This is a genomic window from Kitasatospora sp. NBC_00315 (assembly GCF_041435095.1).
In the GTDB taxonomy this organism is placed as follows: domain Bacteria; phylum Actinomycetota; class Actinomycetes; order Streptomycetales; family Streptomycetaceae; genus Kitasatospora.
Map to the genome: position 1 here is coordinate 5335645 of NZ_CP108025.1, position 230686 is coordinate 5566330.

At 72.6% G+C, this 230686-nt stretch carries 174 protein-coding genes, 5 tRNA genes, 6 rRNA genes and 4 pseudogenes (2 of these 189 running past the window's edge); 114 read left to right on the plus strand and 75 right to left on the minus strand.

Features of this window, described 5'->3' with window-relative positions; genetic code table 11:
• Positions 1-224, plus strand: the final stretch of a protein-coding gene (locus OG823_RS22175; RefSeq protein ID WP_371481358.1) for an AAA family ATPase. It extends 697 nt beyond the left edge of the window; 224 of the gene's 921 nt are visible here — the last part of the coding sequence; its start codon lies off the left edge, out of view; its stop codon occupies positions 222-224.
• Positions 225-272: 48 nt separating this feature from the next.
• On the opposite strand, the gene OG823_RS22180 is transcribed toward OG823_RS22175, so the two are convergent.
• Together OG823_RS22180 and OG823_RS22185 are read right to left on the minus strand one after the other, a co-directional pair.
• Positions 273-986, minus strand: a complete 714-nt coding sequence (locus OG823_RS22180) for a YidC/Oxa1 family membrane protein insertase (protein ID WP_371481359.1) — start codon at positions 984-986, stop codon at positions 273-275.
• An 82-nt stretch (positions 987-1068) separates the two neighbouring features.
• Positions 1069-1362: a DUF6412 domain-containing protein gene (locus OG823_RS22185; RefSeq protein ID WP_371481360.1), complete on the minus strand. Its 294-nt coding sequence runs from the start codon at positions 1360-1362 to the stop codon at positions 1069-1071.
• Positions 1363-1505: 143 nt separating this feature from the next.
• Here OG823_RS22185 and OG823_RS22190 point away from each other — a divergent pair, with 143 nt between their 5' ends.
• Positions 1506-1787, plus strand: coding sequence for a type II toxin-antitoxin system Phd/YefM family antitoxin (locus tag OG823_RS22190; protein WP_371481361.1), 282 nt, complete (start codon positions 1506-1508; stop codon positions 1785-1787).
• Positions 1780-2202 (plus strand): type II toxin-antitoxin system VapC family toxin, encoded by a 423-nt coding sequence (locus OG823_RS22195; RefSeq protein ID WP_371481362.1) that lies wholly within the window; start codon positions 1780-1782, stop codon positions 2200-2202. The genes OG823_RS22190 and OG823_RS22195 overlap by 8 nt, the downstream gene beginning before the upstream one ends.
• Here OG823_RS22195 and OG823_RS22200 read toward each other — a convergent pair.
• The gene (locus OG823_RS22200) at positions 2189-3295 is read right to left on the minus strand and encodes a Gfo/Idh/MocA family oxidoreductase (RefSeq protein WP_371481363.1); all 1107 of its coding nucleotides are present in this window, start codon (positions 3293-3295) and stop codon (positions 2189-2191) included. The genes OG823_RS22195 and OG823_RS22200 overlap by 14 nt on opposite strands.
• A 76-nt stretch (positions 3296-3371) precedes the next feature.
• On the minus strand, positions 3372-4439 hold the full coding sequence (locus OG823_RS22205) for a lytic polysaccharide monooxygenase (protein ID WP_371481364.1): 1068 nt from the start codon (positions 4437-4439) through the stop codon (positions 3372-3374).
• Between the two features lie 322 nt (positions 4440-4761).
• On the opposite strand from OG823_RS22205, the gene OG823_RS22210 reads away from it, so the two are divergent.
• Both OG823_RS22210 and ung read left to right on the plus strand, forming a co-directional pair.
• Positions 4762-5541, plus strand: a complete 780-nt coding sequence (locus tag OG823_RS22210; protein WP_371481365.1) for an HAD-IIA family hydrolase — start codon at positions 4762-4764, stop codon at positions 5539-5541.
• Between the two features lie 438 nt (positions 5542-5979).
• A complete protein-coding gene (ung, locus tag OG823_RS22215) occupies positions 5980-6693 on the plus strand; it encodes a uracil-DNA glycosylase (protein ID WP_371481366.1) in 714 nt (237 codons plus the stop codon).
• Positions 6694-6759: 66 nt separating this feature from the next.
• Here ung and OG823_RS22220 read toward each other — a convergent pair whose 3' ends face one another.
• A complete protein-coding gene (locus OG823_RS22220) occupies positions 6760-8022 on the minus strand; it encodes a hypothetical protein (RefSeq protein WP_371481367.1) in 1263 nt (420 codons plus the stop codon).
• A gap of 377 nt (positions 8023-8399) precedes the next feature.
• Positions 8400-8996, minus strand: a complete 597-nt coding sequence (locus OG823_RS22225; RefSeq protein ID WP_371481368.1) for a DedA family protein — start codon at positions 8994-8996, stop codon at positions 8400-8402.
• A 526-nt stretch (positions 8997-9522) separates the two neighbouring features.
• Between OG823_RS22225 and OG823_RS22230 the strand changes: the two genes are divergently transcribed.
• A complete protein-coding gene (locus OG823_RS22230) occupies positions 9523-10641 on the plus strand; it encodes an LLM class flavin-dependent oxidoreductase (protein WP_371481369.1) in 1119 nt (372 codons plus the stop codon).
• Between the two features lie 45 nt (positions 10642-10686).
• Here OG823_RS22230 and OG823_RS22235 read toward each other — a convergent pair whose 3' ends face one another.
• Both OG823_RS22235 and OG823_RS22240 read right to left on the minus strand, forming a co-directional pair.
• Complete coding sequence (locus OG823_RS22235; RefSeq protein WP_371481370.1) at positions 10687-12753, minus strand: putative bifunctional diguanylate cyclase/phosphodiesterase; 2067 nt, start codon at positions 12751-12753, stop codon at positions 10687-10689.
• 340 nt (positions 12754-13093) lie between these two features.
• Positions 13094-13519, minus strand: coding sequence for an OsmC family protein (locus OG823_RS22240; RefSeq protein WP_371481371.1), 426 nt, complete (start codon positions 13517-13519; stop codon positions 13094-13096).
• Positions 13520-13978: 459 nt separating this feature from the next.
• Between OG823_RS22240 and OG823_RS22245 the strand changes: the two genes are divergently transcribed.
• Positions 13979-14314, plus strand: a complete 336-nt coding sequence (locus tag OG823_RS22245) for a chorismate mutase (protein ID WP_371481372.1) — start codon at positions 13979-13981, stop codon at positions 14312-14314.
• A 411-nt stretch (positions 14315-14725) separates the two neighbouring features.
• Positions 14726-15481 (plus strand): signal peptidase I, encoded by a 756-nt coding sequence (gene lepB / locus OG823_RS22250; protein ID WP_371481373.1) that lies wholly within the window; start codon positions 14726-14728, stop codon positions 15479-15481.
• Here lepB and OG823_RS22255 read toward each other — a convergent pair.
• From OG823_RS22255 to OG823_RS22265, 3 genes are all read right to left on the minus strand, one after another.
• Positions 15444-16559 (minus strand): EamA family transporter, encoded by a 1116-nt coding sequence (locus tag OG823_RS22255; protein ID WP_371481374.1) that lies wholly within the window; start codon positions 16557-16559, stop codon positions 15444-15446. The genes lepB and OG823_RS22255 overlap by 38 nt on opposite strands.
• Positions 16560-16726: 167 nt before the next feature.
• Positions 16727-19060 carry a transglycosylase domain-containing protein gene (locus tag OG823_RS22260; RefSeq protein ID WP_371481375.1) on the minus strand — a complete coding sequence of 778 codons (2334 nt, stop codon included), beginning with the start codon at positions 19058-19060 and terminating at the stop codon, positions 16727-16729.
• Positions 19061-19287: 227 nt separating this feature from the next.
• Positions 19288-19361, minus strand: a tRNA-Lys gene (locus OG823_RS22265).
• 137 nt (positions 19362-19498) lie between these two features.
• Here OG823_RS22265 and OG823_RS22270 point away from each other — a divergent pair.
• Positions 19499-20341 carry an alpha/beta fold hydrolase gene (locus OG823_RS22270; RefSeq protein WP_371481376.1) on the plus strand — a complete coding sequence of 281 codons (843 nt, stop codon included), beginning with the start codon at positions 19499-19501 and terminating at the stop codon, positions 20339-20341.
• 139 nt (positions 20342-20480) lie between these two features.
• Here the strand turns inward: OG823_RS22270 and OG823_RS22275 are convergent.
• The 9 genes and pseudogenes from OG823_RS22275 to OG823_RS22315 all read right to left on the minus strand — a co-directional run bounded on the left by OG823_RS22275 (position 20481) and on the right by OG823_RS22315 (position 29822).
• Positions 20481-20554, minus strand: a tRNA-Lys gene (locus tag OG823_RS22275).
• Between the two features lie 101 nt (positions 20555-20655).
• Complete coding sequence (locus tag OG823_RS22280) at positions 20656-21009, minus strand: DUF6755 family protein (RefSeq protein ID WP_371481377.1); 354 nt, start codon at positions 21007-21009, stop codon at positions 20656-20658.
• Complete coding sequence (locus OG823_RS22285; RefSeq protein ID WP_371481378.1) at positions 21006-21593, minus strand: ubiquinol-cytochrome c reductase iron-sulfur subunit; 588 nt, start codon at positions 21591-21593, stop codon at positions 21006-21008. The genes OG823_RS22280 and OG823_RS22285 overlap by 4 nt, the downstream gene beginning before the upstream one ends.
• Before the next feature lie 137 nt (positions 21594-21730).
• Positions 21731-22297 (minus strand): annotated as a pseudogene (locus OG823_RS22290) (4Fe-4S dicluster domain-containing protein); the annotation flags it as partial.
• Positions 22298-22302: 5 nt separating this feature from the next.
• A complete protein-coding gene (locus OG823_RS22295) occupies positions 22303-24603 on the minus strand; it encodes a molybdopterin oxidoreductase family protein (RefSeq protein ID WP_371481379.1) in 2301 nt (766 codons plus the stop codon).
• A complete protein-coding gene (locus OG823_RS22300; protein WP_371484606.1) occupies positions 24600-25688 on the minus strand; it encodes an MFS transporter in 1089 nt (362 codons plus the stop codon). Before OG823_RS22300 ends, OG823_RS22295 begins: the two co-directional genes overlap by 4 nt.
• Positions 25689-25795: 107 nt before the next feature.
• On the minus strand, positions 25796-27871 hold the full coding sequence (locus OG823_RS22305; protein ID WP_371481380.1) for a dipeptide ABC transporter ATP-binding protein: 2076 nt from the start codon (positions 27869-27871) through the stop codon (positions 25796-25798).
• Positions 27868-28839, minus strand: a complete 972-nt coding sequence (locus OG823_RS22310; RefSeq protein ID WP_371481381.1) for an ABC transporter permease — start codon at positions 28837-28839, stop codon at positions 27868-27870. The genes OG823_RS22305 and OG823_RS22310 overlap by 4 nt, the downstream gene beginning before the upstream one ends.
• Positions 28839-29822, minus strand: a complete 984-nt coding sequence (locus tag OG823_RS22315) for an ABC transporter permease (RefSeq protein WP_371481382.1) — start codon at positions 29820-29822, stop codon at positions 28839-28841. The genes OG823_RS22310 and OG823_RS22315 overlap by 1 nt, the downstream gene beginning before the upstream one ends.
• A gap of 26 nt (positions 29823-29848) precedes the next feature.
• On the opposite strand from OG823_RS22315, the gene OG823_RS22320 reads away from it, so the two are divergent.
• From OG823_RS22320 to OG823_RS22330, 3 genes are all read left to right on the plus strand, one after another.
• Positions 29849-30094, plus strand: a complete 246-nt coding sequence (locus tag OG823_RS22320) for a hypothetical protein (protein WP_371481383.1) — start codon at positions 29849-29851, stop codon at positions 30092-30094.
• A gap of 104 nt (positions 30095-30198) precedes the next feature.
• The gene (locus tag OG823_RS22325; protein ID WP_371481384.1) at positions 30199-31902 is read left to right on the plus strand and encodes an ABC transporter family substrate-binding protein; all 1704 of its coding nucleotides are present in this window, start codon (positions 30199-30201) and stop codon (positions 31900-31902) included.
• 504 nt (positions 31903-32406) lie between these two features.
• Positions 32407-32700 (plus strand): low temperature requirement protein A, encoded by a 294-nt coding sequence (locus tag OG823_RS22330; protein WP_371481385.1) that lies wholly within the window; start codon positions 32407-32409, stop codon positions 32698-32700.
• 17 nt (positions 32701-32717) lie between these two features.
• On the opposite strand, the gene OG823_RS22335 is transcribed toward OG823_RS22330, so the two are convergent.
• From OG823_RS22335 to OG823_RS22355, 5 genes are all read right to left on the minus strand, one after another.
• Entirely contained in the window at positions 32718-33263 is a 546-nt protein-coding gene (locus OG823_RS22335; RefSeq protein WP_371481386.1) for an NUDIX hydrolase, read from the minus strand.
• Between the two features lie 4 nt (positions 33264-33267).
• A complete protein-coding gene (locus OG823_RS22340; protein ID WP_371481387.1) occupies positions 33268-34389 on the minus strand; it encodes an adenosylhomocysteinase in 1122 nt (373 codons plus the stop codon).
• Between the two features lie 601 nt (positions 34390-34990).
• Positions 34991-35839, minus strand: a complete 849-nt coding sequence (locus OG823_RS22345) for a helix-turn-helix domain-containing protein (RefSeq protein ID WP_371481388.1) — start codon at positions 35837-35839, stop codon at positions 34991-34993.
• A 23-nt stretch (positions 35840-35862) separates the two neighbouring features.
• A complete protein-coding gene (locus OG823_RS22350; protein ID WP_371481389.1) occupies positions 35863-36378 on the minus strand; it encodes a DUF6879 family protein in 516 nt (171 codons plus the stop codon).
• Entirely contained in the window at positions 36350-36592 is a 243-nt protein-coding gene (locus tag OG823_RS22355; protein ID WP_371481390.1) for a hypothetical protein, read from the minus strand. The genes OG823_RS22350 and OG823_RS22355 overlap by 29 nt, the downstream gene beginning before the upstream one ends.
• A 642-nt stretch (positions 36593-37234) precedes the next feature.
• Between OG823_RS22355 and OG823_RS22360 the strand changes: the two genes are divergently transcribed.
• The 4 genes from OG823_RS22360 to OG823_RS22375 all read left to right on the plus strand — a co-directional run bounded on the left by OG823_RS22360 (position 37235) and on the right by OG823_RS22375 (position 42730).
• Positions 37235-37909 carry a pentapeptide repeat-containing protein gene (locus OG823_RS22360; RefSeq protein ID WP_371481391.1) on the plus strand — a complete coding sequence of 225 codons (675 nt, stop codon included), beginning with the start codon at positions 37235-37237 and terminating at the stop codon, positions 37907-37909.
• Between the two features lie 165 nt (positions 37910-38074).
• A complete protein-coding gene (locus tag OG823_RS22365; protein WP_371481392.1) occupies positions 38075-40132 on the plus strand; it encodes a phosphocholine-specific phospholipase C in 2058 nt (685 codons plus the stop codon).
• Between the two features lie 195 nt (positions 40133-40327).
• On the plus strand, positions 40328-42307 hold the full coding sequence (locus OG823_RS22370) for a hypothetical protein (protein ID WP_371481393.1): 1980 nt from the start codon (positions 40328-40330) through the stop codon (positions 42305-42307).
• A 144-nt stretch (positions 42308-42451) separates the two neighbouring features.
• On the plus strand, positions 42452-42730 hold the full coding sequence (locus OG823_RS22375; protein ID WP_371481394.1) for a hypothetical protein: 279 nt from the start codon (positions 42452-42454) through the stop codon (positions 42728-42730).
• 122 nt (positions 42731-42852) lie between these two features.
• On the opposite strand, the gene OG823_RS22380 is transcribed toward OG823_RS22375, so the two are convergent.
• Positions 42853-46089: a S41 family peptidase gene (locus OG823_RS22380; RefSeq protein WP_371481395.1), complete on the minus strand. Its 3237-nt coding sequence runs from the start codon at positions 46087-46089 to the stop codon at positions 42853-42855.
• 310 nt (positions 46090-46399) lie between these two features.
• Here OG823_RS22380 and OG823_RS22385 point away from each other — a divergent pair, with 310 nt between their 5' ends.
• Positions 46400-48109, plus strand: coding sequence for a chitinase (locus tag OG823_RS22385; protein WP_371481396.1), 1710 nt, complete (start codon positions 46400-46402; stop codon positions 48107-48109).
• Between the two features lie 222 nt (positions 48110-48331).
• On the opposite strand, the gene OG823_RS22390 is transcribed toward OG823_RS22385, so the two are convergent.
• Together OG823_RS22390 and OG823_RS22395 are read right to left on the minus strand one after the other, a co-directional pair.
• Positions 48332-48405 (minus strand) — tRNA-Lys (locus OG823_RS22390).
• A 71-nt stretch (positions 48406-48476) separates the two neighbouring features.
• Positions 48477-49385 carry an NADP-dependent oxidoreductase gene (locus tag OG823_RS22395; protein ID WP_371481397.1) on the minus strand — a complete coding sequence of 303 codons (909 nt, stop codon included), beginning with the start codon at positions 49383-49385 and terminating at the stop codon, positions 48477-48479.
• 179 nt (positions 49386-49564) lie between these two features.
• Here OG823_RS22395 and OG823_RS22400 point away from each other — a divergent pair, with 179 nt between their 5' ends.
• The 3 genes from OG823_RS22400 (at position 49565) to OG823_RS22410 (ending at position 53812) form a co-directional block, all read left to right on the plus strand.
• Entirely contained in the window at positions 49565-51145 is a 1581-nt protein-coding gene (locus OG823_RS22400) for a Na+/H+ antiporter (RefSeq protein WP_371481398.1), read from the plus strand.
• Between the two features lie 227 nt (positions 51146-51372).
• The gene (pgi, locus tag OG823_RS22405; protein ID WP_371481399.1) at positions 51373-53049 is read left to right on the plus strand and encodes a glucose-6-phosphate isomerase; all 1677 of its coding nucleotides are present in this window, start codon (positions 51373-51375) and stop codon (positions 53047-53049) included.
• A gap of 373 nt (positions 53050-53422) precedes the next feature.
• Positions 53423-53812, plus strand: a complete 390-nt coding sequence (locus OG823_RS22410; RefSeq protein ID WP_371481400.1) for a DUF3291 domain-containing protein — start codon at positions 53423-53425, stop codon at positions 53810-53812.
• A 71-nt stretch (positions 53813-53883) separates the two neighbouring features.
• On the opposite strand, the gene OG823_RS22415 is transcribed toward OG823_RS22410, so the two are convergent.
• From OG823_RS22415 to OG823_RS22440, 6 genes and pseudogenes are all read right to left on the minus strand, one after another.
• Positions 53884-53957, minus strand: a tRNA-Lys gene (locus OG823_RS22415).
• Between the two features lie 310 nt (positions 53958-54267).
• Positions 54268-54801, minus strand: a pseudogene (locus tag OG823_RS22420) (bifunctional DNA primase/polymerase); the annotation flags it as partial.
• A gap of 240 nt (positions 54802-55041) precedes the next feature.
• The gene (locus OG823_RS22425) at positions 55042-55452 is read right to left on the minus strand and encodes a hypothetical protein (protein WP_371481401.1); all 411 of its coding nucleotides are present in this window, start codon (positions 55450-55452) and stop codon (positions 55042-55044) included.
• Between the two features lie 191 nt (positions 55453-55643).
• Positions 55644-56969: an AAA family ATPase gene (locus OG823_RS22430; protein ID WP_371484608.1), complete on the minus strand. Its 1326-nt coding sequence runs from the start codon at positions 56967-56969 to the stop codon at positions 55644-55646.
• A 170-nt stretch (positions 56970-57139) separates the two neighbouring features.
• A complete protein-coding gene (locus tag OG823_RS22435) occupies positions 57140-58768 on the minus strand; it encodes a hypothetical protein (RefSeq protein ID WP_371481402.1) in 1629 nt (542 codons plus the stop codon).
• Positions 58765-59967: a hypothetical protein gene (locus OG823_RS22440; RefSeq protein ID WP_371481403.1), complete on the minus strand. Its 1203-nt coding sequence runs from the start codon at positions 59965-59967 to the stop codon at positions 58765-58767. The genes OG823_RS22435 and OG823_RS22440 overlap by 4 nt, the downstream gene beginning before the upstream one ends.
• A gap of 357 nt (positions 59968-60324) precedes the next feature.
• On the opposite strand from OG823_RS22440, the gene OG823_RS22445 reads away from it, so the two are divergent.
• Positions 60325-61245, plus strand: coding sequence for an RNA polymerase sigma-70 factor (locus OG823_RS22445; protein WP_371481404.1), 921 nt, complete (start codon positions 60325-60327; stop codon positions 61243-61245).
• Positions 61246-61359: 114 nt separating this feature from the next.
• The gene (locus OG823_RS22450) at positions 61360-62010 is read left to right on the plus strand and encodes a histidine phosphatase family protein (protein ID WP_371481405.1); all 651 of its coding nucleotides are present in this window, start codon (positions 61360-61362) and stop codon (positions 62008-62010) included.
• Between the two features lie 165 nt (positions 62011-62175).
• On the opposite strand, the gene OG823_RS22455 is transcribed toward OG823_RS22450, so the two are convergent.
• Positions 62176-63597 (minus strand): tetratricopeptide repeat protein, encoded by a 1422-nt coding sequence (locus tag OG823_RS22455; protein WP_371481406.1) that lies wholly within the window; start codon positions 63595-63597, stop codon positions 62176-62178.
• Here OG823_RS22455 and OG823_RS22460 point away from each other — a divergent pair.
• The 3 genes from OG823_RS22460 to OG823_RS22470 all read left to right on the plus strand — a co-directional run bounded on the left by OG823_RS22460 (position 63596) and on the right by OG823_RS22470 (position 65859).
• Positions 63596-63862, plus strand: a complete 267-nt coding sequence (locus tag OG823_RS22460; RefSeq protein ID WP_371481407.1) for a hypothetical protein — start codon at positions 63596-63598, stop codon at positions 63860-63862. The two genes, OG823_RS22455 and OG823_RS22460, sit on opposite strands and share 2 nt — an antisense overlap.
• A 324-nt stretch (positions 63863-64186) precedes the next feature.
• On the plus strand, positions 64187-64705 hold the full coding sequence (locus OG823_RS22465; protein WP_371481408.1) for a hypothetical protein: 519 nt from the start codon (positions 64187-64189) through the stop codon (positions 64703-64705).
• Positions 64706-64917: 212 nt separating this feature from the next.
• Positions 64918-65859, plus strand: a complete 942-nt coding sequence (locus OG823_RS22470) for a spermidine synthase (RefSeq protein ID WP_371481409.1) — start codon at positions 64918-64920, stop codon at positions 65857-65859.
• A gap of 148 nt (positions 65860-66007) precedes the next feature.
• Here OG823_RS22470 and OG823_RS22475 read toward each other — a convergent pair whose 3' ends face one another.
• Entirely contained in the window at positions 66008-66973 is a 966-nt protein-coding gene (locus OG823_RS22475) for a hypothetical protein (RefSeq protein ID WP_371481410.1), read from the minus strand.
• 128 nt (positions 66974-67101) lie between these two features.
• Positions 67102-68562 (minus strand): GH1 family beta-glucosidase, encoded by a 1461-nt coding sequence (locus OG823_RS22480; RefSeq protein WP_371481411.1) that lies wholly within the window; start codon positions 68560-68562, stop codon positions 67102-67104.
• A gap of 469 nt (positions 68563-69031) precedes the next feature.
• Here OG823_RS22480 and OG823_RS22485 point away from each other — a divergent pair, with 469 nt between their 5' ends.
• The gene (locus OG823_RS22485) at positions 69032-70099 is read left to right on the plus strand and encodes a LacI family DNA-binding transcriptional regulator (protein WP_371481412.1); all 1068 of its coding nucleotides are present in this window, start codon (positions 69032-69034) and stop codon (positions 70097-70099) included.
• 267 nt (positions 70100-70366) lie between these two features.
• Here OG823_RS22485 and OG823_RS22490 read toward each other — a convergent pair whose 3' ends face one another.
• From OG823_RS22490 to OG823_RS22505, 4 genes and pseudogenes are all read right to left on the minus strand, one after another.
• A complete protein-coding gene (locus OG823_RS22490; RefSeq protein WP_371481413.1) occupies positions 70367-70813 on the minus strand; it encodes a DUF4442 domain-containing protein in 447 nt (148 codons plus the stop codon).
• A gap of 450 nt (positions 70814-71263) precedes the next feature.
• Positions 71264-71339: transfer RNA gene (locus OG823_RS22495), tRNA-His, on the minus strand.
• A 151-nt stretch (positions 71340-71490) separates the two neighbouring features.
• Positions 71491-72093, minus strand: a complete 603-nt coding sequence (gene orn, locus OG823_RS22500; RefSeq protein ID WP_371481414.1) for an oligoribonuclease — start codon at positions 72091-72093, stop codon at positions 71491-71493.
• A gap of 836 nt (positions 72094-72929) precedes the next feature.
• A pseudogene (locus OG823_RS22505) lies at positions 72930-73982 on the minus strand (helix-turn-helix domain-containing protein); the annotation flags it as partial.
• A 928-nt stretch (positions 73983-74910) separates the two neighbouring features.
• On the opposite strand from OG823_RS22505, the gene OG823_RS22510 reads away from it, so the two are divergent.
• The gene (locus OG823_RS22510; protein WP_371484610.1) at positions 74911-75717 is read left to right on the plus strand and encodes a GNAT family N-acetyltransferase; all 807 of its coding nucleotides are present in this window, start codon (positions 74911-74913) and stop codon (positions 75715-75717) included.
• Here the strand turns inward: OG823_RS22510 and OG823_RS22515 are convergent.
• The gene (locus tag OG823_RS22515) at positions 75690-77054 is read right to left on the minus strand and encodes an HAD family hydrolase (protein WP_371481415.1); all 1365 of its coding nucleotides are present in this window, start codon (positions 77052-77054) and stop codon (positions 75690-75692) included. The genes OG823_RS22510 and OG823_RS22515 overlap by 28 nt on opposite strands.
• An 833-nt stretch (positions 77055-77887) precedes the next feature.
• Here OG823_RS22515 and OG823_RS22520 point away from each other — a divergent pair.
• Positions 77888-78415 (plus strand): universal stress protein, encoded by a 528-nt coding sequence (locus OG823_RS22520; protein ID WP_371481416.1) that lies wholly within the window; start codon positions 77888-77890, stop codon positions 78413-78415.
• A 227-nt stretch (positions 78416-78642) separates the two neighbouring features.
• Here the strand turns inward: OG823_RS22520 and OG823_RS22525 are convergent, their stop codons facing one another.
• From OG823_RS22525 to OG823_RS22540, 4 genes are all read right to left on the minus strand, one after another.
• Entirely contained in the window at positions 78643-79833 is a 1191-nt protein-coding gene (locus OG823_RS22525) for an acyl-CoA dehydrogenase family protein (RefSeq protein WP_371481417.1), read from the minus strand.
• Between the two features lie 177 nt (positions 79834-80010).
• Entirely contained in the window at positions 80011-80994 is a 984-nt protein-coding gene (locus tag OG823_RS22530; protein WP_371481418.1) for a hydroxymethylglutaryl-CoA lyase, read from the minus strand.
• Positions 80991-83360, minus strand: coding sequence for a biotin carboxylase N-terminal domain-containing protein (locus OG823_RS22535; RefSeq protein ID WP_371481419.1), 2370 nt, complete (start codon positions 83358-83360; stop codon positions 80991-80993). The genes OG823_RS22530 and OG823_RS22535 overlap by 4 nt, the downstream gene beginning before the upstream one ends.
• 455 nt (positions 83361-83815) lie before the next feature.
• Positions 83816-85627, minus strand: a complete 1812-nt coding sequence (locus OG823_RS22540) for a carboxyl transferase domain-containing protein (protein WP_371481420.1) — start codon at positions 85625-85627, stop codon at positions 83816-83818.
• A 122-nt stretch (positions 85628-85749) separates the two neighbouring features.
• On the opposite strand from OG823_RS22540, the gene OG823_RS22545 reads away from it, so the two are divergent.
• The gene (locus tag OG823_RS22545) at positions 85750-86478 is read left to right on the plus strand and encodes a TetR/AcrR family transcriptional regulator (RefSeq protein ID WP_371481421.1); all 729 of its coding nucleotides are present in this window, start codon (positions 85750-85752) and stop codon (positions 86476-86478) included.
• Between the two features lie 667 nt (positions 86479-87145).
• The gene (locus OG823_RS22550) at positions 87146-91474 is read left to right on the plus strand and encodes an ABC transporter ATP-binding protein (RefSeq protein ID WP_371481422.1); all 4329 of its coding nucleotides are present in this window, start codon (positions 87146-87148) and stop codon (positions 91472-91474) included.
• 147 nt (positions 91475-91621) lie between these two features.
• Here the strand turns inward: OG823_RS22550 and OG823_RS22555 are convergent, their stop codons facing one another.
• The gene (locus OG823_RS22555; RefSeq protein WP_371481423.1) at positions 91622-92524 is read right to left on the minus strand and encodes an ATP-grasp domain-containing protein; all 903 of its coding nucleotides are present in this window, start codon (positions 92522-92524) and stop codon (positions 91622-91624) included.
• A gap of 144 nt (positions 92525-92668) precedes the next feature.
• On the opposite strand from OG823_RS22555, the gene OG823_RS22560 reads away from it, so the two are divergent.
• The gene (locus tag OG823_RS22560; protein WP_371481424.1) at positions 92669-93214 is read left to right on the plus strand and encodes an NUDIX hydrolase; all 546 of its coding nucleotides are present in this window, start codon (positions 92669-92671) and stop codon (positions 93212-93214) included.
• 179 nt (positions 93215-93393) lie between these two features.
• Here the strand turns inward: OG823_RS22560 and OG823_RS22565 are convergent, their stop codons facing one another.
• Positions 93394-94179 carry a hypothetical protein gene (locus OG823_RS22565; protein WP_371481425.1) on the minus strand — a complete coding sequence of 262 codons (786 nt, stop codon included), beginning with the start codon at positions 94177-94179 and terminating at the stop codon, positions 93394-93396.
• 580 nt (positions 94180-94759) lie between these two features.
• A complete protein-coding gene (locus OG823_RS22570) occupies positions 94760-95782 on the minus strand; it encodes an ABC transporter substrate-binding protein (protein WP_371484611.1) in 1023 nt (340 codons plus the stop codon).
• 503 nt (positions 95783-96285) lie between these two features.
• On the opposite strand from OG823_RS22570, the gene trpS reads away from it, so the two are divergent.
• The 16 genes from trpS (at position 96286) to OG823_RS22650 (ending at position 116946) form a co-directional block, all read left to right on the plus strand.
• Complete coding sequence (trpS, locus tag OG823_RS22575) at positions 96286-97326, plus strand: tryptophan--tRNA ligase (RefSeq protein WP_371481426.1); 1041 nt, start codon at positions 96286-96288, stop codon at positions 97324-97326.
• Positions 97327-97383: 57 nt separating this feature from the next.
• A complete protein-coding gene (locus OG823_RS22580; protein WP_371481427.1) occupies positions 97384-98379 on the plus strand; it encodes an LD-carboxypeptidase in 996 nt (331 codons plus the stop codon).
• A 13-nt stretch (positions 98380-98392) separates the two neighbouring features.
• Positions 98393-99133 carry a nucleoside/nucleotide kinase family protein gene (locus tag OG823_RS22585; protein WP_371481428.1) on the plus strand — a complete coding sequence of 247 codons (741 nt, stop codon included), beginning with the start codon at positions 98393-98395 and terminating at the stop codon, positions 99131-99133.
• A gap of 597 nt (positions 99134-99730) precedes the next feature.
• Positions 99731-101254: ribosomal RNA gene (locus OG823_RS22590) — 16S ribosomal RNA — on the plus strand.
• Positions 101255-101540: 286 nt separating this feature from the next.
• Positions 101541-104662: ribosomal RNA gene (locus OG823_RS22595) — 23S ribosomal RNA — on the plus strand.
• Positions 104663-104752: 90 nt separating this feature from the next.
• Positions 104753-104869: ribosomal RNA gene (gene rrf / locus OG823_RS22600) — 5S ribosomal RNA — on the plus strand.
• The 16S, 23S and 5S rRNA genes sit together here, the layout of an rRNA operon.
• Positions 104870-105073: 204 nt before the next feature.
• A complete protein-coding gene (locus OG823_RS22605; protein WP_371481429.1) occupies positions 105074-106483 on the plus strand; it encodes a sensor histidine kinase in 1410 nt (469 codons plus the stop codon).
• A complete protein-coding gene (locus OG823_RS22610) occupies positions 106435-107097 on the plus strand; it encodes a LuxR C-terminal-related transcriptional regulator (RefSeq protein ID WP_371481430.1) in 663 nt (220 codons plus the stop codon). The genes OG823_RS22605 and OG823_RS22610 overlap by 49 nt, the downstream gene beginning before the upstream one ends.
• 159 nt (positions 107098-107256) lie before the next feature.
• A complete protein-coding gene (locus OG823_RS22615; protein ID WP_371481431.1) occupies positions 107257-108699 on the plus strand; it encodes a DUF2637 domain-containing protein in 1443 nt (480 codons plus the stop codon).
• A gap of 105 nt (positions 108700-108804) precedes the next feature.
• Complete coding sequence (locus OG823_RS22620) at positions 108805-110094, plus strand: aldolase/citrate lyase family protein (protein WP_371481432.1); 1290 nt, start codon at positions 108805-108807, stop codon at positions 110092-110094.
• A 199-nt stretch (positions 110095-110293) separates the two neighbouring features.
• The gene (locus OG823_RS22625) at positions 110294-110941 is read left to right on the plus strand and encodes a YigZ family protein (protein ID WP_371481433.1); all 648 of its coding nucleotides are present in this window, start codon (positions 110294-110296) and stop codon (positions 110939-110941) included.
• A 244-nt stretch (positions 110942-111185) separates the two neighbouring features.
• Positions 111186-111470 (plus strand): cupin domain-containing protein, encoded by a 285-nt coding sequence (locus OG823_RS22630; protein ID WP_371481434.1) that lies wholly within the window; start codon positions 111186-111188, stop codon positions 111468-111470.
• A gap of 262 nt (positions 111471-111732) precedes the next feature.
• Positions 111733-113568: a hypothetical protein gene (locus OG823_RS22635; RefSeq protein ID WP_371481435.1), complete on the plus strand. Its 1836-nt coding sequence runs from the start codon at positions 111733-111735 to the stop codon at positions 113566-113568.
• A 114-nt stretch (positions 113569-113682) separates the two neighbouring features.
• Positions 113683-115455 carry a restriction endonuclease gene (locus OG823_RS22640; RefSeq protein WP_371481436.1) on the plus strand — a complete coding sequence of 591 codons (1773 nt, stop codon included), beginning with the start codon at positions 113683-113685 and terminating at the stop codon, positions 115453-115455.
• A 56-nt stretch (positions 115456-115511) separates the two neighbouring features.
• Positions 115512-115943: a DUF6278 family protein gene (locus OG823_RS22645; protein ID WP_371481437.1), complete on the plus strand. Its 432-nt coding sequence runs from the start codon at positions 115512-115514 to the stop codon at positions 115941-115943.
• A 235-nt stretch (positions 115944-116178) separates the two neighbouring features.
• Entirely contained in the window at positions 116179-116946 is a 768-nt protein-coding gene (locus OG823_RS22650; RefSeq protein ID WP_371481438.1) for a ZIP family metal transporter, read from the plus strand.
• Between the two features lie 54 nt (positions 116947-117000).
• On the opposite strand, the gene OG823_RS22655 is transcribed toward OG823_RS22650, so the two are convergent.
• The gene (locus tag OG823_RS22655) at positions 117001-117906 is read right to left on the minus strand and encodes a LysR family transcriptional regulator (protein WP_371481439.1); all 906 of its coding nucleotides are present in this window, start codon (positions 117904-117906) and stop codon (positions 117001-117003) included.
• 94 nt (positions 117907-118000) lie between these two features.
• On the opposite strand from OG823_RS22655, the gene OG823_RS22660 reads away from it, so the two are divergent.
• Positions 118001-118939 carry an EamA family transporter gene (locus tag OG823_RS22660; protein WP_371484613.1) on the plus strand — a complete coding sequence of 313 codons (939 nt, stop codon included), beginning with the start codon at positions 118001-118003 and terminating at the stop codon, positions 118937-118939.
• Here OG823_RS22660 and OG823_RS22665 read toward each other — a convergent pair.
• Positions 118833-119327, minus strand: coding sequence for a MarR family winged helix-turn-helix transcriptional regulator (locus OG823_RS22665; protein WP_371481440.1), 495 nt, complete (start codon positions 119325-119327; stop codon positions 118833-118835). The two genes, OG823_RS22660 and OG823_RS22665, sit on opposite strands and share 107 nt — an antisense overlap.
• 239 nt (positions 119328-119566) lie before the next feature.
• On the opposite strand from OG823_RS22665, the gene OG823_RS22670 reads away from it, so the two are divergent.
• Positions 119567-119908, plus strand: a complete 342-nt coding sequence (locus OG823_RS22670; protein WP_371481441.1) for a DUF2218 domain-containing protein — start codon at positions 119567-119569, stop codon at positions 119906-119908.
• A gap of 7 nt (positions 119909-119915) precedes the next feature.
• On the opposite strand, the gene OG823_RS22675 is transcribed toward OG823_RS22670, so the two are convergent.
• Entirely contained in the window at positions 119916-120575 is a 660-nt protein-coding gene (locus OG823_RS22675) for a phosphatase PAP2 family protein (protein WP_371481442.1), read from the minus strand.
• A gap of 433 nt (positions 120576-121008) precedes the next feature.
• Positions 121009-122364, minus strand: coding sequence for a 4-aminobutyrate--2-oxoglutarate transaminase (gabT, locus tag OG823_RS22680; RefSeq protein ID WP_371481443.1), 1356 nt, complete (start codon positions 122362-122364; stop codon positions 121009-121011).
• 253 nt (positions 122365-122617) lie between these two features.
• Between gabT and OG823_RS22685 the strand changes: the two genes are divergently transcribed.
• From OG823_RS22685 to OG823_RS22695, 3 genes are all read left to right on the plus strand, one after another.
• A complete protein-coding gene (locus OG823_RS22685) occupies positions 122618-124687 on the plus strand; it encodes an ATP-binding protein (RefSeq protein ID WP_371481444.1) in 2070 nt (689 codons plus the stop codon).
• Positions 124688-124933: 246 nt separating this feature from the next.
• Positions 124934-126508, plus strand: a complete 1575-nt coding sequence (locus OG823_RS22690; RefSeq protein WP_371481445.1) for a PucR family transcriptional regulator — start codon at positions 124934-124936, stop codon at positions 126506-126508.
• Positions 126509-126669: 161 nt separating this feature from the next.
• Positions 126670-128112 carry an aldehyde dehydrogenase family protein gene (locus OG823_RS22695; RefSeq protein ID WP_371481446.1) on the plus strand — a complete coding sequence of 481 codons (1443 nt, stop codon included), beginning with the start codon at positions 126670-126672 and terminating at the stop codon, positions 128110-128112.
• Positions 128113-128185: 73 nt separating this feature from the next.
• Here the strand turns inward: OG823_RS22695 and OG823_RS22700 are convergent, their stop codons facing one another.
• Together OG823_RS22700 and OG823_RS22705 are read right to left on the minus strand one after the other, a co-directional pair.
• Positions 128186-128842, minus strand: coding sequence for an NAD(P)-binding oxidoreductase (locus OG823_RS22700; protein WP_371481447.1), 657 nt, complete (start codon positions 128840-128842; stop codon positions 128186-128188).
• An 83-nt stretch (positions 128843-128925) separates the two neighbouring features.
• Entirely contained in the window at positions 128926-129387 is a 462-nt protein-coding gene (locus tag OG823_RS22705; RefSeq protein ID WP_371481448.1) for a MarR family winged helix-turn-helix transcriptional regulator, read from the minus strand.
• Positions 129388-129504: 117 nt separating this feature from the next.
• On the opposite strand from OG823_RS22705, the gene OG823_RS22710 reads away from it, so the two are divergent.
• The 7 genes from OG823_RS22710 (at position 129505) to OG823_RS22740 (ending at position 137854) form a co-directional block, all read left to right on the plus strand.
• Positions 129505-130431 carry an NADP-dependent oxidoreductase gene (locus OG823_RS22710; RefSeq protein ID WP_371481449.1) on the plus strand — a complete coding sequence of 309 codons (927 nt, stop codon included), beginning with the start codon at positions 129505-129507 and terminating at the stop codon, positions 130429-130431.
• Between the two features lie 428 nt (positions 130432-130859).
• A complete protein-coding gene (locus OG823_RS22715; protein WP_371481450.1) occupies positions 130860-132221 on the plus strand; it encodes an aldehyde dehydrogenase family protein in 1362 nt (453 codons plus the stop codon).
• Positions 132222-132311: 90 nt separating this feature from the next.
• A complete protein-coding gene (gene dxr, locus OG823_RS22720; protein WP_371481451.1) occupies positions 132312-133541 on the plus strand; it encodes a 1-deoxy-D-xylulose-5-phosphate reductoisomerase in 1230 nt (409 codons plus the stop codon).
• A gap of 70 nt (positions 133542-133611) precedes the next feature.
• The gene (locus tag OG823_RS22725; RefSeq protein ID WP_371481452.1) at positions 133612-134916 is read left to right on the plus strand and encodes an RIP metalloprotease; all 1305 of its coding nucleotides are present in this window, start codon (positions 133612-133614) and stop codon (positions 134914-134916) included.
• 137 nt (positions 134917-135053) lie between these two features.
• Positions 135054-136214 carry a flavodoxin-dependent (E)-4-hydroxy-3-methylbut-2-enyl-diphosphate synthase gene (ispG, locus tag OG823_RS22730; RefSeq protein WP_371481453.1) on the plus strand — a complete coding sequence of 387 codons (1161 nt, stop codon included), beginning with the start codon at positions 135054-135056 and terminating at the stop codon, positions 136212-136214.
• Between the two features lie 133 nt (positions 136215-136347).
• Complete coding sequence (locus tag OG823_RS22735) at positions 136348-137223, plus strand: GNAT family N-acetyltransferase (protein WP_371484615.1); 876 nt, start codon at positions 136348-136350, stop codon at positions 137221-137223.
• A gap of 55 nt (positions 137224-137278) precedes the next feature.
• Positions 137279-137854: a GNAT family N-acetyltransferase gene (locus tag OG823_RS22740; RefSeq protein WP_371481454.1), complete on the plus strand. Its 576-nt coding sequence runs from the start codon at positions 137279-137281 to the stop codon at positions 137852-137854.
• Here OG823_RS22740 and OG823_RS22745 read toward each other — a convergent pair.
• Both OG823_RS22745 and OG823_RS22750 read right to left on the minus strand, forming a co-directional pair.
• A complete protein-coding gene (locus OG823_RS22745) occupies positions 137827-138753 on the minus strand; it encodes an aminoglycoside phosphotransferase family protein (RefSeq protein WP_371481455.1) in 927 nt (308 codons plus the stop codon). The genes OG823_RS22740 and OG823_RS22745 overlap by 28 nt on opposite strands.
• Before the next feature lie 95 nt (positions 138754-138848).
• Positions 138849-140033: a ferritin-like domain-containing protein gene (locus OG823_RS22750; protein ID WP_371481456.1), complete on the minus strand. Its 1185-nt coding sequence runs from the start codon at positions 140031-140033 to the stop codon at positions 138849-138851.
• Between the two features lie 308 nt (positions 140034-140341).
• Between OG823_RS22750 and rimP the strand changes: the two genes are divergently transcribed.
• The 10 genes from rimP to OG823_RS22800 all read left to right on the plus strand — a co-directional run bounded on the left by rimP (position 140342) and on the right by OG823_RS22800 (position 154340).
• Positions 140342-140956 carry a ribosome maturation factor RimP gene (gene rimP, locus OG823_RS22755; protein WP_371481457.1) on the plus strand — a complete coding sequence of 205 codons (615 nt, stop codon included), beginning with the start codon at positions 140342-140344 and terminating at the stop codon, positions 140954-140956.
• 60 nt (positions 140957-141016) lie between these two features.
• On the plus strand, positions 141017-142042 hold the full coding sequence (gene nusA, locus OG823_RS22760; protein WP_371481458.1) for a transcription termination factor NusA: 1026 nt from the start codon (positions 141017-141019) through the stop codon (positions 142040-142042).
• 129 nt (positions 142043-142171) lie between these two features.
• Positions 142172-142420, plus strand: a complete 249-nt coding sequence (locus OG823_RS22765; protein WP_371481459.1) for a YlxR family protein — start codon at positions 142172-142174, stop codon at positions 142418-142420.
• 252 nt (positions 142421-142672) lie between these two features.
• Positions 142673-145858, plus strand: a complete 3186-nt coding sequence (gene infB / locus OG823_RS22770; RefSeq protein ID WP_371481460.1) for a translation initiation factor IF-2 — start codon at positions 142673-142675, stop codon at positions 145856-145858.
• A gap of 138 nt (positions 145859-145996) precedes the next feature.
• Positions 145997-146293 (plus strand): DUF503 domain-containing protein, encoded by a 297-nt coding sequence (locus tag OG823_RS22775; protein ID WP_371481461.1) that lies wholly within the window; start codon positions 145997-145999, stop codon positions 146291-146293.
• A 153-nt stretch (positions 146294-146446) separates the two neighbouring features.
• Complete coding sequence (gene rbfA, locus OG823_RS22780) at positions 146447-146890, plus strand: 30S ribosome-binding factor RbfA (RefSeq protein ID WP_371481462.1); 444 nt, start codon at positions 146447-146449, stop codon at positions 146888-146890.
• Positions 146891-146892: 2 nt separating this feature from the next.
• Positions 146893-148035: a bifunctional oligoribonuclease/PAP phosphatase NrnA gene (locus tag OG823_RS22785; RefSeq protein ID WP_371481463.1), complete on the plus strand. Its 1143-nt coding sequence runs from the start codon at positions 146893-146895 to the stop codon at positions 148033-148035.
• A 72-nt stretch (positions 148036-148107) separates the two neighbouring features.
• On the plus strand, positions 148108-149037 hold the full coding sequence (gene truB / locus OG823_RS22790) for a tRNA pseudouridine(55) synthase TruB (RefSeq protein ID WP_371481464.1): 930 nt from the start codon (positions 148108-148110) through the stop codon (positions 149035-149037).
• Positions 149038-149316: 279 nt separating this feature from the next.
• A complete protein-coding gene (locus OG823_RS22795) occupies positions 149317-153285 on the plus strand; it encodes a serine protease (protein ID WP_371481465.1) in 3969 nt (1322 codons plus the stop codon).
• 65 nt (positions 153286-153350) lie between these two features.
• The gene (locus OG823_RS22800) at positions 153351-154340 is read left to right on the plus strand and encodes a bifunctional riboflavin kinase/FAD synthetase (RefSeq protein WP_371481466.1); all 990 of its coding nucleotides are present in this window, start codon (positions 153351-153353) and stop codon (positions 154338-154340) included.
• Positions 154341-154429: 89 nt separating this feature from the next.
• On the opposite strand, the gene OG823_RS22805 is transcribed toward OG823_RS22800, so the two are convergent.
• From OG823_RS22805 to eccE, 3 genes are all read right to left on the minus strand, one after another.
• Entirely contained in the window at positions 154430-156652 is a 2223-nt protein-coding gene (locus OG823_RS22805; protein ID WP_371481467.1) for a MinD/ParA family protein, read from the minus strand.
• Between the two features lie 186 nt (positions 156653-156838).
• On the minus strand, positions 156839-157609 hold the full coding sequence (locus tag OG823_RS22810) for a hypothetical protein (RefSeq protein ID WP_371481468.1): 771 nt from the start codon (positions 157607-157609) through the stop codon (positions 156839-156841).
• Positions 157609-158811 carry a type VII secretion protein EccE gene (gene eccE, locus OG823_RS22815; RefSeq protein ID WP_371481469.1) on the minus strand — a complete coding sequence of 401 codons (1203 nt, stop codon included), beginning with the start codon at positions 158809-158811 and terminating at the stop codon, positions 157609-157611. The genes OG823_RS22810 and eccE overlap by 1 nt, the downstream gene beginning before the upstream one ends.
• 394 nt (positions 158812-159205) lie before the next feature.
• On the opposite strand from eccE, the gene OG823_RS22820 reads away from it, so the two are divergent.
• The 6 genes from OG823_RS22820 to OG823_RS22845 all read left to right on the plus strand — a co-directional run bounded on the left by OG823_RS22820 (position 159206) and on the right by OG823_RS22845 (position 165119).
• Positions 159206-160852, plus strand: a complete 1647-nt coding sequence (locus OG823_RS22820) for a type VII secretion protein EccB (RefSeq protein WP_371481470.1) — start codon at positions 159206-159208, stop codon at positions 160850-160852.
• 179 nt (positions 160853-161031) lie between these two features.
• On the plus strand, positions 161032-161331 hold the full coding sequence (locus tag OG823_RS22825) for a WXG100 family type VII secretion target (RefSeq protein ID WP_371481471.1): 300 nt from the start codon (positions 161032-161034) through the stop codon (positions 161329-161331).
• Between the two features lie 78 nt (positions 161332-161409).
• The gene (locus OG823_RS22830; RefSeq protein WP_371481472.1) at positions 161410-161700 is read left to right on the plus strand and encodes a WXG100 family type VII secretion target; all 291 of its coding nucleotides are present in this window, start codon (positions 161410-161412) and stop codon (positions 161698-161700) included.
• Positions 161701-161866: 166 nt separating this feature from the next.
• Positions 161867-163126: a type VII secretion-associated serine protease mycosin gene (gene mycP, locus OG823_RS22835; RefSeq protein ID WP_371481473.1), complete on the plus strand. Its 1260-nt coding sequence runs from the start codon at positions 161867-161869 to the stop codon at positions 163124-163126.
• Positions 163127-163213: 87 nt separating this feature from the next.
• Positions 163214-163759: a SigE family RNA polymerase sigma factor gene (locus OG823_RS22840; protein ID WP_371481474.1), complete on the plus strand. Its 546-nt coding sequence runs from the start codon at positions 163214-163216 to the stop codon at positions 163757-163759.
• A 97-nt stretch (positions 163760-163856) separates the two neighbouring features.
• Positions 163857-165119, plus strand: coding sequence for a hypothetical protein (locus OG823_RS22845; protein ID WP_371481475.1), 1263 nt, complete (start codon positions 163857-163859; stop codon positions 165117-165119).
• A gap of 68 nt (positions 165120-165187) precedes the next feature.
• Here the strand turns inward: OG823_RS22845 and OG823_RS22850 are convergent, their stop codons facing one another.
• Together OG823_RS22850 and eccCa are read right to left on the minus strand one after the other, a co-directional pair.
• Positions 165188-166603 (minus strand): APC family permease, encoded by a 1416-nt coding sequence (locus tag OG823_RS22850; protein ID WP_371481476.1) that lies wholly within the window; start codon positions 166601-166603, stop codon positions 165188-165190.
• Positions 166604-167095: 492 nt separating this feature from the next.
• Positions 167096-171049, minus strand: coding sequence for a type VII secretion protein EccCa (eccCa, locus tag OG823_RS22855; RefSeq protein ID WP_371481477.1), 3954 nt, complete (start codon positions 171047-171049; stop codon positions 167096-167098).
• Between the two features lie 515 nt (positions 171050-171564).
• Between eccCa and eccD the strand changes: the two genes are divergently transcribed.
• The 19 genes and pseudogenes from eccD to OG823_RS22950 all read left to right on the plus strand — a co-directional run bounded on the left by eccD (position 171565) and on the right by OG823_RS22950 (position 195607).
• Positions 171565-173040: a type VII secretion integral membrane protein EccD gene (gene eccD / locus OG823_RS22860; RefSeq protein ID WP_371481478.1), complete on the plus strand. Its 1476-nt coding sequence runs from the start codon at positions 171565-171567 to the stop codon at positions 173038-173040.
• A gap of 221 nt (positions 173041-173261) precedes the next feature.
• The gene (gene rpsO, locus OG823_RS22865) at positions 173262-173552 is read left to right on the plus strand and encodes a 30S ribosomal protein S15 (RefSeq protein ID WP_371481479.1); all 291 of its coding nucleotides are present in this window, start codon (positions 173262-173264) and stop codon (positions 173550-173552) included.
• 469 nt (positions 173553-174021) lie between these two features.
• Positions 174022-176229, plus strand: a complete 2208-nt coding sequence (locus tag OG823_RS22870) for a polyribonucleotide nucleotidyltransferase (protein ID WP_371481480.1) — start codon at positions 174022-174024, stop codon at positions 176227-176229.
• A gap of 87 nt (positions 176230-176316) precedes the next feature.
• Positions 176317-177669 carry a M16 family metallopeptidase gene (locus OG823_RS22875; protein ID WP_371481481.1) on the plus strand — a complete coding sequence of 451 codons (1353 nt, stop codon included), beginning with the start codon at positions 176317-176319 and terminating at the stop codon, positions 177667-177669.
• A 74-nt stretch (positions 177670-177743) separates the two neighbouring features.
• Positions 177744-178490, plus strand: coding sequence for a 4-hydroxy-tetrahydrodipicolinate reductase (gene dapB, locus OG823_RS22880; RefSeq protein WP_371481482.1), 747 nt, complete (start codon positions 177744-177746; stop codon positions 178488-178490).
• 7 nt (positions 178491-178497) lie between these two features.
• Positions 178498-178959 (plus strand): hypothetical protein, encoded by a 462-nt coding sequence (locus OG823_RS22885; RefSeq protein WP_371481483.1) that lies wholly within the window; start codon positions 178498-178500, stop codon positions 178957-178959.
• 44 nt (positions 178960-179003) lie between these two features.
• Positions 179004-179288: pseudogene (locus OG823_RS22890) on the plus strand (FAD-dependent thymidylate synthase); the annotation flags it as partial.
• Between the two features lie 348 nt (positions 179289-179636).
• Positions 179637-180644, plus strand: a complete 1008-nt coding sequence (gene thyX, locus OG823_RS22895; RefSeq protein WP_371484616.1) for an FAD-dependent thymidylate synthase — start codon at positions 179637-179639, stop codon at positions 180642-180644.
• Positions 180645-180882: 238 nt separating this feature from the next.
• A complete protein-coding gene (dapA, locus tag OG823_RS22900; RefSeq protein ID WP_371481484.1) occupies positions 180883-181782 on the plus strand; it encodes a 4-hydroxy-tetrahydrodipicolinate synthase in 900 nt (299 codons plus the stop codon).
• 170 nt (positions 181783-181952) lie between these two features.
• The gene (locus OG823_RS22905) at positions 181953-183638 is read left to right on the plus strand and encodes a ribonuclease J (protein WP_371481485.1); all 1686 of its coding nucleotides are present in this window, start codon (positions 181953-181955) and stop codon (positions 183636-183638) included.
• Positions 183639-184100: 462 nt separating this feature from the next.
• Positions 184101-185624, plus strand: a 16S ribosomal RNA gene (locus tag OG823_RS22910).
• Between the two features lie 289 nt (positions 185625-185913).
• A 23S ribosomal RNA gene (locus tag OG823_RS22915) occupies positions 185914-189034 on the plus strand.
• Between the two features lie 90 nt (positions 189035-189124).
• Positions 189125-189241: ribosomal RNA gene (gene rrf / locus OG823_RS22920) — 5S ribosomal RNA — on the plus strand.
• Between the two features lie 138 nt (positions 189242-189379).
• Positions 189380-190159, plus strand: coding sequence for a SigE family RNA polymerase sigma factor (locus tag OG823_RS22925; RefSeq protein ID WP_371481486.1), 780 nt, complete (start codon positions 189380-189382; stop codon positions 190157-190159).
• Positions 190152-191234 (plus strand): hypothetical protein, encoded by a 1083-nt coding sequence (locus OG823_RS22930; protein WP_371481487.1) that lies wholly within the window; start codon positions 190152-190154, stop codon positions 191232-191234. The genes OG823_RS22925 and OG823_RS22930 overlap by 8 nt, the downstream gene beginning before the upstream one ends.
• Positions 191235-191646: 412 nt before the next feature.
• On the plus strand, positions 191647-192705 hold the full coding sequence (locus OG823_RS22935; RefSeq protein ID WP_371481488.1) for an ABC transporter substrate-binding protein: 1059 nt from the start codon (positions 191647-191649) through the stop codon (positions 192703-192705).
• A 7-nt stretch (positions 192706-192712) separates the two neighbouring features.
• Positions 192713-193537 carry an ABC transporter ATP-binding protein gene (locus OG823_RS22940; protein WP_371481489.1) on the plus strand — a complete coding sequence of 275 codons (825 nt, stop codon included), beginning with the start codon at positions 192713-192715 and terminating at the stop codon, positions 193535-193537.
• Positions 193534-194445 carry an ABC transporter permease gene (locus OG823_RS22945; protein WP_371481490.1) on the plus strand — a complete coding sequence of 304 codons (912 nt, stop codon included), beginning with the start codon at positions 193534-193536 and terminating at the stop codon, positions 194443-194445. Before OG823_RS22940 ends, OG823_RS22945 begins: the two co-directional genes overlap by 4 nt.
• Positions 194446-194716: 271 nt before the next feature.
• On the plus strand, positions 194717-195607 hold the full coding sequence (locus OG823_RS22950) for a TauD/TfdA dioxygenase family protein (RefSeq protein WP_371481491.1): 891 nt from the start codon (positions 194717-194719) through the stop codon (positions 195605-195607).
• A gap of 256 nt (positions 195608-195863) precedes the next feature.
• Here OG823_RS22950 and OG823_RS22955 read toward each other — a convergent pair whose 3' ends face one another.
• The gene (locus tag OG823_RS22955; protein WP_371481492.1) at positions 195864-197198 is read right to left on the minus strand and encodes an LLM class flavin-dependent oxidoreductase; all 1335 of its coding nucleotides are present in this window, start codon (positions 197196-197198) and stop codon (positions 195864-195866) included.
• A gap of 122 nt (positions 197199-197320) precedes the next feature.
• Positions 197321-198541, minus strand: coding sequence for an ROK family protein (locus OG823_RS22960; RefSeq protein WP_371481493.1), 1221 nt, complete (start codon positions 198539-198541; stop codon positions 197321-197323).
• 235 nt (positions 198542-198776) lie between these two features.
• Here OG823_RS22960 and OG823_RS22965 point away from each other — a divergent pair, with 235 nt between their 5' ends.
• The 4 genes from OG823_RS22965 (at position 198777) to OG823_RS22980 (ending at position 203444) form a co-directional block, all read left to right on the plus strand.
• Complete coding sequence (locus OG823_RS22965; protein ID WP_371481494.1) at positions 198777-201395, plus strand: ATP-binding protein; 2619 nt, start codon at positions 198777-198779, stop codon at positions 201393-201395.
• A gap of 130 nt (positions 201396-201525) precedes the next feature.
• Positions 201526-202206, plus strand: coding sequence for a response regulator (locus tag OG823_RS22970; protein WP_371481495.1), 681 nt, complete (start codon positions 201526-201528; stop codon positions 202204-202206).
• Between the two features lie 54 nt (positions 202207-202260).
• A complete protein-coding gene (locus OG823_RS22975) occupies positions 202261-202668 on the plus strand; it encodes an OB-fold nucleic acid binding domain-containing protein (protein ID WP_371481496.1) in 408 nt (135 codons plus the stop codon).
• Positions 202665-203444, plus strand: a complete 780-nt coding sequence (locus OG823_RS22980) for a DUF3159 domain-containing protein (RefSeq protein WP_371481497.1) — start codon at positions 202665-202667, stop codon at positions 203442-203444. Before OG823_RS22975 ends, OG823_RS22980 begins: the two co-directional genes overlap by 4 nt.
• 86 nt (positions 203445-203530) lie before the next feature.
• Here the strand turns inward: OG823_RS22980 and OG823_RS22985 are convergent, their stop codons facing one another.
• Both OG823_RS22985 and OG823_RS22990 read right to left on the minus strand, forming a co-directional pair.
• The gene (locus OG823_RS22985) at positions 203531-204205 is read right to left on the minus strand and encodes a TrkA family potassium uptake protein (RefSeq protein WP_371481498.1); all 675 of its coding nucleotides are present in this window, start codon (positions 204203-204205) and stop codon (positions 203531-203533) included.
• On the minus strand, positions 204205-204873 hold the full coding sequence (locus OG823_RS22990; protein WP_371481499.1) for a TrkA family potassium uptake protein: 669 nt from the start codon (positions 204871-204873) through the stop codon (positions 204205-204207). The genes OG823_RS22985 and OG823_RS22990 overlap by 1 nt, the downstream gene beginning before the upstream one ends.
• Positions 204874-205109: 236 nt before the next feature.
• On the opposite strand from OG823_RS22990, the gene OG823_RS22995 reads away from it, so the two are divergent.
• Positions 205110-207206: an APC family permease gene (locus OG823_RS22995; RefSeq protein ID WP_371484618.1), complete on the plus strand. Its 2097-nt coding sequence runs from the start codon at positions 205110-205112 to the stop codon at positions 207204-207206.
• A gap of 365 nt (positions 207207-207571) precedes the next feature.
• Positions 207572-208936, plus strand: coding sequence for a class I SAM-dependent RNA methyltransferase (locus tag OG823_RS23000; RefSeq protein ID WP_371484620.1), 1365 nt, complete (start codon positions 207572-207574; stop codon positions 208934-208936).
• Positions 208937-209016: 80 nt separating this feature from the next.
• Here OG823_RS23000 and OG823_RS23005 read toward each other — a convergent pair whose 3' ends face one another.
• From OG823_RS23005 to OG823_RS23025, 5 genes are all read right to left on the minus strand, one after another.
• On the minus strand, positions 209017-209274 hold the full coding sequence (locus OG823_RS23005; RefSeq protein ID WP_371484621.1) for a WD40 repeat domain-containing protein: 258 nt from the start codon (positions 209272-209274) through the stop codon (positions 209017-209019).
• A gap of 309 nt (positions 209275-209583) precedes the next feature.
• Positions 209584-210531 (minus strand): hypothetical protein, encoded by a 948-nt coding sequence (locus OG823_RS23010; protein ID WP_371481500.1) that lies wholly within the window; start codon positions 210529-210531, stop codon positions 209584-209586.
• A 407-nt stretch (positions 210532-210938) separates the two neighbouring features.
• On the minus strand, positions 210939-211067 hold the full coding sequence (locus OG823_RS23015; protein ID WP_371481501.1) for a DUF6126 family protein: 129 nt from the start codon (positions 211065-211067) through the stop codon (positions 210939-210941).
• Entirely contained in the window at positions 211064-211444 is a 381-nt protein-coding gene (locus tag OG823_RS23020) for an ArsR/SmtB family transcription factor (RefSeq protein ID WP_371481502.1), read from the minus strand. Before OG823_RS23020 ends, OG823_RS23015 begins: the two co-directional genes overlap by 4 nt.
• A gap of 2 nt (positions 211445-211446) precedes the next feature.
• Positions 211447-211641, minus strand: a complete 195-nt coding sequence (locus OG823_RS23025) for a hypothetical protein (protein ID WP_371481503.1) — start codon at positions 211639-211641, stop codon at positions 211447-211449.
• A gap of 540 nt (positions 211642-212181) precedes the next feature.
• Between OG823_RS23025 and OG823_RS23030 the strand changes: the two genes are divergently transcribed.
• Together OG823_RS23030 and OG823_RS23035 are read left to right on the plus strand one after the other, a co-directional pair.
• Entirely contained in the window at positions 212182-212424 is a 243-nt protein-coding gene (locus tag OG823_RS23030) for a toxin-antitoxin system HicB family antitoxin (protein WP_371481504.1), read from the plus strand.
• Positions 212421-212843 (plus strand): fic family toxin-antitoxin system, toxin component, encoded by a 423-nt coding sequence (locus tag OG823_RS23035; RefSeq protein WP_371481505.1) that lies wholly within the window; start codon positions 212421-212423, stop codon positions 212841-212843. The genes OG823_RS23030 and OG823_RS23035 overlap by 4 nt, the downstream gene beginning before the upstream one ends.
• Positions 212844-213017: 174 nt before the next feature.
• Here OG823_RS23035 and OG823_RS23040 read toward each other — a convergent pair whose 3' ends face one another.
• Complete coding sequence (locus tag OG823_RS23040; RefSeq protein ID WP_371481506.1) at positions 213018-213884, minus strand: GNAT family N-acetyltransferase; 867 nt, start codon at positions 213882-213884, stop codon at positions 213018-213020.
• Positions 213885-214129: 245 nt separating this feature from the next.
• On the opposite strand from OG823_RS23040, the gene OG823_RS23045 reads away from it, so the two are divergent.
• The 6 genes from OG823_RS23045 to OG823_RS23070 all read left to right on the plus strand — a co-directional run bounded on the left by OG823_RS23045 (position 214130) and on the right by OG823_RS23070 (position 220607).
• Positions 214130-215092: a RimK family alpha-L-glutamate ligase gene (locus OG823_RS23045; RefSeq protein WP_371481507.1), complete on the plus strand. Its 963-nt coding sequence runs from the start codon at positions 214130-214132 to the stop codon at positions 215090-215092.
• A complete protein-coding gene (locus OG823_RS23050) occupies positions 215089-215943 on the plus strand; it encodes a RimK family alpha-L-glutamate ligase (RefSeq protein WP_371481508.1) in 855 nt (284 codons plus the stop codon). The genes OG823_RS23045 and OG823_RS23050 overlap by 4 nt, the downstream gene beginning before the upstream one ends.
• Before the next feature lie 317 nt (positions 215944-216260).
• Positions 216261-217088: a putative RNA methyltransferase gene (locus tag OG823_RS23055; RefSeq protein WP_371481509.1), complete on the plus strand. Its 828-nt coding sequence runs from the start codon at positions 216261-216263 to the stop codon at positions 217086-217088.
• A 229-nt stretch (positions 217089-217317) separates the two neighbouring features.
• Positions 217318-218829 carry an AAA family ATPase gene (locus OG823_RS23060; protein ID WP_371481510.1) on the plus strand — a complete coding sequence of 504 codons (1512 nt, stop codon included), beginning with the start codon at positions 217318-217320 and terminating at the stop codon, positions 218827-218829.
• An 8-nt stretch (positions 218830-218837) separates the two neighbouring features.
• Positions 218838-219200 (plus strand): nucleotide pyrophosphohydrolase, encoded by a 363-nt coding sequence (locus tag OG823_RS23065; RefSeq protein WP_371481511.1) that lies wholly within the window; start codon positions 218838-218840, stop codon positions 219198-219200.
• A gap of 330 nt (positions 219201-219530) precedes the next feature.
• The gene (locus OG823_RS23070) at positions 219531-220607 is read left to right on the plus strand and encodes a DUF6099 family protein (protein WP_371481512.1); all 1077 of its coding nucleotides are present in this window, start codon (positions 219531-219533) and stop codon (positions 220605-220607) included.
• 273 nt (positions 220608-220880) lie between these two features.
• Here the strand turns inward: OG823_RS23070 and dapD are convergent, their stop codons facing one another.
• Positions 220881-221870 (minus strand): 2,3,4,5-tetrahydropyridine-2,6-dicarboxylate N-succinyltransferase, encoded by a 990-nt coding sequence (gene dapD, locus OG823_RS23075; protein WP_371481513.1) that lies wholly within the window; start codon positions 221868-221870, stop codon positions 220881-220883.
• 331 nt (positions 221871-222201) lie between these two features.
• Here dapD and OG823_RS23080 point away from each other — a divergent pair, with 331 nt between their 5' ends.
• From OG823_RS23080 to argF, 3 genes are all read left to right on the plus strand, one after another.
• Entirely contained in the window at positions 222202-223899 is a 1698-nt protein-coding gene (locus OG823_RS23080; RefSeq protein ID WP_371481514.1) for a 3' terminal RNA ribose 2'-O-methyltransferase Hen1, read from the plus strand.
• Positions 223896-226589 (plus strand): polynucleotide kinase-phosphatase, encoded by a 2694-nt coding sequence (locus OG823_RS23085; RefSeq protein ID WP_371481515.1) that lies wholly within the window; start codon positions 223896-223898, stop codon positions 226587-226589. The genes OG823_RS23080 and OG823_RS23085 overlap by 4 nt, the downstream gene beginning before the upstream one ends.
• Before the next feature lie 168 nt (positions 226590-226757).
• A complete protein-coding gene (gene argF, locus OG823_RS23090) occupies positions 226758-227759 on the plus strand; it encodes an ornithine carbamoyltransferase (protein ID WP_371481516.1) in 1002 nt (333 codons plus the stop codon).
• Positions 227760-227868: 109 nt separating this feature from the next.
• Here argF and OG823_RS23095 read toward each other — a convergent pair whose 3' ends face one another.
• Positions 227869-228354 (minus strand): type II toxin-antitoxin system VapC family toxin, encoded by a 486-nt coding sequence (locus OG823_RS23095; RefSeq protein ID WP_371481517.1) that lies wholly within the window; start codon positions 228352-228354, stop codon positions 227869-227871.
• 69 nt (positions 228355-228423) lie between these two features.
• Positions 228424-228780, minus strand: a complete 357-nt coding sequence (locus OG823_RS23100) for a hypothetical protein (RefSeq protein ID WP_371481518.1) — start codon at positions 228778-228780, stop codon at positions 228424-228426.
• Positions 228781-228822: 42 nt separating this feature from the next.
• Here OG823_RS23100 and OG823_RS23105 point away from each other — a divergent pair, with 42 nt between their 5' ends.
• The 3 genes from OG823_RS23105 to acnA form a co-directional block, all read left to right on the plus strand.
• Positions 228823-229806 carry a hypothetical protein gene (locus tag OG823_RS23105; protein WP_371481519.1) on the plus strand — a complete coding sequence of 328 codons (984 nt, stop codon included), beginning with the start codon at positions 228823-228825 and terminating at the stop codon, positions 229804-229806.
• Positions 229793-229927, plus strand: coding sequence for a hypothetical protein (locus OG823_RS23110; protein WP_371481520.1), 135 nt, complete (start codon positions 229793-229795; stop codon positions 229925-229927). Before OG823_RS23105 ends, OG823_RS23110 begins: the two co-directional genes overlap by 14 nt.
• Before the next feature lie 392 nt (positions 229928-230319).
• Positions 230320-230686: the start of an aconitate hydratase AcnA gene (acnA, locus tag OG823_RS23115; protein WP_371481521.1), read on the plus strand. The gene runs 2294 nt beyond the window's last position; the window shows 367 of its 2661 coding nt (coding positions 1-367); the start codon lies at positions 230320-230322; its stop codon lies beyond the right edge, outside the window.

Below are 230686 nucleotides of genomic sequence, written 5' to 3' on the forward strand. Positions count from 1 at the left end.
AGACCGAGAAGTGGCTGGCGGCGCACGGCGTGGCCTGGGACGAGCTGTGGATGCGTCCGGCCGGGGACACCCGCCGGGACGACGCGGTGAAGCTGGACCTCTTCGACGCGCACGTGCGCCACCGCTTCGCCGTCCGGGTCAGCCTGGACGACCGCGACCGGGTGGTCGCGCTCTGGCGCCGGCTCGGCCTGCCGACGTTCCAGGTCAACTACGGGGACTTCTAGCAGCCGGGTGGCCGGCGGGCCCGCCCGCCGGCCACCCGGACAGCGGTCTCAGGCGGCGGCCGCGAGTGCCGCGGCCGGGGCCGTCGCGTCCCGGTGCAGCCAGGCCCGCTCGGCGGCGCTCCACGCGGTGGTGGTGACCAGGTAGAGCCCGGCCGCCAGCGGCACCAGCGCGGCGAACAGCACCGTGCCGAACGACAGGTACGGCATCAGGGCCGCCCCGGGTTGCGGGGTGGCGCCGGGGGCGGGCGCGGGGGCGGCGGCGATCGCGCGCCGCGCCCGGCGGAAGTTGGCGAGGCCCACCGCCGCGAGCGCCGCGTACAGCGCGCCGAACACCAGCCACTGGGCGGCGCCGTGCGCGGCGCTCGCGTGCAGTCCGAGCGGCACCCCGAACGCGGTGTGGCCGAGCAGGTCGTTGGGTGTGGTGAACAGCCGGTACATCACCGAGAAGAACGGGATCTGCACCAGCATCGGCAGGCAGCCCGCGAACGGTGAGGCCTTCTCGCGCCGGTACAGCTCGGCGAGAGCCTCGCGCTGCTTCTCGGGCTCGCCCTTGAACCTCCGGTTGAGCTCGGCCACCTGCGGGGCGAGGCGGGTGCGGGACTTCTCGCCCCGGGCGGCGGCCCGGGCCAGCGGGTGCAGGGCGAGGCGGACGAGGACGGTGAACAGGACGATCGCGGCGGCGGTCGGGACCACCTGGGCGAGCGCGGAGACGAGGTCGTGCGCCAGGCGGACGGCCGGGTCGAGAACGGCGAAGACGGACATGGTGAGGCGAGCCCTCCGGGGTCTCGTTGCGTGAGAGGTCGGCGGAGGACGGCCGCGCGGTGGCAGCGCCGGGGTGGGGGCGTTACGCGGCCGTCGGGGCCGCGCCCGGGGCCCTGGGACGTCGGCGGCCCCGGGCGTCCGGATCACGCTGCGGGAGGAAGGCGGTCCGGAAGGCGCGCCGGCGCAGTGTCGCGGCCCGCACGGTGGCGGGGGCGCGGGCTCCGAGCAGTCGCCCGGTCGCCAGGGCGCCGGCCGCCACGCCGGAGAGCAGGACCAGGGCGGCGGCGGCCGCCACGGCGGTCAGGCCGGCCGATCCGGTGAGCAGTTCGCCGGTGAGCAGGCGCAGCAGGCCGAGCAGGGTGGCGAGCAGTGTCATCGTCGTCCCTCTCCGGTCGGTGCGCGGGGCGGTTGCCGCCGCCGGTGACGATGGTACGGGTGCGGCGCGTCCTGGCAACAGCCGTTCGTCCCGGCCCGTGCGCGGGCGTAGCCATCGGTGCTACGCGGGGCTACCGTGGAGGGATGAAGACGATTACCCAGCGGGAGTTCCGCAACAACTCCGCCGCGGTGATGGACGCGGTGGAGGCGGGTGAGACGTTCCACATCACCCGCAACGGCGTCGAGGTCGCCGAACTGCGTCCGGTCTCCGGCCGTCGGCGCCTGAGCGCGGAGGAGCTGGTGGCCCGGCACAGCAGGCTGCCGAAGGTCGATTACCAGCAGATGCGCAAGGAGAGCGAGGAGTACTTCGGCGCCGAGGACCTCCTCGGCGAGGACGACGACCCGTTCACCCGCCGCCGTGGCTGAACGCCGACGGAGCCCCCGGCGCCGACCGGCCGGGGTGCTGGACACCTGTGTCTACATCGACCTGGCGTTGCTCGACCCGGCCGAGCTGCCGGCCGTCCCGGAGCTGACCGCGATCACCTTCGCCGAACTCCAGCAGGGTGTCGCGATGGCCCGGGACCCGCTGAGCCGGGCCGCCCGGCTCGAAGTGCTCGGCGCGGCGATGGCCGACTTCGACCCGCTGCCCTTCGACGGCGCGGCGTCCGCCCGCTACGGGACGCTGGTGGCGCTGACGATCGCGGCGGGGCGCCAGCCGCGCCCGCGCCGGATCGACCTGATGATCGCGGCCGTCGCCTCCGCGAACGGCCTGCCGCTGTACACCCGCAACATCGCGGACTTCCGGGGCCTGGGCGCCGCCGTCGAGGTCATCGCGGTGTAGCGGCCGGGCCGCGCGGGGCCCGGGCATCCGGCCTGACCACCGTGCCGGTGGCGGCGGACGCGCGGGCCGCCTCCAGCACGGTCAGCGTCGTGACCGCGTCGCGGGGGTCGACCGGCGGCGGCGTGCCGGTGGCGAGCGCGGTGGCGACGCCCGCGTAGAAGGCGGGGTAGTCGCCCGGGTAGGTGGGGAGCGCCGCGGCCGACCCGTCGGTGCCGAAGGCGCCGTGGTGGGTCTCGGCGTCGGCGCCCCAGGGGTGGGTGCCGTCGGGCCGGCGGCCGGCCTTCAGGGCGTCCTCCTGCGGGTCCATGCCGAACTTCACGTACCCGGCCCGGTCGCCGAGGATCCGCAGGCGCGGTCCGGTCAGCGGGGTGATGGCGCTGGTCCACAGGTGGGAGCGGGTGCCGCCGGCGTGGGTGAGCGCGAGGAAGGAGTCGTCGTCGACCACCGCGCCGTCGCGGCGGGTGTCGATCTCGGCGTAGACCGTGTCGACCGGGCCGAACAGGGTGATCGCCTGGTCGACCAGGTGGCTGCCCAGGTCGTAGAGGGTGCCGCCGGCCTCGGCCGGGTCGGCCAGCTCGCGCCAGCCGGCCTTCGGCTTGGGCCGGAACCGTTCGAAGCGGGACTCGAAGCGGTGCACCCGGCCGAGGGCGCCGCTCTCGACCAGGTGGCGGGCGGTCAGGAAGTCGCCGTCCCAGCGGCGGTTCTGGAACACCGAGAGCAGTACCCCGCGGCTCTCGGCGTACTCGCAGAGCTCCAGGGCCGAGGCGGCGGTGGCGGCCAGCGGCTTGTCGACCACGGTGGCCAGTCCGGCCCGCACGGCGGCCCGCGCCAGCGGGACGTGGGTCCGGTTGGGGGAGGCGATGACGACCAGGTCCAGCGCCTCCGGGTCGGCCAGCAGCTGTTCGGGGGTGTCGACGGCGCGGGCGTCCGGATGATCGCGCCGCAGGTTCGCGCGGCGCTCGGGGTTGGCGGTGACCACCGCGTCCAGCCTCAGCCCCGGGGTGGTGGCGATGAGCGGAGCGTGGAAGGCGGAGCCGGCCAGGCCGTAACCGACCAGGCCGACACGGAACGGGGTACGGAAGGCGGTGCTCATGACGCCCACTCAATCACGGCCCGCCCGCGCGGCCCGCTGTTGCGGGCCGCCCGGCGTTGCGGGCGGCCCCGGCCGTTCAGCGGGCGTGCGCGCCGCGGGTGCGCCGGCCCCGGCGCAGGACGGCCATGGTGGCGCCGGCCAGCAGGAAGGACGCCCCGACCGAGGCGAGCAGGCCCAGCGAGCGGGCGGAGCCGGTCTGGGCGAGGTTCCCGGTGCGGGCGGCCGGGCCTGCGGTGGCGGAGGGGCCGGTGGAGGTGGCTGCGGCGGCGGTGGTGGAGGGGACGGCGACGGCGGGCGCCGCCGCGGCGGCCGGGCCGCCGCCCGCTGCCGCCGGCGCATCCGCGGCGGCGGCAGGGCCGGTACCGGTGGCCGGTGCCGCGGGGACGGTGGCGGTGGCCGGGAGGCCGGAGGCGATGGTGGCGGTGGTGGCGGGCGGGTGGGAGTGTCCGGCGCCGGTCGCCGCCGGGACGGCTGCGCTCCCGGGGGTGGCGCCGCTCCCGTCGAAGACCACGTCCGAGCAGGAGTAGAAGGCCTCCGGGCTGTCCGAGCGCTGCCAGATCGCGTAGACCAGCTGACGGCCGGTCCGCCCCGCCGGGATCCTGCCGGGCAGCAGGTAGGAGCCGTCGACGAGCTGGGGGTCGGTGACCGAGAGGAACGGCTGCGCGTCGAGGTCGGCCCAGGCCAGCGGCTTGGCCGGGTCGTGGCCGCGATTGGTGAGGAAGAGCTGGAAGGTGCCCTTGTGCGGGGCGGTCGCGCGGAACCGGAAGGTGAAGTCGGCGCCCGCGGTGAGGTTGGTCGCGGGCCAGTCGGCGCGCGGCAGGTCCAGGCCCCGGAACATGTCGGTGCCGGCGCTGCACAGCTTCCCGTCCGGGATGATCTCGCGGTGCCGGCCGGCCGCGTCGCCGATCCGCAGGCTCATCCAGTCGTACAGCGCGGCGGTGCCGCCGGTGGCCACGGCGGCCCGGCAGGCGGCCGAGACGGGATGCTCCGGGCCCTCCAGATAGCAGCCCTCGACCCGGCTGAGCGGGTTCTGCATCGAACCGTGGGCGGTCGCGGTGCCGGCTCCGAGGGTGACGGACAGGGCGCAGCCGGCCAGGGCGGCGGCGAGGACGAGCGGGGTGGCGGGGATGCGGCGGGTGGGCATGGCGGAGGAACTCCTCTACGGAGCGGGGGAGGGTTCTGTGCGCTTCACGTTAGCCCCGCGCGCACCTCCTACTGATGGGTGATCAGTTCGGTTAGGGGCCGCTTAAGGAGTCGTTGAGGCGGGTCCGCCGGGCAACCGGTACGTCCGGTGGGCGGTACGTACTCCCGTCGGCCAGGTGTGCGGATTAGGCTGTGCCCCGTTGGGGCAGCCAGCATCACCCCCGGTCGTCCGGTGTTCCCGGCGGGAGTCCGGCCGGCGGGGTGCGCACCGGACACGCTGCGCAGTTTCGTACGACCACCGCAAGACTTCGGGAGACACGCACGTGGCAGACCGCAAGCCCATCGAGTCCTGGCTGACCGACATGGACGGTGTCCTCATCCACGAGGGAACGCCGATTCCCGGCGCGGAGGAGTTCCTCCGCCGCCTGCAGGAGTCCGGCAAGCCGTTCCTGGTACTCACCAACAACTCCATCTACACGCCGCGCGACCTCAGCGCCCGCCTGGCCGGCATGGGCCTGAACGTGCCGGAGGAGCGGATCTGGACCTCGGCGCTCGCCACCGCCAAGTTCCTCAAGGGCCAGCGCCCGGGCGGCACCGCGTACGTCATCGGGGAGTCCGGCCTGACCACCGCGCTCTACCAGGCCGGCTACGTGCTGACCGACAACAACCCGGACTACGTGGTGCTCGGTGAGACCCGCACCTACAGTTTCGAGGCGCTCACCAAGGCGATCCGCCTGATCAACGCGGGTGCCCGCTTCATCTGCACCAACCCGGACGAGACCGGCCCCTCCACCGAGGGCGTGCTGCCGGCCACCGGTTCGGTCGCCGCGCTGATCACCAAGGCGACCGGCGTCGAGCCGTACTTCGTCGGCAAGCCCAACCCGCTGATGATGCGCGAGGCGCTGAACAGCGCGGGCGCCCACTCGGAGACCGCCGTGATGATCGGCGACCGGATGGACACCGACATCGTGGCGGGCATGGAGGCCGGCATGGAGACCATCCTGGTGCTCACCGGCCTCACCGCGGCGCAGGACGTGGAGCGCTTCCCGTACCGGCCGACCCGGGTGGTCAAGTCGATCGCCGACCTGATCGAGATGATCTGACGCTCGTCACAGGAGTGGGCCCCGCGCCGGCTGCCGGCCGGGACGGGGCCCACGGGCCGTCCGAGGGGGAGAGGACGCGATGAGGCCGTCTGCGAAAGACCAGCGGCGCGCAGAGGTCGCAGAGCGCCGCCACTGACCACAGGGCCACCCGGGCGCCGCCCTCGGCCAGCCCCCCGGCGAGCAGCAGCGGCCGGCTGAGCAGCGCGCCGACCCCGTACGGACCGCGCCGGACGCCGGGTGTCCGGCTCAGCAGCAGTGCCAGCACAGGACCGGGAGCCGGCCGGGCAGGCCGTCGCGGCCACCGAACCCGGCTGAGGCGGGAACTGTCGGTGGAGCTGTGTAGCGTTCGGGGTGGAAGAGGACGTGCCGGGCGGTCAACGGCACGCCGAGGTCGGGGTGGCGCGGCCGTGGGCCGCTGCCTGCTGGGAGGTTGAACTCGTGACGGACACTGTCGAGGCGGGCACGGGCGCCGGGCTGGAACTGCCGCAGGCCTGGCAGGAGGTGCTCGCCGCGGAGACGGGCAAGCCGTACTTCGCCGAGCTGGCGGCCTTCGTCGCCGCGCAGCGCGCCGAGCACCAGGTGTTCCCGCCGGCCGGGCAGGAGTTCTCCGCACTGGAGGCGACGCCGTACGACAAGGTCCGGGTGCTGGTCCTCGGACAGGACCCGTACCACGACGACAACCAGGCGCACGGGATGAGCTTCTCCGTGCTGCCGGGCGTCAGGATCCCGCCCTCGCTGCGCAACATGTTCAAGGAGCTGGACGCCGACCTCGGCGTGCCGGCCCCGGACAACGGCTACCTGATGCACTGGGCCGAGCAGGGCGTGCTGCTGCTCAACGCGGTGCTCACGGTGCGCGCCCACGAGGCCAACTCGCACAAGGGCAAGGGCTGGGAGAAGTTCACCGACGCCGTGATCAAGGCGGTCAGCGACCGCGAGGAGCCGGTGGTCTTCGTGCTCTGGGGCAACTACGCGAAGAAGAAGCTGCCGCTGATCGACACCACCCGCCACGTGGTGGTGCAGGGCGCGCACCCGTCGCCGCTGTCGGCCCGGCTGTTCTTCGGCAGCCGCCCCTTCTCGCAGATCAACGAGGCGCTGGGCGGCTTCGGCGTCGAGCCGATCGACTGGCGCGTACCGGACGTCAAGAACGGCTGAGTCCTCCCGCGCCGGGGTCGACGGCAGCGGTCGCCGGGGTGGATGGGCCCCCGGCGACCGCAGCCGTCAGCCCGCGGCGCCCAGGTAGCTCTGCCAGCCGTCGGTCGGGGCGTGGCCCACGTTCAGCGCCCGCAGCTTGCGCAGGGTGGACTCGTCCTGCACCTCCAGCCACTCGACCAGCTGCTTGAAGGAGACCATCCGGACCTCGGGCTTGTCCGCGATGGCCTTGATGGTCTCCTCGACGGCGTCCATGTAGATGCCGCCGTTCCACTGCTCGAAGTGGTTCCCGATGAACAGCGGCGCCCGGTTGCCGTTGTACGCGCGGTCGAAGCCGGCCAGGTAGGAGTCCCGCGCCTGGCCGCGCCACGCGTCGTACTTGGCCGGGTCGCCCTTGGTGCTGCCGGCCGACTGGTTGGCGAGGATGTTGTAGTCCATCGACAGCACCTGGAACGAGTGCCCGGGGAACGGGATGCCCTGCAGCGGGAAGTCCCAGATCCTGCCGTCCTGGACCTTCTGCGGCCACATCTGCAGGCCGCCGGGCGAGCTGGCGTCGTACTTCCAGCCGAGCGCGGCGGCCGTCGGCAGCAGCGTCTTCTGCCCCTCCAGACAGGGGGTCCGGCCGCCGACGAGCTCCTTCGTGTAGTCGAAGGGCAGCGGGTCGACGTCCGTGAACCCGGTGTTGGTCCGCCACTGCGTCACGAACGAGACGGCCTGGTCGATCTCGCTCTTCCAGTCCTCGGGCGTCCACTTGTTGACGCCGTTGCCGTCGGAGCGGGTCGAGCAGAAGTGGCCGTTGAAGTGGGTGCCGATCTCGTGGCCGGCCAGCCACGCCTGGCTGATCAGCTTGAGGGTGCTGCGGACCGCCCCGGCGGACAGGAACGGGATGTCGGAGGCGCCGACCGCGTGCTTCGGCGGGTGGTAGAGCTGCGACTTGTCCTTCGGCAGGGCGTAGATGCCGGACAGGAAGAACGTCATCTTCGCCCGGTACTGCTCGGCGATCTTCAGGAAGCGCGGGAACTGGCCGTCGTCGGTGCCGCCCGCGCCGTCCCAGGAGAACACCACGAACTGCGGGGGGCGCTCGCCCGGCTTGAGCTTCTCCGCCTTCGGCTGGTTCGGCTGGGCGCCGCTGTCCGCGGTCGAGCCGTCCCCGATGGGGGTGCCCTTCACGGCGCCCGTGGCGGAGCCGGTGGGCTTGCCGCCGCTGTTGTCCCCCGAACCGGCGCCCCGGCCGCCCGCCGTACCGGAGCCGCCCGAGCAGGCCGTGACCGCACCGAGCGCCGCCGTCGCGGCGGTGGCGCTCAGCACGGCCCTGCGCGAGATGCTGGACATGGTCTCCCCCTGCTGCCTGGAGTCCGGTCACCGGCCGGGGCCCGGGAGGACGTCCCGCGGGCACGTCCGGGGACCACCCGGGGCGCGCCGGCCGGGCGTTGAGCCGTACCGGTTATAACGGACATTTAATGAGTATTCAGCCTTCAGCATGCCATGCGGGGCGTAGCCTCCAGGGCTTCGGTCCGCCGCTACCCATCACGCCGAGCGGGCCCGGACGGCTGCGCCGGGCGGGGGGTTGTTGCCGTCCTGTGACGCTCGCGCCCAGGTACGCGGGGCTGGGCGGGGGTGCGCGGTCCGGGCGCGGTGGGGTGGCTCGGGGCGCGGGCCGCTCGCCGACACGCCGGGGGGCCGACACGCCGGGGCGGGGCGGGGTGGTCTCAGGCGACCGGGAGCCGGCGGTTGCGGCGCACCACGCGGGCGATGGCCGCGCTGATCGTGGTGGCGGCGGCGCAGGACACCACCAGGCTCAGCCAGGCGGTGTCGAACCAGTGGCTGTTCAGCCAGCCCAGGGTGACGATGTAGGTCGCCCAGACCAGCGCGGCCAGTGCCGACCAGCGCAGGAACTTGCGCGGGTGCTCGGGGGAGTGCCCCATCGCGAGGTCCAGCACGGTACGTCCGGCGGGCACGAAACGGGCCACCACGACGATCGCCGCGGCGGCTCCGGTGGTCCGCCCGTCCAGCGCCTGCTGCACCCGCGCGACGCTGGCCGCGAGCTGCGGCCGCTGCTCCAGGCGACGGCGCACCGAGGGCGCGCCCCGGCGGGCCAGGCCGAGCAGCAGGATGTCACCGAGGAAGGAGGCCATCGCGACGCCGAGCCCGAGCAGCAGCGGGGCGCCGTCGATGCGGGCGGTGTTCAGGACGGCCAGGATGACCAGGGTCCCGCTCGGGATGAAGGGGACGAACGCGTCGCCGAGAACGGCGAACAGCGCCACGGCGCAGATCCACGAGGATCCGAGCAGTGCGGTGATGTCCAACGTCGTACTCCCTCCAGACCGGCCCGGGGGAGCAGGTGGTTGCAAGTGACAACGCTAGCGCCTCGACCTTTCATGCCGTGAAGCACCCCCTCTGTGGCAGGCGTCACGACATGCGAGAGCCCCCGGGGCGGGGTGCTGCTCCGGGGGCTCGCGGGGATCGAACGGTGCTGGTCCAGCCCGTCGACCTTGTCGATGGGTGCGGATCCTGTGCGTGATCCGCCCTGTGGAACAGCCTGCCGGACGGCGGCCGGTGATGGCGAGCCCTGGGGCTGGCGACTTCCCGCGCTGGCGCGAACTCGCCACCCGTGTGCGTCCGCTGGCAGTGAGTCAGCTCGCCGGCCGGACGGCGCACCGGCCGAACGGACGGTCGGCGCGGCGGGGGTGGCGGCCCGGCCCGGGACGCGGACGGCGGCCGGGCCCGGGAACACCCCGCCGTCCCGGGTGGTTGTCCCCCGACGGCGGGAGGCCCCGCCGTGCGCGACCGCTCGTGCACGACCACTCGTACACGACCAGGAGGCCGGACGGCATGACCACCGAGGACCAGCACTCACCCCAGCCCGGGCAGCCCGCCGGCCGTGACGCCGCCCCCGGTGCGGCCGCCGTGCACGGGGTGGCCCGCGGCACCGCGCCCGCGCCGCTGTCGATCCTCGACCTCGCCACCGTCGGCGCCGGCCACACCCCGGGCGAGGCGCTCGCCGCGACCACCGAACTGGCCCGCAGCGCCGAGAGCTGGGGCTACCACCGCTTCTGGGTCGCGGAGCACCACGGCATGCCCGGCGTGGCCAGCTCCACCCCCGCCGTCCTGCTCGCCCACCTCGGCGCGCACACCAGCACCCTGCGGCTGGGCTCCGGCGGCGTCATGCTGCCCAACCACGCCCCGCTCGCCGTCGCCGAGCAGTTCGGCCTGCTGGAGGCGCTCCACCCGGGCCGGATCGACCTGGGCCTCGGCCGCGCCCCGGGGACGGACCAGGCCACCGCCCGGGCCCTGCGCCGGGGCCGGGCCGAGGGCGCCGACGACTTCCCGCAGGAGCTCGCCGAGCTGACGCACTTCCTGGACGGCGACTTTCCGGACGGGCACCCCTACGCCCGGCTGACCGCCGTCCCCAAGGGCGAGGGCAGGCCGCCGATCTGGCTGCTCGGTTCGTCCGGTTTCAGCGCCCGGCTGGCCGGCCGGCTCGGTCTGCCGTTCGCCTTCGCCCACCACTTCAGTGGCAACAACACGCTGCCCGCGCTCGACCTCTACCGCTCCAGCTTCCGTCCCTCCGAGGTGCTCGCCGAGCCGTACGCCCTGATCGGGGTCAGTGCGGTCGCCGCCGACGACGAGGAGCAGGCCCGTCGGCTGGCCCGCTCGGCGGGGCTCGGGATGCTCAGGCTGCGCCGGGGCGACCCGGGCCCGATCCCGACGCCGGAGGAGGCGCAGGCGTACCCGTACAGCCCGGCCGAGGCGGACTTCATGGACGACTGGCTCTCCAGGGTCGTCCTGGGCGCGCCCGGCGAGGTGGCCGACGGCCTGGAGGCGCTGCGCAAGCTGACCGGGGCGGACGAGCTGATGGTCACCTCGCACATCCACGGCCACCGGGCGCGGCACCGCTCCTACGGTCTGATCGCCGAGGCCTACGGCCTGACCGCGGGCGCCGGGGCCTGACGGCCGGCCCGGCCCGGTGCTGAGCCGGGTCGAGCCGGGGCCGGCTCAGCGGGCCTGGGCCTCGCGCAGCATGGCGGCGACCGCCTCGGGCTCGCCCGGCCGGGCGAAGTACCAGCCCTGCGCCGTGTCGCACCCGGTCTGCCGCAGCCGCTCGGCCTGGGCCGCGCTCTCGATGCCCTCGGCCGTGACGGTCAGCCCGAGCGCGTGCGCGAGCTGCACCATCGCGCGGACGATCTGCTCGTCCGCCTCGGTGCGCCGGGCACCCTGCACGGGCCGTCCGGGACCAGGGTCGCGGAAGCCCTCGATGAAGGTGCCGTCCAGTTTGAGCACGTGCACCGGCAGCCGGGAGAGGTAGGCCAGGTTGGAGTAGCCCGTCCCGAAGTCGTCGATCGCGATCCGGACGTCCATGTCGGCCAGCGCCTGGAGCGCCTGGAGCGGCCGCCCGCCGGGCCCGAGCAGGGCGCTCTCGGTGATCTCCAGCTGGAGCAGCCCGGCCGGCAGTCCCGAGCTCTCCAGTGCGTCGGCGACGTCCGCGACGATGTCGGAGTCCCAGATCTGGCGGGCCGCCAGGTTGACGCTGACGAAGGTCTTGGCGTCCGGGAACTCGGTCAGCCAGCGCCGCGCCTGGCGGCACGACTCCTCCAGCACCCACTTGCCGAGCGGGACGATCGCCCCGGAGGCCTCGGCGAGCGGGATGAAGCGGTCCGGTGAGAGCGTCCCGTACCGGGGGTGGCGCCAGCGGACCAGCGCCTCCGCGCCGTGCACCGACCCGTCCGCGAGCCCCACCAGCGGCTGGTACTCGACCGAGAACTCGCCGCGTTCCAGGGCGGGGCGAAGAGCGGTGGTCAGCAGCTGGCGGGTCAGCTGGTGGGCTCCGCGGTCCGGGTCGTAGAGCGTCCAGCGGGCCCGGCCGTCGGCCTTGGACCAGTACAGCGTCGCGTCGGCGTCCTTGACCAGGTCGGTCGGGGTGGTCCCGGCCACCGGGCGCTCCACCACGCCCACGCTCGCGGTCACCACCAGCTGGTGCCCGGCCACCTCGAAGGGGTGCTCCAGAGCCTTGACCAGTTGCGCGGCGAGCGCGGTGAGCTGATCGTCGCCCTCGCTGTCGGTCACCAGGACGGCGAACTCGTCCCCGCCCAGGCGGGCCACCAGCCGTCCCTCGCCCCGGGCGAAGCCGAGCTCCAGCCGGGCGGCGACCGCCACCAGCAGCTGATCGCCGATGTGGTGGCCGAGCGTCTCGTTGACGGCCGCGAAGCCGTCCAGATCCAGGTAGCAGAGCCCGACCCGGCGGCTGTCCGTCCGCCCTGCGCCGCCGGCCGGGCCGCGCGGCGGCCGCCCGTGCGCGGGGAGACAGGCGGCGTCGAGCCGCTCGAAGAACAGGGCGCGGTTCGGCAGCCGGGTCAGCGGGTCGTGCAGGGCCTGGTACTTCAGGCGGTCCCAGAGACGGCGCTGTTCGGTGATGTCCTCGACCATGGCGAGGGTGTACAGCGGTCGGTCCGCGCCGTCCCGGATGAGGGAGAGGGTCACCTTGCTCAGGACCGTCCGCCCGTCGCGGTGCTTGAGCCCCTTCTCCATCCGCAGCCGGTCGCACTCGCCCCGCACCAGCGCCCGGTAGAGCCGGCGCGGCGTGTCCTCGGCCTCGATGATGTCGTGGATGTGGGTGCGGACCAGCTCGGAGACCTCGCGGCCGATCATCGCCGCCAGGGCCGGGTTGGCCTCGATCACCCGGTCCTCGGAGTCGATCAGGGCCATCCCGATACCGGCGTCGGCGAAGGCCGCCCGGAACCGGGACTCGCTGGCCCGCAGGGCCTCCAGCAGCTGGTCGGTGTGGTCGGGCAGGGGTGTGGAACAGGCCGGGCAGACGGCCTTCGGGGCGTCGGTGGCCGCCGCGCCACGCGGGCCGCTCTCGTGCCGGGCCCGGTCGTACCGGTCGCCGCCGGGCGTGCCGGGGGCGACGGGCGCGACGGGCGCGACGGGCGCGACGGGCGCGAGAGCGTCCCCGTTCGGCACGCCGCTCGCGTGCGGCCAGGGACGCCGGTCGTCGATGTGTCGCAGTCCTTCGTGCCGCACGCCCTGGTGGTGTGCGTCGGCCCCCTCGTTCTGGCCCGGCACGGCACGCTCCCGTCCGCTGCTGACGCTGCTCCGGCCGGCTGTCCAGTGCCGCGGGGGCCGGAATCCCGCACAGCTGTCGAGGCCCCGCGGATTCTGTGCGCGGGGCCCACGTCGGGCCGCGCGCATCGAGCGCGGGTGCTGCGGCCGATCATAAAGCGCCGGTGCATCCGGCGGTGACCGCCGGCCGGGTGAGTCGCCGTGTTTCGGAGCACTTGTGGTGGTTCGTCAGGACGCGCCAACGCCCCCGGTGCGCAGCGATGGATGCGCGCCAGGGGCGTGTGCACTGGGCGTGCGCGCTCCCCGGAACCGGGGGCCCGGGAGCGCGCGCGTCGTCCGGCGGTCAGGCCAGCTTGGCGGTGAGCGTGATGGTCGTCCCGGTGAGGGCCTGGCTGACCGGGCAGTTCGCCTTGGCGTCCTCGGCGGCCTTGGTGAAGGCGGCCTCGTCCAGGCCGGGCACCTCGCCGGTCACGGTGAGGTGGATCCCGGTGATGCCGGTGCCGGGCTGGAACGTCACGTCGGCCTGGGTGTCGAGCTTGGTGGGCGGCGTGCCGGCGCCGGCCAGGCCGTGCGAGAGCGCCATCGAGAAGCAGGCGGAGTGCGCGGCCGCGATGAGCTCCTCGGGGCTGGTCTTGCCGTTCGGCTCCTCGGAGCGGGCCGGCCAGGAGACGGGGTAGGTGCCGATACCGGACGAGGCGAGGGTCACCTGGCCCTTGCCGTCGATCAGGTTGCCTTCCCAAGCGGTGCGTGCGGTGCGGGTCGTTGCCACGGGGTACCTCCGGTGCTGGCGGCTGCTGCTTGGTCACATCGGGTCATGCCGCGGCCCAGCCTACGTGCCGCCGTCCGGGCCACCGCGGACGGCGCTCTGAACTGCTTACACAGCGTCATACCGGCCACGTCCGTGGTTTTCGGACCCGGCCGGGCGCCGTGGACACGACTCTCGGCCCTGCGGATCCGGCGTCGGGCCCGGGCCGCGGGAGCCGCTCGGAGCGCGCGGGCGCCCCGGGCCACGCCACCGCCGGGCCGTCCGTCCCGTCGTCCGTGCCGCCGTCCGTTCGGCTGTCCGTTCCGTCGTCCGTTCGGCCGTCCGTTCGGCTGTCCGTATCGCGGACAGCCGGGACGGACGATGGGAGTCCGCCCCGGTCGCCCTGTTAGATTTGCCCGGGCCCGCGCCGGACCGCAGACCTGCCGGGTGCCACCTTTCCCGTACAGCCCCGGAGCCGCCCCGATGACGGACCACGCCACGACCCCCGACGCCGGCACGCCCGGGGAGATCGACGATGCCGTCCGGGCGGAGCTGACCGGCCTGCGGCAGAGCATCGACAACATCGACGCCGCCGTCGTCCACATGCTGGCCGAGCGTTTCAAGGCCACCCAGCGGGTCGGCCGACTCAAGGCCGAGCACAAGCTCCCGGCGGCGGATCCGGCCAGGGAGCGCGACCAGATCGAGCGGCTGCGCGAGCTGGCGGCGGGCGCCCACCTGGATCCGGTGTTCGCCGAGAAGTTCCTGAACTTCATCATCGCGGAGGTCATCCGCCACCACGAGGCCATCGCCCGGGCCTGAGCCGCACCGGCCCCACCGCCAGGGCACCCGCAGCCGCACCTGTGGCTGCCCCGCAGCCGCTGTCGGCGCCTCGGGCCCCCCGCCCGGCCGCGGCGCGGGCCGAGCGCCCGGGTCGTCCGTGTCTGCTGCTGCTAAAAGTCTGATTTCGTGACGCCGACCGTTGGCGTTAGCGTGCTGTCTTCCCGGGTCGGTCGATCCGGTGGATCGCGGGACCCCGGCCAGTCAGGGCGCGGGGCGCAGGGCCGTGGTCCGGAGAGGCGGTTCGGCGATGGCTTCGGCATTGGCTCAGAGGTGGCACGGGCACGATCGCCGGCCTCGGCCCCGCCCCGGGACGCCGTCCGTGCGGCCCACCGCGCCGGGCACCCCGTCCGCCTGCGTCACCCCGCCGGCCCGCGCCGCGGGGCACACCCGATGACCTCCGACCTGGCCGGCCCGCCCGGCACCGGCCACCGTCGCCGCGGCGCGCCCGTGGACCGCCCGCGCCGGGCCGGCGGTGGCACCGGATCCCGCCGGGCGGCGCGCCGCCGCCGGCCGTGGTGGGTGGAGCTCCCCGTGATGGTCGTGGTCGGCCTGGTCGTCGCGCTGACCATCAAGACCTGCCTGTTCCAGGTGTTCACCATCCCCTCCGGTTCGATGGAGAACACCCTGCGGATCGGCGACCGGGTGGCGGTCAACAAGCTCTCGCCGCTTCTCGGCTGGGAGCCGAGCAACGGCGAACCGGTGGTCTTCAAGGACCCGGGCGACTGGCTGCCGCCGCGGAGCACCGGTGCCGGGAACCCGGTCACCGACGCGGTGGGAAGCGCGCTGAGCTTCGTCGGCCTGGTGCCGCCGAAGGACGACAACTACCTGGTGAAGCGGGTCATCGCGACCGGCGGCCAGCGGGTCCAGTGCGCGGGGACGACACTGACGGTCGACGGAGCTGCGGTCAGCGAGCCGTACCTGTTCCCCGGCGACGACTCGTGCGCCGGGCTGGACTTCGGCCCGATCACCGTGCCGGCGGACCACGTCTGGGTCGAGGGCGACCACCGCAGCGACTCGGCCGACTCCCGCTACCACCAGCAGCAGCCCGGGGGCGGCGCCGTTCCGGTGGCCGACGTGGTCGGTCCGGTGTCAGCCGTGGCGTGGCCGGTCACCCACTTCGACTGGTTCGGCTGGACGGGCCGCTGACGAGCGGCACGACGGGCGTGCTCGCCTCTCCGCGGCCGCCACCGGGCGCCACCTGCGGTGAGGGCAGCATGTCGGGCGCGGGCAGCGGGTCGGGCCCGGGTGCCACCTGCGGTCCGGGCGGCACCTTCGGTCCGGCCTCCGGGGCCGACCCGCTCGGCGTGCCGATCTGGGCCGCGAAGGCGCCCGCCAGGACGAGCAGCCCGCCCGTGATCTGTGCCGGGCCGAGGTGCTCGCCCAGCAGGACCCAGGCGAGCACGGTGGCGACCACGGCCTCCAGGTTGGCCACCACCCCGGCCACGGCCGGTGAGAGGTGCCGGACGGCCACCACCCCGGTCAGGTAGGCGAGCACGGTGGCCACCAGGATCATCCAGAGCGCCGGGACGAGCGCGGGCAGCGTGTGCCCGTTCATCACCACGTCCCGCCCGAGCACACCCCAGTCGGCGTCCCACGGACGGGTGACCGCGGTGAGCACGGCGGCGCCGATCAGCAGGCCGTACGCGCTGACCGCGATCGGGTCGACCCGGCGCTCGCCCCGGCTGCCCGCGTCGGCCAGCACGAAGTAGCCGACCTGGCAGCAGGCGGCGCCGAGGGCGAACAGCACGCCGAGCGCGTCGAAGGTCAGGCCGTGCCAGACCTCGACCACGCAGGCCAGTCCGGTGACGGCGACGCCCGCACCCAGGGCCGCGCTGCGGTTCACCGGCCGGCGTTGCACGAAGCGCACGTAGCCCAGCAGCAGCGGCGGGCCGAGGTACTCGATCAGCAGCGCGACGCCGACCGGGATCCGCGAGATCGCGGCGAAGTAGCAGGCCTGCACACCGCCCACGGCCAGCAGCCCGAAGCCCAGCAGCAGCATCGGCCGTTGCCGGACCGCGCTCCGGTGCCGCCAGGCCAGCGGGAGGAGCACGAGGGCCGCGCCGGTCACCCGCAGCCAGACCGTGTGCAGCGGGGAGAGTCCGGCCTGGATGAGGGGCTTGGCGGCCGCGCCGGAGCCGCCGAAGGCGACGGCGGAGACCAGCGCGAGTGTCAGGCCGAGTGATCGGCCCGACGCGCCGCGAGGGTGGGGCTGTGAGCTGTGCATCGGGGCATTCTGCCAGCTGGGCGGGCATCTCGGTAAGGTGCCACTAGCTGTTTTGCTCCTCACATGCTGACGGGAGCCGTCCGGTCCGCCCTGTGCCGGACGCCTCCCGCCCGGTCCACCCGGTCCACCTGCTCCGCCCCGTGCCGGCCGCTTCCCGCCCGGTCCGCCTAGCCGCCGCCGACCGCGGCGCCGTTGGCGGCCTGCCCGGCCGCACCGGCTCCGGCGGGCGCCTTGGGGTTGCCGCTCGCCCCGGCGTCGGGCGCGACGCTCGCGCCCGGGGTCGGCGCCGAGGACGGCGTCCGGCTCGGCCGTGCGGTGGCGGTCGGGGAGGACTGCCCGGAGGAACCCTGCCCGGAGGAGCCCTGGGACCACCCCGGGTCGGAGCCGCCGGAGCCGCCCTGGCCCGGCGTGCCCTGGCCGGAGGTACCGGCGCCGGTCGTGGGAGCGGCGGAGGCCGGCTCGGAGGCCGTCGGAGAGGGTGAGGCGCCGGTGCTCGGAGTGCCGGACGCCCCGGCGGCGGCGCCGCTGTCGGTGCCGCTGCCCGCGCCGGTGAAGTCCGCCACCGGCTGCCCCTTCAGCGCGGCCTTCATGTAGGCCGTCCAGATCTGCGCCGGGTACTGCCCGCCGGCAGCGCCGGTGAGTCCACCGGTGCCCGCCAGGCTGACCTGCTTGCCGGTGACCGGGTCCTGGCCGAACAGCGCCACCGAGGTGACCAGGTCGGGGGTGTAGCCGACGAACCAGACCGACTTCTGGTCGTCGGTGGTGCCGGTCTTGCCGGCCACCGGCCGGTTCAGTGCCTGGGCCCGGTAGCCGGTGCCGCCCGGGTCGTCCACGACGCCCTGGAGCATCGCGGTGACCCGGTTCGCGGTCCGCTCGCTGATCACCTGCTCGACCTGCGGCGCGGGGAGCGCGGTCTGCTGCCCCTCGAAGTCCACCGACTGGACCAGCCAGGGGGTGATCTGCCGCCCGCCGTTGTCCAGCGTGGCGTACACGCCGGCCATGTCCAGCACGCTGGGCGTGGCCACGCCCAGCGGCAGTGAGGGCTGGGCCGCCAGCCCCGGGGTGTCGGCCGGCAGGCCGAGCGCGACGGCGGTGTCCCGGACCTTCGCCAGGCCGGTGTCCTGCGCGAGCTGGGCGAACACGGAGTTCACCGACCAGTCGGTGGCCTGCTGCAGGGTGACCTGCCCGTAGTCCTTGCCGCCCTCGTTCGGCGGCGCGTACGGCGTGCCGGTCGCGCCGCGCACCTTGCGGCCACTGGTGCCGTCGTAGACGGTACGGGGGCCGACACTCTGCCCGGACTGCGTCTTCGCGTTGCTGTCGAGGGCCGCGGCCAGGGCGATCGCCTTGAAGGTGGAGCCGGCCTGGTAGTCGCGCCGGGCGGAGTTGTCGACGAAGTGCTCGGTGTAGTCGGTGCCGCCGTACAGGGCGAGGACCGCGCCGGTCTTCGGGTCCACCGAGGCGGCGCCCGCCTGGGCGTTGGCGTCGGCCGCCCGGGTGCCCGGCTTGAGGTTGGCGGTCAGCTGGCTCCGGACGGCGTTCTGGAGGTCCTGCTCGCGCGCGGGGTCCACGGTCAGCTTGACCGTGTAGCCGCCCTTGGCGAGCGCGGCCTCACTGATGATCCGGTGCGAGGTGAGGTAGTCCCTGGCCGCGTTCACCAGGTAGCCGGCCTGGCCCTCCAGGCCCGGGGCCGCCTGCGGCGCCTTGACCTCGGGGAAGGTGACGGCGGCCCGCTCGTCCGCGGAGAGCCAGTTCTCCTTGACCATCCCGTCCAGCACGTAGTTCCAGCGGTTCAGCGCGTTCTGCTTGCCGGTCGGCGTCGCGGTGGAGACGTCGTAGGCGCTCGGGGCGTTCAGCACCGCCGCCAGGTAGGCGCCCTGCGCCGGGGTCAGCGCGGAGGCGTCCACCCCGAAGTAGGCCTGCGCGCCGGCCTGGATCCCGTACGCGCCGCGCCCGTAGTAGGAGGTGTTGAGGTAGCCCGAGAGGACGTCGTCCTTGGTCTCGGTGGCGTCCACCTTGAGCGCGATGAACAGTTCCTTCACCTTGCGGGTGACGCTCTGCTTCTGGGTCAGGTAGGTGTTCTTCACGTACTGCTGGGTGATCGTGGAGCCGCCCTGGGTGCCCTCGCCCTTGGCGGTGTTGAACGCGGCCCGGGCCAGGCCGGCCACGTTGACCGCGCCCTCGTGGTAGAAGTTCCGGTCCTCGGCGGCCAGCGCGGCTTGCTGCGCGGCGGGGGAGACCTTGTCCAGGCCGACGTTCTGCCGGTTGGTCTGGCCGGTCCGGGCGATCACCGAGCCGTCCCGGTAGAGCCAGGTGTTGCTCTGGGCGGTCGCGGCCGCGTGCGCGTCGGGGACCTGCACCAGCGTCACGCCGAGGACGAAGGCGCCGATCCCGAGCAGCACCGCGGCGACCAGGCCGCCCAGGGTCAGCCGCCAGCCGGGGAGCAGCCGCCGTACGCCGCTACGGCGGGGGCGCTGCTTCGAGAGGGTCTTCTGGGAGGGCACGCTGCGGCCGCTCCGATCGGTACGTGGCAAAGCGGCGGGCCTTTCCTACGGGTGGTCCGTGCCAGCCTGCACACGTGGTCACCTGAAGAGTTAGGGACCTTTGTCCTGTTTTTGCCCGATGTGGCGGCTCTCACGTCCGGCTCCGGCCCGGACCGCCGTGGGGAGGCCGGGGGGTGCGCGAACGCCGAGAGGCCCTTCGCTTTCGCGAAGGGCCTCTCGGTTGTCTGTGCGCCGCCAGGGACTCGAACCCCGGACCCGCTGATTAAGAGTCAGCTGCTCTAACCAACTGAGCTAGCGGCGCCTGTCCGACCCGGAGAACATTACACGCTCCACCGGGCCGCGACGAAACCCGTGCCGCCGCTCGCCCAGGTTCATCCCTGTTGTACCGGTTAGGGTGAGAACGTTCCCAGTCGCGAGCAGACCACGGGGAGGGCCGCCATGGCCGCGCAGTTCGTCCGGATCGACGGCCTGCCCCTGCACGTGTGCCGCGAGGGCGCCGGTCCGGTCTGCGTGCTCAGCGGCGGCCTCGGCAGCAGCTGGTTCGACTGGGATCTCGTGGTCCCGCTGCTCACCCCCTACCGCACCGTGGTCCGCTTCGACCGTCCCGGCTACGGCCTCAGCGCGCCCTCGGAGCGGATCCCGACCGCCGCCGGGGAGGCCGCCCGGATCCGTGCGGTGCTGGACGCGCTCGGCCTGACCGGCCGCTGCACGGTGGCGGGCCACTCGCTCGCCGCCTTCCACGTGGAGGCGTTCGCCCGGCTGCAGCCCGGGCGCACCGCCGGCCTCGTCCTGCTGGACGGCAGCTTCGAGCCGGACCCGGCCCCGCGGCCCGCCCCTGCCCTGCGCGACCTGACAGCGCGTACGGCCGCCGGCGCGGCCACCGCGCTCGCCGTGCCCTACCTGCTCGGACCCGCCGCCCGCCGGCTGGCCGCCCGGGAGAACACCGTCTGCGGCGAGGATCTGGCGCCGGCCGCGCTGGTCCGGCGCTGCTACCGGACGGGCCGGGCCCTGCGCGCGGCCCTGCGTGAGAACACCACCTACCTGGACGTCGCCGCGGAGCTGGCCGAGCTGCGCCGCTGGGCCCCGCTGCCGGACGCGCCGGTCACCGTGCTGGCGGCGGACGACGGGCGCGACGCCCCCCGGACGCACCGGGGCCTCGCCCGCCAGCGCGCCCTGGCCACGGTGCTCCGCGCCGAGTTCCGGACCACCGCGCCGGCCGGGCACCTGCTGATGTTCGACCGCCCGGACTCGGTGGCCCGCGCCGTACTGGACACCGCTTGAGCCCGCCGCCGGCCCGCCCGGTCGGCGGCGGGCGGCGTCCGAACCGCCCGTCGGTCGCCGGCGGAGGGGTTCGCGCGCACCCGGGGTGCGCGAACGCCGAGAGGCCCTTCGCTTTCGCGAAGGGCCTCTCGGTTGTCTGTGCGCCGCCAGGGACTCGAACCCCGGACCCGCTGATTAAGAGTCAGCTGCTCTAACCAACTGAGCTAGCGGCGCCTGTTGACCGGCACGACATTACACGCCGCCGAGCCGATCCACCCAATCGCGACGATCCGGACACGCTGGGTAGCAGGCGGGCCGGCGGGCGGCGCGGTGGATCAGCGGTCGCGCGGGCCGATCCGCCAGGCGAGGAGGACGACCAGGAACGAGGCCGCCGAGAAGGCGGTGGCCCACCAGGCGGTGCCGGTGCGGCCCTCCATCCAGGCGTCGGTGGCCACGGTCAGCGCCCAGAGCTGGCCGATCACGACGGTGATCGCGATCGCCACCCGGGCGTTGAGCATCGCGGACCGCTCGGGTTCGTGGTCGGCGCCCGCGCCCGGACCGGGCCCGGTGCGGCGGATCCGGGAGTCGGCGTAGCCGCTGGTGGAGCGGATCTGCGGGTAGCGCTCCGGCAGCGGACGGTTGAGCCGGGGCTGCCCGCTGCCCGGTTCGTACTCGGGCGGGTAGGTCACCGCGGACTCCCGCAGCCGGCGCGCCGGGCGAGCGCGGGGTTGCGTCCGACCGGACCCCGGCAGAGCCCGGCCTGCTCGCTCTCACCGGAACGGGCGGTGCCGATGGCCCAGACCGCGCCGAGTTCGTCCTCGATCATGATCACCTTGGGCAGCGGCCGGGGCGGCGGGCCGGAGGTGACCTCGCCCGTGCGGGCGTTGAACACGCCCTCGTGGCAGGGACAGAAGAGCCCGTCCTCCTCGGCGTGGTCCTCGCGCCAGAGCACGCCGCAGGCCAGGTGGGTGCAGACGGTGGAGTAGCCCACCAGCGTCCCGTCGGTGAGCCGGATCGCCATCGCGCGGTCGTCCTCGCCCGGGTAGTCGAAGGTCACGGCCCGTCCCTCGGGCAACCGGTCGGCGACCTTCAGCGGAGCGGCCGTGCCGTCGCCGTGGCGGTGCAGCACGCCGGCGGCGACCAGGGTCGAGCCGACCGCGAGGCCACCGGAGACGGTGGCGACGATCCGCAGGTAGTCGCGGCGGGTGGTGAGGGAGTCGGCGCTGATCCGGTCGACCAGGGCCGTCTGCTCCTCGGGTGTCGGCTCGCTCACGCGGGTGCTCCGTTCCCGGGCGTGGGCCGCCCGTTGACCTCGATCACTCTCAGCAGCCCGCCCGCCGCCCGTCCGTCCGAACGCGAGGCCTCGCCCACCGTGCCGGCCAGGACGTCCCCCACCAGCACGCCGCCGGCCGGCAGCCCGCCGGGCACCGCGGCGTCCCGCCGCTCGGCGGGAACCACCATGGCGACGCCGGTGGAGACCGTGACGTCCCCGAAGGCGAACAGCGTCGAGACGTCCGCACCCGGCCGCTCGCTCCGGAGCTCCTCCAGCGTGCCGTAGAAGAGCGCCCCGGTCGGGCAGACCGTCGCGCACATCGGGGCCAGGCCCAGCGAGGTGCGGTCGTAGCAGAGGTTGCACTTCATCTGCAGCTTGGCGTCCAGGTCGATCTTCGGCACCCCGAACGGGCAGGCGCTGACGCAGTTGCCGCAGCCGATGCAGCGGGTCGGGTCGGCCTCCTGGACGACGCCGTCGGGGGTGATCAGGATGGCGTCCGCCGGGCAGACCTCGGCGCACGGCGCGACCGGGTCCTCGCAGTGCATGCAGACGGTCGGCAGTGAGGCGACCGAGTGCCCCTCGTCCGGGTAGTCCAGGTGGATCATCGATCTGCCGCGGTGCGAGTCGCACTCCCGGCAGGCCGAGACGCAGGCCTGGCAGCCGATGCAGCGGCCGGGGTCGATGAAGACGGTGCGCCCGAGCATGCCGGTCAGCCCCTCTCGGCGGTGCCGCGGCCCTGCGGGGCGGTCGGTGGTAGCGGGTCGGCGCGGGAGAGCCGCGCCTCGGGGTAGGCCTCGCGGCCGGGCGGCACCGGCGGCGCGGGCACCGGGTCGAGCTGCGGTGCGCGTTCGATCCGGACCGCGCAGACCTTGTACTCGGGGATCTTGGAGCGCGGGTCCAGTGCGTCGATGGTCAGTACGTTGGCGGCCACCGGGTGGGGCCAGTGGTACGGAACGAAGACGTGGTCGGCGCGGATCGCCTCGGTCACCAGGGCCGGCAGCACCGACGAGCCGCGCCGGGTCACCACCCGCACCGGCTCGCCGTTGGCGAAGCCGTGCGAGGGGTGGATCTCAACCCACGGCCGGGGCGTCTGCTCGACCAGCGCGCCCAGGCGCCGGGTCTGGTTGCCGGACAGGAAGTGCGCGACGGTCCGGCCGGTGGTCAGCGTCATCGGGTACTCGTCGTCGTACGGATCGGCCGGCGGGTGCCACTCGACCACCTGGAGGTGCACCTTGCCGTCCGGGTGGTACGTCCGCCCGCCCTCGAACAGCCTGGGCGTGCCGGGGTGGTCGGTGCTCGGGCAGGGCCAGGCGATACCGCCGGTCTCCTCCAGCCGCTCGTAGGTGATGCCGTAGTAGTCGATCACCGTGCCGGCCGAGGCCCGGCGCAGCTCGTCGAAGACCTCCCGGGAGCCGGCGAAGTCGAACTTGTCGCCGGCGCCCAGCCGGCGGGCCAGCTCGCACATCACCCAGGTGTCGGTGCGCACCCCGCTCGGCGGCTCCTGGGCCTTGTTGTGCTTGACCACCCGGGCCTCGGCGTTGGCCATCACGCCCTCGTCCTCGGCCCAGGTGGTCACCGGGAACACCACATGGGCGTTCTGCGACGTCTCGGAGAGGAAGAAGTCGAACTGGGCGTGGAACTCCAGCTTGTCGTAGCCGTCCTTCACCACCGCGTAGTTGGGCAGTGAGACGAAGGGGTTGTTGCAGATGCCGATCAGCCCGCGGATCTCGGCGCGCTGCATCTGCCAGACCATCTCCATCATCGAGGTGCCGGCCTGCGGGAGGTCGGCCTCCTCGATGCCCCAGATCCCGGCGATCTGGCGCCGGTGCGCCGGATCGTTGATCGACCGCCCGCCGGGCAGCAGGTCGGCCTTCTGGCCGTGCTCCCGCCCGCCCTGCCCGTTGCCCTGGCCGGTGATGGTGCCGTAGCCGGCGCCCGGGCGCCCGAGGTTGCCGGTCGCGGCGCAGAGGTTGATGACGCTCAGGCAGTTCTCCACGCCCTGGGTGTGGTGCTCGATGCCGCGCGCGTGCCAGGCCATGGCCCGCTCGGCGCCGCCGAACATCCTCGCCACCCGGACGATCTGCTCCTCGGGCACCCCGCAGATCGCGGCGGCCCGGTGCGGCGGGTACTCCTCGACCTTGGCCCGCAGCTCCGGCCAGCCGGTGGTGTGCTCCGCGAGGAAGGCCTCGTCGGTCAGGCCCTCGCGGACGACGACGTGCAGCAGCGCGTTGAAGAACGCCGAGTCCGTACCGGACTTCAGGGCGACGTGGACGTCGGCGGTGCGCGCCACCGCCGTCTCCCGCGGGTCGACCACGATCAGCGCGGCCCCGCGGTCCCGGGCGCCCCAGACGTACTGGGTCATCACCGGAAAGCACTCGCCGACGTTGGAGCCGGCGATCAGCAGACAGTCGGTCTGCAGGATGTCGGAGAACGGGTTGGCGGCCCGGTCGATGCCGAAGGCCAGTTTGTTCGCCCCGGCGGCGCTCACCATGCACAGCCGCCCGTTGTAGTCCACGTGCCGGGTCTTCAGCGCGACCCGGGCGAACTTGCCCACCAGGTACGTCTTCTCCGAGAACAGGCTGGCGCCGCCGAGCAGCCCGAAGGCGTCCGCGCCGTGCTCGCCCTGGATCCGCCGGATCTCCCCGACCGTGTAGGCGAGCGCCTCCTCCCAGGTCGCCTGCCGCAACGGCTCGTCCCGGGAGCGGCGCAGCAGCGGAGCGGTCAGCCGGTCCGGATGGTTGACCTGCTGGTAGGCGTTGATGCCCTTGGGGCACAGGCGCATCCGGTTGATGTCGTGGTTGCGCGGCTCCACGCCGAAGACCTTGCCCGCCCTGTTCACCCGCAGGTACATCCCGCACTGCACGCCGCAGAAGCAGCAGTGTGTGGGGACGAGGGTCTCGCCGTTCTGGTCGGCCCGCCAGCGGGCGGCCGGCAGGCCGCCGGCGTCGCGGAAGTCGCCGGTGCCGCGCGGCGTGACGGCCGGATCGAGCGGGACGAAGCCGTCCGTCATCGAAACCCCCGCTTCACCTGGGAGAGGTAGGCGCCGCCGCGCAGCACCCGCTTGCAGCGCGGGCAGTACTCGGTCCACCGGTCGAAGCCCAGCCGGAGGTCCTGCATGGTGGCGCGCAGGTTGTCGACGTAGGGCGCGGTGTCGATCGGCTCACCGCACTTGCGGCAGGCGAGCAGCTGCTCCCCGGCCGCCCGCCGGGCGGTGTACTTGAACAGCTGCATGCCGACGGCGGCCGGGCGCTGGACGATGTGGAAGAACTTGCCGAACGGCAGGTAGACCAGGGTCAGCACCACCGAGGCCATGTGCAGGATCGACAGGAACTGGTAGCCCCCGCCGTCGAGGGCGATCTCGGAGAAGGTCAGCAGCAGCCCGGTGACCGAGACGGTGAGCAGGGCGATCAGCGGGACGAAGTCGTAGCCGAAGCGCTGCCCGGTGATCGCCTCGCGGTCCCGGAACCGCCGCCACAGGAAGTAGCCGGCGCCCGTGACGACCAGCACCGCGGCCAGGTCCAGCCCGTGGTACATCGCCCACCCGAGGAAGCTCGCCGAGTCGAAGCCCAGCACCTTGAAACCCCAGAGCCGCATCTCGTAGCCGGGGCCGGCCGCGCTGGAGGCGGTGAAGGTGAACCAGCCCCAGGTCAGCGGGAAGGTGATCGCGGCGGCCAGCAGGCAGCCCCAGAACATCAGCTGATGGGCGGCCCAGCGGGCGTGCGAGCGGGCGCCGAGGAACTTCTGCAGGCCCAGGTAGGTGGCGATCATCCGGGGCAGCGCGGTCGGGGCGGTGCGCAGGTTGTCCCGGGAGAGCGCCGCCCGCAGGCCCTGGCGCAGCAGTCGCCGGGCGGCCGGCGCGCAGACCCAGACCGTGTACCGGTAGGCGACGCCGAAGGCCAGGAACACCGTGGCCACCGCGTACGGGACGAGCGCGGAGTCGAAGTCCCGCAGCCCCCGGCTGCCCAGCACGATGGCCACGATGAGGAGCAGGCTCACCCCGGTGGCCACCAGCGAAGCGCGGACGCCCACCGACCGGCCGGGCGGCGGCGGATCGGGCGGCCGCTCCTGCGCGGGGGCGTCCGCGGGTTCGGTCACTGCCACCGGGGCACCTCCAGGCAGACGCGGGTACGGCTGCTCCGGACGCTACTGACGACCCGTCCGCCACGCCTGCCGGGCGGGTCCTTCGGGTGAACGGTGCCGGGTCAGCCCGGCTGGGGGTGGTGGCAGGCGGCCGCGTGGTCGGCGCCGGGGGCGGCCTCGGTGAGCGGCGGTGCCTGCCGCTCGCAGAGGGTGCGCCGCTCGTCGGTGAGCGCGGCGTAGACCGGGCAGCGGCCGCGGAAGGGGCAGCCGCTCCGGCGTTCGGTGGGCACCGGCGGGTCGCCGGCCAGCAGGACCCTGGTGCGGGCGCGTTCGGCGACCGGGTCGGGCAGGGGGACGGCCGAGAGCAGGGCCCGGGTGTAGGGGTGGCGGGGGCGCTCGAAGACGGCCGAGACCTCGCCCTGTTCGACCGTCCGGCCGAGGTACATCACGCTCACCCGGTCCGCCAGGTGTCGGATCACCGAGAGGTCGTGCGAGACGAAGAGGTAGGCCGGCCCGAGCTCGGCCTTCAGCCGCTGCAGCAGGTTGAGCACGCCGGCCTGGACCGAGACGTCCAGCGCGGAGACGGGCTCGTCCAGCACCAGCAGCCGGGGCCGCACGGCGAGCGCGCGGGCGATCGAGATCCGCTGGCGCTGCCCGCCGGAGAACTGGTGCGGGTAGCGGACGGCGTGGGCCGGGTCGAGGCCCACCTGCCGCAGCAGCTCGGGGATCCGGCGGGCGATCAGCTCGCGCGGGGCCCGCTGGGCGCGCAGCGGTTCGGCGATCGCGTCGCCGACCGGGAGCCGGGGGTCGAGGCCGGCGGTCGGGTCCTGGAAGACGATCTGCAGCTCGGCGCGGAGCCGGTGCGCGGCGGCCCGGGAGAGGCCGGCGGTGTCCTGGCCGAGCAGCTCGATCCGGCCGGACTGCGGCTTCGCCAGCCTCATCAGCTCGAACAGGGTGGTCGACTTGCCCGAGCCGGACTCGCCGACCAGTCCGAGCGTCTCACCCTGGCGGATGTCCAGCTCGACGCCGTCGACCGCGTACACCTCCCCGGCCCTGCGCCGGATCACGCTGCCCTTGAGCACCGGGAAGGTCCGGGTCAGCCCGGTGACCCGCAGGACGGATTCGCGCTGCGACCGGGGCGGGGCCGGCGGGGCGGGCGGTACCGCCGGGACGGGGTAGACGTCGGCGGGTGCGGCCCGGCGTTCGGCGAGTTCGTCCGCCCGGACGCAGGCCGCGCGATGGCCGCCGGCGCCGGTCAGCGCGGGCTCCGCCGCCACGCAGCGCTCGTCGGCGAGCGGGCAGCGCGGGGCGAACGGGCAGCCGGAGGGCAGGGCGTCCATCGGGGGCGGCGTGCCGGGGATCGGGACCAGCGGTCCGCCCCGGGTGTCGAGGCGGGGCACGGCGCCGATCAGGCCGAGGGTGTAGGGGTGGCGCGGCCGGGCGAAGAGTTCGTCGACGCCCGCCGTCTCCACCACCCGGCCCGCGTACATCACGGCGACCCGGTCGGCCATCTGGGCGATCACCCCGAGGTCGTGGCTGACCAGGACGAGCGCGGCGCCCGTCTCCCGCTTGGCGGTCCGCAGGACGTCCAGCACCTGGGCCTGGATGGTGACGTCCAGCGCGGTGGTGGGCTCGTCGGCGAGCAGGACGTCCGGTTTGTTCGCGACGGCCATCGCGATCATCGCGCGCTGGCGCATGCCGCCGGAGAACTCGTGCGGGAAGCTGTCCAGCGCACGGTCGGGGCCGGGGATGCCCACCAGGTCGAGCAGCTCGACGGCGCGCCGGCGGGCGGCGGCCCGGGTCAGCGGCTGGTGGATCCGCAGGGCCTCGGCGATCTGGTCGCCGATCCGGTGGACCGGGGTGAAGGCGGACAGCGGATCCTGGAAGACCATGGCGATCCGGCGGCCCCGGACGGCGGCGAGTTCACGGCCGGGCAGGCCGATCAGCTCCCGGCCGTCCAGCCGCACCGACCCCTCGACCTGCGCCGTCCCCGGCAGCAGGCCCAGCACGGCGAGGGCGCTGACCGACTTGCCGGAGCCGGACTCGCCGACGATGCCGAGCGTCTCCCCGCGCCGGACGGTCAGGTCGACCCCGCGTACGGCGGGCACCGGCGGGCGGCCGCGCGGGCCGGTGAAGGCGACCCGCAGGTCGCGGACGGTCAGGACGTCGGTGTCGACGGTGTCGACGGTGGTGGTCACGTGCTGCTCCGAACGCTACGGGGCCTGCGGCGGGCCGGGCGGGCGGCCTCGGACGTCGGGTCGAGGGCGTCCCGCAGCCCGTCCCCGACCAGGTTGACGGCGAGCACGAAGAGCACCAGCAGTCCGGCCGCGAAGTAGAACAGCCAGGGGAACACCGGGGCCTCGGAGGTCCCGGCGGCGAGCAGGGTGCCGAGCGAGACGTCCGGCGCCCTGACGCCGAAGCCGAAGTAGGAGAGCGCCGTCTCGCTCATCACCGCGCCGCCGACCGCGATGGTGGCGTCGATGATCAGGAAGGAGGCCACGTTGGGCAGGATGTGCCGCAGGATGACCCGGGCCGGCCGTACCCCCATGAACTGCGCGGCCAGCACGAACTCGCGGGCCTTGAGCGAGATGGTCATCGAGCGGACGACCCGGGCGGTGATCATCCAGTTGAACAGGGCGAGCAGCGCGACGAAGGCGATCCAGCCCGTGCCCTTCAGCCGGGGCGAGACGATGGTGATCACCAGGAAGCTGGGCAGCACCAGCATCAGATCGACCAGGAACATCAGCAGCCGGTCCGTCCAGCCGCCGAAGTACCCCGCACAGGCGCCCACCAGGGAGGCCAGCGCGGTGGAGAACAGGGCCACCAGCAGACCGATCACCAGGGACTTCTGCAGACCCCGGAGGGTCTGCGCGAAGACGTCCTGACCGATCCCGTTGGTGCCGAACCAGTGCTCGGCGGAGGGCGGCCTGCGCAGCGCGGTGTAGTCCGGGGTGGCGTAGTCCCAGGGGATCAGGTGCGGGGTGACGAAGGCCAGCAGGAACAGCAGCAGCACGGTCACCGCGCCGGCCACCGCCCAGCGGGCGGCCAGCAGCCGGCCGAGCACCAGCCGTCCGCGGCCCGCCACCGCCGGCTCCCCGTCGTCCGGTACGGCCATGGGCGCGGGCTGTGCGAGGGAGGCGGTCATGGCCTTGCCTGCTTCCGTCATCAGAGCCGGACCCTCGGGTCCAGGGCGGCGTGCAGAGTGTCGGCGAGGAAGCCGGAGGCGAGCACGACGACCGCCGCGAAGAGGTTGACCGCGACCACCGCGTTGACGTCCTGCTCGTTGATCGACTGGATGAACCACTCACCCATGCCGTGCCAGCCGAAGATGGTCTCGGTGAAGGCGGCACCGGTGAAGATGCCGAGGAAGCTGTACGCGAACATCGTCGACATCGGGATGACGGCGGTCCGCAGGCCGTGCCGGAGCAGGGCCTGGCCGCGGGTCAGGCCCTTCGCCTCGGCCGTGCGCAGGTAGTCGGAGCCGAGCACGTCCAGCATGGTGCCGCGCTGGTAGCGGCTGTAGGTGGCCAGGCCGCCGAGGGCCAGCGAGAGCGTGGGCAGCAGCAGGTGCAGGGCCCAGTCGCCGAGGTGTGCGCCCACTCCGCCGGTGAGCCCCGGGGTCTCGTAGCCGGTGAACGGGATCACCTCGTGGCCGGCGAGGTCCTTTGCGGCGATCGCGCCGTTCTTGAGGAACAGCGCCACCAGGAACACCGGCGTCGAGAGCAGGACGAAGGAGATCACCGTCAGCACCCGGTCGGAGATCCGGTACTGCCGCACCGCGCTCCAGGCGCCGCCCGCCACGCCCAGCAGCATGCCGAGCAGGCTGCCGATCAGCAGCAGCCGCAGGGAGACCCCGATCCGGCGGCCGAAGTCGTCGTTCACCGGGGTGTCGTGGATGGTGCGGCCCAGATCGCCGTGCAGCAGGACGCCGCCCGCCCAGTGGGCGAAGCGGGACACCACGGGGGTGCGGTCGTTGATGTTCAGCGCGGTGAGCTGGCGTTCGACCGAGGCCGCGGCGGGGCGCGGCACCTTGGCCTCGAAGTACGAACGGGGCTGCAGCGCGGTGGCGGAGAGGGCGTAGGAGAGGAAGACCGCGACGGTCAGCAGCACCGCGTAGTAGCCCAGGCGCTTCACCAGGTAGCGGAGCATCTCAGCCGCCGCCGGGGGTGGTCGGCTTGTTCGTGCACCTGGTGGACATGGTGATTGGCCTTCGCTCGGAGGGTGTTCGGAGCAGGTTCGCGCAGCAGTTCTACGGCACGGCCGGTGGGCCGCGCCAGGGGTGCCGCACGATCCGCTTCACCCTCGTGGGGGAAGCGGCAGGTCAGAGTGTTGCACCGGTCCACGGCCGGGGTGTTGCGGCGGTGTTGCGGCCTGTTTCGTTTCGATCAGATCTGAACATCACCCTCTGGCAGGAGAACTGATCGGCTGTTACCTTCGCCTGGCCGGCACCGACTTGGCTGCCCACGCTCAAGTGCCGCCACACCTGGTGGCGCCGAACTCGTCGAAACTCCCGGGGAGACCCCTCATGGACGCAACCGCCACTGCCCGCCGGATCACCAGGACGGCCACCCTCGCCGTCGCCGTGGCCCTGGCACTCGCCGCGTGCGGCTCGGGCGGTGGCGGGGCCGGTGACGGCGTGGCCAGGAGCGCCCCGCCGAGGCAGGACGCCAACGACATCAACGCCAAGCCGCTCGACCAGGTCAAGGACGGTGGCGAGGTCCGTTATCCGCTGTACCAGTGGATCACCCAGTGGAACCCGTTCCAGGTGGACGGCCGGTACGGGGACGCCGTCGAGATCATGCGCGCCCTGGAGCCGGACCTCTTCAAGGTGGACGCCTCCGGAACCTTCCAGCCGGTGGCCGACTACCTGGTCGACGCGAAGGTCACCTCCACCTCGCCGCAGGTGGTCACCTACCGGCTCAATCCCCGGGCGAAGTGGTCCGACGGAAAGCCGCTGAGCTACCTCGACTTCAAGGCCGACTGGCAGGCCACCAACGGGAAGGATCCGGCGTACAACATCGCCGACTCCTCCGGCTACGAGCTGATCTCCGGCATCGAGCAGGGCGCCGACCCGAGTGAGGTCAAGGTGACCTTCTCCGAGCCCTACGCGGACTGGCAGAGCCTGTTCCGGCCGCTGATCCCCGCGGCCGGGATCGCCACCCCCGACGACTTCAACAAGGGCTGGGTGGAGAAGATCCCGGTCACCGGCGGGCCGTTCCGCCTCGGCGGCGCCGACAAGACGGCGCAGACCCTGACCCTCGTCCCGGACCCGAACTGGTGGGGCACGAAGCCGAAGCTGGACAAGGTCACCTACCGGGTGATGTCCCAGGCGGCCACCACCCAGGCGTTCCTCAACAACGAGATCGACCTCGCCACGGCGGGCACCGCCACCGCGTACGGGCAACTCAAGGACGCCAAGGACGCCGTGATCAGGGCCGCCAGCCCGTGGGACGAGGTGCACCTGTCGTTCGGCAGCGGGGGTGCGGTCGCGGACCAGAAGGTGCGCCAGGCGCTCGGCCGCGCACTGGACCGGCAGTCACTGATCAAGATCGCGAACAACGGCGTGCCGGTCGAGTTCAAGCTGCTCGGCAACCACATCTTCATGCCCAACCAGGCCGGTTACCAGGACAACTCCGGGGACTGGGGGAAGTTCGACCTCGCCGCGGCCGGGAAGCTGCTGGACGAGGCCGGCTGGCAGGCGGCCGGCGCCGGGCAGCCCCGCACCAAGGACGGCCGGCCGCTGGAGCTGCACTGGATCTTCAACGACGGCGCGGCGCAGGCCCAGGTCGACCTGGCCACCGCCGCACAGAGCATGTGGCTGGCGGCCGGGATCAAGGTGGACGTCGACAAGGTGCCGAGCAACGACTTCTTCGCCAAGTACGTCAACCAGGGCAAGTTCGACATCGCCAGCTGGCGCAACACCGACTCCTTCCCGCTCTCCACCAGCCTCTCGAACTTCCGGCTGCCGCAGGGCGACAACGTGTTCGGCAACTACTCCAAGATCGGCAGCCCCGAGGTCGACGCGCTGCTGAAGCAGGCGGCCGGCTCCGTCGACCCGGCGCAGGCCGCGAAGCTGTACAACGAGGCCGACGCCAAGATCTGGGAGCTCGGCCACACGGTCGAGCTGTACCAGCGGCCGGCCGTGCTGGCCGTCCGCAAGGGACTGGCCAACGACGGGGCGTTCGGGCTGGCCAGCGGGGATCTCGCCAAGACCGGCTGGGAGAAGTAGCCGACCTCTCCCGCGGTGCCCCCTGCGGAGTGCGGGGGGCGGGTGGCCGGCCGTGGCGGCGGGCGCTGACGAGCAGCGCGGTGATCACGAGGCCGGCGGTGCGGGCGCGGTGGTGCGGCATCCGCCGCCCCCCGAGTCCCACCACCGGCCTTGACCTTCCGCGTTGCCCGCAGGGCGCCCCCGTGGTCGTTCCACCTGATTCCGGCCGGTGACGAATCTAGCCGCGCCGCCGGTACGGACCCGACGAGCGGCACGGGGCGCGCCGGAACCGGCCGAGCTGTCACCCGGATCGCGCACCGCTCCGTCAACTATGGCTGACGGTACGGCAAAACGGGTGAAACCGGCATTTTCGGCGTGCCGCAGGCAGGTGGGCGATCGGGCCGGGAGCTGTCAGGATCACCGGGACAGCACCCTCTCGGAAGCAGGAACATGACCGGCGGACCGGCCCCCCGACCAGCGGCACCCCGTACCCCCACCGACCCGGACTCCCGGCCGGTACGCCGGATGACCCCGCGCAGCAAGGACGAACCGCACCGGGCCTCGACGCCGCTGGAACTCTTCTTCGACCTCTGCTTCGTGGTCGCCGTCGCCCAGGCCGGACGGCAGCTCGGCCACTACCTGGCCGAGGGGCACTACGCGGTCGCCCTCACCGGCTATGTGTTCGCCTTCTTCGCAAGCTGGTGGGCGTGGACCAACAGAGCATCAGGTTACCCCGTACGTCCTGTGACCTGCCAGGTTCGGGCGAGACCGGGCCCGCAGCGGACCGCCCCGACCACCCTTGGGAACGTCACTGGATGACCGGGGCGGTACGCGGGTCAGGCGATCAGCGCCTCTACCCGGGCCCTCATGCGGTCATCGGCGATGCTGCCGACCGGCCGCCACGTGTAGCCGCTGACCTCATCCTCTTGGAGTGTCACCAACTTGCCGCCCGTCGTACGGAAGACGAACCGGAAGTCGATGTGCAGGTGATCCGGCTCGCCCTTGGCGGGGTTCTCCGGGATCGGGTGTACGTCGATGTGGACCGGGCCCTCTCCGGCCAGCGTGACGGCCTCCGGCGGGATGCCGGTCTCCTCGGTCAGCTCCCGCAACGCGGCGGCGCGCAGCGTGGCATCCTCGGCCTCCAAGTGCCCGCCGGGCGTCAGCCACTTGTCGAGCGCCACGTGATGGATGAACAGCGCCTGCCCGTGCTCGTTGACCAGCACGGCCCCGGCCGTGGCGTGGCCGTGGAATTCCTTGCGACTGGTCAGCTCGGCGCCGGAGTCGAGCAGCGCCAGCGGCAAGCCAAGGTCGGCCTTGTCCCGCGGGTACTCGTCGATGTACGCCGCCAGCGTGGCGCGGATGTGGTCGGCTGTGATGGGCATGGGATCACCTGTTGTAGTAGTTGAGCCAGGTTGCCGCGATGGCGGCCCGGTCCTCCGCCGGTACCTCGTGCATGCCCGGGTCGAGATCACCCCGGGCGAGCACTCGAACGCCGGCCAGAATCTCGGCTTGAACGAGGAAGATGAACGGCCCAACGCTAGCGCCGTGAAGGAAGTTGACGGCGTTTCCGTTGTTCATCAGATAGAAGTAGTGGCCCGTGGTGCTGTACCGGGTCACGCTGTCGCCGGAGTGCGCTCGGGCGTATCCGTCCGGCAGCCCGTCCAGCTCCAATTCGTCTTCGCTGCTGGTGACGGTGGCGACGTAGGCCCCGTTCCGAAGCTGCGGGAAGTCCTCACCCCGCAGGGCAAGCGCTCCCGTGGCGCACAGCACCAGCCCAGCCCGCCGGATGGCCCGGTCACGGTCCTGCGCGACGGCGAAGCCCTGCGAGAGGGCCTGTGCCCGCCTCACGGGGTCGATGTCGTACACGGTGACCTGAACGCCCTTGGCGTGCAGCAAGCGGGCGATGGAACTGCCCAGCTTCCCGAAGCCGATCACCAGCGCCGGACGGCCGGGCAGGATGTCCCCGCGCCCGCGCATCAGGGCCTCGGCGCTGAACACGACGGACTGGCCGACCAGGAAGTCTTCGGGGTCCTTGAGCGGGCTCCGCGCCACCGAAACGACGGGGCACGACAGCTTTGCGTACTCGGCGTACCGCTGGTGGCCGTTCTCGGTGTCCTCCACCACGCCGAGGATGCGGCCGGAGAACCGGTCACAAAGGGCGCTCAGTGACGGCGCGAAGTACCCGCCTACGTCCAACAGCACCACGTCTTCCCCGGCTGCCCGGGTCTCCAGGTAGGTCACGGCCGTGTCCTCGTCGTTGAACAGGTCCCGGGACAGTTCGTCACAAGGGATGGTCTGTTCGATCTCGCGCCGGGCGCTGGTGTCGATGGACTTGGGCTTGGGCAGGACCGCACGCAGTTCCGACAGCGTGGCCACGGCACGAACGAAAGACGGGCGTTCGGGCAGCAGATGAGTGACCAGCAGCGAAGCCGGGCGCTCCGCCGGGGTGAACTGTCGGGCGATCTTGCCGAAGTATGTGTCGAGCCGTGCACGCTCTGAGGTCTCCATGGGACACCCTCCCTTGTCTCGGGATGCCGGACCAGCCGGCCACGCCAGCAAGGCGCGAACACGCCTGCTGTGAAAGCGAGTTACATGGCTACGCCGCAATCGTCCTGCGGGGCCGCCGCTGCCGACCGACGACATGAACGGCTGACTCCTCGGGATGCTTGGCCGTGTAGGAGTCCGGCAGCCGGATGCCGAAGCGACCGCAACAGCAGCGCCACGACCGCATGCCCTCGGTCGGCGGGTCGGCCCACGCCGTTGGCTGCCCGCAGTCACGGCCAGGGCACTGCGGCGGCTGCGCAGGGCTCACGCCAACCTCTTGTCGGGGCAGACCTCGGCGCCGCAAGTGCAGAGGGGCCGGTCCTGCGGGATTCCACGGCTTTGGGCGGCCGTGGAGCCGGACGACTGCGGCACGTAGTCGGCGAGCGGGTCCCCGCTGGGTGGCACCCTGCGTCGCTCGGCCTTGTAGTCCTCAAAGGTCTTGGTCCTGCTGGTGTTGCTCCTCACCGCCACGTCGCTGCTCCCTCGCTCGTGATGCCCCGTCAGCAAGACGGTAGGGAAGCAGGGGGGACGCCCTCTAGGAACTTGCAGCAGCTTGCACGGCAGTTCACCCGAGGGAGTCAACCGCCGAGGTGATCAATGACCGCGCGGTAGCACCGTAGACGGCTTGCTTCGACAATTCGCCAAACGCTTTGAGGTAGTCGGAAATCTCGTCCGGCGCGGTCACGGTAACCGCCGCAGAAAGAAGCTCCACATTCACGCGACGCTCATCGAACATGGTGAACGTCTCAATGGCCCACATGTTGCGCCGCTTGCGGAACGGGATGATGCCCAGAGAAACGGAAGGAAGTGACATCACGGCAAGCAAATGCCCGAGCTGTCCCGCCATGACTTCCGTATCACCGATCTGATAATGCAGGACCGTTTCTTCGATCAGCAATGCAAAGCTATGATCCGGTTCGTAAATGATCTGCGACCTGGCGAGCCGCGAGGCAACCGCTTCGCTCACATCGTTAGGGGTGTTGCGGAACGATGCGATCGAGGACAGCAGCGCGGTTGCGTACCCGGATGTTTGCAGAAATCCAGGGACCACATTCGAGCAGTAGGCTCGGAACCTTTGGGTTGCCTGGTAGAGGGGGACCGACGATTCCTGTAGGCGTCGCAGTCCGGTTCGCTGCACCCGCCGCCACTGGACATACATCGAGTCGGCGTTGCGGTTGGCCGCAATGATGTCTCCGGCCTGCTCATCCGCCCCGCAGGCCGTACACCACGCTTTGATATCGGCGTCAGCCGGCGGCGTCTTACCATTTTCTATCCGGGAAGATTTCGACTCGCTCCAGCCGCACCGGACGGCCAGCTCACGCCCCGTGATACCAGCATCCAACCGTATGTCGCGCAGCCGCGATGCAACGGCTGCGCGTGCGGCTTGGACGCTGGTTGATGGTGATGCGGGCATGAGGCGACTGTCCGGTGTTCGGGCTAGACGTGGTACTGGGCGTGCGGGATAGCCCGCTCCCAGATGGATTCGAATGCATTGCTGTAGAGCTTCACCAACTCCGGTGACTCCGTGATCTCGTCTTCGACGATCGACCCGGAGCCCGAGAAATGGTGGACGCGCAGAAATCCGCCGTCGAACGCCCAGTAGTCATTCGTCGGAATGAGGATATCGGACCCTTGGCGGCGCGGGAGCCAGCGAACTTGTTCCCCTGCCTCTTCATTGGCGCGAGTCGTGTAATGTTCCCATCGGATGTACTCGCTTACCGGCTCCGATACAACGCGCACTCGCCGCACTGAAACGCCACGGGCCACGGCATCCTCAATCAGGGAGTGGAAGGGGAGCCACCAGGAAGAACGGTCTTCCCAGTTGTTCCGGTGGCCTGCCTTCCATGCCTCGAACCGCTCGTTGCTCCCGTAGTCGTCTCGCGCCTCGAAATGAACGGCGGAGCGCGAACAGCGGGCCAGCAGCTCAGCGAAGCTGGGCACGCTCGGCGGCATCGCACGCCTCCCTGATCATCGGCACCATGCGCGCCGGAATTCGGACTACCGCCTCGTAGTCCGGAATCGACCCGGTCTGCAAGCATTCGGCCTCGGTCTTGTCGTCAGCCTTCCAACCCTGCAAGACAAGGTCCGCATTCTCCTTGTCCACCCACACACTCGGACAGTGGTCCGTGTCCGTGTCCGGGTCCATCCCGAAGAACTCTAGTGCCATGTCAGCCTCCCCGACTCCGGTTTGCCTGTGCTTGCACGACCATCGCGCCTGATGCTCCGTAGCGTCAAGTGGCCCAGAAGATCATGCAAGTTGAGAAGTCGCATGACCACAACGCAGCAAGCCCCCGAGTGCCCAGGGAGGAGGCAGACGGGGGCGCAACAGTGCGGCGTGTTCCGGACCTGACAGTCACGCCCCAATCATTGTCAGAGCGATGGCCATTCGCGCACTCGACCTGCTCACCGTCTGGCTGCTGCACTCCCGGCACACCAAGTCCGGCGCCGCCCAGGCGGTGCTGCCGATCGCCTCGGCGGCCGTCCTGGCCTGCACCGCCCTGGGCCGCTCGGGCGTCCTCGCGCGGGTCTGGTGGCCGCCGCGACCGTCGTCGTCGGGATCACCCTGCACGCGCGGGAGGGGCGAGGGGCTACGGCCTGACAGCCGTCGGCGGCCCCCGCGTCCGCCGTGGGCGACCCGCCCACCGTGCCCGGGCGGGCGTCCGGCGGGCGGGCGTCCGGGATACCCGGGTGAACGAACGGAGCGGGGCGCGCCCGGCGCAGGGGAGTGCGCCGGGCGCGTGGGGCGCGCTCCGGCGGGGCTGTCGGCGGGGCGTGCGACGATGCCGGGGCCAGCACCGAGACCCCGATCGTGAGGCCCTCCGCCATGCCGCCGTCCGTCCCCGACAGGCTCGACGACCTGTCGTACGCCCACCTCCTCCAGCCGCACGTCGGACCGCTGCGGCGGGACGAGCGCTACGACACCGTGCACTTCGACGGCGGGGAGTACACCGACCAGGCGGCGAACGGCGCGACGTTCCTGGAGTGCGCCTTCACCGGGGTGGCGATGAGCGGGACGAAGCTGCGCCAGGCGCGGTTCAACGAGGTGTGGGTGCAGGGCAGCCGCTGGGTGGCGTGCGACCTGTCCGAGGGCGAGTGGCAGGACGCCTCCCTGCTGGGCGGGGTGCTGGCGGGGATCGCCCTGCACGGGTCGGCGCTGCGCCGGGTGGTGCTGCGCCAGTGCAAGCTGGAGGCGGTCAACCTGCGCGCCGCCGTCCTGCGGGACGTGGTCTTCGAGGACTGCGTGCTGCGGGACGTCGACTTCGGCGACGCCAAGCTGACCGGGGTGACGTTTCCCGGCTCCTCGCTGGAGGAGGTCCGGCTGCGCGGGGCCAAGCTCAGCAAGACCGACCTGCGCGGCGCCGTGCGGCTCGGGCTCAGCGACGGGCACGAGGGGCTGCGCGGCGCGCTGATCAGCAGTACCCAGCTCTTCGAGCTGGCGCCGCAGTTCGCCCAGGCGCTCGGCATCACGGTGAAGGATCGATGAGCCGGTTGTTCATCCGGCGGTCGCTCGAAGACAGTTGGGCGAACAGTCCGACAATCCTGCTGCACGACTCTGGCCCCCCGAGGCGCCCTGCGTGAGGATGCTCCGCGACCGATGTGTCCACAACCTGTGTGTACAACATCGCTAGCGAAGGGACGGCCGGGGCTGATGTCCGAGCTGAGTCGTAGGAAGTTCATGGCACTGTCGGCGAGTGCGGCGGCCGGTGCGGCGGTGGCGGGTTCGGCCGCCACCGGCGCCGCGCCCGCCTCGGCGGCGGCGCTGACGAGCACCGGCACACTCACCGACGCCCAGCACATCGTGGTGCTGATGCAGGAGAACCGCAGCTTCGACCACTACTTCGGGACGCTGCGCGGGGTGCGCGGGTTCGCCGACCGCAGCGCGATCCAGATCGCCGGCGGCTACAGCGTCTTCAACCAGCCCAACGGCCTGGGCCGGCAGTACCCCTGGGCGTTCAGCTCCACCAAGCCCGCGGGCGGTGCCGACCCGGAGCGCCTCGCGCAGTGCAACGGCGACCTCGCGCACTCCTGGAACGACCAGCACACCGCGTGGAACAGCGGCAAGCTCGACTCCTGGGTGCTCGCCAAGGGCAACGTCCGGACCCTGGGCCACCTGCAGCGCGCCGACATCCCCTTCCACTTCGCGCTCGCGGAGAACTGGACGATCTGCGACGCGTACTTCTGCTCCACGCTGAGCGCCACCGGGCCCAACCGCACCTTCCACTGGAGCGGCACCATCGACCCGGCCGGCACCGCGGGCGGCCCGGCCTACAACGGCGGCGACGAGTCCGGCCTGCGCTGGCAGACCTACGCCGAGGCGCTCCAGAACGCGGGCGTCAGCTGGAAGGTCTACCAGAACGCCGCCGACAACTACGGTGACAACGCCCTCGCCTACTTCAAGCAGTTCACCGACGCCGCCGCCGGCACCCCGCTGCACGACAGGGGCATGGGCTCCGTTCCCAAGGTCACCGGCAGGACCCCGGACGACATCGCCGCCGCGATCCGCGCCGACGTGCTCAACGGCACGCTGCCGCAGGTCTCCTGGATCGTCGCGGACCAGGCCTCCTCCGAGCACCCCTACGCCACGCCCGCCGACGGCGCGCACTTCGTGCACATGGTGATCGACGCCCTCAACGCGGACCCGAACGTCTTCAACTCCACCATCATGTTCCTCAACTACGACGAGAACGACGGGTTCTTCGACCACGTCCCGCCGCCGTCGCCGCCGGCCGGCACCGCCGGCGAGTTCTACGGCAACACCGCGATCGGCCTCGGTTTCCGCGTCCCGCTGATCGCCGTCTCCCCGTGGAGCCGGGGCGGCTGGGTCAACTCCGAGGTGTTCGACCACACCTCGGTGCTGCGCTTCCTGGAGCGCTGGACCTCCGCCATCGGCAAGCCCGCGAACTGCCCGAACATCAGCGCCTGGCGCCGCAAGGTGACCGGCGACCTCACCGGCGTCTTCGACTTCGCCAACCCGGTGTACGGGATGCCCGCGCTGCCCAACACCGACGCCACCATCGGCCTGGCCGCCTGCGGACCGCTCTCCAACCCGGCGCCGGTCAACAACGCGCTGCCCGTGCAGGAGTCCGGCACCCGCCCCGCCCGCGCGCTGCCCTACCAGCCGAACGCCAACCTGGACCACCTGGAGTTCGCCTCCGGCAGCGTCATGAAGGTCTGGCTGAAGATGTCCAACACCGGGACGGCCGCGGTCAACGCCGCGCACTTCGCCGCCTACGCCAACGCCTACCGCAGCGGCGGCCCCTGGCAGTACACGGTGGACGCCGGCGCCGAGCAGAGCGACTTCTTCAACTGCGGCTCCGGGTACGGCAACGGCCCCTACGACCTCAGCGTCACCGGTCCCAACCGCTTCCTGCGGCGCTTCAAGGGCGACGCCACCAAGGCCGGCAAGAACGTCGCGGTCACCGCCTCCTACGCGGTCGAGCCGGGCACCGGCAAGCTCGCGCTCTGGTTCAGGCTCGCCAACGCCGGCACCACCGCGGTGAAGTTCACCATCACCTCGAACGCGTACCGCGCCGACGGCCCCTGGACGTACCAGGTCCCGGCGGGCGGCAACGTCAGCGACTGGTTCAACGCCGTCGCCTACCAGAACGGCTGGTACGACTTCACCGTCACGGTGGACGCGGACAGCAGCTGGTCGCAGCGGTTCTCCGGCCACCTGGAGACCGGCGCCGCCAGCATCACCGGCTGAGGCCGCTCCCGGTCCCGGCCCTCCTGCCGGGGCCGGGACCGTCCGCGCGCGGCGACAGCCCGGCGGCCGCCCGGTCGCGGCACCGGCCGTGGGACATCGTGACGATCCCATGATCGCCTCGTTTGGCAGTGCGTCAGAGGGAGTCCGCCCGCTCCGGGCGGGCTCCGGCGAGGTGCGCTGCAGGGGAGTGTCCGCATGCCGGGTCGGGAAAGCGTCACCTCAGAGGCGCCGATAGCGCCCCCGGCCGTGCCCGCCGGGCGCTCCCGGCGGGGCCGTCGGACCGGGCTGAAGGAGCGCGAGGCCGCCCTGGTCGGGGGGTACCGCGAACTCGCCCGGCTCGCCTACCTCGTGCTGCCCGGCGGCACCGACCGGCACCGCCGGATCCTCGCCGCGCACGCCGTCGTCCAGCACGCCCTGCGGGCGACCGGATCGGACGCGCCCGACGGCCGGGCCGAGGGCGGGCCCGACCACGACGGCCGCGGCTACGAGGAGGTCCGCCTCCAGGTCCTGCGCGGGGCGCTCGCCCCGGCCGGCCGCCGCCGGCTGCTGCCGCTGCCCCGGGTCCAGGGACTGCGGCTGTTCACGGCGGCCGGCAGCCCCGAGGATCTCGCCCTCGACCAGGCGCTCGCCAAGGCGTCGCCGCACACCCGGGCCGGGTACGCGCTGCGGGTGCTGGAGGGCCTGCCCACCGCCCGGGCGGCCGCGCTGCTCTCCCGCGCGGGGGTGCCGGCCCCGGAGCGGGCGCTGGCCGAGGGCGAGCGGATCCACGCCGAGCACCGGGCGGCCGGCCGGGACCTCGACCGCTCGCCCGAGTTCGACCCGTGCGCCGTCCGGGCCCAGCCCACCGACCTGCTGCGCCGCCGGGCCAAGGGCCGGCTGCTGGTGGTCGGCGCGCTCACGCTCCTGCTGGCGGCCGGCACCGGGCTCGCGCCCCTGCTGGACCGGGCCGACCGGCCCGCGGCCGGTCCGGCCGCCGCGACCGGGACCTCCGCGGCGTCGGCGGCCCTGCTGCGCGCGGCCGCCGACGCCTGGCGGAACACCGCCCGCCTGGACTTCGACGCCTGGCCCGCCCGGGGTGAGCTCACCACCGACCGGGCCCTGCTCGACCGTGCCACGGCGGCCTGGAGCGGCCGGGGCCCCGCGGCGCGCACCCTCGAACCCGGCGCCCCCGCCGGGGCGCCCGGCACGATCAGGCTGCTGTACGCGGGGCGGCCCGACGGGACCGCGATCGTGGTGCTGTACGGCGAGGGCCGGCTCGCCCGCTACACCGAGGGGCCCGAGCCCGATCTGACCGTGGCCCGGGCCGACGACGCCGACATCACCACGGCCGCCGCCGTGGTCCTCACCCGCACCCCTGCGGGCAGCCGCTACCTGCTCGCACCCTGGGTCGACGGCGCCGACAGCCGGGACCTGCGCGCGCCCGACACGCCCGCGCGCCCGGTCGCGCACCCCGACGGACTGACCCCCGCGCTCGCCCTGACCGGGGACGCCGCCTGCACCCGGCGACCGGTGCTGCAACTGCGCTCCTCGTCCGTGGTGGCCGAGCAGCACGCGTTCCTGCTGGCCGACGTCGGCGGCCTGCTGCCGGCCCACCTGACCTTCACCCCGCCACCGGACGGCAGCACTCCCGCGCGCGCCCCCCGCGAGGCGACCGGTCCGGACGCGCTGACCGCCTGGGCCCGCACCTCCTGCGGTCCCGCCGGTACGGGGGCGGCGACCGGTCCCGCCGGGGCCGGGCCGGGCACCAGGGCCGTCAACACCTGGGCGTTCGCCACCCAGGCCCTGCCCGAGGGCGAGGGCCCCGCCTCCTGGGTCTGTGTGCGCCGCGACGGCTGGGACGGCGGAGGTTCCGCCGCCACCGCGCTGCTGCTGCCGGACCCGAAGCGGGGCACCCCCGCGCCTCCCCTGGGCACCGCCTCGGTCGAGCAGACCCGGGCCTGCAGCCGTTTCGACCAGAACGTGCTGGCCGCCACCTGGTGGCGCGGCAAGTCCGGCAAGGCGTACCTGCTGGTCGGGGGCAGCCGCCGGCTGGTGAGCGTCTCCGGCGCGGGTGCGCTGACCATTCCCGAGACCAGGACGGCGAGCCGCACTCTGGCGGTGCCCGGACCGGGCGCGGGTGACGTCCGACTGTCCGGCCTGCTGGACACCGGCGCGCGGATCGGAACCCTGAGCTGAGCAGGTCGGCGGGGCAGGGCGGCTGCGCAGGGCGGCTGCGCAGCTCGTCGGGTGGCACGGCACGGCACGGGAGCGCCAGCGGATGCGCGCGCGGCGGCGTGGTGTGAGAGTGAGGTGAGCCCGGCTACCGGCTGAGGAGGAGACATGGGCATCTTCGACAGGTTCCGCCACAAGGCGCACGACACCGGCGAGGAGGCCAGGTCCTCGATGGGTGGTGCCATGGGCGGCACGCCCGACCAGAGCTCCGACGCCATGACGGACCCCGCCCGGCGCGCGGCGCTCGCCCACGACGAGGCGGCCGACGCGTTCCCGGACACCGCGGCGAAGGCCGGCGAGCCCCGGCAGCCGCACCACCTCTCCGCGCGTGAGGAGGAGGAGATGGCCCGGGAGAACATGACCGCCGAGGGCGATCCCTGGGACTGAGGACCACCGTGATGGAGGGGCGCGCCTGCCGGGGCGCGCCCCTCTCGTGCGCCCGGGAGTGTGCGCGCGGGCGCACGCGGCGCGGGGTCGCTCCGGGGCCGCTCCGGTGCCGCACGAGCCGCTCAGCGGGGCGGCAGCGGCGGCCGGCGCAGGTCGGGGCGGGGGGTGTCGGCCGGCGGCGGCACCGAGGCGGGGGTGTCCTCCAGGAGTTCCAGGGCCAGTCCGACCGCGGTGGTCAGCTCGACGTGTCGGCCCCGCGCCCATTCGTGCGGGCCGCGCAGCACGTGGACGTCCGGCTCCGCGCCGTGGTTCTCCACCGACCAGCCGAGATCACCGGTGAACCAGGAGGCGTTCTTCGGGACCGAGATCTGGGTGCCGTCGCCGAGCTGGTGCCGGCCGGTCATGCCGACCACCCCGCCCCAGGTACGGGCGCCGACCACCGGGCCGAGGCCCAGCAGCTTGATGGCGGTGATGATCACGTCGCCGTCCGAACTGGTGGCCTCGTCCGCGAGCGCCACCACCGGCCCGCGCGGCGCGTCCCTCGGGTAGCGCACGGGCTGCCGGCCCCGGCTGAAGTCCCAGGCGAGGACGCGGCGGCTGAGCTTCTCCAGCACCAGCTCCGAGACGTTGCCGCCGGCGTTGCCGCGTACGTCCAGTACGAGGGCCGGTTTGTCGAGCTCGCGGCGCAGGTCCCGGTTGAACTGGGCCCAGCCGGAGCCGCCGAGGTCCGGGATGTGCAGATAGCCGCATCGGCCGTCGCTGAACTCCCTGACCAGCTCACGGCGCCGGGCCACCCAGGCCTGGTAGCGGATCGGCCGCTCGTCGGTGAGCGGGGTGACGGTGATCCGGCGGGCGGGGGCCTCGGGGCCGCTGCGCAGGGTGAGTTCGACGGTGGTGCCACCGGTGCCCGACAGCAGCGGGCCGGGGCCCCGGACCGGGTCGGGCGCGCGCCCGGCGACGGCCAGCAGTTCGTCGCCGGCCTTGACCCCGTGGGCCGCCAGCGGGGCCCGCGCCCGGGGGTCGGAGGACTCGCCGGGCAGGATGCGCTCCAGCAGCCAGCGCCCGTCGGGGGAGCGGTGGGCGTTGGCGCCGAGCAGGCCCAGCGGCTGCTGGACGGGCGCCGGACCCTCGCCGCGCCGGGACGGCGTGACGTAGGCGTGCGAGGTGCCGAGCTCGCCGAGGAGTTCGCGCAGCAGGTCGGCGAAGTCGTCGGGGCCGGCGATCCGCTCCAGCAGCGGTTCGTACTGCGCGGTCAGGGCGGGCCAGTCCAGGCCGCTCATCCCCTGGTCCCAGAACTGGTCGCCGACCACCCGGGCGGCCTCGTGGTACGCCTGGCGCCACTCGGCGGCCGGGTGGACGGTATGGGTGATCCGCCGCAGGTCGACGCCGACCGCCGCCGCGGGCGCGGCCACCGGGACGATCCGCAGGGCGCCGGCGGAGTAGACCGCGACCGAGCCGCCGTCGCCGGAGACCGCGTAGCCGTCCAGCTTGTCGACCAGCGTGCTGCGGGTGCCCCTGGCCAGGTCGAAGTGCTCCAGCGAGGGCCGGCCCGAGGTGTCGTCCGGACTGGCGAAGGTCTGGCCCAGCGTGCCGGAGATCGGCCAGCGCAGCCAGACCACCCCGCCGCGCACCGCGTCGGTGGCGGAGTACTTGGACGCGATCACCGGGAACTGCACCAGCCGGCCGGCGATGCCCTGCGGTTCGACGCTCACCGTGCCGTCCCCCGCGCTGCCCGCGCCGGCCGTCGGCACCGGCGCGCCCGGACGTGCCTCGGTGGGGGCGGCGAACGGTGAGGGGGTGTCGGCCGCCAGCGGGACGAGGTAGGGGCGGCAGCCGAGCGGGAAGGACATGTCGCCCGTGTGCACGTCGTGCACCGGGTCGAAGCCGCGCCAGGACAGGAAGACCAGGTAGAGGCCGTCCCGGGTGAAGACCGGCTGCTCGTCCTCGAAGCGGCCGTCGGTGACGTCGGTGACCGGGGCGGCGGCGTCGGTCCGGGTCAGCCGGATCCGGCGCAGCGAGCGCCCGGCGGTCGGCTGGGACCACGCGACCCAGCGCGAGTCGGGGGAGAAGACGGCGCTGGAGACCGGCCCGTGGGTGGAGGCGGCGATCTCGCGGACCTCGCCGTCGGCGGCGTCGACCAGCAGCAGCCGGCCGTCGGAGGCGGCGACCGCCAGCGTGCGGCCGTCCGGGGAGGCGGAGAACTCCAGCACCCGGCCGATCCGGCCGCCGGCGATCCGGCGCGGGACGGCCTGCTGGTGCTGCTGGTGCTCGCTGCCGGGCAGCGGGGCGATCTCGACGGCGTCGTCGCCCTCGGCGTCGGTGATCCAGCAGACCTCGCCGCTGTGGCCGAGCACCAGCGGCAGCCGGGTGCGGACCCCGGGGGTGTCGGCCAGCGCCCTGGCCGGACCGTCCCGGTGGGTGAGCCAGTACTGGCTGCCGCGCACGGTGATCACACCGCTGCGGCCGGTCGCGTCGCAGGCCAGGTCCTTGATGTGGGAGGCGGCGTTGACCTGGTACGGACGCCGGCCCGCCCGGGCGCCGCCGAGCGGCACGTCCAGTCGCCGGGGCTCGGCGGCCTCCAGGCCGTCGAGCAGCCAGACGTCCCCGGCGTGCTGGTAGACGATCCTGGTCCCGTCGGTGGCGGCCTCGCGGGCGTAGTAGGCGGCGTGGTCGGTGTGCCGGCGCAGGTCGGTGCCGTCGGGGCGGCAGGAGTAGAGGTTGCCGATGCCCTCGTGGTCGGAGAGGAAGGCGATCCGTGGCCCGTCCGCTCCGCCGACCGGCATCGGGGAGGCGAGGTGGCCGCGCAGGTCGGGCAGCAGACGTTCGCCGTCCACCCACAGCCGGCCGACCGCGCCGCCCCGGTAGCGCTTCCACGCGGCGGGTTCGTGCGGTGCGGAGCCGGTGAGCAGGACGGTGTGCTCGCGGCTCATCTGGGCGTCGCCGACCGGCCCCCAGGGCAGCTTGCCGGCGGGGGATCCGTCGACCGGCAGCGCGTGCGCCCAGGTGTAGTGGGCGAACGGCTCGTGGTACGAGGTGACCGCCAGCACCTCGCCGTCCGGCAGCCAGCCCCGGACCCGGGTGTCCTGGCTGCCCCAGTAGGAGAGCCGCAGGGCCTCGCCGCCCTCGGAGGGGGCGGTCCAGACCTCGGGGGTGAGGGCCTGCCAGCTGGTCCAGGCGAGGGTCCGCCCGTCGGGGGAGAGCCGAGGATGGCTGACCCGGGTGCGGTCGCAGCTGACCCGCCAGGCCCGCTCGACCGTACCGTCCGCGGCCAGCGGGGCGACCCAGACGTCGTCCTCGGCGGTGAAGGCCAGCAGGCCGTCACGCAGGTGGGGGTATCGGAGGTAGCCGGGCGCCGTCACCCCTTCATCGTTCGGTGGCGGCGTGGTGGCCGCAACCGGACCGCCCGGCTGCCGTCCCTCGGCCCGGGCACTCTCCGCTGAGCGGTCACCGCCCTTCCGCTGAGCGGTCCGAGCGCCGGGTGCGGCGCGGAGGCGGCCGCGGACGTCGGCAACTCTGCGTGTCCTTCTGGGCATTGACACAGAACCGGCGGATCCACTTCAGTGGTCTAGTCCAACTTGCACGAGGGAGCGGCCGACACCCCCACCGGCCCGAGCTCCGCCGTGCCCTCGGACACCCCCACGATCCGCGCCACGGCAGGAGTCCCCCCGCATGCGCAGAACAGCATCCCCCACGAACCACCGCCGCAGGCCCGCCCGACTGGCCGCCGCCGGTACCGCCTGGGCCGTCGCGGCCGCCGGCGCAGTCGGCCTGGCGCTGGGCACCGCGCCCACCGCCTCCGCCGGCGAGTTCCTCTCCAACGGAGGCTTCGAGAGCAACGCCCTCGCCCCGTGGAGCTGCACGGGCGGCACCGGGAGCGTCGTCACCGGTCAGGCGCACACGGGCACCTACGCCCTCGCCGGAGCGGCCTCGGCGAGCGACTCGGCCCAGTGCTCGCAGACCGTCACCGTCGCGCCCAACACCGCGTACACGCTCACCGCGTACGTCAAGGGCAGCTACGTCTACCTCGGCGTCGACGGCGGCACCAGCACCTGGACGCCCGGCACCGGCGGCGCCTACCAGAAGCTCACCGTCGGCTTCACCACCGGCGCGGCCCAGACCAGCGCCACCGTGTACACCCACGGCTGGTACGGCCAGGGCACCTACTACGCCGACGACGTCTCGCTGGACGGCCCCGGCGCGCCCGCCAGCCCGTCCCCGTCGGCCAGTGCCAGTGCCTCGCCGACGGCCAGTGTCTCGCCGACGGCCAGTGCCTCGCCCACCGCGACCAAGTCGCCCACGGCCACCTCCTCGCCGACCGCGACGGCCACCCCCACCAGCACCGGCACCCCGACCGCGCCGCCGCCCGGCACCCACTCGCTGGTCGGCTACCTGCACGCGAGCTTCGCCAACGGCGCCGGCTACACCCGGATGGCCGACGTCCCGGACTCCTGGGACATCATCAACCTCTCCTTCGGCGAGCCCACCTCGATCACCTCCGGTGACATCCGCTTCAACCGCTGCTCCGTGTCCGAGTGCCCGACCGTCGAGTCGGACGCCGACTTCAAGGCGGCGATCGCCGCCAAGCGCGCCCAGGGCAAGAAGGTCCAGCTCTCGATCGGCGGCCAGAACGGCGAGGTCCAGCTCACCACCACGGCGGCCCGCGACACCTTCGTCAGCTCGGTCTCCGCGATCATCGACAAGTGGGGCCTGGACGGCCTCGACGTCGACTTCGAGGGCCACTCGCTCTCGCTGAACACCGGCGACACCGACTTCAAGAACCCGACCTCGCCGGTCATCGTCAACCTGATCTCCGCGCTGAAGACCCTCAAGGCCAAGTACGGCGCCGGCTTCACGCTGACCATGGCCCCCGAGACCTTCTTCGTCCAGCTCGGCTACCAGTACTACGGCTCCGGCCCCTGGGGCGGTCAGGACCCGCGCGCCGGCGCCTTCCTGCCGGTCATCTACGCGATGCGGGGCGACCTCACCCTGCTGCACGTCCAGGACTACAACTCCGGCTCGATCATGGGCCTGGACAACCAGTACCACTCGATGGGCGGCGCCGACTTCCACGTCGCGATGACCGACATGCTGCTCAAGGGCTTCCCGGTGGCGGGCAACACCGCCAACATGTTCCCGGCCCTGCTGCCCAGCCAGGTCGCGATCGGCATGCCGGCCACCACCAACGCGGGCAACGGCTACGTCAGCCCGGCCGAGGTGGACAAGGCGCTCGACTGCCTGACCAAGCTCGCCAACTGCGGCACCTACGTGCCCAAGGCCGGAGCCCAGCCGAACCTCCGCGGTCTGATGACCTGGTCCATCAACTGGGACCAGTTCGGCGGCAAGGAGTTCTCCAAGAACTTCGACAGCTACTTCGGCTGACCGCCCCGGGCCGTGCGCCCGACAGCCGGTGCACCGGTACCGCCGCCGACGCGGCGCCGGTGCACCGGCTGCGCCGCGTCCCCGCCGTGCTCCCGGCGAGCTCCCGCCGTGCCGCTCCGGCGCCGGCCGGGCCGCCGAGGGGGGACGCCGAGCGGGGGCCGCCGAAAGAGCCGGAAAAGTCGGAGGGCCCCTCGCTCTCGCGAGGGGCCCTCCGACCGTCTGTGCGCCGCCAGGGACTCGAACCCCGGACCCGCTGATTAAGAGTCAGCTGCTCTAACCAACTGAGCTAGCGGCGCCTGTCTGACCCGGAGAACATTACCTGGTCAGCGGCGGAATCCGCCAATCCGTACCGGAGCGGACCGGCGGGTCAGGGAGTGAGTACCACCTTGCCGCGGACGTGGCCGCCGGCGACCAGGCGGTGGGCGTCCGCGGCACGCTCCAGCGGGAAGGTCCCGGCGACCTCCAGGCGCAGGCCGCCGGCCTCCCAGAGGGCGGTCAGCTCCGCCAGCCGGGCGGCCGTACGGGGGCCGCGCAGCATCTGGACGCCCAGCCGCCGGGCGGCCCGGAAGTCGGTGACGGTGCCGATCCGGTCGCGGTCGGCGACCAGCTCGACGGAGGCGTCCAGCGCGCCGCGCCCGGCCGCGTCCAGCGCCGCGTCCACGCCCCCCGGGGCCAGCGCGCGGACCCGGTCGGCCAGTCCAGGGCCGTACGTCACCGGGACGGCGCCCAGCCCGCGCAGGTAGTCGTGGTTGCGCTCGCTCGCGGTGCCGATCACGGTCGCTCCCCAGGCGCGGGCGAGCTGGACGGCGACGGTGCCTACCCCACCGGCCGCGCCGTGCACCAGGACGGTGTCACCCGGCCCGACCTTCAGTCCGCTCAGGGCCACGTGCGCGGTCTGGCCGGAGGCGGAGAGCGAGCCGGCCTGCTCCCAGGGCATGCCGGCGGGCTTGGCGACCAGCTGGGCGCAGTCCACCGTGACGTACTCGGCATGACCGCCGAACAGCCGGAAGCCGAGCACCTCGTCACCGGTCCTCCAGCCGGAGGCGCCCGCGCCGAGCCGGTCGACCACCCCGGCGAACTCGTTGCCGAGGACCACCGGAAGTTCGACGGTGGCGCCGGGCGGGGTCCAGCCGTCGCGGACGGCGAGGTCGGCCGGCTGCAGCCCGGCCGCGCGGACCCTGACCCGCACCTCACCGGGGGCCGGAGCAGGAGTGGCCACCTCGGTCACCGAAAGGACTTCGGGGTCGCCGAACTCGGGGACGGTCACTGCCTTCACGGCTGTTCTCCTGTCGTCGGGTTGTCCCCGCCATGGTGAAAGGTGAAGCGGACTTGAAGTCAAGGCCCATCGGCGTGTCATGCCAGGATGAGCACATTGTCCGACTTATTCTGGCGCGGGGTCGGGCCCCACCCAGCCGGGCCGGCCCCGGCGAAGACGAACGCCGAGAGGACCGCCTCGTGGGCCAGCTGCCCCTGCTCTTCCTGGTGCTGCTCGCCTCGGTGGTGACCATCCCGCTGGCGCGCCGGACCAAAGTGCCGCAACCCGTCCTGATGACCGTGCTCGGGATCGTGATGGCCCTGGTGCCGCAGATCCCCGACATCGCGATCGAGCCGGAGCTGATCCTGCCGCTGGTGCTGCCGCCGCTGATCTTCGCCGTCGCCCGGCGTTCCTCGGTGCGGTACTTCCGGGCCAACATCCGCTCCATCCTGCTGCTCGCGGTGGGCCTGGTCGTGCTCACCACGGTCGCCGTGGCCGGCGCCGTGCACTGGCTGGTGCCCGCACTTCCGGTGGCCGCCGCCGTCGCGGTCGGCGCGCTGGTCTCCCCGCCCGACCCGGTCGCCGCCGTCGCGGTGGCCGGCGCCGTCGGGCTGCCGCGCCGACTGGTCTCCGTCCTGGAGAGCGAGGGACTGTTCAACGACGTCACCGCCATCGTGATCTACTCGCTGGCCATCGACGCGGTGGTCTCGGGGGACTTCTCGGCGGAGCACGCGGTGCTGCGCTTCGTCCTGTCCGCCGTGCTCGCGGTGGTCGTCGGCATCGGCCTCGGCTGGCTCAACAGCAAGCTCGCCGGCATGCTGGACGACCCCACCCAGCAGGTCGCGCTCAACCTGCTGGTGCCGTTCGCCGCCTACGCCCTCGCCGAGGAGATCCACGGCTCCGGCGTGCTCGCCGTCGTGGTCTGCGCCCTCTACCTGGCGGACCGGGCGGCCGACGCCGACGAGGTGGCCTACCGCCTGGTCGGCAACGCGTTCTGGGAGATCGTCGAGATCCTGATCACCGGCGTGGCGTTCGGCCTGATCGGGCTGGAGCTGGCCACCGTCCTCAAGGAGGCCGGCCGCGGCTGGACCAGCATGCTCGGGGACGCCGCGGTGGTGATCGCGGTGGTCGTCGTGGTGCGGCTGCTGTGGCTGCTGCCGGCCGGCTGGCTCTCCAAACGGCTCAACTCCGGCGAGGAGGACACGCCGATCAGCTGGCAGGAGAGCGTGGTGCTCTGGTGGTCCGGGATGCGCGGGGTGGCGACCGTCGCGCTGTCCCTGGCCATCCCGCTCACGCTGCACTCCGGCGAGCCGTTCCCCGAGCGCGGCCGGCTGGTGTTCATCGCCTTCGGCGTGGTGCTCTTCACCCTCCTGGTCCAGGGCCTCTCGCTGCCGCTGCTGGTGAAGTACCTGCGGCTGGACGCCGACCACGACGCCCACGAGCAGGCCGTGCGGCAGCTGTGGTGGCGGGCGGCCAAGGCCGGGCTGGAGCGGCTCAGCGAACTGGAGGAGCAGGAGAAGCTGTCCGTCGAGATCGCCGAGAAGCTCCGTGACCGTCAGCACTCCCGGCTCGCCCGGCTCTGCCCGGAGAACTACGCGGAGGAGGTCGCGGCCGAGGCCCGGGTGCGCGCCTCGCAGTGGCGCGCCGCCCACGTGGTCGAACAGGAGATGATCGCCGCCTCCCGGCGGGAGATGCTCGCCGCCCGCAGCGAGCCCGGGGCCGACCCCGAACTGGTCGACCAGGTGATGCGCGGCCTCGACCTGCGCTCCGAGCGGACCTGACGCGGGCCCGTCCGCCCGGTGGCACCCGGGTGGCCGCAGGGCGGCGCGGCGGCGACTCCCGCACGCCGGGGGTCGGCAATGTACGCACCGCCCCGTGACGTTGCATAGGCTGTCGCCCGGGCAGCCCGTCAACGGAGTCGGCGCACCACTCGTACCGCCGGACCACGCGCGACCCTCCCGCTGGGCCCTGCCGGTATCTGCACCCAGATGAATCGAGGAGCATTCCGATGTCGGAACTGGACGCCGCCCCGGGGCCCGCCAAGGGCCGCACCCCGCTGGACCGCACCCCGCAGTGGGCGGCCCTCGGCAAGCACCGGGCGGAACTCGGCGAGACGCACCTGCGCGAACTCTTCGCCGCCGACCCCGAGCGCGGCCGCCGCTACACCCTGCAGGTCGGGGACCTGCACGTGGACTACGCGAAGCAGCTGGTGACGGACGAGACCCTCACCCTGCTGCGCTCGCTCGCCGAGGCCACCGGCGTCGCCGGGCTGCGGGACGCCATGTTCCGCGGCGAGAAGATCAACACCACCGAGGACCGCGCCGTCCTGCACACCGCGCTGCGCGCCCCGCGCGGCGCCGTCGTCGAGGTCGACGGCGAGAACGTGGTGCCGGCCGTGCACGCCGTGCTCGACACGATGGGCGTCTTCGCCGACAAGGTCCGCTCCGGCGAGTGGAAGGGCCACACCGGCAAGCGGATCCGCACTGTGGTCAACATCGGCATCGGCGGCTCCGACCTCGGCCCCGCGATGGCCTACGAGGTGCTGCGCGCCTACACCGCCCGTGACCTGGACGTCCGCTTCGTGTCCAACGTGGACGGCGCCGACCTGCACGAGGCCGTCCGCGACCTGGACGCCGCCGAGACGCTCTTCATCGTCGCCTCCAAGACCTTCACCACGATCGAGACCATCACCAACGCCACCTCGGCGCGCGACTGGCTGCTCACGGAGCTGCGGGCGGACACCGACGCGGTGGCCAAGCACTTCGTGGCGCTCTCCACCAACGCCGAGGGCGTGGCGGACTTCGGTATCGACGTCGCCAACATGTTCGAGTTCTGGGACTGGGTCGGCGGCCGGTACTCCTACGACTCCGCGATCGGCCTCTCGCTGATGATCGCGATCGGCCCGGAGCAGTTCCGCGAGATGCTGGACGGCTTCCACCTGGTCGACGAGCACTTCCGCACCGCCCCGCCGGAGGAGAATGTCCCGCTGCTGCTCGGCCTGCTCGGGGTCTGGTACGGCGCGTTCTTCGACGCGCAGGCGCATGCCGTACTGCCGTACTCGCACTACCTCTCGAAGTTCACCGCCTACCTCCAGCAGCTGGACATGGAGTCCAACGGCAAGTCGGTGGACCGGGACGGAAACCCCGTCAGCTGGCAGACCGGCCCGGTGGTCTGGGGCACCCCCGGCACCAACGGCCAGCACGCCTACTACCAGCTGCTGCACCAGGGCACCAAGGTCATCCCGGCGGACTTCATCGGCTTCGCCGAGCCGGTCGCCGACCTGCTGCCGGGTCTGGTCGCCCAGCACGACCTGCTGCTCGCCAACTTCTTCGCGCAGACCCAGGCGCTGGCCTTCGGCAAGACGCCCGAGGAGGTCGCGGCCGAGGGCGTGCCCGCCGAGCTGGTGCCGCACAAGTCCTTCAAGGGCAACCACCCGACCACCACCATCCTGGCCGGCTCGCTGACCCCGTCGGTGCTCGGCCAGCTGGTCGCGCTGTACGAGCACAAGGTGTTCGTCCAGGGCGCCATCTGGAACATCGACTCCTTCGACCAGTGGGGTGTGGAGCTGGGCAAGGTGCTCGCCAAGCGGATCGAGCCGGTGCTGCTGACCGGCGAGGGCACCGAGGCGCTGGACAGCTCCACCGCCGAACTGGTCGCCCGTTACCGCTCGCTGCGCGGCCGCTGAGCCGGACGGCACCCGGAAGGGCCCCCGCGGCGGCGGGGGCCTTTTCCGGCCCCTCATATGGATACCGGATAGCATCGGTGTCTATTATGGAGTCCTGGCTCCGCCGACCCTGGCTCCGCCGACCCCGGCTCCGCCGACCCCGGCTCCGCCGACCCCGGCTCCGCCGACCCCGGCTCCGCCGACCCCGGCTCCGCCGACCCCGGCTCCGCCGACCCCGGCTCCGCCGACCCCGGCTCCGCCGACCCCGGCTCCGCCGACCCCGGCTCCGCCGACCCCGGCTCCGCCGACCCCGGCTCCGCCGACCCCGGCTCCGCCGACCCCGGCTCCGCCGACCCCGGCTCCGCCGCCGAACCGCCGAGAGGCTGTGACCGCCGTGCCCACACTGCCCTGGACCACGCCCAACCCGCCCGGCCCCCACACCCGCGTGCTGGTGATGGCCTCCCGCCTGGAGGTCCGCACCCTGCGCGAGGTGCCCCGGTTCTTCGTGAAGTCGCTCGCCGCCTGGCGCCAGCTCCGCACCGCCCCCGGCGCCGTCGGCGCCTCCCTGATCGCCCAGCCGCTCCGGCGCACCTTCTGGACGCTCTCCGCCTGGGAGGACCGCGCGGCGCTCGACGCCTACGTACGGGCCGAGCCGCACCGCTCGATCATGACCTCGCTGCGCGGGGTCATGAAGGACTCCGTCTTCACGTTCTGGGAGGCCGGCGCCGAGGAACTGCCGATCGCCTGGCCGGAGGCCAGACGGCGTCTGGCGCAGCGGTCCTGATGTCGGACCGGCCCGCTCCGGGAACGACTCAGGGCCTCCCCAACGTGATGGGAAGGCCCTGAATCCGTCTGTGCGCCGCCAGGGACTCGAACCCCGGACCCGCTGATTAAGAGTCAGCTGCTCTAACCAACTGAGCTAGCGGCGCCTGCTGACAGAGAAAACTGTAGCAGCGGCCCGGGGCGCGGCCAAAATCGAATACCGCTCGCCCCGCGCGGGCGCCGCGCTCAGGCGGACGGGAGCGGTTGGAGGTGGCCCGACCTGGACGTCTGCGCGCTCTGCGCTCGGTGGAGCGCGCCTCGGCGCGAGCGTTCGGCGCAGGCGCCGGGGCCCGCCGGGAGCGCGGCCGTCGGCGCGGCCGGGCATCCGACGCCCGGTGCTGCGCCCGGCACGGTGTTCGGTGCGGCGTCCGGCACGGTGTTCGGTGCTGCGCCCGGCACGGTGTTCGGTGCGGCGTCCGGCACGGGGGAGGCATCGCCCTGCTCCCGGGCGGCCCGGACGCAGGCCCAGAGCAGGACGGCCGCACCCGGCAGCCACGGCTCCCGCGAGTCCGGAGCGACGATCCAGCGGCCGGAGCCCTGACCCGGCGACTGCGGGGCGCTGACCATCCGTTGCACCGGCGGGATCGTCACCGCGTCGCCCAGTCCGTGGCAGAGCAGCGGCGGCACGTCGCGTGCCCACTCCTCCCAGGCGAGCAGGGTCCGCAGCCGAGGGCCGGCGCCGGGCTGGGCGAAGAGCAGGGTCCGGCCCCGGAAGGTCGCGACCGGGCCGCACCCCGGGCCGGAGGTCCACAGCTCGTCCAGCACCTTGCGGCCGAACAGGGACGGCATGCTGATGACGTCGAAGGCTCGCCCGCAGGGCAGGACCGAGGGCGCCCAGGGCCGTGACTGCCACAGGGCGCGCATGCTGCGCGGGTACTCGCTGGCCGACGCCAGCCAGGCCTCCCCGGCCACCGTGACGTACTCGACGGATTGATAGGTCCAGATGTCCACGAGGAGCAGCCTGGAGTGTCGCGTGGATGACCGAGAGGGAAAGAGCGGTTTGCCGGACAGGGCGGGGCGGCGCGGCGTACCCTGCCCTGCGCATATGCCACGGGCGAGCGAACGGCGCCGGCCCGCGCCGGGACGGCCGGTCGGGAGGGTTGGTCGGCAGGGTTGGTCGGCAGGGTGTCGTACGGAGTCGGCCGGGCGGGGCCGGTGGTGCGGGTCGCCGGTGCGGGCGGCGTCCGGCGCTCAGCCCTCGCCGTGGCGCCGCGGGCGGAGCAGGCCGCGCCCGTATTCGACCATCTTCTCCGCGTAGTCCGGCGTCCAGTCCGCGCGGGCCGCGATCTCGACGGCCGAGAGCGCGTCGAAGCGGCGGGTGTCCGCGAGCTGGGCGGCGGCCACGGCCTGGAAGTCGGTCGCACGGTCGGCGGCGGCCCGGAAGGCGATCGCCAGCTCGGTGGAGCGGCGCAGCAGCTCGGCCGGGTCGTCGATGGACTCCAGGTCGAAGAAGCGCTCCGGCTCGGGCTCGGCGGCCTGCGGCTCGAATAGCAGCTGCGCCGGGCGCAGCCGGCGTGCGGGCGGCTCGGGGGTGCCCTGGCCCGGGCCGTCCGGCGCGGGGGAGCCGCTCGGGTCGGACGGCCGTGCGTGGGAGTCGGGCATGGGTGGACACCTCCGGGGTGGCGAGGGCGGGACGCGGGCGCCGTCCATTGTCCCCCGGCGCCGGTCGCTAGCGGAACGGTGTGACCACGGGCGCTATTCCCGCCGCGTGCGCCGGGGTGGTGCACTGACCGGCGCGCAAGGCCGTCGGTGCCCCGCCCGGCGGTCCGGTTCGACCGGGCCGTGGGCCGGCGTCAGCGCACCGCCACCCGGTGCTCGTGCAGCCGGGCCAGCACGGCGTGGTGGGCCTCCCAGCCGTCCGGGAACCGTACCGGCACGCCCAGCTGCACCGGCTCGGTCGCCGGGTGCTCGTCCAGCAGTTCGGCGATGCCCGCGCGGGCCACCACGATGCACGCGTGCCGGTGCCGGGAGGCCAGCACGCAGAGCCGGCCGGTCTCCAGGTGGAAGGCCGTCGCGTCCGGGCGCCCGGAGAGCGGGTGCAGGACCACCGTGACGTCGTACTCGCGGCCCTGCAGCCGGTTCGCGGTGTCGACCGTGACGGCCGGGCCGGCCGCCGGGTCCACCGGTACACCCGACCCGGCCAGCGCGGCGCGCACGGCCGCCGCCTGGTCCCGGTGGGCGGTTCCGACCGCGATCCGGTCGGCCGACAACGGTGTGGAGCCCTGCTCCGAGTGCGCGGTCAGCCCCCGGTCCAGCAGCCGGCGCACGGTGGCCGCGACCACGGCCACCGCCTGGGGGTCGGTCCGGACGGTGTGCCGGGCGGGCAGCTCCAGCAGCGACCAGCCGTGCTCCGCCGCCTCGTCGATCGCGGCGTCCACCGCGCCGTGCGGGCCGGTGCGCTCGGCCCTGCCGTCGAGGGTGAGCGTGCGATCGTCCGGGCCGGTGCCCGCGCGGAACGGTGTGTACGGGTAGAACGCCGCCGAGATCAGCGGTGCGGCACTGGCCGGCAGCCGCCAGGAGACCGGCAGGCGGTGGGGCTCGATCTGCGGATTGTGCGCGAGCAGCGTGACGACGGCACTGTTCGAGGGGTCGTAGCTCAGCCCGGCCCACTGCTCGGTGCCGACCACGGTGAACGGGTCCAGCTGGCCCGGGTCGCCGACGAACAGCGCCCGTTCGAACAACCGGGCCACGGCCAGCAGCGCGTCCGAGCGCATCTGGTAGGCCTCGTCGACGATGGCGTGCCGCCACGGCGTCTCGGTGTTCACCCACTGCCACTTGGCGGAGGTCGAGATCACCACATCGAGCTCGGCCAGGTCGGCGACCTTGTCGGCGGCCGTCACGTTGGCGTGCCGCAGCGCCTGCGCCGCCGGGCGGGAGTCGCCCGCGTGCAGGCGGCCGATGGTGAGATCCGGGGCCTTCTCGGCGAGCCGGTCCACCAGGTCGTCCACCTGGTTGTTGGTCTGGGCGACGATCATCAGCCGCTCGCCGGCGCCGACCAGCTCCCGGGCGGCCCGCACCACCAGGGTGGACTTGCCTGCCCCCGGCGGAGAGTCGACCACCACGCCGCGCGGGGCGCCCACGGCCGGCCGGACGGTGGCGTCCAGGATCCGCGTCAGCACGGCGTCGGCTGCCGCGCCGGGTGTCGGTCCGAGGTCCGGGGCACCGCCCCCGCCCCCGCCCCCGCCCCCGGCACGGGTCGGGCCGGCGGCCGGCGCGGCTGTCCGTCCGGTCGGCCGGGTGCGGCCCGGGCCGTCGTCGGCGGCGTCCTGCGGTGCGGTCACGGTGCCGGTCACTCCCAGTCCTCGGTGCTGAAGGCGGCGACGGTGCCGGCCGGGGCGGCCGGGGCGGCCGGCGCCCGGTCGGCACCGGGCGGCCCGCCGTGCGTCCACGGGGTGTCGTCCGGCTCGGGCAGCGGGGCGGACTGGCGGGCCGTCAGTTCGAAGAGGGTGAAGGTCACCTGCTCGCCCGGTTCGGGCAGGCTGCCCGGATCCGGCTCCTTCCTGCGCCCCATGCCGGACGTCACCCGCACCGTGACCGTCCCCGCCCGCGGGTCCACCTCGGTGACCACGGCCCGTTGCGACGTCGCGGCGTGTGCCCGGTGCACCTCGCGGCCGAGGTCGGCGTGCGGGCGGTCGGGGGTCAGCACGGTCACCAGCGGCCGGGGCTTGGGCGAGCGCCCGGAGGTGTCCCAGTCAGGTGTCACGTCGACCACCCGGCCGGTGAACGCCTCCCCGGCGAGTCGGCGCTCGGCCATCGCCAGCGGGTCGTCCAGCGCCTCCTGGACCTCGACCTTCACCTGCTCCCGCTCGCGCTGGGCCAGCTTGCGGGCGGCCGTGACGGCGTCGTCCTGCCGGGGCTGCGGCGGCTCGCCGGCCGCCAGCCGGTCGCGGTGGCCGGTGTACGACCAGCGGTCGCCCGTCCAGCGCTCCTCCAGGTGGGCGGCGGGCGGCAGCGAGCGCATCAGGTCGAGCCCGGCCCAGACGTCCCGCCAGGTGGGGAGCAGGACACCCGCCAGCGCGGTGTGCACCTGGTCGAGGGCCTCCTTGAGCCGCGACCGGGCCCGCTCCTCGCCACCGCCGGGCCCGTCCGACCCGGCGTGCCGCAGGGCGGCGACGGCGGCGTCGTACCGGGCGATCGCCGGGGCGAGCACCAGCTCGTCGAAGCGCGGGTCGGTGACCGGGCCGGCCGGCGGGTGCAGCAGCAGACCGTCCGCGTCCCGCGCCGTCTCGGCCAGCTCGGCGGCCTCGGCGCCGCCCAGGCCGGCCGGCGGCGAGTGCCAGGCGAGCCGGGCCGCCAGGTGCTGGTCCTCCAAGTGGCTCTGGCCGGTGGCCCAGTGCCGGGAGAGCAGCCCGGTCATCGGCAGCAGCAGGCTGGAGCCCGGCACCTGGGCGCGCTCGGTGAGATGCGTCAGCCAGCGGCCCAGCAGCGGCACCCGGGCCGGTGCGGGGTAGGGCCCGGGGTCGGCGTCCTCGATCGTGCGGCGGAACCTGGTGGAGCGGCCGAGCAGCGCCAGATGGTGCAGGCCGGCGCTGTTCGGCACGATCAGCTGCGGGGCGTCCGTGCAGAGCTCCCGGAAGATCTGGGTCTTCTCACCGGTCTCCGGATCCTTCTCGGAGCCCTCGATCTGCTCCACGTCGGCGCCGAACGACTCCAGGTACGGCAGCAGGTCGGCCGCGAACGCGGCCAGGAAGTCGAACCGCAGGGTACGGTTCAGCGGCTGCGGCACGACGTGCAGGCGCGGCGCCTCGCGGTCGGTGCCGAGCAGCACCGCCAGCGGCGCCCCCGACTCGCCGGCCGCCGTCAACGGCACGACCACCATCGGCCGGTCGCTGATCCGGCGGTGCCCCACGGTCGCCAGCGGCTCGGCCCGACCGCTGCGGACGGCCTCCAGCCGGGCGAGCGTCCCGAGCAGGCTCATCCGGTGCACCCGCCCAGCGCCTCGGCGCGCAGCGCCGCCGCGTACGAGAGCCGGGCGGCCGCCTCGTCGGCCTCGGCGTCGGAGCCGTCGCCCTGCGGCGCGGGGGCCTCGGCGGCCTTCAGCGCCTCGGCCACCGTACGGATGCTGCCCAGTTCGCCGCGGACGCCCCGGCCCAACTGCTCCACGCGATCCTCGCAGCGGGCCTGTGCGCGGCAGTGGAATCCCAGCTCGCAGGTGGAGAGACAGTCCGGGCTGTAGGCGGCGGGGACGCTCTCGACCGCCTCGGTCAACTCGCCCGCCGGGCGGGTGGGCAGGCCCGCCTGATCGGGCGCCAGGTCGAAGCTGGTACCCGGGGGGAGCGCGTCGAGCAGTTGCTCCACGCCGGTCATCCGGGCGAGCTGACGGCGCGTCGTCGCAAGCTCGCGCCGGACGTCCACGGGGACCGCGGTCGGCCGGTTGCCGAAGTCCTTCGGGCAGACCAGCAGCACGCTCAGCTCCGGACTGCCGGGAAGGTCCTGCTCCGTGTACGGCCCCGCGGCGGCCGTCGCGCCGGCCGCCGCCGCGGCGGCGTCCTGGAGCGCCAGCACGTAGACGGCGGCCTGCCGGGCCGCCGCACCCACCTTGGCCGGATCGGCGCCGCCGTCCAGCACCGGGAAGGACTTGATCTCCACCACCGTGCACCGCCCGCCGTGCACCACCACGGCGTCCGGCTCCAGGTAGGCCGGACCGCCGGCCACCGTGAGCCGCAGCATCGGGTGGTCCAGCAGCGTCCAGGCGTCCGGATCGGCGGCAGCCTCGGCCAGCGCCGCCGCCGTACGCTCGGCCCGGACCGCCGGACCCGAGCGGTGCAGCAGATCCGGCACCGTCGGGGGCGTGGCGCCCTCGGGGGGAAGGCCGAGATGGAGCCGCAGGGGCTCCAGCAGCGCGGCGTAGTCGTCGGCCTTCAGCCGGGCCTCGAAGATGGTGCCGCGCGCGATCGCGAACGGCGACTGGCCGAACGGCGCGGGGCGGCCCAGCCGGTGGGCCAGGGCGGACTTGTCCACCCCGGCGGCGTCGAGCACGGCGCGGCGGCGGCACCCCGGGTTGGCGGCGAGCGCGGCGAGGGCGCGGGCGTTCAGGCTGCGCTGCGGCGCCGGGCCGCGCAGCTCGGCGAGGCGCTGCGCGAGCGGCTCGGAGGGCCCGATGAGCGAGACGTTCATGGTGCGGCCCAGTGTTGCATCCCGGTCCGACAACCCGGGTCGACAACCCCGCCCACGACGGTGTGCGGCGCCCGTCGACGGCGTTACCGCCCGTTGTCCGGGTCCGTTGTCCGGGTCCGATGCCGGGTCCGTTGTCCGGGTCCGATGCCGGGTTCGTTGTCCGGGGTCGACGCGGCTTCGACCTGGTCCGATGTGCGGCGCGGCCACCAGGACCGGCGGGCGGAATTCTCCCGGACCGCCGCCCCGTGTCACAGAACGCCCGGCTGTCTCGTCCCACTTCCGGGGAGACGTCCTCGAATCCGGAAGGTGAAGCTCATGCGGGTGTTGGCGGCAGGCGGGAGTGGCGGAGGGGCCGGCATGCCCCGGGCCGAGGAGTTCGAGGAGCTGCGGCCGCTGCTGTTCTCGATCGCCTACCGGATCCTCGGCAGCGTGAGCGACGCCGAGGACGCGGTCCAGGAGACCTGGCTGCGTTTCGGCGCCACCCGGACCCGTCCGGTCTCGACCAAGGCGTTCCTCGCGGCCGTGGTCACCAGGATCGCGATCGACGTCCTGCGGTCGGCCCGCGTCCGACGGGAGGAGTACGTGGGGCCCTGGTTGCCCGAGCCGCTGCTCAGCGACCCCTACCAGGATCCGGCGCGTTCGGCGGAGCTGGCCGATTCGCTGTCGATGGCCGCTCTGCTGCTGCTGGAGCGGCTCAGCCCGCTGGAGCGGGCGGTCTTCGTGCTGCGGGAGGTGTTCGGGTTCGGCTTCCCCGAGGTGGCCTCGGCGGTGGGGCGTTCGGAGCCGGCGTGCCGCCAGCTCGCGGTGCGGGCACGGCGTCACATGGAGGCGGGACGTCCCCGGTTCGAGGCGGACCGCCGGGAGCGGGAGGAGCTGGCGGCGCGGTTCTTCGACGCCCTGCGGGAGGGCGACGTCGACGGCCTGCGGGATCTGCTCGCCGCCGACGTCCAGGTGGTCGGTGACGGCGGCGGCAAGGCCCCGCAGCTGGCCGCGCGCATCGTCGGCGCCGACCGGGTGGCCCGGGTGCTGACCATGTTCTTCGGCCTGAGCGCGCGGATCGACGTGTCCGTGGAGCCGCGGGAGGTGAACGGCCGGCCGGGCGCGATCTTCCGCGACCGGGACCACAGGGTGATCAACGCCTGGGCGCTGGACGTGCTCGACGGGCGGATCCGGACGGTCCGCTCGGTGATCAACCCCGACAAGCTCGGTCACCTGGGCCCGGTTGCGGACGCCTGGGCGCTCCGACGCGAGGCGACCGGGGAGAGACAGGAGCCGTGACCGGAGCGGCCGCAGGGGGACAGCCCGTGAAGGGAACCACCGGATGGGGGATCATGGAGACCGGTGCTCGATGGTGAGACCGGCCGCTGTCACCGTCCGTTGCAAGGAGTTCCCATGCCCGCCCGAATCGTGCTCGTCCGGCACGGTGAGACCGACTGGTCGGCCACCGGCCGCCACACCGGTCGCACCGACATCCCGCTCACCGAGGAGGGCCGGGCGATGGCCCGGGCACTCGGCGAACGGCTGGCCAGGGCGCCCTGGAACGGGCTGCCCGACGCGCGGGTCTTCACCAGTCCGCTGAGTCGCGCCAGGGAGACCTGCGAGCTGGCCGGCTTCGGCGACCGCGCCGTGGAGCGGCCCGAGCTGCTGGAGTGGGACTACGGACAGTACGAGGGCCGGACCGGACCGGACATCCGGGCCACCGATCACCCGGGCTGGCTGATCTGGCGCGACGGCGTACCGGGCGGGGAGAAGCTCGGAGAGGTGGCCGCCCGGGTGGACGGCTTCATCGCGGAGATCAACTCCGAGCATGGCACGCCGCACCCCGAGACCACCACCATGCACTGCGCCGACCGTGACGTGGTGCTCTTCGCCCACGGCCACCTGCTGCGCATTTTCACCGCGCGCTGGCTCGGCCTGCCGCCCGAGTTCGGCCAGCGGCTCAAGCTGGGCACGGCCGCGCTCTGCGTCCTCTCCTGGGAGTACGGACTGCCGGCCGTCGAGGTCTGGAACGACGTGAGTCACCTGGAGGCGCTCACGGGCTGAGCCGGCTCAACCGCCGGGCCGCTGCTCCGTCCCGCCCCGCTCGGGGGCGGTCGGCGCGGCGGCCCCGGGCGGCCCCGGCGGCCCGGGCGGGTGAAGGTGCACGGCCGGGTGGAGTGCGCGGCCGGGCGACGGTGCGGGAGTGGTGCGGGTGTCGTCGGTGCAGGTTCAGGCCACCGACGCGAGGTCGTACGCGGAGAGGAACCCGCCGACCTCGGGCACCGAACGGTGGCTGCGCAGCCGGGTGGCCGTGTCCGCCAGCATCGCGCGGATCCGGGCGGAGCGGACCTCGCCGAGCAGATCAACCGCCGCGTGGCCGTGGCTGCCCGCCCCGGCCAGGTCGCCCCGGCCGAGCCGGTCGTGGGCCAGTTCGGCGGTGTAGAGCGCACGGTTGCGCACGAAGTGCGGCTCCTGCAGCGCTATGGCCCGCCCGGCCTGCTCACTGGCGCGGTCCCAGTCACCGAGGGCGGACCAGCACTGGGATTCCAGACCGGCGATCTCCGCCTCCCCGTAGAAGGACATCCACTCCGGATCCGCCTCGGACTCGCCCCGCTCGAAGAGCGTGTACGCGCGGGCCAGCGCCCGCTCGCAGGCCGCACGGTCCCGCAGCAGCGCCCAGCCGCCCGCCTCGCGCATCGCCAGCAGGGACAGCAGTCGTTCGGAGTCCAGCCGGCGGGCGGCGCTCTGCCCGGCCTGCGCGGCGCGCAGTGCCTCACGGGGACGCCCGGCGTCACGCGCCAGGAAGGCGCTGTTGCAGAAGACGTGGGCCTCCAGCGCGCTGTCGTCGGCCATCCGCGCGGTGGCGAGTGCCTCGGAGTAGAAGGACCGGGCCTCGGCCAGCCGGTTGGAGTCGTGCGCCAGCCAGCCGACCGAGATGGCCAGCTCGCCGGCGCCCGCCTGCAGCCGGCGCTCGGTGGCCGAGCTGTACTCGCCGTCGTTGAGCAGGACGTAGGCGGTCCGCAGGGACTGCCCGGCCAGCTCGAACAGGGTGTCCGCGCCGTGTACGTCGTCCAGCAGCCGGATGTCGCGCACGGCCTGTTCGACGCCCTCGACCTCGGCGGCGCCGACCTTGCGGGGCTGTGGCGCGGATCCGGCGTACCGGGGCAGTCGGCTTGCGGGGGGTGCGGCGGTGGCCGGCCGGTCCAGGCCGATCACGGTCGCCAGGGCGGTCGGGCCGCCGCTCAGGAACGTACGGCGACGCACGTCGTCGTTCTCCTCGTCGGGATGATGCGAATCGTCGGGCCACCAGGGCACGGCCGCCGGCACCACGCGGCCGCCGCCGGCCTCCGCCGGGCGGCGCAGGGCCTCCCGGCGGCGCACGGCCTCGCGGGGGGCGAAGCCCAGCTCCTGCAGCGAGCGACCGGGCCACATGTGGCGGAAGACCCGCTCGTACGCGTAATTGGGGCAGCGGATCTCGCCCGCCTCGACCCGGCCGACGTAGCGCGCGTCGCAGGAGACGTGCTCGCCGATCTCACGGGCGGCACGGCGAACGGCGGTGGCGAACTCCCCGGGGGAGAGGTCGCCGCGCAGTTCGCGCATCGCGTGGTTGGGCGCGGGGCGGTCCGGCGCGGCCGGTCTGGTGGCTGCCATGCTGGCCTCCGTGTCGTGCGTGGCCGTACGGTTCGGCGGCGGTACTGTCTGCTGTCCGTGCCGGGTGCTGCGGGTGCTGCGGGTGCTGCGGGTGCTGCGGGTGCTGCGGGTCTTCGGTGGTGCGGTGGCGGTGGTGCTCGGTGGGTCGGGTGCTTGCCGATGGGGCGGGCACCCGTGGAACGTGGCACCGGGTGGGTCGTGGTGCGGGTCGGTCGGTGGCGCCGGGTGGTCGGTGGCACCGGTGGGTGCGATCGGTGGGGCGTGACGCCGGTGATGACGGTCACGGCCGGGTCCGGTGGGGCGGAGGTGGCCCGGCGGCGTTGCGACGACAGTACCGGGAGTCACCGGTCGAGTACCGCGAGTTCTCGGATGATGTACTGCCAATTCGGTTGATATCGGGCATCATTGCCGAGTTCTGCCATGAAATGCCATGGCTTGCTGTAAGCCGCCCCGTAGCCTGGAGCATCCTCCTCGCGTTGTCCTGATACGCGGAAGCCGGGCCGTCGCGGGCCGCCGCCGAACGGGACGGCGCCCCCACGCTGCCCGGCGGTGACGCTTCCGATCTGACGAGGTGACAGGAGGGCCCCAGATGGCCACCGGAGTGCCGCAGTACCACCACCCGGCCGCCGGACGAGTGCTTTCGGGCACAGTGCCCGCCCTGGTGCCCGAAACCACCGAGGACCGGTCCGTCCGTGCGGGCGGCGCTCCGGTGCGCCGGTCCAGGCCGTCCGAACAGTCCGACCTCCCCGGTTCGCCACCCGCCGCTCCGCCCGCGGCCGCCTGCTACGACACCGTCACCGTCTCCATGCGCCACGGCCTGGAGGCGGTGGACATCCTGCGTCTGCGCCGGGCCTGCGGCGCGGCCCTGCAGAGCGCCACCGGCACCACCGTCTCCTTCCTCGTCCCCGCCGGAACGGCCCTGGGCTGGCATCTGCCCGGCAGCTCCTGTACGGCCGGCGCCGTGGTTCTCCCCGCGGCCGACCCGCGCTGGGTGATGCCCCCGGCGGGAGCCGAGGCGCTCGCCCGCCCCACCGACCCGTGGGTCCTGCGCTCGGCCCTCTGCGAGGCAGCGTGCACGCTGACCGCGGGTGGTCTCGGCCCGTTCTGAACCCTGGCTCCGTTCTGAACTCCGGGCCCGTTCTGAACTCCGGGCCCCCCGGGGGCCGGGGCCTGCCGGGCCCGGGCCCCACCGCTTCCCGGGTCGTGTCGCAGCCGGGGTCCCTTGGAAGCGGTGATGCGTAGCGGTGATGCGTACCGGGCGGGACCGCCCGGTGCCGGCCGCCCGCCTGACCTGCGACTCGCCCGGCTGCGACGGCGATAATGGCCGGCATGGGACGCAGCAGCAGGGCCGCCAAGAACTCCGGCAGGAGCCAGGGGCAGGATGCGACGGAGGACGCCGCGGCCACCGGCGCCGACGGCCGGACGCACGCGCAGGGCCCGCTGGCCCGGCCCGTCGACTCGGGCCTGGCGGAGCTCGTACCGGACCGGGATCGTCCGCAGGCCTGGTCACTGCTGCTCGACGGCGCCCCGCAGTCCATGGTCGACCTCGCCGACCCCACCCACCTGGGCTTCGAGTACCAGCGCCGCCTCGGCCACCTGATCGATCTGGTGGCTCCGGCCGGCCGCCCGCTCACCGTCCTGCACCTCGGCGGCGGCGCCCTCACCCTCGCCCGGTACGTCGCGGCGACCCGTCCGAGATCCCGTCAGCAGGTCGCGGAGATCGACTCCGCGCTCACCGAACTCGTCCGCACCGAAATGCCCTTGGAGCGCGGCTGGCAGATCAAGGTGCGGGGTGCCGACGCACGTGCCGTTCTGGAACGTACACCCGAGGGCGTGGTGGACCTGGTGATCGCGGACGTCTTCTCGGGCGCCCGGGTGCCCGCGCACTGCGCGACCGTCGAGTTCGTCGCGCTGGCCGCCCGCGCGCTGGCCGCCGGTGGCTGGTACGCAGCCAACATCGCCGACGGCTCGGCGCTGCGCTTCGCCCGGGCCCAGGTGGCGACGCTGGCCGCCGTCTTCCCCGAGACCTGCCTGGTCGCCGACCCGGCCGTGCTGCGGGGCAAGCGCTTCGGCAACCTGATCCTGGCCGGCGCCCACCACCCGCTTCCGATCCCGGAACTGACCCGCAAGGTGGCAGGTGACTCCGCTCTCGGCCGGGTCGAGAGCGGTCGGACCCTGACCGACTTCACCGCCGGGGCGGCCCCCGCCACCGACGCCACCGGTGGCCCCTCGCCCGAACCGCCGCCGGGCGTCTTCCACTGAGTCCACCGACGGGGTCCGCTCAGGCTGCTGCGACGCGAAGCGGAGCGACGGGCTGCGGCCCTGCGGCCCTGCGGCCCTGCGGCGGGTCGGCGCCGGCCGGGTCGGGCGGGGCGGGCCGGTCAAGCCGGACGGGTTGTCGGCGGATGCTTCAGTGCCCTCGGGGCAGTCCGCGGTGCTTGTACATCGCCGCGCCGGTGAGCAGCAGACCCGCCGCGATCGGGACCAGCACGGCGGCGCCCGCCCCCGTGCCGGCCGCGGCGACCGGTGCGGCGGCCTCGGCCCGCACGCCCGCCGCCGGTGGGGGCCGCCGCTGTGCGGGGACGAGCGGCGTCCCGGCGTTCACGGCGGCGGGCGCGCGGTCGGCCGCCGACCGGGCTGTCGTCGGTGGCACCGGCAGGGCGTCGGGGGAGGCGGTGCCCGCCGGCACCGGCAGCGCCGGGAGGCCGGACACCTCCGACCTCCCCGACGTACCCGAGCCGCCGCTCCGGCCGGGCGGTTCGGCCTGGTCGGCGCCCTCGACGCCGACGTCCCGGGACGCGCGCGGTTCGCCGTCGTGCGGGGCCGCAGGTGCGGAGGGCTGCAGGACGGAGGCGATCGCGAACGCGTCGGGGACGGCCTTGCCCTGGCCCGGCAGCGGAAGACCACCGGCCCGGATACGGTCCTGCAGCAGGTGGTCGACCGGCGCGGTGGCGGTGGCCGGGTCCTCCAGCGCCGGTACGGCGGCCGTCAGCTCGCCGACCAGGCCGGACGAGGTCTCCGGGGCCGCGCCGCCGGGATCCTGCCGGGGGGTCCGACGGGAGGCGGGCTCCGGCGCGGTCGCCGTCGTGCCCCGGCCGGCGGTCGTCGGACCGGTCGCCGTAGCCGGGCCCGTTGCCGTACCGGTCGTCGGGCCGTTCGGCCGGGCGGTGGTGACGACGGAGTCGGGGCCGCCACCCGAGGCGAGGGCCGCGGCCTGTGCCTGCGTCGCGCTCAGGCCGAGGCTCCAGAGCTGGACGAGCAGTGCCCCGCCCGCCGCTACCGAGCGGGGGCGGGGCAGCCAACCGCGCTCCGGACGGCCACTGTCACGTCGGACGGTGGCCGCGGTCGCGGGACGGGTCGGGTGATTGGCTCGCACGTGAGGGCACAACGAGCGAACGGGAGGTCAGGTCACGCCCCGCCGTCACGGACAGTCATCTCCCGCGGCGAGGCCGGGCCCTGCAGGCCCCGCGCCGAGCCGGTGGCCGCCGGATGCCCGAAGGCCGGTCAGGCGAGTCCGCCGCGCCGGATCACCTCGGAGTACCACCTGGCGCTGGCCTTGGGCGTACGGGCGAGCGTCTCGTAGTCGACGTGGACGGCGCCGAAGCGCTTCTCGTACCCGTAGGCCCACTCGAAGTTGTCCATCAGGGACCACAGGTAGTAGCCGCGGACGTCCGCGCCGGCCTCGATCGCCCTGGCGACCGCGCCGATGTGGTCGTGCAGATAGGCGACCCGGTCGGCGTCGTCGACGGTGCCGTCGGGGCCCACCGCGTCGTCGAAGGCGGCGCCGTTCTCGGTGACGAGCATCGGCAGGCCGGGGTGGGCGCGGTGGACGTCGAGCAGGAGGTCGGTCAGGCCGGTCGCGTCGATCGGCCAGCCCATCGCGGTGACCTCACCGGGCGCGAGGTGGAAGACCACGTCGTCCGCGCCGGGCCAGGGGGAGTGCTCGCTGGCGCCGTGCACCTCGCTGCGGGGGGCGGGCTCGGCGTTCTCCGAGGAGGAGACGACGGTGGGCGTGTAGTAGTTGATCCCCAGGAGGTCGATGGGACGGGAGATCTCGGCGAGGTCCTCGGGGCGGATCAGCGCGTCCCAGTCCACCAGGTGGGCGGTGTCGGCGAGCAGGTCCGCCGGGTAGGAGCCGCGCAGGATCGGGTCGGTGAAGACGCGGTTGCCGACGGCGTCGATCCGACGGGCGGCCTCGGCGTCCGACGCGTCCCCGGTGAGCGGGCGGATCTGGTGGAGGTTGAGCGAGACGGCGATCTGCGCGCTCGCCGGAAGGGCGGAGCGCAGGACCCCGACGGCCAGGCCGTGGCCGAGGTTGAGGTGGTGGGCGGCCTTGAGCGCGTCGGCGGGGGAGGTGCGCCCGGGGGCGTGCACGCCGGAGGCATAGCCGAGGAAAGCGCTGCACCAGGGCTCGTTGAGGGTCGTCCAGGTGCCGATCCGGTCCCCGAGCGCCTCGGCGGCGAGTGCCGCGTAGTCGGCGAAGCGGTAGGAGGTGTCGCGGACCGTCCAGCCGCCGAGGTCCTCCAGGTGCTGCGGGAGGTCCCAGTGGTAGAGCGTGGCGACGGGGGTGATGCCGTGGGAGAGCAGCTCGTCGGTCAGGGCCCGGTAGAAGTCCAGACCGCGCTCGACCGCCGGCCCCCGGCCGGTGGGCTGGATCCGGGGCCAGGAGAGCGAGAAGCGGTAGGACGTCAGGCCGAGGTCGGCCATCATCCGGACGTCGTCGCGGAAGCGGTGGAAGTGGTCGACCGCGATGTCCCCGGTGTCCCCGTTGACGACCTTGCCGGGGGTGTGGCTGAAGACGTCCCAGATGGACGGGGTCCGACCGCCCTCGGCGACGCCCCCCTCGATCTGGTAGGCGGCGGTGGCGGCGCCCCAGGCGAAGCCGGCCGGGAAGGCGGTGCCCGGCGTGGCCGCCCGAGGAGCCGCGATGAGTCCGGAGGTGGTCTGTGCGGGTACGACAGTCATGCGGGAGCGCTCCCATATGAGGTTCGAAAGTAACGGATTGACGTACAGGGGCGGTGCGGGCGCTTGGGCGAAGGCGCCGGAACTGCCGCCCGGGGGCATGCCCGGACGGCAGGCTTCTGACCACACCGGCCGCGAACCCGCAGCTGATGCGCTTGGTGCTGTTCCTAGGTGGGATTGCCCACTAGAGTGTGGGAGCGCTCCCATCGTGCATGCCGAAAGGTTCCTTTGTCGTAGGGGCGAGTGTCAAGACACGAGGTCGGATCCGAGCGGGGCGGCCCTCGGGGCCGCGGTCCGGCACCGGCCGGTCCGGCTGCCCGCCCCGGGGCCGGGGCCAACCGAAACCGCAGGCTGCGGTACCGGAGACCGCCCGGGTGGATCCCCACGCACGGAAACCGGACACAATGAGCAGGACTGAACAGCAACCGGGCGACGAAGCCCGGCCGAGGATGATCTCTCCACGAGGTGAGCGATGAGCCAGACCGCACAGCGCCCCACCGGGCCGGGCGACTCCGGGGCGAGTGGGCGCGGCTCGGCACGCCCGACCCTGGAGGAGGTGGCCGCGCTCGCCGGGGTCGGTCGCGGCACCGTGTCCCGGGTGATCAACGGCTCGCCCCGGGTCAGCGACCGGGCGCGGGAGGCCGTCCAGACCGCGATCACCGAACTGGGCTACGTCCCGAACCGGGCCGCCCGCACCCTGGTCACCTCGCGGACGGACTCGATCGCACTGATCGTCCCCGAGGCCGAGACCCGGCTCTTCTCCGAGCCGTACTTCTCGGACATCATCAGCGGCGTCGCCGCCGAGCTCTCCGAGACCGACATGCAGCTGCTGCTGATCCTGGTCCGCAACCGGCGTGAGCGGGATCGACTTTCGGCCTATCTGACGGCCGGACGGGTCGACGGCGTCCTGCTCGTCGCCGTGCACCAGGACGACCCGTTGCCCGGTCTGCTGGAGAGCCTGGAGATCCCCTCGGTGCTGGCCGGCCGCCGGGGCGACCAGGAACCGCTCAGCTACGTCCACGCCGACAACGCGGGCGGCGCGCGGATGGCGGTGCGGCACCTGCTGCGGCGCGGTTGCGAGCAGGTCGCGACCATCACCGGTCCGCTCGACATGGAGGTCGCCCGGGCCCGGCTCGGCGGCTACCGGACCGCGCTGGAGGAGGCCGGCCGCCCGTACGACGAGGATCTGGTCATGCTCGCCGACTTCACCGAGGAGGGCGGACGGCTGGCGATGCGTGAGCTCCTGGAGCGCCGCCCCGGACTGGACGCGGTCTTCTGCGCCTCCGACGTGATGGCGGCCGGTGCCATGCAGGAGCTGCGTGCGGCCGGCCGGCGGGTGCCGGACCAGGTCGCGGTGATCGGGTTCGACGACTCGATCGTGGCCCGGCACACCGACCCGCCGATGACGAGTGTCCGCCAGCCCATCGAGGAGATGGGACGCACGCTGGCCAGGTTGCTGCTCGACGAGATCACGGAGCGGGGGCGGGCACGGCGGCAGGTGGTGTTGGCCACCGAGCTGGTGGTGCGGGACTCGGCCTGACGGGCTGCTCCCGCTCCCGCTCCCGCCACTGCCGGAGGCGGGAGCGGGGGTGAGGCCACCTCGGGAGGGCGTGTGCCGGTCCTGGTGGACCGGCACACGCCCTCCCGTGTGTCGGCGGCTGCTCGCGCCGTCCCGGTCGGGTGATTCCCGCCGGCGACCGCACCGGCCGCACTGCTCGCCGCCGGAGCGCTTCGCCGCGCCCCCGGTGCGGTCGCCGCGCTGTCGGGTTGCGTGGTTCCCGCCGCTCGGGGCGACAGCGACCGTGCGTCAGGAGTTGGGGCGCAGGGTCCACACCACCGTCATGACGCCGGTCACGGCGCCGTCGGCCCGGGTGATCTCGACCGTGACGGGGAACTCGGGGCGCTCGCCCTTGTCCAGCTCGGCGAGGATGTCGGCGGCCGGGCGGCCGAGGACGGCCGTCGCCGTGACCGCGCCCATCGCGAGCTTCTTGTAGGCGATCTCCGCGCTCACCGCGAGCGGCACGGCACGCGACAGCTGGTCGGAGAACGCGCCCAGCACGATGCAGCCGCTGGCCGACTCGGCGAGGGTGAACATCGCGCCGGCATGCGGGCCGCCGACGTGGTTGTGGTAGTCGGGCTGGTCCGGCAGCCGAAGTACGGCGCGCTCGGGGGTGGTCTCCAGGTATTCGAGCTTGAGGGTGCGCGCCATCGGCACGGTGGAGTCGAGGAGCTGGCCGATCGAAGGTGTGGTCATGCCGTCATGTTACTAATGGGTAGCTTCGTGGGGCAGTCCAGGGTCCGGCCCGGCTGTCGACCGCCGCGGGATGCCGGGCATGGCGTGCCGGACGTGGTGTGCCGGACGTGGTGTTCGGGCCGTGGTGCGGGACACGGTGTGATCCGGGAGTCGCGCGCCGGCGGTCGCGCGCCGGCGGATGTCGGATGTCGGGCGCCGTGGCCGGGTGGCGGTGGCGGCCCGTGATCGGCGACGGGACGCCGACTGCGGGCAGCCGGTCACGGGCGCTCGGCGGCTCGGGGCGGATCGGCTCGGGGCGGATCGGCTCGGGTTGGCCGGGGCCGGGTGGCCGGCTCGGGATGGCCGGGGCCGAGGCGGGCTCGCGCAGTGCGCGGCTTCCGCCGGTTCCGTGGCGGAACGACAGAAACGCATGAGGGCCCGACCTCAAGAAGAGATCGGGCCCTCATGTTCTGGGGTGAGTGACGGGACTTGAACCCGCGGCCACCTGGACCACAACCAGGTGCTCTACCAACTGAGCTACACCCACCATCTGTCCGGGGCGTTCCCGCTCCGACAGGAAGAACTCTACAGGATCCGGAAGGGTGCTCGCGCCAGGGTTTCGAGCGCACCCCGGGCCCGCCCGAGCGGTGCCGGTTGCGCGGGTGGACGCCGCCGGCGACTGTCCCTCGCGCAACCGGTCATTCGGTGGGCAGCTGGTACTTGGCCGCGATCGCCCGCGCGGTGTCGGTGTCGGGCCCGGGCTGCTCGACGAACACCGCCTCGCGGTAGTAGCGCAGTTCGGCGATGCTCTCGCGGATGTCGGCGAGAGCGCGGTGGCTGCCGCCCTTCTGCGGGCTGTTGTAGTAGGCCCGGGGGAACCAGCGCCGGGACAGCTCCTTGATCGAGGAGACGTCCACGATCCGGTAGTGGAGGTGCCCTTCGAGCGCGGGCATGTCCCGAGCCAGGAAGCCCCGGTCGGTGGCCACCGAGTTCCCGCAGAGCGGGGTCCTGCCGGCCTCCGGCACGTGCTCGCGGATGTACGCGAGCACCAGTGCCTCGGCCTCGGCCAGGGTCACCCCGTTCTCCAGCTCGTCCAGCAGACCGGAGGAGGTGTGCATGGTGCGCACCACCTCCGGCATGTTCGCCACGGCCTCGGCGGGCGGGCGGATGATGACGTCGACGCCATCGCCGAGGATGTTCAGCTCGGAGTCCGTCACCAGCGCCGCGACCTCCACCAGGGCGTCCCGGTCGAGGTCGAGCCCGGTCATTTCACAGTCGATCCATACCAAGCGGTCATTCACGTCACTCACCCTACGGCGCGATCACGCGCCGCGGGCATCGGAGAGCCGGTCCGGGACGTGGCGCCGCCGATCTCGTCGTCGGGCGGCGAGGCCGGCGAGGGCACGCGGTCGGTCGTCGGGCCGCGGTCCTCGGCGTTGTGATCGTTGATGCCGTGATCGTCGTCGGCACGGCTCGTTCGCCCGAGGCGCCCGTCGGCGGGGCGGCCGGGCGAGGGGTGACCGGGCGAGGGGTGACCCGCGCCGGAGTGGCTGCCGGTGCCCGGAGCCGGCGTCGCCGGGATTCCCGGCGCGCCGGAGCCGCCCTGGGCACGGGTCGTCCCGCGATCCGGTGCGGACCGGTCGGACGACGCGCGCTCCGCCGGCCCGCGACCCGCTCGGTGGCCCTGGCCCGCTCCCTGCCCGCGGGCGCCCGGCTGGGGCTGGCCGTCCTCGGTCGGGGCGTGCTCGACCGTCCGGGCAGTCCGCGGACCCGCGGGACCGGCCTGGGAGGGCACCAGCGGCCTGCCGCCGCCGCGGCCGGACGCGGGTTGCGCCGGATGGGGCTGGTACGGCTGGCGGGTGTGCTGCCCCTGGTGCGGGCCCGGGGGCGCGCTCTGCTGGGCGCCAGCATGGGCCTGATGGCCCGTGGCGCCCGGTCCGGAGGCATGGCTCTGCCCGGCCGTGCCGCCCGCGGCCGCCGAGTGCCCGGGGGCACCTTGGCCACCCTGGCCGCCAGGTCCGCTCTGGCCCGGCTGCCAGCCCTGCCCGAACTGGCCGGACGCCGCGAACTGGCCCGAGGGCCCGCCCGGTGAGCCGGGGAAGCGCTCGGTCGGCTGCGGCGCGGTCTGCGCCGCTCCCGCCGTCCCGGGGCGCCGGGCCCGGTAGCTCGTCCGGTAGGCCGCGGGGGAGACGCCCAGCTGGCGACGGAAGTGGCCGCGCAGCGCCACCGGTGAGCGGAAGCCGCACCGACGCGCGACGTCGTCCACCGACAGCTCCGAGGTCTCCAGCAGGCGCTGGGCCTGCAGCACCCGCTGAGTGATCAGCCACTGCAGTGGTGCGCTGCCGGTGAGGGTCCGGAACCGGCGGTCGAAGGTGCGCCGGCTCATGTAGGCACGCGCCGCCAGCACCTCGACGTCGAACTGCTGGTTGAGGTTCTCCAGCGCCCAGGTGACCACCTCGGCGAGCGGATCGTTGCCGATCTCTTCAGGTAAAGACTGGTCGATGTACTGGGCCTGTCCGCCGCCGCTGCGCCGACTGGGCACCACCAGGCGGCGGGCCAGCGCGTTGGCGGCCTCGGCGCCGTGGTCGCTGCGGACGACGTGCAGGCAGAGGTCGATCCCGGCGGCGGTGCCGGCCGAGGTGAGCACGTCGCCGTCGTCCACGAAGAGTTCGCGGGGGTCGACGTGCACGCGCGGGTAGCGCTTGGCCAGAGTCGGCGCGTACATCCAGTGGGTGGTGGCCGGTCGGCCGTCGAGCAGGCCGGCCGCGGCGAGGACGAAGGCGCCGGTGCACAGGCCGATGATGCGTGCGCCCTCGTGGTGCGCCTTGCGCAGGGCGGCGATGGCCTCCACGGGCGGCGGCTGCGAGATCGAGCGCCAGGCCGGAACGACGATGGTGCCGGCCCGGGAGAGCGCCTCCAGGCCGTACGGGGCCGTCAGCGTGAGACCGCCGGTGGTGGGGAGGGGACCGTCCTCCCCGGCGCAGACCAGCAGACGGTAGCGGGGCACCCCGGCGTCCTGCCGGTCGACGCCGAAGACGGAGAGCGGGATCGAGCTCTCGAAGATCGGTGCGCCCCCGAAGATCAGTACGGCCACTGTTTCGCGGCGCCGGCGCCCGGAGAGCTTGCGCGGCGACCCCGAGAGCGCGGGGGCCGACGTCGTCGCCGTGCTCGAAGCCGGTGTGGCCGACAGGGCGCCGGCGGCTGCCTGGCCGGCCACCGAGAGGCCCGACGCCGGCGGGCCGGTCACCGCCGCGGCGGCTGCCATCGCCGCCGCTGTCATCGGGCCTGACGGACCACCGGTCACCGCTGCGCCGGCTCCGGCGGACGAGCCCGCGGGAACACCGGCGAAGGGGCCGGAGGTCTGACCGTGGCCCTGCGTCGAGGTGGGACCGGACGGTGCGGAGCGGCCGGAGGGTTGAACCGCGGTCCGGAACGCCGTGGCGAGCGAGTGAGCTGCGACCTGCGCCACCGTCAGCGCCTGTCCGCCGTGGCCGGATCGGCCCGGTGTGGCTCGAAGGGCCTCGGTGGCCTCACGGTCGCGCGGTGCCTGTTCGGCGGCGCGCGAGGCGGCTCCTGAGAGGGAGGCGGCAGTGGAGGCTGAGGTGTCGTTCTTTCTAGACACCTGATCCATGCGACCGGCCACGGCCTGGCCGTTGTCAGGACCTGCGTCGCTCCTGCTCACCCTGCTCAAGGCGCTCAAGCCCCCTCGGTGGTGTGGTGTGGTGCTGCGGCACTGCTGGCCAAGATCGAATCTACTGGGTGGACCGTTGCTGTTGTGACAAGTTCACCATTCGACGCTATGTCGACATGGCAATTTGGCGTGATGCATTCGATCACGAAGCGTGGCACCCGTCGACCCTTCTGGGAAGGGGGCAGGTTCAACGGTGGCTTGTTGTCGCAGGGCCCGTCCACGGGCGTCGCGCCTCGCTGGACCCGGTCGGCGGGTCTGGGCTGCGACTTTGCCCAAGCCGGATGCTCCCGCACGAGATTGACCGAAAATCGGCGGTCTGCGCGAGGGGCGCGCGTTGAAGGAACGTGCGCCCACCACACCCCTTCTGGGCAGCGCCGGCAGCCCGGAGGTCCTCGCCGCGCCGCCCGGCTATGGTCCACTCGTGGAGATGCGCAGCCGCCTCGAACAGGCCAACGACAACGCCGCCGGCTTCTGGCTCGCCCAGGCCCGGGTGCACGGCTGGGAGCAGCTTCGGCGTCCGGGCTTCACCGCTGTCCGGTGCGCGCGGGACAGCGCTGACGCCCATCGTGTGGTGGTGACCCGGCCGTACGGGGAAGCGGGTCTTCTGGAAGCCGAGTTGGACGAGCTTCTGCGGACGTGGGGAACGACACAGCTGTGCCTGGAGGATCCCTATGGGCACCTCGACCTCTCCCGTTTCGGCTGTGTCCACGGGTTGGCCATGGCGGTGATGACCCGACCGGGTGTCATCCCATCCGGCGGGGAGCGAGCCGGTCGGGTCGCCGGCCTGAGCGGGCTCCCCTCGTACGGGGTGGAACTGACAGTAAGTGAGGTGTTGGACGCCGGCGAGCTGGCCGCGATGGAGCGGACCGTCGTCGAGGGGTTTCCGATTCCCGCACGTCAACCGTGGGTCAGTGGTGGGATGCTACCCCTGGGCCTGCTGGGCGAGACGGGGCTGCGGGCTTGGCTGGCCCGGGTGGCCGGCCGGCCCGCCGGCGGCTGCCTGACGTACGACGACGGTGACACGGTGGGCGTCTACTGGGTCACCACTCTGGCCGAGCACCGCTCCAGAGGTGTCGCCCGGGCGCTGCTGGAGACGGCGTTGGCAGCGCAGCCGGACAGGCCGGCGACGCTGGTCGCCACCCTGCTCGGCGAGCCGCTCTACCGGAAGCTCGGCTTCGTCGAGCAGGGACTGACCCGTTGGTGGGGCTATCCGGCGGCGCCCGGGGCGAGGTAGTCGACGACGGGTTCACGGAGGGGCGGCACGCCGGCTGCCGTGGACGGAGCGGTGGATGATCCAGGCAGCTGGTACGGGCCGGTGAGCTGAGTCGCTCGGGAGATCGCTGAAAGCTTGGCCGACGGGCCCGACGGGCCCGACGGGCCCGTCGGAGCCGTCGGAGCCGTCGGACCTGTTGGGCCTGTTGGAGCCACGGCAGCAGTTGCACCGGTCGGAGCGGGCTGGACGGCCGAATCCGCGGAGCTGATGGGGCTGACGGAGCTGATGGACGCCGAGCGCGGCGCCAGGCTCGATGCGGGCACGGCGAAGTGGGTGCGTAGCCTCGGCTTGGGGGTGTGCGCCTCCAGTGGAGTCTGGGCGGGTACGGGCCCGGCCATCTCCGGCGAAGCGCCGGCATACAGGTTTCGGACAACCGGGGTGCCGTCCGCGCACGGCGCCTCGACTGCGTCCGGAATCCCCTCCGGGTCGGGGTCGGGGGCAGCGGATGTCCTGTTGATGGTCGGCGGGAGCGCACGTTCGCTGGCGGATGCCGTCGGCCGGCGGGAAGGGCCCCCGCTGCGGGCACCGGCGCGTGGAGTCGGCGCGTTGCGCGCCGACAGGACCAGGCCGATGGCCTCGGTCAGTCCGGCGGCGCTGAGTGTGGGGCGGTATCCAGGCTCGGACCAGGGGCGGCCGTGGTGCAGCCACACGCTGCGCAGCCCGGTGAGTTCGGCGCCCGCGATGTCGGCGGGGGCGTAGTCGCCGATCATCCAGGTGTTCGCCGTCCAGTCACCGGTGGGTGCCACGCCGCAACGCCGGGCTGCGATCTCGAAGATCAGGGGATCCGGTTTGATGCACTCGGCCTCCTCGGAGATGACCCAACCGTCCACCAGCGACCCGAGGCCGGTGCGTCGGATCTTCTCCAGCTGTGGCCGGGTGCCGCCGTTGCTGACGATGCCGAGCGTCCAGCCGGCGCTCCGGGCCGCCCGAAGGGCGTCGATGTGACGTGTGGGGCAGCTGATGTGGGAGTTGATGCCGCGTCGATAGTGGGCCAACAGATAGTCGAAGGAGTGGTCGAGCCCGTAGCGGCGCCGGGCCGCCGACAGTACGGTGCTGCGCGGTACGTAGCCGCCGCCGTCGATGGTGACGAGCCAGTCGATTTCGGTGAGTGGAAGGCCGAGTTCGGTCAGAAAGTCCTGGGCCCAGGCACGGAAGGCCGCGTCCCGCGGCAGCAGGGTGTTGTCGAGGTCGAGCAGGAGCAGCGGCATGGCCAGCATGCTGCCAGCGCCATTGGATATGCACCTGGCAATTGCCAATCGACGTCCCGAACCCGATCGAAATGGCTGAAACGGATGCATTGGGTGCGATCTGCTCGAAAGGACGGTCGAACCGCCGGGTGGCCGCCCGCTGCCCGGCAGGCAGGGGAGCTCGACGAGACGGCGTCGCACTGATCTGATCCAGGCCGGCAGGGCCCGGTCGGGGTGGGGCGGGCCCGGCCGGCCTGGGGCGGGGCCGGGCACGACGGGTTGCTGCGGACTCCGCCGGTCGGGCCCGGCTCGGAGGGCTGGTGTCGGGGGCGCGCGGCCGCGTGGGCCGGGAGTGATCGAGCGGTGGGGGTCGGCCAGGGTGGCTGAGAGGCGGTCGAGGGGTGGCTGAATCGACGGAGGGAGCTGTCGATCGATGACAGTCCGATTACGGTCTGTGCCCGGGCTGTTGCGCTGCCGCGCCTCCTGGGTCAAGCTCCAGGGAATCTCTTGTCGTACGGGAGTGCGACTGCCTGGGGGAGGGGCGCGCAAGTGGTTGCTGCGCGCCGCTTCCATTTGCGGTAATTGGTCGTCCGGGAGGCCGCGTCGGTGGGCGGCATCTCCCGCCCGTCGTACTCTGAAAGGAACAGGTCACATACGGTGGTGCTCGGCACAGTCCGGTTTCGTGCCGTGGGCGGGCCTGCTGCCTGGGCAGCGTTCTTTTCCCCTGTCGGCCCATCTCATGCGAAGAGCTTTGAGCCATGGCTGGTTTTGAGTCCTCCCGACCGGTTGGCGCGGATCACGTCGCGCGGATCGTCGGCCTTCCCGTGCCGGAACGGTCGGCGGACGAGCGGTTCAGGGCCGCTCCCGTCGGCGAGGCCGCGAATGACAGGTGGCCGAGGCCCCGTCCGCGGCGTGAGACCGGCAGAGACCGTACGGAGCGAGCCATGACCGATCGCCTGGGGCCGGGGACCGATCGTCCTGGCACACCGGACGCAGCCGGAGCGTCGAACAGGCCCACGACGCAGGAGGACGCCCCTCACCCCTGCGACCCCGTGTTCCAGCACGGTGTGGTGGTGGGTTTCGACGGGTCGCTCTCCAGTGAGCGGGCACTGGCCTACGCCGTGGGCATGGCTCGTCGTTCGCAGTGCGGACTCGTGATCGTGCACGTGGCCAACCGCCTGCCGGCCACCGTCTGGGCCGGGTGCGAGCCTCCTGTCTTCGTCGATCTGCCGGATCACCGGACCGAGGTCATCGGGTTGGAACTGGCGTGCGCGGACTTCCTCTCCGGAGTGCCGTGGATCCTGGTGGAGCGTGGCGGCGACATCTGCCACGAGATCGAGGAGGTCGGACGGGAGTACGCCGCCGACGCGATCGTCGTGGGCAGCACCCACGGGTTGCTGGGGAAGATCTTCGGTTCGGTGTCCGGCCGTCTGGCGCGCCGGGCCAATCGGCCTGTCATCGTCATTCCCTGAATCCGCTTCAGGAGTTTTCCATGGGCCGTCGCCGGCCGCCCCGGAGTGGTTCCTGCGCGTGGTCATGACTCGCGGATCGCGTCAGAGCACGCTGGGACCGGTCCGGACGGGGCGGTGCTGCTCGGTCGGGCAGGGCCGAGCAGCACCGCACTCGTCGTCGTCGAATTCGGGTGACTCGGCGAGGTCGGGCGAGCGGGATGGGCGACTCGCCGTCGGTCGGGGAGGGCTCAGTAGACCATGCCCAGCTCCCGGGCGATGAGCATGCGCTGAACCTCCGACGTACCCTCGCCGATTTCGAGGATCTTGCAGTCGCGCCAGAACCGGGCGACCGGGAATTCGTTCATGAAGCCGTATCCACCGTGGATCTGGGTGGCCTCCCGCGCATTGTCGACGGCCGCCTCGGACGAGTACAGCTTGGCGATCGCGGCCTCCTTCTTGAACGGCTCGGCGTGCAGCAGCCTGGAGGCGGCATCCCGCCAGGCCAGGCGGGAGGTGTGGGCGCGCAGCTCCATGTCGGCGAGCTTGAACTGGATGACCTGGTTGGCACCGATCGGGCGGCCGAAGGCCCGTCGTGCGGCGGCGTAGGTGAGCGACTGGTCGACGCACCCCTGGGCCAGGCCGGTGGCCAGGGCTGCGATGGCGATGCGGCCCTCGTCGAGGATCCGCAGGAACTGGGCGTAGCCGCGGCCGCGCTCGCCCAGCAGGTTGGCCGCGGGGACACGGCAGTCGGTGAAGGAGAGTTCGCGGGTGTCGGACGCGTTCCATCCGACCTTGGAGTACTTCTTCGATACCTGGAAGCCCGGGGTTCCGGTAGGCACGATGATGGAGGAGATCTCCCGCTGTGACGAGAGATCTGAGCCCTCTTCACTCGAACGAGCGATCGGTTCCGTGAGCGCGGTGACCGTCACCAGGCCGGTGACATCCGTGCCGGAGTTGGTGATGAAGCACTTCGTGCCGTTGATGACCCACTCGTCGGTGGCCTCGTCGTACCGGGCCGTGGTGCGGGTGGCGCCGGCGTCGGAGCCGCCTTCGGGTTCGGTGAGGCCGAAGGCGCCGAGGAGTTCCCCGGAGGTCAGCCGGGGCAGCCACTCCCGCTTCTGTTCCTCGGTGCCGTACCGGTAGATGGGCATCGCGCCGAGCGAGACGGCCGCCTCCAGGGTGATCGCCACCGAGGAGTCGACGCGGGCGAGTTCCTCCAGGGCGAGGCAGAGCGCGAAGTAGTCGCCACCCATGCCGCCGTACTCCTCGGGGAACGGCAGCCCGAAGAGTCCCAGGCGCCCCATCTCCTCGACGATCGCGTACGGGAACTCGCCCTGCTCGTAGAACTCGCCGATCTTCGGCGCCACCACGTCCTGGGCGAATTCGGCGACGGTGCGGCGCAGTTCCTCGTACTCGGAATCCAGCCGGTGGTCGAGCATGATGATCCTCCTGGGGCCCGGCCGGGGTGGCCGCGGGCGTGAGTGGATGGCCGGCGCCGGTCGGATGGTGTGACGGGCGCGCCGGTCGGGAGGTGGAGCGGGAACGGGCCGGGCCGGAGCCCGGCTCCGGGCGCGCGCCCGGCCTGGTGGGCCGACACGCGCGGGGCGGGGCCGCCGTCAGGGCCGGCTGCCGGTCAGGGCCTGGACGGTGCGGGACGGGCTGGGCCGGCCCAGCCGCTGGGCCATCCAGGCGCTGGTGGCGACCAGCTCCCGCAGGTCGACCCCGGTCCTGACGCCCAGGCCGTGCAACATCCAGACCAGGTCCTCGGTGGCGAGATTGCCGGTGGCGCTCTTCGCGTACGGGCAGCCGCCGAGGCCGCCCGCGGAGGCGTCCACGGTGGTGATCCCACTGCGCAGGGCCGAGAGCGTGTTGCTCAGCGCCTGGCCGTAGGTGTCGTGGAAGTGCACCGCGAGGCGTCCGACCGGGACGCCGGCCCGGGCGAAGCCGTCCAGCAGAGCGGTTACCTGGGCCGGGGTGGCGACGCCGATGGTGTCCCCGAGGCTGAGCTGGTCGCATCCCATCTCCAGCAGCCGCACGCCGAAGTCGATCACCTGTGAGTGCGGAACCGGCCCCTCCCACGGGTCGCCGAAACACATCGACAGGTAGCCGCGCACCCGCAGCCCGGCTTCGGTGGCCTTGCGTACCACCGGCAGGAACATCGCCATGGCCCCGTCGGCCGAGCGGTTGAGGTTGCGCCGGGCGAAGGTCTCCGTGGCGCTCGCGAACACCGCGATGTCCGTGATCCCGTGGGCCAGCGCGCGCTCCAAGCCGCGCTCGTTGGGGACCAGGACGGGCAGCCGCAGCCCGGGGTGTCGGTCCGGCAGTCCGGCGAGGCGGGGCACCAGCTCCTCGGCGTCGGCGAGCTGCGGCACCCACTTGGGGTGGACGAAGCTGGTGGTCTCCACCGTCCGCAGGCCGGCCGCCGCCAACCGGCCGATGAACTCGGCCTTCACCTCGACGGGGACGAGTGCGCTCTCGTTCTGCAGTCCGTCACGCGGTCCGACCTCGTGGATCCGGACCTCGGCCGGCAGCGCGGTGTCCTGGAAGGGCGCGGGGAGACCCAGGTCGAGGGCGTCGGGCTCGGGGATCGGGGCGTTCACGCCGTCACCCCGGTGGGCAGGTCGGCCGCCACCGCGGCGGTCCCGCCGAGCGCCTGGCTGGGTGCGGCCGGCCCGTCGTCCGGCGTCACGACGACGAGGAGCTCCTCCATCGCCACCGTCGAGCCGGCGACGGCCCTGAGTTCGCCCACGACGCCGTCGTGCGGCGCCGCGATCACGTGCTCCATCTTCATGGCCTCCAGGACGAGCAGGGGCTGACCTCGGCGGACCCGCTCGCCGGTCGAGGTCTTGACGACGGTCACCGTGCCCGGCATCGGGGCGGTCAGCGCACCGTGGTGGGCGCCACCGCCCGCCGCGCGGTCGCCGAGCGGGTCGTACGGATGAGCGGCCCAGGCGTCGCCGTCGATGCCCAGCCAGGTGACCGGCCTTCCGGTGGCGAGACCCGGCGCGTTGTCGGTGGTGTGTGCGAACGTCGTCTGCAAGCCGTCGACGGTGAGGTGCAGCCGCAACCCCTCCCGCACCACCCGGACCTGGTGGATCGGACCGTCGCCGAGCCGAACCTGCAGGTCAGGGCCGAGGGGTGAGGGATTGTCAGTGGCTTCGGCTACGTTGCCCACAGTGACAGCACGGACGCTCACCGCCACCGGGTCATGGCCGGGGATGCGGAGTCGGTGGGTGGTCCAGGCAGGTGTGCCGCCGAGGCGCCAGCCCGAAGGAAGGGAGAAGGGGTCGGTCCAGCCGCCGTTCGTGGCTGACGGGACGAGGTCCAGATGCCGCGTCAGGGCGGCCGCACAGTAGAGGAGGTGCGCCGGAGTGAGGACGGGGCCGACGGGTGAAGCGGTCGTCCCGCCCGGGGCGGCGACGATCGGGGATGCGGGCGAGGTCGTCCCGGCGGCCGGGGCCGCGCCGTCGGACGTGAGCGGTGCATCGGACGGAACCGGGGTGGGCAGGGCGGCCGGGGAGTAGGGAGAGGCCAGCAGCGCGGGGTTCTGCTGGGCTGTCTCCTCGACCAGGCCGGTGTCCAGACGGCCCGCGGCGACCTCGGGGTGTGCGAGCAGTCGTCGCAGGAAGCCCGCGTTGGTCGTGACACCGAGGATCCGGGTGTCCGCGAGCGCGGCGCGCAGCCTGCGCAGCGCGGTCGGGCGGTCGGGTCCGTAAGCGATCACCTTGGCCAGCAGGGGGTCGTAGGCACTGGTGATGACCGTGCCCGGGCCGACGCCCGAGTCGACCCGGATGCCTTCGCCGTGGGGCTCCTCCAGAAGAAGAATGCGGCCGCCGGTAGGCAGGAAGTCCCGCTCCGGGTCCTCGGCGCAGATCCGGGCCTCGATGGCATGACCGAGAAAGGAGACGTCCGACTGACCGAACGGGAGGGCCTCGCCGGCGGCGATCCGAAGCTGCCATTCGACCAGGTCCAGCCGCACCGGACCAGCCGTGCCGGGGCCGATGGCGATGGCGAGTTCGGTGACGGGGTGTTCCACCTGAAGCCGGGTGTTCATCTCCATGAAGAAGAAGTCCAGGACGCCGGCCGGCGGCTCGGGGAGCTCGGGGTCGAGGCCGGGGACGATGAACTCCACGGTGCCGGCTCCGGTGTAGCCGCAGGCCTCGGCCGCCCGGACGGCCGCCGCGCCCATCGCGGCCCGGGTCTCGGCGTTGAGCAGAACGGAGGGTGCCTCTTCGATCAGTTTCTGGTGGCGGCGCTGCAGGCTGCACTCGCGCTCACCGAGGTGGACGGTGTTGCCGTGGGCGTCGGCGAGTACCTGCACCTCGATGTGCCGGGGGCGGTCGATCCACCGTTCGAGCAGCAGTGTGTCGTCACCGAAGGAGGTACGGGCGATACGGCGGGCGGCGTCGATCTCGGTCGGGAGATCCGCCGGGTCGCGTACCAGCCGCATGCCCTTGCCGCCGCCACCGGCCGAGGGCTTGAGCAGGATGGGGTAGCCGATCCCGGTGGCGGCCGCGGCGAGCTCCGCGTCGGTCGGCGCGCTGTCCTGGCTGCCTGGTACCACCGGAACACCGGCGGTCCGCACAGCCTCCTTGGCGTTGATCTTGTCGCCCATCAGCTCGACGGCCGTGGGAGGAGGGCCGATGAACGACAGGCCGGCATCGGCGCAGGCACGGGCGAAGGAGGCGTTCTCGGCGAGGAAGCCGTAGCCGGGGTGCACGGCCGTCGCGCCGGTCCGCAGAGCGGCGGCGAGGATCTGGTCGGTCCGCAGGTACGTCTCGGCCGCGGAGCTGTCACTCCGGTCGGCCGGGCCGAGCCGCACCGCGACATCGGCTTCACGGACGTGCGGCGCGTCGGCGTCAGCGTCGCTGTACACGGCGACCGAGCGCATGCCGAGCCGCCGGAGGGTGCGGATCACCCGGACGGCGATCTCGCCACGGTTGGCGACCAGAACTGTGTCGAACATGGGAGGTGTTCCTCCGGGTCGAGGGGAGCCGTACGAGGCGGTGGTCGGTACGACGGGGGCCGTACGAGCACCCGTATCGAGGAAATGCGTCGAGGAAATGCGTCGAGGAGGTGCGGCGAGGAGGTGTGGCGAGCGAGCGAGAGCCAGGGCGTCGGCCGCACGGGACGAGGACCGGTCCGCCTCCGAGTGCCGCGGGGGCGACCGCGGCGGCCCGGTCCTCGCCGGACGCCGGACCCCCGTGCGGGGGCGGGAGCCACCGACCGGCGGAGTTCGTTACCGACCGTGTCCCCGTACCGACCGTTCCCCGTACCGACCGTGTCCCCGTGCTGACCGTTCCCCTGCCGACCGTTCCGGAGCGGCCGGGCCCCGGAGCGGGGGGACCCCGGATCGGCGGGGTCCCGAGCTGGGGGCCGACGAATCGGAGCGGCGTCCGGTCGGGAGGGCGGGGCTGCCGGTCACATCCGGAAGACCCCGTACGGGCCGGGAGCCGGTAGCGGTGCGTTGGCACAGGCGGTGAGCGCGAGGCCGAGCACGGTCCTGGTGTCCATCGGGTCGATGACCCCGTCGTCCCAGAGCCGGGCGGTGGCGTAGTACGCGTTGCCCTGCCGCTCGTACTGCTCCCGGACGGGCCGCTTGAAGTCCTCTTCGGCCTCGGCGGCCCAGGGCTCGCCACCCTGGGCGTCCAGTTGGTCGCGGCGCACCGTGGCCAGGACGGATGCCGCCTGTTCGCCACCCATCACGGAGATCTTGGCCCCGGGCCACATCCACAGGAAACGAGGTGAGTACGCCCGCCCGCACATCGAGTAGTTGCCGGCTCCGTAGGAGCCGCCGATCACCACGGTCAGCTTGGGGACCCGCGTGCAGGCCACCGCGTTGACCATCTTCGCGCCGTGCTTGGCGATGCCGCCGGCCTCGTACTGGCGGCCCACCATGAAACCGGTGATGTTCTGCAGAAACAGGAGGGGAATGCCGCGCTGGTCGCACAGTTCGATGAAGTGGGCACCCTTGAGGGCCGACTCGGAGAACAGCACGCCGTTGTTGGCGACGATTCCGACCGGGTGGCCGTGGATCCGGGCGAAGCCGGTCACCAGGGTGGCACCGTACTCGGCCTTGAACTCGGCGAACCGACTGCCGTCGACCAACCGGGCGATGACCTCGCGAACGTCGTACGGCGTGCGCGGATCCACCGGCACGGCCCCGTACAGTCCGGCGGGGTCCACCGCCGGCGCCTCGGCCGGCGCGAGCTGCCAGGGGCGGGCCGCCCGCGGACCGAGTCCCGCCACGATCGTCCGCACGATGGAGAGCGCATGGGCGTCGTCCTCGGCCAGGTGGTCCGTCACGCCCGAGGTCCGGGAGTGCAGGTCACCACCGCCCAGCTCCTCGGCGGTGACCACTTCGCCGGTCGCCGCCTTCACCAGCGGCGGGCCGCCGAGGAAGATGGTGCCCTGCTCGCGGACGATCACCGCCTGGTCGCTCATCGCCGGGACGTAGGCACCGCCGGCGGTGCACGACCCGAGTACCGCCGCGATCTGAGGGATTCCGGCGGCGGACAGCCGGGCCTGGTTGTAGAAGATCCGCCCGAAGTGGTCGCGGTCGGGGAACACCTCGTCCTGCATCGGGAGGAAGGCACCGCCGGAGTCCACCAGGTAGATGCAGGGCAGCCGGTTCTCCAGCGCCACCTCCTGGGCCCGCAGGTGCTTCTTCACCGTCATCGGGTAGTACGTGCCGCCCTTGACCGTGGCGTCGTTGGCCACGACCACGACCTCGCGGCCGGCCACGCGGCCGATGCCCGCGATGACTCCGGCGGCGGGCGCCGTCCCGTCGTACATCCCGTCGGCGGCCAGTGGGGCCAGTTCGAGGAAGGGCGAGGCGGGGTCGAGCAGGGTGTCCACCCGGTCGCGGGGAAGCAGCTTGCCGCGTGCGGTGTGCCGCGCGCGCGCCCTGGCGCCACCGCCGAGCGCGGCGGTGGCGAGCTTGTCGCGCAGCTCGGTGACCAGTGCCCGGTGGGCGGCCGTGTTCGACCGGAAGTCGGCTGAGCCGGGGTCGGCACCCGTACCCAGTCGAGGGGCGGGCGCTGCCGCAGCGGGCGCCGTGCCGCCGCCGTACGGGGCGGTGGCGCCGGATCCGTCCGTCGCACCGGTGCCGTACGCCTGTGTACGGCTCGCACCGCCCTGCCCACCCGGCGCCGCCGTGGATGGGCGCGCGCTCGGGCCGGCGGTCGGGCCGCCGAAAGCGCCGGTCGGTGGACCGACGGTTGAGAAGACCATCCCAAGAGCTCCCTTGCCCTCGGAACAAGGTGGGCGGCAGGGCAGGATGAGCCCGCCGCCCCCAAGTTAATGAGCGTTAACTCCTGCGGCCAGGTTAACGCTCGATAACCCGACTGTCTACGATGGGCAGCATGTCGAATGTCCCAGCCGCCTCTGCGCTCCCACGCCGTGACCAGATCCGTAAGGAGGCCGCGCGCCTGTTCGCCGCGCGGGGTTTCCTGGGTGTGGGGGTGGACGAGATCGGCAAGGCGGTCGGCATCAGCGGCCCGGGCCTGTACAGGCACTTCGCCGGCAAGGACGCGATGCTCGCGGACCTGCTGGTCGGCATCAGCGAGCGGCTGCTGGACGAGGGACGCCGGAGGGCGGGCGACGCGACCGCCGGCGGGGGTGCGGAGGGCGTCCTGAACGCACTGATCAGCGGTCACGTGGAGTTCGCCCTCGACGACCGCGACCTGATCACCCTGCACGACCGCGAGCTGCTGCACCTCAAGGAGGAGGACCGCCGCCGGGTCCGGCGCCTGCAGCGGGGCTACGTCGAGCTGTGGGTCGACGTCGTCCGCGAGGCCTTTCCCGCGCTGGCCGGCCCGGACGAGGAGCCGGTCGCCCGCGCCGCCGTGCACGCGGTCTTCGGCCTGCTCAACTCCACACCGCACAGCCTCGGCCCGAACCTCCCGCAGGGTGAGCGGGCGGGGCTGCCCCGGGACGGCATGGCGGCCCTGCTGCACAGCCTCGCCCAGGGGGCTTTCTCTGCCGCTGCCCAAGCGGCGGCGAGTTCGGCGGCGGGCGCGGTGGGGCTGCCCCACGAGACCACGACCGCCGCGGAGGAGGGGCTCGGCCCGGCCGGGGGCTGATGTTCGTCCCGTCCGCCTCCTGGGCCTGCGGCAATCCTTGGCGGACAGCCGGACAGCCGGACAGCCGGACAGCCGGACAGCCGGACAGCCGGACAGCCGGACAGCCGGACAGCCGGACAGCCGGGTGGACGGGCGGACGGGCGGACGGGCGGACGGCAGGGCCGCCGGGCGGACGGCAGGGCGACGGCAGGGCGCTGGGCAGGCAGACGGCAGGACGGGCATAAGGGGCAGGACGGGTAGGACGGGCAGCCAGGCTGCCGAGTCGGGTTCGCGAGAGCGTTGGGAGCGTCGCGGTCGGCCGGGCCTAGGACCATCGACGGTCCGGCGGGGGCCGCCGGGCGGGTGCGCGGGCCGACGTGCATCGTCCACGCTGATAGGGAGCCGGTCGGCCGGAGGAATCACCGCCGGCCGAGCACTGTTGGTGCGTTCGTCGGTTGGTGCTGGGCCGGTACCCCTGGTGCGGCTGGTACTCATGGTGCTGCTGGTGCGTCCCGGGTCGGACCGTACGCGGACTCCGGTGCCATGGCGGACCGGCCGCGGCGGCGGGCCCGCCGCGACCGGTGGTGGCAACCGTCGGATGCCACCGAGGCGGGCTCGCGGTCGGCCAAGTCGGCTCGGCCGGCATCGCTTGGACGTCTACGCGACAGAATGGTTAGTATCCCTAAATATGTCTGAGACTCACGGATCCACGGCGGAGCTACCCCGGGGCGGCAGTGCCCACGGGGAAGGTGGCGACCGCGCGCCCGCCGAATCGTCCGTCCGGCCCGACGCGGTCGGGCCCGGTTCAGGCAGTGCCGAAACCGCGACCGCGTCGCCCCCGGCCGACCCCGCCCCGGCCGACCCCGCTGCCGGCGGCCACGCCGCCTCCGGGCACCCCGGCACTCCCGGGGCGACCGGAGCTCCTGGTACGTCCAGCACTCCCGGCGCTCCCGAGGCCGAGCAGGGCTGGCTCCGCAGGCTGGTCGGCTACTGCTGGCGCTACCGCCGCAGTGTGCTGCTCGCGTTCGGCGCCTCGCTCGTCGGCATGACCGTCACGGCGCTCGTCCCGCTGATCACCAAGCTGATCATCGATGACGTGATCACCGCGCACACCCGCTCGCTGGGACCGTGGGCGGCAGCCCTGCTGCTCGCGGCGGCGGTCGTCTTCGGGTGCACCCAGATTCGCCGCTACTACGGCGGACAGCTGGCTCTGGACGTCCAGCACGACCTGCGGAGCGACCTCTTCCGCTCGCTCGGCCGGCTCGACGGGCACCGCCAGGACCGCCTGGACACCGGCCAGGTGGTGGGCCGGGCGACCTCCGACCTTCAGTTGATCAACGGCCTGCTCTCCATGCTGCCGATGATGACCGGCTACCTGGTCATGTTCGTGATGTCCTTCGCCGTGATGCTCTGGCTGTCACTGCCGTTGACCCTGATCGCGCTGGTGATGGGGCCGGCCCTGTGGTGGGTCTCTCAGCTCAGCCGCAAGCGGCTCTTCCCGGCGACCTGGGCCGCCCAGCAGGAGGCCGCCGCCGTCGCCGGTGTGGTGGACGAGGCGGTCGGCGGCGTCCGGGTGGTGAAGGGCTTCGGGCAGGAGGCCCAGGAACTCGGCAAGCTGGAGGCCGCCTCACGCGACCTCTTCGGCGCGCGGCTGCGCTCGATCCGGCTCACCAGTCGCTACAACCCCCTGATGCAGGCCGTTCCGGCGCTCGCCCAGGTCGCGGTGCTGGCCTTCGGCGGCTGGCTGGCGGTGGAAGGCCAGGTCTCGCTGGGGACCTTCGTCGCCTTCTCGACCTATGTCGCGCAGATGACCGGTCCGGTACGCATGCTCACCATGGTCATCACCGTCGGGCAGCAGGCCCAGGCCGGTGTCGAGCGGGTGCTCCAGCTGATCGACGAACGCCCGCTGGTCCAGGAACGGCCGGACGCCGTCACCCTTGATCCGGCGGACCCCGCCGGTGCCGGTCACCCCGCCGGTGCCGGTCACCCCGCCGGTCCGGCTCAGGCAGCCGACCCCGCTGGAGCGGCCGACCACGCCGACCACGCCGACCCCACTGCCCCCGCCGGTGCGGCCGCCCCCGCCGACACCACCGGCCCCGCCGGTGCGGCCCACCAGGCGCAGGGTGCGGCTCGCGCGACCACCCCCGCGCTGGAGTTCGACGAGGTCGACTTCCGTTACGACCCCGAGCACCCCACTCCCGTCCTGCACGGGCTCAGCCTCAGCCTCGCCCCGGGCGAGACGCTGGCGCTGGTGGGCTCGTCCGGCTCGGGCAAGTCCACCGTCGCGCAGCTCGTGCCCCGCTTCTACGACCCCACGGCCGGCGCCGTCCGCCTGTACGGGCACGACCTGCGTGATCTCACACTCGACTCGGTGCGTGCGGCGGTCGGCATCGTGCCGGAGGAGAGCTTCCTCTTCTCCGAGACCGTCCGAACCAACATCGCCTACGGGCGGCCGGACGCGACCGACGAGCAGATCGAGGCAGCCGCCCGGGCCGCCCAGGCCGACGGGTTCATCCGGGACCTCCCCGAGGGCTACGAGACCAAGGTCGGCGAGCAGGGCCTCACCCTCTCCGGCGGACAGCGCCAGCGCGTCGCTCTTGCCCGGGCGATCCTGACCGACCCGCGGATCCTGCTGCTGGACGACGCGACCTCGGCGGTCGACCCCCGGATCGAGGCGGAGATCCACGACGCGCTGCGGTCGGTGATGTCCGGTCGGACCACGCTGATCATCGCGCACCGCCGCTCCACGCTGCAGCTGGCCGACCGGATCGCCGTGCTCGACCACGGCCGGCTGATCGACATCGGGACGCACGAGGAGCTCGACGGCCGATGTCCCCGCTACCGGGCCCTGATCTCCGACCACGAGGCCGGCCGGAAGACGGCCGACGGCACAGACCTCCTCCCGGACGTATCTCCGGACGGCTCCCCGGACACCTCTCCGGCTGCCTCCCCGAACGCTGCGCCGACCCTTACGGCGGCCCCGGCCGCGAGCCCCGGCGCCGCCCCCGCCGGGATCTCCGCCGGGATCTCCACCGGTGGCTCCCCCACAGGGGAGATCGAGCGGGAAGCCGGGGCGGAGACCGCACCTCCCGGCACCGAGGCGGTACCGGCTCCGGCCACCGCCGCGACGAAGGCACTCGCCCGGGCCGCCCGCACCGCCGGTCCGGACCTGCTGGCCAAGGTGGCCGCACTGCCGCCCGCGACCGACACCCCCGATGTGGCACTCGCCGATGCCGAGACCGGTGACCCCGACTTCAGCCTTCGCCGCCTCCTGGCCCCGTTCCGTCGTCCACTCGCCGTCGCCCTGCTGCTGGTGGCGCTGGACGCGGGCGCCGGCCTGGTGCTGCCGATCCTCATCCGGCACGGCATCGACGACGGCGTGAGCAAGGCCGCGTTGGGAGGTGTCGCCGTCGCCGCGCTGGCCGCGCTGGTGGTGGTCGTCCTGGACTGGGGTGTCCAGGCCACCGAGAACCGGGTCAGTGGCCGTACCGGCGAGCGCGTGCTCTACACCCTGCGGATCAAGATCTTCGCGCACCTCAACCGGCTCGGTCTCGACTACTACGAGCGCGAGCTCTCCGGCCGCATCCTCACCCGGATGACCACCGACCTCGACTCGTTGACGAGTTTCCTGCAGACCGGTGTCGTCACGGCCGTGGTCAGCCTGCTGACCTTCTTCGGGATCTTCGCCGCCCTTCTGATCATCGACCCGGGCCTGGCCCTGGTGGTCTTCGCGGTGCTCCCGTTCCTGGTCGTCGCGACGTTGATCTTCCGCCGGAAGTCCACCGCGCAGTACGAGATCTCCCGGGATCTGATCAGCACGGTCAACGCCGATCTGCAGGAGAACGTCGCGGGCATGCGGATCGTCCAGGCGTTCCGCCGTCAGGGCACCAACACCACCCGCTTCGTCTCCCGCGGCATCGCGTACCGGGACGCCCGGGTGCGGGCTCAGCTCTACATCTCGATCTACTTCCCGTTCGTCCAGTTCCTCTCCAGCGTGGCGGCCGCGCTGGTGCTGATCGCGGGCGCCGACCGGGTCACCTCGGGCACTCTCACGGTGGGTGCGCTGGTCGCGTACCTGCTGTACATCGACCTGTTCTTCGCGCCGGTGAACCAGTTGTCCCAGGTCTTCGACGGCTACCAGCAGGCGGCCGTCGGTCTCGGCCGGATCCGCGAGCTGCTGCGCACGCCCACCAGCACCGTCGCCGCAGTCGACCCGGTGCCGGTGACCGGGCTGCGCGGCGAGATCGACTTCGTCGGTGTGGGTTTCGCCTACAACGGGGGCGGGCCCGGCAACCCGGAGGTGCTGTCCGGGGTCGACCTGCACATCCCGGCCGGCCAGACGGTGGCGCTGGTCGGTGAGACGGGCGCCGGAAAGTCGACGCTGGTCAAGCTGGTGGCCCGGTTCTACGACGCGACCGGCGGGACCGTCCGCGTCGACGGCGTCGACATCACCCGGTACGACCTGGCCGAGTACCGGCACCGGCTCGGCGTCGTTCCGCAGGAGGCGTACCTCTTCGCGGGTACGGTGCGCGAGGCGATCGCGTACGGGCGGCCCTCCGCCACGGACGCAGAGGTGCGCGCGGCGGCCCGGGCGGTCGGCGCGGACGACATGATCATGGGTCTCCGGGGCGGCTACGACCACGAGGTCTCCGGGCGCGGGCGCAACCTCTCGGCCGGCCAGCGCCAGCTGATCGCGCTGGCCCGGGCCGAACTGGTGGACCCGGACGTGCTGCTCCTCGACGAGGCCACCGCCGCGCTCGACCTGGCCACCGAGGCCGCGGTCAACCACGCTGCCGACCGGCTCAGTGGAGGCCGTACCACCCTGGTCATCGCCCACCGGCTGACCACTGCGGAGCGCGCCGACCGGGTCGTCGTCCTGGACCACGGACGGGTCGTCGAGGACGGCACCCACGCGGAGCTGCTCACTCGGGACGGCGTGTACGCCAGGCTCTGGGCGGCGTTCGTCGCCGACGGTCACCCGGCCCCTGTTCCCGAGCCCCAACCGGTCGGTCGCTAGTCGGTTCGGTCGGCGCCCCGTCGCCCGACCGTCGGCGCGGGCCCGTCCGCCTGCCCGCCTGTTCGTCCGTCCACCTGTCCGCCTGTTCGTCCGTCCGTCCACCCGGCCCGTCCATCGGTCGGGTGGACGGCGGCCCGGCCGGGCGGGTCAGGCGGTGGCCAGCGAACTCAGCAGTACGGTCGCGTCCACGCTCGACGGCAGGCCGCTGACCTGGCCGTCGCCGACCTCCACCACGCGCCAGCCGCTGCCGTCCGCACGGTGCGCAAGGTCGGTGGTGACGAAGCGGCAGCCGAGGGCGCGCACCAGCGGCCGGACCTCGGAGAGATCGGGCTCCGGCGTGAGGTCGGGCGTGTCCGGGTGGGGCCCGACCAGGACCGGTTCGCCGTCCAGCCACCAGACCCGGGCCTCGTTCGCCCGGCCGTCCTCCGTCCTCGTGTACTCCTCGAAGCGCCGCAGGACCACGCCGCCCGCCAGGAATTCGGCCTGCAGCTCCACGAACCGCGCCACCACCCGCTCCAGCGCGGGAAGGTCCCCCAGGTCGGGGACGAAACAGGCCTCCGCCCACTCGTGCTTGCGCGACTTCACGTAGTCCTTGACGATCGCCGGCCCGCCGCCGCCGAGCCTGGCTGCGGCGGCCGCCAGCGCTCCGTGAGCGGGCGCCGGCCCGGGAGCGCCGGGCGACAGGTCGACCGGGAGCCACACGCTGGTTGGCGTCGCGCCGTCGAAGGCCGGGTACCAGCCGGGGAGTTCATGTGCCGACGCGTACCCGGCGGGGGTGGTGAGCAGGCCGCCGCCGCGTGCGTCGAGGGCGCTCGCGAGCCGCTCGTAGGCCGAGGTCGGGATCATCCACCCCCGGTACCAGAGCGGGCCGATGCCGACCGGTACCCGGCGCAGGGCCTCGGAGCCCTCCCCGGCGAGCAGCGCGTCGTGGTCGATCAGGGCGTACTCCCCGCCGAGCTCCCGCCACCGGCGAGCCTCGCCGGCGAAGTGCGGATCCGGCCGACGGAGGGTCAGCGGGTCGGCAGGGAAAAGCATCGCGGGGACGGTCATGAAGATCAGCGTACGGAACAGGGGCGTGCTGACCGGGCCCGCCGGACGATCCGAGGGCCCGGTCCGCGGAAGGCCCTCGCCCACCCCCCGAGGCCGCCGGGAATCGTGCTCGACCTCCGGGGCACCCTCTGCGAGGGTGAGCCGATGCGAATTCTGAGGCGCCCTCGGGGGCGGATCCCGCGCCAGGCGGCACGAACCGTGGTGCTGGACCAGGACGGATCGGTGTTCCTGCTCCGCTCCGACAACCGCGAGGTCGGTGTCCACTGGACGATGCCCGGCGGCGGCGTGGAGAGCGGCGAGACGCCGCTGGAAGCGGCCCGCCGGGAGCTGTGGGAGGAGACCGGCTGGACGGATCTGGCACCCGGGCCGCTGCTCTGCACCTGGGAGCACGACTTCACCTGGCACGGCACGCCGGTGCGCCAGCACGAGCACATCTACCTGACCACCGGTCCGCGCCGTGGCCCGGAGGGCGACGTCAGTGCCGTCCACACCGCCGACGGCATCCTCGGATGGCGCTGGTGGACTCCGGCGGATCTCGCCGCCGAGCGGGCCGACGCCCTCTGGCCGCCCCAGTTGCCCGCGCTGCTCGCCGCGGTCCGGGAGAACGAGGCGCTCGGTGACGGGAGGCCGGTCGAGCCGGTCGACCTGGGTTTCGTCCCGAACACTCCGCGCGGGGGCAGGAGCGCCTGACAGTCGGCGCTCGGTGCCGGGCGGCTCGGCTCCTGGCCCTCGCCTCTTGGCGTCCTCAGCTCGTGGCGCCCTCGGCTCCGGGCTCCGGCTTCTCGGGCCGCGGGTCGTCGACGCTGGGCAGTCCGGCCCGGCGGGTTCGGCCCGGCACGTTCGTCCCTGGCGGGTTCGCCCCCGGCGGATCAGCCGCGCCGCAGCCGGGCACCGCCGCGTGCCACGGAGCCCGTACGCCAGCCGTGCAGCCCCAGCTCGCGGTCGTGCAGGGCCTCCGGGTCGATCAGGACGGACAACTCGGCGCCGGGCAACTGGTCGAACCCGAGGCCGGTCGCCTCCATCAGCTGCTCGGTCGGCACCGAGACGGCGATGGCCGGCCGCCACGACGGGAGGACGACCAGGCAGCTGCCGCGTCCGGGCCGCACCATCCGCGCGTCGACCAGGACGTAGCGCTCCGCCGCCGGTCGGCTCTCCGGCTCGGGTCGGTTCGGTGTTCCACCGATCAGGATGCCCAGCGGGGTCTCCGGACCGGCCGGCTCGGCGCTCCCGTGCGCTCCGGTCGGTCCGTCTGCGGGTTGCACCGCCGGCGGCGCGGTGGCGTCGACCGCCGGTCCGCGTGGGTGGAGCCGGCTCAACCGCCGGGCGGGCGAAGGGCGTTTGGTCCTGGCGGTCGCCCCCTCGGCCCGTACGGGTGGGGGAACTACGGTGGGCCGGGCCACCGGTACGGACGACGCCTGCGCCGTGCGGGGCAGCGCCACCCGGTCGGCGTTCGGTGCCCGGAGGCCGCCGTCCGTCCGGCCGCCACCTCCGGCACCGGCGGGTGGCGACAGGTCCGCCCCGGCCCGGGAGAGCAGCTCCCGGATCTCCTCCTGGGGCCGATGGCAGGCCGCCGAGAGCTCGGCGAGGGTCATCCCGCGCTCGTAGCGGGCCCGCAGCCGCTGCCCGAGTCCGGCCCGCAGGTTGGCGGCCGTCACGGCGCTGGGTCCGGGGTCCGGTTCCGGTCGGGGTCCCGGAGCGGCCGGCTCCCGACCGCGGTCGACCGAAACGCCGCCTCCCCGGATGCCGCCCTCGGTGACGCAGTCCTCCCTGTCGCCCTCCCTGTCGCTCTCCCTGTCGCTCTCCCTGACGTCGATCTGCGGAGTTCCCTCCACTGCGCCGCGCGGGCGGGGCACCGAGCTGTCGGAACCCGAGCCCGAGCCGGCCCCTGTGCCCGTGCCGGACCCGGCGCCCGCGCCCGCCCCGACGGCCCCGTCCGGGCCGCCGGCCGCAGCCACCGCGCACCGTCCGGCCTTCCCGGGCGCGGCCGGGAGGGCCGGTGGCCGGTCGGCCGGTCGTTGATCGGGCAGCGGTCGGGCGGGTTCGTTCTGGTCGAGCGAGGTCATCGGTACGGGCCCTCCGGGATGCGGTGCGGATGATCCTGCCGCACCCCGGGATCAAGCTCAAAGAGAAACCGGTAAGCCGGTAGGTATCCGCCAACGGCTGCCCACGCCGCCCGGTGCCGCCCGGTGCCGTCCGGTGCCGTCCAGTGCCGCCCGGTGCCGTCCGGGGCGCGGTTCAGGCACCGGGGGCGACGAACCCCTTGAGGTCGGACAGCACCGCGTTGGCGGCCAGCACGCCGAGGCCGAGGAACCAGGTCTCGTCGGAGACCGGCCTGGCCTGTCCGGCCTTGACCGCGCCGAGGGTCTTCCACAGGGCGCCGCCCAGGACGGTGTCCTGATTGGTGGCGCTCGGCGTCCCGTACACGCCGTAGAAGATCCAGTCCGCGTCGGCCTTGTCGATCTGCTCGGGGCTGATCTCGACCGCGAGTTCCTTGACCTGCTCGATCTTCGGCTGGGGGAGCGGAATGTCGGTGAGGATCGTCCCGATGAAGGAGAGCTCGGCGTAGAGGCGGGTCTTGCCCGGCATGAACCGCAGCGGGCTGACGGTGGGCTTCCCTCCGAGCCGGGCGCCGACGGCGGTGGCCGCCCCCTGATAGGCGGCGAGCAGTGCCGCGGCCTCCGCCTCCAGCCCGAACGGGCTCGCGTTCAGCGCGAAGTTCTCCTTCCAGGGATAGCCGGGGCGGATGGAGAAGACGGTCGGCGCGATCTTGGAGAGCGAGGCGTACTGGTCCTGGGCACGCAGCTGGCTGCCGAGGATCAGGTCCGGCTTCAACGCGGCGATGGCCTCCAGGTTGAGGCTGTTGATGGTGCCGACGTTGGCGGGGGTGCCGACCTTGTCCTTGAGGTAGGACGGCATGGTCTTCGAGCCGTCGGTGTGGACGACGCCGACGGGCTGGACGCCGAGCGAGACGACGTTGTCGAGTTCACCGGTGTCCAGGACCACCACGCGTACGGGCTTCGCGGGGATCACCGTCGCGCCGAGCGCGTGCCTGACGGTGCGCGGGTAGACGCCGGGCGCGGCGTCGGTCCCGAAGCTCTTCATCTGCTCGATCACGGTGGCGTAGTCGTCGCCGCCCTGCTTGACCGACTTCTGGTCGGGTGACGCCCCGGAGGAGCCCTTGGCCTCACCGGAGGTCGTCCCGGTCGTCGAGCCGGAGCCGCCGCAGGCCGTGAGCAGTCCGCCGAGGCCGAGGACCATCCCGCCGGTCAGGCCGGTGGCGAGGAACCTCCGGCGGGACGGGCGGGAGGCAACGGTCCGGTCTGCGGGGGTGGGGGCCACGCGATTCTCCTTCTGCGACGGCCGGTGCGTTCACCAGTGATCGATGTTAGGTGAGGCAAACCTATCCGATGGCTCGACGATGCCCTTCCCCACCCCTTCGTGTTCGATCCGCGTACCCGGAGCGGGCGGGCCGACCGACGGACAGGGCCGGCCCGCCCGCCCGACCCGACCCGACCCGACCTGCCGGGGCCGGCAGCGCGATCCGCCGCCGTCGGCGAATCGCGCCGTCGACCCCACGGCGCCGGCCGCCTCCCGTTAAGCTCGACCCCATGAAGCGCTTCGCGTGCCTGAGCTGGTGGCCGTCCTAGGACGGCCACCCCAGACATGACCCAGGGCCGTCCGAACGGACGGCCCTGCTGCTTTTCTCCCCACCACGCAGAGCCCGTCCAGGACGGCAGGCATCCGTGAAGGAGAAGAACAGCATGACCACCGCACTGCTCACACCGGCCGAGCCCGCCGCCGGCGCCCCCGTGGCCCGGCGCGTCCTCACCGGTGACCGACCGACCGGCCCGCTCCACCTCGGCCACTACTTCGGCACCCTGCAGAACCGGGTCCGCCTGCAGCACCAGGGGGCCGAGCTGTTCGTCGTCGTCGCGGACTACCAGGTCATCACCGACCGCGACATCGCCGACCGGCTCGCGGAGCACAGCGAGGGACTGGTGATCGACTACCTCGCCACCGGCCTCGACCCCGACCGGGCCACGATCTTCGCGCACAGCGCCGTACCCGCCCTGAACCAGTTGCTGCTCCCCTTCCTCAGCCTGGTCAGCGTCGCCGAGCTCAGCCGCAATCCGACCGTCAAGGACGAGATCGCGCACTCCCGCCAGGCGGCCGTCAGCGGCCTGATGTTCACGTACCCCGTCCACCAGGCCGCCGACATCCTGTTCTGCAAGGCCGACCAGGTGCCCGTGGGCCAGGACCAGTTGCCCCACCTGGAGGTCGCCCGCACGGTGGCCCGCCGCTTCAACGAGCGCTACGGCGCCCGCGGTCCGGTCTTTCCGGAGCCACGGGCCCTGCTCTCCGCCACACCGCTGCTGCTCGGCACCGACGGCACCAAGATGAGCAAGAGCCGGGGCAACGCCATCCCCCTCGCCGCCGACGAGGACACGACCGCCCGCCTGATCCGGGGAGCCCGGACCGACGCGGAACGCCGGATCACCTACGACCCGGCCACCCGCCCGGGGGTCGCCGGGCTGCTCCAGCTCGCCGCCCTCTGCCAGGGCCGGGCGCCCGAGCAGGTGGCCGAGGAACTGGGGGACGGCGGAGCGGCCGCGCTCAAGCGCACTGTCACGGAGTCGGTCAACGAACACCTGCGGCCGATCCGCGCGCGCCGCGCCGAGCTCGCCGCCGACCGCGGTCACATCCGGCAGGTACTGCGTGCCGGGGCCGAGCGGGCCAACGCCGTGGCCGACGCCACTCTCGGGGAGGTGCGGACCGCGATGGGATCGGTGGGATCGGACTGAGCCGGACCTGGGCATACCTTGGTCAGTCGGACAACTCTTCCTGGGGAGGACCTGGCGATGGCTCAGTACACCCTTGGCGGCCCGGGGCCGGGCCCCGCGCCCGACCCCGCACGGGCCCGCGGGCTGACCCGCCCGAACCGACTCGTCCCCGGGGACCGCATCGCCGTGGTCGCCCCCAGCAGCCCGATCGACCCCGCACGACTCACCGCCGGCTGCGCGATCCTGCGCTCCTGGGGGCTGGAGGTGGACGTCGCGCCGCACGTCCTCGACGGCCACCCGCTGGTCGGCCACCTCGCAGGCGAGGACGCCGACCGGGCCGCGGACCTCCAGGCCGCCTGGCTCGACCCCGCCGTGGCGGCCGTCGTCTGCGCGCGCGGCGGCTACGGCGTCCACCGCATGGTCGACCTGCTCGACTGGGATGCCATGCGCGCGGTGGCCCCGAAGGCCTTCATCGGCTTCAGCGACGCCACCTCCCTGCACGAGGCCTTCGCCCAGCGCCTGGGCATCGCCACCCTGTACGGGCCGATGGCCGCCGCCGCGTCCTTCGTCCTCGACGGGCCGACCGCCGACCACCTCCGCCGGACCTTGTTCGAGCCCGCCGCGACGACCGTGCTCACCTCGCCCACCGCCGCGCCCCTGGTCGCCGGCCGGGCCCGGGGCGTCACGGCGGGCGGCTGCGCCTCCGTCCTCGCGGCGGAGCGCGGCACCCCGGCGGCCAGGCTCTCCTTCGCGGGTGCGGTCCTGATCCTGGAGGACGTCAACGAACAGCCCTACCAGCTCGACCGCATCCTCACCCAGCTCCTGCGCTCCGGCGCGCTGGAGGGGGTGGCGGGTGTGGCCCTCGGCTCCTGGGAGGGCTGCGGCCGTCCCGAACGCGTCCGGGAGGTGATGCTCGACCGTCTCGGACCGCTCGGCGTACCCGTGCTCCAGGACCTCGGATTCGGCCACTGCTCGTCCACCCTCACAGTCCCGCTCGGCGTACCCGCACTGCTCGACGCGGACGCGGGAACCCTCACCCTGGAAGCGCCGGCGCTGGCGGACGCGGCCTCCTGAGTAGGGTGCGGCCATGCACGACGAACCGAATACGGCCGCCTCCGCAGCAGCCGCAGCGACAGGCGCCCCCGGCACGACGGACGACCTGCGGACCCTGACCGAGCAGGTACGGGCCCTGTTGCGCGGCCGGGGGAGCGGCAGCCGCACGCTGCTCGGCCTGGCCGGCCCACCCGGCGCCGGCAAGTCCACGCTCGCCCGGTTCCTGGTCGCCGAGATCCGCCGGACCGAGGGCGCGACCAGCGCCGCGTACCTTCCCCTGGACGGCTTCCACCTGTCGAACGCCCAACTCGACCGGCTCGGCCTGCGCGCCCGCAAGGGGGCACCGAACACCTTCGACGCGGACGGGTACGTGGCTCTGCTCCGGCGGGTCGCGGACGACCGCTTCCGTGACATCTACGTCCCCGACTTCGACCGGGAGCTCGACGAGCCGGTGGCCGCGCGCCATGTCGTCACGCCGCAGGCCCGGCTCGTCATCACCGAGGGCAACTACCTGGCGTCCGCCGACCACCCCTGGACGCAGGCCCGTCCCCTGTTGCGTGAACTCTGGTATGTCGAGGCGGAGGACTCCGTGCGGGAGACCCGGTTGCTGCGCCGCCACATGGCCGGCGGAGAGGCCGAAGCCGACGCCCGAAGCAGGGTCAGCTCCAACGACCACCCGAACGGCGAGTACGTGAAAGCCGCTCGTGACGCCTGCACCCGCAGCGTCCGGCTGGGTGACTTGCCTCCGGGCGCGGCTGCGCGTAGTGTCGACTAGTCGCTCGGCAGGGGGCACCGGACACGCAGTCAGCGCGGACGGTCCCGGGGCGGCCACTCCACGAACCACCTTCCTCTCCATCGCCATGGGGTTTCGCTTCGGCGTATTCCAGTGCGATTAATTGGCGTGTGTGGTTTCGGTGAATTGGCTCGGATTCGCCTTTCGGGGCGGGGCTGAGCTAAGGTTTGAGGCATCGGACGGGCCGTCAGGTCGGTTCGGTGAAAGCCTTCCGAAGGCCGGAACGCACGAAAGACTCTGGTAGAGTCTGGGAGTGCCGAAAGGCCGAAGGAAAGCAGGTCAGGGAAGCGAAACTCCGGTAAACGGAGCGGCGAACATCTGATAAGCTTGGAACACGAAAGAACGAAGCGCCCGGAGAGACCGTGAGAGCGGCTCGAAGGAAGTGTCCGTTCCTTGAGAACTCAACAGCGTGCCAAAAGTCAACGCCAGATATGTTGACATCCCCGGCCCGGGTCGTTCGATCCGGGTTGGAGATTCCTTTAGTAAAAAACACTAGCGAGGACGCAGTGCGCGGGGCTTCCCTATTCCGGGGGTCGCCGCGCCGCTCAACGCGGGTGGCCGCTCGATTACGAGCAGACATGCACGGAGAGTTTGATCCTGGCTCAGGACGAACGCTGGCGGCGTGCTTAACACATGCAAGTCGAACGGTGAAGCCCTTCGGGGTGGATCAGTGGCGAACGGGTGAGTAACACGTGGGCAATCTGCCCTGCACTCTGGGACAAGCCCTGGAAACGGGGTCTAATACCGGATATGACCTTCCTCCGCATGGGGGTGGGTGTAAAGCTCCGGCGGTGCAGGATGAGCCCGCGGCCTATCAGCTTGTTGGTGGGGTAATGGCCTACCAAGGCGACGACGGGTAGCCGGCCTGAGAGGGCGACCGGCCACACTGGGACTGAGACACGGCCCAGACTCCTACGGGAGGCAGCAGTGGGGAATATTGCACAATGGGCGAAAGCCTGATGCAGCGACGCCGCGTGAGGGATGACGGCCTTCGGGTTGTAAACCTCTTTCAGCAGGGAAGAAGCGCAAGTGACGGTACCTGCAGAAGAAGCACCGGCTAACTACGTGCCAGCAGCCGCGGTAATACGTAGGGTGCGAGCGTTGTCCGGAATTATTGGGCGTAAAGAGCTCGTAGGCGGCCTGTCGCGTCGGATGTGAAAGCCCGGGGCTTAACCCCGGGTCTGCATTCGATACGGGCAGGCTAGAGTGTGGTAGGGGAGATCGGAATTCCTGGTGTAGCGGTGAAATGCGCAGATATCAGGAGGAACACCGGTGGCGAAGGCGGATCTCTGGGCCATTACTGACGCTGAGGAGCGAAAGCGTGGGGAGCGAACAGGATTAGATACCCTGGTAGTCCACGCCGTAAACGTTGGGAACTAGGTGTTGGCGACATTCCACGTCGTCGGTGCCGCAGCTAACGCATTAAGTTCCCCGCCTGGGGAGTACGGCCGCAAGGCTAAAACTCAAAGGAATTGACGGGGGCCCGCACAAGCAGCGGAGCATGTGGCTTAATTCGACGCAACGCGAAGAACCTTACCAAGGCTTGACATATACCGGAAACGGCCAGAGATGGTCGCCCCCTTGTGGTCGGTATACAGGTGGTGCATGGTTGTCGTCAGCTCGTGTCGTGAGATGTTGGGTTAAGTCCCGCAACGAGCGCAACCCTTGTTCTGTGTTGCCAGCATGCCTTTCGGGGTGATGGGGACTCACAGGAGACTGCCGGGGTCAACTCGGAGGAAGGTGGGGACGACGTCAAATCATCATGCCCCTTATGTCTTGGGCTGCACACGTGCTACAATGGTCGGTACAAAGGGCTGCGATGCCGCGAGGCGGAGCGAATCCCAAAAAGCCGGCCTCAGTTCGGATTGGGGTCTGCAACTCGACCCCATGAAGTTGGAGTTGCTAGTAATCGCAGATCAGCATGCTGCGGTGAATACGTTCCCGGGCCTTGTACACACCGCCCGTCACGTCACGAAAGTCGGTAACACCCGAAGCCGGTGGCCTAACCCGTAAGGGGAGGAGCCGTCGAAGGTGGGACCAGCGATTGGGACGAAGTCGTAACAAGGTAGCCGTACCGGAAGGTGCGGCTGGATCACCTCCTTTCTAAGGAGCACATAGCCGGATGTGAGCGAATGTCTCGCACGGTTGCTCATGGGTGGAACGTTGACTATTCGGCACGGTTCGGTCTCATCGACCGCGAGTACTGCGCTTCGGCGCGTGGAAAGCATCTGGTGGGGTTGGGTCGTGGTGGGCACGTTGTTGGGTCCTGAAGGAACGGCCGTGATGGTCGTTGCTTCAGTGCCGGTCCTACTTGAGATGCGCCTTGGGTGTGTTGATGGTGGGTGACTGGTCGTTGTTTGAGAACTGCACAGTGGACGCGAGCATCTGTGGCCAAGTTTTTAAGGGCGCACGGTGGATGCCTTGGCACCAGGAACCGATGAAGGACGTGGGAGGCCACGATAGTCCCCGGGGAGCCGTCAACCAGGCTTTGATCCGGGGGTTTCCGAATGGGGAAACCCGGCAGTCGTCATGGGCTGTCACCCATACCTGAACACATAGGGTATGTGGAGGGAACGCGGGGAAGTGAAACATCTCAGTACCCGCAGGAAGAGAAAACAACCGTGATTCCGGGAGTAGTGGCGAGCGAAACCGGATGAGGCTAAACCTGTTACGTGTGATACCCGGCAGGGGTTGCGTAGTAGGGGTCGTGGGAAAGTTCTTCAGTCGTCTGCCGGCGGCTGGGTGAGTCAGAAACCGTTGGTGTAGTCGAAGGACATGCGAAAGGTCCGGCGTAGAGGGTAAGACCCCCGTAGACGAAACATCAGCGGCTCACTTGAGCTTCTCCCAAGTAGCACGGAGCCCGAGAAATTCCGTGTGAATCTGGCGGGACCACCCGCTAAGCCTAAATATTCCCTGGTGACCGATAGCGGATAGTACCGTGAGGGAATGGTGAAAAGTACCGCGGGAGCGGAGTGAAATAGTACCTGAAACCGTGTGCCTACAAGCCGTGGGAGCGTCGGACGTGCAGCTTGCTGTGTGTCTCGTGACTGCGTGCCTTTTGAAGAATGAGCCTGCGAGTTTGCGGTGTGTAGCGAGGTTAACCCGTGTGGGGTAGCCGTAGCGAAAGCGAGTCCGAATAGGGCGTTTGAGTTGCATGCCCAAGACCCGAAGCGGAGTGATCTAGCCATGGGCAGGTTGAAGCGGAGGTAAGACTTCGTGGAGGACCGAACCCACCAGGGTTGAAAACCTGGGGGATGACCTGTGGTTAGGGGTGAAAGGCCAATCAAACTCCGTGATAGCTGGTTCTCCCCGAAATGCATTTAGGTGCAGCGTCACGTGTTTCTTGCCGGAGGTAGAGCACTGGATAGGCGATGGGCCTCAACGGGTTACTGACCTTAGCCAAACTCCGAATGCCGGTAAGTGAGAGCGTGGCAGTGAGACTGTGGGGGATAAGCTCCATGGTCGAGAGGGAAACAGCCCAGAACACCGACTAAGGTCCCTAAGCGTGTGCTAAGTGGGAAAGGATGTGGAGTCGCAGAGACAACCAGGAGGTTGGCTTAGAAGCAGCCACCCTTGAAAGAGTGCGTAATAGCTCACTGGTCAAGTGATTCCGCGCCGACAATGTAGCGGGGCTCAAGCACACCACCGAAGTCGTGTCATTGCAGCAATACCCCCAACGGGGGCTGTGATGGGTAGGGGAGCGTCGTGTTCCGGGTGAAGCAGCGGAGGAATCCAGTTGTGGACGGGACACGAGTGAGAATGCAGGCATGAGTAGCGATACAAGAGTGAGAAACTCTTGCGCCGATTGACCAAGGGTTCCTGGGTCAAGCTGATCTGCCCAGGGTAAGTCGGGACCTAAGGCGAGGCCGACAGGCGTAGTCGATGGACAACGGGTTGATATTCCCGTACCCGCTTTGAAGCGCCAACGTCGAACCTCTGAATGCTAAAGCCGTGAAGCCGGCCCGGAGTCTTCGGACAAAGGGACGTGGTGGAGCCGCTGACCCAACAGGGTAGTAGGTGAGCGATGGGGTGACGCAGGAAGGTAGTCCAGCCCGGGCGGTGGTTGTCCCGGGGTAAGGGTGTAGGCCGAGTGATAGGCAAATCCGTCACTCATTGAGGCTGAGACCTGATGCCGAGCCGATTGTGGTGAAGTGGATGATCCTATGCTGTCGAGAAAAGCCTCTAGCGAGTTTCATGGCGGCCCGTACCCCAAACCGACTCAGGTGGTCAGGTAGAGAATACCGAGGCGTTCGGGTGAACTATGGTTAAGGAACTCGGCAAAATGCCCCCGTAACTTCGGGAGAAGGGGGGCCGGAACTGGTGATCGGATTTACTCCGTGAGCTGGGGCCGGCCGCAGAGACCAGCGAGAAGCGACTGTTTACTAAAAACACAGGTCCGTGCGAAGCCGTAAGGCGATGTATACGGACTGACGCCTGCCCGGTGCTGGAACGTTAAGGGGACCGGTTAGTCGAGATTCGTCTCGGCGAAGCTGAGAACTTAAGCGCCAGTAAACGGCGGTGGTAACTATAACCATCCTAAGGTAGCGAAATTCCTTGTCGGGTAAGTTCCGACCTGCACGAATGGCGTAACGACTTCTCGACTGTCTCAACCATAGGCCCGGTGAAATTGCATTACGAGTAAAGATGCTCGTTTCGCGCAGCAGGACGGAAAGACCCCGGGACCTTTACTATAGCTTGATATTGGTGTTCGGTTCGGCTTGTGTAGGATAGGTGGGAGACTTTGAAGCGGCCACGCCAGTGGTTGTGGAGTCGACGTTGAAATACCACTCTGGTCGTGCTGGATGTCTAACCTGGGTCCGTGATCCGGATCAGGGACAGTGTCTGGTGGGTAGTTTAACTGGGGCGGTTGCCTCCTAAAGAGTAACGGAGGCGCCCAAAGGTTCCCTCAGCCTGGTTGGCAATCAGGTGTTGAGTGTAAGTGCACAAGGGAGCTTGACTGTGAGACCGACGGGTCGAGCAGGTGCGAAAGCAGGGACTAGTGATCCGGCGGTGGCTTGTGGAAGCGCCGTCGCTCAACGGATAAAAGGTACCCCGGGGATAACAGGCTGATCTTCCCCAAGAGTCCATATCGACGGGATGGTTTGGCACCTCGATGTCGGCTCGTCGCATCCTGGGGCTGGAGTAGGTCCCAAGGGTTGGGCTGTTCGCCCATTAAAGCGGTACGCGAGCTGGGTTTAGAACGTCGTGAGACAGTTCGGTCCCTATCCGCTGTGCGCGTAGGAATATTGAGAAGGGCTGTCCCTAGTACGAGAGGACCGGGACGGACGAACCTCTGGTGTGCCAGTTGTCCTGCCAAGGGCATGGCTGGTTGGCTACGTTCGGGAGGGATAACCGCTGAAAGCATCTAAGCGGGAAGCCTGCTTCGAGATGAGTATTCCCACCTCCTTGAGAGGGTAAGGCTCCCAGTAGACGACTGGGTTGATAGGCCGGATGTGGAAGCCCTGTAAGGGGTGGAGCTGACCGGTACTAATAGGCCGAGGGCTTGTCCTCAGTTGCTCGCGTCCACTGTGTTGTTCTGAAACAACGACCCCGTTTTTCCCGGGCCACGGGGAGAGCGGTGCGGTGACAGTTTCATAGTGTTTCGGTGGTCATAGCGTGAGGGAAACGCCCGGTTACATTCCGAACCCGGAAGCTAAGCCTCACAGCGCCGATGGTACTGCAGGGGGGACCCTGTGGGAGAGTAGGACGCCGCCGAACAATCATTCAGGAAAGGCCCCGCCGGGTAACCGGCGGGGCCTTTTCGCATGTCCGGCGACATACGGTTCTCCGGAGGCGCGCGTGTGGTGCTAGGTCCACCCCGGAAGACGGGTGACACGGCCCGTGCCCGGACGCGGCCGGCGGGGCGAGACTTGCCGGGGGCGGGCGACAGCCGTCCGCGCAGCCCTAGTCGCAGGAGAAGCCGTGGCAGCAGTCACTCCCACCAACGACGCGCCCACGCGTGTGCGGGCCGGAGCGGTCATCAGGACGGGGGCCCAGGCGCTGCCCAGGTCGTGTCAGGTGGTGCTGGGCTCCCTGCCGGGCGTCCTTGTACCGGTCTTCGGTGCCGTCGTCCTGGGCGCCGTGCTGATCGGGGCGTTCGGGGACACCGACCGGTCCTCCTGGTTGGTCCTGCTGGCCGCCGGAGTCGCACTGCTGACGCTGGCGGGTCTCTTCGTACGCTGGAACGCCGATCTGACACGCGCTCAGGTCATGCGCTGGTACGGCGTCCGGCTGCCGGCGACCTACACGAACCGGCCGGCCCTGGAGCTGGACGAGCGCGGGCACTGGTGGACGGGCTACTCGTACCACCGCTCGCACGCGGTGGCCCGGCTCGGTCAGCTGCTGCACTGGTCGTTCCGCGATCCGATCACCCGGCGGGAGATCGGCTGGTTGCTGCTGAACCCGGCGGCGGCCGCTTCGCTGCTCGGCCCGGTGTTCGTGCTGATGCTGGGTGGCGCGCTCTTCGCGCTCACGCCGGGCACGGACTCCCGCACCTACGGGGGGATCGCGTCGGGCGGCCTGTCGGTGCTGCTGTCGCTGGTCATCGGCGCGCTGCTGGTCGTCGGCGGCCTGCTTCTGCTCCCGCATGCGATGCGGGCCCACTCCGAGCTGGCCCGCCGGGTCCTGGACCCGGCGGGCCAGTCCTCGCGGGAGCAACTCACCCGCAGGGTTGCTCGGTTGACCGAGACCAGGGCGGAGGCCGTCGGCAGCCAGGCGGCCGAGTTGCGGCGGATCGAGCGGGATCTGCACGACGGGGCGCAGGCCCGACTGGTGGCGATCGGGATGACGCTCGGGACGATCGAGCACCTGATGGACAGCAATCCGGCGGCCGCGCGAGAGCTCCTCGCCGAGGCACGGCAGTCCTCGGCGAAGGCACTGCAGGAGCTGCGGGACCTGGTCAGGGGCATCCACCCGCCGGTGCTGGCGGAGCGGGGTCTCGGGGACGCGGTCCGGGCACTCGCGCTCGACAGCGCACTGCCGGCCGAGGTGTGCGTGAGCCTTCCGGACCGGCCCCCGGCGCCGGTGGAGGCCGCGGTCTACTTCAGCGTCTGTGAGCTGATGGCCAACGCCGCCAAGCATTCGGGGGCCGATCGGCTCTGGGTGGACATCCTGCACCGGGCGGGTTCGCTGCGGGTGACGGTCACCGACGACGGCCACGGCGTGGCGGATCCGTCGAAGGGGAGCGGACTGCGCGGGATCGAGCGCAGGTTGGGTACCTTCGACGGTGTCCTCGCCATCGACAGCACGTCGGGCGGTCCGACCACGATCACCTTGGAGCTGCCGTGCGAGTTGTCCTCGCCGAGGACCTCTACCTCCTCCGGGAAGGCCTGATCCGTCTGCTGGAGGCACACGGCTTCACCATCGCCGCGGCGGTGGAGACCGGGCCGGAGCTGCTGGAGGCACTGCTGACCCACCGTCCGGACGTGGCGGTCGTGGACGTCCGCCTGCCGCCGACGCTGACCGACGAGGGCCTCCAGGCCGCGCTCGCCGCGCGCCGGGAGATCCCCGGCCTGCCGGTGCTGGTCCTCTCGCAGCACGTCCAGCAGCTGTACGCGCGGGAGTTGCTGGCCGACGGCTCGGGCGGCATCGGGTATCTGCTCAAGGACCGGGTGTTCAAGGCCGACCAGTTCATCGACGCCGTCCGGCGGGTGGCGGCGGGCGGGACGGCGATGGATCCGGACGTGATCGCCAAGCTGCTGCAGAGCAACTCCCGTTCGCAGCCGTTGCAGCGGCTCTCGCCGCGCGAGCGGGAGGTGCTGGGGCTGATGGCGGAGGGCTGCTCCAACTCGGCGATCGCGGCCCGGCTCGTGGTCAGCGACGGTGCGGTGGCCAAGCACATCGCCAACATCTTCACCAAGCTGGGGCTCGCGCCGGCCGACGACGCCAACCGGCGGGTGCTCGCCGTGCTGGCCCACCTGAACGGGGCGGGGGAGCCCACGCGGTGACAACCCGGCCTGGGCGGACGCTGAAACAGGTGTACGAGTAGTATCCGGTGGGCCGAGACGGTCGGCGGCAGCAGCCATTCGGGCCGCCCCGACCCGGGGGGAATCCGGCAGCCGACGGTCTCGTACGGCAGACGCCGACATCCAGGGGTTGATAGACGCATGGCACGCCCATCCCTCACCCGCGCCCATCGGGTGCTGCTCGGGTTCGTAGCGGCGGGAGCCTGCCTGATCTCGGGCATCGGCTTCGCCGGTTCGTACAACGCCGTCCGGGACCTGGCGGTGGCCAAGGGCTTCGGGCTCTTCGCGTACGCGTTCCCGATCGGCGTGGACGCGGGAATCGTCGTCCTGCTGGCGCTCGACCTGGTGCTGACCTGGCTGCGTATCCCCTTCCCGCTGCTGCGTCAGACGGCCTGGCTGCTGACCGTGGCGACGATCGCCTTCAACGCCGCGGCTTCCTGGGGGGATCCGCTGGGGATGGGCATGCACGCCGTCATCCCGGTGCTCTTCGTGGTGGTGGTCGAGGCCTCCCGGCACGCGGTGGGCCGGATCGCGGCGATCACGGCGGACCGGCACATGGAGTCGGTCCGACTGCTGCGCTGGGTGCTGTCGCCGGTGCCGACCTTCCGGCTCTGGCGGCGGATGAAGCTGTGGGAACTGCGTTCCTACGACGAGGTCGTGCGGCTGGAGCAGGACCGGCTGGTCTACCGGGCGCAGCTGCGGTTCCGGTACGGGCGCGGGTGGCGGCGCGCGGCGCCGATCCAGGCGCTGCTGCCGCTGAAGCTGGCCAAGTACGGGAAGCCGCTGGACCTCGGGGTGCTGGAGCGGATCGAGGCGGAGGCGCGCGAGGCCGAGGAGGCCCGGGCGTCCCGCAGGGTGGTGGAAGCAGCTCCCGTCCCGGTGCCGCAGGCCGCGATACCCGCCGTCGCCGCTTCGGCCCCGGAGGCCGTGGCAGCCGCGGTGTCCGCGGAGCCGGCGTCCGCCGTACCCCCGGTGTCGGCGGAGCTGGCCGTGCCGACGCTGGCCAAGCTTGCCGCCGTCCGCCTGCGGGACGCCCAGGAGCCGGAGCAGTCGCCGGCACCGGCCCAGGCCCGGGACGAGCTGAACGTCTGGACGGAGCGTGCGGTCCGCACCCATGCGCCGCAGGGGGCGATGGACGCCACGGGCCGTGTCCCGGGGCAGGCCTCACCGTGGTTCAAGCCGCCCCGCCCGGCCGAGCAGGCCGGCCCCGACGTCCGGGTGGCCGCCCCGGCCCAGCGCCGGCAGCCGCCCGCGTACGCGGGGCCGGCCCCGGCGGCCGCCCAGCCCCGGGAGCAGGAGCCCCGCGAGCGGGAGCCGCAGCTGCGGGAGGCCGGTGAGCGGGAGCCGCTCCCGCGTGACGCGGGCCTGCAGTCGGATCGGCTCGACCCGGAGCTCTGCTTCGAGGCGCTGGTCTCCTACATCGACACCTACGACTCCCACCCGGATCCGCAGCGCCTGGCGGAGTACCTGACGGCCGAGTACGAGGTGGTGGGCAACCGCCCCGACGGCTCGGTGAGCCCCTCCCAGCTGGCCAAGATCTGGCCCGCCCTGCAGGAGCGCTACGTCTCGGCGGGCCGGGACTGACCCGAGCCGTCCGGCCGCCGGTCGGCCATTGACTGCCCTACTCCGACGGGGCTACCTTCGCATCAACAAATTGTTGAAGCGCTGGTTCGGCACGGAGGAGTACGGATGTCGCAGTTCGAGGTGGACGGTAGCAAGCCGGAGGGTGGGGCCTCGTTCTCCGGCGCCGCCCGGGCCGCCGTGGACGCGCTGCTGGCACCGGTCGACGCCGAGCTGGCGCGGCGCTACCCGGGCGAGCGCGGCACCCGCCAGCCCGTCCACACCGTCTACGTCCCGGCCGACCTGTTCGCGGCCGACACCGTGCGCAGCTGGGGCCGGCAGGCGCTGGAGGCCTTCGACACCCACGCGGGAACCCCGGCCGAGCTGGCCCGGGCCCTGGGTGTGGCGGACGACGAGCTGCTGGCCGACGTGCACGCCCGGGTCCGCGCCAAGCTGGAGCGCGAGCCGGTCGAGGACCTGCGGATCGACTTCGAGGACGGCTACGGCCCCCGCCCGGACGCGGAGGAGGACGCCGACGCCGTCCGCACCGCCGAGCTGATCACCGCGGCCGTCGCCGGGGGCAGCGCGCCGCCGTACGTCGGGATCCGGATCAAGTGCATGGAGGCGGCGGTCCGCGAGCGCGGGATCCGCACGCTGGAGCTCTTCCTCGCCACCCTGGTCGCGGGCGGCGGCCTGCCCGACGGCCTGGTGCTGACCCTGCCCAAGGTGACCTACGCCGAGCAGGTCACCGCGCTGGTCCGGCTGCTGGCGGACTTCGAGCGACGGGCCGGACTGCCACAGGGCCGGATCGGCTTCGAGATCCAGATCGAGACGACCCAGGCGATCCTCGGCGCCGACGGTCGGGCGACCGTGGCCCGGATGATCGAGGCCTCCGAGGGCCGGGCCACCGGCCTGCACTACGGCACCTTCGACTACAGCGCCTCCTGCGGGGTCAGCGCCGCCTACCAGAGCATGGACCACCCGGTGGCCGACCACGCCAAGGCGGTCATGCAGGTGGCCGCGGCGGGCACCGGCGTCCGGCTCTCGGACGGCTCCACCAACGTCATCCCCACCGGCGGGACCGAGCAGGTGCACGCGGCCTGGAAGCTGCACCACGACCTGGTCCGCCGCTCGCTGGCCCGCGCGTACTACCAGGGCTGGGACATGCACCCGGCGCACCTGCCGACCCGGTACGTGGCCGTGTACGGCTTCTACCGCGAGGGCCTGGCGGCCGCCGCCGCCCGGCTCGCCGCCTACGTGGCCAAGGCCGGCGGCGACGTGATGGACGAGCCGGCGACCGCCAAGGCGCTCAGTGGCTACCTGCTGCGCGGCCTGGACTGCGGCGCCGTCGACGCGGCCGAGGTCACCGCGCTCACCGGGCTCGACCGCGCGCGGCTGGACGCCCTCGCCGGGCGCTGACGAGACGCTGATCCGGGCGCTGACCACGTGCCGGTCCGGGCGCTGGTCCGGTTCCGGGCCCGGTTCCGGTCCTGGTACCGGTGTCGCTCCGGGGGAGCGGTCGGTCGGGAGCGGCCGTCGACCCCGAGGTCTAGGCTGGCGGGACCGCCCGGGAGGGTGGTCCCGCCAGCTTTCGCCCGTCTTGGAGACCAGCCGCGTCATGCCGGATCCGACCCCCAGGCCGTACCTGACGATCCGGCGCGACGGCAGCCACGAGACGGAGATCAAGAAGTCCCGGTTCATCTGCCACCTCGCCCGGGTCGAGGACGAGGACCAGGCGCAGGCGTTCATCGCCGGCATCCGCAAGCAGTACTGGGACGCCCGGCACAACTGCACGGCGTTCGTGGTCGGCGACGAGCAGCGCCGGGAGCGCTCCAGCGACGACGGCGAGCCGGGCGGGACGGCGGGTGTGCCCATGCTGGAGGTGCTGCGCCGGCGCGGACTCACCGACACCGTCGCGGTCGTGACCAGGTACTTCGGCGGGATCAAGCTCGGGGCCGGTGGCCTGGTACGGGCCTACGGGGGTGCGGTGTCCGAGGCGGTGGACGAGATCGGGCTGCTGGAACGGCGACCGGTCGCCCTGCTCGCGGTGAGCGCGGACCACCTCCGGGCCGGGCGGCTGGAGAACGACCTGCGGGCGGCGGGGTACGCGGTGCACGACCTGGCCTACGGGGCCGCGGGCGTCCGGATCGAGGTCGGCGTGCCGGAGCCGGAGGTGACGGCCTTCCACGCCTGGCTGGCCGAGGCGACGGCGGGGACGGCGGTGGCGGTCGCCGCCGGGCGGACCTTCGTGGAGGTCCCGGTCTGAGGTTCCGGTCCGGGGGCCGGCCCGGGGCGTGGGACGGAGCCCGTTCGAAGGACGGCGCCCGTCGGGACGGTGATGGTCCGGACGGTGATGGTCCGGACGGTGATGGTTCGGACCGTGACCCTCGGGAGGGCGACTGTCGGACGATGTTTCGGACAGACCCGGCCGGGGTGGTTTCGAGCGCCCGGCGGCCTACCTAGCCTGGGCCGGTAGCCGAACGGGGAGCGGGGCCGCACAAGAGATGTCCGTGGTCAGGATCGTCACCATCGCACCGGGGGAGAGCACCGGCTGGCACTACCACCCGGGCCGGATGGACGCGGTGGTCCTGGCGGGCGTGCTCACCCGTACCCTTCACGACGGCCGGATCGAGGTCAACGGGGCCGGTACCCGGGTGGTGGAACCGGCCGGGCCCGAGTACGCCCATGTCGGGCAGAACCACGGCGGGCGGCCCGTGGTGCTGCTGGCGACCTACCACGTGCCGGACGGGTGCCCGACCGTGGTCGCCGCGCCGGCCCCGGGATGGAGCCGCTGACGGAGCACCCGGGCGCCGCGTGACCGTCCCCGTGACCGCCCGCGTGACCCGTGACCCGGTGAGCCGCGAGTGTTTGGAATGAGAGCGTTCACTCGAACGAATTGACGTGACCCGGAGCCGGAACTTCCGCTCAGGGTCACCGCGTTTTCACCTACAAGGATCCGGCCGAACCGGACGAAAAACCCGACCCCCGCCCTTTCGGGCAGGGGGATCCCCATGGAGGACGACACACCCCACCACCGCACCACGGGAGGTACCGCGCATGACATCAGACCGCTCCCCGTCGCCGGCCCAGCCCGATCTGCCCGGCCCCCGGAGCCCCGCGACGCCCTACCGGATGACCGTCACCACCACGCTGACGCACTCCGACGCCGTCGCCCTGGCCGACCAGCGGCTCTACGCCTGGTTGAAACAGGAGGGCTGCGACGAGCCCCCGCCCGTCTCTCCGGCACCCGCCCCCCTCGACGCGCCGGCCGAGCGGCTGCGGCTCGGTGACCGGATCCTGTTGGACCGGGACGCCGGACCGCTGCGCACCGGCTCCGCCGGTACGGCTCCCCCTGCCGGCGCCGGCCGGTACACCCGCCGCCGACTGCGCACCCCGGCCCCGCACGGCACCCATCAGCTCACCCTCACCCTGGCGACAGCGGCGGAAGGGCCGACCTGGGTCCGGTTGGAGGCCGAGTACCACGCCTCGGATCCGGGTGTGCGCACACCCACCAAGGTCCCCCTCCCCGAGCTCGCCCGCACCCTGCTGCCCCTGCTCGACGCCACCGACGGCCCGGCCGCGGTGCACGACGGCCCGCGCGTGATCAGGGCCGAGGAGGTGGATGCGCTGATCGACGAGCTCTGCGACCCCGAACGGCGGCTGCCGACGGTGGTCGCGAGCGTCCCGGCCCATCTCGACCTCGACGACTGGCTGGCCGGCACCGTCCGCCCGCTCTGCCACCAGCTGCCCGGGCTGGCCACGCTGTACGTGCTGGATCCCTCGGCCCGCACGGAGTTCAACGTCGCGCTGGAGTACCACTCGGTGTACGGAGGGGCGGTGCGCACCTACCTCCCGGAGGTCGATCCCGCCTCGCGGCACGACGGGGCCCGGCACCCGGTGATGCCGCGCCGCCGGATAGAGGAGGATCTGCGCCGCGCCGCCGGTCTGCTCGCCCGTGAGCCCCGCCGGCTCGCCGCCGAACTGCCACTGCCGGAGCCACTCGCCGCCGTCCCGGTGCTGCGCGTACCGCCGGCCGCGCGCCGGCCCGGCTCACCGCCGGCCGACCGGCCCGCGCACGAGCAACAGGACCGCCAGGAGCAGCAGGCCAGGGCGGACGAGTTGCAGCTGATCCGGCACAGTCTGCGGCACTCCAGGCGGCGCGAGCACCTGCTGCGCACGGAGTCGGACGAGCAGTACGCCACGCTGAGGCACGTCGGCGCGCAGGTCCGGGTGCTGGCCGGCCGTCTCTGCGCCGGCGGCGCGGCGGGCCCGGTCCGTGGAGCGGCGGAGTGCGACGGCTCGGCCGGCGGGTCCAAGGGCTCGGCTCCGGCGGGGTTCGACCGGAGCGCTCCGGCGGCGGCCGCTCTCGCCGGTCTCGCCGAGGAGGCCAGGGCGGAGGAGGACGACGCCCCCGGCACCTTCGCCGAACTCATGGACCGGTTGCCCGAGTTCCCGCTGCTCAGCTTCACCGGGGACCAGAAGTCGGCCCTGGCACTCGACGGTCTGGGCACCTGCGCCGGCTGGGCCAGGCTGACCTGGGAGGGGATGACGGCCCTTCAGGAGTACGCCGTGGCGGCCGTCCGCGGCGACGCCGGCGGGGATTTCAAGCAGTGGTGCGAGCACACACCGCCCGGCTGCCACCACTTCCCGCCGCGCAAGGCCGTCCGGGGCGAGTCGCAGACGGTATTCAGCCACACCAAGTGGAAGCGGGAGCGGATGCTGCCCGTGCCGGAGTGCGTTGACGCGTCCAGGCGCGCGTTCATGGGGGCGCACCTGCGGATCGGCGGCGGACGAACGGCGCCCCGGCTGCACTACCTGGACGACTGTTCCGGCAGTGGCCGGATCTACGTGGGCTACATCGGGCTGCACCTGACCAACACCCGTACCAACTGAGAGGCTTGGCTGACCGGGTGCACCCGTACGGTGGACAATGTCCGGCAGGGGCCGGCCACGGGGCCGTGGTCCGACCGGGGCAAGCGCCGGACGAGCATGGGGGAACGACCGCCGATGCAGCACTCACCAGACGGCCGCCACTCACCCGACGGGCCCGGCGGCCTGCCGGACGCCATTCTGGACGCCATTCCCGACGCGATGCCGGTAGCGATGCCGGGGGCCGGCCCGCAGGCCCTGGCGGAGGGTGCCGCCACGGGCCTCCAGCCCGGCTTCCTGGCTTCGGTGTTCCGTGATCTCGGCGCGGCCTCCGGCGGCGATCCGTCCGATCCGCGGGGCGACGGGGGGAGCGTCGACCCGCGGGGCGACGGTGCGCCGTCCGGCGGCCCGGTACCCGACGATCGGGTCGGAACGGGCTCCGGCACCGACGAGGCCGTCGCCGCGCACGGCCGGGCCGCCGCACTGACCCACCACCGCACCCTCGCGGTCCGGGCCGACCACGAGCGGCTGGCCGACCTGCTGCGGCGGGCCGCGCTTCCGGTCTCCGCGATGGACTTCGAGAGCCAGCTGCGCCGTTACGAGCCGCGCCCCTTTCCGGCCGGGGCGGGGGACGCCGACGGACTGGGCGCCGAGCCCCGCTGGGAGGACTTCGCACCGGCGCAGCCGGCCGGTGCGGACCCGGAGGAGGGACCGGCCCGCAGCCTGTTGGACTCCGGTTACCAGCGGGGTCTGGCCCAGGCCCGGCTGACCCACCAGCGGGCCCTGCGCGAGTGGCGCACCCGTCGGGCGGAGGCCGTGGTCTCCGGCGAGGCTGAGTCGCGGCGCGCCCACGAGGAGGCGGAGCAGGCCAGGGCACGGGCCGTACGGGAGTACAACGACAGCCTGGAGGAGTGCCGCCGCGCCTACCGGCTGGCCGAGCCCGCCGCCGTGGAGTCCCTGATCGAGCGGGCGCTGGCGGCCGCCGAGAGCGCGACCCAGGATCTGCCCGTGCCGTGCCGGGCGGTCTTCCGGTCGTTGACCCGCACGGTGGTGCTGGACCTCGACCTGCCGCCGTTGGACCTCGTACCCGCGCTGAGCGGCTACCGACTCACGCCCGAGGGCGACATCCTCCCGGTGCCGCGCCCGCCGGGGGACCGGGCCACCGATTACCTGCGGCTGGTCGCCCGGCTGGCGTTGCGGGCCCTGCAGGCGGCGGACGCCGTCGACACCGACGAGATACTGGCCGGGGTGGTGCTCAACGGCTGGCTCCGCGTCGGCGCCGACGCCCCGGCCCTGTGCCTGGTGAGTGTCGACGCCGACCGTGACGCGCTCGCCAGGACCAGGCTGCTGCCCGCCGCCGAGCCCTACGAGGAGCTCGACGGGGACGGCGTCTACGCCGACGCCGAACGCGACGAGGCACTGGTCCGGCTGCGCGGGCTGGGCGCCGCCGTCACGCCGGATCCGTACGCGCACGCGGGCGTCGCGCCGGCCGCGGCGGCGGGCCCGACCGTGCCGTCGGCCGGTGACCTGTCGGCGAACGAGTTCGTCCAGCTCGTCCGGGAGCTGCTGACCCGCGGCGGGCTGGACGGGTGGAGCGTGCGGCTGCGCGGCCCCGCGGGCTTGGTCGCCACCGGCGAGGGTGAGGCCGGCAGTGCGCTGCCCGGGCGCTGGGTGGTCTGGGCCTCCCGCGCGGTGGCGCCGGTGGCCGAGGAGGAGATCAGGACGCTGGCCGAGGCGGTCCGGGAGGAGGCCGCGGACAGGGGCCTGCGGCTGACCACCGGCCGGTTCAGCGAGGCCGCCCTGGACCTCACCGGGGAGGAGAGCCACCAGCACATCCACCTGGTCGACGGCGACGGCGTCCGGGAGCTGGCCCGTACGCACCTCGGGCTGCCGCTGGGCGCGGGCGTCTGAGGCCGCTCGCGCGCGGCGGGCGTGCGGATCGACCGCGGGGGCGGCAGGCTGGGCCGATGGGAATCGGATTCGTCGACAGGTGGCGGGCCCGGCACGGACACTCCGCCGGCCGCCCCTCACCCGTGCAGGACCAGGAAGCGATGGCCGAACTGCTCTCCGAGTGCGAGCAACTGCGGGAGCTGGCCGACGGCGCGGGCCTGGCGCTGGACGACAGCGTCTCGTCGCTGGCCGCCCTGGACCAGCTGCTCCCCAGCTGGCGGGACGACCCCGACGGCTACACGTGGCTGGGCAACGACGCCGGGTTCTATCTCGGCACGGTGGTCCTGCGGACCGTCCCGGGGGCCCGCTGGGAGCTCGCCGGGGAGGACAGCCCGCTGGTCGTGCTGCTCGACGGCCGCCGGCTCGACGTCACGGCGGTCGGCCGGTCCTGGGCGCAGACCGGCACTCCTCAGTTGACGGCGGCTTACCTGGAGACCACGGACGACTGACCCCGGCTGTCACGGACGGCCGACCCCGGTTGTGACCGGCGACCAACCCGGCTGTGACCGGCGATGGGCCCGTCCGTGGCCCGTCCGTGGTCCGCCCGTGGCCCGTCCGTGGCCGGGGCGTGGCCGGGGCGTCGCCCGGCTCACTCCGACGGTCCGTCCGGCGGGCGGACCGGCGGGCCCGCCCACAGACTTGGGCCGGGTAGGGCCGAGGGGCCGGGGGAGGAGAGAGACCGCGATGACCGCGATCCTGGTGGCCGCCGGAGCGTTTCTGATGACGCTCATCGGTGGCTTCGTCGCGCAGCGGACCGGCGACCGCCGCCACCTCGTCCTCGGCTTCGCGGCCGGGCTGATGCTCGGTGTGGTGGCGTTCGACCTGCTGCCCGAGGCGCTCCGGGCGGCTCCGTCGGAGGTCCACGGGGTGCCGCAGGCGCTGCTGATGTTCGCGGCGGGCTTTCTGGTGATCCACATCATCGAGCGCGCGGTGGCGATCCACCGCGGCCACGAGGGCGAGTACGCGGAGCACACCCACGCGCACGGTCACCGCCACCCGCAGCACGGCCCGCAGGCCCAGGGCGTCGGGCTGACCGCGGCCGGTGCGCTGGTCGGCCACAGCCTGATGGACGGCTTCGCCATCGGCGCGGCCTTCCAGGCGGGCAGCACGGTCGGCACGGTGGTGGCGATCGCGGTGGTCGCCCACGACTTCGCCGACGGTTTCAACACCTACACGATCACCCGGATGTACGGGAACAACCGCCGCCGGGCGCTGACCCTGCTGGGCGCCGACGCCCTCGCACCGGTCACCGGGGCCGCCATCACCCTGCTCTTCACGATCCCCGAGCAGCTGCTCGGGCTGTACCTGGGGTTCTTCGCCGGCTTCCTGCTCTACCTGGCGACCTCGGACATCCTCCCGGAGGCGCACAGCCCGCACCCCTCGCGCAACACCCTGCTCTGCACCCTGGCGGGCGTGGGGTTCATGTGGCTGGTGATCGGTTTCGCGGGTTAGCGCCCCGATGGCGGGAGGGTCGGTCCCGCGGTCGGGGCCCCGGCGCCGGGAGCGTCAGAGGCGCAGCGTCGTCCACTGCTCGCGCATCGCGGCCAGGGCCTCGGTGATGGCGGGGCGGCGCGAGGCCTGGGTGCGCCACAGGGCGAACACCCGGCGGGTGGGTTCGGGCGCGACCGGGCGGGCGACGAGCCCGGGCGGCAGTGCCCCGCGCCCCAGCCGGGGGACCAGCCCCACGCCGAGTCCGGCCGCGATCAGCGCGATCTGGGTCTCGAACTCGCCGACCTGGTGGACCACGTCGGGCTCCTCGCCGGCCTCGCGCATGGTCCGCACCAGCCAGTCGTGGCAGATGTTGCCGGGCGGCACGCTGATCCAGCGCAGGCCGCAGAGCCGGCCGACCGGTACCACGGCCAGGTCGGCCAGCGGGTCGCCGGCCGGGAGCAGCAGGTCCACCGGGTCCTCACCGAGCTCCATCCGGGAGAGCCCCTCGGGCACCGGCAGGGGTACGGTCGGCCAGTCCTGGACGAGGGCGAGGTCCACTTCGCCCCGGGCGACCAGCTCGGCGGCGGGGTAGGGGTCGCTCTCCAGCAGGCGGACGTCCAGATCGGGGCAGCGCGTGCGCAGATCGGCGAGCGCGCCGGGCATCAGGCCGCGCGCGCCGGTGGCGAAGGCGGCCAGCAGCAGCCGGCCGACGGCCTGGCCCCGTTGCTCCTCCAGCGTCACCTCGGCCTGCTCGACCAGGGCCAGCACCTGCTGCGCGGTGGCGGCCAGCTCGCGTGCGGCGTCGGTGAGGACGACTCCCCGCCCCTGCCGTTCGAGCAGGACAGTCCGGGTCTCCCGCTCCAGTTTGGCGATCTGCTGGGAGACGGCGGAGGGGGTGAAGCCGAGCGAGGCGGCCGCGCCGCCGACCGAGCCGTGCACCGCGACCGCGTGCAGGGCGCGGAGCCGTCCGAGATCCATCATGCAGCAATGCTAAACCGTAGCGTTCAGACATCATCGCTGGTGCTGCACGATGCCGGGCCGCCATGCTCGGGGCATGCCCGCATCGAGCACCGCCATGAGTCCGCGTCACATCGCCCTGGCCGTGCTGGTCGCGGCCGTCTGGGGGCTCAACTTCGTCCTCATCCACATCGGCCTGGAGAACTTCCCGCCGTTGCTCTTCTGCGCTCTCAGGTTCGCCGTGGTCGCGCTGCCGGCGGTGTTCGTGGTCGGACGGCCGGCGGTCGCCGGGCGCTGGATCCTGGGGGTCGGCTTCGTGCTCGGGGTGGTGAAGTTCGGACTGCTCTTCCTCGGGATGCACGCGGGGATGCCGGCCGGGCTGTCCTCGCTGGTGCTCCAGAGTCAGGCGGTCTTCACCGTGCTCTTCGCCGCCGCGATGCTCGGTGAACGGCCCGCGCGTCGCCGGATCATCGGCCTGGCCATCGCTTTCGGCGGCATCGCGCTGGCCGCCGTCGACCACGGTCTCGGTGGTCCGGTCGGGGCGTTCGCCCTGGTCGTCGCGTCAGCGGTGGCCTGGGGCCTGGCCAACGTACTGACCCGCAAGGCCTCCCCGCCGGACGCGCTGCGCTGGATGGTCTGGGTCAGCGCCGTCCCGCCGCTGCCGCTGCTCGCCCTCTCCCTGCTGGTCGAGGGGCCAGCCGCGGACCTGGCGGCGCTGCGCGGCATCACGGCGGCCGGGATCGGTGCCATCGCGTACGTCGGGCTGGTGTCGACGCTGTTCGGCTTCGTCGCCTGGAGCTATCTGCTCCGCAGCTACGACGCCACCGCCGTCGCGCCCTACTCGCTGCTGGTTCCGGTGTTCGGGATGTCCTCGGCCTGGCTGCTGCTGGGGGAGCCGGTCAGCCTCACCGCGGGCTGCGCGGCGCTGCTGGTGGTCGCCGGGATCGGGCTCACCGCGCTGCGTCCGGGGTCGCCCGGGGCTCCGCGCCGGCTGCCCCGTAGGCGGCGTCCGCCCGTCGCAGTGCCTGTAGCAGCGCGTCCTGGTCGGCCGGGCTGACCGGGCCGAAGTACTCCTGGGCGACCTCGTGCCGGACCTGCCCGATCCGCTCGACCGCCGACCAGCCGGCCGTCGTGAGCACGATCCGGACGGCCCGGCGGTCGGCCGGGTCCGGGGTCCGCTCGACCAGGCCCGCCTCCTCCAGGGCGTCGACCACGGTGGTGGCGGAGCGGGGGGCGATGTGCAGCCGGTCGGCGAGGTCGCTGAGCCGCATGGTCCGGGTGCTCTCGCAGCCCGGGGCGTGCGCGAGGGTGCGAAGGGCGCGGCCCTGGCCGGGGGTGATGCCGAAGGGTTCGAGCCGGTGCATGGTCTGCCGCCGGATCCGCTTGATCGCCCGGGTCATCTCGTCGGCGAGCTCGGCGGCGGTCTCGGGCGGCGTGGCGGTCATCGGCGGGGTCTCCTCGGCAGCGGTTCGCCCCAGGGTATCGGCCGGTCGGCGCGGGTTCGGGAAATATGTTGAGTCAGACTCACTATGTGAGCTACTCTGCAATCGAGTGAGGGCACCCTAAGTTCGTCGGAGTCGCTCACCTCGACCCCTCCGGCCGGGTGGTGCCCGGGCCTCCCGGCAGCCCCTGGCGGGCCTGCCCGGCCTACCTGTCGGCCGTTCCGAAGACCCCTGGAGCACCCATGCCCCGTTCCGAAGCCCGTGTGACCACCGACCGCGCCGCCCGCTACGCCAAGCAGCTCGCCGCCCATCTCGGCCGGCGGATCGAGGCCACCTGGTCGGAGGAGACCGGCCGCGGCGAACTCACCTTCGGCGGCGGCCGCGGCACGCTCGCCGCCGAGCCCGACGCCCTGCTCCTCGCGGTGGAGGGCGAGGCCGGACACCTCGCCGAACTGGAGGACGTGGTCGGCCGCCATCTGGTGCGCTTCGGCGCCCGCGACGAACTGGTCGTCGCGTGGCACCGCGACAGCGGCGAGCCGGGCCTGGTCCACCGCAACGAGCAGCCGGCCGAGGACGGGAGCTGACCGCCCCTCAGTCCTCGCGGTCGGTCGTCGCCCGCTCGGGTGCGCCGGGGAGCAGCCGGGACACCCCGGGCACCAGCAGCCCGGCGATGCACCAGCCGGCCACCACGTCCAGGAACCAGTGGTAGTCGCACCACAGCAGCCCCAGGCCGACCCCGACCGGGAGCAGCGCGGCGACCCCGTACAGCAGACGGCGCGCCCGGGTGCCGAGCGTCCGGCCGAGCAGCAGCGCCGCGACGCCGTACGCGATGCTCGCGGTCACCGTGTGGCCGGACGGGTACCAACCCCACTGTTCCGGCGTCAGCGGAAGTCCGAGCGGGCCGGGCCGGGCGAACCCGGCCTTCGCGGGAACCACCAGCAGCGGGATCAGCCCCGCCGTCAGCGCCGCCACCGGCATCGGCAGCCACCAGCGCCGCACCCCCGCCCGGCGGGCCCGCCAGGCGGCCAGCGCGCCGGCGCCGAGCAGGACGGAGCCGGCGGGCAGGGAGCCGCCGAGATCGGACAGCAGCTCACCCAGCCGGTCGACCGGGGAGCTGGAGAGGCCGTGCCGCAGGGAGTGGACGGACTGCCGGATCCGGCGGTCCAGGCCGAGCAGCGGGCCGTCCGCCGCCACCTGCCAGGAGACCGACACCAGCACCAGGCCCTGCACGACGAGGGCGGCGGGGAGCACCGCCCGGCGGCCCCGCGGGAGGCGGAGCCGGGAACGAAGCGGCCGCCCAGGAGCGGGGGGGAGAGCTCCGGGACGGCCATGGTGATCGCCGTTCCGTGCGCCCCGGGGGGTGTGGGCCGGACGGTCGGTCGATCGGTCTTCGGTGTGCACCGCCTTCGCCGGGGCGGTCTGGTTGTCCTCGCGGATCGACGACGGCACCTCCGTCAGGGAGGGTGCCGCAGGCTGGTCCGCCAATGGTCGAGGCTCGCTGTCCATCTGTGATGACAGTACGTCAAGGGATTTGTCCGGCCCGGCGGCTTCAGCGATTTTGCACAGCATCTTCACCCGGTGGAGTGCACCGTCGCGGTGGGGTGCACCAGCGCCGTGAACGCCCGGCGGCCCGGTCGCCGTGGACCGTGCCGCCGGGGACGTGCCGCCGGACCCGGCCGGGGGCTCAGAGGCGCGAGAACGCGCCCTCGATGATGTCCAGACCCTCGTTGAGCAGGTGCTCCGGCATCACCAGCGGCGGCAGGAAGCGCAGCACGTTGCCGTACGTGCCGGCGGTCAGCACGACCAGACCCTCGGCGTGGCAGGCCTTCGCGACGGCGGCGGTGGCCTCCGGGTTCGGCTCCTTGCCGCCCGGCTTCACCAGCTCGATCGCGATCATCGCGCCGCGGCCGCGGACCTCGCCGACGTTGACGACGGTCGAGTCGGCGAGCTTCTCCTGCAGCGCCCGCAGGCGGCCGAGCATGACCTCGCCGATCCGCCGCGCCTTGCCGTTGAGGTCCTCGGAGCGCATCGTCTCGATCGCGCCCAGCGCACCGGCGCAGGCCACCGGGTTGCCGCCGTAGGTGCCGCCCAGGCCACCGCCGGGGGCGGCGTCCATGATCTCGGCGCGGCCGGTCACGGCGGCCAGCGGCAGGCCGCCGGCGATCCCCTTGGCGGTGGTGATCAGGTCCGGCACGATGCCCTCGTCGTCGCACGCGAACCAGTCGCCGGTGCGGCAGAAGCCGGTCTGGATCTCGTCGGCGACGAAGACGATGCCGTTCGCCCGCGCGTACTCGACGATCGCCGGCAGGAAGCCCCGGGCGGGCTCGATGAAGCCGCCCTCGCCCTGGATCGGCTCGATGATGATCGCCGCCACGTTGTCGGCGCCGATCTGCTTGTTGATGATGTCGATCGCCTGCGCGGCGGCCTCGGCGGCGCAGTTCTCCGCGCCGGTCAGCCAGCGGTAGGGGTAGGCCACCGGCACCCGGTAGATCTCCGGGGCGAACGGGCCGAAGCCCTGCTTGTAGGGCACGTTCTTGGCGGTCAGGCCCATGGTGAGGTTGGTGCGGCCGTGGTAGCCGTGGTCGAAGACCACGACGGCGGTGCGCCTGGTGTACGAGCGGGCGATCTTCACCGCGTTCTCGACCGCCTCGGCGCCCGAGTTGAACAGCGCGGTGCGCTTCTCGTGGTCGCCCGGCGTCAGCTCGTTCAGCTGCTCGGCCACGGCAACGTACCCCTCGTACGGGGTCACCATGAAACAGGTGTGCGTGAAGGCGGCCAGCTGCTCGGCGGCCTTGGCCACGACGGCCTCGGCGCTGTTGCCGACACTGGTCACGGCGATGCCGGAGCCGAAGTCGATCAGCGAGTTGCCGTCCACGTCCTCCAGTACGCCGCCGTTGGCGCGGGACACGTACACCGGCAGGGTGGTGCCGACCCCGGACGCCACCGCGCCGAGCTTGCGGGCCTGCAGCTCCTGCGACTTCGGACCGGGGATCGCGGTGACCAGGCGGCGCTCCTGCGGGAGCGGCGTTGCGGCGCTCATGGTGTTCTCCAGACTTCTCGGCTCGGTCTTCGCAGGCTACGGCCGCCGCACTGGCCCGGGCATGCGCCACTCGGTACCACTGCGCCGTCCGACTTGTCCTGCGCGGCCAGCGCGGCGTCGCCGACTACGCGCAGGCCGCGCTCCACTACATTGAGCGCGGGCGTGTCGCCGGTAGGACCGTATGGGTATGGCGGCATGGGTATGGCTGGACGGGAATCGGCCTGCCGGGGCGGGCGAGGGAGCGGGGCCGTAAATGGGACTGGACGGCGCACACGGGTACGGGCAGCGGACCACGGTCCCGCCGCCGATGCCCCAGCAGGCGGCCCGTGGCCTGCCACAGCCGCTCGCGCCCTCCTTCGACCTGGCTGCCTGGGTCGGCGAGCCGCGGCCGGAGGCGGAGCCGGGCGTGTACCGCCAGGGCTACCGGCCGGCCGATCCGGCGCGGGCCGAGGCGGCGAAGGTGGCGGCGGGGCCGCTGCTGCTGCGGGCGGGGCTCAACGCGGTGGTGGGGTGGCTGGGCTTCGTATATGGGACTCAGTTGGTGCTGCACCTGATCGTGCTCACTGTCTGGGTGAAGAATCCGTCGGCGACCGAGGTGACCGTCGTCGGAATCCTCGTCAACGTCCTGGTGGCGGCCGCCGTCCTCAAAGTCTTCGGCCGGATGGGCCGCTGGCCCGAGGTCTGGCGCCGCTACGTGGCCCCGTTGCTCTCCCGCACGGTGACCGTCGAGGAGCCGGCCACGCCCGACGCGGCCGAGGCCGCCGGTCGCACCGACCCCTGGGCGCAGCTGCGGCAGGCCGGGGCGGGTGTCGCCGCGGGGGTGCTGGACGGTGAGGCGGTCGGGGACGTCGACTACGTCCGGATCCGGCGGGCCTGGGAGGTGGTGCTGGCGGATCCGGAGATCCTGCCGGCGTTCACCGAGCAGGTGACGGCGCGGGGCGGCGCGGCCTGCGCCCACCCCTCCGAGGCACGCGATCTGCCCGCCCGCTCGGGCCGGCACGACCTGCTGAGCCGTCAGGTCCGGCTGGGTGCGGCGCAGGACGTGCCGAAGAACCCGCCGGCGCACCGGGGGGCGGGCTTCGCCCTGGATCCGGCCGTGCTCGGCACCTCGTTGCTGGCGGTGGGGCCACCCGGCACCGGGAAGACCTCGCGGCTGGCCCGGCCGCTGGCCGAGGCGCTCTGCCTGCAGGCCCTGGCCGGGACGGCCTGTGCGGTGGTGATCGGCGCCGGTGACGCGGATCTCGGCCCGGACGCCTGGTACGACGTGGTGATCGCGCCGGGGGACCGCTCCTCGGTGTACGGCCTGGACCTGTACGGCGCGGCGCAGGACCCGGACGAGGCCGCCGCCCGGCTCGCCGACGCCCTGCTGCCGGACGAGCTGGCGTCCCGGGCCGAGAGTGCCCACGGCGCGCTGCAGCAGGTGGTCGGGCCCTTCCACGCCGCCTTCCGGCGCTACCCGGGTGTGCGGGAGCTGCGCGGGCTGCTCGGCGGTGAGCCGGAGAGTGTGGAGGCGCTGGTCAAGGCGCTGCGGGCAGCCGGACTGCTGGAGCGCTACGAGCGCGACCTGCAGCAGCGCGAGCGGGGACGCAGCCGGGCCGACGATCCCGGGGCGCTCCTCGCGGACCGGCTCGCCCTGCTGGACCGCCCGGCCTTCGAGGGGTGTTTCACCACGGACGGCACGGGGCGGCCGGCCTTCGCGATGCGGGCCCTCGACCACCCGTTGCGGGTGCGGGTGAAACTGCCGGAGCTGAGCCACCCGGAGGCCGCCCGGATGCTGTCCCGGCTGGTGGTGGGGCAGTTCGTGCAGGCCTCGGCCGCGCGGGCGGACCGCTCGCTGTTCGCGGGCCTGGTGGTGGACGACGCGTCGGCGGCGTTGGACGGCGCCGTCGTGCGGGGTCTGCAGCGGATGCGCGGCGCGAACGCCGGCGCGGTGCTGCTGCTGCGCACGCTGGTCGACCTGCCGGAGGCGTTGCGGGCCGCGCTGTTCGGGGCGGTCGGCTGCCGGATGGCCTTTCCGGGGATCGCGCCGTGGGACGGCAAGCTGTTCTCGGAGGCCTGGGGGACGCATCTGGTGAGCGAGACCGCCGTCACGCACGCCCCGGACACCTCCGGCGGGATGCTCCGCAGGGCCGGCCGGATCGGCCGCAAGGCGCTGTCCGGCACGACGGCGCAGACCGAGAGCGTCACCACCCGCGAGGTGGAGCGGTTGCGCTGGTCGGCCTCGGATCTGGCCCACGCCCTGCCCGCCGGGCACGCGGTGGTCTCCCTGACGGCGGTGACCGGTGCACAGGTCCCGCCGCTGCTGGTGGACCTGCGCGGCTGACGGCGCCACCGGCGGCCCGCCCGCCTGCGCCGCCGGCCCGCGCCATCAGCCACCGCGCGCCGGGCAGGCGCCGGCCGGGCCGCCGGCACCGCCCGCCCGCCCCCGCCCGACCCCGGGCGGACCGTGCGTATCGCCGTCCCGGTGGATTCGGCGGTGCCGGTTGTCCGGAGCGTCCATAATGAGAGACAGAGTCCCCCTCCTCGCCCGGCCGCAACGGCGCGGTCAGGTCGTCCCACCGAAGGTGCCATGCCTCCCACACTCGCGTCCGTCGTCCGCAACACCACGCTCCACCTGACGGTCCTCGCCGGTGCGGACCACCTGGAGCGGCCGGTCCGCTGGGTCCACACCAGCGAGCTGGACGATCCCACCCCCTTCCTGGAGGGGGGGGAGCTGCTGCTCACCACCGGCATCAAACTGGGCCGCACGGCCGCCCAGATGCAGGCGTACGTGCACCGGCTCGCGGACGCGGGGGTGGTCGGCCTCGGTCTGGGCGTCGGCCTCTCGCACGCCGAGGTGCCCAAGCCCCTGGTGGAGGCCGCGGCCCAGCGCGGGCTGCCGCTGCTGCGGGTGCCGGAGCCGACGCCGTTCATCGCGATCAGCAAGGTGGTCTCGGCGGCGATCGCCGCCGAGCAGTACGAGGCGGTGACCACCAGTTTCGAGGCCCAGGAGGAGCTGACCCGGGCCGCGCTCGGCAAGGACGGCACGACGGCGGTGGTGCGCCGGCTGGCGGCCCGGCTCGGCGGCTGGGCCGCGCTGTACGACGGTTCGGGCGCGCTGTCGGTGGTCGCGCCGGACTGGGCGGCCAGACGGGCGGGCCGGCTGGCGGCCGAGGTCGACCGGCTGCGCCGGCGCCCGGCGCCGTCCAGCGCCGCGCTGCAGGGCCGCTCCCCGGGGATCGACACGGCCGACGAGGACTACGTGGTGGTCCAGTCGCTGGGCGCGGACCGCCGGGCCCGCGGCTTCCTCGCGGTCGGCACCGAGGACCGGATCACCCCCACCGAGCGGTACGTGCTGAACGCCGCGGTCGCGCTGCTCACGCTCACCCTGGAGCGCTCGCGCGAGCTGCGCCAGGCCGAGGAGCGGATGGGCGCCGCGCTGCTGCGGATGGTGCTGGCCGGTGAGGTCGCGACGGCCCGACAGGTCGCGATCGGGCTGTTCGGCGGCCTGCCCGAGGGGACGGCGCGGGTCCTGGTGGCCGGCGCCGCGCCGGGCGCCGAGCCGGCCGAGTCGGGTGAGGCGCTCGCCGAACTCGCGGAGCGGGCCGAGCAGGCCGGTGGCCGGGTGGGCGAGCGGCTGCTGGTGGCGCGCGAGGACGGCGCTGCCGGGCCCCGTCTGACGGTGCTGGCGCTGGACAACGGCGCGGTGCACCGGGCCTGTCTGGGCGTCGTCGAGGAGCACGAGGTCCTGTCGCTGGGCGTGTCCGCGCCGGCCGCGCTGGACGAGGCGGGCGGCGCCTTCGCGCAGGCCGAGCGGGCCCTCGCGGTGGCCCTGCGCGGCGGCCGGCGGTCGGTGGACCACGAGGAGGTCGGCGCGGGTTCACTGCTGCCGCTGCTCGGGGAGGAGGCCGTGACGGCCTTCGCCGAGGGACTGCTGCGGCCGCTGCGCGAGCACGACCGCACGGCGCGCGGGGACCTGGTCGCCTCGCTGCGGGCCTGGCTCTCCCGGCACGGCCAGTGGGACGCGGCCGCGGCCGATCTCGGCGTGCACCGGCACACTCTGCGGTACCGGATGCGCCGGGTGGAGGAGCTGCTCGGCCGCTCGTTGGACGACACGGACGTGCGGATGGAGCTCTGGCTGGCGTTGCGTTCGGGCGAGGAGTGACCCGCGGCCGTTGAGGGCGCTCGGCTTCTGTCCGATCTGGAGTGCTCCGGCTGTCGAGCGCTACGCACTGTCCAATCCGCCGAGCGCGCGGCCCGTCCTACCGTGGGGTTCGAGCTCCACGTCGGTGGGGTGCAGACGACGAGGAGAGGGCCGGTACCACCGTGACCACCACCCATGAGTTCTGGCTGGCCGGCCGCCGGGCGAGCGGCGACGGCGACTTCGAGGTTCACAACCCCTGGGACGGACGCCTGGTGGGCAGGGTCGCGGTGCCGACCGAGGCCCAGGTCGAGGAGGCGGTGGCCGCCGCGGTGACCGCCCTCCCGGCGTTCGCCGCGACCCCCGCGCACGTGCGCACCGCCGCACTGGACCACGTGGCCAAGCGCCTGGCCGAGCGCACCGAGGAGATCGCCCGGCTGATCACCGCCGAGAACGGCAAGCCGATCAAGTGGGCCCGCGGCGAGGTCGGCCGGGCCGTCTCGGTGTTCCGCTGGGCGGCCGAGGAGGCCCGCCGGACCAACGGCGAGACCATGCGGCTGGACACCGACCCGGGCGGCACCGGCCGATTCGCGGTGGTGCGCCGCTTCCCGCGCGGCGTGGTGCTGGGCATCGCCCCGTTCAACTTCCCGCTGAACCTGGTCGCGCACAAGGTCGCCCCGGCGATCGCGGTCGGTGCCCCGATCATCCTCAAGCCGGCCCCGGCGACCCCGCTCTCCGCCCTGGTGCTCGGCGAGATCCTGGCCGAGACGGATCTGCCGGCCGGCTCCTGGAGCGTGCTCCCCGTCCCGAACGACCGGATGCCCGCCCTGGTGCAGGACAAGCGCCTGCCGGTGATCTCGTTCACCGGTTCGGACACGGTCGGCTACCAGATCATGGACTCGGTGCCGCGCAAGCACGTCACCCTGGAGCTCGGCGGCAACGCCGCGGCCGTGGTGCTGGCCGACTGGTCCTCGGACGCGGACCTGGAGTGGGCGGCCTCGCGCATCGCGACCTTCGCCAACTACCAGGGCGGCCAGTCCTGCATCTCGGTGCAGCGGGTGATCGCCGACGCGAGTGTCTACGACGTGCTGGTCGAGAAGCTCGTGGCCAAGGTACGGGCGCAGGTCACCGGCGACCCCGAGGACGAGGCCACCGAGGTCGGCCCGCTGGTGGACGTGAAGGCGGCCGAGCGGGTGGAGTCCTGGGTGGACGACGCCGTCGCCAAGGGCGCCAAGCTGCTCACCGGCGGCACCCGCGAGGGTGCGAGCTACGCCCCGACCGTGCTCGCCGAGCTGCCCGCGGACGCGATCCTCGCCACCAGCGAGGTCTTCGGCCCGGTCCTCTCGCTGCACAGGGTGGACGGCGCCGACGAGGCCTTCGCGGCCGTCAACGACTCGCTCTTCGGCCTGCAGGCGGGTGTCTTCACGCACGACGTGCAGACCGCCTTCCGGGCCCACCGGGAGCTGGAGGTCGGCGGCGTGATCATCGGTGACGCGCCCTCGTACCGCGCGGACCAGATGCCCTACGGCGGGGTCAAGGACTCCGGTGTGGGCCGTGAGGGTGTGCGCTATGCGATGGACGACTACACCCAGGAGAAGGTGATGGTCCTCACCGGCCTGGACCTCTGAGGCCCTCGACGCACCGGGAGCCCCGGCACCGTTCGTCCGGTGCCGGGGCTCCCGGCCGTCTGCGGGACGTCGGTCAGCCCGGGGTGGCCACGGCCTGCGCCACCGGGGTGTCGCCGCCGATCAGCTCCAGGGTCAGGCCCGCCGTGGCCGGTGCGTTGAGCAGGGCGGCCAGGACGGCTGCCACATCGGCACGCGGCACGTCGCCGCGGCCGGTGGCGGGGCCGAGGTGGATCCGGCCGGTGCCGGGGCCGTCGGTCAGCCGGCCGGGGCGCAGGATCGTCCAGTCGAGCGCCGGCTGGGCCCGGATGGCGTCGTCCGCCGCGCCCTTGGCCCGCAGGTAGGACTCGAAGACGGGGTCGGCGGGGTACTCCGCCGCCGCGTCGGCGCCCATCGAGGACACCATCAGGTAGCGGCGGACCCCGGCCAGTTCGGCGGCGTCGGCGAGCAGCACCGCGGCGTCCCGGTCCACGCTGTTCTTGCGTTCGGGGCCGCTGCCGGGGCCCGCACCGGCGGCGAAGACCACCGTGTCGGCGCCTTCGAGCAGTTCGGCGAGCTCGTCGGGGCTCGCCGCCTCCAGATCGAGCAGCAGGGGCTGGGCCCCGGCGTCGATCAGGTCCTGGGCCTGGTCGGCTCTGCGGATGATCCCGGCGGGACGGTCCCCGCGTCCGGCGAGGATGCGCTCCAGGAGGAGGGCGATCTTCCCGTGGCCACCTGCGATGACGGTACGCATGGTCCGACGGTAACCGCTGCGGCCGGTCCCGGCGCGGCGGCACGGGGCGCTGCCGCGCCGGGTGGGGGCTGCGGCGCGCGGTCTCAGCCGGCGGCCGGGAAGGCCCGGTCGAGCAGGTCGAGCAGGGCCCGGCGTTCGTACGGGTCGAGGCGCTCCAGGCCGGGCAGTCCGGTGGCCATCTCCGCCCGGATCCGCCGCACGGCGGCCTCGCCCTCGGCGGTGAGCAGGACGTTCTTCACCCGGCGGTCGGCGGGATCGGCCTCCCGGCGGACCAGGCCGCGGGTCTCCAGCCGGTCGACGATGCCGGTGACGTTGGAGGCGTCGCAGCCCAGCAGGTCGGCGAGGGCGCGCATCGGGCGGGGCCGCGGCAGCAGGCTCAGCATCTTGCCCTGCATCAGGGTGAGGCCCTGGCCGGCGGCGACCACGGCGAAACTGCGGTAGTAGCAGGCGGCGGTGTGCGCGAGCCGCTCCATCAGGAGGTCGGTGCCGGGCGGCGGGGCGTCCGCCTGCGGGGGAGTGCTCCGCCGCGGTGTGCTCTGGGTCATGGCTCCATGCTAGCCGTGATTACTTGACATCATCAATCATTGAGACCTACCTTCGGTTTATTGCTTGAGCACCTCAATCATCTAGCTCATCAAATCTTTCTGTTCAGGAGCACTGCCATGAAGGCCATCACCTACCGCACCTACGGCGGCCCCGACGTCCTCGTGTACGGCGACGTCCCGGAGCCGAAGCTCGGCGCCGACGCCGTCCTGGTCAAGGTCAGGGCCGCCTCGGTGAACCCGGTCGACTGGAAGATCCAGGCCGGGTACCTGGACAGCGTGATGGACACCGTGTTCCCGGTCATCCCGGGCTGGGACGTGGCCGGTGTGGTCGAGCGGGTGGGCGTGGGGGTCACCGAGTTCGCCCCCGGCGACGAGGTCATCGGGTACGTGCGCGAGGACATGGTCGGCCGCGGCACCTTCGCCGAGTACGTCGCCGCCCCGGTGCGCACCCTGGCCCGCAAGCCCGCCGCGCTCGACTTCGAGCAGGCCGCCGGCCTGCCGTTGGCCGGCCTCACCGCCTACCAGGCGCTCACCCGCGCCCTGGAGGTGAAGCCCGGCCAGAGCGTCCTGGTGCACGCCGCGGCCGGCGGCGTCGGCTCGCTCGCCGTCCAGATCGCCGTCGCCCTCGGTGCCCGCGTGATCGGCACGGCCGGCGAGCACAACCAGGACTACCTGCGCGGCCTGGGCGCCGAACCCGTGACGTACGGCGAGGGCCTCGCCGACCGCGTCCGCGCGCTGGCCCCGGGGGGCGTGGACGCGGTGCTCGACCTGATCGGCGGCGACGCCCTGCAGATCTCGCCCGGCCTGCTCGCCGAGGGCGGCCGCCTGGCCTCGATCGCGGACGGAGCCGTGCTGGCGCTCGGCGGGCAGTACGTCTTCGTCCGCCCCGACGGGGGCGACCTGACGGCGCTCGCCGCGCTCGCCGACAGCGGGCGGCTGCGCGTCGAGGTGGCCGCGACCTTCCCACTGGAGCGGGCCGCCGACGCCCAGCGGCTCAACGCCGGGGGCCACACCCGGGGCAAGGTCGTCGTCACCGTCTCCTGAGCCGCGCCGGGCCAGCGCCGGGCCCGTGCCGGACAACGGGAGAACAGACCGCCCGCCGAGGCGGGTGTGCCCGGGGCCCGTGCACTCGGGCCGCCGTGCGATCGCGGCGCCCCGAGCGCCCGCGCCCGTCATCCGCGCGGAGTACCCGGACGAGTACCCGGATGCGCCGCGCCGCAGGCCGCTGTCGGGAGCTCGGCCGGGGCACGATCGCAGCACTGCTGATCGACCACCAGGTCGAGCCGTCGCTCCGATCCGAGCAGTCGTCAGCACCGGATCCGCACCGGCGCCTTCCGTATCCGGCCCACCCGACCCCGGCCCACCTGTATCCGGCCCACCGGCACCCGGCCCACCCGTACCGTCCGTCGCGCCGTCACCTCACGGCTCACCGAACCCATCCGCCGCACCGACACCCCACGGAGCACCGCGACATGACCACCGAATCCTCCACCGCCGAATCCTCCACCGACCCGGCCACCGACCCGGCCGCCGCCGACGCCCCCGCCGTGGTGGCCCGGCTCCGGGCCGCCTACGCGACCGGCCGCACCAAGCCGCTCGACTGGCGGCTCGGCCAGCTCGCCGCCCTGCGCCGCCTGCTCACCGAGCAGAGCGAGGCGCTGACCGAGGCCCTGCACGCCGACCTGGGGAAGGGCCCCGCCGAGGCCTACCGCACCGAGATCGGCTTCACCCTCAACGAGCTCGACCACACCGTCCGGCACCTGGACGAGTGGCTGCGCCCCAAGCCCGCCGCCGTCCCCGAGGGCTTCCTGCCGGCCGAGGCAAGGGCGGTGCGCGAGCCGCTCGGCGTGGTGCTGGTGATCGCCCCGTGGAACTACCCGCTGCAGCTGGCCCTCGCCCCGGTGGTGGGCGCGCTGGCGGCCGGCAACGCCGTGGTGGTCAAGCCGAGCGAGCTGGCGCCCGCCACCTCGGCGGCGATCGCCCGCCTGCTGCCGCGCTACCTCGACCCGGGGGCCGTCGCCGTGGTGGAGGGGGCGGTGGCCGAGACCACCGCCCTGTTGGAGCAGCGCTTCGACCACATCTTCTACACCGGCAACGGCGCGGTGGGGCGGATCGTGATGGCCGCCGCCGCGCGGCACCTGACCCCGGTCACGCTGGAGCTGGGCGGCAAGAGCCCGGTCGTGGTCGACGCCGGGACCGACCTGGCCGTCACCGCCCGGCGGATCGTGGCCGGCAAGTTCCTCAACGCCGGACAGACCTGTGTCGCCCCGGACTACGTGCTCGCGGTCGGCGGCACGGCGCCGGAGCTGGAGGCGGAGCTGGCCGCCGCCGTGCGCGAGCGGTACGGGGACGACCCGTCCGCCGACCCGGAGTACGGGCGGATCGTCAACGACCGTCACTTCGAGCGTCTCACCGCGCTGCTCGGCGACGGCCGGCCCGTCACCGGCGGCGGACACGACCGGGCCACCCGGTACATCGCGCCCACCGTGCTCACCGACGTCTCGGCGCAGGCACCCGTGATGCGGGAGGAGATCTTCGGGCCCGTACTGCCGGTCCTGACCGTCCCGGACCTGGACGCGGCGATCGCCTTCGTCAACGGGCGGGACAAGCCGCTGGCCCTGTACGCCTTCACCGAGTCGCAGACGACCAAGGACCGGCTGGCCGCGGAGACCTCCTCCGGCGCACTCGTGTTCGGGCTGCCGGTCTCGCACCTCGCGGTGCCCGCGCTGCCGTTCGGCGGCGTCGGCGAGAGCGGGATGGGCCGCTACCACGGCGAGTACTCGGTGGAGACCTTCAGTCACACCAAGGCCGTGCTGGACAAGCCCCTGCACTGAGGGGCGAACCCGGGTTCGAAACGCCCGGGCATCCGGTGCGGATCCCGCCCGTCGCGTCCACCGGCGCGGCGGGCAGGACACAATGGGCCCATGAACTCGCTCGCCCACCCGCAGCTGCGCTTCACCCCCACGGTGAAGGACCCCTCCGGCCCCCGGGAGCTGGTGATCCTCGGCTCCACCGGCTCGATCGGCACCCAGGCCATCGACGTGGTGCTGCGCAACCCCGGACGGTTCCGGGTGGTCGCCCTCTCGGCTGCCGGCGGCCGGGTCGCACTGCTCGCCGAGCAGGCCGTGCGACTGGGCGTGCACACGGTCGCGATCGCCGATCCGGCGGCCGAACCCGCACTGCGCGAGGCGCTCGCCGGATGCGCGGCGGGCCGGCCGCTGCCGACGATCCTGACCGGTCCGGACGCGGCGACCGAGCTGGCCTCCCTGGAGTGCCACTCCGTCCTGAACGGCATCACCGGTTCGATCGGCCTGCGCCCGACGCTGGCCGCACTGCGGGCCGGCCGGGTGCTGGTGCTGGCCAACAAGGAGTCGCTGATCGTCGGCGGCCCGCTGGTCAGGGCGCTGGCGAAGCCGGGCCAGATCGTCCCGGTGGACTCCGAGCACACCGCGATCTTCCAGGCGCTGGCCGGCGGCACCCGCGCCGAGGTCCGCAAGCTGGTGGTGACCGCGAGCGGCGGTCCGTTCCGCGGCCGTAGCCGCGAGCAGCTCGCCGCCGTCACCCCGGACGACGCGCTGGCCCACCCGACCTGGGCGATGGGCCCGGTCATCACGATCAACTCGGCGACCCTGGTCAACAAGGGTCTGGAGGTGATCGAGGCACACCTGCTGTACGACGTGCCGTTCGACCGGATCGAGGTCGTGGTCCATCCGCAGTCCGTCGTCCACTCGATGGTGGAGTTCTCGGACGGCTCGACACTCGCCCAGGCCAGCCCGCCGGACATGCGGATGCCGATCGCGCTCGGCCTCGGCTGGCCGGACCGGGTGCCCGACGCCGCCCCCGCCTGCGACTGGACCAAGGCCGCCACCTGGGAGTTCTTCCCGCTCGACAACGAGGCCTTCCCGGCGGTGGAACTGGCCCGGGAGGTCGGCACGCTCGGCGGCACCGCCCCCGCGGTCTTCAACGCGGCCAACGAGGAGTGCGTGGACGCCTTCCTGCAGGGCCGGCTCGCCTTCACCGCGATCGTGGACACTGTTGCCAAGGTCGTCGCCGAACACGGCACGCCCGCCCCGGGAACTTCTCTGACGGTCGAGGACGTCCTGCACGCCGAGGACTGGGCCCGCGCCCGGGCCCGCGAGCTGGCGGCCGGCTGACCGGCGACACGGACGACAGGGACGGTACGGACCGGATGGGTGCACAGAGCGGTATGACGGAGGACCAGCGGTGACAACAGTGATGTGGGTGGTCGGCATCGTGGTCTTCGCGTTCGGGCTGCTGTTCTCGATCGCCTGGCACGAGCTCGGGCACCTCTCCTGGGCCAAGATCTTCGGCATCCGGGTGCCGCAGTACATGGTCGGCTTCGGCCCGACCCTGTGGTCGCGCAAGAAGGGCGAGACCGAGTACGGCTTCAAGGCGATCCCGTTCGGCGGGTACATCCGCATGATCGGGATGTTCCCGCCCGGCGCCGACGGCAGGATCACCCAGCGCAGCAGCTCGCCCTGGCGCTCCATGATCGAGGACGCCCGCGAGGCCTCCTACGAGGAACTGCAGGACGGCGACGACACGCGGCTGTTCTACACCCGCAAGCCGTGGAAGCGCGTCATCGTGATGTTCGCGGGCCCGTTCATGAACCTGATCCTGGCGTTCGGCCTGTTCCTGACCGTGATGATGGGCTTCGGCGTCCCGATGAGCGTGCCGACGGTCCAGTCGGTGGCGCAGTGCGTGGTGCCGGCCGGACAGCCGACCGACACCTGTCCGGCCGGTGCGACGGCCTCCCCGGCCGCCGCCGCCGGCCTGCGGGCCGGGGACACCATCGTCTCGTTCGACGGCGACCGGATCGGCGACTACGACCGGCTGCAGGCGGACATCCGCGAGTCGGCCGGCAAAACCGTGCCGGTGGTGGTCCTGCGGGACGGGCAGCAGCTCACGCTGAACCCGACGATCGGCGTCAACCAGGTCCAGAAGTACGACGCCCAGGGCAACCCGGAGAAGGGCCGGACGGTCGAGGCCGGGTTCTTCGGCTTCACCCCGGCCGGCGGCGTGGTCAAGCTCGGCTTCGGCCGGAGCGTCGACCGGATGTACACCAACGCGGAGACCGGCATCACCTCGCTGGTGGCGCTGCCCGGCAAGATCCCGGGCCTGTGGCACTCGGTGGTGGACGGCACCCCGCGGGACGCCGACTCCCCGATCGGCATGGTCGGCGCGGCCCGGATCGGCGGCGACGTCTTCTCGATGGAGATCCCCGCCAGCCAGCGGGTCGCCGTCATGATCAACCTGCTGGCGGGCATCAACCTCTCGCTGTTCCTCTTCAACATGCTCCCGCTGCTCCCGCTGGACGGCGGGCACATCGCCGGCGCCCTGTGGGAGTCCGTCCGCCGCCGGGCCGCCCGGCTGATGCGGCGGGCCGATCCGGGCCCGTTCGACGTGGCCAGGCTGATGCCGGTGGCCTACGTGGTGGCGAGCATCTTCATCGGCTTCACCCTGTTGGTGCTGGTCGCCGACATCGTCAACCCGGTCAAGATCAGCTGACCGGCCGCACCGGCGGGTGTGCTCCGCGCCCCGCGGGTGCCGTACCGTTGACGCCGGGTGCGCGTACGACTGCGCACCCGGCCCGGCCACCTCAACCGGCCGGTCCACCCACCTCAACCCCGGGGAACCCTGCGCACATGACCGCGATCTCGCTCGGTATTCCGTCCCTGCCGCTCAAGCCCCTCGCCACGCGCCGCGTCTCCCGCCAGATCATGGTCGGCAACGTCCCGGTGGGTGGCGACGCCCCGATCTCCGTGCAGTCGATGACCACCACGGTGACCGCCGACATCAACGCGACGCTGCAGCAGATCGCCGAGCTGACCGCTTCGGGCTGCCAGATCGTGCGTGTCGCGGTGCCGACCCAGGACGACGCGGACGCGCTCCCGATCATCGCCAGGAAGTCCGGCATCCCGGTGATCGCCGACATCCACTTCCAGCCGAAGTACGTCTTCGCGGCGATCGAGGCCGGTTGCGCCGCGGTGCGCGTGAACCCGGGCAACATCAAGCAGTTCGACGACAAGGTCGGCGAGATCGCCAAGGCGGCCAAGGACGCCGGCGTGCCGATCCGGATCGGCGTCAACGCCGGTTCGCTCGACAAGCGGCTGCTGGAGAAGTACGGCCGGGCCACCCCCGAGGCGCTGGTGGAGTCCGCGCTCTGGGAGTGCTCGCTGTTCGAGGAGCACGACTTCCGCGACATCAAGATCTCGGTCAAGCACAACGACCCGGTCGTGATGATCAACGCCTACCGCCAGCTCGCGGCGGCCTGCGACTACCCGCTGCACCTGGGCGTCACCGAGGCCGGGCCGGCCTTCCAGGGCACCATCAAGTCGGCGGTCGCCTTCGGCGCCCTGCTGGCCGAGGGCATCGGCGACACCATCCGGGTCTCCCTCTCCGCCCCGCCGGCGGAGGAGGTCAAGGTCGGCAACCAGATCCTGGAGTCCCTCAACCTGCGCCAGCGCGGGCTGGAGATCGTCTCCTGCCCCTCCTGCGGCCGCGCCCAGGTGGACGTCTACAAGCTCGCCGAGGAGGTCACCGCCGGCCTGGAGGGCATGGAGGTGCCGCTGCGCGTCGCGGTCATGGGCTGCGTCGTGAACGGCCCGGGCGAGGCCCGTGAGGCCGACCTCGGGGTCGCCTCCGGCAACGGCAAGGGCCAGATCTTCGTGAAGGGCGAGGTGATCAAGACCGTTCCCGAGTCGAAGATCGTCGAGACCCTGATCGAGGAGGCGCTCAAGCTCGCCGAGCAGATGCAGGCCGAAGGTGTCGAGGCCGGTGCCCCGACCGTGGTCGCGGCCGACTGACCGCGCGACGTCATTCCGGTACGGGGTCGTCCGTCGGCGGACGACCCCGTGGCCGTATCCGGGTGGGGCCACGGAGTAGGGTGCGGCAAGAGTCTCTCAGTGAGGTGCTGTCTCGATGCTCGATCGAGGTGTGATGCTCCCCGGTGCGTTCCAGGCCGCCCGCGCCCTGGCGACCACCCGCGTCCTCGAAGCCGCGGATCTCGCGGACACCCTCGCGGTGCTCCACCGCGATCCGGTCGCCAACGCGTTCGTCGCCACCAGGGTGGAGTCCGTCGGGCTCGACCCCTGGCGGCTCGGCGGCGAGATGTGGGGCTGGTTCGACGAGAACGGCAGCCTGGAGTCGCTCTGCTACGCCGGGGCCAACCTGGTGCTGGTCGACGCCGGCCCCGAGGCCGTCCGCGCCTTCGCCGAGCGGGCCCGCCGGCAGGGCCGGCGCTGCTCCTCGATCGTCGGCCCCGCCGAGGCCACCGCGGCCCTGTGGGCGCTGCTGGAGCGCAGCTGGGGCCCGGCCCGTGAGGTCCGCGCCCACCAACCGCTGATGGCCACAGCCGCACCGGCCGTCGGGGTGGAGCCCGACCCGCTGGTGCGCCGGGTGCTCCGCAACGAGGTCGAGACGGTGATGCCCGCCTGCGTGGCGATGTTCACCGAGGAGGTCGGCATCTCCCCGCTGGCCGGCGACGGCGGGCTGCTCTACCAGGCCCGGGTCGCCGAACTCGTCGGCGCTGGGCGTTCGTTCGCCCGGATCGGCGACGGCGGGGAGGTCGTCTTCAAGGCCGAGATCGGCGCCGTCACCCGGGGCGCCTGCCAGATCCAGGGGGTCTGGGTCGCCCCCGAGCACCGGGGCCGGGGCCTGTCGGTCACCGGTATGGCGGCCGTGCTGGAGATCGCCCTGCGCGAGGTCGCCCCGGTGGTCTCGCTCTACGTGAACGACTACAACCTGCGGGCCCGCGCGGCCTACCGCCGGGTCGGCTTCCGCGAGGTCGGCGCGTTCATGAGCGTGCTCTTCTGACCCCGTTACCGTGCCGGTCCCGACCGGTGCTCCGCAGGGAGTAACGTCCCGGGGCATGGAGCAGCTGACCGAGGTGACGATCGAGGCCATCGACCTGGCGGCCTGGGCGCCGTACGCGCTGGAGGTCCAGGCCGTGGCGTTCGGGCTGACGCCCGAGGAGGTCGCGGTGCGCCTGCAGATCGTCGGGCGGCACGCTCAGCAGCCGGGCGTGATCGCCCTGGGCGCGATGAGCGGCGGGCGGCTGGTCGGTTTCGGCTACGGCATGCCCAACCACCGTGACCACTGGTGGAGTTCGGTGATCGAGCCGTACCTGGAGGAGCGCGGGTACGCCGACTGGCTGGACGAGGTGTTCGCGATCACCGAACTGCACGTGCTGCCGCGGTTCCAGGGGCAGGGCGTCGGCAGCCGCCTGATCCGTACCCTCTGCGAGCGCTCCGGCCTGCCCCGGAGCATCCTGTCGGCGATCGACGCCGAGACTCCGGCCCGCCGGCTCTACCGCTCGCTCGGTTACCGGGATCTCGCGCGGGCGGTGCGGTTCCCCAACACGGAGCGGCCGTACGCGGTGATGGGTGCGCCGCTGCCGCTGCTGCCGGGGCGGGCGGCTCAGAGCGCCGCCGCGAACTCCAGGTAGAGCCGGCCCCGGTCGTCGTCCCCGTCGCGCAGGGCGCGCAGGCCGGTGGCGACGCTGCGAAAGAGCGTCCAGCCGCGCAGCCGGTCGTGGTCGACGTCGACCGCCTCGGCGAGCTGGTGCAGGCGGCGGCGGGCGGCGCCGCGCGGGCCGGGGGAGCCGATCAACGTGTCCACCCGGTCCTGGGCGAGCCGTGCGAGATCCCAGGCGCGTTCGCCGACCAGCGGTCTGGGGTCGATGGCCAGCCAGGGCGCCCGGTCGGCGGCCAGCACGTTGCCGTGGTGGAAGTCCCCGTGCAGCAGCAGTTCCTCGCCGGTGGAGGCGAGCAGGTCGTCCGCGGTGGTCAGCGCCTCGTCGGCCAGCGGCCGGGCGTCGGCCGCGGCGGGCAGCTCGCGGTCGCGGCGCAGGCCCTCGGCGAGCCGGGTGGCGTGGGCGGCCACGGTGCCGAACGGGTGGCCGTCGGCGGGCGCCACCCACAGGCGCTGGAGCAGGCCGGCCGCCTCCAGCATGGCCTTGGACTCGGCCAGTGAGCGCAGCGGGATCTCGCCGTGCAGGCGTTCCAGCAGCAGCATGCCCTCGGTGGGGTCGGCGTCCAGCAGCAGGACGGCGCCGCGCCCGGCCCAGTGCGAGAGGGCCGCGTGCTCGTGGGCGGTCTCGGGGGTGATCAGTCCGGCCTTGAGCACGGCGGGGCCGAGGTCCTCCCGACGGACGTACCCGATCAGACTGAGCCGGCCGCCGGGGTCCAGGACGCGTTCCAGCGTGAGCTCCCACCGGGTGAGGTACGCGCCGATCCGTGCCGGCAGGCTCTCCAGCCAGGCGCGTCCGGCGTCCTCACCCCGCTGGGCGAGGACGCTCCGCGCCAGCTGCGCCGGAACGCTGATCTGCCCTGCTGCTGCCGACATGCTGGCCTTCCGGTTGGACGCTCCCCCGTGGTGCTACCCGTCCATTGTCGGCCATGAACGGGAACCCGCAGGTCAGCGCTGGCGTCCGGGTGGGGTCAGTGGCCCGTGGCGGCGGCCTTGGCGGCGCCCGGGGAGGCGTCGGGGGAGCCGCTCGCGGTCGCGGTGGCCGGGTCGGGCAGTCCGGGGAAGGCCGTGCTCGCGGCGCCCCAGTGGCGGGCCTGCAGGGCCGCGATGCGCAGCGCGTCGGCGGCGGGGGCGCGGCGGTCGGCGGGCAGGGCCGCGACCAGCTCCGCGTAGGTGTCGCGGAGCCGGGTCTCGATGTGCGCGGCGAGCGCGGTGGCGCCGGTGGCGTCACTCACCGGGAAGGGCAGCTGGTAGCCGGGCGCGGCGGCGCCGGGGGAGGCGCCCGCACCGGCCAGCAGCCGGCGCCAGGTGTCCCGTTCCGCCTCGTGGGCCGCGTACCCCGCGCGGGCGTCGGCCCGCCGCTGGTCGTCGGGGAGCTTGGCGCCGACGACGCCGTAGCCGTAGACGGCGGCGTGCTCGGCGGCCAGCGCGCTCTGGACGGCGGTGGCCGCCTCGGTGGCCAGCGGCGCGCCGCCGGCGGACGGCGAGGCGGTGCCGGCGGTGGTGGCGGACGGCGACCCGGCCGGCGACCGGGACAACGACTGCGACGGCGACGGCGACGGCGACCGGGATGCGGACGGGGACGGGGTGACCGGGGTGGCCGGCGCCGGGTCGGTGACGGGGGTGGTGTCGCCGAGGGCGGCGGCGTGCAGGGCGTCGGAGGCGGACACCGAGGCGAGCAGCCGGGCGAGGTCGGGGGAGGCGGCGGACAGGTCGGCGAGCCTGGCCTCGGCGGTGCGCCGCTCGGCCGCGCCGAGCCCGGCGACGGTGGCCGGCGTGGCGGCGGCCGGTGCGGTGGCGGACGCGCCGGCGGACGGCGGGGCCGAGGCGGGTTGGGACCCGGAGTTCGCCGGACGGGAGGCCGAGGCGCTCGCGTCCGGCAGCCCCTGCGCGAACGCGGCCCGGTGCTGGAGCAGTTCGGCCCGCAGCGGCTGGAGCTGCGCGGCCTGGGCCGCGCCGGGGCCGGCCAGCACGACGTCGTACGCGGCGAGCAGGGCGTCGGTGGCCGCGACGGCGCGGGCGCGGACCGGAAGGTCGGGATCGGGTCGCCGCGCGTCACCGTCGTCCTTGTGCTGGGAGCCGGTGCAGGCGGTGAGGACCGCGGCGGCGGCGAGCAGCCCGACGGTCAGGGCGGTGCGTCGGCGGGCGGCCTGCATCGGTGTCTCTCCCGGGGCGTGGGGGAGCGCCTCCACTCCCGATGGCGTGAATCATTACAGAACGCACACGTGTGCGGGGATCCTTCGGCATCCCGGCCTCCGGTGTGAGCTTGCTCGCAGTCGGCCGGGGCGGGCCCGGGGCAGGCCCCGGCGGGGCCCGGTCGGGCGCCGCCGCGGAATCGGTGGTTCGGGGGTCGACCGGATAGGCTTTGGGCCTAGTTGCTGCGACGCACCCGCTGGGAGACCACCCTCGGGGCGATGCGGTATGACCTTCTGACAACAGCAGACGCGGCCGAGGAGTCACCCGGATGAGCACCACCCAGATCGACCGGCTGCGTGTGTTGCTGGAGCCGCTGGCCGCCGAGTCCGGCCTCGATCTCGAAGAGGTGAAGGTCACCCAGGCGGGCAGTCGCCGCCAGGTGCAGGTCGACGTGGACGCCGACGGCGGCGTGGACCTGGACACCATCGCCGAGTTCAGCCGGCTGGTCGGCGAGGCCCTGGACGAGTCCGATGTGATGGGCAGTGGCGCGTACGTCCTGGAGGTCGGTTCCCCGGGCGCCGAGCGGACGCTCACCGAGCCCCGCCACTGGCGCCGGGCCGAGGGCCGGCTGGTCAAGGTGCAGCTGGCGGACGGCGGCGAGATCGTGGCCCGGGTCCTGTCGGCCGACGAGGACGGCGCGCTGGTCGAGGTGCAGCCGGTGAAGGGCCGCGGCCGGGCCAAGGAGCGCCGTCTGGAGTACACCGAGGTCGCCAAGGCGCGCGTCCAGGTGGAGTTCAACCGCAAGGACGAGAAGCTCCTCGACGAGGCCCCCGACATCGAGGGGGCCGAGGACTTCGACGAGACCGAGGACGGCGACGCGTTCGCCGAGGACGACGAGGACGAGACCGATGCCCCCGCCGAGGGGGACGACGGTGCGCAGTGAGCGCCACCGCACCCGCACCATCCGCACCATGAACGTGAAGAAGGACGAGGAGGCGTAGCCGTGGACATCGACATGAGCGCCCTGCGTGGGCTGGTTACCGAGAAGAACATCCCCTTCGACCTGCTGGTCGAGTCGATCGAGTCGGCCCTCCTCATCGCGTACCACCGCACCGAGGGCTCGCGCCGCCGTGCGCGCGTCGAGCTGGACCGCAAGAGCGGCCATGTGACCGTGTGGGCGCTGGAGGACGCGTCGGAGCTGGACGAGGGCGTCGAGCCGAAGGAGTTCGACGACACCCCGAGCGGCTTCGGCCGGATCGCCGCGAGCACCGCCAAGCAGGTCATCCTGCAGCGTCTGCGCGACGCCGCCGACGACCAGACCTTCGGTGAGTACGCCGGCAAGGAGGGCGACATCGTCACCGGTGTCGTCCAGCAGGGCAACGACCCGAAGAACGTGCTGGTCGACATCGGCAAGCTGGAGGCCATCCTGCCGCCGCAGGAGCAGGTGCCCGGCGAGGACTACCGGCACGGCACCCGGCTGAAGTGCTACGTGGTGGCCGTCCGCCGCGGTGTCCGGGGCGCGTCGGTGACGCTCTCGCGCACCCACCCCAACCTGGTGCGCAAGCTGTTCGCGCTGGAGGTCCCGGAGATCGCCGACGGCAGCGTCGAGATCGCCGCGATCGCCCGTGAGGCCGGTCACCGCACCAAGATCGCGGTCTGGTCGCGCCGGCAGGGCCTGAACGCCAAGGGCGCCTGCATCGGCCCGGTCGGCAGCCGGGTGCGCAACGTGATGGCCGAGCTGCACGGCGAGAAGATCGACATCGTCGACTGGTCCGAGGACCCGGCCGAGATGGTCGCCGCGGCACTGTCCCCCGCCCGGGTGACGAAGGTCGAGATCGTCGACTACGGCCAGCGCTCCGCCCGGGTGATCGTGCCGGACTACCAGCTGTCGCTGGCGATCGGCAAGGAGGGGCAGAACGCCCGCCTGGCCGCCCGCCTGACCGGCTGGCGGATCGACATCCGTCCGGACACCGAGGGCCAGGACGAGGGCCGCTCCGCGGACGGCGGCCGGGAGTCCGCGGGCGAGTAGTCCCCGCACCGATCTGAGTCACCGTGCCGTCCCGCCCTCGCCGGTGGGGCGGCACCATGTCCCTTCGGAGGGGTAGACTTGCCTTCGTCTGGCCGGACGCACGTCCGAGCACGCCCGGAGCGCACCTGCGTGGGCTGCCGCAAGCGAGCGGCCAAGCACCAGTTGTTGCGTGTCACGGCGATCGAGGGCGTCTGCGTCCCCGATCCCCGTGGCGCACTGCCGGGACGAGGTGCACACCTGCACCCCGACCCGACCTGCCTCGACCTCGCGGTCCGCCGCCGGGCGTTCCCCAGGGCCTTCCGGCTCCAGGGAGCACTCGACACCGAGCGGATCCGCGAGTACGTCGAGGAGCGGGCAGGCGGCACCCCGGCGGTCTGAGGCTTCCCTCACGGCCGCCTGGAGGGGAACGCCGCCCGCTAGGGCCGCCGCTCATGCGGCGGAGAACCACCGCAACAAGCACAGCGCGCGTGTATCCGCGCGCCGTGCGACCAGTCAGGTACCTCGCGATGTGGAAGTAGGTCGAGATTGCGATGAGCACTCGATGAGTACGCGATGAGTACGCGATGGGTACGCCCATGAAGTAGCGACAGTCCGGCGGACGATCACCCCGGACTCATAGACAGGAGTGAAGTGGCTAAGGTCCGGGTTTACGAACTCGCCAAGGAGCTTGGCTTGGAGAGCAAGGCCGTCATGGCCAAGCTCACCGAGCTCGGTGAGTTCGTCCGTTCGGCGTCCTCGACCATCGAGGCGCCGGTCGTACGCAAGTTGACTGACGCGCTTGGAGTGGCCCCCACGGGTGGTTCCGCTGCCAAGCCTGGCCCGCGCAAGCCTGCGGCGCCCCAGCCCGCCGGTGGTGCCTCCGCACCCCGCCCGGGTGCCCCCACCCCGGGTCCGCGCCCTGCCGCGACCCCGGGTCCCCGCCCGACTCCGGCCGCTGCGGCCCCGGCTGCTCCGGCCGCCCCCGCCGCCGCGAAGCCGGCCGCCGCGACCCCGGGCCCGCGCCCGGCCGCGCGCCCCGCGACCCCGGCGGCTCCGGCCGCCCCGGCCGCCGAGTTCTCCTCGCCGGCTCCCGCCGGCGACGCCGCTGCGGCTGCTCCGGCCGCCGCCGCGGCTCCCGCCGAGCGCCCGGCCGCCCAGGCCCCGCGTCCGGCGTCGCAGGCCCCCGCCGGTGGCGGCGGCGCCCGTCCGGGCCCGCGCCCGGCCGGCCCGCGTCCGGGCAACAACCCGTTCACCTCGGGCAGTGCCACCGGCATGGCCCGTCCCGGTGACCGTCGTCCGGCCGCGCCGGGTGCCGCTCGTCCGGGTGCGGGTGCTCCGGGTGCCGACCGTGGCGCTCCGCGTCCCGCCGGTGACCGTCCGCGTCCCGCCGGTGCTCCGGGTGCCGACCGTGGCGCTCCGCGTCCCGGTGGCGACCGTCCGCGTCCCGCCGGTGCTCCCGGTGCCGACCGTGGCGCTCCGCGTCCCGGTGGCGACCGTCCGCGTCCCGCCGGTGCTCCCGGCGCCGAGCGTGGCGCCCGCCCCGCCGGTGCCCCGCGCCCCGACGGCATGCCGCGTCCGGCCGGTCCGCGTCCGGGTGGGCCCAGCCCGTCCGGGATGCCCCGTCCGAACCCCGGCATGATGCCGCAGCGTCCGGCCGGTCCGGGCCCGCGTCCGGGCCCCGGCGGCCGTGGCCCCGGTGGCCCCGGTGCCCGTCCGGGCGGTCCGGGTGCCGGCGCCGGTGGCGCTCGTCCCGGCTTCGCCGGCCGCGCGGCCGGTCCGGGTTCGCGCCCGGCCGGTGGCGGCTTCGGCGGCCCGCGTCCCGGTGGCGCTCCCGGCGGCGGCGGTGGCTTCGGCCCGCGTCCCGGCGGCTTCGGCGGCCGTCCCGGTGGCCCGGGTGCCCGTGGTGGCACGCAGGGTGCCTTCGGTCGTGGCCCGGGCGGTCGCCCGGCCCGTGCCCGTAAGTCGAAGCGTGCGCGTCGCCAGGAATACGAGTCGATGCAGGCTCCGTCCGTCGGCGGTGTGATGCTGCCCCGTGGCAACGGGACGACCGTCCGGCTGTCGCGCGGTGCCTCGCTGATGGACTTCGCGGAGAAGATCAACGCCAACCCGGCCGCGCTCGTCTCGGTGATGTTCAACCTCGGTGAGATGGTCACGGCGACGCAGTCGGTCTCCGACGCGACGCTGGAGATGCTGGCCCAGGAGATGGGCTTCGTTCTCGAGATCGTCAGCCGTGACGACGAGGACCGCGAGCTGCTGGAGTCGTTCGACATCGACTTCGGTGCCGACGAGGGCGACGAGGACGAGCTCATGCCTCGCCCGCCGGTCGTCACCGTCATGGGTCACGTCGACCACGGTAAGACCCGACTGCTGGACGCCATCCGCAAGACCAACGTGGTGGCCGGTGAGGCGGGTGGCATCACCCAGCACATCGGTGCCTACCAGGTCACGGCGACGGTGAACGGCGAAGAGCGTCCGATCACCTTCCTCGACACCCCGGGTCACGAGGCGTTCTCCGCCATGCGTGCCCGTGGTGCCAAGTCCACCGACATCGCGATCCTGGTGGTCGCGGCCAACGACGGTGTCATGCCGCAGACGGTCGAGGCGTTGAACCACGCCAAGGCCGCCGGTGTGCCGATCGTGGTCGCGGTCAACAAGATCGACGTCGAGGGCGCGGACCCGGTCAAGGTCCGCGGCCAGCTGACCGAGTTCGGTCTGGTGGCGGAGGAGTACGGCGGCGACACCATGTTCGTCGACATCTCCGCGCGTCAGGGTCTGCACATCGACCAGCTGCTCGAGGCCGTCGTGCTCACCGCCGACGCCTCGCTCAACCTGGTGGCCAACCCCGAGCAGGACGCGCAGGGTATCGCCATCGAGGCCCACCTCGACAAGGGCCGCGGCGCCATGGCGACCGTCCTCGTGCAGCGTGGAACGCTGCGCGTCGGCGACTCCATCGCCGTCGGTGACGCGCACGGCCGCGTCCGCGCCATGCTGGACGAGAACGGCAAGAACGTCGCCGAGGCGGGTCCGTCCCGTCCGGTGCTGCTCCTCGGTCTCACCTCGGTGCCCCGCGCCGGCGACAGCTTCATCGTCGTCGACGACGACCGCACCGCGCGTCAGATCGCCGAGAAGCGCTCGACGCGTGACCGCAACGCCATGTTCGCCAAGCGCCCGATGCGGGTCTCCCTGGAGAACCTGGACCAGGCGATCGCGGCCGGCGGCGTGCAGCAGCTCAACCTCATCGTCAAGGGCGATGTCTCCGGTTCCGTGGAGGCCCTTGAGGACGCACTCGTCAAGCTCGACGTGGGCGACGAGGTCGAGCTCCGGATCCTGCACCGCGGTGTGGGTGCCATCACCGAGTCCGACGTGGACCTGGCGATGGGCTCGGACGCCATCATCATCGGCTTCAACGTGCGCGCCGAAGGCCGTGCGCGTACCGCGGCCGACCGCGAGGGCGTCGACGTCCGGTACTACTCGGTCATCTACCAGGCGATCGAGGAGATCGAGGCGGCCCTCAAGGGTCTGCTCAAGCCGGAGTACGAGGAGGTGCGCCTCGGTTCCGCGGACATCCGCGAGGTGTTCCGCTCCTCCAAGTTCGGCAACATCGCGGGTGTCATCGTCCGCGAGGGCCTGCTGCGCCGCAACGCCAAGGCTCGCCTCATCCGCGACGGCAAGCTCATCACGGAGAACCTCACCATCGAGGGCCTGCGTCGTTTCAAGGACGACGCGACCGAGGTCCGCGAGGGCTTCGAGGCCGGTGTGACCCTGGGGTCGTTCAACGACATCAAGGTCGACGACGTCATCGAGACGTACGAGATGCGCGAGAAGCCGCGCGCGTAAGCGAGTGGTGGGCCGGGGCCGGCCGGCGGGAGATTTTTCCCGTCGACCGGCCCCGGTCTGGCTGTGTAGGGTCCTCCTACGTCGGTCCGCTCCGCGGGCCGTCCTCCGAGGCCTCCAGGTCGGCTTGACCTGTCATACATGTTCGTAGGATCACTCGCGTTCGACCTTCTGCTCGGCGACGTCCACTCGCTGAAGGAGAAGCGCTCGATCGTGCGGCCCATCGTGGCCGAGCTGCAGCGCAAGTACAGCGTGTGCGCGGCGGAAGTAGGGAACCAGGATCTGCACCGCAGGGCCGAGATCGGCGTCGCGGTGGTGTCCGGCGAAGCCGGGTTCGTCACCGAGGTCCTGGACAGCTGTGAGCGGTTCGTCGCCGGCCGCCCCGAGGTTCAGCTGCTCTCCGCCAGGAGGCGCTACCACGGCGACGAGGATGACTGAGATCCGGAGCGGGAGCGGCGGGAGTCGCCACTCTCACACGGATCAGGACCGAGAGCGCCCACAAGGCTGGGCGCGGGCCGGTACTTTGGGGGCATGGGCCCCCGCGGGTGGGTTGTCGACCCGAGTACCGGGCCCACTGCACGAGGAGGCAACGTGACCGACAAGGCAAGGGCGCGCAAGCTCGCCGACCGCATCCAGGTGGTGGTCGCCGAGACCCTGCAGCGGCGGGTCAAGGACCCGCGACTGGGCTTCGTGACCATCACCGACACCCGGGTGACCGGGGATCTGCGGGAGGCCACCGTCTTCTACACCGTCTACGGCGACGAGACCGACCGCCAGGCCGCGGCCGTGGCGCTGGAGAGCGCCAAGGGCATCCTGCGCAGCACCGTCGGCAAGGAGACCGGGGTCCGCCACACGCCGTCGCTGACCTTCGTCGCCGACGCGCTGCCGGACAACGCCCGCAACATCGACGACCTGCTCGACCGGGCGCGGCAGATCGACGCCGAGGTGCGCACCACGGCGACCGGGAAGACGTACGCCGGAGACGCGGACCCGTACAAGGTCCCGGCCTCCGAGCGTGACGACGAGGACGAGTAGTCATGGCCGGCGAGCCGGCGGGGGCGGTGGTGGCGAGCACCACCCTCGTGGACACGGCGGCGAGCGGCGCGGCGGGGGCGCCTTCCACCAGTGCGGTGGAGGGTGCCCTCGCGGCGCTTCCGGGGCCGCGTACCGAGGCGACCGGGGCCGAGCTGGTCTGGCAGCAGGTCGTCGCCGAGATCGGGCGTGCCCGGTCCGTCGACCTGATCTGCCACATCTGCCCCGACGGTGACGCGCTCGGCTCGGCCCTCGCGGCCGGGATCGCGCTGCGCTCGCTCGGCCACGAGGTACGGGTCTCCTTCGGCGACGACCCGCAGGTCGTCCCCGAGTCGCTGGCCTTCCTGCCCGGGCAGGAGCTGATCGTCCCGGCCGCCGACGTCCCGGACGTCCCCGAGCTGGTGCTCTGCTTCGACGTGGCCTCGGAGGGGCGGCTCGGGCTGCTCCACGAGAAGGCCTTCGCGGCGCCTGTGCTGGCCGTCCTCGACCACCACGCCTCCAACCCCGGCTTCGGCACCCACCAGCTGATCGACCCGGCCGCGCCCGCCACGGCGGTGCTGGTCGACGAGCTGCTGCGCCGGCTCGGGGTCCCGCTGGACCAGGACCTCGCGACCTGCCTCTACACCGGTGTGGCCACCGACACCGGCTCGTTCAAGTACCGGGCCACCACGCCCGCCACCCACGAACTCGCCGGGCGGCTGCTGGCCACCGGCATCCGGCACGACCTGATCTCCCGGCAGCTCTGGGACACCGGCTCGTTCGGCTATCTCAAGGTGCTGGCCGGCGCGCTGCAGCGGGCGGTGTACGAGCCGCAGGCCGCCGGCGGCCTCGGTCTGGTGTGGACCTGGGTCCCCTACCAGGACCTCGTGCTGTTCGGCGTCACGGTGGAGGAGATCGAGGGTCTGATCGACACCCTGCGCCGCCCGGCCGAGGCCGAGGTCGCCCTGGTGCTCAAGCAGGATCCGGACGGCACGCTGCGGGGCTCCTCGCGCTCCAAGGGGGCCGTGGACGTCGCGCGGGCCTGCGCCGAGCTGGGCGGCGGCGGGCACACCTACGCGGCGGGCTTCTCGGTCCGCGACGAGGTCGAGGCGGTGGTGGCCCGGTTCCGGGCCGTGCTGCGGCCGGTGGACCCTCCTGCGCTTGAATGAGCTCCGTACGCCGTGCGGCGGCCGTCGCTGGACCACGGCCGCCCGCCGACCATCCGCTGGAGAGATGAACCGATGAAGCGCAAGGGAACCGGCCCCGACGGCCTGGTCATCGTCGACAAGCCGGAGGGCATCACCTCGCACGGGGTGGTGGCCAAAATGCGATGGCTGGCCGGCACCCGCAAGGTCGGCCACGCCGGGACGCTGGACCCGATGGCCACCGGCGTGCTGGTGATCGGAGTCGAGCGGGCCACCCGGCTGCTCGGGCACCTGATGCTCACCGCCAAGACGTACGAGGCGACGATCCGGCTCGGCCAGGACACCGTCACCGACGACCGCGAGGGCGAGGTCGTCTCCTCGACCCCGGCCACCGGGGTGACCAGGCAGGCCGTGGACGCCGGGGTCGCCGCCCTCACCGGCGGGATCATGCAGGTTCCGTCCAAGGTCAGCGCCATCAAGATCGACGGCAAGCGGTCCTACACCCGGGTGCGCGAGGGCGAGGACTTCGAGATCCCGGCCCGGCCCACCACCGTCCACTCCTTCACCGTGCACGCCCTGCGCGAGGCGGTGGCCGAGGACGGCACCCCCGTCCTCGACCTGGACGTCACCGTGGAGTGCTCCTCCGGCACCTACATCCGCGCGCTCGCCCGGGATCTCGGCGCCGGCCTCGGCGTCGGCGGACACCTCACCGCCCTGCGGCGCACCCGGGTCGGCCCCTACGGGGTGGAGTCCGCGCGGACGCTGGAGCAGCTGGAGGCCTCCGTGACGGGCGACTGCGCCGGGGGGCTGGAGGTGCTGCCGATCGGCGAGGCGGCCGCGGCGGCCTTCCCGCGCTGGGACATCGACGCCGACCAGGCCAAGCTGCTCGCCAACGGGATGAAGCTCAAGGCGCCCGGGCTCGGGGTGGACGGCCCGATCGCGGTCTTCGGCCCCCAGGAGCGGTTCCTCGCGCTGGTCGAGGAGAGGGACGGCCACGCCCGCCCGGTCGCGGTGTTCGTCGGCTGAGACCCGGCGGCGGCGCCGGGGCACCGGGAGCCGCCGTGCCGGGAACGCGCGGTGGCCCGTACGGACGTACGGGCCACCGCGCGTTCCCGTGCGTGCGCACCGGGCCCGGCCGTGGCCCCGATCTCACTCCTCCGGGGGAGCGCGCGAGGTGAAGCAGGGTGGTGAGCAGCGCGTGCGCGGTCGTCCGGGGACTCGGGAGGGCAGGCTCCGGGCGGCTGGTACGACGGCCGCGACGGGCCCTCGCAGGGCCCGCCCGGCCCTGCGGAAGAGGCGGTCGGCATGGCGGGTGGCCCGTTCGGCGGGGCGGCGAGGGAGCCGGCACGGGCGTTGCTGCGGATCTGTGACCCGGGGGGCGGCCTGCGCGGTCTCGGCTTCGTCGCGGATCTCCAGGGCACCGTCCTGACGGCCTACGAGACGGTCGCCGGGCTCGACCGGGTCGTCCTGCACACCCACGGCGGCCAGAGCCGGGTGCTGGGCCGCCACAGCGTGCTGCTGCTGCCGGCCCAGGGCCTGGCGCTGCTCCGCACGGAGGAGGTCGGCGGCCTGCCGGTGCCGGCGCTGCCGATCGCCCCGGCCGGCGGGGCCCGTGCGGGCCGCCTGGTCGCCGTCCCCCGGCAGGCCGCCGAGGACGGGCGGCCGGGCCTGCTACAGGGCGGCGTACTGGGCGTCGCCGCCGCGGTCCACCGGTGGGCGGACGGCTTCCACGTGATCGGCGGCGCCCTGCTGCTCGACCTGCCCCAGCTCACCGGCCCGCCGACGGCCGGCGCCCCGGTGCTGGACGCCGAGAACGGCGCCGTCCTGGGTGTGGTCGTGCCGGCGCTGCGCGGCGCCGGCTCCCTCGGGGACGACCGCACCGAGGCCCTGGCCGCCGTACCGCACGACGGGGACGAGGCCCTGGCGCAGCTGCTCGCGCGCAACGCGGCCGGCGTCCCCGGGTACGGCCGGGCGCTCAACCTCGCCGGGGTGCTGGGGCTGGCCTCCCGTCAGCTGGCCGCCGCGGGAGCGGGCCCCGGGGCCGTCGCCGACCTGGCCGCCGACCGGGTCGACCGGCCGGACGGGCTGGTCGGCGAGGAGCCGCAGGCCACCGTCACCGTGCTGCTCGGCGCACCGGGCAGCGGCCGCAGCACCGAGCTCGCCGCGCTGGCCGTCCGCCGCGCGGGCGGCCGGCGGGCGCTGCCGACGCTCTGGCTGCGCGGGGCCGACCTGGCGCCGGCCGGCGCGGCCCGGGCGGCCCCCACCGGCCGCACCGGCGCCGCCGCTCCGGGCGGCCCCGCCGGCCCGCCGCCCGCCGGGCCGCTCGCGGAGGCGGTCGGCCGCGCGCTGGCCGGGGCCGCCCGGCTGCTCGCCGCCGACCTGCCCGGGGTCGGCGCGGGACCCGACCCCGGCGAGGTGGCCCGGCTCTGTTCGGCGGCGCACCGGCCGCTGCTGGTGCTGCTGGACGCCCCCGAGGAGGCGCCCGCCGCCCTCGACGCGCACTGGCTGGCCCAGGCCACGGCTTGGTTGGACGGCTGCGGGGCCCGGCTGCTGACGGCCTGCGGCCCGGACGCCTGGGAACAGCTCGCCGGCAGCTCCCGCCCCGGCGGCCCGCACACCGGCGGCCCGGCCGCCGCCGGCCCGCACGCCGCCGGTCCGGCCGCCGCCGACCCACCGCGGGTGCACCGGCTCGGCCCGCTGCCCGCGGAGGCGGCCGAGCGGGCCCGTCGGCGCTACGGTCCGCCCGCCGACTGGCTCGCTCCGGCCGACGCCCGGCACCCGCTCGCGCTGCGGCTGGCCGGGGAGCTGTGGACGGCGGGCGTCGGGAGCGGACCGGCCTCACGCGGCGAGCTGTTCGGCGGCCACCTGGACCTGCGCTGCCTGGCCGTGGCCCGCCGGATCGCCGCGTCGACGCAGCTCCGGCGTCAGGGCGCGCATCGCCGGGGCGGGCCGCCGCCGGCCGCCGAGGACCACGGCCGGCTGCGTCGGCTCGCGGTGGCGGTCGCCGGCCGGGTGCACGAGGCGGGCCGCCGGATGCTCGGCCCGGGGCACGGCAGCCTGAGCCGGGAGGTCTTCGAGGAGCTGTTCCCGACGGCGGCCGGATGGGCGGGCGCGGTGCTCGCGGAGCGGCTGTTCGTCCCGGCCGGAACGGGCTACCGCCCGGCGCACGAGGAGGTCTTCGACCGGCTGCAGGGCCTCCACCTGGACCTGGACGCCGCGCTGCGGCTGCTGCTGGCGGAGCGGCCCGCAGCAGTGGGCCACGAGGGCGCAGGCGCGGAGGGCGGCCCGGCGGCCGGGCCGGACGAGGGCGCCCCGGCGGGCCCGCCGGCCGGGCCCGGACCGGTGCAGGTGCCGCGCCACCGCGTCGGGCCGGTGCTGGCAGCCCTGCGCGGCATCGGTGAGACCTGGGGCGCGTCCGGACTCGACCCGTGGCTGCACCGCCTCCGGCGCGCACTCGAACTCCTGCCGCCCGGGAGCGAACCCGCCTGGTGGGCCGCCCGGCTGCTCGCGGGCGCGCTGGCCGACTCACCCGAACCTGCCGCCCATCGCGCCCTGCTGACGCGGCTGGCCGAGTGGACCGCCGAGCAGGCGGCCCCGCAGCCCACCCCACGGCCTGCGGAGCCCGGCCCGGCGGCGTCCGGCCCGGTCCCGGGCGCCGCCGTCCCGTCCGGCACGGTCCGGTTCGGGCCCGCCTTCTGGAGCGGGCTCGGGCTGGCGCCGGAGGACGAATTCGGCCTGCTGCGCCGTCTGGTCCGCGCGGACGGTCCCGAACAGGGGTTCCTCGCCGCCACCGCCCGCCGGCTGCGGGCCGATCCGGCCGCCGTGATCCCGTTGCTCTGCGACTGGCTGGACGATCGGAACACCGTGCCCGCGCAGTCCGCCGCGCCCGCCCAGCCCGGCGGCTCCGGCCCGCGGACGGTCGCCGACCTGGCGCACGGCCTGCTGCACGCCCACCGCAGCCTCGCGCTGGACGACCTGACGGAGCACCTGGCCGACGCCGCCCACCCGCGGGCCGACGCCCTGCTGGGGCTGCTCGCCGCCGACGAGCCGTCCGCCGTGTGCCGGGCCGTCGACCGCTGGAGCCACGACCCCCGCCCCGAGCGCCACGTGGCCGCCGCCGTGCACGCCCTGCGGGCCGCCCCGTACGCCCCGGGCCCGGGGGCCGAGCTGCTGCGCCACACCGCGCTGGCGCTGCTGGCCAGGGAGGACGAGCCCGCCCTGCACGGCGCGGCGTTGGCGCTGCTCGTCCGGGAGCCGTCCACCAGGGCCCGGTACCTGCCGGCGGCCCTGGCGGCGTACGGCACGGGTGATCCGTACCTGACGGCCGCCGTCCTCGCGCCGGCGCTGGAGAGCGACCCCGAGCCGGTACTCGCCGCGCTGGAGGCCCGGCTGACGGCCCCGGAGGCGGCCCTCGGTGCCGGGTTGCGGCTGCTGGCCGGGGCGGGTGCGCCGCTCGCGCTGCGGCGCGGTGCGGAGCTGGCCACCGTACTGCTGAGGGAGCGTCCGGAGCGGGCCGAGCAGATCGCCGGGGAGTACCTGGAGCTCCGGTTACGGCGGCTGCCGGGGACCGCCGGGACGCCGGTGGAGCTACGGGCGCTGATCGACACGGTCCTGACGGCGTGTCCGGCCACCGCCCGGCTGGCCTTCGCCGCGACCCTGGCCTCACCACCCGAACCCGCACCCGAACCCGCACGCGCGGCCGAACCCGCACCCGCACCCGCACGCGCGGCCGAACCCGCACCCGCACCCGCACGCGCGGCCGAACCCGCACCCGCACCCGCACGCGCGGCCGAACCCGCACCCGAACCCGCACCCGGTCCGCCGCCGGGCGGGCGGGCCCGGGCCGATCTGCTGGGCGCGCTGTTGGCCGCCGAGAGCGATCCACGGGTGCCGACCGGCGTAATGGAGCTCCTCGCGCAGGGCTGCGAGGGCCGCGACCGGGCCGGGCTGCGGGAGCTGGTGGCCCTCGCGGCGGCGGCCCTGGCGGAGCCGGACGAGGTGCTGGTGCGCTGCGCGGAACGCTCGGCCGCCTTCGCCGCCCTGCTGGCACAGTGGCCGGACGAGTACGTACCGCCCCTGCCCGGCGGCCCCCGGGTGGCCCGGCTGCGGGCACTGGCGGCGGCCGGGCGCGGTCCCCGGTCCACCGCACCGGGGACCGGGCGGGAGCCCGGGCCGTCGGCTCCGTCGGCGGCGCCCGGGGAGGGGCAGTCGGGGTCGCGGCGGCCAACGGGCCTTCCGGTGCCGAATCCGCGCCGCGCGCATGGCACGCTATAGGGGTTCGGTTTTGAGCGTTTGAGCGTACAGAAGGTACGCGTCGTACGGAACAAGGAGCGGTCAGGGTGCAGCGCTGGCGTGGCCTGGAGGAGATCCCCGCCGACTGGGGACGCAGCGTCGTCACCATCGGCTCGTTCGACGGAGTGCACCGCGGGCATCAACTGATCATCAACCGGGCGGTCGAGCGCGCCCGCGAACTCGGCGCCAGGGCGGTCGTGGTCACCTTCGACCCCCACCCCAGCGAGGTCGTCCGCCCGGGCAGCCACCCGCCGCTGCTCGCCCCGCAGCCGCGTCGCGCGGAGCTGATCGCGGAGCTGGGCGTGGACGCGGTGCTGGTGCTGCCGTTCACCCTGGAGTTCTCGCAGGAGTCCCCGGAGACCTTCGTCCAGCAGGTCCTGGTGGACGCGTTGCACGCGCGGGCCGTGGTGGAGGGCCCCAACTTCCGCTTCGGGCACAAGGCGGCGGGCAACGTCGAGCTGCTCGCGAAGCTCGGCCGGGAGGCGGACTTCGAGGTGGAGGTGGTCGATCTCCAGGTGCGCGGGGCGGCGGGGGACGGCGAGCCGTTCTCCTCCACCCTGATCCGGCGCCTGGTCGCGGCCGGCGACCTGGCCGGCGCCGCCGAGGTGCTCGGCCGTCCGCACCGGGTCGAGGGCGTGGTGGTGCGCGGCGCGCAGCGCGGCCGGGAGCTCGGCTTCCCGACGGCGAACGTCGAGACCGTCCCGCACAGCGCGATCCCGGCCGACGGGGTGTACGCGGGCTGGCTGACGGCGGCCGGCGAGCGGATGCCCGCCGCGATCTCGGTCGGCACCAACCCGACGTTCGACGGCACCGCCCGCACCGTCGAGGCGTACGCCATCGACCGGATCGGCCTGGACCTCTACGGCCTGCACGTGGCGGTCGACTTCCTGGCGTACCTGCGCGGGATGGAGAAGTTCGACTCGATCGAGGCACTGCTGGTCCGGATGGCCGACGACGTCGAGCGCTCCCGGGGGCTCACGGGCGCGGGCGGCACCGGCGCGAGCACCGGCGACGCGGGCACCACCGCGGCCGGCTGACCGCGCCACCCGTACGAACCCGTAGGAACCCGTACGACCGTGAGGGCCCGCCGGCGCGATGCCGGCGGGCCCTCACGGGTGTGGTGCCGCTACTGCTGCTGCTGGGGCGGCGGGTAGCCGTAGCCGCCGCCCTGCGGCGGCTGCTGGGCCCACTCCTGGGGCAGCGGCTGCTGACCCTCGGGAGCGCCCGGTGCGGCCTGCTGCGGCGGGTAGCCGTAGCCCGGCGGGGGCGGCGGCGCCTGGCCGGGCTGCGGGGCCCACGGCGCGCCGGGGGCGGCCTGGCCGGGCTGCTGCGGCGGGTAGCCGCCCTGGCCCTGCTGGGGGTACTGCTGCTGCTGTTGCTGGCCCCACTCGTTCTGCTGGCCGTACGGCTGGCCCTGGTACGGGGCCCCGGGGGCCGGCTGCTGCCAGCCGCCCTGCTGTCCGGCGCCGTGCTGGGCCCGGATGATGTCCTCGCCGATCAGGGCGGCCAGCTCGAAGTAGGCCTCCCGCACCTTGGGACGCATCATGTCGAGGTTGACCTCGGCGCCGGCCGCCAGACTCTCGTCGAACGGGACGACCACCACCCCGCGGCAGCGGGTCTGGAAGTGCGCGACGATGTCCTCGATCTTGATCATCTTGCTGGTCTCGCGCACCCCGGAGACCACCGTGATGGAGCGCTGCACCAGGTCCGCGTACCCGTGCGCGGAGAGCCAGTCCAGCGTGGTGGAGGCGCTGCTGGCGCCGTCCACGCTGGGGGTGGAGACGATGATCAGCTGGTCGGCGAGATCCAGCACGCCGCGCATCGCGCTGTACAGCAGGCCGGTGCCGGAGTCGGTCAGGATGATCGGGTACTGCCGGCCGAGCACGTCGATGACCTGGCGGTAGTCCGAGTCGTTGAACGTGGTCGAGACGGCCGGGTCGACGTCGTTCGCCAGGATCTCCAGGCCCGAGTGCAGATCCTGTGAGGTGAACTGGCGGATGTCCATGTAGCTGCGCAGGTGCGGGATGGCCGTGACCAGGTCGCGGATGGTGGCCCCGGTCTGGCGCTTCACCCGGCGGCCGAGCGTGCCGGCGTCGGGGTTGGCGTCGATCGCGATCACCTTGTCCTGGCGTTCGCTGGCCAGGGTGGCCCCGAGCGAGGTGGTGGTCGTGGTCTTGCCGACACCGCCCTTGAGGCTGATCACCGCGATCCGGTAGCAGCTCATCACCGGCGTGCGGATGATCTCCAGCTTGCGGGCGCGGTCGGCGGCCGCCGCCTTGCCGCCGAACTGGAAGCGCGACTGCTGGCGCTGCTGCTTGGGCTGGCTGCGCAGCAGGCGGTCCGAGGACAGCTCGACCGCGGCGGTGTAGCCGAGCGGCGCGCCGTGCGCGGTCTGCTGCGGAGGACCGCCCTGCTGGAACGCGGCCGGCGCCTGCGGGACTCCGCCCTGCGGCGGCCAGCCCTGCTGACCCTGACTCTGGCCCTGGCCCTGGCCCTGGCCCTGACCCTGACCCTGGCCCTGCGGGGCCGGCGGCTGGTAGGCGGCCGGCTGCGGCCAGCCGCCCTGCCGCGGGTCCACCGGCGGGCCCGGTACGGGGGCCTGCTGCTGGGCCTGCTGCGCCTGTTGCTGCGCCTGCTGTTGTGCCTGCTGCTGGGCCCAGGCGGCCTGCTGCTGGTCCGGGCCCGGATATTGCGGCGGTGCGGCCTGCTGCTGTGCGTGCTGGGGGACCTGCGGCGGGTACTGCTGCTGCGGGGGGTAGGGCTGCTGGGCCTGCGGCGGATACGGCAGCGGCGCCTGCTGATCGGGGTGCTGCGGCTGCGGCGGACCGGGCTGCTGGTACTGCTGCGGCTCGGGGGCGCCGGCCCACGGGGGCGGCTGCTCCTGAGTGGGCGCGGGGGCGGGCGCGGGCGCGACCGGCGGGGTTGCCTCGGCGGCGTGCGGCGGTGCGGGTGTCAGTGGTGCGGGTGCGGGTGCGGGCGCGACCGGCGCGGGTGCGGGCGGGGCCGCCGCGAGCGGCGGCTGCTCGGCGGCGTGCGGCGGTGCGGGTGCCAGTGGTGCGGGCGCGACCGGCGCGGGGCCGACGGGTGCGGGGCCGACCGGCGCGGGAGCCACGGCGGGGGAGGCCGCCTGCTGCGCGGGCAGGGGGGCGGCGTACTGCTCCTGGACGGGTGCCGGTGCCGGTGCGGGCGTCGGTGCGGGCGTCGGTGCGGGGCCCGGCCCGGCCTCGGGCGCGGCCGAATCGGCCTGGGTGTACCAGGACGGGGGAGTGTAGTCGGGTGCGTCGGACCAATCGTCGTCGTCCTCCGCCGCGTTGTCGCCGACGTAGACGCCGTCCCGATCGCTGCTCACTTGGACTCCCTCGTGTTCGCCGCCGCGCGTCGCGGTGCCGTTGCGCATCAAGATTAGGACGTGATTCGCCGAGCGCCGAAGGCGGTGTCTCATCCTGCCCCGGGTCACCCCCTTCAGGGTGAACCCCGGGGCCCCCTTCATCAGGGTGCCCCGGGGTGGGCCCGGCGCGGTAGCGGCCGGGTGGACTCAGTCCATCCGGCGCGGAGCGCCCAGCACCTGCGTCTCGGCCTGGCCCGCGAGGGTGCGGACGTACTGGCGCCGTACCCGGGTCGCCCACAGCGTGATGTCCTCGCCGAGGGAGGGAAGCGAGGCCACGTCCTGCTCGCCCAGCGAGAGCACCCGGCCGAGCAGCTCGGCCTCCTGGGGGGAGACCCGCTGCACGCCGACCAGGTCGGCGGCGTTCAGCAGTCGGGTGGCGTTCGGCCCGAGGTAGGGCAGCAGCGTCAGGGTGGTCTGCCACGGCGCGGCCGAGAGCCGGGTGCGGGGCGGGCGGGCGCCGAGGTCACGGACGACCAGCACCGGCGACGCCACCGAGGCGCCCTGCGGTCCGAGCCGGCCGACCTGGTGGACGGTCACGCACGGCTGTCCGCCGCCGGCCGCCTGCGCCATCGGGGCCCAGAGCTGCGGACGGGCGGTCTCGACCGCGATCCGGGCGCCGGTCGCGGCGGCCCGCAGCGCGATGATCTGCGCCGTCCAGACGCCGCCGACCAGGACCAGGTCGTACGCGGTCGGCCGGAAGAGGCCGAGTACGGCCGGCTGCTGCTGCGGGTCGACGCCGATCACCACGCCGTCGTCGCCGACCGGGAAGGCCATCGCGCCGAGGTCCTCGGGGGTCAGCACGTGCTTCTCGCGCCGGGGTCCGCGCAGTCCGAAGCCCGGCAGGATCCGGGGCCGGGCGTTCGCCTGGTCGGCGCCCTGGGCCGGTGCCGGAGCGGTGGGATAGTTCTGATAGGCCATCAGGAAGTCCCTCCGAGGGGCAGCGTGGCGAGCAGGCCGGGTGCCTGCTCCAGGTCGAGCCGGGTGAGGCCGAGACCGGCGCTCTGGGCCCGGGCCTCGACCAGCCGGCCCACCTGGGCGACCTCGCTCTCGCTGCGCCCGGTCACCCGGACGTGCCCGCTGATCGCCACCGAGTCGCCGGTGCCCGGGCCGGCCGTCAGGCTGAAGGTGCTGGCCAGCGCGGGGGTGCCGGTGACCAGGTTGACGAGGTCGGGCGCGGCGATCCGGCCGGGCGTCCCACCGGGCCGGCTGAGCTGCGGCCACTTGGAGATCCAGTAGGTGCTGTGCCAGCGGTCGTCGATCCGCCAGAACTTGGCGCTCTCCTGGGTGCGACGGGCGTTCCCGCCGCCGCCGCCGGTGCCCTGACGGCCCGCCACGGCGATCGGGTTGGCGCAGGTGGAGATGGCCAGGGCGGCGATCAGCTCGCGTTCGTCCAGGGCGGTCGCGGTGAAGCCGGCGCCGTTCAGTCGCCCGGCGAGCTGGTCGGTGACCCGCTGGAGGGCCTTGCGGGCGCCCTCCTCGCCGCCGCCGCGGGCGAGGACGGCGCTGGACGCCTTCTCCGGGTTGAGCTTGAGGGCGACCCAGGTGAGGCGCAGTCCCGGGGTGGCGGTGCCGTCCGGCAGCTGCTGGTACGCCCGGGCGGCCAGCGACTGGTCGGGCAGGTGCGGCGCCGGAGCGGGCTGGGTGTGCTGGACCAACTGGACCGACTCCAGGGCGATGTCGTCCACCTGGAGGGCCGAGCAGATGACGTCCAGCGGCAGCGGGAGGGAGGTCCGGGCGGGGCGCAGCGGCTGGTCCTTCGCCTGCACGAGCAGGACCGAACTCAGGAAGGTGCCGTCGCCGACCATGCCGGTCTCGCGGCGCACCGGGCGCCCGCCGAAGTCCGCCTCGGTGGCGTGCGTGCAGGTGCGCAGCGCGGGTTCGAGCTCCAGCGCGGGGGCCAGGCCCGGGTCGGTGCCGGGCACCGGCGCGTTGTCCTGCGCCTTCTTGCGGCGGGCCTTCAGGTCGGAACGTACCCGCAGGGCCTCGGGGATGGTGCGTCCTCGCATCGGCATCAGCGCGAGCACCACCAGCGCGGCGGCGGGCACCGCGAAGGCCCCGGCGGCGGCCTTGCTGATGGTCCAGCCGACCGCCACCAGCGCCACCGCGACCTCGACGAACACGAGTTGCTGCAGTCGGAGGCGGCTTCCGAGCAGTCCGGGCCTCGGGTGGAGCTTGACGGGGACGGGGGCGCCGGAGGCGGTCCGTGCGGCCGGCGCGGCGCCGCCGCGGCGGCCGCCGCGGCTCGCGGCCCTGCCCTGCGATGTGCTCCGTCGCCCTGGAGCGGTCTGGCTTGGCATCCCCCGAGTGGCCCTCTCTGCTCAGATATCGCGGCCCGGTTGGCCGGTTCGTGAACCGTACCCGTACCGTACTCACCGTCTGCTGCCGCATCGTAGAGGGTTCGCTGTGGTCCTCGCCCGGCGGGTGGCAGACTCGACTGCGGCCCGGGCCACGGGAACCGCGCCATGACTGCAGGTCACACAGCAGATGTCGGTCATACAGGGGAGACGACGAGCAATGGCATCACGTCGGGACGAGCTGAACGCCTATACCTTCGCCCGCAAGCGCACGGTGGGCGCGTTCCTGCTGCCCGGCGGGGGCGGCAGCGACGAGGACGCGCCGAGGCCGGTCAAGGCGGTGCTGCCGAGCATCGTCGTGGGGACGCTGGTGGTGGCGGGCTTCGGCCTGTGGGGCGCGTTCAAGCCCAGTGCGCCCGTGGGGTGGGACAACGGCAAGAACATCATCCAGGGGAAGACGTCCACCACCCGGTACGTGATCCTGCCCGACCAGGGCACCGGTACGCCGCGGCTGCACCAGGTGCTGAACATGGCGTCCGCCCGGCTGCTGCTGTCGGTCGACTCCAAGGTGGTGGTGGTCGCCGACCAGGTGCTGGACGCCTACCCCAACCACGGTCCCACGGTGGGGATCCAGTACGCGCCGGACAAGCTGCCGAGCAAGGACGTGGCCGGCCAGCCGATGCTGTGGTCGGTCTGCGACAGTCCCGGCTCCGACGCGAAGCAGGAGACGGTCAACCAGACGGTCTTCGTCGCGGGCGGCGCGGACGCCAAGAAGCTGGCGGACAAGGACGAGGTCCTGGACGTCGACCAGGCCGTGTTCGTGCAGCAGATCGACGACTCCCGGATCGGCGGGCAGGAGCCGGTCGGCACGCAGAGCAGGCTGCAGTACTTCCTGGTGGACGCCCTGGGCCGCTCGCACGCGATCGGCACTACGCAGACCTCCGACGAGGAGAAGAAGGCGCTGGTCACCGCGCTGTTCGGGGCGACAGCCAGCCCGCAGCGGGTGAAGCCGGAGTGGATCAAGACGCTCGACGCCGGTATGGCGATCACCTTCCCGCAGATCCCGAAGGTCAACCCCTCCGCGAAGTCGGCCAACTCCTCCGTGCAGCTGCAGAACCCCGCGGACCGGAAGATCGGCCGACTGGTCAAGTTCGGCGAGAAGAACTACGTCGTCGGCGCCGACCAGCTCTACCCGATCACCGAGCTGCAGAGCTCCCTGCTGAAGAACGACCCCGCCCTGCAGGGCCTCTACGACCAGGACAGCGACAAGCACCCGAAGGTCGACGAACTGACCCCGGCCGACCAGGCCAAGTACGGCCAGGGGACGCTGAAGGAGAACAAGCTCGGCCTGTCGCCGGACTGGCCCGCCAAGTCGGGGCACCAGATGAACACCTGGGACGCCTCCAAGGACGCCAAGAAGGTCGTCTGCAGCACCTTCACGGGGATGGACGCGGACGGCAAGCCCAAGCGCAGCGTCTGGGTCGGGACGCAGACCCCGACGACGTACAGCAGCGGGTCGAGCTCGGCCCACGTGACGGCCGGGTACGGCCTCTTCTACCGGGCCGTGGACGCCGGATCGGGCGGCTCCGGGAGTGACTTCCTGATCACCGAGACCGGGTTGCGCTACGCGGTGCAGGCCAACAGCGACGCCGTCGGCGCCGCCAAGAGCACCTCGCCGGCCCCGACGGCGTCCGCACAGGCCGACGGCCAGCAGACCCAGCAGGCGGCCCAGGACGAGGGCGGCACGCAGGCCCGGCTCGGCTACAAGGACATCCAGCCGCTCCCGGTCCCCAAGGAGTGGTCCGACCTGGTCCCCGACGGCCCCGGGCTGAACACGAAGACGGCGCTTCAGCAGCAGAATTCCTGATGTGCTGTCAGGCGACGCGCCTGGCACCAGTGTCATGGTCTGGTAACTACCCGGCTCCCGGTGTTGGGTGACTTGCGTACGCCTACTAAAGTGCTGGGGGACACCACACCGTGGTGTCGACGGGTGGGCCGCGCCGGGCCATCCGGACACATTGTCTGTCTCATGGGGGACGGTAGATCATGGCTGGTCAGTTCAGGACGACCGCTGAAGAGATGGATTCCTTCGCCAAGCACATGGGCGAGGTCAGCGAGCAGGTGCAGGGCGAGCTGAAGAAGCTCGACAGCCTCGTCTCGTCGATCGCCTCGGGCTGGCAGGGCCAGGCCGCGACGGCCTACCAGAACCTTCAGAACCGGTTCAACGAGGACGCCCGCGGTCTGAACGAGGCGCTGCGCGCCATTCAGCACGCCATCGAGGCGACCACGAAGGCCTACTCCGAGCAGGACGCCGCTCAGCAGTCCTCCATGGGCCGGGTCGGCTAGTTCGGCCGCTGAGGCTACCGCGTCACTCGCTCGCCGGTCCCAGCGGGGACCGCACCGATTCCTCGACAAGGAGACAGCATGTCCGGGCACATTCTCGTCAATTTCTCCGTCATCCAGAACGCCGGCTCCGAGGTCCGCCAGACGGCCGCGCGCATCCAGGCCCAGCTCGACGAGCTGAAGTCCGGCGTCAAGAAGATCGCCGCCTCCTGGGAGGGTGCTGCGCAGGAGGGCTACCAGGCCTACCAGGCGCAGTGGGACAACAAGGCCGCCGACCTCCAGCAGGTGCTCGGCCAGATCGGCAGTTCGCTCGACCAGGCGGCCCAGGGCTACCAGGAGACCGAGAACAAGAACAAGCAGATCTGGTCCTGATCAGCCGGCGCCCGCCCCGCGAGAGGCGAGCCCGACTTCGCTGTACGGGGCGGGCGTCCGAAGCGGACGCCCGCCCCTCGCGCGCACGGGAGCCGCGCCGTCCGGCCTGCCGGACCGCTCCCGGCTGTTCGACCACGGGTGACATACGAGGGGTGGCAGGGTGTCGGTGGGTAGGTACCGGAAGGCGGCCGCGTTGGCGGCCTCGCTCGTGGTGGCGGGCGGCATGGCCGCCGCGCCCGCGTACGCCGGGCCGGCCGGGCCGCGGTTGGCGGACACCCCGGTCGGCATCGCGGCCGCAGGTGACTGCCCGAGCCCGGCGAGCGACGTCAAGACCGTTCCCTGGGCCCTTCAGCGGGTCCTGCTGGACCAGGTCTGGCAGGACGGCAAGGTGACCGGGGCCGGGGTCCTGGTCGCCGTCATCGACACCGGTGTGGACAACACCAACCCCCAGCTCGCGGCGCCCGGCAAGGTGGTCAACGGCGGCTCCCTGCTGCGTGGCAAGGACAAGGTCCCCGTACCGGGCGACGGCACCACCGACACCGTCGGCCACGGCACCAAGGTGGCGGGGATCATCGCCGCCGCGCCCCGCGCGGAGTCCGGCTTCGTCGGGCTCGCCAAGGACGCCTCCATCCTGGCCATCCGCCAGAACGACAGCGAGGGCAACGGCGACGTCGACAGCCTGGTCCAGGCGATCAAGACCGCGATCACCATGGGCGCCAAGGTGATCAACATCTCCCAGGACGTCCGGGCCGACAAGGACGACGGCACCTTCGGCGGCTACCCCGAGCTGAAGGACGCCATCGAGCTGGCCGAGAAGTCCAAGGTCGTCGTGGTGGCGTCCTCCGGCAACGACGGCAAGGAGGGCCCCACCTACCCGGCGGCCTTCCTGAGCGTGCTCGCCGTCGGCGCCTCCAACCGCAACAACGAGCGGGCCGACTTCTCGCAGTACGGCGACTTCGTCGACATCGCGGCCCCCGGTGTCGACATGCTCTCCACCGTCCCCAAGGGCGGCCAGTGCCTGGACAACGGCACCAGCTTCTCCGCCCCCTACGTCGCCGGCGTGGCGGCCCTTCTGGTCGGCGAGCACCCCGACTGGACCCCCGCCCAGGTGCGGGCCCGGATCGAGCAGACCGCCCAGCGCACCACGCACGGCCCCAACCGGTTCGTCGGCTGGGGTGTGGTCGACCCGGTGAAGGCCGTCGCGCCGACCGGCGCGAGCCCGGTAGCGGCCACGGCCACCCCCGACGCGCCCGTGCAGCTGGCCGCCGCGGGCGTGCTGCCGCAGCCGCTCGGCCTGGCCGAGACCCAGAGCGACCGGGACCGCCGCACCGCCACCTACGTGGTGGCCGTCGCCGCCCTGCTGGTGGCGCTGCTCGGCGGCGGCGCCGTCGTGCTCCGCGACCACCGCAGGCGCGCCCGGATCTGATTCGGGCCGGGCTGTAACGTCTCCGGGCCCCCGGCGCATCTATCCAGTGTCGGGGGAGCGCAGAGGGACAGCACTGGGGGAACACGGATGGGCCGGGCCGGTACAGCACGCGACGTCAAGGACGCCGAGTTCCTCGAACTCGTCTCCAGCCGCGCGGGTCACCTGTACCGCTCGGCCTGTCTGCTCACCAGCGGCGACACCCACCTGGCCGAGGATCTCGTGCAGGAGACGCTCGGCCGCATGTACGTCCTCTGGCGTCGGACCTCCTGGCGGACCGGCCGGTCCGCCAGGATCGACAATCCCGGCGCGTACGCGCACACGGTGATGGTGCGCACCTTCCTGGCGCAGCAGCGCCGCCGCTCCAGCACCGAACGGCCCACCGGTGACGTGCCGGAGCCCGCGGGCCGCGAGGCGGACAGCACGCTGCGCCTGACCCTGCTCGACGCCCTGAGCCGGATGTCCGCCCGTGACCGGGCGGTGCTGGTGCTCCGCTACTGGGAGGACCGCAGCGTCGAGGAGACGGCGGAGATCCTGCGCTCCAGCTCCGGCGCCGTCCGCACCCGCACCAGCCGTGCGCTGGTGCGGCTACGCGCCCTGCTGGGCGACTCACTGGCGGAGCTGGCCGCTCGCTGAGCCGCCCGCCGAGGAACCCGCCGGGAACCCCGGCGGAGCGGCCCGCCGCCCCCGAAAGCTCCTGGAAACCCCGCGACCACGGAATCGGTGATCAGCCATGCCCGCAGACGACACGTTCGAGGACGATCTTCTCTACGCCATCTCCCGTACCGGCGACGCCTTCCAGGCACCGCAGGCCCCGCTCCTCGCGGGCGGTCTGCAGCGTGGCCGGCGGCGCTGGCGGCGGCGCTCCGCCGTCGCGATCGCGGGCGGTGCGACGGCGCTGGCCCTGATCGGCACCGGCGGGGTGTACCTCGCCGGCCTCGGTGGCCCGGCCGCTCCGGCCGCCCCGGCGGGGAGCGGGGCCTCGGGCAGGGGTGACGCCTCCACCGGGCCCACGGTGACGCCGTCCGCGGCCGCCTCCGCGCCCGTCGCGCCGGTCACGCCGGTCAGCGGCGACGAGATGGTCGCCCTCCTCAAGGCACTGCTGCCCAAGGGCGGGACGTCCGTGCTGGACAGCCGCGGTACGGACGGCAAGCCGTCCGGTGCGGCCGGCGCCGACGTGGTGTTCGACGATGGCAGAGGACAGGCCCAGATCGGCGTCTCGGTCCAGCGCCGCTCGCCGGAGCAGCTGCGGCGTGAGGACGACAAGTGCCCGGACCAGAAGTTCGTGCCGTACGACGGCTGCACCAGCAGCACGCTCCCGGACGGCTCCACGCTGACCGTGCTCCAGGGCTACGAGTACCCCGACCGCCGGGCCGACACCAAGGACTGGACGGCGACCCTGGTCCGGCCGGACGGCGGCGTGGTCTCGGTCAACGAGTGGAACGCGCCGGCGGAGAAGGGCCGGCCGGTCAGCCGCCCCAACCCGCCGCTCACGGTCGCGCAGCTCACCGCGCTGGTGACGGACAGGTCCTGGGACAAGGTCGTGGCCGGCATCGTGGTCACGGCGGAGCCGCCGACGCCGGTTCTCGTCAAGGAGTACACCGCCGAGGAGATCCTCTCGATCACGGCCGGGCTGCTCCCGGCCGGTCTCACCGAGACGGAGACCGACGGGCAGGACGGCTACGCCAACTTCGTCGTGAACGACGGCAGGGGCAAGAGCATGGTGGAGCTGAACGTCCAGGACTGGAGTGGCCAGCACGGGCTGGACCAGCACTTCGCGGGCGTCCAGCCGCTGCCCGACGGGACCCGGGTGGTCACCCAGCACCAGGGCGGGATGTGGACCGTCGACACGCTGCGCAAGGACGGTCTGCGGGTGGTGATCAGCGCGTACAACCGCGAGGGTCCGAACAAGCCGGCGACCCGCAGCACCCCGGCGCTGACCGACGCACAGCTCCAGGCGGTCGCGACCAGTGCGCTGTGGCAGCTGAAGAAGTAGCGCGCGACGCGTCGGTGCCCCGGACTTCGGCGGAAGTCCGGGGCACCGACGCGTCGTGGGGGAGGGACTCAGGCGGCCTGGTCGTCCTCGGGCACCGTGATCACCCAGCGGGTGTCCTGGCGGGGGCGCAGGTAGAGCGCCCAGTACAGGGTCGCGGCCGCGGTGATGCCGCCGGTCCAGAGCAGCGCGGTCACGTCGAGCTGGGTGAGCACGTAGGCCAGCGCCAGGATCAGCAGGATCGGCAGGGCCGGCCAGAGCGGCTGGCGCCAGGCGGGCGCGTCCTTGTGGTGGGCCCGGCGGGAGAGCAGCGCGGCGAAGGCGACCAGCAGGTAGAGCGCCGCGACGGCGACACCGGTGATGTTGGTCAGCAGCCCGTTGGGGACGAAGCAGAGCGCGGCGCCGGGCAGGCCCACCGCGAGGGTGGCCACCCAGGGGGCGTTGAAGCGGTTGAGGGTGCCGAAGGCCTTGTTGACCGGCTCGGGCCAGGCCTTGTCACGGGCCGAGGCGAAGAGCACCCGGGAGTTCTGGATGACCATCACGATGCCGGCGTTGATGATCGCCAGCGCGATGCAGAGGCTGATGAAGGTGCCGAGCGCCGAGTCGCTCCAGCCGGCGACCAGGCCGGAGACGTCGCCGCCGGTCAGCGTCGCGACGTCGGGGGCGCCGAGGGTGATGGCGACGACCGGGATCAGGATGACGACCACGGAGAGGCCGAGCGTCCACAGCACGGTGCGAGCGACGTTGCGGCGCGGGTTCTCCAGCTCCTCGGAGAGGTAGATCGCGGTGCTGAAGCCCTGGGTGACGAAGAGCGCGGTGCCCATCGCGGCCAGCATCGCCCCGAGGCCGACCGCACTGGTCGCGCCGTTCGCGTCGGCCGTCACGCCGTGGAGGAGGCTGCCGATGCCGCGCTGGCCGTGGGCGAAGCCCAGGACGGAGACGACCGCCGAGGCGATGACCTCCAGGACCAGGAAGACACCGGTGATCCAGGCGTTGGCGCGCAGGTCGAGCAGGCCGGCGACGGTGGCCGCCACCATGACCGCGGCGCCCGCCACCATCGGGTCCACGTTGACGATCGGGGCGAGGTACGCGGCCGTGCCGATTGCGATCAGCGAGGGCACGATCAGCACCACGATCAGCGACTGGATGAACACCAGCCAGCCGGCGAACCGCCCGGCCAGGGTGCCGACCATGGCGTACTCGCCGCCGGCGCTGGGGACGAGGGTCCCGAGCTCCGAGTAGCAGAACGCCACCGCCACGCAGAGGACGGCACCGATCGCGATGGTCATCGCGGTCGCGGTGCCCAGGGTGTTGAAGAGCGTCGGGACGATCACGAACAGCGAGGAGGCGGGCGTCACGCAGGAGAGCGTGAGGAGCGTGCCGCCGACCACGCCTAGCGAGCGGCTGAGCTTGCGCGGTGCCTCGGCGGTGCCGTCGGTCGTCGCAGTGGGGGCTACGGCGAGTGGCGGGCGAAGCGTGTCGGTCATGGACGGTTCCGATCGGCTCTGTGCGGTCCTGGGGGAGGGAGCGGTATCGCCTCCGCAGCGTTTCGTGTGGTCCTGGTTCTTTCGCTCCCGGGCCGCCATGGAACCTTGCACGTATCGGGTGCGTCAATGCCGATCGGCTTCGGAATCCGTTGCGATAAGCCGCATAGGCATGCGATCTCATCATGACGCACGGTAATTGCGAAAGATGTCCGACTTGTTAAGTTCGGCAAAACCCAAATGAATCAAAGGTTATCTTCGAGGTTTGGCCACTGGATCGAAGGTCGATGCTGGCTCTGCCTTTTCTCCTCCAGGTGGGTCAATGGGAGTCGGGGCGCCCGGAGCCGGGTCCGACCGGGGTGCGGGAACCGTTGTGCGCGCCCCGAATCAACTCCATAACGTTTCGCGTGCTGGACGCGGCGAGGGCCGGACTCCTCGGGAGTCCGGCCCTCGCCGTCACTACGGGTCACCTCCGGCAGGCCGGAGAACGGGGGATCACTGCGACGGCAGCCACCCCGTCTGGACCATCTGCCCGCTGGCGATCCGGCGCGAGACGAAGATGCCCCGGCCCGGCGGCAGCGGCTGCGGCTTGACCGTGCCGAGCAGCGCGCCCTCGTCCTTGTTGCCGGACAGGATGATGCCCTGGCCGCCCAGCTCCTTCATCCGCTGCATGATCGGCTCGTACATCGAGCGGCTGGCGCCACCCGCGCTGCGGGCGATGATGATGCGCAGCCCGATGTCGCGGGCGAACGGCAGGAACTCGGCGAGCGGCGCCATCGGGTTGCCCGACTGCGTCGCCACCAGCTCGTAGTCGTCCACGATCACGAACATGTCCTTGCCGCTGTACCAGCTGCGGTTGCGCAGCTGCTCGGCGGTCACGTCCGGGCCGGGCAGGCGGCGGGAGCAGGCCCCGCGCAGCATCTCCACGATGTTGGTCATGGCGGGTGCCGCCGCCGCGTACTCGACCAGGTACTCCGGCGGCACCGTGCCGAGCAGTGCGCGGCGGAAGTCGCCGACCACGATGCCGGCCTGGTCCGGGGTGTACCGCTCGGTGATCTGCTTGATCAGCATCCGCAGCAGCGCCGACTTCCCGGACTCGGTGTCACCGAAGACGATGAACAGCGGGTCGGTCTCGAAGTTGACGAAGGTCGGTGCCAGCTCCAGCTCGTCGACGCCGAAGGCGATGCCGAGCTCCGGGTGCTCGAAGCCCTTGGGCAGCGCGTTGCCGTCCAGGACCCCGGGCAGCATCCGGACCTGCGGCGCGCGCGGGCCCGTCCAGGCGCTGTCCACGGCCTCGATCAGGCCGGCCACGCCGTCCACCAGGTCCTCGGTGGAGGAGGAGCCGTCCAGGCGGGGCAGGCCGGACAGGAAGTGCAGCTTGCCCGCGGTGAGACCGCGGCCCGGCTGGCCGGCCGGGACGTTCTGGGCGACCTTGCGGTCGACCTCGGACTCCATCGGGTCGCCGAGCCGCAGCTCGGTGCGGTTCTGCAGCAGGTCCTTGAGCGCCGGGCGGAGCTCCGCGTACCGGGCGGCGGTGATCACCAGGTGGATGCCGTAGCCCAGACCGCGCTGCGCGATGTCGCCGATGATCGGCTCCAGCGCCTCGAACTCCTGCTTGAAGGTGAGCCAGCCGTCGATCACCAGGAAGACGTCGCCGAACTGCTCGTCCGGGAGCTGGCCGTTGGCCCGCCGGGTGCGGTACGTGCCGATGGTGTCGATGCCCGCCGCGCGGAACAGCTCCTCGCGGCGGTTCAGGACGCCGCTGACCTCGCTGACCATCCGGCGCACCTTGTCGGAGTCCAGGCGGCCCGCACTGCCACCGACGTGCGGCAGGCCCTGCAGGCTCTGGAATCCGCCACCGCCGAAGTCCATCAGGTAGAACTGCACCTCGGACGGCGTGTGGGTGACCGCGAAGCCGGCCACCATGGTGCGCACCAGGGTCGACTTGCCCGACCGGGGGCCACCGACGATCAGGCCGTGACCGGCCGCGCCCGCGTAGTCCTGGTAGAGCACGTCACGGCGCTGGTCGCGCGGCTTGTCGACGACGCCGACCGGCACCACGAGGCGTCCGAGCGCGCCGAACTCCGGCGAGGTGAGCCCGCGCTCGGGGGTGACCTGGAGCGGGGGGACGAGCTGGTCGATGCTGGGCGCTTCGTCCAGCGGGGGCAGCCACACCTGGTGGGCCGCCGGGCCCTGGCCGACCATCCGGCTCACGAAGGTGTCCAGGACGGTGTCGAGCAGCGAGTCGTCGACCTCCTCGACGTCCTGCACGACCTCCTCGACGACCGGCTCGATCACCGGCACCTCGGCCGCCGTGAACAGCACCGGCTGGGCGGTGACCACCCGGCCGCCGCTGGTGCGCTGCTGGCCCGGCGGACGGTAGGGGCCGGAGACGTACGCCGCCCGGAAGCGCTCCATCACGTCGGAGCCGAACTTCAGGTAGCCGACACCGGGGATGGGCGGCAGGTGGTAGGCGTCCGGCACGCCGATCGCGGCCCGCGACTCGGCGGCCGAGAAGGTGCGCAGACCCAGGCGGTAGGAGAGGAAGGTGTCCAGACCGCGGAGCTTGCCCTCCTCCAGGCGCTGCGAGGCGAGCAGCATGTGCATACCGAGCGAGCGGCCGATCCGGCCGATCTGGATGAACAGATCGATGAAGTCCGGCTTGGCGGAGAGGAGTTCGGAGAACTCGTCGATGATCAGCAGCAGCGAGGGCAGCGGGTCGAGGGCGGCGCCGGCCGCGCGGGCCCGCTCGTACTCGTTGATGTTCGCGTAGTTGCCCGCCGTGCGCAGCAGCTCCTGGCGGCGGTTCATCTCGCCCTCGATCGAGTCACGCATACGGTCGACGAGGGTCAGCTCGCCTTCCAGGTTGGTGATCACGGCCGAGGTGTGCGGCATCTCCGCCATACCGGCGAAGGTCGCACCACCCTTGAAGTCGGCGAGGACGAAGTTGAGGATCTCCGAGGAGTGGGTGGCCGCCATGGCGAGCACCAGGGTGCGCAGCACCTCGGACTTGCCCGAGCCGGTGGCGCCCACGCACATGCCGTGCGGGCCCATGCCCTCCAGCGAGGCTTCCTTGATGTCCAGCCAGACGTACTCGCCGTTGCTCCCGACGCCCAGCGGCACCCGGAGCTTCTCGCGCATCGGGCGCGGCCGCCAGTGGCGGGCCGGGTCGAAGGAGCCCGGGTCACCGGTGTTCATCATCTCGGTGAAGTCCATGCTGAGCAGCGACGGGTCCACGTCGTCGCCGCCGGCCGAGATCCGGAACGGGGCGAGCTGGCGGGCCAGCGCCTCGGACTGCCAGGAGGACAGGGTGTCCGGCTTGCCGGAGTAGGTCGCGCCGGAGGCCGACTGCAGCAGCAGCTCGTCGGGCCGCACGGTGACGATCAGGTGACCGGTGGGCTCGTCCAGGTCGCCCGGCACCACCTCGATGATGGTGACGCCCTGCACTCCCTCGGCGCCGGCCAGCACGGAGTCCTGCGGGACGGCGGCGCCGTCCATGATCACGATGATGTGCGGCTGGTCCGGGCTCGGCACCGCGTCGCGGGTGAAGCGCTGACGGCCCGAGAGCTCGTTCTCGATGAGCAGTTCCAGCTCACCGAGGCCGGTGGCGATCAGGCGGCGCGAGCCGGCCCCGTCGTTGTCCTTGCGGTGCTGGGTGTGCGGGAGCCACTTGGTCCACTCCCACTCGTCCACCGCGCCCGGCGCCGCCGCGACCGCCACGATCAGGTCGTCCGGCGAGTGCAGCGTCGTCAACTGGGCGATCATCGCCCGGACGTTTCCGTACACGGTGTCCGGGTCGCCGCACACCGTGATGTGGTAGAACGCCCGCAGCGAGACGGCCAACGGCAGCTCCTGCAGAGTCCCGTGGGACTTGAGGAAGGTGTGCATCGCGGCGGCCGCGAGCGGTTCGAGCTCGTCCATCGGCGCGGTCTGCGGCGCCACCAGCGGCGTCGAGAGCTGCTGGGGCCCCCGGCCGAGCCGGATCTGCGCGAAGTCCATGTCGCTGGGCCTGCGCTCCCACAGTCGGCGGCCCTCCGCCACCACCGACCAGAGCTGGTCCGGCTCCGGGTGCAGGAACAGCTGCGCACCGCGCTGGCGGTCCGCCGTACGGCGGACCTGACGGCGCATCTGCTGCAGGTACTTCAGGTAGTCCCGGCGTTCGTCCGCGGTGCCCGAGTTGCCGCCCTTGCGCTGGCGGACGAACTGCGCGACCGCCATGCCGGCGGTCGAGGCGACCATCAGCACGCCCATGATCTTCATCGGGCCCTGGGCCCCGGGCGAGAAGAAGAACGCCGCCGAACCGCCCATGCCGAGCAGCGGCAGCAGGTTCATCATCCAGTCCTCGCTGCCCGTCCTGGGCAGTTCGGGCGGGGTGACCAGCTCCACCGGCTCGTCCGGCACAGCGGGCGGATACGCCCTCGCCGGACGCTTGACGGTCACAACGCTCACAACAGCATCAGCCCTCACGCAACTGGATACGTACGGGTGAGGACGCCCCGTGTGATGACGCCGCCCCCGCTCCGCCGACCGCAGGCGTCGCGGAGGAGCCTCTTGCCGTTCCCCCGTACGCCTTGCGCAGGGGCCGATCCTACTGGTCGCCCACGCCCGTTCGGCCGGGGGGCGGCTCTGCGGCCCCCGAGGGCGGCGAACTGCGGCGGTCCGGCGGAGAATCGGTGAGCCCGGGGGCCGGACATCCCACCCGGAACCCGGGCGAACAGGTTGTCGCCGGGCCGGATCCGGCCCGCACCGGCGCGCCCGGCAGGGCCCCCAAGCGGCGGGTCCGGGCCGGGCGGTAGGGTAACGCCGCGCCAACTGTCGGCCGGATCGAGTCAGTTCCGGCGGCGGCGGCGCGGCACGGGAGGCCGGCCGAAGCCCGAACGGGCGGCAGCGGGCCGGGATCGGTCAACGAGGCCCGGGAGACCGGGGCTCGGTCAACGACGCACAGTCAACGAGGGGGAGCGCTGGTGAGCGCCAACGCAACGACCGGATTCTGCCGGGTCACCGTTGTGGCACCGGACAGCCGGATCGACGTCGCACTGCCGGAGGACGTTCCGCTCGCGGACGTCTACCCCGAGGTGCTGAGGCTGTCCGGCCAGACCCAGCCGGACGGTGCCCCGACCGGCTTCCACCTGGTCCGCCGTGACGGCACCGTCCTGGACAGCGGACTGCCGCTGGCCGCCCAGCAGGTGCGCGACGGGGACCTGCTGAGCCTGCGTCCGTTCGCGGAGTCCCTGCCGCCGGCCGTCTACGACGACGTGGCCGACGCGATCGCCTCCGCGGTCGAGGCCGACCGCCGCTTCTGGAGCCCCGAACTGATGCGGGCCTTCGGCCTGATCGGCGCCGGGGTGCTGCTCGCCCTGCTCGGCTTCGCGCTCTGGTTCTCCGACCTGCGCCACGACATGCACGGCCTGGCGGGCGTCCTCTCCGGCGTCACCGCCGTCGTGCTGACCACCTTCGCCGGTGTGCGGGCCCGGGTCTACCAGGACCACGACGCGGCCCTGGCGCTCGGCCTAGGCGCCCTGCCGCACGCGCTGATCGGCGGCAGCGGCGTGATCGCCGTCGCGACCGTCGGCGACGGCCCCGGCCGGCTGCAGTTCCTGGTCGGCTGCGTGGCCGTGCTGGTCGTTTCCGTACTGCTGGTCGGTCTGCTGCCGGAGAAGGACTCGGTCTTCGTCGCCGCCGCCTTCGTCGCCACCGCCGGGACCTTGGCCACCTTCGCCGCGGTCCTGCTGCCGGGCACCCCGGCCAACCACGTCGCCGCCGTGACCGGCGTCGCAGCCGTCGCCGTCATCGGGTTCCTGCCGGCCCTGTCCGCCCGGTTCGCCCGGCTGCCCGTCGGCTTCAGCGCCCCCGGCCAGACCCGGACCCGCAGTCGCGACTACGACGACGACAACGGCCGGTCCGAGACCGTCCAGTACGAGCGCATCGCCCAGCAGGCCCGCCGCGGGCACGAGGTGCTGGTCGGCCTGGTCGGCGGCTGCGCCGCGGTCATCGTCGGCGCCTGCACCGTGCTGGGCTTCACCGACGCGATGTTCCCCCAGCTGCTCGCGCTCGCGATCGGCATCTCGACGATGCTGCGGGCCCGCCTCTTCCGCTACACCGCGCAGGTCTTCAGCCTCACCATCGCCGGCCTGCTCGGCCTCTCGCTGCTGATCGTCGGACTGTCGCTGCACACCCCGGTGTTCATCCTCCGGGCGACCCACGGCCTCACCACGGCCGGCAGCACCCAGATCGACCTGCGCACCATCTGGCTGGCCGCCTCGATCGCGTTCGGCGCCGCGGTGCTCACCGCCATCGCGCTGGTCGTCCCCAGGCTGGGCGTCTCGCCGTTCTGGGGCCGGATCCTCGACCTGGTGGACAGCGTGACGCTGATGGCGCTCGTCCCGCTGGCACTGGCGGTGCTCGACATCTACAACCTGGTCCGCGGCGCCACCGGGTGAGCTGAACCACCCCGCACCGCACCCGACAGCGCCCCACCCGCGCCCGCCGCCGACCCGATCGAGGGACCGGCGGCGGGCACTGGTACGCTTGGCCATTGAGCGCAGCCGTGCGCCCTGGCACAGTCCGGGTGAACCGCGGCCGCGCCCGCTGTACGACACCGAGTCCTCTCAAGATCCTGTGCCGTAGACCAGGATCACTCGGACACCTTGAAGGAGTTGCTGTGGCTCTCGACGCCGCTGTCAAGAAGCAGATCTTCGCCGATTTCGGCCAGAAGGAGGGCGACACCGGCTCCCCCGAGGTCCAGGTCGCCATGCTTTCCCGTCGTATCTCGGACCTGACCGAGCACCTCAAGCTGCACAAGCACGACCACCACTCGCGTCGTGGCCTGCTGATCCTCGTCGGTCAGCGTCGTCGCCTGCTGCAGTACCTGGCCAAGAAGGACATCGAGCGTTTCCGTACGCTCGTCGACCGTCTCGGCATCCGTCGCGGTGCCGCCGGCGGCGCCCGCTAGGACCGCCGCTCGGGGCGGCTCCCCACACCGGGGAGCCGCCCCTTGTGCGTATGCCGCCCGCTGCAGGGCGGCGCAGGACCACGCGCAGGCCGCCCGTACTGGGCGGCGCACGACAACTCGCGTCCACCTCCCGGGGTGGCCGAGGATTGCACCGTAGGGTTATGGGCATGCCGGGTGATGGCGCAAACGGAGCGCCGCCCGGGCAGCAGCCCGACCCTCGCGGGACGAAGGCTTCAAACGGAAGCCGCCCGCATCCGGGAGAGCGTCCAGCCGCGACCGCCGACCAGGCCTGGCAGCCGAGAGGCGCCGGTCCTCGGTAGTGGCCGCCGGGAGTCCCACGAGTGGACGACCCGGAGGCTTCGATCGAAGACCGGCCCGACTGCCTTCTCTGTGAAAGAGAGCCGGGGCCCTAGGCAGGCAAGCGCAGGGGCGCTCTCCCGGAGAACGTACGAAAGAGGAGATCTTCCAGGTGGAAGAGAACGTGTTCTACGCCGAGGCCGTCATCGACAACGGTTCCTTCGGCACCCGTACCATCCGCTTCGAGACCGGCCGTCTGGCCCGTCAGGCCGCCGGCTCCGCCGTCGCCTACCTCGACGACGACACCATGGTGCTGTCGGCGACCAGCGCGTCCAAGCAGCCGAAGGAGCACTTCGACTTCTTCCCGCTGACCGTGGACGTCGAGGAGCGGATGTACGCCGCGGGCCGTATCCCCGGCTCGTTCTTCCGTCGTGAGGGCCGGCCGTCCGAGGACGCCATCCTCACCTGCCGTCTGATCGACCGCCCGCTGCGCCCGTCCTTCGTCAAGGGCCTGCGCAACGAGATCCAGGTCGTCGTCACCGTGATGGCGCTCAACCCCGACCACCTGTACGACGTGGTGGCCATCAACGCCGCCTCGGCGTCCACCCAGCTCGCGGGCCTGCCGTTCTCCGGCCCGATCGGTGGCGTCCGCGTCGCGCTGATCAAGGGCCAGTGGGTGGCCTTCCCGACCCACAGCGAGCTCGAGGACGCCGTCTTCGACATGGTGGTGGCCGGCCGCACGCTGGCCGACGGCGACGTCGCGATCATGATGGTCGAGGCCGAGGCCACCGACAAGACGATCAAGCTCGTCGAGGGCGGCGCCGACGCGCCGACCGAGGACGTCGTGGCCGCCGGTCTGGACGCCGCGAAGCCGTTCATCAAGATCCTCTGCGCCGCGCAGTCGCAGCTGGCCGCCCAGGCCGCCAAGCCCACCGGCGAGTTCCCGGTCTTCCTGGACTACCAGGAGGACGTCTTCGCCGCCCTGACCAACGCGGTCAAGGACGAGCTGGCCCAGGCGCTGACCATCGCCGGCAAGCAGGAGCGCAACAACGAGCTGGACCGCGTCAAGGCGATCGCCGCCGAGAAGCTCCTGCCGGAGTTCGAGGGTCGCGAGAAGGAGATCAGCGCCGCGTACAACGCGCTGACCAAGAAGGTCGTGCGCGAGCGCGTCATCAAGGACAAGGTCCGCATCGACGGCCGCGGCGTGACGGACATCCGTACGCTGGCCGCCGAGGTCGAGGCCATCCCGCGCGTGCACGGCTCGGCCCTGTTCGAGCGTGGCGAGACCCAGATCCTGGGCGTCACCACCCTCAACATGCTGCGCATGGAGCAGCAGCTCGACACGCTCTCCCCGGAGACGCGTCGCCGCTACATGCACAACTACAACTTCCCGCCGTACTCGGTCGGCGAGACCGGCCGCGTGGGTTCGCCCAAGCGCCGCGAGATCGGCCACGGTGCGCTGGCGGAGCGGGCGATCATCCCCGTGCTGCCGACCCGCGAGGAGTTCCCCTACGCGATCCGCCAGGTCTCCGAGGCGCTGAGCTCCAACGGCTCCACCTCGATGGGCTCGGTCTGCGCCTCCACCATGTCGCTGCTGAACGCCGGTGTGCCGCTCAAGGCCGCCGTCGCCGGTATCGCCATGGGCCTCATCTCGCAGGAGATCGACGGTGAGACGCACTACGTCGCGCTGACCGACATCCTGGGCGCGGAGGACGCTTACGGCGACATGGACTTCAAGGTCGCCGGTACCCGCAACTTCATCACCGCCCTCCAGCTGGACACCAAGCTGAACGGCATCCCGGCCTCCGTCCTGGCCGCCGCGCTCAAGCAGGCCAAGGACGCCCGTCTGCACATCCTCGATGTGATGAACGAGGCCATCGACGCGCCCGACGAGATGTCGCCGAACGCGCCGCGCATCATCACCATCAAGATCCCGGTGGACAAGATCGGCGAGGTCATCGGCCCGAAGGGCAAGATGATCAACCAGATCCAGGAGGACACCGGCGCGGACATCACCATCGAGGACGACGGCACCATCTACATCGGTGCCATCGACGGTCCCTCGGCGGAGGCTGCCCGTACGACGATCAACCAGATCGCCAACCCGACCATGCCGGAGGTCGGCGAGCGCTACCTGGGCACCGTGGTGAAGACCACGACGTTCGGCGCGTTCGTTTCGCTCATGCCGGGCAAGGACGGCCTGCTGCACATCTCGCAGATCCGCAAGCTCGCCGGTGGCAAGCGCGTGGAGAACGTCGAGGACGTGCTGGCCGTCGGCGCCAAGGTCCAGGTCGAGATCGCCGAGATCGACCCGCGCGGCAAGCTCTCGCTGATCCCGGTCGTCGAGGGCGAAGAGGGCGGCGAGGCAGCGTCGGAGTGACGCGCCCCTAGCTCCACCGCGGCCCGCACACTCCGGACTCGGAGCGTGCGGGCCGCACCCTGTTGTCATTGCTCGAGAGGAACATTCGTGGCCCAGGCCTCGGCGGCGAAGCAGCGCCCCGGTACCACCCGCACCCTGCTCAAGGGCACCGACGGAGCCGGCACGGTACGCCGTACCGTCCTTCCCGGTGGCCTGCGGGTCGTCACCGAGACCCTTCCGACGGTGCGCTCCGCCACCTTCGGCATCTGGGTCGGGGTCGGCTCCCGGGACGAGACCCCGGTGCTCAACGGCGCCACCCACTACCTGGAGCACCTGCTCTTCAAGGGCACCGAGCGCCGCAGCGCCCTGGAGATCTCCTCCGCCCTGGACGCGGTCGGCGGTGAGATGAACGCCTTCACCGCGAAGGAGAACACCTGCTACTACGCGCGGGTGCTCGACACCGATCTGCCGCTCGCCATCGACGTGGTCTGCGACATGCTCACCGGATCGCTGATCCTGCCCGAGGACGTCGAGGCCGAGCGCGGCGTCATCCTGGAGGAGATGGCGATGGCCGAGGACGACCCGGGCGACGTCGTGCACGACCTCTTCGCCAAGGTGATCTACGGCACCGGCCCCCTCGGCCGTCCGATCCTCGGCACCCAGGAGACGGTGAAGGGCCTCTCCCGGGACCAGATCGCGAACTTCTTCCACCGCCGCTACAAGCCCGAGCACCTGGTGGTGGCGGCGGCCGGCAACCTGGACCACCGCAAGGTCGTCAAGCAGGTCGAGCAGGCTTTCGCCGCCGTCCTGGCCAAGTCCGAGGCGGCCCCGGCCGAGGCCCGCCGCGGCGTCAAGGCGCTGCGCACGGCCGGCCGGGTCGAGGTGATGAACCGCCCCACCGAGCAGGCCCACCTCGTCCTCGGCGTCCCCGGTGTGCCGCGCCACGACGAACGCCGCTGGGCGCTCGGCGTGCTCAACGCCGTCCTCGGCGGGGGCATGAGTTCGCGGCTGTTCCAGGAGGTCCGGGAGAAGCGGGGCCTGGCGTACTCGGTCTACTCGTACTCCTCCTCCTACTCCGACAGCGGCCTGTTCGGCATCTACGCCGGCTGCCAGCCGAAGCGGGTCGAGCAGGTGCTCGACATCTGCCGCCAGGAGCTCGCCAAGGTCGTCGAGGAGGGCATCACCGAGGAGGAGCTGCGCCGGGCGATCGGCCAGATCTCCGGCTCCACCGTGCTCGGCATGGAGGACACCGGTTCGCTGATGAACCGGATCGGCAAGGCCGAGCTGAGCTACGGCCACCACCTCTCGGTGGACGAGATGCTGGCGAAGATCGCCTCGGTGACCCTGGAGGACGTCCACGCGGTCGCGCGGGATGTGTTGGGCGCCCACCGGCCCTCGCTCGCGCTGATCGGCCCGATCACCGACAGGCGCACCGCCAAGCTCACCGACCTGCTCGCCTGAACCACTCGCCCGAACCGCTCCGCCCGCTCGTCCGTTCCGCCCGCCCGTTCCGTGCGTTTGAGAGGACCCCTGAGATGACGCTGCGCGTCGCCGTGATCGGTGCCACCGGCCGGATCGGCTCGGAGGCGGTGAAGGCCGTCGAGGCCGCACCCGACCTCGACCTGGTCGCCACCCTGAACAGCCGCTCCAAGCTGGAGTCCCTGACCGAGGCGGACGCCCAGGTCGTGGTCGAGCTGACCCACCCCGACGCGGTGATGGCCAACCTCCGGTACTGCCTGGAGAACGGCATCCACGTGGTCACCGGCACCACCGGCTGGACGGACGAGCGGCTGGCAACGGTCGGCGGCTGGCTGGACGCGGCCCCCGGGACGGGCCTGCTGATCGCGCCGAACTTCTCCATCGGCGCCGTGCTGTCCATGCAGTTCGCCCAGCAGGCGGCGAAGTACTTCGAAAGCGTCGAGGTCGTCGAGCTGCACCACAGCCACAAGGCGGACGCGCCCTCCGGCACCGCCACCCGCACCGCGCAGCTGATCGCCGCCGCCCGGGACGCGGCCGGCCTGCCCCGGCAGTCCGACGCGACCACGCACGGCCTGCCGGGCGCCCGCGGCGCGGACGTGGACGGCGTCCCCGTCCACTCGGTGCGCCTGCGCGGCCTGCTGGCCCACCAGGAGATCCTGCTCGGTGACAGCGGCGAGACGCTGACCATCCGGCACGACTCACTGCACCACAGCTGCTTCATGCCGGGCATCCTGCTCGGCGTGCGCAGGGTGGTGCAGACGCCCGGGCTGACCCTCGGCCTCGAACACTTCCTGGACCTGTGAGCACCGTATGACCTCCCGTACCGGTTTCTTCCTGCTCGGCGCCGCCCTGCTGTTCGTCGCCGTGATCTGCGTCGGCGAGGGGATCCAGCTGATCGCCACCGGCAAGGTGCTCGGCATCGGCCTCGGTGTCTGCGCCTTCGTCATCCCGGCGATCGGCGTCTGGTTCCTGCGCCAGACCGTCCGCTTCGGCCGGGCCGGCGAGCGGTTGGCCCGCGAACTGGAGGCCGAGGGCGGCCTGCCGGTGGACGAGCTGCGCCGTACGCCCGGCGGCCGGATCGACCGCGCCTCGGCGGACGAGGTCTTCGCCCGCCGCCAGGCGGAGGCCGAGACCGCCCCGGGGGACTGGCGGGTGTGGTTCCGCCTCGCCGTCGCCTACGCGGACGCCGGGGACACCCCCAGGGCCCGCAGGACCATGCAGCACGCCATCCGCCTGCACGCCTCGTCGGCCGCCGCCCCGGTCGCGGGCTAGGCTGTCGGCCGTCACCAAGCCATGAACATCAGGAGGAATCCCGCGTGAGCGACGAAGTGGGTACCGACCCGCAGTTCCGCAACGACGTCTCGGTGGAGCTGGTCCGCAGCGCCGCGGTCGATTCGGACGTCATCTGGGCGGCCCGGGTCTCGACCGCGGGAGAGCAGTCGATCGAGGCCGTCGGGCAGGACCCGGAGAAGTCCAGGGGCCTGATCAACTTCCTGATGCGGGACCGGCACGGTACGCCCTTCGAGCACAACTCGATGACCTTCCTCGTCAGTGCGCCGATCTTCGTCTTCCGCGAGTTCCACCGCCACCGCAGCGGCTGGTGCCTGGCGGGTGACACCGAGATCACCCTGCAGGGCAAGGACGGTTCGCCCGAGCGGCGGACGATCAAGGATCTCTACCAGCTGTGGCATGTCGGGGCCGAGGACACGCTGCCCGCCGAGGACGGCGTCACCTGGCACAAGAAGTCCGAGAAATGGCGTGCTCAGGTCAAGCATCGCGGCGAGCAGCACCGTCTGGGCCTCCATGAGACCCGGGACGCGGCCGAGGCGGCCGTTGCGGCGTTCCGTGAGCTTCACCCCGCGAAGCGGACCAGGAAGCCCGACTCGGTGCGGCGCAGCCATGTGCGCTGTTTCGACGAGCGGACCCTCGTCGCCCGGCGCGCCCCGATCGTGGACGTCATGGAGTCCGGCGTCAAGCAGCTGATCCGGTTGACGACGGCGAGTGGCAAGCAGCTCCGTTGCAGCCGGGACCACGCGATCCTCACCCCGGACGGCTGGCGCAAGGCCGGCGAACTCGCGGTGGGCGATTCGGTGATGTCGGGCGGTACCGCCGTGCGGCCGTCGGAGGCGCTGGTGCCGCCGAGCCTGCGTCGGGGCATCGGGGTCTGGACCTCGATGCAGCGCAAGCGGCTGATCGACGAGCTCGACCTCTGCTACCTGTGTTCCCGGACGTTTCCGCGCGAGGCGCTGGAGCTCGACCACGTCGTCCCGGTGTCTCTCGATCTGGGCCGGGCACTCGACGAGGAGAACCTCGCTCCGGCCTGTGAGCCGTGCCGTGCCGAGAAGGGCGCGACCGAGCAGGGACTCGCCGAGCGGGGTGGAAAGGTCGCACTGGCCAAGGCCGACCTCGTGGTCTCGGTCGTGGACGACGGCGAGGAGATGACCTACGACCTCGCGGTCGAGGGGCCCTGGCACAATTTCCTCGCCGACGGAATCGTCGTCCACAACTCGTACAACGAGGAGTCCGGCCGCTACCGCGAGCTGCAGCCGGTCTTCTACGTGCCGGGCGGGGAGCGCAGGCTGGTCCAGCAGGGCCGCCCGGGCAAGTACGAGTTCGTCGAGGGCACGCCCGAGCAGCACAAGGTCGTCACCGAGGCCATGGAGGCCTCCTACCGGCAGTCGTACGAGCAGTACCAGGCGATGCTGGCGGCCGGCGTCGCCCGCGAGGTGGCCCGGGCGGTCCTGCCGGTCGGCCTGTTCTCCTCGATGTACGCGACCTGCAACGCGCGCTCGCTGATGCACTTCCTGTCGCTGCGGACCAAGGACGAGCGGGCCACCGTGCCGTCCTTCCCGCAGCGGGAGATCGAGATGGTCGCCGAGAAGATGGAGGCGGAGTGGGCCAAGCTCATGCCGCTCACCCATGCGGCCTTCAACGCGCACGGCCGAGTCGCTCCCTGACCTGGGACGATAGGCATATGGGCGGATTGCTTCCAATGTCTGGATTGCGGCTTTTCCGGCCGCTCCCTAGGCTCGGAGCAAGGATTCCGGTGCTGCATGAACCCCCGAGCATGCAGCACCGGAATCCCATCGCGTAGCCGGCCGGAAGGCCCTTGCGCCTGTCACACGTATGTCACACCTGTCCGAACCCTGGACCGGCATGGGTACCCCCCTGCCGCCTACGAGTAGTTTTGGACGCATGGCTCCGACCTCCACCCCCCAGACACCCTTCGGCCGGGTCCTGACCGCGATGGTGACCCCGTTCACCGCCGACGGCGGTCTCGACCTCGACGGCGCGCAGCGCCTCGCCGCGCACCTCGTCGACTCCGGCAACGACGGCCTCGTCGTCAACGGCACCACCGGCGAGTCGCCGACCACCAGCGACGCCGAGAAGGCCCAGCTGGTGCGCGCCGTGGTGGAGGCGGTCGGGGACAGGGCGCACGTGGTGGCCGGCGTCGGCACCAACGACACCCACCACAGCGCGGAGCTGGCCCGGCAGGCCGAGGCCGCCGGCGCGAGCGGCCTGCTGGTCGTCACCCCGTACTACAGCAAGCCCCCGCAGGAGGGGCTCCACCGGCACACCGTGCACATCGCGGACGCCACCGGCCTTCCGGTGATGCTCTACGACATCCCGGGCCGCAGCGGGGTGGCGCTGAGCCACGAGACGCTGGTCCGGCTCGGCGAGCACCCGAGGATCGTCGCGAACAAGGACGCCAAGGGCGATCTGGGCGCCGCCTCCTGGGCGATCGCGCGCTCCGGCCTCGCCTGGTACTCCGGCGACGACATCCTGAACCTGCCGCTGCTCTCGGTCGGCGCGGTCGGCCTGGTCAGCGTGGTGGGCCACGTGGTCGCACCGGAGCTGCGGACGATGGTGGACGCCTTCCTGGCCGGCGACACCGCCAAGGCCATCGCCGTCCACCAGAGCCTGTTGCCGATCTTCAGCGGTATGTTCCGTACCCAGGGTGTCATCCTGACCAAGGCGGCCCTCGATCTGTCGGGCCTGCCCGCAGGACCTCTGAGGCTGCCGCTGATCGCGGCGACTCCGGAGGAGATTGCCCGTTTGAAGGAGGATCTCGCCGCCGGCGGGGTACACCTGTAGCAGACACAGACGTGCGTGCCCCGGCTCGCCGAGTCCCCGTGGACTCGCCGCTGGACCGGATGACGGCGCGAGAGCACCACAACCTAGTAGGAAACCGACACTGAGTACGCACGCCATATGTCCCCAGGGGAGGACCCCGGGCATATGGCGTGCGTCGTAAGGAGAGTCTTTTGAGCCACCCGCACCCCGAACTCGGCGCGCCCCCCGCACTGAAGGAGGGCGCACTGCGCGTCACCCCGCTCGGCGGTCTCGGCGAGATCGGCCGCAACATGACGGTCCTGGAGTACAACGGCCGTCTGCTCATCATCGACTGCGGCGTCCTCTTCCCCGAGGCCGAGCAGCCCGGCGTGGACCTGATCCTGCCGGACTTCAGCTCCATCCGGGACCGCCTCGGCAAGATCGACGGCATCGTCCTGACCCACGGGCACGAGGACCACATCGGCGCCGTGCCGTTCCTGCTCCGGGAGAACCCGGACATCCCGCTGATCGGCTCCAAGCTCACCCTCGCGCTGATCGAGGCCAAGCTCGCCGAGCACCGGATCCGGCCGTACGTGCTGGAGGTCAAGGAGGGCGAGCGCGAGCGCATCGGCCCCTTCGACTGCGAGTTCATCGCGGTCAACCACTCCATCCCGGACGCCCTGGCCGTCGCCGTCCGCACCCCCGCGGGCATGGTCGTCGCCACCGGTGACTTCAAGATGGACCAGCTGCCGCTCGACGGCCGCCTCACCGACCTGCCGGCCTTCGCCAAGCTGGCGGAGGAGGGCATCGACCTCCTGCTGGTGGACTCCACCAACGCCGAGGTCCCCGGCTTCATCCCGCACGAGCGCGACATCTCGGCCGCCCTGCGGACCGTGTTCGCCAACGCCGACAAGCGCATCATCGTCGCCTCGTTCGCCAGCCACGTGCACCGCATCCAGCAGGTGCTGGACGCCGCGCACGAGTACAAGCGCAAGGTCGCCTTCGTCGGCCGCTCGATGGTCCGCAACATGGGCATCGCCCGCGACCTCGGCTACCTGAAGGTCCCGGGCAACCTGATCGTCGACGTGAAGACGCTGGACGACCTCCCGGACAAGAACGTCGTGCTGGTCTGTACCGGTTCACAGGGCGAGCCGATGGCGGCCCTCTCCCGGATGGCCAACCGCGACCACCAGATCCGGATCGTCGAGGGCGACACCGTGATCATGGCGTCCTCGCTCATTCCGGGCAACGAGACCGCGATCTACCGCGTCATCAACGGCCTCACCCGATGGGGCGCCAACGTCGTCCACAAGGGCAACGCCAAGGTGCACGTCTCGGGCCACGCCTCGGCCGGCGAGCTGCTGTACTTCTTCAACATCTGCAAGCCGAAGAACCTGATGCCGGTCCACGGCGAGTGGCGCCACCTGCGGGCCTGTGCCGACCTCGGCATCAAGACCGGCATCCCGAAGGAGCGCACGGTCATCGCCGAGGACGGCGTGGTGGTCGACCTGGAGAAGGGCGTCGCCCGGATCGTCGGCAAGGTCCAGGCCGGGTACGTCTACGTCGACGGCTCGTCCGTCGGTGACATCACCGAGGCCTCGCTCAAGGACCGCCGGATCCTCGGCGAGGAGGGCTTCATCTCGGTCTTCGTCGTGGTGGACTCCAGCAGCGGCAAGATCGTGAGCGGCCCGACCGTCCAGGCACGTGGCTCCGGCATCGACGACAACGCCTTCGTGCCGGTCGTCGCCAAGCTGCAGGAGGGCCTGTCGCGGTCGGCCAACGACGGCGTCCTCGAGGTCCGCCAGATCCAGCAGCTCGTGCGCCGGGTCGTCGGCAAGTGGGTGGCGGACAACTACCGTCGCCGGCCGATGATCATCCCGGTCGTCGTCGAGGTCTGACCCGGTTTGACCTGGGGCAACCCGGAGCGTAGTGTTCTCCGGGTTGCCCCAGTGGCAGCCGGCTTCTCCCAGATGCATTCGGATTCAGGTTCGAATTCAGGCGGGAAAAGCAGCCCGAGAAACTCTGCTAGAGTTCGGGAGCGCCGAAAGGCCAGAGCGCATCGGATAAACGAAGCTCCGGAAAACGGAGCGGAAAACGTCTGATAAGCTTGAAACACGAAAGAACGAAGCGCCCGGAGAGACCGTGTGAGCGGCTCGAAGGAAGTGTCCGTTCCTTGAGAACTCAACAGCGTGCCAAAAGTCAACGCCAGATATGTTGACATCCCCGGCCCGGGTCGTTCGATCCGGGTTGGAGATTCCTTTGGTAACAAAACACTAGCGAGGACGCAGTGCGCGGGACTTCCCTATTCCGGGGGTCGCCGCGCCGCTCAACGCGGGTGGCCGCTCGATTACGAGCAGACATTCACGGAGAGTTTGATCCTGGCTCAGGACGAACGCTGGCGGCGTGCTTAACACATGCAAGTCGAACGGTGAAGCCCTTCGGGGTGGATCAGTGGCGAACGGGTGAGTAACACGTGGGCAATCTGCCCTGCACTCTGGGACAAGCCCTGGAAACGGGGTCTAATACCGGATATGACCTTCCTCCGCATGGGGGTTGGTGTAAAGCTCCGGCGGTGCAGGATGAGCCCGCGGCCTATCAGCTTGTTGGTGGGGTAATGGCCTACCAAGGCGACGACGGGTAGCCGGCCTGAGAGGGCGACCGGCCACACTGGGACTGAGACACGGCCCAGACTCCTACGGGAGGCAGCAGTGGGGAATATTGCACAATGGGCGAAAGCCTGATGCAGCGACGCCGCGTGAGGGATGACGGCCTTCGGGTTGTAAACCTCTTTCAGCAGGGAAGAAGCGCAAGTGACGGTACCTGCAGAAGAAGCACCGGCTAACTACGTGCCAGCAGCCGCGGTAATACGTAGGGTGCGAGCGTTGTCCGGAATTATTGGGCGTAAAGAGCTCGTAGGCGGCCTGTCGCGTCGGATGTGAAAGCCCGGGGCTTAACCCCGGGTCTGCATTCGATACGGGCAGGCTAGAGTGTGGTAGGGGAGATCGGAATTCCTGGTGTAGCGGTGAAATGCGCAGATATCAGGAGGAACACCGGTGGCGAAGGCGGATCTCTGGGCCATTACTGACGCTGAGGAGCGAAAGCGTGGGGAGCGAACAGGATTAGATACCCTGGTAGTCCACGCCGTAAACGTTGGGAACTAGGTGTTGGCGACATTCCACGTCGTCGGTGCCGCAGCTAACGCATTAAGTTCCCCGCCTGGGGAGTACGGCCGCAAGGCTAAAACTCAAAGGAATTGACGGGGGCCCGCACAAGCAGCGGAGCATGTGGCTTAATTCGACGCAACGCGAAGAACCTTACCAAGGCTTGACATATACCGGAAACGGCCAGAGATGGTCGCCCCCTTGTGGTCGGTATACAGGTGGTGCATGGTTGTCGTCAGCTCGTGTCGTGAGATGTTGGGTTAAGTCCCGCAACGAGCGCAACCCTTGTTCTGTGTTGCCAGCATGCCTTTCGGGGTGATGGGGACTCACAGGAGACTGCCGGGGTCAACTCGGAGGAAGGTGGGGACGACGTCAAATCATCATGCCCCTTATGTCTTGGGCTGCACACGTGCTACAATGGTCGGTACAAAGGGCTGCGATGCCGCGAGGCGGAGCGAATCCCAAAAAGCCGGCCTCAGTTCGGATTGGGGTCTGCAACTCGACCCCATGAAGTTGGAGTTGCTAGTAATCGCAGATCAGCATGCTGCGGTGAATACGTTCCCGGGCCTTGTACACACCGCCCGTCACGTCACGAAAGTCGGTAACACCCGAAGCCGGTGGCCTAACCCGTAAGGGGAGGAGCCGTCGAAGGTGGGACCAGCGATTGGGACGAAGTCGTAACAAGGTAGCCGTACCGGAAGGTGCGGCTGGATCACCTCCTTTCTAAGGAGCACATAGCCGGATGTGAGCGAATGTCTCACACGGTTGCTCATGGGTGGAACGTTGACTATTCGGCACGGTTCGGTCTCATCGACCGCGAGTACTGCGCTTCGGCGCGTGGAAAGCATCCGGTGGGGTTGGGTCGTGGCGGGCACGTTGTTGGGTCCTGAGGGAACGGCCGTGATGGTCGTTGCTTCAGTGCCGGTCCTACTTGATGACCTTCCTTATGGAGGGTTTGATGGTGGGTGACTGGTCGTTGTTTGAGAACTGCACAGTGGACGCGAGCATCTGTGGCCAAGTTTTTAAGGGCGCACGGTGGATGCCTTGGCACCAGGAACCGATGAAGGACGTGGGAGGCCACGATAGTCCCCGGGGAGCCGTCAACCAGGCTTTGATCCGGGGGTTTCCGAATGGGGAAACCCGGCAGTCGTCATGGGCTGTCACCCATACCTGAACACATAGGGTATGTGGAGGGAACGCGGGGAAGTGAAACATCTCAGTACCCGCAGGAAGAGAAAACAACCGTGATTCCGGGAGTAGTGGCGAGCGAAACCGGATGAGGCTAAACCTGTTACGTGTGATACCCGGCAGGGGTTGCGTAGTAGGGGTCGTGGGAAAGTTCTTCAGTCGTCTGCCGGCGGCTGGGTGAGTCAGAAACCGTTGGTGTAGTCGAAGGACATGCGAAAGGTCCGGCGTAGAGGGTAAGACCCCCGTAGACGAAACATCAGCGGCTCACTTGAGCTTCTCCCAAGTAGCACGGAGCCCGAGAAATTCCGTGTGAATCTGGCGGGACCACCCGCTAAGCCTAAATATTCCCTGGTGACCGATAGCGGATAGTACCGTGAGGGAATGGTGAAAAGTACCGCGGGAGCGGAGTGAAATAGTACCTGAAACCGTGTGCCTACAAGCCGTGGGAGCGTCGGATGTGCAGCTTGCTGTGTGTCTCGTGACTGCGTGCCTTTTGAAGAATGAGCCTGCGAGTTTGCGGTGTGTAGCGAGGTTAACCCGTGTGGGGTAGCCGTAGCGAAAGCGAGTCCGAATAGGGCGTTTGAGTTGCATGCCCAAGACCCGAAGCGGAGTGATCTAGCCATGGGCAGGTTGAAGCGGAGGTAAGACTTCGTGGAGGACCGAACCCACCAGGGTTGAAAACCTGGGGGATGACCTGTGGTTAGGGGTGAAAGGCCAATCAAACTCCGTGATAGCTGGTTCTCCCCGAAATGCATTTAGGTGCAGCGTCACGTGTTTCTTGCCGGAGGTAGAGCACTGGATAGGCGATGGGCCTCAACGGGTTACTGACCTTAGCCAAACTCCGAATGCCGGTAAGTGAGAGCGTGGCAGTGAGACTGTGGGGGATAAGCTCCATGGTCGAGAGGGAAACAGCCCAGAACACCGACTAAGGTCCCTAAGCGTGTGCTAAGTGGGAAAGGATGTGGAGTCGCAGAGACAACCAGGAGGTTGGCTTAGAAGCAGCCACCCTTGAAAGAGTGCGTAATAGCTCACTGGTCAAGTGATTCCGCGCCGACAATGTAGCGGGGCTCAAGCACACCACCGAAGTCGTGTCATTGCAGCTATAGGGCCAACGCCTGCTGTGATGGGTAGGGGAGCGTCGTGTTCCGGGTGAAGCAGCGGAGGAATCCAGTTGTGGACGGGACACGAGTGAGAATGCAGGCATGAGTAGCGATACAAGAGTGAGAAACTCTTGCGCCGATTGACCAAGGGTTCCTGGGTCAAGCTGATCTGCCCAGGGTAAGTCGGGACCTAAGGCGAGGCCGACAGGCGTAGTCGATGGACAACGGGTTGATATTCCCGTACCCGCTTTGAAGCGCCAACGTCGAACCTCTGAATGCTAAAGCCGTGAAGCCGGCCCGGAGTCTTCGGACAAAGGGACGTGGTGGAGCCGCTGACCCAACAGGGTAGTAGGTGAGCGATGGGGTGACGCAGGAAGGTAGTCCAGCCCGGGCGGTGGTTGTCCCGGGGTAAGGGTGTAGGCCGAGTGATAGGCAAATCCGTCACTCATTGAGGCTGAGACCTGATGCCGAGCCGATTGTGGTGAAGTGGATGATCCTATGCTGTCGAGAAAAGCCTCTAGCGAGTTTCATGGCGGCCCGTACCCCAAACCGACTCAGGTGGTCAGGTAGAGAATACCGAGGCGTTCGGGTGAACTATGGTTAAGGAACTCGGCAAAATGCCCCCGTAACTTCGGGAGAAGGGGGCCGGAACTGGTGATGAGTCTTGCACTCTGAGCTGGGGCCGGCCGCAGAGACCAGCGAGAAGCGACTGTTTACTAAAAACACAGGTCCGTGCGAAGCCGTAAGGCGATGTATACGGACTGACGCCTGCCCGGTGCTGGAACGTTAAGGGGACCGGTTAGTCGAGATTCGTCTCGGCGAAGCTGAGAACTTAAGCGCCAGTAAACGGCGGTGGTAACTATAACCATCCTAAGGTAGCGAAATTCCTTGTCGGGTAAGTTCCGACCTGCACGAATGGCGTAACGACTTCTCGACTGTCTCAACCATAGGCCCGGTGAAATTGCATTACGAGTAAAGATGCTCGTTTCGCGCAGCAGGACGGAAAGACCCCGGGACCTTTACTATAGCTTGATATTGGTGTTCGGTTCGGCTTGTGTAGGATAGGTGGGAGACTTTGAAGCGGCCACGCCAGTGGTTGTGGAGTCGACGTTGAAATACCACTCTGGTCGTGCTGGATGTCTAACCTGGGTCCGTGATCCGGATCAGGGACAGTGTCTGGTGGGTAGTTTAACTGGGGCGGTTGCCTCCTAAAGAGTAACGGAGGCGCCCAAAGGTTCCCTCAGCCTGGTTGGCAATCAGGTGTTGAGTGTAAGTGCACAAGGGAGCTTGACTGTGAGACCGACGGGTCGAGCAGGTGCGAAAGCAGGGACTAGTGATCCGGCGGTGGCTTGTGGAAGCGCCGTCGCTCAACGGATAAAAGGTACCCCGGGGATAACAGGCTGATCTTCCCCAAGAGTCCATATCGACGGGATGGTTTGGCACCTCGATGTCGGCTCGTCGCATCCTGGGGCTGGAGTAGGTCCCAAGGGTTGGGCTGTTCGCCCATTAAAGCGGTACGCGAGCTGGGTTTAGAACGTCGTGAGACAGTTCGGTCCCTATCCGCTGTGCGCGTAGGAATATTGAGAAGGGCTGTCCCTAGTACGAGAGGACCGGGACGGACGAACCTCTGGTGTGCCAGTTGTCCTGCCAAGGGCATGGCTGGTTGGCTACGTTCGGGAGGGATAACCGCTGAAAGCATCTAAGCGGGAAGCCTGCTTCGAGATGAGTATTCCCACCTCCTTGAGAGGGTAAGGCTCCCAGTAGACGACTGGGTTGATAGGCCGGATGTGGAAGCCCTGTAAGGGGTGGAGCTGACCGGTACTAATAGGCCGAGGGCTTGTCCTCAGTTGCTCGCGTCCACTGTGTTGTTCTGAAACAACGACCCCGTTTTTCCCGGGCCACGGGGAGAGCGGTGCGGTGACAGTTTCATAGTGTTTCGGTGGTCATAGCGTGAGGGAAACGCCCGGTTACATTCCGAACCCGGAAGCTAAGCCTCACAGCGCCGATGGTACTGCAGGGGGGACCCTGTGGGAGAGTAGGACGCCGCCGAACAATCATTCAGGAAAGGCCCCGCCGGGTAACTGGCGGGGCCTTTTCGCATGTCCGGAACTTGCTCGATGCCCGGGGTGGGGGACAGACTGGCCGTCGAGTGGTGGAGACCATTCCCGGGGGCGGCAAGGGGGCACAGGCATGGGAGGGGACGGCGCAGCCGCCGACTTCGACGCGTTCTACGAGGCTTCGTACGGTCAGCTCGTCGCGCACCTCTATGCGTTGACCGGTGACCTGGGGGAGGCCCAGGACGCGGCCCAGGAGGCGTTCATCCGGGCCTGGGACAGGTGGCATCAGGTCAGCACCCACGACAACCCGGTCGCCTGGGTCCGGCTCACCGGTCAGCGGGTGGCGATCAGTCGCTGGCGGCGGGCCCGCACGGCGGTGCGCAGCTGGGTCCGGCACGGTCCGGTGGCGCCGGTCGCCGGTCCGGGGCCGGACACCGTCGCCCTGGTCGATGCGTTGCGGCGGTTGCCGGAGGCGCAGCGGTCCGCACTGGTGCTGCACCACATGGGCGGCCGGTCGGTGGCGGAGATCGCGGCGGAGGGCGGTGTCGCGGTGGGTACCGTCAAAGCGCGGCTGCACCGGGGCCGGCAGGCCCTGGCGGTCCTGCTCGGCGAGGAGCCCGCGAGAGTTCCGGAGCCGGTGCCCACGCAGCCGAGCACCGTCCCCGTCCCCGTCCCCGTCCCCGTCCCCGTCCAGGCTTCGGGTCGCAGGCCCGTCGGCGTCCGTGCGAACAACACGGCCGCTCCCGACCTCGGGCCCGGCTCCCTGCCGCGGACCCGTCCGGAGAGTCCGCCCGGCGCCGAGGTGGAGCCCGGGCCGGTTGGGGACGGTGACGAGGGCAGCGGTGCGACGATGCCGGCCGGTCCCGCGGACACGCTCGCCAGGGAGCTGACGGAGCTGACCGCGCATGCGTGAGAGGACGCGGAGCCGGCTGGACGAGCCCGGTCGGACCGGTATCACCACGGCGAGGCTCGAACACCGCTTCGAGACCCTGCGTGATGAGGTGACGACCACGGTGCAGCCGCCCTTCACGGCCCGGATGGTCCGAAGAACGGTCGGCCGGCGCAGGCGACGACGGGGGGCCGTGCTGGGTGCCGGTTGCGTGATCGCGGCACTGGCCCTGTGGAGTGCGCGGGGCCTGCTGCCGCCGGTCGGCGAGGGGGCGGCGGGGGGCCACGGCAAGGATCAGCGGATCGCCGCGGAGATCCCCCTGCCCGGCCCGGTCGTGGCGGCCGGGCCCGGTTCGCCGCCGGCGGCGGCCCCCGACGACGCCGACCTGCTGCTTCCGGTCGGGAACCTGCCGATCGCCGAGGGCAGCTACGGCCCCTGGCTGCTGACCGGCGTGACGGGTGCGCACGGGTCGGCCGCCGCCACGGCCACCACCGACTCCGCCACCGCCGCCGCCACCGACACCGCCGCCGCCACGGCCACCACCGGCGCCGCATCCGCCGGTCCCGGCGGCGTCGACACGCGGCCGACCACGTGCCTGGGACGCGTCGCGGGTTCGGTCGGTGCCGTCAGCCTGCTGGAGCGGTCCTTCTCGGATGTCAGCGGCTACGGGGCCAGCGCGGCGGAGTACGTGCTGGTGTTCGCGTCCCGGCAGGAGGCCGCCGACGCGGCCGCCCGTCTGCGAGCGCCGACGGACTGCGGGTTCGGGCCCGTGGGCGTGACCGCCCTGGCGTGCTCGGCGGACGTGGCCGCCGTGCTGGACGAGTTCGGCCGGGTCGCCGTCGAGGAGATCACGGTGCAGCAGGTCGGCGTCCGGCTGGTGGCCATGGCCGTGCACCGCCTCGCTGTCTCGACGGCCACGCCGTCGAGTGGTCGGCAGCTGCCGCAGTCGCCGCAGGCGCTCGTCCTGCCGGAGTTCTACCGGGCGGCGGCCGACCTTCGCTCCCTGCTCGCGGCCGCGCCGGGAGCCTCCGCGTCCCCGGCCCTGTCGCCCGCGGCCGTGGCAGCGTGTACGGCGCAGAGCACCGCGCCCGGCCGCTGAGGGGGTTTCTTCCGCCAGGTGAAGTTTCGTTGACCCGGCCCGGTCCGGCTGCCAGGCTTTGGGGCGTGAGCCAATTCGAGCGCCTTGTGGGCCGCCTGCACGTCGATCTGCGACGGCACGCGAGCGCCATCTGTGCTGTCTGCCACTGACCGGCGCTCCTTCGCGCTGACGCGCATCTCTCACCTGTCGGCCTGAAGCCGGCCCCCGCCACCACGGCCGGCCCGGTCGTCGCCATCGGCTCGGCCGTCGCGTCCGGCCGTGCCGGCGTACCCGGCCCCCGGCCCCCGCCCCGGTTCCGCCGCCGGGTGTTTCCGTCCACCTCCGGCCCTTCCGGCACCCGCCTCGCCGCGCGACGGGCAGTCACCTGCCCGTCCCCGTCGGCGTACCCTGCCGACCCCGCAAAGGATCTCGCATGCCCGTGACTTCAAGGCCGGTACTCCGGCCCAGCTCCCGACGCCAGTTCCTGGCGTTGGCCGCCATCGGGGCGGCGGCCGCCGCCTGCGGCCGGGCGACGGCCGCCGAAGGTGGTGGGGCCGAGACGAAGAAGCTTCGTTACCAGGGCTGGGTCGGGCAGGTGACACTGCCCGAACTCGCAGAGGATCTGGGCTACTTCGGTGATGTGAGGCTGGAGTGGGTCGGCAACACCGTCAGCGGCCCGCAGGACATCCAGTCGGCCGCGACCGGGCAGACGGACTTCGGCGGGGCGTTCAACGGTGCGGTGGTCAAGCTGATCTCGGCCGGGGCGCCGGTGAAGGCGGCGATCAGCTACTACGGCGTCGACGCCGCCTCCTTCAACGGCTACTACGTGCTGGAGGACAGCCCGATCCGCTCGGCCCGGGACCTGATCGGCAAGAAGGTCGGGATGAACACCCTCGGCGCCCACGTCGAAGCGGTGCTCGACACCTACCTCCAGCGCAACGGCTTTGCCGCGGGGGAGTTGGGCCGGGTCGAGCGGATCGTGGTGCCACCGGTCAACACCGAGCAGTCGTTGCGGCAGAAGCAGATAGAGGTCGCCTCGCTCGGCGGCGTCCTCCGGGACAAGGCTCTGGCGGCCGGCGGGATCAGGCCGCTGTTCAGCGACTTCGACCTGCTGGGCGCCTTCAGCGCCGGCACGTACGTGCTGACGAACCGCTTCCTCAAGCAGAACCCGAACACGGCGAGGGTCTTTGTGACGGGAGTCGCGAAGGCGATCGAGTGGGCCAGGTCGTCGCCGCGGGAGGAGGTGATCGCGCGCAGTGCGGAGATCATCAAGCGGCGCGGTCGGAACGAGGACGTCGCTGCGCTCCAGTACTGGAAGTCCTTCGGCGTCGCCGAGCCCGGTGGCCGGATCACGGACGGAACCTTCCAGCTCTGGATCGACTGGCTGACCGCACACGGTGACATCAAGGCCGGTCAGGTCAAGGCCGCCGACCTCTACACCAACCGGTTCAACGGCTATCCGGCCGTCTCCCCGAGCGCCGTGAGGAGTTGAGTACCCGATGACCGCGCACATCAGTTTTCGCAAGGTCACCAAGACCTTCCCGGTCCGGGGGCGGGCGGGAGGCCGTCGCGCCTCCGAGTTCACCGCCCTCGACGCCGTCGAACTCGACGTCGCGAAGGGTGAGTTCCTGGCCGTGGTCGGCCCGAGCGGATGCGGCAAGTCCACCCTGCTGGACCTGCTCGGGGGCCTGACGGCGCCGACCTCGGGTGAGATCCTGCTCGACGGCCGCCCGGTGACCGGGCCGGGTGTCGACCGCAGCATCGTCTTCCAGCAGTACGCGCTGCTGCCGTGGCGCACGGCACAGGGCAACGTCGAGTTCGGGCTGGAGGCCACCGGCGTGCCCCGGCGGCAACGGGCGGCCAGGGCAAGGGAGTACCTCGACCTGGTCGGTCTCACCGGCTTCGAGGACCGCCACCCGCACGAGCTGTCCGGTGGGATGAAGCAGCGGGTGGCGATCGCCCGCAGCCTGGCGTACGACCCGGACGTCCTGCTGATGGACGAGCCGTTCGCCGCCCTCGACGCGCAGACCCGCGAGTCGCTCCAGGACGAGCTGCTGCGGATCTGGCAGCGCACCGGCAAGACCGTCGTGTTCATCACCCACGGCATCGAGGAGGCGGTCTACCTCGGCGGCCGGGTCGCGGTGCTCACCTCACGGCCCGGCCGGGTCAAGGAGGTGGTGCCGATCGATCTGGGTGAGCGGGCGGCGGGCCAGGACCTCCGGTCCAGCCCCGAGTTCGCGAACTACCGACGCCGGATCTGGAGCCTGCTGCACGACGAGGTCAGCCGTGCACAGCAGTTGGAACGAGAGGTCAGCCACGTATGAGCACCGACCTGAACCCGCGCCCGGCGGTCGCCGAGCGGGCACCCCGCAGCGCGTCCCGACCGGCCCCCGCCCCGCGGCTCACGCCGGCCGAGCGGTCCGAGGCATCCGAGGGGCCCCGGCGGCCGGGAGCGCTGCGACGCCTGCCCGGGCTCCTGCTCAGCGGCGCCACCAAGAGCGTGGCGATCCTCGCGCTGCTGGCGCTCTGGGAGCTCGCTCCGCGCTTCGATCTGGTGGACCGTACGTTTCTGCCACCGTTCAGTGAAGTCCTGGCGGCCTGGTACGGGCTGCTGCAGAACGGCCAGCTGGCCGACAACACCGTGGCCAGCCTGACCCGTTCGCTCGCGGGCTTCGGCCTGGCGGTGGTGATCGGAGTGCCGCTGGGCCTGCTGATCGGCTGGTACCGCCCGGTCGCCAACCTGCTCAGCCCGTTGCTGGAACTGTTCCGCAACACGGCGGCGCTCGCTCTGCTCCCGGTGTTCGTACTGATCCTCGGTATCGGCGAGACGTCCAAGATCTCGATCGTGCTGTACGCCTGCCTCTGGCCGATCCTGCTGAACACCATCAGCGCGGTACGCAGCGTGGATCCGACGCTGATCCGGCTCGCCCGCTCGCTGGACCTCTCCGCGCCCAGGCTGTTCCAGAAGGTGATTCTGCCCGCTTCGGTTCCGGTGGTCTTCACCGGCGTCCGGCTCGCCGGAGCGGTGTCGATCCTGGTGCTGGTCGCCGCGGAGATGGTGGGGGCGAAGGCCGGGCTCGGCTATCTGATCAACGCCTCGCAGTACAACTTCGCGATCCCGCAGATGTACGCGGGCATCGTGACCATCTCCGTCATCGGGCTGCTCTTCAACCAGTTGCTGGTCGCGTTGGAGCGTAGGTTCACCGCCTGGCGTGCCCCGCTGGGCAGTTGAGCGGCGAGGCGGGGCCGGCCGCGCGGCCCGCCCGGCCGAACTCCGCCCGCCCGACGACCGTCCCGCCGTCGACCCGCTCACCGACGCCCCCTGACTCCCGTCCCCTCCCCGACGCCCCGTCCCCGACGTCCCAGCACCCGACGTCCCGGGTCCCGACGTCCCAGCACCCGACGTCCCGGGTCCCGACATCCAGCACCCGACGTCCCGGGTCCCGACATCCAGCACCCACCGCTGCCCCGTACTCAACGTCCAAAGCCTGAAGGGAACTCCGATGACCAGCACCTTCGAGATCCGCAAGGTCGGCGGCCGGATCGGCGCCGAGATCCTCGGCGTCGACACCGCCGCCGAGCTCGACCGCGAGACCGTCGAACAGCTCAACGCCGCACTGGTGGAGCACAAGGCGCTCTTCTTCCGCGGCCAGCAGCTCGACGACGACGGCCAGACCCGGTTCGCCGCCAACTTCGGCACCCTCACGACCGCCCACCCGACCGTCCCGTCGCTGGACGGTCAGCCCAACGTGCTGGCGGTGGACAGCGAGGACGGCGGGCGGGCCAATCGCTGGCACACCGACGTCACCTTCGTCCGCACACCGCCCAAGGCCAGCACCCTGCGCAGCCTGATCGTCCCGCCGTACGGGGGCAACACCCTGATCGCCAACACCCAGAGCGCCTACCGCGATCTGCCGGAGCAGCTGCGCGAGTTCGCCGACCGGCTCTGGGCCGTGCACACCAACGACTACGACTACGCCCAGGGCAAGGAGCTCGACGCGGCCGACCAGGAGCGCCGCCGGGTGTTCACCGCGCGCACCTACCGCACCGCCCACCCGGTGGTCCGGGTGCACCCGGAGAGCGGCGAGCGCGGGCTGTTCATCGGCGGTTTCGCACAGTCGATCGTCGGCCTGCCGAGCGCCGAGTCGCACGACCTGCTGCGCAGCCTCCAGGCGTACGTGACCCGGCCGGAGAACGTGGTCCGCTGGCGCTGGGAGCTCGGGGACGTGGTGCTGTTCGACAACCGCGCCACCCAGCACTACGCGCCGGACGACTACGACGACCTGCCCCGACGCCTGCACCGCGTCACCGTCGCCGGCGACATCCCGGTGGGTGTCACGGGGGAGCCCAGCTACGTTCTCGAAGGCGACGACGCCTCGCACTACACGCCCTGACGATCTGACTTGCGGTGAGGGGCCCGCCCGGGCGCAGGACGGCCGGGCGGGCCCTTCGCGCGCCCCGCCGGGCGCCGTGCCGATGGCCGGGCCGGGCCCCTGGCCCGACCACCGGCTCCCCAGGGGCTCCCGACGGCACTCCGGGGCAGGGCATGGGCGGCTCCGGGCCCGGCGGGGCACGCGAGCGTGGGCCCGGACCGCTCGCGCGATCCGGGCCCACGCTCCGGGGTGGCGGCGCCGCCGCGGTACCCGCCCGTCAGACGCCGGCGTACCGCCCGACCGGGCGGGGCAGGCCGTAGTGCTCGCGCAGGGTGCGACCGGTGTAGCCCTCGCGGAAGAGACCGCGCCTGCGCAGGATCGGCACCACCTGCTCGACGAAGTCGTCCAGTCCGCCGGGCAGGACCGGCGGCATGATGTTGAAGCCGTCGGCCGCGCCCCGGGTGAACCAGGTCTCGATGTGATCGGCGAGTTGCTCGGGGGTGCCGACGACGACCTGGTGTCCGCGGCCGCCGCCGAGCCGGCCGACCAGCTGGCGCAGGGTCAGCCGGTCGCGTTCGGCGAGGTCGCGGATCAGTTCGAAGCGGCTCTTCGCGCCGTTGATCTCGGTGATCGGCGGCAGCGGCGGCAGGGGCTCGTCCAGCGGGTGGTCGGTGAGGTCGACACCGAGGACGGTGGAGAGCACGGCGACCGCGCGGGCCGGGCTGATCAGGGCGTCCAGCTCCTCGTCCAGCGCCCGCGCCTCGGCCTCGGTGGACCCGAGCACGGGGACGACGCCGGGCAGGATCTTCACCCCCGCCGGGTCGCGGCCGGCGTCGGCGGCCCGCTGCTTGAGGTCGCGGTAGAAGGCCTGCCCCTCGGCCAGGGTCTGCTGCGCGGTGAACACGGCCTCCGCCCAGCGGGCCGCGAACGCCTTGCCGCTGTCGGAGGAGCCGGCCTGGACGAGCAGCGGGTGGCCCTGCGGGCTGCGCGGGATGTTCAGCGGGCCGCGGACCTGGAAGTGCTTGCCGACGTGGTCGATGTCGTGCACCCGCGCCGGGTCGGCGAACGCCCCGCTCGCGCGGTCCAGCAGCAGCGCCTCGTCCTCCCAGCTGTCCCACAGCGCGGTGACCACGTCGAGGAACTCGGCGGCGCGCTCGTACCGGACGGCGTGTTCCTGGTTGGCGTCGCGGCTGAAGTTCTGCGCGGCGCGGTCACCGGCGGAGGTGACGATGTTCCAGCCTGCCCGGCCCCGGCTGATGTGGTCCAGCGAGGCGAACTGGCGGGCCAGGTTGTACGGCTCGGAGAAACCGGTGGAGACGGTGCCGATGAGGCCGATCCGCGTGGTCACCGCGGCCAACGCGGTGAGCAGGGTGAACGGTTCGAAGTGGCTGATCAGGCCCCAGCCGCCGTCGGAGCGGGCCTCGACGCCGTCGGCGAGGAACACCGAGTCGAAGGAGGCGGCCTCGGCGCTCCGCGCGAGCCGCTGGAAGTGCGCGATGTCCCCGGCGGCCGACGGGTCGGTGCGGGGGTGGCGCCAGGCGGCCTCGTGGTGGCCGACGCCCATCAGGAAGAGGTTGAAGTGGAGTTGGCGCTCGGCGGAGGATTCGGGCACGGCGGTACGCTCCGGGGCTCGGAAGGCGGGTGGTGGAAGGGGGATGCCCCGATTCTCCGGCCCGCCCTCCGGCGCTTCAACGATTCACCGGGCGATGGAATTAATGCGCCGTTGACGGGGCCTCAACGCAGCACCCGCGAGGTCGAACGGCCGGCGGTGCGCAGCTCCATCGGCCGCTGGTAGACGCTGTCGAGCACCCCGGCGCAGGCGGCCACCGCCAGCACCTCGACGCCGAATCCGGTCGCGGTGACCAGTTGTTCGGGTGCGGCGTGGGAGTGCAGCCGGATCTGCTCCGCCAGGTACGGGCGCAGCGCGGGGGCCACCATCAGCCCGGCCTCGCTGACCACCAGGACCTCGGGGTTGAGGACGTCGAGCAGCAGTCCGGCGGCGGGCGCGACGAGCCGCAGCCGCTCCTCGAACAGTCGCAGCGCAGCTGGATCCCCGGCGCCGGCCAGGGCCAGCAGCAGGTCGAACTCGGGTGCGCGGATCAGCCCCGTGGCGTGTGCCCGGCGGGCGAAGGTCCGCTCCGAGACGGTGGCCTGGAGGCAGCCGGTGCGCCCGCACGAGCAGCGCTCGGTGGAGCCCGGCACGGCGAGGTGGCCGATGTCGCCGGCCCGGGAGCGGCGCCCGCGCAGGACGCTGCCGCCGGTGGCGATGGCGGCGTCGACGACGTTGCCGACGAACAACTGGACGAGTTCGGTGGCACCGCCGCCGGCGCCGAACAGCAGCTCCGCCTGCGCCAGCGCCCGGGCGTGGCTGTCGACGTGCACGGGCAACCGGGTGGCGCCGGCCAGGAAGTCGCGGACGGGGACGTCGTGCCAGCCGAGCGGCCCGTGCTCGACGACACTGCCGCTCTCGGAGTCCACCCAGCCGCCGGTGACCACACCGAGGCCGAGCAGCGAGTGCCCGCCGGCCCGGCGGGCCAGGAAGCCGGGCAGGTACGCCCGGATCGCGGCCAGCACGGCGGCGGCGTCGCCGCGCCGGGGGAGGCGCTCGTGCGCGACCACCCGTCCGCGCAGGTCCAGCAGGGCGAAGGTCAGCCAGGGCACGCCGATGTGCACACCGCAGGCGAGGTGGTGGCGGGTGTCGATGTCGAGGGGCAGCCGTGGGCGACCGGCCCGGGGCGGGCCGTCCGGCGGGGGGAGTTCGCGCAGCAGCCCGAGGCCGCTGAGGTCGGCGGTGTGCCGGGAGACGGCTGCCGGGCTGAGGCCGGTGGCCCGGCCGACGGCGCTGCGGGTCAGCGGGCCGCCGGTCAGGACGGAGCGGAGTACGGCGCCGGCCCCACCGCCCTCCGTGGGCAGCGGGCCCCTGCCGTGCGTGGGCGGTGCGACCAGGGAGAGCATGCGGTCGATGCTCCCAGCGGCGTGTTGCGCGGGCGTGGCGAGGGCATGAAAGGGCCCGGGTCGCCGCTCCGGCCGCCGGGGGCGCGGGGCACCGTCAATATCGCGCTAAGACTGTCCTCCCGGCGTCCGGATCAGCGGGAACGCGATCGGCACGCCGTAGTCTCGACGGGGGCGGACAGGTGTCCGGAGGCTCTCCTCCTACGCCGGCGCCCCTACCGGAACAAGAATGGTGCACATGGGACGCGGCAGGCTGCGGATCTACCTCGGGGCGGCCCCCGGGGTCGGCAAGACCTACGCCATGCTCGCGGAGGCACACCGGCGGGCGGAGCGCGGCACCGACGTGGTGGTCGGCTTCGTGGAGCACCACGGCCGCCGGCACACCCTGGATCTGGTCGACGGCCTGGAGGTGGTGCCGCGCCGCGAGCAGGCCCACCGGGACACCGTCTTCACCGAGCTGGACCTGGACGCCGTCCTGGCCCGCCGCCCCGACGTGGTGCTGGTCGACGAGCTCGCCCACACCAACGTGCCGGGCTGTCGCAACGCCAAGCGCTGGCAGGACGTCGAGGACCTGCTGGCGGCCGGGATCGACGTGATCTCGACCGTGAACATCCAGCACCTGGAGTCACTCGGCGACGTGGTCGAGGGCATCACCGGGGTCCGCCAGCGGGAGACCCTGCCCGACGACGTGGTCCGCCGCGCCGACCAGATCGAGCTGGTCGACATGTCGCCGCAGGCGCTGCGCCGCCGCCTCGCGCACGGCAACGTGTACGCGCCGGAGAAGATCGACGCCGCGCTCTCCAACTACTTCCGACCGGGCAACCTCACCGCGCTGCGCGAGCTGGCGCTGCTCTGGACGGCCGACCGGGTCGACGAGTACCTGCAGGCCTACCGTGCCGAGCAGGGGATAGAGGGCACCTGGCAGGCCCGCGAGCGGATCGTGGTGGGTCTGACCGGCGGCCCGGAGGGCGCGACGCTGATCCGCCGCGCGGCCCGGATCGCCGCGCGCGGCTCCGGCGGTGAGCTGCTGGCCGTGCACATCACCCGCGCGGACGGCCTGACCGGCTCGGGCTCCCCACAGGCCCTGATCGAGCAGCGGGCCCTGGTGGAGAGCCTCGGCGGGAGTTTCCACACCGTCCTCGGCGACGACGCCCCGGCGGCGCTGCTGGACTTCGCCCGGGGTGTCAACGCCACCCAGGTGGTGCTCGGCACCAGCCGCCGCAAGGCCTGGCAGTACATCTACGGGCCCGGTGTGGGCGCCACCGTCACCCGGGACTCCGGCGACATCGACGTCCACATCGTCACCCACGAGCACGCCGCCAAGGGGCGCGGGCAGCTGCCGATCCGCCGGGTCACCGACCTCGGGCGCCCCCGGACGGTGGCGGGCTGGGTGATCGGCCTGGCCGGGCAGCCGCTGCTCGCGCTGCTGCTCACCCGGTCGCACGGGCTCGGCGCCTCGACCGACATGCTGCTGTTCCTCAGCGTGACGGTCTGCGCGGCCCTGGTGGGCGGGCTCTACCCGGCCATCGCCTCCGCCTTGCTCGGCTCCTCGGTGCTGAACTACTACTTCACGCCGCCGCTGCACACCTTCACCATCTCGGCGCCGCAGAACGTCCTGGCGGTGGGCATCTTCACGGCCGTCGCGATCGCCGTCGCCTCGGTGGTCGACCTGGCCGCGCGGCGCACGCATCAGGCGGCCCGCAGCCAGGCCGAGGCCCGGACGCTCAGCGCCCTCGCGGGCACCGTGCTGCGGGGGGCGCCCAGCGGCGAGGGCGTGCTCACCGCACTGCTGGACCAGGTCCGCGAGACCTTCCAGCAGGATTCGGTGGCCCTGCTGGAGCGGGCCGACGAGCACGCGCCCTGGCGCTGTACGGCGGGCAGCGGCCCCAACCCGCCCGCCCGGCCGGAGCTGGCCGACGTGGACGTACCGGTCGGTGACAACCTGGCCCTGGTCCTCGCCGGACGGGTGCTGCCGGCCCAGGACCGCCGGCTGCTCGGCGCGTTCGCGGCCCAGGCCGCCGTCGTGCTGGAGCGCCGGCGTCTCGCCGGTGAGGCAGCCGCCGCCCGCCGGGAGGCCGAGGGCAACCGGATCCGTACCGCGCTGCTCGCGGCCGTCTCGCACGACCTGCGCACGCCGCTGGCCGGGATCAAGGCCGCCGTCAGCTCACTGCGCTCGGAGGACGTCGAGTGGGACGAGGCGGACGAGGCGGAGCTGCTGGCCGGTATCGAGGACGGCGCCGACCGGCTCGACCATCTGATCAACAACCTGCTCGACATGAGCCGCCTGCAGACCGGCACGGTCACGCCGCTGATCCAGGAGACCGACCTGGACGAGGTGGTGCCGTTCGCCCTCGGCGGGGTGGCGGCGGCCTCCGTGCGGCTGGACGTCCCCGAGTCGCTGCCGATGGTCCACGCGGACGCCGGTCTGCTGGAGCGCTCGCTGGCCAACCTGATCGAGAACGCCGTCAAGTACAGCCCGGAAGGAGTGAAGGTGCTGGTCAAGGCTGATGCGCTGCACCCGGCCGGCGCCCCCGGGCGGGTCGAACTGCGGATCGTCGACCGCGGGCCGGGCGTTCCCGAGGAGGCGAAGGAGCGGATCTTCGCGCCGTTCCAGCGCTACGGGGACGCACCGCGCGGCGCGGGTGTCGGTCTCGGGCTCGCCGTCGCGCGGGGCTTCGTCGAGGCGATGGGCGGCGCCGTCACGGCGGAGGACACCCCGGGCGGTGGCCTCACCATGGTCGTCACACTCCCCGCGGTGGACCTTCCGGCGGTGGATCCCCCTGCCACCGACGCCGAGGCGGCCCGGAGCGAGGCGCTCGGCCCGCGGGGCGGCCCGCTGCCGGCCTCCCGCCCGTGACGACCGCACCGGCCGCAGCACCCGCCGCGCGCACCGCCGCAGTACCCGCCGCACTGACGCACCGACGCAGCACCGCACGGGCGAACCGGAGCCCGCGCGCATGACTTCCACCCCGAAAGGCGGAGCCCGTATGACCCGGGTCCTCGTCGTGGACGACGAACCGCAGATCGTCCGCGCACTGGTGATCAACCTCAAGGCCCGCAAGTACGAGGTCGACGCGGCCCACGACGGCGCGAGCGCCCTGGAGCTGGCCGCCGCGCGGCACCCGGACGTGGTGGTGCTCGATCTCGGGCTGCCGGACATGGACGGCGTCGAGGTGATCAGGGGACTGCGCGGCTGGACCAGGGTCCCGATCATCGTGCTGTCCGCCCGGCACGCCTCCGACGAGAAGGTCGAGGCGCTGGACGCCGGCGCGGACGACTACGTCACCAAGCCGTTCGGCATGGACGAGCTGCTCGCCCGGATGCGTGCCGCCGTGCGCCGGGCCGAGCCGGTGAGCGAGGAGGGCGACTCGACGGTCGTCACCGAGGGGTTCACCGTCGACCTCGCCGCCAAGAAGGTCAACCGGGACGGCACCGACATCCGCCTCACCCCGACCGAGTGGCACCTGCTGGAGGTGCTGGTGCGCAACGCCGGCCGGCTGGTCAGCCAGACCCAGCTGCTGCAGGAGGTCTGGGGCCCGGCCTACCGCACCGAGACCAACTACCTGCGGGTCTATCTCGCCCAGCTGCGTCGCAAACTGGAGGCCGATCCCTCCCACCCGCGCCACTTCATCACCGAACCCGGCATGGGCTACCGCTTCGAGGCGTGAGGGGATGACCTGCGGCCCTGCCGTCCGGGGGCTTCCAACCGGTACCCTTCGGGCATGAGTGGTGACAACAGCAGCGACCAGCCGCAGGGTCGCTTCCGCCGGATGCTCAGCCGGTTGACCTCCTCCACCGAGGAGCTTCAGGCCGAGGAACTGCGGCAGGAGATCGCGGCTGAGTCGGGCTGCACTCCGATCGCCAGGTGCGGGGACCGTGAACTGGTCACCGTGGCCGGCACCCTGCGCACCGTGACGCTCCGCCCCCGGGCCGGCGTGCCGGCGCTGGAGGCGGAACTCTTCGACGGCACCGAGGCCCTCGACGTGGTCTGGCTCGGCCGGCGGTCGATCGCGGGTATAGAACCCGGCCGTCGGCTCGTCGCCAGCGGCCGGATCAGCCACGCACGCGGGCGCCGCGTGCTGTTCAACCCCCGCTACGAGCTGCGTCCGGTAGGACACGGGAGCGAATGAGCGTGAGCAACCTGCCCGGCGGCGACCCCGCCGCCCAGCTCGGCCTGGCCAAGCCGGACCCCCACCTGGAGCAGTCGGTCGAGCAAGCCCTGCGGCCCGAGAGCGCCGAGGAGGCCGCGGCCCGTGAGGCGGCCGCCAGGGAAGCGGCCTCCCGGGAGGCCGCCGACACCGTCATGCAGGCCTTCGGCGGCGTCCGCGGCATGATCGACATGACGCTGCCCGGCCTGGTCTTCATCGTCACGTACAACATCACCCACCAGGTCGCCACCTCGGCCTGGGCCGCCCTCGCCCTGAGCGCCCTGTTCGTGGTCGTCCGGCTCGCCAAGCGGGAGACGATCCAGCACGCCTTCAGCGGCGTGTTCGGGGTCGCGATCGGCGCCTGGATCTCGATGAAGACCGGCAAGGCGGAGAACTTCTACCTCCCCGGCCTGCTCTGGAACGTCGGCTACTGCGTGGGCCTGGCCGTCTCGGCGATGGTCCGCTGGCCGCTGATCGGCGTGATGCTCGGCCCGGTCACCGGCGAGATGTTCACCTGGCGCCACCAGAACCCCGGCCGGCTGGCCGCGTACACCAAGGCCACCTGGGCCTGGGTGGCGGTGATGGGCGTCAAGCCGCTGATCCTCTTCCCGCTGTACTTCACCGGCAACGTGAACCTGCTCGGTTGGCTGAAGGTCGCGCTCGGCATCCCCCCGATGCTGCTGGCGATGTACATCACCTGGCAGATCCTGCTGAAGGCGCCGCCGCCCATCAAGGCGGTCGTCGACGAGGACGAGTAGCAGCCGCGGCGGACGGTAGGACCGTCACGGCGACGAGGAGGGGCCGTACCCGAGCGGGTACGGCCCCTCCTCGTGCGTCCCGCGCGCTACGCGGCGCCGGCGCCGCCCGCCAGCAGCAGGCTCTCCAGCTCCTCCTCGCGCTCCTGCGCGGCCACGAAGAGCAGCTCGTCGCCGCCCTCCAGGGTGTCGTCGCCGCCGGGGACCAGGACCCGGCCCTCGCGGATGATCGTCACCAGCGCGGTGTCGGGCGGCCACGCGACGTCGCCGACCCGGGTGCCGACCAGTTCGGTGTCCGCGGCGAGGGTCAGCTCGACCAGGTTGGCGTTGCCCTGGCTGAAGCGCATCAGCCGGACCAGGTCGCCGACGCTGACGGCCTCCTCGACCAGCGCGGACATCAGGCGCGGCGTCGAGACGGCGACGTCCACGCCCCAGGACTCGTTGAAGAGCCACTCGTTCTTCGGGTTGTTGACCCGGGCGACCACCCGGGGCACGCCGTACTCGGTCTTCGCCAGCAGGGAGACGACCATGTTGACCTTGTCGTCACCGGTGGCGGCGATCACCACGTGGCAGCGCTGCAGCGCGGCCTCGTCCAGCGAGGTGATCTCGCAGGCGTCGGCCAGCAGCCACTCGGCCATCGGCACCCGCTCCACCGAGATGGAGTTCGGGTTCTTGTCGATCAGCAGGACCTCGTGGCCGTTCTCCAGCAGCTCGCCCGCGATCGAGCGGCCGACGGCGCCGGCTCCGGCAATTGCGACCCGCATCAGTGACCATCCTCCTTCGGGCCCTGGGCGAACGCGGCCTCGACCGCGGCCAGGTCCGCACGGCGCAGCGTCACGTTCACCAGGTCGCCCTCCTGGACCACCATCTGCGACGTCGGGAGCACGCCCTCGCCGAGTCGTGTGACAAACGCCACGCGTGCCCCAGAGGCCTCCTCCAGGGCGCTCAGCCGGTGCCCGACCCAGGACGGCGCGTACGCCACCTCGGCCAGCTGCAGGCTGCCGGTCGGGTCCTGCCAGAGCGGCTCGGCGCCGCTCGGCAGCAGCCGGCGCAACATCTGGTCGGCCGTCCACCGGACGGTCGCCACGGTGGGGATGCCCAGGCGCTGGTAGACCTCGGCCCGGCGGGGGTCGTAGATCCGGGCCGCGACGTTCTCCACGCCGAAGTTCTCGCGGGCGACCCGGGCGGCGATGATGTTCGAGTTGTCGCCGCTGCTGACCGCCGCGAAGGCGCCGGCCTCCTCGATGCCGGCTTCCCGCAGGGTGTCCTGGTCGAAGCCGACCCCGGTCACCCGACGGCCGTTGAACCCGGCGCCCAGACGACGGAACGCCGTCGGGTCCTGGTCCACCACGGCCACCGAGTGGCCCTGTTTCTCAAGTGCTCTTGCGAGGGCGGAGCCCACGCGGCCGCAGCCCATGATGACGATGTGCACTGAGCGCTACCTCACCCGGTCCGTTGGGGTCTTGACCTGCGCAAACACCGTTCATCGTCCTTCCGCACCCCGTTCGGGGGGTGACCGTCGTGGTCGGCCTACGCATGACAACTGGAGTGTCGTCGGCGGGGCCCGTCATCCGACACGCTAGCCGGTCTCCCGAACAGAGTCCCGACGAAGGGGGGACATGAGTCGGACTGCGGTGTGAGTACCCCCTACGATTCCTTACCGTGCCTATGCCGACTGACCTTCCGAAACGCATCCTGATCGGGCGTGCCCTGCGGAGCGACAAGCTCGGGGAGACGCTCCTCCCCAAGCGCATCGCGCTGCCCGTGTTCGCCTCGGACGCGCTGTCCTCGGTGGCGTACGCGCCCGAGGAGATCCTGCTCACCCTGTCCCTGGCAGGTGCCTCGGCGATTCACTTCTCGTGGCAGATCGGCGTCGTCGTCGCCATCGTGATGCTCGCGGTGGTCGCCTCGTACCGTCAGAACGTCCACGCCTACCCGAGCGGTGGCGGCGACTACGAGGTCGCCACCGTCAACCACGGCCCCAACTCGGGGCTGGTGGTCGCGAGCGCCCTGCTCGTCGACTACATCCTCACCGTCGCCGTGTCGACCACCTCCGGGGTGGCGAACGTGGTCTCGGCCGTGCCCGCGCTGCGCGGTCACGAGCTCGGGCTGTCGGTGATCCTGGTGATCGTCCTGATGGGCATCAACCTGCGCGGCGTCCGGGAGTCCGGCACCGCCTTCGCCATCCCGACGTACGCCTTCATGGTCGGCGTGATGGGCATGGTCGGCTACGGGCTGATCCGTCACTTCTTCTTCAACACCGACATGCCGGCCGAGAGCGCCGGGTTCCACATCCAGCCGACCCCGGGCAACGAATCGCTGACCGGGTTCGCGCTGGTGTTCCTCCTGCTCAAGGCGTTCTCCTCGGGCTGTGCGGCGCTGACCGGCGTCGAGGCGATCAGCAACGGCGTGCCGGCCTTCCGCAAGCCCAAGAGCAAGAACGCGGCGACCACGCTGCTGATGATGGCGTCCATCGCCGTCGTGATGTTCATGGGCATCATCTACCTGGCCCACCTCACCAACACCAAGATGGCGGAGAACCCGGCCGAGCAGCTGATCGGCGCCCCTGCGGGCTACCACCAGAAGACCGCGCTGGCCCAGATCAGCGAGGCCGTCTTCTCCAACTTCACACCGGGCTTCTACTTCATCGCCGGTGTCACCGGCCTGATCCTGGTGCTGGCCGCCAACACCGCCTTCAACGGCTTCCCGGTGCTCGGCTCGATCCTCGCCCAGGACCGCTACCTGCCGCGCCAGCTGCACACCCGCGGCGATCGCCTGGCCTTCTCCAACGGCATCATCCTGCTGGCGCTCGCCGCGATCCTCTTCATCGTCGCGTTCGACGCGGACCCGACCAGGCTGATCCAGCTGTACATCGTCGGCGTCTTCGTCTCCTTCAACATGAGCCAGTCGGGCATGATCCGGCACTGGACGCGCCTGCTGCGCACCGAGACCGACTCGGCGAAGCGCGCGCACATGCAGCGCAGCCGGGCGATCAACACCTTCGGCCTGGTGATGACCGCGGCCGTGCTGATCGTCGTCCTGGTGACCAAGATCAGCCACGCCTGGATCGCCATCGCCACGATGGTGGTGCTGTTCGTGATGATGAAGGCCATCCGCCGGCACTACGACCGGGTCTCGCGCGAGCTGGTCGCCGCCGAGGAGCCCGACGACGTCGTGCTGCCGACCCGGGTGCACGCCATCGTGCTGGTCTCCAAGCTGCACAAGCCCGCCCTGCGCGCCCTGGCGTACGCCCGGCTGGCCCGCGCGCACACCCTGGAGGCCGTCTCCGTCAACGTCGACCCGGCGGACACCGCCTCGCTGCGCCGGGAGTGGGACGAGCGCGGCATCGAGGTCCCGCTCAAGGTGCTGGACTCGCCGTTCCGCGAGATCACCGGCCCGGTCCTCGACTACGTCAAGAACCTGCGCCGCAGCAGCCCGCGCGACGTCGTCTCGGTCTACATCCCCGAGTACGTCGTGGGCCACTGGTACGAGCACCTGCTGCACAACCAGAGCGCGCTCCGGCTCAAGGGACGCCTGCTCTTCAAGCCCGGCGTGATGGTCACCTCGGTGCCGTGGCAGCTGGAGTCCTCCGAGCGGCGCAAGCCGCAGCGGGCCTGGTCGGCGCCCGGCGCGGTGCGACGCGGCGAGCCCCGGCGGCAGGAGGCCGTAAAGTCGAATGTCTCCGGTACTTCGGCCGGCACCCCGGCCGGTCCCTCCGGCTCCTCCGACGGCCCCGCTGGCGCCAGCAAGGACACCACCAAGTGACCCGCAACACCCCGCCCCGCTCCAACGGCAAGTCGGGCCAGGCCCGTAAGGGTGCCAAGCCCGGTCAGGTGGCCCGGCCGCGCTGGTCCGCCAGGATCGAGCGCCCTGCCGCCACCGACCGCGACGGCTTCACGGCCCAGACCGCGCCGCTGGCGCCGGGTGAGGCTCCCCGGACGGACGAGCCCCGCCCGGCCTCCGCAGGGAGCGGTGCCGGCAAGAGCGGTGCCGGCCGCACCGGTGCCGCCAAGAGCGGTGCTGCCAAGAGCGGTGCCGGCAAGGCCGGAGCGGGCCGGCCGAAGGGTGAGCAGTCGCGCGACGGCAAGCCGGCCGGGCCGCGCAAGCAGACGGTCAAGGCGCCCAAGCTGCTGCGCACGCCCCGGGCGCCCAAGGCCGAGCCGGCCCCCCGGGGCCCGGGCGGCGACCCGCTGGTCGGCGAGCGCTACGAGGTCGAGGTCGGCGCGGTCGCGCACGGCGGCGGCCACTGCGTGGCCCGGTACGAGGGCCGGGTGCTGTTCGTCCGGCACGCGCTGCCGGGGGAGAAGGTGATCGCCCAGGTCACCGAGGGGACCACGAAGTCCCGCTTCCTGCGTGCCGACGCGGTGGAGATCCTGGAGCCCGCCAAGGACCGGATCACCCCGCCCTGCCCGTTCTCCGGCCCCGGCAAGTGCGGCGGCTGCGACTGGCAGCACGTCACCCCCGGCGGCCAGCGCAAGCTCAAGGTCCAGGTGCTCACCGAGCAGCTCGCCAAGCTGGCCGGCCTCACCCCGGTCGAGGCCGGCTGGGACGGCAGCGTCGAGCCGGTCGGCGGCAAGCTCCCGGCGGGCACGGTTCCGCAGTGGCGCAGCCGCGTCCAGTACACGGTCGACCCCGAGACCGACCGGGTCGGCCTGCGCAAGCACCGCTCGCACGACATCCAGCCGATCGACCGCTGCCTGATCGCCGCACCCGGCGTGAGCGAGCTCGGCATCGAGGCGCGGGACTGGCCGGGCGTCGCCTCCGTGGACGCGATCGCCGCCACCGGGTCCTCCGACCGGCAGGTCGTGCTCGTCCCGCGCCCCGGCGCACAGCTGCCGATCGTCGAGCTGGACAAGCCGGTCTCGATCTCCCGGATCGACGAGCACGAGGGCTTCCACCGCGTGCACGGTCGCACCTTCGTCCGTGAGGTGGCGGCCGGCCGCACCTGGCGGGTCAGCAACGGCGGATTCTGGCAGATCCACCCCGAGGCCCCGGACACCCTGGTGGGCGCCGTCCTGGCGGGCCTCGACCCGCAGTACGGCGAGAACGCCCTCGACCTCTACTGCGGCGTGGGCCTCTTCGCGGGCGCGCTCGCCGAGCGGGTCGGCGAGGAGGGCGCGGTGCTCGGCATCGAGTCCTCCAAGCAGGCCGTCGTCGACGCCCGGCACAACCTGGCCGCGCTGGAGAACGTCCGGATCGAGTGCGACAAGGTCGAGAGCCTGCTCCCGCGCACCGGCATCACCAGCACCGACCTGGTCGTCCTGGACCCGCCCCGGGCCGGCGCCGGCCGCGAGACGGTCGCCCACCTGGTCGGCCTGGAGGCGCGCCGCATCGCGTACGTCGCCTGCGACCCGGCCGCGCTCTCCCGCGACCTGGCCTTCTTCCGTGAGGGCGGCTACCGGCCGGTCTCGCTGCGGGCCTTCGACCTGTTCCCGATGACCCACCACTTCGAGTGCGTGGCCATCCTGGAGCCGATCGGCGAGCCGGTCGCGTAACGGGCTGGACGACCTGTACGACGGACGGGCGGTGGGCGGAGGTACTCGCCCGCCGCCCGTCGGCGTTGCGGACGCTGTGGCTACCAGCCGGGGGCGCCCGGGCGGAACGCGTACAGCCCGAGCCCGTGGGCGCCGCCGACGGTGATGCCCCGGCCGTCAGGGGTCCAGGCACAGGCGTGGAGCGGGCCGTCGAGCCGGAGCAGGGCGATCGTCCGGGAGTCGGTGCGGTCCCAGATCCGGGCGGTCCCGTCGTTCCCGGCAGTGGCGAGCCACTGGCCGTCGGGCGAGATCGCGACGGCGTGGACGGTGCCGGTGTGGCCGGTGACGGTACGTCGCAGGGCCGAGGCACCCGGGAGCCACGTCGTGGTGGAACCTGGACGGTGCTCCGGTTGTGTCCGGCTTCAGGAGGTGACCGACGTCGGGGTGTTGGCCCGCGCGGGCGTTCAGGGCCCGGTGCGGGTGTGCGGCGACTGCCTGTCGCCCATGGAGGCTTGGCACGCTGCCGCGGCCGCCGGGATCAGGGCGCGGTGAGCGGCGCCGGGTCGCACCCGGTGGGGTGATCGCACGTCGTACGTCGCGCGGCGTCGGCTCCCGTCGGTGCCCCGGCACGTCTGCGGCACGGTGTCGGGGTCGCGCCCGCCGCGCCCTCAGCACGCCGTGTCCAGCCGATCGCTAAGCGCGCCGGCCGGTGCGGCCGTCGGGCAGTCGCGGCACCGGCCCGGTGCGGCGGCGCGGAAGGCGCGTTCGCAGCCACCGTCGCAGGTCTGCCAGGGCAGCACCGCCCTGCCGGGCGGCAACGCCGGTACGGGGAGCGGCGGTTCGGCGAGGCGGAAGGCCAGGACGCGGGCCGGGCGGGCGCGGAACCGCTCCGGCAGCCCGGCGGTGAGGTGGCCGATGAGCTCCCCGGTGCCGACGCCCCGCGCGAGCCACTCGGCCACGTGCGGGGCGAGTTCGGCGACTTCCCGTGCGGAGAGGATCAGCCGGGGGTCGTGACGGCGCAGCGAGGCCAGGACGAGGACGGCGGCGGGAGGGCCGGGTTCGGCGAATACCCCGGGCGCGGGCGTCGGCCGGGTGGCCGGACCGGAGCTGCGGGCGGGATCCGACGGTCGCACGTCGGGGATGTCCCGGGTCGCCTGCACCTGCACCTGCACCGGCGCAGGCGCCGGTGCAGGTGCAGGTGCCGAGGCGGGTGTGCGGGCGCGTGGTGCGCGGGCTGCGGGCGCCGACCCCGGGGCCGACCGGCCCTGGCGGGGGGCGTCGTACGCGTACGTCCGGGTTCGGATCAGGCCGCCGGACGTCCGTTCGCGGCGGCGTTCCAGATAGCCGGCGGTCTCCAGCTCGCGCAGGGCCCGGGAGATCAGGATCTCGCCCTCGGTGAAGTGCGCGCAGAGCGCGGCGATGCTCACGGGGGCGCCGTCCGGCAGCGAGAGGACGTACGTCGCGACGCCGACCGTGACGGCGCTGCCGCGCCGCTGGGCGAGGGCGTTGGCGATCACGGTGAAGTTGGCGGTGAGGCGGGTGCGGATGTGCTGCACGCCGGAGGTCGGCGCCCCGGTACGGGCGCATGGGTGCGTACTAGACTGCGGCTCAGCCATGGGGAAGTCTGCTTCTTCCTGCTTGGTCAGGCCCTCGTTCGGGATTGCCGTCCCGGCGGGGGCCGTCCTGCTGTCCGGAGCCGTTCGGTCCGGTTCGGTGACTGTCGGGGGGAACCTAACCGTCCGCGCCCGGTCGCCGCAAGCAAGTCACCCTTGTGGGTGACGTGTTGGGAGAAGCGGGGGAGGAGGGTCGGTGGTTCTCTCTCCCAAGTCCTTTCGGGTGGTTTGCCGCGTGGCCCACCGGTGCCCGGTCGGCCGGGCACCGGTGCGACCGTCGCCCGGACAGGGCGCCCCCGACATCAGGACGCTGTCGGCGCTGTCGGCGGTGCCGACGGGTGCTCCACCGGTGCGACTGCCCGACGGGCGTTGTGGTCGCGACCGCGCCGAGCCCTCCCGGGCGCTCGCGGTCAGTGCTTGCCGAGGGTGAAGATCAGGATCATGAAGCCGGCCCAGAGGTGCGTCGCGGCGATGTAGATCACCGCGCGGGTCATCATCTGCTTGCGCCTGCTCTTCTCGTCGGCGGTGGCGTCGCTCATGCGAGAAGCGTCGTGTTCGTGGCGGATCCCGACGGGTCGATCACGGCGTCGGAGTCGGTGCGGAGCTGGTCCAGCAGTCGGCCCTGGTCGGTGATCATGTCGGTCAGGATGCTGCGCGCCGCCCGCAGCAGCTCCGCGACGTCCGGGGTGCTGAGGGCGTAGACCACGGTGTTGCCCTCGCGGGTGGCCGTGACCAGCTGCGTACGGCGCAGAACGGCCAGTTGCTGGGAGAGGCTGGAGGGCTCGATGTCGATCTCGGCGAGCAGTTCGCGGACCGGGCGCGGCCCGTCCTGCAGGAGTTCGAGCACCCGTATCCGGGCCGGGTGGCCCAGGGTGCGGAAGAACTCCGCCTTCGCCTGGTACAGCGGGACCGGCATCGTCAGCTCTCTCCCAGTTCCTCTTCACGGGTGTGCGGCAGGGTGATGCCGTGCTGGGCGGCGAGCCGCAGCAGCGCGGCCACCCGGCCCTGGTAGGCCTGGACCCCGGCGGCGTCTCCCGCGGCCCGGGCCGCGGCCAGCTCGGTGCGCGCCTGGTCGAGCTGCTCGCGCAACTCCTGGTCGAACATCGCCGTCATCGCCGACCTCCACCACCGGCTGACGAGATTCGGCGCCGGTGCTCAACAGGTTCTATGAATGTGAAGAATTCTTCAAGTCGTGCTGCGGGTGACTCCTGGGGTCGTGGTGGCCCCGCGTGGGAGCTCGGGCGGCAGGCGTGTCCGCGCACTGCCCGCTCCCCGCCGCCGATCGCGCGCCGCTCCCCGCTACGGATCGCGCCGCCGCTCCCCGCTACCGATCGCGCGCCGCTCCCCCCTCGCCGCGCCCCTTTTCACCTCGGGGTGCTTCCGTGGCGGCCCACGACGGCCCCGGCCGACCTCCGGGAGCGCCCCGGCGGGGGTGGCTCCCCGTGGGGTCGACCGGCTGCTTCAGCCCTGCGGGCCCGATCCGGGACGGATTCCGGTCGCCCCCCGGCGTGGCCCGCCCGGAAGGGGGGCATGACGGAGGAAGCGGCGCAGTCGCCGGGTTCGAGGGAGGCTGCGGCGCAGGTGGCGGGGGAGCGCACGCGGCGCCGGACGCGCGCCCTTGTTGTGCTAGCAGATCGGCGCTAGCTTGAATTCATGGGTAAGAAGCAGCTGAACGTCCGGGTGGACGCCACCACCGCGGAGATGGCCCGGGAGCGGGCGGAGCAGCAGGGGATCAGCATGAACCAGTACATCGAGAGGCTCGTCCAACAGGACATCGGTGAGGCCGGGCGCCTGTTCGTCGACTCCGCCGCGCAGTTCATGAAGGAGTACGAGACGGCGTTCCTGGCCGAGTTCGGGGAGCGGACCCCGGCCGATCTCCAGGACGTGCGCCGTTGAACCTGGAGATCGACCTCTCGTGGCTGCTCATGACCGCGGAGCAGTACACCCCCGGTGACCCCCAGGTCACCGACTACGGATCGTTGCTCGCCGCGGTCTCCCGACACCAGGCCGAGATCTTCGACATCGCCGTCTATCCGGAGCCCCAGGACCGCGCCGCGGCCCTGATGCACCAGCTGATCAGGGTGCCGGCCCTGGAGCGTACGAACGAGCTGTTCGCCACCGCCGCCGCCTACGCCTACCTGGTGGCCAGCGGCTGCACCGTCGCGACCACCGCCCGTGAGGTGCGCAGCCTCGCCCGCACGATCCGGGAGGGAAAGATCGGGGTCGCCGGAGTGTCCGAGCGGCTCGCCGCCTGGGTCGTGGACGAGGCCGAGGAGGAAGAGGTCAGTGGGGAGGACGACGAGGATTCGGAGTGAGCCGCCGCCGCCCGGGCCCCATCCGGCGCCCGGGCGGTCGGTGGCCACCACCTGTTCCCCGTCGACCAGTCGAGCCGGCACCGGCCCTTCGAGCCGCGCCGACGGGCGATCGCCGGTGCCGGGACGACCGCGCGATCGTCGTTACCGCGCGATCGTCGCTACGGCGCGATCGCCTTACGGCGCGACCGGTGCGGGCTCGGCGATGAGCGCCGTCGCCGTGTCGCGGAAGCCGGCCCGCCGGTAGATCCGCGCGACGTTCTCGTCGGAGGCCGACAGGAACACCGTTCGTACCCCGCGCGCCCGGGCGTGTTCGACCAGCGCCGCCGTGACGGCGAGGCCGAGGCCGTTGCGGCGGGCCGACGGCAGGGTGCCGATGCCCACCAGTTCGCAGACCGCACCGGCTGCCTGGTACTGGCCCGCGCTCAGCGCGGCGCCGTCCGCCACCGCCGCCGCGACGGCGCTCACGCCCGCCGCGATCCGCTGCTCCGCCCGCTCCACCGCCCCGTCGGCGACGCAGAGCCGCACCGCCTGGGCCAGCTCGGCGAGACCGGCCTCGCCGACCTCGGTGCCCGGGTCGTCGAAGGCCAGGTTCGCGACCGCGAGCGCGCCGGCCAGGGCCGGGTCACCGAGGTCGAGGACGCGGACGGCGACGTGCTTCGGCGCCGGCGCCGCGTCGGCCGTCGGCGTCTCGGTGAGGACCAGGAGCGGGTGCTCGTGCACCACCAGCCCGGCGCCCTCCACCGCCGCCCGGAGCTGCGGGGTGACCTCGGCCACCCACTCGAAGCTCTCCGGGAGCCCGAGTTCGCGCTGCCGGGTCAGCACCCGCAGCACGTCGGCCGCGGTGGCTGCGGCGCCCGCCCACCCCGGAGTCGGCCGGGCGTAGTAGGGCCATCCCTGCCCTTCGCGCACGAAGAGGGTGAGCGGGCCGAAGTCCTCGGTACGGGCGCCCTTGCGCGGCACCGCGTCGTAGAACCGTTCCAGTTCGTCCAGCAGGGCCTGCTTGTGGCTGCCGTGGTGGGGGTCGGGATCGAGTGAAGTCACGCCGAGCATCAAAGCAGTGCCGCTCCCGGCGGTGCCACCGCTTTGCGCGGGTACGTGCGGATGCACCCGGCCTCGACGCGTCGAACGGGCGGACCGCCGTTCCAGGCCGGGCATTTCGGGCCTATCGTTGCCGAATGCTTACAGTCCGGGCGATCTTGCGTTGACGGCACGTGGCATCCTGGGGCGTCACCAACTCCGCCGGACCGATCGGCGGACGTCCGGGTGGGGAAATCGGGGATACAGCGATGAGACTTTGCTTCCTGGTGGAGGAGCACTACCGCCACGACGGCATGCCGCTGGACGTCGTCCGGCAACTCACCGCCTGGGGTCACCGGGTGGACGTACTGCGCCCCGGGAACTCGCTCATGGCGGTCTCCGAGGCGGTCCGGGCCGGAAGCCACGACGCCTGGGTGCTCAAGACGGTCTCCGGCGGCCCCGGCCTGACTCTGCTGGAGGCCGCCGCCGCCGTCGGCCTCTCCACGGTCAACGACGCCCGCTCGATTCGGGGGGTCCGGGACAAGGCGCTCGCCTCGGTCATCGCCCGTAACGCCGGCCTGCCAGTCCCGGTGACGTACGCGGCGGCCCGGTGGGAGCGGCTGGCGGAGATACCCGAGTCCGAGTTCCCGCTCGTGGTGAAGCCGGCGGACGGCAGCTCCGGGCGGGCGGTACGGCTCGTCCCGACGCCGGGCCACCTGGCCGAACTCGGCCCCGAGATGGCGGGCGAGGGCCTGCTGATCGCGCAGCCGTACGTGCCCAACTCGGGGACCGACCTCAAGGTGTACGCGGTCGGCGGTGAGCTGTACGCGACGGAGCGGTGCTCGCCCCTGCACCCCGGACGGCCGGTCCGCGAGCGCCAGGTGGCGCTCGGCGGCGAGGTCGCGAGGATAGCGGCCGACATCGGGACGGTCTTCGGGCTCGACCTCTACGGCGTGGACATCCTGCTCGGGCCGGACGGGCCGGTGGTCGTCGACATCAACGACTTCCCGAGCTTCCGCAAGGTGCCGGACGCGGTCGCCCGCGTGGCCCGCGCCGTACTCCAACTCGCGGGCGGGGAGCGGCCCGAGATGCCGTCCCGACTGCCCGCGCCGCACCTGCCGGCCCAGTCGCAGGCGCGCGCCCACGCGGAGGTCGAGGTGATGGCCCAGACCCCGGGGTCGCTCTCGTCGGCCCCGGCCGGGTCGCTCTCGACGGCGGCCGGTGGCGCGTGAGGATCTGCCTGCTCACGCCGGAGCCGGGCCACCCGCTGCTGGCGGCCACCAGCGCACTGCTGACACCCCGGCACCTGGTCGAGTCGCTCGATCCCGCCACGGCCGACCCGCACGCACTGGGACCGGACGCGCTCGCCGACGTCTACCTGCTGAAGTCGCGTACGCCCCGGGCGCTGGCACTGGCCCGGCACCTGGAGGCGCTCGGCGCCCCGGTGATCAACTCGGCGGCGGCCACCGCGCTTCTCCAGGACCGGACGGCCATGGCGCGGACCGCACTCGACGCGGGACTGTCCTTCGCCGCGACCCGTACCGCCGGGTCGATCGCGGAGCTGACCGGCCCGGGCGGACTCACGGCCGCCGACTTCCCGCTGGTGGTCAAGAGCCGGCACAGTCGCCGGCACGACCTGGTCGCCCGCGCCGACGACGCCGGGCAGCTGGCGGCCCTCGCGTCCGGCCGGCCGGACGAACCGGTGGTGGTCCAGCCGTTCGCGGCCAACAGTGGGTGGGACCAGAAGCTCTGGGTCATCGCCGGCCGGGTCTTCGCCGCCCGCCGCCGCTCCGAGCTGGCCGTCGCCGAGCGCGGGCCCGCCCAGCCGCTCACCCCCGGCGATCTGCCCGCCGACCGGATCGACCTGGCCCGCCGGGTCGGCGAGGTCTTCGGCCTCGACGTGTACGGCGTGGACCTGCTGGACGGACCGGGTGAACCGCTGATCGTCGACATCAACGCCTTTCCCGGCATCCGGGGCCAGGCGGGTGCCCCCGAGGCGCTGGCGGCACTGGCGCTCCGGGCCGCCGGCGGCGGTCGGGTGCCGCCGCAGGCCGCGGCCCGACCCGAGCGGTCCGTGGCCTGACGCGCGGCGGCTGGCCGTCCTGTCGTCCTGTCGTCCTGTCGTCCGGTCCGGTCCGGTCCGGGGGTCTGCCGTCTCGTGCGGTCTCCTGCGGTCGGCCTGTGGGGCCGCCGGGGCCTGCGGGGCCTGCGGGGTCTTGGGGGCCCGCCGGGGCCTGCCGGGGCCTGCGCCGTCCGGCCCGTCCGGCCCGTGCGACCGGCCGTCCGGCCTGCGCCGACCGCTGTCCGGCCCGCGCGGGCGGGCGCCGGGACTCGTTAGGCTGGGGCCCACGGCAGGCCGGATCCTCACCTGTCGGCCGCACGGGCGAGAGAAGACGGACGTTGTTGCAGGACATCGAGAGCTACCTGGCCTGCCCGCACTGCGGACGGGAACTGGCGCTCGGCGGGGGCACGCTGCGCTGTCCGGACGGGCACAGCTTCGACCTCGCCAAGCAGGGGTACGTCAGCCTGCTGGCCGGTGACGCCCACACCGGCACCGGCGACACGGCCGACATGGTGGCGGCCCGGTCCGACTTCCTGGCAGCGGGGCACTACCGGCCGATCGCCGAGGCGCTCGCCGCTGCGGCTGCGGCGGTGCGGCCCGACGGCCTGGTCGCCGATCTCGGCGCGGGCACCGGCTACTACCTCGCCCACGTCCTGGACGCGCTGCCCGCCCGCCCCGGCGCCGCCCTCGACATCTCCAAGTTCGCGCTGCGGCGAGCCGCCCGCGCCCATCCCCGGATCGGCGCCGTGGTCTGCGACGCCTGGCGGCCGCTCCCACTGCGGGACGCCTCGGCCGGGTTGATGCTCAATGTCTTCGCGCCCCGCAACGGATCCGAGATCCGCCGCGTGCTGCGCCCCGGGGGGACCCTGCTCCTGGTCTCGCCGACCCCCCGTCACCTGCGAGAACTGGTGGGGGCGCTGGGTCTGCTCTCGGTCGACGAGGACAAGCAGCGCCGGATCGAGGAGAAGCTCGGCCCCCATCTGACGCCCGGTGTGCGGCAGGAGGTGGAGTTCCGGATGCGCCTCTCCGCCGCCGACGTGCGGACGGTCGTGGCGATGGGGCCGAGCGCCTGGCACACCAACCCGGCGCGGCTCGACGCCGCCCTCGCCGGGCTGGCGGATCCGGTTGAGGTGACCGCCTCGGTGACGGTGGCCGCCTACAGCTGATCCCGGGGCCGGTGCCGGGCCGATCCCGTTGCTCAGCTCGGGGCCCGTTACCGGGGCCGTTACCGGGGCCGTCCTCGGGGCTGTCCCCCGGGCCGGGGAGGAGTCGGGCAGCGCCCCGGAGCGGGCGGCGGAGGTGTGGCCGGGGTGTGGGCGACAGGGCCGACCCGTTGGGATGAATCTGCTGAGCAGGCACGTTTCTGCGCGGAGGCCGGAAGCTAGGGTCCCCCGGGTGAACCGCGAAGCCGTCCAGCCCGGTGCCGTCCGTCCCGTCCAGCCGGCGCTCCTCGATCGGAGCCCCGTCCCGTCCTTCGCCCCCTTCGTCGCGGCCGGCGACGGGATCGCGAACCGACCCACCGTCGAGGAACTACGGCTCACCTCCTTCAAGTCCTACCGGCGCACCACGCTCGGACTCTCCCCGCTGACCGTGCTCCACGGCCCGTCCGGTGTCGGCAAGTCGAACGCCCTGGACGCGCTGGCCGTGCTCTCCCGGCTGGCCCTCGGCGAGGAGATCGCCGGCTCCCTGGACGGCATCCCCGGGATGGCCGGCCCGCTCGCGGTGCCCGTCCGGGGCGGGCTGCTCGGCTGTGTACCGCACGGCCGCAACGCGATCATCCTCGGCTGCACGGTGCGCTCCGCCGCCGGGCCGATCCGGCTCGAACTCGTGGTCCGTACGGACGGTCCGGTCCGGGTGGCCCGGGAGTGGCTGACGCTCGACGGCCGGACCCTGGTCGAGACCGGCGAGCAGGACGTGGCCAACCGGAAGATCAACGTCACCTGGCACAACGACACCCGGCAGGGGGACATCCGCGCGCCCTTCCCCAGCACCAGCCTGATCACCACCCAGATCCCGCTGCGGGTGGCGGGCTCCTCGACGGGCGAGCGCAAGGTGCTGGACGCGAGCGAACAACTGCTCACAGCCCTGCGCGAGGTCTTCCCGCTCCATCCCGTGCCGGCCCTGATGCGGGACTGGACCAGGGCGGACCCGCAGGCCCGGCTGCTCCCCTCGGCGGCGAACATCTCGGCGGTGCTGGCCCGGCTCAAGGGCGAGTGCAGCCGCCGGTACGGCCATCTGCTCAAGGCCGTGCAGTCCGCCGCACCGCACCCGCTGCTCCGGCTGGACGTCGCCCGGCGTGGCCCGGAGGCGGACGAACGGCTGCTCGCCGTCTTCGACGAGGGCGTGCTCGGCCGCAGCGGCGCCGACCAGGCCTCGGACGGCATGCTGCGCCATCTCGCCTTCGCCGCCGTCCTGCTCACCGGTGCCGGCGTGCTGGACGTCGACCCGGCCGGCGAGGTGCCCTGGGCACACCGGCAGCTGACCGTGCTCGCGGAGGACATCGGCGCCGGTCTCGGCACCGAGCAGACCGCCTCACTGCTCCGGCTGGCCCGGGACATGTGCGACCGCAGGAACCTGCGGCTGCTGGCCTCGCTCCAGGAGCCGGCTGCGGCCCGGGTGGCGCTCGGCGAGCCGGGGGAGGCGCCCGGGGTGGAGCTGGTCGAGTGTCGGCGTGATCCGGCGTCCGGGCACAGCGTGCTGCGGCCGGAGGCGCCCCGGGTGCCGACGCAGTACGCGCGGGGTGCTGGTGCTGGTGCTGGTGCTGGTGCTGGTGCGGGGTTCGGGCCGGGGGCCGCTCGTGCTGCGGGTGGGGATGCGGGGGCAGGAACCGGGTCAGGAACCGGGCCAGGAGCGGAGGTCGGGGCGGATGCGGCCTCGGCCGCCGTTACGGTAGACCTTGGCTGGTGACCGAACCCATGGCAGAGCCCGACGACCACTCGCTGGAGCGCCTGCAGCAGCGCCTTACGCGCTTCGCCGCGGCGCGTGACTGGCAGCCCTTCCACACGCCGAAGAACCTGGCCGCCGCGCTGAGCGTGGAGGCCGGGGAACTGCTGGAGATCTTCCAGTGGCTGACGCCCGAGGAGGCCGCGGACGTCATGTCCGATCCGGACAGCGCCCATCGCGTACGGGACGAGGCGGCCGACGTGCTGGCCTATCTGCTGCAGTTCTGCTCGGCGGTCGGCGTCGACCCGCTGGCGGCCCTGGCGGCCAAGATCGACCGGAACGAGCTCAGGTTCCCGGTGCCGAAGGGCCCGGGCACGCCGCAGGCCGCCGACTGACGGGCGGTTGCCGGGAGATCGGCGCCGGGGCATCGGGTGCATCAGGCGCGCGTATCAGGCAGCGCGTATCGGGCATCGGGCACTGGGCATCGGGCACTGGGCATCGGGGGGTCCGACCGGCCCGTGATCGGTGTCCGGTCCGTAGGTGAGTCGCCGTCGATTATTTGTGTGATGGTCGGGTCATCGCTCGCAGAGTTATCCACAAGCGGGGGTTGTCCACAGGATTTCCGCCGGTCGCTGCGCGGATCCGCCGGCCGCTGCACGCTTTCGCCGTGACCCGACGTCCGGATGCTCCGGACGGTACGACGCGAGCGAGGGGAGCGGCCACCCATGGACGCGCTGCGACTGATCAGGACCGCCCGGCACGCCCTGGCCGAGGCCAGGGACGTGCCGGACGTGCTGCTGGAGGCCTGGCAGGCCGGGCTGCTCACGGAGGCGGTCGGTGGACGGCTCGCGGATCGCGAGGAGGGGGAGCTGGCCGCCCTCGGCCAGTTGCTCTGCGAGGCAGGGGCACAGGTGGCGAGCTGTCTGGAGCCGTCCCCCGAGAGCTCGGCCGCCCTGGACTGGGGCGGCGTCGGTCGGGCCTCCCGGCTCACCGACCTCGGCGAACTCGACCCGCTGCTGGAGGAGCTGGGCAAGCTGTTGCACGATGCCACCGACACGCTCGTGGTGCTGGCCTGCGGCGCCGACGCGGAGAGCCTCTACTGGACGTGCATCGACGGCGTCGACGCCGGGGCGGAGTGCAAGGACCTGGTCGCCGAGCTGCACCGCGCCGTCCGTAACCCGGAGACCGCGGAGACAACGGCGGTCGGGGTGGCGGGAGTGGCCGGGGTGGCCGGTTCGACGGTGGACGGGCCGGCGGCCGTCGGGAGGAGGGCCGCAGCCGGCCGGGCCGACGGCGCGGACGGAGCCGATGGCCCGGCGGCCACCGCTCCGACCGCTCACGACCGCCCCGTCGGAGCCGGACTCTGTGCCGAGCCGTGTGCCGAGCCCTGCACCGAGCCCTGCGCCGACCTCTGCGCCGAACCGCGTCCCGCAGCACCCCGGGGCGCGGCAGTGCCGGGCAGGCCGGTACTCGTCGTCCCGCTCACGCCGCCGAGCGGCGGCGAGCGCGATCGCGCCTACGGGGCGTCGGTAGCTTCGGCCGTCGGTTCGGCCGTCCGCTCGGCCGTCGGTTCGGAGCGGGGCGGACCGGCGGCCGCCGAGGACTGCAGGGCGGCGCCCATGCCGGCCAGGTCCGTGCTCACGGACGCGAGCAGCTCCTGCATCTGCGCCAGCAGGCCCCGCGGGGTGAGCGGCGCCGTCGCGGTGGCGGGATCGGCCTCGCCGGGACCGTGCGGCGTGGCCGGTGGCTCGGACCATGGTGCTGACATCAGGGGACCTCTTCGGCTCGGTAGTGCGGTGTGATGCGGAGGACGGCTGTGCCGCAGCCCCGATGTCCCAACGACTGCTCTCGGCGGCCGGTCACCGGGCACCACCCGAACCGGTCCATCACCCGGTGCCGGTAAGTCCCACGGGTGATCCCGGTTTGCGGCTCGCCCACCCGCTCCGCCAAGGCCCGGTGCCCGGCGGCGGCACGACGACGGGCCCTCGGTCCCGTCCATCAGGACGGGGCCGAGGGCCCGGTACGACCAGTCACTTCCCAGCGGATCCGGCGGACGACCCCGCCGGTACAGGAGGTCAGTTGTGAGCGTGCAGCTCCGCGTTCAGACCGCCCCAGGAGCCGGAACGGGCGATCACCTCGACGGCACCGGTCTGCGAGTTCCGACGGAACAGCAGGTTGTCCTGGCCGGACAGCTCCACGGCCTTGGCGATCTTGCCGTCGGGCAGGCTGACCCTGGTGCCGGCGGTGACGTACAGACCGGCCTCCACCACGCAGTCGTTGCCGAGCGAGATACCGATACCGGCGTTGGCGCCCAGCAGGCAGCGCTCGCCGACCGAGACGGTCTGCTTGCCGCCGCCCGACAGGGTGCCCATGATCGAGGCGCCGCCGCCGATGTCGCTGTGGTCGCCGACCACGACGCCCGCGCTGATCCGGCCCTCGACCATCGAGGTGCCCAGCGTGCCCGCGTTGAAGTTGACGAAGCCCTCGTGCATCACGGTCGTGCCGACGGCCAGGTGGGCGCCGAGCCGGACCCGGTCCGCGTGAGCGATCCGGACACCGGACGGGGCGACGTAGTCGGTCATCCGGGGGAACTTGTCGATCCCGTACACGGCCAGCTGGCCGCCCTGGGCGCGGACGGCGAGCCGGGCCTGCTCGACGTTGTCCACCGGCACCGGGCCGATGCTGGTCCAGGCCACGTTGGTGAGCAGCCCGAAGACGCCCTCCAGGCTCTGGCCGTGCGGCCTGACCAGACGGTGGCTCAGCAGGTGCAGGCGGAGGTAGGCGTCGTGCGCGTCGAGCGGCTTCTCGTCCAGCGAGGCGATGGTGGTGCGCACCGCGACCACCTCGACACCCCGGCGGGCGTCGCCGCGCAGCGCGTCGGTCGCACCCGGGCCGAGCTCGGCCTCGGCCTGCTCGGCGGTGAGGCGGACGGTGCCGGCCGGACCGGGCTCGGCGGCGAGCTCGGGTGCGGGGAACCAGGTGTCGAGGATGGTGCCGTCGGCGGCGATGGTCGCCAGACCGGCGGCTACGGCGCCGTTTGCGAGGGAGGTGGATTCAGCAGTCACACCGTGCACGTTAACGAATTCCGCCGCCGCACGCCGAACACGCTCACCGTCCGGACATCTGCGCAGGCCGTCACAGGGGCCGCCGCTGACGCGGGAGCGCGGTCGGTGGTCCGGGCCGTCGTGCCTCCGGTCCTCCGGGCGGCGGTGCGGGCGGCAGGGGCGGTGCGGGCGGCAGCGAGGGCCGTGGTGCGGGTGGTCCCGACGGGCGCGGCCCTGCGCGGGCTCCGGCGCGCGTCCCCCCGCGGCCGACCCCGGCCGGTCGGCCCGGGCGCGTCCCGCCCCGCACAAAACCCGGTGCCCCGGCCGGTCGCGCTCGGTAATACTCGGGCGGGTGTTCATCTCGATCTCCACCACCGGTACGGCCGAGCGCCCCGCCACCGACCTGGGATTTCTGCTGCACAAGCACCCCGGAAAGGTCCAGCGGTTCGAGACCTCGCACGGCGAGGCCCATGTCTTCTACCCGGAGGCGACCGACGAGGTCTGTACGGCGGCGCTGCTGCTGGACATCGACCCCGTGGCGCTGGTCCGGCGGGGCAGGGGCAAGGGTCGTGGCGGCTCGCCCGACTTCGCGCTCGCCCAGTACGTCAACGACCGGCCGTACGCCGCGTCCTCCCTGCTCGCGGTCGCACTGCGGACGGTGTTCCGCACCGCGATGAAGGGCGTCTGCGAGAGCAGGCCCGGGCTGGCCGACGAGGCCCGGCCGCTGCGGATCGCCCTGCCCGCCGTGCCCGCGAACGGGCCCGGCGAGGGAGGCGGGGCCGCCATGGTCGCCCGCCTCTTCGAGCCGCTCGGCTGGCAGGTCGACGCGCAGGTGATCCCTCTGGACGAGACGTTCCCCGAGTGGGGGGAGTCGCGCTACGTCCGGGTGGAGCTGGCCGGCACCCTGCGCCTGGCCGAAGCGCTCCAGCAGCTCTACGTGCTGCTCCCGGTGCTCGACGGCGCCAAGCACTACTGGGTCGCGCCCGACGAGGTCGACAAGCTGCTCGCCGCCGGCGGGGGCTGGCTCGCGGACCACCCCGAGCAGGCGCTGATCGCCCGTCGCTACCTGGCCCGCCGCTGGTCGCTTACCCGTACCGCCATCCAGCGCTTGGAGCTCGCCCGGCTGGCGGAGGCCGACGATCGCGAGGCCGAGGAGATCGACAACGCCGTCGACGACACGGAGGAGGGTGAGATCGGCGCCACGGACCCCGCCACGGGCCGGCGGGCCACCAAGGACACCGACACTGCCCACGCCGCCCCGTCCGCCCACGCCGCCCCGGCCGCATCGGCGGAGGAGCCGACCGAGCGCGGGCCCTCCCTGGCCGAGCAGCGCCGGGAGGCGATCCTGGCCGCCCTGGGCGAGGTCGGAGCAGCCAGGGTGGCCGATCTCGGGTGCGGGCAGGGCGAGCTGGTCGCGGCACTGCTCAAGGACGCCCGGATCACCGAGGTGCTCGGTGTGGACGTCTCCTCCCGAGCTCTGATCACCGCCGCCCGCAAGCTGCACCTCGACCGGATGTCGGAGCGTCAGGCGGCCCGCGTCAAGCTCGTCCAGGGCGCCCTGACCTACACGGACGAGCGCCTCAAGGGGTACGACGCCGCGGTGCTCTCCGAGGTCATCGAGCATGTCGACCTGCCCCGGCTGCCCGCGCTCGAATACGCCGTCCTCGGCGCCGCCCGCCCGGCGGCCGTGGTGGTGACCACCCCGAACGTCGAGTACAACGTCCGCTGGGAGAGCCTGCCGGCCGGGCACGTCCGGCACGCCGACCACCGCTTCGAGTGGGATCGCGCGCAATTCCGCTCCTGGGCCGAGCGGGTGGCCGGCACGTACGGTTACACCGTCGTCCTGCGCCCCGTCGGGCCGGAGGATCCGGAGGTCGGCCCGCCGACCCAGCTCGCCCTGTTCCGCCTCGGCGCACCGAGCCTCGGCGCTCCGAGCCCCGGCGCCGCCCTGAACTCCGGCGTCGCTCCGATCCACGCCGCCCCGGCCCCCGTCCGGGCCGCCGCGTCTGCCGCCGCTGCCACCACTCCCGAAGGGAGCGAACCCCGATGACCGACGACGCAACTCCCACCGAGCGGCCAGAACCGATCCGGGTGACCGGGCCGACCGGGCCCACCACGCCGGCCGGGCGGCCCGGGCCGACGTCCGCCGACGGCACTCTGCCCGTCGCCCGCCGCGCGCTCCCCGTCACCGACCTCTCGCTCGTCGTCCTCATCGGCACCAGCGGCGCAGGCAAGTCCAGCTTCGCCCGCAGGCACTTCCTGCCCACCCAGGTGGTCTCCTCGGACTTCTGCCGTGGCCTGGTCGCCGACGACGAGAACGACCAGTCGGCCTCCGCCGAGGCCTTCGAGCTGCTGCACTACATCGTCGGCAAGCGGCTCGCCGCCGGCCGGCTGACCGTGGTGGACGCCACCAACGTCCAGCCGGAGGCCCGCAAGCAGCTGATCAGGATCGCCAAGGACCACGACGTGCTGCCGATCGCGATCGTGCTGGACGTCCCCCCGGGTGTCTGCGCGGAGCGCAACCGGACCAGACCGGACCGGCAGCTGCCCCCGCACGTGATTCCGCGCCAGAACCGTGAACTCCGGCGTTCGCTGCGCGGGCTGGAGCGCGAGGGGTTCCGCAAGGTGCACCTCCTGCGCGGTGAGGCCGAGGTCGAGGCGGCCGAGGTGGTCACCGAGAAGCGGTACAACGACCTGCGCCACCTCACCGGCCCGTTCGACATCGTGGGCGACGTGCACGGCTGCCGTTCCGAGCTGGAGACCCTGCTCGGGCGTCTCGGCTACGACCTCGCCCGGGACGCCGAGGGCCGTCCGGTGGACGCCGCCCACCCGCAGGGCCGTACCGCGGTCTTCGTCGGCGACCTGGTCGATCGCGGTCCCGACACGCCGGGCGTACTGCGGCTGGTGATGGGCATGGTCGCGGCCGGTCACGCCATCTGCGTGCCCGGGAACCACGAGAACAAGCTCGGCCGGGCGATGAGCGGTCGGAAGGTCACCGTCTCGCACGGCCTCCAGGAATCGCTGGACCAGCTCGCCGCCGAACCGGAGGAGTTCCGCGCCGAGGTCCGCGCGTTCATGGGCGATCTGGTCAGCCACTACCTCCTGGACGGCGGCAAGCTGCTGGTCTGCCATGCCGGCCTGCCGGAGAAGTACCACGGCCGGACCTCGGGCCGGGTGCGCTCTCACGCCCTCTACGGTGACACCACCGGGGAGACCGACGAGTACGGCCTGCCGGTGCGCTACCCGTGGGCCGAGGAGTACCGGGGCAGCGCGCTGGTGGTCTACGGCCACACGCCGGTGCCGATGGCGAGCTTCTTCAACAACACCATCTGCCTGGACACCGGCTGCGTCTTCGGCGGCAGCCTCACCGCGCTGCGCTACCCCGAGCGGGAGCTGGTCGGCGTCGAGGCGGAGCGGGAGTGGTACGCGCCGGTCCGTCCGCTGATCACCGACGCGGCGGGCACGCCGTCCGCGCCCGAGAGCCGACCGCTGGATCTCGCCGACGTGGCCGGACGGCGTGTCGTCGAGACCCGGCTGCACGGGCGGGTCGCCGTCCGGGAGGAGAACGCGGCCGCCGCGCTGGAGGTGATGAGCCGCTTCGCGCTCGACCCGCGTCTGCTGGCCTACCTGCCGCCGACCATGGCGCCGAGCGCCACCTCGCTGCGCCCCGGCTACCTCGAACACCCCGACGAGGCCTTCGCCGCCTACCGCGCGGACGGCGTTCAGCACGTCATCTGCGAGGAGAAGCACATGGGCTCCCGCGCCGTCGTCCTGGTGGCCAGGGACGAGGCCGCGCTGGAGAAGCGGTTCGGCATCGCCGGGCCCGGCGCGATCTGGACCCGGACGGGCCGGGCCTTCCTCGGCGACGATGCGGTCACCGGCGCGGTCCTGGAGCGGCTGCGGGCCGCCGCCGAGCAGGCCGGCCTGTTCGAGGAGCTGGCGAGCGGGTGGCTGCTGCTCGACGCCGAGCTGATGCCCTGGTCGTTGAAGGCGGTGGAACTGCTCCGTCGGCAGTACGCGGCGGTCGGCGCTGCGGCCGGCGCGGCGCTGCCCGCGGTGCTGGCGGCCCTGGGGCAGGCGACCGCGCGCGGCCTGGACCTGGGTGAGCTGACCGCCCGCCAGCGGCAGCGCGCCGCCGACGCGCAGGCGTTCATCACGGCCTACCGGCGCTACTGCTGGCCGACCGAGGGCCTGTCGGGAATCCGGCTGGCACCCTTCCAGGTGTTGGCCGCCGAGGGCGCCAACCTCGCCGTGCGCCCGCACGACGAACACCTGCGCTGGATCGACGGGCTGGTCGCGGCCGACGACCAGCGGGCCCCGTTGCTTCGGCGCACCGACCGGCTGCTGGTGGACACCTCGGACGAGGCGTCGGTCGCGGCGGGCGCCGCCTGGTGGGAGGAGCTGACCGGGGCGGGCGGGGAGGGCATGGTGGTCAAGCCGCTCTGCTCGCTGGCGCGGGGCAGGGCGGGGGAGGGGCGCCCGGGCGGCCTGATCCAGCCCGGGGTGAAGGTACGCGGACGCGAGTACCTGCGGATCATCTACGGCCCCGACTACACCGAGTACCTGGACCAGCTTCGCCAGCGCTTCCTCGGCCACAAGCGATCGCTCGCCCTGCGTGAATACGCCCTCGGGCTGGAGGGGCTGGACCGGCTGGCGGCCGGGGAGCCGCTCTGGCGGGTGCACGAGCCGGTGTTCGCCGTCCTGGCCCTGGAGTCGGAGCCGGTGGACCCTCGTCTGTAGGGCGGCCGAGGCGGTGGGCCCCGGGTACGGGCCCCCGCCCTCGGCGGCGGGACCAGTCCCGCTCCGGGGGCCCGCCCGGCGGTTTTGGCACCCGCTCCTGCATAGAAATTCCAAGTATCGTATAGAATTCCCGCTTCACGGTCCGCGTCACCCACTCAGGAGCCCGGCATGGCGTTCAACCTCCGGAACAGGCACTTCCTCAAGGAGCTCGACTTCACTCCCCAGGAGTTCCGCTTCCTGGTGGACCTCGCGGCCCAGCTCAAGGCGGCGAAGTACGCGGGCACCGAGCAGCCCCGGCTGCGGGGCAAGAACATCGCGCTGATCTTCGAGAAGACCTCCACCCGGACGCGCTGCGCCTTCGAGGTCGCCGCTCACGACCAGGGTGCCTCGACGACCTACCTCGATCCGGCCGGCTCGCAGATCGGGCACAAGGAGTCGGTCAAGGACACCGCCCGGGTCCTCGGCCGGATGTTCGACGGCATCGAGTACCGGGGCCACGGCCAGGCCGTCGTCGAGGAGCTCGCCGCCCACGCCGGCGTCCCGGTCTGGAACGGCCTCACCGACGAGTGGCACCCGACCCAGATGCTCGCCGACATCCTGACCGTCCAGGAGCACACGGCCAAGCCGCTCTCCGAGGTCACCCTCGCCTACCTCGGCGACGCGCGCTCCAACATGGGCAACTCGCTGCTCGTCGCCGGCGCGATGTGCGGCATGGACATCCGGATCGTCGCACCCCGGGAGCTCTGGCCCGCCGGGGAGGTCCGGAAGGCCGCTGAGGTCCTCGCCGAGAGCACCGGCGCGCGGATCACCCTGACCGAGGACGTCGCCGAGGGTGTGGAGGGAGCCGACTTCCTCTACACCGACGTCTGGGTGTCGATGGGCGAGCCGAAGGAGGTCTGGGCCGAGCGGATCGAGATGCTGAAGCCCTACCAGGTCTCGATGGACACCGTTCGGGCGACCGGGAACCCCGACGTGAAGTTCCTGCACTGCCTGCCCGCCTTCCACGACCTCGGGACGGTGCTCGGTCGGCAGATGTACGAGGCCACCGGCATGACCGAGCTGGAGTGCACCGACGAGCTCTTCGAGTCGGCGCACTCGGTGGTCTTCGACCAGGCCGAGAACCGTCTGCACACCATCAAGGCCGTCCTGGTCGCCACCCTCGGTTCCTGACCCCGGGCCGGGCCCGGGCCGCACTCGCACACGGGCCCCGGCCGCATCCGCACACGGGCCCCGGCCGGGCCGCATCGGCACACGGGCGGCCCGGTCCCCGCCCCGGGCGTCACCCCCGTTCCCGCCCGCTCCGTTCCCGACCTGTCCCTTCCCGCCCGACGTCCGCGCGCAGCCCGACGTCCGCGCGGCCCGTCCCCGCCCGTCCGATGCCCCGGATCTCGCAGTGCGGCCCGCTGGCGCGCATCAGCCGCAGGTCCGCCGTCACCAGGGGCACCCCGTACTGCTCGGCGACCGCCACGTACGCGGCGTCGTCCGGAGTCAGGTTGTCCTTGAGTTCCCAGATCCGCCCCAGCAGTGGTGCCACCTCGACCTTGCGGACGGCGAGCCCCGGCAGCTCCGCCGCCAGCTGCGCCACCCGCGCGGCCGTCAGCTCCTTCGCCAGGTAGAGCCCCCGCAGCGACTGCATCACCTCGATCACCAGGTGCTCCGGCGCCACCCACTCACCGCCCGCCGCGAGCAGCGCGCGGGCCTGCTCACCGCGCTCGCCCTCGTCCGCCAGTGCCAGGACCAGCGCGGACGCGTCCACCACGATCATGTGCGGCCCTCCGGCCCGTCGATCGGTCACATCCCGTCCCGGCCAACGCTAGCCGCAGCCGGTCGGCAGTCAGCCACCGACCGGTCCCCGGGTCGCCAGCATCCCGGCCAGCACCGAGGCGGCGTTGGCCGTGAACGAGGCCGCGTACGGCAGGGCGCCGCGCCGGCCGGTCAGCAGACCCAGCAGCACTGCCTCCACCGCGACGACGGCGGCCTCGGCCACGGCCAGGGCCGTCCAGTAGGCTGCGGCGCTCCCGTGGGTGTACCGCCGGAGGAACCACCAGAGCAGCGGATGCGTCGCACAGTTGACCGCGACGCCGGCCGTCGCCGCCCGCAGCGGACGGACGCGGCCGGCCACGACCAGCGCACCGACGTACAGCGGCACCTCGACCAGCACGGTGAGGGCGAGGGCCAGGAGATAGGGCACGGCGCGATGGTGCCATGCGAGGCGGATCCGGGAGGGGACAGGGTGGCCACAGCGGTACTTCCCGGTGTGCGCGGCGGGCCCGCGATCGGCGCCGCGCCGATCGCCGGATTCGCGGCGGCGACCGTCCTCGCGCTCGCCGCCGCCGTACGGGCGCCGGCCGGCACGGCCGTGCTGGGCCTGGTGCTGTTCGGGATCCTGCACAACGTCCTCGAACTGCGGTACGTGACCGGCCGCTTCGAGGCGGTCCTGGCCGGTCCGTTCCTCAGACTGCTGATCGCCCTGATCACCGGCATCGTGCTGTGCCGCCTGCTGCCCGTCTCCACGGCCTCCCGCTGCGCCGAGATCCTGCTCGTGTACGGGCTGCTGGCGGCCGCCTGTCTGCACTCGCTGCGCCGCCGCCCGGTGCTGCTGGCGGTCGCGGCGGCCGTGCTGACCGGCGCGGCGAGCGCTTCGCTCAGCTTTCCCGGCTACCACTTCGTCGTGCTCACCCACCTGCACAACCTGGTGCCTCTGCTGTTCCTGTGGGAGTGGTCGCGCGGGCTGCCGCGCGGCCGGGCCGCCTTCCTGGCGGTGCAGTGCGGCTGGGTGGTGGTCGTCCCGGCACTGCTGCTCGGCGGAGCCCTGGACGGATGGCTCGCCCCGGCCACCGCCACCACCGGCAGGCTGGCCGCCGCGTACACGCCGCCCGCCTGGCTCGACAGCTCGGCCGGGCTGCGGTTCCTCGCCGTGTTCGCCTTCCTCCAGACCATGCACTACGTGGTCTGGGTCTGGTTCCTCCCCCGCTACGCGCCCGACGCGAGCGCCGCCTTCGAGCGCCGGGCGCCGGCCCTGCGCGGGCGCCGCGCCTGGGCTCTGGGCCTCGCCGCCGGCGCCGCCCTGGCCGTGCTGTTCGTCGGCGACTACGCCCAGGGCAAGGCCCTCTACGCGGCGCTGGCGAGCTACCACGCGTACCTCGAATTCCCCGTCCTGCTGGTGCTCGTCCTGGGCATCGAACCCACCCGGAGGAACGCCCGTGCTGCTCGCTGACATCGCCCCCGAACCGTCCGGGTCCGCCGGCCCGGTGGTCGCCGTCGTCGTGGTGGCGATCGCCGTGGTGATCGGAGTGGTGGTCCTGGTCAGGCTGGCCCGCTCCCGCCGCGGACGCTGAGGGGCGCGGCCCGCGCGGCCTCCCCGTCGGCCAAGTCCCGTCACCCGCCCGGCCCGTCGGCCACGTTCCGTCACCCGCTCGCCCCTCGCCGTTCGCGTCGCCGTTCGTGTGCCCGTCGGCGCCGCCGCGAGAGGGTGGGGGCCGGGGCGAGGCGCCCGTGCCACGGCCCTCGGGGAGAAAACGCGGACGGGCATGCCGGGCGCGTGCTTGCGACGGACATGCACTATGGTTTATCTCGACATCGAGATAACTGCCCACTATTATTTATCTCGACATCAAGATACTTGCCGAGAGGCGCCCGTCGGCGATCCGGGTTAGGTAGACCTAAGTTAGGCAGACCTTAGCACCGAGACGGCCGGGGCATCGCACGAAGCACCCAAAAGGAGTCAGTCGTGTCCGCGAACAGCTTCGACGCCCGCAGCTCGCTGCAGGTGGGCGACGAGTCGTACGAGATCTTCAAGCTCTCCGCCGTCGAGGGCTCCGAGCGGCTGCCCTACAGCCTCAAGGTGCTGCTGGAGAACCTGCTCCGCACCGAGGACGGTGCGAACATCACCGCCACCCACATCCGCGCCCTGGGCAACTGGGACGCCGGGGCGGAGCCGAGCCAGGAGATCCAGTTCACGCCCGCCCGCGTGATCATGCAGGACTTCACCGGCGTGCCGTGCGTCGTCGACCTCGCCACCATGCGTGAGGCCGTCAAGGAGCTGGGCGGCGATCCGGCGAAGATCAACCCGCTGGCCCCGGCCGAGCTGGTCATCG

What these genes read in the sequence shown, in the direction of transcription:
- OG823_RS22180 (WP_371481359.1), bottom strand. Translation starts at nt 986, where the DNA reads ATGTCCGTCTTCGCCGTTCTCGACCCGGCCGTCCGCCTGGCGCACGAC.
- OG823_RS22185 (WP_371481360.1), bottom strand. Translation starts at nt 1,362, where the DNA reads ATGACACTGCTCGCCACCCTGCTCGGCCTGCTGCGCCTGCTCACCGGC.
- OG823_RS22190 (WP_371481361.1), top strand. Translation starts at nt 1,506, where the DNA reads ATGAAGACGATTACCCAGCGGGAGTTCCGCAACAACTCCGCCGCGGTG.
- OG823_RS22200 (WP_371481363.1), bottom strand. Translation starts at nt 3,295, where the DNA reads ATGAGCACCGCCTTCCGTACCCCGTTCCGTGTCGGCCTGGTCGGTTAC.
- OG823_RS22205 (WP_371481364.1), bottom strand. Translation starts at nt 4,439, where the DNA reads ATGCCCACCCGCCGCATCCCCGCCACCCCGCTCGTCCTCGCCGCCGCC.
- OG823_RS22220 (WP_371481367.1), bottom strand. Translation starts at nt 8,022, where the DNA reads ATGTCCAGCATCTCGCGCAGGGCCGTGCTGAGCGCCACCGCCGCGACG.
- OG823_RS22230 (WP_371481369.1), top strand. Translation starts at nt 9,523, where the DNA reads ATGACCACCGAGGACCAGCACTCACCCCAGCCCGGGCAGCCCGCCGGC.
- OG823_RS22245 (WP_371481372.1), top strand. Translation starts at nt 13,979, where the DNA reads ATGACGGACCACGCCACGACCCCCGACGCCGGCACGCCCGGGGAGATC.
- lepB (WP_371481373.1), top strand. Translation starts at nt 14,726, where the DNA reads ATGACCTCCGACCTGGCCGGCCCGCCCGGCACCGGCCACCGTCGCCGC.
- OG823_RS22255 (WP_371481374.1), bottom strand. Translation starts at nt 16,559, where the DNA reads ATGCACAGCTCACAGCCCCACCCTCGCGGCGCGTCGGGCCGATCACTC.
- OG823_RS22270 (WP_371481376.1), top strand. Translation starts at nt 19,499, where the DNA reads ATGGCCGCGCAGTTCGTCCGGATCGACGGCCTGCCCCTGCACGTGTGC.
- OG823_RS22295 (WP_371481379.1), bottom strand. Translation starts at nt 24,603, where the DNA reads ATGACGGACGGCTTCGTCCCGCTCGATCCGGCCGTCACGCCGCGCGGC.
- OG823_RS22310 (WP_371481381.1), bottom strand. Translation starts at nt 28,839, where the DNA reads ATGACGGAAGCAGGCAAGGCCATGACCGCCTCCCTCGCACAGCCCGCG.
- OG823_RS22315 (WP_371481382.1), bottom strand. Translation starts at nt 29,822, where the DNA reads ATGCTCCGCTACCTGGTGAAGCGCCTGGGCTACTACGCGGTGCTGCTG.
- OG823_RS22325 (WP_371481384.1), top strand. Translation starts at nt 30,199, where the DNA reads ATGGACGCAACCGCCACTGCCCGCCGGATCACCAGGACGGCCACCCTC.
- OG823_RS22330 (WP_371481385.1), top strand. Translation starts at nt 32,407, where the DNA reads ATGACCCCGCGCAGCAAGGACGAACCGCACCGGGCCTCGACGCCGCTG.
- OG823_RS22335 (WP_371481386.1), bottom strand. Translation starts at nt 33,263, where the DNA reads ATGCCCATCACAGCCGACCACATCCGCGCCACGCTGGCGGCGTACATC.
- OG823_RS22340 (WP_371481387.1), bottom strand. Translation starts at nt 34,389, where the DNA reads ATGGAGACCTCAGAGCGTGCACGGCTCGACACATACTTCGGCAAGATC.
- OG823_RS22345 (WP_371481388.1), bottom strand. Translation starts at nt 35,839, where the DNA reads ATGCCCGCATCACCATCAACCAGCGTCCAAGCCGCACGCGCAGCCGTT.
- OG823_RS22350 (WP_371481389.1), bottom strand. Translation starts at nt 36,378, where the DNA reads ATGCCGCCGAGCGTGCCCAGCTTCGCTGAGCTGCTGGCCCGCTGTTCG.
- OG823_RS22355 (WP_371481390.1), bottom strand. Translation starts at nt 36,592, where the DNA reads ATGGCACTAGAGTTCTTCGGGATGGACCCGGACACGGACACGGACCAC.
- OG823_RS22365 (WP_371481392.1), top strand. Translation starts at nt 38,075, where the DNA reads ATGTCCGAGCTGAGTCGTAGGAAGTTCATGGCACTGTCGGCGAGTGCG.
- OG823_RS22370 (WP_371481393.1), top strand. Translation starts at nt 40,328, where the DNA reads ATGCCGGGTCGGGAAAGCGTCACCTCAGAGGCGCCGATAGCGCCCCCG.
- OG823_RS22375 (WP_371481394.1), top strand. Translation starts at nt 42,452, where the DNA reads ATGGGCATCTTCGACAGGTTCCGCCACAAGGCGCACGACACCGGCGAG.
- OG823_RS22385 (WP_371481396.1), top strand. Translation starts at nt 46,400, where the DNA reads ATGCGCAGAACAGCATCCCCCACGAACCACCGCCGCAGGCCCGCCCGA.
- pgi (WP_371481399.1), top strand. Translation starts at nt 51,373, where the DNA reads ATGTCGGAACTGGACGCCGCCCCGGGGCCCGCCAAGGGCCGCACCCCG.
- OG823_RS22425 (WP_371481401.1), bottom strand. Translation starts at nt 55,452, where the DNA reads ATGCCCGACTCCCACGCACGGCCGTCCGACCCGAGCGGCTCCCCCGCG.
- OG823_RS22435 (WP_371481402.1), bottom strand. Translation starts at nt 58,768, where the DNA reads ATGAGCCTGCTCGGGACGCTCGCCCGGCTGGAGGCCGTCCGCAGCGGT.
- OG823_RS22440 (WP_371481403.1), bottom strand. Translation starts at nt 59,967, where the DNA reads ATGAACGTCTCGCTCATCGGGCCCTCCGAGCCGCTCGCGCAGCGCCTC.
- OG823_RS22445 (WP_371481404.1), top strand. Translation starts at nt 60,325, where the DNA reads ATGCCCCGGGCCGAGGAGTTCGAGGAGCTGCGGCCGCTGCTGTTCTCG.
- OG823_RS22450 (WP_371481405.1), top strand. Translation starts at nt 61,360, where the DNA reads ATGCCCGCCCGAATCGTGCTCGTCCGGCACGGTGAGACCGACTGGTCG.
- OG823_RS22460 (WP_371481407.1), top strand. Translation starts at nt 63,596, where the DNA reads ATGCTGGCCTCCGTGTCGTGCGTGGCCGTACGGTTCGGCGGCGGTACT.
- OG823_RS22455 (WP_371481406.1), bottom strand. Translation starts at nt 63,597, where the DNA reads ATGGCAGCCACCAGACCGGCCGCGCCGGACCGCCCCGCGCCCAACCAC.
- OG823_RS22465 (WP_371481408.1), top strand. Translation starts at nt 64,187, where the DNA reads ATGGCCACCGGAGTGCCGCAGTACCACCACCCGGCCGCCGGACGAGTG.
- OG823_RS22470 (WP_371481409.1), top strand. Translation starts at nt 64,918, where the DNA reads ATGGCCGGCATGGGACGCAGCAGCAGGGCCGCCAAGAACTCCGGCAGG.
- OG823_RS22480 (WP_371481411.1), bottom strand. Translation starts at nt 68,562, where the DNA reads ATGACTGTCGTACCCGCACAGACCACCTCCGGACTCATCGCGGCTCCT.
- OG823_RS22485 (WP_371481412.1), top strand. Translation starts at nt 69,032, where the DNA reads ATGAGCCAGACCGCACAGCGCCCCACCGGGCCGGGCGACTCCGGGGCG.
- OG823_RS22490 (WP_371481413.1), bottom strand. Translation starts at nt 70,813, where the DNA reads ATGACCACACCTTCGATCGGCCAGCTCCTCGACTCCACCGTGCCGATG.
- OG823_RS22510 (WP_371484610.1), top strand. Translation starts at nt 74,911, where the DNA reads ATGCGCAGCCGCCTCGAACAGGCCAACGACAACGCCGCCGGCTTCTGG.
- OG823_RS22515 (WP_371481415.1), bottom strand. Translation starts at nt 77,054, where the DNA reads ATGCATCCGTTTCAGCCATTTCGATCGGGTTCGGGACGTCGATTGGCA.
- OG823_RS22520 (WP_371481416.1), top strand. Translation starts at nt 77,888, where the DNA reads ATGACCGATCGCCTGGGGCCGGGGACCGATCGTCCTGGCACACCGGAC.
- OG823_RS22525 (WP_371481417.1), bottom strand. Translation starts at nt 79,833, where the DNA reads ATGCTCGACCACCGGCTGGATTCCGAGTACGAGGAACTGCGCCGCACC.
- OG823_RS22535 (WP_371481419.1), bottom strand. Translation starts at nt 83,360, where the DNA reads ATGTTCGACACAGTTCTGGTCGCCAACCGTGGCGAGATCGCCGTCCGG.
- OG823_RS22540 (WP_371481420.1), bottom strand. Translation starts at nt 85,627, where the DNA reads ATGGTCTTCTCAACCGTCGGTCCACCGACCGGCGCTTTCGGCGGCCCG.
- OG823_RS22545 (WP_371481421.1), top strand. Translation starts at nt 85,750, where the DNA reads ATGGGCAGCATGTCGAATGTCCCAGCCGCCTCTGCGCTCCCACGCCGT.
- OG823_RS22550 (WP_371481422.1), top strand. Translation starts at nt 87,146, where the DNA reads ATGTCTGAGACTCACGGATCCACGGCGGAGCTACCCCGGGGCGGCAGT.
- OG823_RS22555 (WP_371481423.1), bottom strand. Translation starts at nt 92,524, where the DNA reads ATGACCGTCCCCGCGATGCTTTTCCCTGCCGACCCGCTGACCCTCCGT.
- OG823_RS22560 (WP_371481424.1), top strand. Translation starts at nt 92,669, where the DNA reads ATGCGAATTCTGAGGCGCCCTCGGGGGCGGATCCCGCGCCAGGCGGCA.
- OG823_RS22570 (WP_371484611.1), bottom strand. Translation starts at nt 95,782, where the DNA reads ATGGTCCTCGGCCTCGGCGGACTGCTCACGGCCTGCGGCGGCTCCGGC.
- trpS (WP_371481426.1), top strand. Translation starts at nt 96,286, where the DNA reads ATGACCACCGCACTGCTCACACCGGCCGAGCCCGCCGCCGGCGCCCCC.
- OG823_RS22580 (WP_371481427.1), top strand. Translation starts at nt 97,384, where the DNA reads ATGGCTCAGTACACCCTTGGCGGCCCGGGGCCGGGCCCCGCGCCCGAC.
- OG823_RS22585 (WP_371481428.1), top strand. Translation starts at nt 98,393, where the DNA reads ATGCACGACGAACCGAATACGGCCGCCTCCGCAGCAGCCGCAGCGACA.
- OG823_RS22615 (WP_371481431.1), top strand. Translation starts at nt 107,257, where the DNA reads ATGGCACGCCCATCCCTCACCCGCGCCCATCGGGTGCTGCTCGGGTTC.
- OG823_RS22620 (WP_371481432.1), top strand. Translation starts at nt 108,805, where the DNA reads ATGTCGCAGTTCGAGGTGGACGGTAGCAAGCCGGAGGGTGGGGCCTCG.
- OG823_RS22625 (WP_371481433.1), top strand. Translation starts at nt 110,294, where the DNA reads ATGCCGGATCCGACCCCCAGGCCGTACCTGACGATCCGGCGCGACGGC.
- OG823_RS22635 (WP_371481435.1), top strand. Translation starts at nt 111,733, where the DNA reads ATGACATCAGACCGCTCCCCGTCGCCGGCCCAGCCCGATCTGCCCGGC.
- OG823_RS22640 (WP_371481436.1), top strand. Translation starts at nt 113,683, where the DNA reads ATGCAGCACTCACCAGACGGCCGCCACTCACCCGACGGGCCCGGCGGC.
- OG823_RS22645 (WP_371481437.1), top strand. Translation starts at nt 115,512, where the DNA reads ATGGGAATCGGATTCGTCGACAGGTGGCGGGCCCGGCACGGACACTCC.
- OG823_RS22650 (WP_371481438.1), top strand. Translation starts at nt 116,179, where the DNA reads ATGACCGCGATCCTGGTGGCCGCCGGAGCGTTTCTGATGACGCTCATC.
- OG823_RS22655 (WP_371481439.1), bottom strand. Translation starts at nt 117,906, where the DNA reads ATGATGGATCTCGGACGGCTCCGCGCCCTGCACGCGGTCGCGGTGCAC.
- OG823_RS22660 (WP_371484613.1), top strand. Translation starts at nt 118,001, where the DNA reads ATGAGTCCGCGTCACATCGCCCTGGCCGTGCTGGTCGCGGCCGTCTGG.
- OG823_RS22665 (WP_371481440.1), bottom strand. Translation starts at nt 119,327, where the DNA reads ATGACCGCCACGCCGCCCGAGACCGCCGCCGAGCTCGCCGACGAGATG.
- OG823_RS22670 (WP_371481441.1), top strand. Translation starts at nt 119,567, where the DNA reads ATGCCCCGTTCCGAAGCCCGTGTGACCACCGACCGCGCCGCCCGCTAC.
- gabT (WP_371481443.1), bottom strand. Translation starts at nt 122,364, where the DNA reads ATGAGCGCCGCAACGCCGCTCCCGCAGGAGCGCCGCCTGGTCACCGCG.
- OG823_RS22685 (WP_371481444.1), top strand. Translation starts at nt 122,618, where the DNA reads ATGGGACTGGACGGCGCACACGGGTACGGGCAGCGGACCACGGTCCCG.
- OG823_RS22690 (WP_371481445.1), top strand. Translation starts at nt 124,934, where the DNA reads ATGCCTCCCACACTCGCGTCCGTCGTCCGCAACACCACGCTCCACCTG.
- OG823_RS22700 (WP_371481447.1), bottom strand. Translation starts at nt 128,842, where the DNA reads ATGCGTACCGTCATCGCAGGTGGCCACGGGAAGATCGCCCTCCTCCTG.
- OG823_RS22705 (WP_371481448.1), bottom strand. Translation starts at nt 129,387, where the DNA reads ATGACCCAGAGCACACCGCGGCGGAGCACTCCCCCGCAGGCGGACGCC.
- OG823_RS22710 (WP_371481449.1), top strand. Translation starts at nt 129,505, where the DNA reads ATGAAGGCCATCACCTACCGCACCTACGGCGGCCCCGACGTCCTCGTG.
- OG823_RS22715 (WP_371481450.1), top strand. Translation starts at nt 130,860, where the DNA reads ATGACCACCGAATCCTCCACCGCCGAATCCTCCACCGACCCGGCCACC.
- dxr (WP_371481451.1), top strand. Translation starts at nt 132,312, where the DNA reads ATGAACTCGCTCGCCCACCCGCAGCTGCGCTTCACCCCCACGGTGAAG.
- ispG (WP_371481453.1), top strand. Translation starts at nt 135,054, where the DNA reads ATGACCGCGATCTCGCTCGGTATTCCGTCCCTGCCGCTCAAGCCCCTC.
- OG823_RS22735 (WP_371484615.1), top strand. Translation starts at nt 136,348, where the DNA reads ATGCTCCCCGGTGCGTTCCAGGCCGCCCGCGCCCTGGCGACCACCCGC.
- OG823_RS22740 (WP_371481454.1), top strand. Translation starts at nt 137,279, where the DNA reads ATGGAGCAGCTGACCGAGGTGACGATCGAGGCCATCGACCTGGCGGCC.
- OG823_RS22745 (WP_371481455.1), bottom strand. Translation starts at nt 138,753, where the DNA reads ATGTCGGCAGCAGCAGGGCAGATCAGCGTTCCGGCGCAGCTGGCGCGG.
- OG823_RS22750 (WP_371481456.1), bottom strand. Translation starts at nt 140,033, where the DNA reads ATGCAGGCCGCCCGCCGACGCACCGCCCTGACCGTCGGGCTGCTCGCC.
- rimP (WP_371481457.1), top strand. Translation starts at nt 140,342, where the DNA reads ATGAGCACCACCCAGATCGACCGGCTGCGTGTGTTGCTGGAGCCGCTG.
- OG823_RS22775 (WP_371481461.1), top strand. Translation starts at nt 145,997, where the DNA reads ATGTTCGTAGGATCACTCGCGTTCGACCTTCTGCTCGGCGACGTCCAC.
- OG823_RS22785 (WP_371481463.1), top strand. Translation starts at nt 146,893, where the DNA reads ATGGCCGGCGAGCCGGCGGGGGCGGTGGTGGCGAGCACCACCCTCGTG.
- truB (WP_371481464.1), top strand. Translation starts at nt 148,108, where the DNA reads ATGAAGCGCAAGGGAACCGGCCCCGACGGCCTGGTCATCGTCGACAAG.
- OG823_RS22795 (WP_371481465.1), top strand. Translation starts at nt 149,317, where the DNA reads ATGGCGGGTGGCCCGTTCGGCGGGGCGGCGAGGGAGCCGGCACGGGCG.
- OG823_RS22810 (WP_371481468.1), bottom strand. Translation starts at nt 157,609, where the DNA reads ATGGCCTATCAGAACTATCCCACCGCTCCGGCACCGGCCCAGGGCGCC.
- OG823_RS22820 (WP_371481470.1), top strand. Translation starts at nt 159,206, where the DNA reads ATGGCATCACGTCGGGACGAGCTGAACGCCTATACCTTCGCCCGCAAG.
- OG823_RS22825 (WP_371481471.1), top strand. Translation starts at nt 161,032, where the DNA reads ATGGCTGGTCAGTTCAGGACGACCGCTGAAGAGATGGATTCCTTCGCC.
- OG823_RS22830 (WP_371481472.1), top strand. Translation starts at nt 161,410, where the DNA reads ATGTCCGGGCACATTCTCGTCAATTTCTCCGTCATCCAGAACGCCGGC.
- OG823_RS22840 (WP_371481474.1), top strand. Translation starts at nt 163,214, where the DNA reads ATGGGCCGGGCCGGTACAGCACGCGACGTCAAGGACGCCGAGTTCCTC.
- OG823_RS22845 (WP_371481475.1), top strand. Translation starts at nt 163,857, where the DNA reads ATGCCCGCAGACGACACGTTCGAGGACGATCTTCTCTACGCCATCTCC.
- OG823_RS22850 (WP_371481476.1), bottom strand. Translation starts at nt 166,603, where the DNA reads ATGACCGACACGCTTCGCCCGCCACTCGCCGTAGCCCCCACTGCGACG.
- dapB (WP_371481482.1), top strand. Translation starts at nt 177,744, where the DNA reads ATGACGCTGCGCGTCGCCGTGATCGGTGCCACCGGCCGGATCGGCTCG.
- OG823_RS22885 (WP_371481483.1), top strand. Translation starts at nt 178,498, where the DNA reads ATGACCTCCCGTACCGGTTTCTTCCTGCTCGGCGCCGCCCTGCTGTTC.
- dapA (WP_371481484.1), top strand. Translation starts at nt 180,883, where the DNA reads ATGGCTCCGACCTCCACCCCCCAGACACCCTTCGGCCGGGTCCTGACC.
- OG823_RS22925 (WP_371481486.1), top strand. Translation starts at nt 189,380, where the DNA reads ATGGGAGGGGACGGCGCAGCCGCCGACTTCGACGCGTTCTACGAGGCT.
- OG823_RS22930 (WP_371481487.1), top strand. Translation starts at nt 190,152, where the DNA reads ATGCGTGAGAGGACGCGGAGCCGGCTGGACGAGCCCGGTCGGACCGGT.
- OG823_RS22935 (WP_371481488.1), top strand. Translation starts at nt 191,647, where the DNA reads ATGCCCGTGACTTCAAGGCCGGTACTCCGGCCCAGCTCCCGACGCCAG.
- OG823_RS22940 (WP_371481489.1), top strand. Translation starts at nt 192,713, where the DNA reads ATGACCGCGCACATCAGTTTTCGCAAGGTCACCAAGACCTTCCCGGTC.
- OG823_RS22945 (WP_371481490.1), top strand. Translation starts at nt 193,534, where the DNA reads ATGAGCACCGACCTGAACCCGCGCCCGGCGGTCGCCGAGCGGGCACCC.
- OG823_RS22950 (WP_371481491.1), top strand. Translation starts at nt 194,717, where the DNA reads ATGACCAGCACCTTCGAGATCCGCAAGGTCGGCGGCCGGATCGGCGCC.
- OG823_RS22960 (WP_371481493.1), bottom strand. Translation starts at nt 198,541, where the DNA reads ATGCTCTCCCTGGTCGCACCGCCCACGCACGGCAGGGGCCCGCTGCCC.
- OG823_RS22965 (WP_371481494.1), top strand. Translation starts at nt 198,777, where the DNA reads ATGGGACGCGGCAGGCTGCGGATCTACCTCGGGGCGGCCCCCGGGGTC.
- OG823_RS22970 (WP_371481495.1), top strand. Translation starts at nt 201,526, where the DNA reads ATGACCCGGGTCCTCGTCGTGGACGACGAACCGCAGATCGTCCGCGCA.
- OG823_RS22975 (WP_371481496.1), top strand. Translation starts at nt 202,261, where the DNA reads ATGAGTGGTGACAACAGCAGCGACCAGCCGCAGGGTCGCTTCCGCCGG.
- OG823_RS22980 (WP_371481497.1), top strand. Translation starts at nt 202,665, where the DNA reads ATGAGCGTGAGCAACCTGCCCGGCGGCGACCCCGCCGCCCAGCTCGGC.
- OG823_RS22985 (WP_371481498.1), bottom strand. Translation starts at nt 204,205, where the DNA reads ATGCGGGTCGCAATTGCCGGAGCCGGCGCCGTCGGCCGCTCGATCGCG.
- OG823_RS22995 (WP_371484618.1), top strand. Translation starts at nt 205,110, where the DNA reads ATGCCGACTGACCTTCCGAAACGCATCCTGATCGGGCGTGCCCTGCGG.
- OG823_RS23010 (WP_371481500.1), bottom strand. Translation starts at nt 210,531, where the DNA reads ATGGCTGAGCCGCAGTCTAGTACGCACCCATGCGCCCGTACCGGGGCG.
- OG823_RS23015 (WP_371481501.1), bottom strand. Translation starts at nt 211,067, where the DNA reads ATGAGCGACGCCACCGCCGACGAGAAGAGCAGGCGCAAGCAGATGATG.
- OG823_RS23020 (WP_371481502.1), bottom strand. Translation starts at nt 211,444, where the DNA reads ATGCCGGTCCCGCTGTACCAGGCGAAGGCGGAGTTCTTCCGCACCCTG.
- OG823_RS23025 (WP_371481503.1), bottom strand. Translation starts at nt 211,641, where the DNA reads ATGACGGCGATGTTCGACCAGGAGTTGCGCGAGCAGCTCGACCAGGCG.
- OG823_RS23030 (WP_371481504.1), top strand. Translation starts at nt 212,182, where the DNA reads ATGGGTAAGAAGCAGCTGAACGTCCGGGTGGACGCCACCACCGCGGAG.
- OG823_RS23045 (WP_371481507.1), top strand. Translation starts at nt 214,130, where the DNA reads ATGAGACTTTGCTTCCTGGTGGAGGAGCACTACCGCCACGACGGCATG.
- OG823_RS23065 (WP_371481511.1), top strand. Translation starts at nt 218,838, where the DNA reads ATGGCAGAGCCCGACGACCACTCGCTGGAGCGCCTGCAGCAGCGCCTT.
- OG823_RS23070 (WP_371481512.1), top strand. Translation starts at nt 219,531, where the DNA reads ATGGACGCGCTGCGACTGATCAGGACCGCCCGGCACGCCCTGGCCGAG.
- OG823_RS23085 (WP_371481515.1), top strand. Translation starts at nt 223,896, where the DNA reads ATGACCGACGACGCAACTCCCACCGAGCGGCCAGAACCGATCCGGGTG.
- argF (WP_371481516.1), top strand. Translation starts at nt 226,758, where the DNA reads ATGGCGTTCAACCTCCGGAACAGGCACTTCCTCAAGGAGCTCGACTTC.
- OG823_RS23095 (WP_371481517.1), bottom strand. Translation starts at nt 228,354, where the DNA reads ATGATCGTGGTGGACGCGTCCGCGCTGGTCCTGGCACTGGCGGACGAG.